Origin of the sequence: Actinomyces gaoshouyii (assembly GCF_002072175.1) — a bacterium.
GTDB classification, from domain to species: Bacteria; Actinomycetota; Actinomycetes; order Actinomycetales; family Actinomycetaceae; genus Actinomyces; species Actinomyces gaoshouyii.
On record NZ_MVIV01000004.1, the window covers coordinates 1 to 230,686 of the forward strand.

Annotated in this window: 185 protein-coding genes, 7 tRNA genes, 1 pseudogene and 1 riboswitch (1 of these 194 cut by a window edge); of the genes and pseudogenes, 65 read left to right on the forward strand and 128 right to left on the reverse strand. The window is 70.9% G+C overall.

From position 1 onward, the window contains the following. Positions 1–159 precede the first annotated feature (159 nt). The 3 genes from putP to B1H50_RS04600 all read left to right on the forward strand — a co-directional run bounded on the left by putP (position 160) and on the right by B1H50_RS04600 (position 2,887). Complete coding sequence (gene putP, locus B1H50_RS04590) at positions 160–1,644, forward strand: sodium/proline symporter PutP (RefSeq protein ID WP_080462793.1); 1,485 nt, start codon at positions 160–162, stop codon at positions 1,642–1,644. Between the two features lie 103 nt (positions 1,645–1,747). Next, entirely contained in the window at positions 1,748–2,197 is a 450-nt protein-coding gene (locus B1H50_RS04595; protein ID WP_095532488.1) for a holo-ACP synthase, read from the forward strand. A 96-nt stretch (positions 2,198–2,293) separates the two neighbouring features. After that, positions 2,294–2,887, forward strand: coding sequence for an isochorismatase family protein (locus tag B1H50_RS04600; RefSeq protein ID WP_080462615.1), 594 nt, complete (start codon positions 2,294–2,296; stop codon positions 2,885–2,887). Here the strand turns inward: B1H50_RS04600 and B1H50_RS04605 are convergent. Continuing rightward, entirely contained in the window at positions 2,867–3,808 is a 942-nt protein-coding gene (locus B1H50_RS04605) for a DMT family transporter (protein ID WP_080462616.1), read from the reverse strand. The genes B1H50_RS04600 and B1H50_RS04605 overlap by 21 nt on opposite strands. A gap of 192 nt (positions 3,809–4,000) precedes the next feature. After that, positions 4,001–4,142: riboswitch (FMN riboswitch) on the forward strand. A gap of 127 nt (positions 4,143–4,269) precedes the next feature. Between B1H50_RS04605 and B1H50_RS04610 the strand changes: the two genes are divergently transcribed. Together B1H50_RS04610 and B1H50_RS04615 are read left to right on the forward strand one after the other, a co-directional pair. Continuing rightward, a complete protein-coding gene (locus B1H50_RS04610; RefSeq protein ID WP_080462617.1) occupies positions 4,270–5,109 on the forward strand; it encodes an ABC transporter permease in 840 nt (279 codons plus the stop codon). A gap of 72 nt (positions 5,110–5,181) precedes the next feature. Then, positions 5,182–6,249, forward strand: a complete 1,068-nt coding sequence (locus tag B1H50_RS04615; RefSeq protein ID WP_080462618.1) for an ABC transporter substrate-binding protein — start codon at positions 5,182–5,184, stop codon at positions 6,247–6,249. Between the two features lie 102 nt (positions 6,250–6,351). Here the strand turns inward: B1H50_RS04615 and hisG are convergent, their stop codons facing one another. The 4 genes from hisG to B1H50_RS04635 all read right to left on the reverse strand — a co-directional run bounded on the left by hisG (position 6,352) and on the right by B1H50_RS04635 (position 9,727). Further along, entirely contained in the window at positions 6,352–7,197 is an 846-nt protein-coding gene (hisG, locus tag B1H50_RS04620; protein ID WP_080462619.1) for an ATP phosphoribosyltransferase, read from the reverse strand. Positions 7,198–7,214: 17 nt separating this feature from the next. Next, the gene (locus B1H50_RS04625; RefSeq protein WP_080462620.1) at positions 7,215–7,478 is read right to left on the reverse strand and encodes a phosphoribosyl-ATP diphosphatase; all 264 of its coding nucleotides are present in this window, start codon (positions 7,476–7,478) and stop codon (positions 7,215–7,217) included. A 116-nt stretch (positions 7,479–7,594) separates the two neighbouring features. After that, on the reverse strand, positions 7,595–8,776 hold the full coding sequence (locus B1H50_RS04630) for a DUF3866 family protein (RefSeq protein ID WP_080462621.1): 1,182 nt from the start codon (positions 8,774–8,776) through the stop codon (positions 7,595–7,597). Positions 8,777–8,878: 102 nt separating this feature from the next. Next, positions 8,879–9,727, reverse strand: a complete 849-nt coding sequence (locus B1H50_RS04635) for an alpha/beta fold hydrolase (RefSeq protein WP_080462622.1) — start codon at positions 9,725–9,727, stop codon at positions 8,879–8,881. 430 nt (positions 9,728–10,157) lie between these two features. Between B1H50_RS04635 and B1H50_RS04640 the strand changes: the two genes are divergently transcribed. The 9 genes from B1H50_RS04640 to B1H50_RS04680 all read left to right on the forward strand — a co-directional run bounded on the left by B1H50_RS04640 (position 10,158) and on the right by B1H50_RS04680 (position 21,511). Continuing rightward, positions 10,158–11,129, forward strand: coding sequence for a helix-turn-helix transcriptional regulator (locus B1H50_RS04640; protein WP_080462623.1), 972 nt, complete (start codon positions 10,158–10,160; stop codon positions 11,127–11,129). Position 11,130: 1 nt separating this feature from the next. Then, positions 11,131–12,183, forward strand: a complete 1,053-nt coding sequence (locus B1H50_RS04645; RefSeq protein ID WP_080462624.1) for a helix-turn-helix transcriptional regulator — start codon at positions 11,131–11,133, stop codon at positions 12,181–12,183. 87 nt (positions 12,184–12,270) lie between these two features. Further along, positions 12,271–12,528 (forward strand): Sec-independent protein translocase subunit TatA, encoded by a 258-nt coding sequence (gene tatA / locus B1H50_RS04650; RefSeq protein WP_080462625.1) that lies wholly within the window; start codon positions 12,271–12,273, stop codon positions 12,526–12,528. 89 nt (positions 12,529–12,617) lie between these two features. Then, complete coding sequence (tatC, locus tag B1H50_RS04655; RefSeq protein ID WP_080462626.1) at positions 12,618–13,481, forward strand: twin-arginine translocase subunit TatC; 864 nt, start codon at positions 12,618–12,620, stop codon at positions 13,479–13,481. Positions 13,482–13,493: 12 nt separating this feature from the next. Continuing rightward, on the forward strand, positions 13,494–16,457 hold the full coding sequence (locus B1H50_RS04660) for a DEAD/DEAH box helicase (RefSeq protein ID WP_373284818.1): 2,964 nt from the start codon (positions 13,494–13,496) through the stop codon (positions 16,455–16,457). Then, positions 16,454–18,160, forward strand: a complete 1,707-nt coding sequence (gene lnt, locus B1H50_RS04665; protein WP_308421831.1) for an apolipoprotein N-acyltransferase — start codon at positions 16,454–16,456, stop codon at positions 18,158–18,160. The genes B1H50_RS04660 and lnt overlap by 4 nt, the downstream gene beginning before the upstream one ends. Further along, the gene (locus B1H50_RS04670; protein WP_080462628.1) at positions 18,157–18,921 is read left to right on the forward strand and encodes a polyprenol monophosphomannose synthase; all 765 of its coding nucleotides are present in this window, start codon (positions 18,157–18,159) and stop codon (positions 18,919–18,921) included. Before lnt ends, B1H50_RS04670 begins: the two co-directional genes overlap by 4 nt. Positions 18,922–19,118: 197 nt before the next feature. Further along, the gene (locus tag B1H50_RS04675) at positions 19,119–19,937 is read left to right on the forward strand and encodes a PTS sugar transporter subunit IIA (RefSeq protein WP_080462629.1); all 819 of its coding nucleotides are present in this window, start codon (positions 19,119–19,121) and stop codon (positions 19,935–19,937) included. Positions 19,938–19,951: 14 nt separating this feature from the next. Continuing rightward, complete coding sequence (locus B1H50_RS04680; protein WP_080462630.1) at positions 19,952–21,511, forward strand: PTS ascorbate transporter subunit IIC; 1,560 nt, start codon at positions 19,952–19,954, stop codon at positions 21,509–21,511. Between the two features lie 213 nt (positions 21,512–21,724). Here B1H50_RS04680 and B1H50_RS04685 read toward each other — a convergent pair whose 3' ends face one another. Continuing rightward, on the reverse strand, positions 21,725–22,081 hold the full coding sequence (locus tag B1H50_RS04685) for an RNA polymerase-binding protein RbpA (protein WP_080462631.1): 357 nt from the start codon (positions 22,079–22,081) through the stop codon (positions 21,725–21,727). A gap of 222 nt (positions 22,082–22,303) precedes the next feature. On the opposite strand from B1H50_RS04685, the gene B1H50_RS04690 reads away from it, so the two are divergent. Then, positions 22,304–22,927, forward strand: coding sequence for a hypothetical protein (locus B1H50_RS04690; RefSeq protein ID WP_080462632.1), 624 nt, complete (start codon positions 22,304–22,306; stop codon positions 22,925–22,927). On the opposite strand, the gene B1H50_RS04695 is transcribed toward B1H50_RS04690, so the two are convergent. Further along, positions 22,924–25,404 (reverse strand): ATP-binding cassette domain-containing protein, encoded by a 2,481-nt coding sequence (locus B1H50_RS04695; protein ID WP_080462633.1) that lies wholly within the window; start codon positions 25,402–25,404, stop codon positions 22,924–22,926. The genes B1H50_RS04690 and B1H50_RS04695 overlap by 4 nt on opposite strands. Positions 25,405–25,524: 120 nt before the next feature. Then, positions 25,525–25,902, reverse strand: a complete 378-nt coding sequence (locus B1H50_RS04700; RefSeq protein WP_080462634.1) for a hypothetical protein — start codon at positions 25,900–25,902, stop codon at positions 25,525–25,527. 216 nt (positions 25,903–26,118) lie between these two features. On the opposite strand from B1H50_RS04700, the gene B1H50_RS04705 reads away from it, so the two are divergent. Together B1H50_RS04705 and B1H50_RS04710 are read left to right on the forward strand one after the other, a co-directional pair. Then, positions 26,119–26,823, forward strand: a complete 705-nt coding sequence (locus B1H50_RS04705; RefSeq protein WP_080462635.1) for an SGNH/GDSL hydrolase family protein — start codon at positions 26,119–26,121, stop codon at positions 26,821–26,823. A 68-nt stretch (positions 26,824–26,891) separates the two neighbouring features. Beyond that, entirely contained in the window at positions 26,892–27,899 is a 1,008-nt protein-coding gene (locus B1H50_RS04710) for a LacI family DNA-binding transcriptional regulator (protein ID WP_080462636.1), read from the forward strand. A gap of 129 nt (positions 27,900–28,028) precedes the next feature. Here B1H50_RS04710 and B1H50_RS04715 read toward each other — a convergent pair whose 3' ends face one another. After that, positions 28,029–30,044, reverse strand: coding sequence for a sucrose-specific PTS transporter subunit IIBC (locus B1H50_RS04715; protein WP_188640725.1), 2,016 nt, complete (start codon positions 30,042–30,044; stop codon positions 28,029–28,031). Positions 30,045–30,391: 347 nt separating this feature from the next. On the opposite strand from B1H50_RS04715, the gene B1H50_RS04720 reads away from it, so the two are divergent. Then, positions 30,392–32,020: an Hsp70 family protein gene (locus B1H50_RS04720; RefSeq protein WP_080462638.1), complete on the forward strand. Its 1,629-nt coding sequence runs from the start codon at positions 30,392–30,394 to the stop codon at positions 32,018–32,020. A gap of 156 nt (positions 32,021–32,176) precedes the next feature. On the opposite strand, the gene B1H50_RS04725 is transcribed toward B1H50_RS04720, so the two are convergent. From B1H50_RS04725 to gndA, 5 genes are all read right to left on the reverse strand, one after another. After that, positions 32,177–32,692, reverse strand: coding sequence for a MerR family transcriptional regulator (locus B1H50_RS04725; protein WP_080462795.1), 516 nt, complete (start codon positions 32,690–32,692; stop codon positions 32,177–32,179). Positions 32,693–33,056: 364 nt separating this feature from the next. Then, positions 33,057–33,527, reverse strand: a complete 471-nt coding sequence (locus tag B1H50_RS04730) for a DUF151 domain-containing protein (RefSeq protein WP_080462639.1) — start codon at positions 33,525–33,527, stop codon at positions 33,057–33,059. 116 nt (positions 33,528–33,643) lie between these two features. Further along, on the reverse strand, positions 33,644–34,294 hold the full coding sequence (ftsR, locus tag B1H50_RS04735) for a transcriptional regulator FtsR (RefSeq protein WP_080462640.1): 651 nt from the start codon (positions 34,292–34,294) through the stop codon (positions 33,644–33,646). 89 nt (positions 34,295–34,383) lie between these two features. Then, positions 34,384–34,827 (reverse strand): FHA domain-containing protein, encoded by a 444-nt coding sequence (locus tag B1H50_RS04740; protein ID WP_080462796.1) that lies wholly within the window; start codon positions 34,825–34,827, stop codon positions 34,384–34,386. 218 nt (positions 34,828–35,045) lie between these two features. Further along, a complete protein-coding gene (gene gndA / locus B1H50_RS04745) occupies positions 35,046–36,521 on the reverse strand; it encodes an NADP-dependent phosphogluconate dehydrogenase (RefSeq protein WP_080462641.1) in 1,476 nt (491 codons plus the stop codon). A 228-nt stretch (positions 36,522–36,749) separates the two neighbouring features. Here gndA and zwf point away from each other — a divergent pair, with 228 nt between their 5' ends. The 7 genes from zwf (at position 36,750) to B1H50_RS04780 (ending at position 43,820) form a co-directional block, all read left to right on the forward strand. Continuing rightward, a complete protein-coding gene (gene zwf, locus B1H50_RS04750) occupies positions 36,750–38,321 on the forward strand; it encodes a glucose-6-phosphate dehydrogenase (protein WP_080462642.1) in 1,572 nt (523 codons plus the stop codon). Next, complete coding sequence (locus B1H50_RS04755) at positions 38,318–39,319, forward strand: glucose-6-phosphate dehydrogenase assembly protein OpcA (protein WP_080462643.1); 1,002 nt, start codon at positions 38,318–38,320, stop codon at positions 39,317–39,319. The genes zwf and B1H50_RS04755 overlap by 4 nt, the downstream gene beginning before the upstream one ends. Beyond that, complete coding sequence (gene pgl / locus B1H50_RS04760) at positions 39,316–40,113, forward strand: 6-phosphogluconolactonase (protein WP_080462644.1); 798 nt, start codon at positions 39,316–39,318, stop codon at positions 40,111–40,113. Before B1H50_RS04755 ends, pgl begins: the two co-directional genes overlap by 4 nt. Positions 40,114–40,157: 44 nt before the next feature. Next, positions 40,158–41,081, forward strand: coding sequence for an aldo/keto reductase (locus B1H50_RS04765; protein WP_080462645.1), 924 nt, complete (start codon positions 40,158–40,160; stop codon positions 41,079–41,081). A 79-nt stretch (positions 41,082–41,160) separates the two neighbouring features. Continuing rightward, positions 41,161–42,207 carry an HNH endonuclease family protein gene (locus B1H50_RS04770; protein WP_080462646.1) on the forward strand — a complete coding sequence of 349 codons (1,047 nt, stop codon included), beginning with the start codon at positions 41,161–41,163 and terminating at the stop codon, positions 42,205–42,207. Between the two features lie 127 nt (positions 42,208–42,334). Then, positions 42,335–42,760, forward strand: a complete 426-nt coding sequence (locus B1H50_RS04775; protein WP_229657934.1) for an RNA-binding S4 domain-containing protein — start codon at positions 42,335–42,337, stop codon at positions 42,758–42,760. A 1-nt stretch (position 42,761) separates the two neighbouring features. Next, positions 42,762–43,820, forward strand: a complete 1,059-nt coding sequence (locus tag B1H50_RS04780; RefSeq protein WP_229657918.1) for an alpha/beta hydrolase — start codon at positions 42,762–42,764, stop codon at positions 43,818–43,820. A gap of 42 nt (positions 43,821–43,862) precedes the next feature. Here the strand turns inward: B1H50_RS04780 and B1H50_RS04785 are convergent, their stop codons facing one another. From B1H50_RS04785 to B1H50_RS04795, 3 genes are all read right to left on the reverse strand, one after another. Then, positions 43,863–44,735, reverse strand: coding sequence for an HAD-IIB family hydrolase (locus tag B1H50_RS04785; RefSeq protein WP_080462798.1), 873 nt, complete (start codon positions 44,733–44,735; stop codon positions 43,863–43,865). A 262-nt stretch (positions 44,736–44,997) separates the two neighbouring features. Beyond that, entirely contained in the window at positions 44,998–46,779 is a 1,782-nt protein-coding gene (locus tag B1H50_RS04790) for an MDR family MFS transporter (RefSeq protein ID WP_080462648.1), read from the reverse strand. Then, on the reverse strand, positions 46,776–47,486 hold the full coding sequence (locus B1H50_RS04795) for a TetR family transcriptional regulator (protein WP_158082825.1): 711 nt from the start codon (positions 47,484–47,486) through the stop codon (positions 46,776–46,778). Before B1H50_RS04795 ends, B1H50_RS04790 begins: the two co-directional genes overlap by 4 nt. A 206-nt stretch (positions 47,487–47,692) precedes the next feature. Between B1H50_RS04795 and B1H50_RS09720 the strand changes: the two genes are divergently transcribed. Further along, positions 47,693–47,857 (forward strand): hypothetical protein, encoded by a 165-nt coding sequence (locus B1H50_RS09720; protein ID WP_158082826.1) that lies wholly within the window; start codon positions 47,693–47,695, stop codon positions 47,855–47,857. A gap of 13 nt (positions 47,858–47,870) precedes the next feature. Further along, positions 47,871–50,339: a glycoside hydrolase family 31 protein gene (locus B1H50_RS04805; protein ID WP_080462651.1), complete on the forward strand. Its 2,469-nt coding sequence runs from the start codon at positions 47,871–47,873 to the stop codon at positions 50,337–50,339. A gap of 451 nt (positions 50,340–50,790) precedes the next feature. Here the strand turns inward: B1H50_RS04805 and B1H50_RS04810 are convergent, their stop codons facing one another. Then, complete coding sequence (locus tag B1H50_RS04810) at positions 50,791–51,621, reverse strand: ATP-dependent nuclease (RefSeq protein WP_080462652.1); 831 nt, start codon at positions 51,619–51,621, stop codon at positions 50,791–50,793. A gap of 581 nt (positions 51,622–52,202) precedes the next feature. Between B1H50_RS04810 and B1H50_RS04815 the strand changes: the two genes are divergently transcribed. Beyond that, on the forward strand, positions 52,203–52,940 hold the full coding sequence (locus B1H50_RS04815; protein WP_080462653.1) for a recombinase family protein: 738 nt from the start codon (positions 52,203–52,205) through the stop codon (positions 52,938–52,940). 295 nt (positions 52,941–53,235) lie between these two features. Here the strand turns inward: B1H50_RS04815 and B1H50_RS04820 are convergent. From B1H50_RS04820 to rapZ, 17 genes are all read right to left on the reverse strand, one after another. Then, positions 53,236–53,312, reverse strand: a tRNA-Pro gene (locus B1H50_RS04820). A gap of 189 nt (positions 53,313–53,501) precedes the next feature. Beyond that, the gene (locus B1H50_RS04825) at positions 53,502–54,596 is read right to left on the reverse strand and encodes a ThiF family adenylyltransferase (protein WP_229657917.1); all 1,095 of its coding nucleotides are present in this window, start codon (positions 54,594–54,596) and stop codon (positions 53,502–53,504) included. Positions 54,597–54,700: 104 nt separating this feature from the next. After that, entirely contained in the window at positions 54,701–56,356 is a 1,656-nt protein-coding gene (gene pgi / locus B1H50_RS04830) for a glucose-6-phosphate isomerase (protein ID WP_080462655.1), read from the reverse strand. A gap of 222 nt (positions 56,357–56,578) precedes the next feature. Continuing rightward, a complete protein-coding gene (gene der / locus B1H50_RS04835) occupies positions 56,579–58,762 on the reverse strand; it encodes a bifunctional cytidylate kinase/GTPase Der (RefSeq protein WP_080462656.1) in 2,184 nt (727 codons plus the stop codon). Positions 58,763–59,075: 313 nt separating this feature from the next. After that, a complete protein-coding gene (locus B1H50_RS04840; RefSeq protein ID WP_080462657.1) occupies positions 59,076–60,311 on the reverse strand; it encodes a prephenate dehydrogenase in 1,236 nt (411 codons plus the stop codon). Beyond that, complete coding sequence (locus B1H50_RS04845) at positions 60,308–61,345, reverse strand: pseudouridine synthase (RefSeq protein ID WP_080462658.1); 1,038 nt, start codon at positions 61,343–61,345, stop codon at positions 60,308–60,310. The genes B1H50_RS04840 and B1H50_RS04845 overlap by 4 nt, the downstream gene beginning before the upstream one ends. Continuing rightward, entirely contained in the window at positions 61,342–61,992 is a 651-nt protein-coding gene (gene scpB, locus B1H50_RS04850; protein WP_080462659.1) for an SMC-Scp complex subunit ScpB, read from the reverse strand. Before scpB ends, B1H50_RS04845 begins: the two co-directional genes overlap by 4 nt. Then, positions 61,989–62,852 (reverse strand): segregation and condensation protein A, encoded by an 864-nt coding sequence (locus B1H50_RS04855; protein WP_095532489.1) that lies wholly within the window; start codon positions 62,850–62,852, stop codon positions 61,989–61,991. The genes scpB and B1H50_RS04855 overlap by 4 nt, the downstream gene beginning before the upstream one ends. Positions 62,853–62,886: 34 nt before the next feature. Further along, complete coding sequence (locus B1H50_RS04860; protein ID WP_080462800.1) at positions 62,887–63,750, reverse strand: ParA family protein; 864 nt, start codon at positions 63,748–63,750, stop codon at positions 62,887–62,889. A 44-nt stretch (positions 63,751–63,794) separates the two neighbouring features. Continuing rightward, a complete protein-coding gene (locus B1H50_RS04865; protein WP_229657916.1) occupies positions 63,795–64,802 on the reverse strand; it encodes a site-specific tyrosine recombinase XerD in 1,008 nt (335 codons plus the stop codon). Positions 64,803–64,819: 17 nt separating this feature from the next. Further along, entirely contained in the window at positions 64,820–65,062 is a 243-nt protein-coding gene (gene secG, locus B1H50_RS04870) for a preprotein translocase subunit SecG (RefSeq protein ID WP_080462799.1), read from the reverse strand. Between the two features lie 225 nt (positions 65,063–65,287). Then, the gene (gene tpiA, locus B1H50_RS04875) at positions 65,288–66,070 is read right to left on the reverse strand and encodes a triose-phosphate isomerase (RefSeq protein WP_080462661.1); all 783 of its coding nucleotides are present in this window, start codon (positions 66,068–66,070) and stop codon (positions 65,288–65,290) included. A 49-nt stretch (positions 66,071–66,119) separates the two neighbouring features. Further along, the gene (locus B1H50_RS04880) at positions 66,120–67,313 is read right to left on the reverse strand and encodes a phosphoglycerate kinase (RefSeq protein WP_080462662.1); all 1,194 of its coding nucleotides are present in this window, start codon (positions 67,311–67,313) and stop codon (positions 66,120–66,122) included. Between the two features lie 160 nt (positions 67,314–67,473). Next, complete coding sequence (gene gap / locus B1H50_RS04885; protein ID WP_080462663.1) at positions 67,474–68,481, reverse strand: type I glyceraldehyde-3-phosphate dehydrogenase; 1,008 nt, start codon at positions 68,479–68,481, stop codon at positions 67,474–67,476. Positions 68,482–68,750: 269 nt separating this feature from the next. Continuing rightward, the gene (whiA, locus tag B1H50_RS04890; RefSeq protein WP_080462664.1) at positions 68,751–69,731 is read right to left on the reverse strand and encodes a DNA-binding protein WhiA; all 981 of its coding nucleotides are present in this window, start codon (positions 69,729–69,731) and stop codon (positions 68,751–68,753) included. A gap of 53 nt (positions 69,732–69,784) precedes the next feature. Next, positions 69,785–70,792 (reverse strand): gluconeogenesis factor YvcK family protein, encoded by a 1,008-nt coding sequence (locus B1H50_RS04895; protein ID WP_080462665.1) that lies wholly within the window; start codon positions 70,790–70,792, stop codon positions 69,785–69,787. A gap of 3 nt (positions 70,793–70,795) precedes the next feature. Then, positions 70,796–71,800, reverse strand: a complete 1,005-nt coding sequence (rapZ, locus tag B1H50_RS04900) for an RNase adapter RapZ (RefSeq protein ID WP_188640712.1) — start codon at positions 71,798–71,800, stop codon at positions 70,796–70,798. Between the two features lie 139 nt (positions 71,801–71,939). On the opposite strand from rapZ, the gene purT reads away from it, so the two are divergent. Then, positions 71,940–73,283, forward strand: coding sequence for a formate-dependent phosphoribosylglycinamide formyltransferase (purT, locus tag B1H50_RS04905; protein ID WP_229657915.1), 1,344 nt, complete (start codon positions 71,940–71,942; stop codon positions 73,281–73,283). Positions 73,284–73,311: 28 nt separating this feature from the next. On the opposite strand, the gene B1H50_RS04910 is transcribed toward purT, so the two are convergent. The 3 genes from B1H50_RS04910 to B1H50_RS04920 form a co-directional block, all read right to left on the reverse strand. Continuing rightward, a complete protein-coding gene (locus B1H50_RS04910) occupies positions 73,312–74,160 on the reverse strand; it encodes a PRD domain-containing protein (RefSeq protein ID WP_080462803.1) in 849 nt (282 codons plus the stop codon). Between the two features lie 162 nt (positions 74,161–74,322). After that, the gene (locus B1H50_RS04915) at positions 74,323–75,762 is read right to left on the reverse strand and encodes a glycoside hydrolase family 1 protein (RefSeq protein ID WP_080462666.1); all 1,440 of its coding nucleotides are present in this window, start codon (positions 75,760–75,762) and stop codon (positions 74,323–74,325) included. 52 nt (positions 75,763–75,814) lie between these two features. Then, positions 75,815–77,707 (reverse strand): beta-glucoside-specific PTS transporter subunit IIABC, encoded by a 1,893-nt coding sequence (locus B1H50_RS04920; protein ID WP_080462667.1) that lies wholly within the window; start codon positions 77,705–77,707, stop codon positions 75,815–75,817. Between the two features lie 380 nt (positions 77,708–78,087). Between B1H50_RS04920 and B1H50_RS09960 the strand changes: the two are divergent. Further along, positions 78,088–78,222, forward strand: a pseudogene (locus tag B1H50_RS09960) (Cof-type HAD-IIB family hydrolase); the annotation flags it as partial. 191 nt (positions 78,223–78,413) lie between these two features. On the opposite strand, the gene uvrC reads toward B1H50_RS09960, so the two are convergent. The 4 genes from uvrC to B1H50_RS04945 form a co-directional block, all read right to left on the reverse strand. Then, the gene (uvrC, locus tag B1H50_RS04930) at positions 78,414–80,591 is read right to left on the reverse strand and encodes an excinuclease ABC subunit UvrC (RefSeq protein WP_080462668.1); all 2,178 of its coding nucleotides are present in this window, start codon (positions 80,589–80,591) and stop codon (positions 78,414–78,416) included. Positions 80,592–80,668: 77 nt separating this feature from the next. Beyond that, positions 80,669–80,740, reverse strand: a tRNA-Val gene (locus B1H50_RS04935). A 1-nt stretch (position 80,741) separates the two neighbouring features. After that, positions 80,742–80,812: transfer RNA gene (locus B1H50_RS04940), tRNA-Cys, on the reverse strand. A gap of 40 nt (positions 80,813–80,852) precedes the next feature. Further along, a tRNA-Gly gene (locus B1H50_RS04945) sits at positions 80,853–80,925 on the reverse strand. Between the two features lie 158 nt (positions 80,926–81,083). Between B1H50_RS04945 and B1H50_RS04950 the strand changes: the two genes are divergently transcribed. Then, positions 81,084–81,159, forward strand: a tRNA-Val gene (locus B1H50_RS04950). A 114-nt stretch (positions 81,160–81,273) separates the two neighbouring features. Here B1H50_RS04950 and B1H50_RS04955 read toward each other — a convergent pair. The 3 genes from B1H50_RS04955 to pdxS form a co-directional block, all read right to left on the reverse strand. Beyond that, positions 81,274–82,650 (reverse strand): UTP--glucose-1-phosphate uridylyltransferase, encoded by a 1,377-nt coding sequence (locus B1H50_RS04955; RefSeq protein WP_080462669.1) that lies wholly within the window; start codon positions 82,648–82,650, stop codon positions 81,274–81,276. A gap of 103 nt (positions 82,651–82,753) precedes the next feature. Then, positions 82,754–83,314, reverse strand: a complete 561-nt coding sequence (gene pdxT, locus B1H50_RS04960) for a pyridoxal 5'-phosphate synthase glutaminase subunit PdxT (RefSeq protein WP_229657914.1) — start codon at positions 83,312–83,314, stop codon at positions 82,754–82,756. Continuing rightward, on the reverse strand, positions 83,311–84,246 hold the full coding sequence (gene pdxS / locus B1H50_RS04965; protein ID WP_188640711.1) for a pyridoxal 5'-phosphate synthase lyase subunit PdxS: 936 nt from the start codon (positions 84,244–84,246) through the stop codon (positions 83,311–83,313). The genes pdxT and pdxS overlap by 4 nt, the downstream gene beginning before the upstream one ends. 81 nt (positions 84,247–84,327) lie before the next feature. Here pdxS and pdxR point away from each other — a divergent pair, with 81 nt between their 5' ends. Beyond that, on the forward strand, positions 84,328–85,761 hold the full coding sequence (pdxR, locus tag B1H50_RS04970) for a MocR-like pyridoxine biosynthesis transcription factor PdxR (RefSeq protein WP_080462671.1): 1,434 nt from the start codon (positions 84,328–84,330) through the stop codon (positions 85,759–85,761). Between the two features lie 29 nt (positions 85,762–85,790). Here pdxR and uvrA read toward each other — a convergent pair whose 3' ends face one another. Beyond that, positions 85,791–88,637: an excinuclease ABC subunit UvrA gene (gene uvrA / locus B1H50_RS04975; RefSeq protein ID WP_080462672.1), complete on the reverse strand. Its 2,847-nt coding sequence runs from the start codon at positions 88,635–88,637 to the stop codon at positions 85,791–85,793. Between the two features lie 110 nt (positions 88,638–88,747). On the opposite strand from uvrA, the gene B1H50_RS04980 reads away from it, so the two are divergent. After that, complete coding sequence (locus tag B1H50_RS04980) at positions 88,748–89,032, forward strand: YciI family protein (protein ID WP_080462673.1); 285 nt, start codon at positions 88,748–88,750, stop codon at positions 89,030–89,032. A 214-nt stretch (positions 89,033–89,246) separates the two neighbouring features. On the opposite strand, the gene B1H50_RS04985 is transcribed toward B1H50_RS04980, so the two are convergent. The 10 genes from B1H50_RS04985 to polA all read right to left on the reverse strand — a co-directional run bounded on the left by B1H50_RS04985 (position 89,247) and on the right by polA (position 106,698). After that, positions 89,247–91,688 carry an HAD-IC family P-type ATPase gene (locus B1H50_RS04985; protein WP_080462674.1) on the reverse strand — a complete coding sequence of 814 codons (2,442 nt, stop codon included), beginning with the start codon at positions 91,686–91,688 and terminating at the stop codon, positions 89,247–89,249. After that, positions 91,685–92,722 carry a TerC family protein gene (locus B1H50_RS04990; protein ID WP_080462675.1) on the reverse strand — a complete coding sequence of 346 codons (1,038 nt, stop codon included), beginning with the start codon at positions 92,720–92,722 and terminating at the stop codon, positions 91,685–91,687. The genes B1H50_RS04985 and B1H50_RS04990 overlap by 4 nt, the downstream gene beginning before the upstream one ends. A 551-nt stretch (positions 92,723–93,273) precedes the next feature. Then, positions 93,274–94,869, reverse strand: a complete 1,596-nt coding sequence (locus B1H50_RS04995; RefSeq protein ID WP_080462676.1) for a glycosyltransferase family protein — start codon at positions 94,867–94,869, stop codon at positions 93,274–93,276. Then, on the reverse strand, positions 94,866–96,395 hold the full coding sequence (locus B1H50_RS05000) for a glycosyltransferase family 2 protein (RefSeq protein ID WP_229657913.1): 1,530 nt from the start codon (positions 96,393–96,395) through the stop codon (positions 94,866–94,868). Before B1H50_RS05000 ends, B1H50_RS04995 begins: the two co-directional genes overlap by 4 nt. Next, positions 96,383–96,994, reverse strand: coding sequence for a hypothetical protein (locus B1H50_RS05005; protein ID WP_229657912.1), 612 nt, complete (start codon positions 96,992–96,994; stop codon positions 96,383–96,385). The genes B1H50_RS05000 and B1H50_RS05005 overlap by 13 nt, the downstream gene beginning before the upstream one ends. A gap of 218 nt (positions 96,995–97,212) precedes the next feature. Then, on the reverse strand, positions 97,213–99,309 hold the full coding sequence (gene uvrB / locus B1H50_RS05010; protein ID WP_080462677.1) for an excinuclease ABC subunit UvrB: 2,097 nt from the start codon (positions 99,307–99,309) through the stop codon (positions 97,213–97,215). 132 nt (positions 99,310–99,441) lie between these two features. Continuing rightward, a complete protein-coding gene (coaE, locus tag B1H50_RS05015) occupies positions 99,442–100,320 on the reverse strand; it encodes a dephospho-CoA kinase (RefSeq protein ID WP_095532486.1) in 879 nt (292 codons plus the stop codon). Continuing rightward, positions 100,304–102,046: a hypothetical protein gene (locus B1H50_RS05020; RefSeq protein WP_229657911.1), complete on the reverse strand. Its 1,743-nt coding sequence runs from the start codon at positions 102,044–102,046 to the stop codon at positions 100,304–100,306. The genes coaE and B1H50_RS05020 overlap by 17 nt, the downstream gene beginning before the upstream one ends. 176 nt (positions 102,047–102,222) lie before the next feature. Continuing rightward, a complete protein-coding gene (gene rpsA, locus B1H50_RS05025) occupies positions 102,223–103,674 on the reverse strand; it encodes a 30S ribosomal protein S1 (protein ID WP_073451858.1) in 1,452 nt (483 codons plus the stop codon). A gap of 237 nt (positions 103,675–103,911) precedes the next feature. Further along, a complete protein-coding gene (gene polA, locus B1H50_RS05030) occupies positions 103,912–106,698 on the reverse strand; it encodes a DNA polymerase I (RefSeq protein WP_080462680.1) in 2,787 nt (928 codons plus the stop codon). A 204-nt stretch (positions 106,699–106,902) separates the two neighbouring features. Between polA and B1H50_RS05035 the strand changes: the two genes are divergently transcribed. Continuing rightward, entirely contained in the window at positions 106,903–107,331 is a 429-nt protein-coding gene (locus tag B1H50_RS05035) for a PaaI family thioesterase (protein ID WP_308421829.1), read from the forward strand. 118 nt (positions 107,332–107,449) lie between these two features. Here B1H50_RS05035 and B1H50_RS05040 read toward each other — a convergent pair whose 3' ends face one another. Then, on the reverse strand, positions 107,450–108,094 hold the full coding sequence (locus tag B1H50_RS05040) for an ANTAR domain-containing response regulator (protein ID WP_080462808.1): 645 nt from the start codon (positions 108,092–108,094) through the stop codon (positions 107,450–107,452). Positions 108,095–108,205: 111 nt separating this feature from the next. Here B1H50_RS05040 and B1H50_RS05045 point away from each other — a divergent pair. Further along, positions 108,206–108,279 (forward strand) — tRNA-Leu (locus B1H50_RS05045). Positions 108,280–108,426: 147 nt separating this feature from the next. Here the strand turns inward: B1H50_RS05045 and pyk are convergent. The 16 genes from pyk to B1H50_RS05125 form a co-directional block, all read right to left on the reverse strand. After that, a complete protein-coding gene (gene pyk, locus B1H50_RS05050; RefSeq protein ID WP_080462681.1) occupies positions 108,427–109,857 on the reverse strand; it encodes a pyruvate kinase in 1,431 nt (476 codons plus the stop codon). Positions 109,858–109,877: 20 nt separating this feature from the next. Next, positions 109,878–110,819 (reverse strand): prolipoprotein diacylglyceryl transferase, encoded by a 942-nt coding sequence (gene lgt / locus B1H50_RS05055; protein WP_080462682.1) that lies wholly within the window; start codon positions 110,817–110,819, stop codon positions 109,878–109,880. Beyond that, positions 110,820–111,644 carry an indole-3-glycerol phosphate synthase TrpC gene (locus B1H50_RS05060; protein WP_080462683.1) on the reverse strand — a complete coding sequence of 275 codons (825 nt, stop codon included), beginning with the start codon at positions 111,642–111,644 and terminating at the stop codon, positions 110,820–110,822. It abuts the gene before it with no gap. Between the two features lie 160 nt (positions 111,645–111,804). Further along, positions 111,805–113,796 carry an OPT family oligopeptide transporter gene (locus tag B1H50_RS05065; RefSeq protein ID WP_080462684.1) on the reverse strand — a complete coding sequence of 664 codons (1,992 nt, stop codon included), beginning with the start codon at positions 113,794–113,796 and terminating at the stop codon, positions 111,805–111,807. Between the two features lie 113 nt (positions 113,797–113,909). Further along, a complete protein-coding gene (gene hisI, locus B1H50_RS05070; RefSeq protein WP_095532487.1) occupies positions 113,910–114,305 on the reverse strand; it encodes a phosphoribosyl-AMP cyclohydrolase in 396 nt (131 codons plus the stop codon). A gap of 208 nt (positions 114,306–114,513) precedes the next feature. After that, positions 114,514–114,831 carry a DUF2752 domain-containing protein gene (locus B1H50_RS05075; protein WP_080462685.1) on the reverse strand — a complete coding sequence of 106 codons (318 nt, stop codon included), beginning with the start codon at positions 114,829–114,831 and terminating at the stop codon, positions 114,514–114,516. A 139-nt stretch (positions 114,832–114,970) separates the two neighbouring features. Further along, on the reverse strand, positions 114,971–115,354 hold the full coding sequence (locus tag B1H50_RS05080; RefSeq protein WP_229657910.1) for a DUF4190 domain-containing protein: 384 nt from the start codon (positions 115,352–115,354) through the stop codon (positions 114,971–114,973). A gap of 138 nt (positions 115,355–115,492) precedes the next feature. Beyond that, positions 115,493–116,263 carry an imidazole glycerol phosphate synthase subunit HisF gene (gene hisF, locus B1H50_RS05085; RefSeq protein WP_080462686.1) on the reverse strand — a complete coding sequence of 257 codons (771 nt, stop codon included), beginning with the start codon at positions 116,261–116,263 and terminating at the stop codon, positions 115,493–115,495. Between the two features lie 40 nt (positions 116,264–116,303). After that, positions 116,304–117,755: an FKBP-type peptidyl-prolyl cis-trans isomerase gene (locus B1H50_RS05090; RefSeq protein ID WP_080462687.1), complete on the reverse strand. Its 1,452-nt coding sequence runs from the start codon at positions 117,753–117,755 to the stop codon at positions 116,304–116,306. Then, the gene (gene pafA, locus B1H50_RS05095; protein ID WP_080462688.1) at positions 117,752–119,224 is read right to left on the reverse strand and encodes a Pup--protein ligase; all 1,473 of its coding nucleotides are present in this window, start codon (positions 119,222–119,224) and stop codon (positions 117,752–117,754) included. The genes B1H50_RS05090 and pafA overlap by 4 nt, the downstream gene beginning before the upstream one ends. Continuing rightward, the gene (locus B1H50_RS05100) at positions 119,225–119,413 is read right to left on the reverse strand and encodes a ubiquitin-like protein Pup (RefSeq protein ID WP_080462689.1); all 189 of its coding nucleotides are present in this window, start codon (positions 119,411–119,413) and stop codon (positions 119,225–119,227) included. Positions 119,414–119,471: 58 nt separating this feature from the next. After that, entirely contained in the window at positions 119,472–121,199 is a 1,728-nt protein-coding gene (locus B1H50_RS05105; protein ID WP_080462690.1) for a proteasome accessory factor PafA2 family protein, read from the reverse strand. After that, positions 121,196–122,911 (reverse strand): proteasome ATPase, encoded by a 1,716-nt coding sequence (gene arc, locus B1H50_RS05110; RefSeq protein WP_080462691.1) that lies wholly within the window; start codon positions 122,909–122,911, stop codon positions 121,196–121,198. The genes B1H50_RS05105 and arc overlap by 4 nt, the downstream gene beginning before the upstream one ends. Beyond that, entirely contained in the window at positions 122,904–124,007 is a 1,104-nt protein-coding gene (locus tag B1H50_RS05115) for a tRNA (adenine-N1)-methyltransferase (protein ID WP_080462692.1), read from the reverse strand. The genes arc and B1H50_RS05115 overlap by 8 nt, the downstream gene beginning before the upstream one ends. Positions 124,008–124,277: 270 nt before the next feature. Continuing rightward, on the reverse strand, positions 124,278–125,501 hold the full coding sequence (locus B1H50_RS05120; RefSeq protein ID WP_080462693.1) for a multidrug effflux MFS transporter: 1,224 nt from the start codon (positions 125,499–125,501) through the stop codon (positions 124,278–124,280). 34 nt (positions 125,502–125,535) lie between these two features. Next, a complete protein-coding gene (locus tag B1H50_RS05125; RefSeq protein ID WP_188640709.1) occupies positions 125,536–126,645 on the reverse strand; it encodes a site-2 protease family protein in 1,110 nt (369 codons plus the stop codon). Between the two features lie 424 nt (positions 126,646–127,069). Between B1H50_RS05125 and B1H50_RS05130 the strand changes: the two genes are divergently transcribed. From B1H50_RS05130 to B1H50_RS05145, 4 genes are all read left to right on the forward strand, one after another. Then, positions 127,070–128,029 (forward strand): RecB family exonuclease, encoded by a 960-nt coding sequence (locus B1H50_RS05130; RefSeq protein ID WP_080462695.1) that lies wholly within the window; start codon positions 127,070–127,072, stop codon positions 128,027–128,029. Between the two features lie 476 nt (positions 128,030–128,505). Continuing rightward, the gene (locus tag B1H50_RS05135; RefSeq protein ID WP_080462696.1) at positions 128,506–129,615 is read left to right on the forward strand and encodes a YeeE/YedE family protein; all 1,110 of its coding nucleotides are present in this window, start codon (positions 128,506–128,508) and stop codon (positions 129,613–129,615) included. A 70-nt stretch (positions 129,616–129,685) separates the two neighbouring features. Next, entirely contained in the window at positions 129,686–129,907 is a 222-nt protein-coding gene (locus B1H50_RS05140) for a sulfurtransferase TusA family protein (RefSeq protein ID WP_080462697.1), read from the forward strand. Positions 129,908–130,094: 187 nt separating this feature from the next. Continuing rightward, on the forward strand, positions 130,095–131,075 hold the full coding sequence (locus B1H50_RS05145; RefSeq protein WP_080462698.1) for an aldo/keto reductase: 981 nt from the start codon (positions 130,095–130,097) through the stop codon (positions 131,073–131,075). Between the two features lie 32 nt (positions 131,076–131,107). On the opposite strand, the gene B1H50_RS05150 is transcribed toward B1H50_RS05145, so the two are convergent. From B1H50_RS05150 to B1H50_RS05165, 4 genes are all read right to left on the reverse strand, one after another. Then, a complete protein-coding gene (locus tag B1H50_RS05150) occupies positions 131,108–131,407 on the reverse strand; it encodes a DNA primase (RefSeq protein WP_080462699.1) in 300 nt (99 codons plus the stop codon). Between the two features lie 109 nt (positions 131,408–131,516). After that, entirely contained in the window at positions 131,517–132,611 is a 1,095-nt protein-coding gene (locus B1H50_RS05155; RefSeq protein WP_080462700.1) for an NAD(P)/FAD-dependent oxidoreductase, read from the reverse strand. Positions 132,612–132,721: 110 nt separating this feature from the next. Further along, on the reverse strand, positions 132,722–133,858 hold the full coding sequence (locus tag B1H50_RS05160; RefSeq protein WP_080462701.1) for a GNAT family N-acetyltransferase: 1,137 nt from the start codon (positions 133,856–133,858) through the stop codon (positions 132,722–132,724). A gap of 13 nt (positions 133,859–133,871) precedes the next feature. Further along, a complete protein-coding gene (locus B1H50_RS05165) occupies positions 133,872–135,149 on the reverse strand; it encodes an MFS transporter (protein ID WP_373284820.1) in 1,278 nt (425 codons plus the stop codon). Between the two features lie 128 nt (positions 135,150–135,277). On the opposite strand from B1H50_RS05165, the gene B1H50_RS05170 reads away from it, so the two are divergent. Beyond that, complete coding sequence (locus B1H50_RS05170) at positions 135,278–135,829, forward strand: DUF805 domain-containing protein (RefSeq protein ID WP_143231762.1); 552 nt, start codon at positions 135,278–135,280, stop codon at positions 135,827–135,829. Between the two features lie 197 nt (positions 135,830–136,026). On the opposite strand, the gene B1H50_RS05175 is transcribed toward B1H50_RS05170, so the two are convergent. Beyond that, a tRNA-Leu gene (locus B1H50_RS05175) sits at positions 136,027–136,114 on the reverse strand. Between the two features lie 137 nt (positions 136,115–136,251). Beyond that, on the reverse strand, positions 136,252–137,133 hold the full coding sequence (locus B1H50_RS05180; protein WP_080462704.1) for a D-hexose-6-phosphate mutarotase: 882 nt from the start codon (positions 137,131–137,133) through the stop codon (positions 136,252–136,254). Between the two features lie 56 nt (positions 137,134–137,189). Between B1H50_RS05180 and B1H50_RS05185 the strand changes: the two genes are divergently transcribed. Then, positions 137,190–138,563, forward strand: a complete 1,374-nt coding sequence (locus B1H50_RS05185) for an AI-2E family transporter (RefSeq protein WP_080462705.1) — start codon at positions 137,190–137,192, stop codon at positions 138,561–138,563. Between the two features lie 53 nt (positions 138,564–138,616). Here the strand turns inward: B1H50_RS05185 and B1H50_RS05190 are convergent, their stop codons facing one another. Continuing rightward, positions 138,617–141,940 carry an error-prone DNA polymerase gene (locus B1H50_RS05190; protein ID WP_188640723.1) on the reverse strand — a complete coding sequence of 1,108 codons (3,324 nt, stop codon included), beginning with the start codon at positions 141,938–141,940 and terminating at the stop codon, positions 138,617–138,619. Between the two features lie 196 nt (positions 141,941–142,136). Between B1H50_RS05190 and B1H50_RS05195 the strand changes: the two genes are divergently transcribed. Beyond that, positions 142,137–143,621, forward strand: a complete 1,485-nt coding sequence (locus B1H50_RS05195; RefSeq protein WP_080462707.1) for an amino acid permease — start codon at positions 142,137–142,139, stop codon at positions 143,619–143,621. A 105-nt stretch (positions 143,622–143,726) separates the two neighbouring features. Beyond that, on the forward strand, positions 143,727–144,461 hold the full coding sequence (locus tag B1H50_RS05200; protein WP_125898891.1) for a phosphatase PAP2 family protein: 735 nt from the start codon (positions 143,727–143,729) through the stop codon (positions 144,459–144,461). Positions 144,462–144,492: 31 nt separating this feature from the next. On the opposite strand, the gene B1H50_RS05205 is transcribed toward B1H50_RS05200, so the two are convergent. Continuing rightward, a complete protein-coding gene (locus B1H50_RS05205; protein ID WP_080462709.1) occupies positions 144,493–146,181 on the reverse strand; it encodes a DNA polymerase Y family protein in 1,689 nt (562 codons plus the stop codon). Beyond that, on the reverse strand, positions 146,178–146,999 hold the full coding sequence (locus tag B1H50_RS05210; protein WP_080462710.1) for a hypothetical protein: 822 nt from the start codon (positions 146,997–146,999) through the stop codon (positions 146,178–146,180). The genes B1H50_RS05205 and B1H50_RS05210 overlap by 4 nt, the downstream gene beginning before the upstream one ends. A 160-nt stretch (positions 147,000–147,159) precedes the next feature. On the opposite strand from B1H50_RS05210, the gene B1H50_RS05215 reads away from it, so the two are divergent. Together B1H50_RS05215 and B1H50_RS05220 are read left to right on the forward strand one after the other, a co-directional pair. Continuing rightward, the gene (locus B1H50_RS05215; RefSeq protein ID WP_080462711.1) at positions 147,160–147,735 is read left to right on the forward strand and encodes a YbhB/YbcL family Raf kinase inhibitor-like protein; all 576 of its coding nucleotides are present in this window, start codon (positions 147,160–147,162) and stop codon (positions 147,733–147,735) included. Then, on the forward strand, positions 147,732–148,619 hold the full coding sequence (locus B1H50_RS05220; RefSeq protein ID WP_229657908.1) for an SDR family oxidoreductase: 888 nt from the start codon (positions 147,732–147,734) through the stop codon (positions 148,617–148,619). The genes B1H50_RS05215 and B1H50_RS05220 overlap by 4 nt, the downstream gene beginning before the upstream one ends. Before the next feature lie 21 nt (positions 148,620–148,640). Here B1H50_RS05220 and B1H50_RS05225 read toward each other — a convergent pair whose 3' ends face one another. The 4 genes from B1H50_RS05225 to B1H50_RS05240 form a co-directional block, all read right to left on the reverse strand. Then, a complete protein-coding gene (locus B1H50_RS05225; protein ID WP_080462712.1) occupies positions 148,641–149,099 on the reverse strand; it encodes a tRNA (cytidine(34)-2'-O)-methyltransferase in 459 nt (152 codons plus the stop codon). A 144-nt stretch (positions 149,100–149,243) separates the two neighbouring features. Further along, the gene (acnA, locus tag B1H50_RS05230) at positions 149,244–151,928 is read right to left on the reverse strand and encodes an aconitate hydratase AcnA (protein ID WP_080462713.1); all 2,685 of its coding nucleotides are present in this window, start codon (positions 151,926–151,928) and stop codon (positions 149,244–149,246) included. Between the two features lie 226 nt (positions 151,929–152,154). Beyond that, positions 152,155–153,582, reverse strand: a complete 1,428-nt coding sequence (locus B1H50_RS05235; RefSeq protein WP_229657932.1) for a class I SAM-dependent RNA methyltransferase — start codon at positions 153,580–153,582, stop codon at positions 152,155–152,157. Between the two features lie 5 nt (positions 153,583–153,587). Next, positions 153,588–155,684, reverse strand: coding sequence for an APC family permease (locus tag B1H50_RS05240; RefSeq protein WP_080462715.1), 2,097 nt, complete (start codon positions 155,682–155,684; stop codon positions 153,588–153,590). 58 nt (positions 155,685–155,742) lie between these two features. On the opposite strand from B1H50_RS05240, the gene B1H50_RS05245 reads away from it, so the two are divergent. Together B1H50_RS05245 and B1H50_RS05250 are read left to right on the forward strand one after the other, a co-directional pair. Beyond that, entirely contained in the window at positions 155,743–156,408 is a 666-nt protein-coding gene (locus B1H50_RS05245; protein WP_080462716.1) for a potassium channel family protein, read from the forward strand. Positions 156,409–156,411: 3 nt separating this feature from the next. After that, entirely contained in the window at positions 156,412–157,077 is a 666-nt protein-coding gene (locus B1H50_RS05250) for a potassium channel family protein (RefSeq protein WP_080462717.1), read from the forward strand. A gap of 35 nt (positions 157,078–157,112) precedes the next feature. Here B1H50_RS05250 and B1H50_RS05255 read toward each other — a convergent pair whose 3' ends face one another. From B1H50_RS05255 to B1H50_RS05270, 4 genes are read right to left on the reverse strand one after another with little or no spacing between them, the layout of a single operon-like run. After that, a complete protein-coding gene (locus B1H50_RS05255) occupies positions 157,113–157,820 on the reverse strand; it encodes a DUF3159 domain-containing protein (protein ID WP_080462718.1) in 708 nt (235 codons plus the stop codon). Continuing rightward, on the reverse strand, positions 157,817–158,203 hold the full coding sequence (locus B1H50_RS05260) for an OB-fold nucleic acid binding domain-containing protein (RefSeq protein ID WP_080462719.1): 387 nt from the start codon (positions 158,201–158,203) through the stop codon (positions 157,817–157,819). Before B1H50_RS05260 ends, B1H50_RS05255 begins: the two co-directional genes overlap by 4 nt. After that, positions 158,200–158,919, reverse strand: a complete 720-nt coding sequence (locus tag B1H50_RS05265; RefSeq protein ID WP_080462720.1) for a DUF3710 domain-containing protein — start codon at positions 158,917–158,919, stop codon at positions 158,200–158,202. The genes B1H50_RS05260 and B1H50_RS05265 overlap by 4 nt, the downstream gene beginning before the upstream one ends. Before the next feature lie 58 nt (positions 158,920–158,977). Continuing rightward, complete coding sequence (locus B1H50_RS05270) at positions 158,978–159,286, reverse strand: DUF4193 domain-containing protein (protein WP_017178468.1); 309 nt, start codon at positions 159,284–159,286, stop codon at positions 158,978–158,980. Between the two features lie 250 nt (positions 159,287–159,536). Here B1H50_RS05270 and sepH point away from each other — a divergent pair, with 250 nt between their 5' ends. Continuing rightward, a complete protein-coding gene (sepH, locus tag B1H50_RS05275; RefSeq protein ID WP_416171279.1) occupies positions 159,537–160,763 on the forward strand; it encodes a septation protein SepH in 1,227 nt (408 codons plus the stop codon). A gap of 28 nt (positions 160,764–160,791) precedes the next feature. On the opposite strand, the gene B1H50_RS05280 is transcribed toward sepH, so the two are convergent. Further along, positions 160,792–162,096 (reverse strand): alkaline phosphatase family protein, encoded by a 1,305-nt coding sequence (locus B1H50_RS05280; protein WP_080462722.1) that lies wholly within the window; start codon positions 162,094–162,096, stop codon positions 160,792–160,794. A gap of 70 nt (positions 162,097–162,166) precedes the next feature. On the opposite strand from B1H50_RS05280, the gene B1H50_RS05285 reads away from it, so the two are divergent. Continuing rightward, positions 162,167–164,671: a DNA gyrase/topoisomerase IV subunit A gene (locus B1H50_RS05285; protein WP_080462723.1), complete on the forward strand. Its 2,505-nt coding sequence runs from the start codon at positions 162,167–162,169 to the stop codon at positions 164,669–164,671. A gap of 276 nt (positions 164,672–164,947) precedes the next feature. Then, on the forward strand, positions 164,948–165,757 hold the full coding sequence (locus B1H50_RS05290) for an amidohydrolase family protein (RefSeq protein WP_229657907.1): 810 nt from the start codon (positions 164,948–164,950) through the stop codon (positions 165,755–165,757). A gap of 15 nt (positions 165,758–165,772) precedes the next feature. Here the strand turns inward: B1H50_RS05290 and B1H50_RS05295 are convergent, their stop codons facing one another. Together B1H50_RS05295 and B1H50_RS05300 are read right to left on the reverse strand one after the other, a co-directional pair. Next, entirely contained in the window at positions 165,773–166,816 is a 1,044-nt protein-coding gene (locus B1H50_RS05295; protein WP_080462724.1) for a GNAT family N-acetyltransferase, read from the reverse strand. Between the two features lie 252 nt (positions 166,817–167,068). Further along, complete coding sequence (locus B1H50_RS05300; RefSeq protein WP_080462725.1) at positions 167,069–169,321, reverse strand: DNA gyrase/topoisomerase IV subunit B; 2,253 nt, start codon at positions 169,319–169,321, stop codon at positions 167,069–167,071. A gap of 722 nt (positions 169,322–170,043) precedes the next feature. Here B1H50_RS05300 and B1H50_RS05305 point away from each other — a divergent pair. Next, positions 170,044–170,307: a DUF7455 domain-containing protein gene (locus tag B1H50_RS05305; RefSeq protein ID WP_080462726.1), complete on the forward strand. Its 264-nt coding sequence runs from the start codon at positions 170,044–170,046 to the stop codon at positions 170,305–170,307. 142 nt (positions 170,308–170,449) lie between these two features. On the opposite strand, the gene B1H50_RS05310 is transcribed toward B1H50_RS05305, so the two are convergent. Together B1H50_RS05310 and B1H50_RS05315 are read right to left on the reverse strand one after the other, a co-directional pair. Beyond that, a complete protein-coding gene (locus B1H50_RS05310) occupies positions 170,450–170,953 on the reverse strand; it encodes a hypothetical protein (protein ID WP_198939974.1) in 504 nt (167 codons plus the stop codon). A 93-nt stretch (positions 170,954–171,046) separates the two neighbouring features. Next, the gene (locus B1H50_RS05315) at positions 171,047–172,675 is read right to left on the reverse strand and encodes an RNA polymerase sigma factor (RefSeq protein WP_080462727.1); all 1,629 of its coding nucleotides are present in this window, start codon (positions 172,673–172,675) and stop codon (positions 171,047–171,049) included. A 266-nt stretch (positions 172,676–172,941) separates the two neighbouring features. On the opposite strand from B1H50_RS05315, the gene B1H50_RS05320 reads away from it, so the two are divergent. After that, positions 172,942–174,093, forward strand: coding sequence for a polyprenyl synthetase family protein (locus B1H50_RS05320; RefSeq protein ID WP_080462728.1), 1,152 nt, complete (start codon positions 172,942–172,944; stop codon positions 174,091–174,093). 66 nt (positions 174,094–174,159) lie between these two features. Continuing rightward, positions 174,160–176,301, forward strand: coding sequence for a Stk1 family PASTA domain-containing Ser/Thr kinase (locus B1H50_RS05325; protein ID WP_080462729.1), 2,142 nt, complete (start codon positions 174,160–174,162; stop codon positions 176,299–176,301). A gap of 82 nt (positions 176,302–176,383) precedes the next feature. Here B1H50_RS05325 and B1H50_RS05330 read toward each other — a convergent pair whose 3' ends face one another. From B1H50_RS05330 to B1H50_RS05340, 3 genes are all read right to left on the reverse strand, one after another. Continuing rightward, the gene (locus tag B1H50_RS05330) at positions 176,384–179,668 is read right to left on the reverse strand and encodes a hypothetical protein (protein WP_080462730.1); all 3,285 of its coding nucleotides are present in this window, start codon (positions 179,666–179,668) and stop codon (positions 176,384–176,386) included. Between the two features lie 90 nt (positions 179,669–179,758). Then, the gene (locus tag B1H50_RS05335; protein ID WP_080462731.1) at positions 179,759–181,123 is read right to left on the reverse strand and encodes a class II 3-deoxy-7-phosphoheptulonate synthase; all 1,365 of its coding nucleotides are present in this window, start codon (positions 181,121–181,123) and stop codon (positions 179,759–179,761) included. Positions 181,124–181,569: 446 nt separating this feature from the next. Beyond that, positions 181,570–182,799, reverse strand: coding sequence for a pyrophosphate--fructose-6-phosphate 1-phosphotransferase (locus B1H50_RS05340; RefSeq protein WP_080462732.1), 1,230 nt, complete (start codon positions 182,797–182,799; stop codon positions 181,570–181,572). Positions 182,800–183,002: 203 nt separating this feature from the next. On the opposite strand from B1H50_RS05340, the gene B1H50_RS05345 reads away from it, so the two are divergent. Continuing rightward, a complete protein-coding gene (locus B1H50_RS05345) occupies positions 183,003–183,251 on the forward strand; it encodes a hypothetical protein (protein WP_080462733.1) in 249 nt (82 codons plus the stop codon). 18 nt (positions 183,252–183,269) lie between these two features. Here B1H50_RS05345 and B1H50_RS05350 read toward each other — a convergent pair whose 3' ends face one another. After that, positions 183,270–184,139, reverse strand: a complete 870-nt coding sequence (locus B1H50_RS05350; RefSeq protein ID WP_080462734.1) for a lysophospholipid acyltransferase family protein — start codon at positions 184,137–184,139, stop codon at positions 183,270–183,272. A 209-nt stretch (positions 184,140–184,348) separates the two neighbouring features. On the opposite strand from B1H50_RS05350, the gene B1H50_RS05355 reads away from it, so the two are divergent. Continuing rightward, positions 184,349–185,983, forward strand: coding sequence for a DEDD exonuclease domain-containing protein (locus tag B1H50_RS05355; protein WP_229657930.1), 1,635 nt, complete (start codon positions 184,349–184,351; stop codon positions 185,981–185,983). 63 nt (positions 185,984–186,046) lie between these two features. On the opposite strand, the gene B1H50_RS05360 is transcribed toward B1H50_RS05355, so the two are convergent. Continuing rightward, positions 186,047–186,499, reverse strand: a complete 453-nt coding sequence (locus tag B1H50_RS05360; RefSeq protein ID WP_080462736.1) for a hypothetical protein — start codon at positions 186,497–186,499, stop codon at positions 186,047–186,049. Between the two features lie 185 nt (positions 186,500–186,684). Here B1H50_RS05360 and B1H50_RS05365 point away from each other — a divergent pair, with 185 nt between their 5' ends. Then, positions 186,685–187,311, forward strand: coding sequence for a superoxide dismutase (locus tag B1H50_RS05365; protein WP_080462737.1), 627 nt, complete (start codon positions 186,685–186,687; stop codon positions 187,309–187,311). Positions 187,312–187,443: 132 nt separating this feature from the next. Here the strand turns inward: B1H50_RS05365 and B1H50_RS05370 are convergent, their stop codons facing one another. The 3 genes from B1H50_RS05370 to B1H50_RS05380 form a co-directional block, all read right to left on the reverse strand. Beyond that, positions 187,444–188,466: an FKBP-type peptidyl-prolyl cis-trans isomerase gene (locus B1H50_RS05370; protein ID WP_080462738.1), complete on the reverse strand. Its 1,023-nt coding sequence runs from the start codon at positions 188,464–188,466 to the stop codon at positions 187,444–187,446. A gap of 69 nt (positions 188,467–188,535) precedes the next feature. Then, on the reverse strand, positions 188,536–188,943 hold the full coding sequence (locus B1H50_RS05375) for a HesB/IscA family protein (RefSeq protein ID WP_080462739.1): 408 nt from the start codon (positions 188,941–188,943) through the stop codon (positions 188,536–188,538). A gap of 143 nt (positions 188,944–189,086) precedes the next feature. After that, complete coding sequence (locus tag B1H50_RS05380; RefSeq protein ID WP_188640707.1) at positions 189,087–190,745, reverse strand: ABC-F family ATP-binding cassette domain-containing protein; 1,659 nt, start codon at positions 190,743–190,745, stop codon at positions 189,087–189,089. A gap of 269 nt (positions 190,746–191,014) precedes the next feature. Between B1H50_RS05380 and B1H50_RS05385 the strand changes: the two genes are divergently transcribed. Beyond that, positions 191,015–193,111, forward strand: coding sequence for a glucose PTS transporter subunit IIA (locus B1H50_RS05385; protein ID WP_080462741.1), 2,097 nt, complete (start codon positions 191,015–191,017; stop codon positions 193,109–193,111). Between the two features lie 137 nt (positions 193,112–193,248). Here the strand turns inward: B1H50_RS05385 and B1H50_RS05390 are convergent, their stop codons facing one another. The 4 genes from B1H50_RS05390 to B1H50_RS05405 form a co-directional block, all read right to left on the reverse strand. After that, positions 193,249–194,118 carry a TrmH family RNA methyltransferase gene (locus tag B1H50_RS05390; RefSeq protein ID WP_080462742.1) on the reverse strand — a complete coding sequence of 290 codons (870 nt, stop codon included), beginning with the start codon at positions 194,116–194,118 and terminating at the stop codon, positions 193,249–193,251. A 144-nt stretch (positions 194,119–194,262) separates the two neighbouring features. Beyond that, entirely contained in the window at positions 194,263–195,423 is a 1,161-nt protein-coding gene (locus tag B1H50_RS05395) for an SPFH domain-containing protein (RefSeq protein WP_080462743.1), read from the reverse strand. Between the two features lie 68 nt (positions 195,424–195,491). After that, a complete protein-coding gene (locus tag B1H50_RS05400) occupies positions 195,492–195,932 on the reverse strand; it encodes an NfeD family protein (protein ID WP_080462744.1) in 441 nt (146 codons plus the stop codon). Positions 195,933–196,031: 99 nt separating this feature from the next. Then, positions 196,032–196,850, reverse strand: coding sequence for an ABC transporter ATP-binding protein (locus B1H50_RS05405; RefSeq protein WP_080462745.1), 819 nt, complete (start codon positions 196,848–196,850; stop codon positions 196,032–196,034). 168 nt (positions 196,851–197,018) lie between these two features. Here B1H50_RS05405 and B1H50_RS05410 point away from each other — a divergent pair, with 168 nt between their 5' ends. Further along, positions 197,019–197,768: a hypothetical protein gene (locus B1H50_RS05410; protein WP_080462746.1), complete on the forward strand. Its 750-nt coding sequence runs from the start codon at positions 197,019–197,021 to the stop codon at positions 197,766–197,768. Between the two features lie 65 nt (positions 197,769–197,833). Here B1H50_RS05410 and glgA read toward each other — a convergent pair whose 3' ends face one another. Continuing rightward, the gene (gene glgA / locus B1H50_RS05415; RefSeq protein WP_080462813.1) at positions 197,834–199,063 is read right to left on the reverse strand and encodes a glycogen synthase; all 1,230 of its coding nucleotides are present in this window, start codon (positions 199,061–199,063) and stop codon (positions 197,834–197,836) included. Between the two features lie 219 nt (positions 199,064–199,282). Between glgA and glgC the strand changes: the two genes are divergently transcribed. Together glgC and serB are read left to right on the forward strand one after the other, a co-directional pair. After that, positions 199,283–200,527, forward strand: a complete 1,245-nt coding sequence (glgC, locus tag B1H50_RS05420) for a glucose-1-phosphate adenylyltransferase (protein WP_080462747.1) — start codon at positions 199,283–199,285, stop codon at positions 200,525–200,527. A gap of 91 nt (positions 200,528–200,618) precedes the next feature. Continuing rightward, positions 200,619–201,251 carry a phosphoserine phosphatase SerB gene (serB, locus tag B1H50_RS05425; RefSeq protein WP_080462748.1) on the forward strand — a complete coding sequence of 211 codons (633 nt, stop codon included), beginning with the start codon at positions 200,619–200,621 and terminating at the stop codon, positions 201,249–201,251. Between the two features lie 717 nt (positions 201,252–201,968). On the opposite strand, the gene B1H50_RS05430 is transcribed toward serB, so the two are convergent. The 4 genes from B1H50_RS05430 to B1H50_RS05440 form a co-directional block, all read right to left on the reverse strand. Then, positions 201,969–203,837, reverse strand: a complete 1,869-nt coding sequence (locus B1H50_RS05430; RefSeq protein ID WP_080462749.1) for an ABC transporter ATP-binding protein — start codon at positions 203,835–203,837, stop codon at positions 201,969–201,971. After that, positions 203,786–204,235, reverse strand: a complete 450-nt coding sequence (locus B1H50_RS09725; protein WP_158082828.1) for a hypothetical protein — start codon at positions 204,233–204,235, stop codon at positions 203,786–203,788. Before B1H50_RS09725 ends, B1H50_RS05430 begins: the two co-directional genes overlap by 52 nt. 142 nt (positions 204,236–204,377) lie before the next feature. Continuing rightward, positions 204,378–204,920 (reverse strand): SixA phosphatase family protein, encoded by a 543-nt coding sequence (locus tag B1H50_RS05435; RefSeq protein ID WP_080462750.1) that lies wholly within the window; start codon positions 204,918–204,920, stop codon positions 204,378–204,380. Positions 204,921–204,986: 66 nt separating this feature from the next. After that, positions 204,987–205,871, reverse strand: a complete 885-nt coding sequence (locus tag B1H50_RS05440) for an SDR family oxidoreductase (RefSeq protein WP_229657906.1) — start codon at positions 205,869–205,871, stop codon at positions 204,987–204,989. A gap of 60 nt (positions 205,872–205,931) precedes the next feature. Here B1H50_RS05440 and dusB point away from each other — a divergent pair, with 60 nt between their 5' ends. Continuing rightward, entirely contained in the window at positions 205,932–207,200 is a 1,269-nt protein-coding gene (gene dusB, locus B1H50_RS05445) for a tRNA dihydrouridine synthase DusB (RefSeq protein ID WP_080462752.1), read from the forward strand. Here the strand turns inward: dusB and B1H50_RS05450 are convergent. Together B1H50_RS05450 and B1H50_RS05455 are read right to left on the reverse strand one after the other, a co-directional pair. Continuing rightward, positions 207,152–208,477: a YibE/F family protein gene (locus B1H50_RS05450; protein WP_080462753.1), complete on the reverse strand. Its 1,326-nt coding sequence runs from the start codon at positions 208,475–208,477 to the stop codon at positions 207,152–207,154. The two genes, dusB and B1H50_RS05450, sit on opposite strands and share 49 nt — an antisense overlap. An 11-nt stretch (positions 208,478–208,488) precedes the next feature. Next, complete coding sequence (locus B1H50_RS05455; protein ID WP_080462754.1) at positions 208,489–209,880, reverse strand: glycine--tRNA ligase; 1,392 nt, start codon at positions 209,878–209,880, stop codon at positions 208,489–208,491. Between the two features lie 270 nt (positions 209,881–210,150). Here B1H50_RS05455 and B1H50_RS05460 point away from each other — a divergent pair, with 270 nt between their 5' ends. The 3 genes from B1H50_RS05460 to B1H50_RS05475 all read left to right on the forward strand — a co-directional run bounded on the left by B1H50_RS05460 (position 210,151) and on the right by B1H50_RS05475 (position 212,802). Continuing rightward, positions 210,151–210,612: a Fur family transcriptional regulator gene (locus B1H50_RS05460; protein WP_080462755.1), complete on the forward strand. Its 462-nt coding sequence runs from the start codon at positions 210,151–210,153 to the stop codon at positions 210,610–210,612. Positions 210,613–210,816: 204 nt separating this feature from the next. Continuing rightward, positions 210,817–211,659, forward strand: coding sequence for a glutamine amidotransferase-related protein (locus B1H50_RS05470; RefSeq protein WP_080462756.1), 843 nt, complete (start codon positions 210,817–210,819; stop codon positions 211,657–211,659). A gap of 12 nt (positions 211,660–211,671) precedes the next feature. After that, entirely contained in the window at positions 211,672–212,802 is a 1,131-nt protein-coding gene (locus B1H50_RS05475) for a carboxylate-amine ligase (RefSeq protein WP_080462757.1), read from the forward strand. Between the two features lie 20 nt (positions 212,803–212,822). Here B1H50_RS05475 and uppS read toward each other — a convergent pair whose 3' ends face one another. The 13 genes from uppS to B1H50_RS05540 form a co-directional block, all read right to left on the reverse strand. Then, entirely contained in the window at positions 212,823–213,641 is an 819-nt protein-coding gene (uppS, locus tag B1H50_RS05480; RefSeq protein WP_080462758.1) for a polyprenyl diphosphate synthase, read from the reverse strand. A 1-nt stretch (position 213,642) separates the two neighbouring features. After that, positions 213,643–214,389 carry a DNA repair protein RecO gene (gene recO, locus B1H50_RS05485; protein ID WP_080462759.1) on the reverse strand — a complete coding sequence of 249 codons (747 nt, stop codon included), beginning with the start codon at positions 214,387–214,389 and terminating at the stop codon, positions 213,643–213,645. Positions 214,390–214,479: 90 nt separating this feature from the next. Next, on the reverse strand, positions 214,480–216,270 hold the full coding sequence (leuA, locus tag B1H50_RS05490; RefSeq protein WP_080462760.1) for a 2-isopropylmalate synthase: 1,791 nt from the start codon (positions 216,268–216,270) through the stop codon (positions 214,480–214,482). Between the two features lie 403 nt (positions 216,271–216,673). After that, positions 216,674–220,225 carry a proline dehydrogenase family protein gene (locus B1H50_RS05495; RefSeq protein WP_080462761.1) on the reverse strand — a complete coding sequence of 1,184 codons (3,552 nt, stop codon included), beginning with the start codon at positions 220,223–220,225 and terminating at the stop codon, positions 216,674–216,676. Positions 220,226–220,386: 161 nt separating this feature from the next. Beyond that, the gene (era, locus tag B1H50_RS05500; RefSeq protein ID WP_080462762.1) at positions 220,387–221,535 is read right to left on the reverse strand and encodes a GTPase Era; all 1,149 of its coding nucleotides are present in this window, start codon (positions 221,533–221,535) and stop codon (positions 220,387–220,389) included. After that, entirely contained in the window at positions 221,532–222,824 is a 1,293-nt protein-coding gene (locus B1H50_RS05505; RefSeq protein WP_080462763.1) for a hemolysin family protein, read from the reverse strand. Before B1H50_RS05505 ends, era begins: the two co-directional genes overlap by 4 nt. Further along, a complete protein-coding gene (ybeY, locus tag B1H50_RS05510; RefSeq protein WP_080462764.1) occupies positions 222,821–223,279 on the reverse strand; it encodes an rRNA maturation RNase YbeY in 459 nt (152 codons plus the stop codon). The genes B1H50_RS05505 and ybeY overlap by 4 nt, the downstream gene beginning before the upstream one ends. Beyond that, a complete protein-coding gene (locus B1H50_RS05515) occupies positions 223,276–224,487 on the reverse strand; it encodes a PhoH family protein (protein WP_080462765.1) in 1,212 nt (403 codons plus the stop codon). Before B1H50_RS05515 ends, ybeY begins: the two co-directional genes overlap by 4 nt. A 216-nt stretch (positions 224,488–224,703) precedes the next feature. After that, on the reverse strand, positions 224,704–225,573 hold the full coding sequence (locus tag B1H50_RS05520; protein ID WP_080462766.1) for an EamA family transporter: 870 nt from the start codon (positions 225,571–225,573) through the stop codon (positions 224,704–224,706). A gap of 124 nt (positions 225,574–225,697) precedes the next feature. Then, on the reverse strand, positions 225,698–226,444 hold the full coding sequence (locus B1H50_RS05525; protein ID WP_080462767.1) for an ABC transporter permease: 747 nt from the start codon (positions 226,442–226,444) through the stop codon (positions 225,698–225,700). Continuing rightward, the gene (locus B1H50_RS05530) at positions 226,441–227,238 is read right to left on the reverse strand and encodes an ABC transporter ATP-binding protein (protein WP_198939977.1); all 798 of its coding nucleotides are present in this window, start codon (positions 227,236–227,238) and stop codon (positions 226,441–226,443) included. Before B1H50_RS05530 ends, B1H50_RS05525 begins: the two co-directional genes overlap by 4 nt. Before the next feature lie 67 nt (positions 227,239–227,305). Continuing rightward, a complete protein-coding gene (locus tag B1H50_RS05535; protein WP_080462769.1) occupies positions 227,306–227,920 on the reverse strand; it encodes a TetR/AcrR family transcriptional regulator in 615 nt (204 codons plus the stop codon). An 86-nt stretch (positions 227,921–228,006) separates the two neighbouring features. Next, entirely contained in the window at positions 228,007–228,795 is a 789-nt protein-coding gene (locus B1H50_RS05540; protein WP_080462770.1) for a 16S rRNA (uracil(1498)-N(3))-methyltransferase, read from the reverse strand. Between the two features lie 50 nt (positions 228,796–228,845). Between B1H50_RS05540 and B1H50_RS05545 the strand changes: the two genes are divergently transcribed. Continuing rightward, positions 228,846–229,613 (forward strand): YggS family pyridoxal phosphate-dependent enzyme, encoded by a 768-nt coding sequence (locus tag B1H50_RS05545; RefSeq protein WP_080462771.1) that lies wholly within the window; start codon positions 228,846–228,848, stop codon positions 229,611–229,613. 39 nt (positions 229,614–229,652) lie between these two features. On the opposite strand, the gene dnaJ is transcribed toward B1H50_RS05545, so the two are convergent. Beyond that, positions 229,653–230,686: the 3' portion of a molecular chaperone DnaJ gene (gene dnaJ / locus B1H50_RS05550; protein ID WP_080462772.1), read on the reverse strand. 82 nt of this gene lie beyond the right edge of the window; only the last 1,034 of its 1,116 coding nucleotides appear in the window; the start codon falls outside the window, past its right edge — the gene reads right to left on this strand; the stop codon is at positions 229,653–229,655.

Consider the following 230,686-nt stretch of genomic DNA (forward strand, 5'->3'; position numbering starts at 1 on the left):
CCCGGCGATCCCCCGGGGGATCGCCGGGCCCGCGCCCGTGACCATTCCTAGACAGCCAGGGACTTCGGTCCTACTCTTCTCATGTGCCGGGATCCCGCGCCGTCGTCAATGACGCGCGCCCGAGAATCGCCCCGCACCGACCACCCCCTGGAGGCCCCCGTGAGCGAGACCACCTATCAGGCGATCGCCATGATCATCTACTTCGTCGCGATGATCATCATCGGCCTGTGGGCCTACACCCGTACCAACGACATCGATGACTACATGCTCGGCGGGCGCGACCTCAACCCCTTCGTCGCCGCCCTGTCGGCGGGCGCGGCGGACATGTCCGGCTGGCTCCTCATGGGCCTGCCCGGCGCCCTGTACGCCTCGGGCTTCGTGGAGGCCTGGATCGCCGTCGGCCTGACCATCGGCGCCTGGGTCAACTGGAAGGTGACCGCGCCGCGGCTGCGCGCCTACACGGAGGTCGCCGGGGACGCCATCACGATCCCGAGCTTCCTGGACAACCGCCTGCACGACCCCAGGCGCCTGCTGCGCTGGGCCTCCGGGCTCATCATCCTCATCTTCTTCACCCTGTACGTCTCCTCCGGCATGGTGGCCGGAGGCGTCTTCTTCCAGTCCTCCTTCGGAATGGACTACCGGCTCGGCATGACGCTCGTCGCCGCGATCACCGTGCTCTACACGCTCGTGGGAGGCTTCCTCGCGGTGTCCTGGACGGACCTCGTCCAGGGCCTCATGATGGTCGCCGCGCTGCTCGCCGTGCCCATCGCGGGGATCGCGCGCGCCGGAGGCGCCTCCCGATTGGCCGACCGGGTCAGCGAGGTCGATCCCGGCTACTGGGACCTGTGGGGGCCCTCGGTGTCCACCATTGGCATCATCTCAGCGCTGGCCTGGGGCCTGGGCTACTTCGGCCAGCCCCACATCATCGTGCGCTTCATGGCGATCCGCACCCCGCGCGAGGCCATCCAGGGCCGGCGCATCGGGACCGGCTGGATGCTCTTCGCCGTGGCCGGCGCCGCCGGCACCGCCGTGGTCGGCGTGGCCGAGTACGGGCGCGACCCCTCGCGCCTGGCGGACCCGGAGGCCGTCTTCATCGAACTCGGCCAGCTCATGTTCCACCCGCTCGTCGCCGGCTTCATGCTCGCCGCGATCCTGGCGGCCATCATGTCCACGGTCTCCTCCCAACTGCTCGTCACCTCCTCGGCCCTCGTGGAGGACCTCTACCGGGTGCTGCGCAGGACCCCTCCGGCGGGCGGGCACCTCATCATCATGTCGCGCAGCGCGGTGCTCGTCGTCGCCCTCGTCGCGGCGGTGATGGCCTGGGAGCAGAACGACACGATCCTCGCCCTCGTCGCCTTCGCCTGGGCCGGCTTCGGGGCCTCCTTCGGCCCGACCGTCCTGCTGAGCCTCTATTGGCGCGGCCTGACCTCCGTCGGAGCCGTGGCTGGCATGGCCGCGGGCGCCCTCATGGTCATCATCTGGGGCAACGTCGACGGCGGCCCCGGCGGGATCTTCGACCTGTACGAGATCGTCCCCGGCTTCCTGGTGAATCTCGCCGTGGCCTGGGGCATCTCCCGCCTGGGCACCCCGCCCCCCGACGTCGACGAGGAGTTCTCCCGCGCCGTCGCCGCCTCCCGTGGCTGAGGTGCCCCGCCTGCCCGAGGCGTCGGGCGCGCCCGGCTCCGGCGCCAGCGCGCGCAGCGCCGGGGGCCCAGGCACTCTTCCGGGCGTCGTGGGCGCAGTGGGCATGGACCTCGTCCACGTGCCGGGCCTGGCTCACCAGTTGACGATCCCCGGGACCGTTTTCGCCGAGCGGGCCTTCACCGCTCGTGAGCTGCGTGAGGCCCAGCGCCGTGCCGATCGCGCCGGTGCGCTGGTCGCCGAGCCCCTGGCCGTCAGGTGGGCCGCCAAGGAGTCCTTCATCAAGGCCTGGAGCCAGGCGCTCGTCGCCAGGGCCCGGGAGGACCGGGAAAGCGGCGGTGCCGCGCCGGTCATCGCCCCGGAGTCCGTGGACTGGCGCGAGATCGAGCTCGTCTCCGATCGCTGGGGGCGCCCGTCCCTGAACCTGACCGGCGCCATCGCCGATGCCGTCGAGTCGAGCCTCGGGGCCGGGGCGGCGTCCCCGGGGCACTGGCCGGTCTCCCTGACCCATGACGGGGACTGGGCCGCCGCCATCGTCCTGTGGGCCGGAGCCTGATCACCCGATCCGCGCCTGCCGGGACGGTACCGTCTCCGGGCGGAAGCCGATAACTTTTAGGCCGGAGGGCAAGACACTGTCGGAGAGGAGACCACGATGACGAAGCGCGCGCTCATCATCGTTGACGTGCAGAACACCTTCTGCGAGGGCGGCAACCTGGCCGTCGCGGGAGGCACCGCCGTCGCCGGGCGCATCGCTGCCTGGCTCGCCGGCGGGGCCGGGGCCCACTACGCCGTGATCGTCACCACTCAGGACTGGCACATCCAGCCAGGCGACCACTTCTCCGCCTCCCCGGACTTCGTGGGCACCTGGCCCGTTCATGGCGCCGCAGGCACTGATGATGCCGCTCTGCGCCCCGAGATCACCTCCGCCGCCCCTGGCGCCACCGCCTTCTACAAGGGCCAGTACTCGGCGGCCTACTCGGGTTTCGAGGGTCTCGACGCGCCGACGTCCGGGACCTACCTCGACCCGTGGCTGCGCGAGCGCGGCATCGGCGCGGTCGACGTCGTCGGGCTCGCCCTCGACTACTGCGTGCGCGCCACCGCCCTCCAAGCGGCGGCCCTGGGCTACACCACCCGGGTGCTCACCGATCTGACGGCGCCCGTCAGCGAGCGCAGCGCACCGACGGTCCTTGCCGAGCTAGCCGTCGCCGGTGTGGAGGCTCTGGACTCAGGCAGAGCGGATCTCTGAGGCCACCCGCTTGCCCCGCCGGGCCAGGCTCTCGGCGCGGACCACGGGCCAGAGCTCGGAGAGCAGCATCGCCGCCAGCACCAGCCCGCCGCCGGCCAGGAGCCGCCAGGTCATGGGCTCCTGACCGGCGAGGATCGCGAACAGCGAGGCGAAAACCGGCTCGAAGGTCATCACCACCACTGCCCGGGTCGCGCTCATCCGCGCCTGCGCCCAGGTCTGGAGGAGGAGGGCCAGCAGGCCCGAGGCCAGCGCCATCCACAGCAGCGGGCCCCACACGCCCCGCACCATTGGCACGCGAACCCCTCCCGGCAGCGCCGCCGGCCACAGGACGGCGCAGATTCCGAGCATCTGCAGCGCGGTCAGGCTCAGGGGGTCCTGCCCCTGGACGAGGGAGCCCAGGAGCACGATATGCAACGCGTAGAGGAACGCTGAGGCCAGGAGCAGTGGGATGCCCGCGCCCACGGCGAGGCCGTCGAGGCTCAGCGCGCTGACTCCGCCGAGCGCCAGGACGGCCGCCACCCATGTCGCCCGGGACACGCGTGCGCCCAGAAGCACCAGCGCGAGCATCGGCGTGATGACCACGTACAGGGCGGTGACGAATCCCGCCGTCGAGGCCGGCGTGTAGCGCAGCCCCACCGTCTGGGCGATCTGCGCCAGCCCGTAGACCGTGCCCACGCCGATCCCCGTGAGCGCCCGCCCCCGGTTCAGCGCGCGCAGGCGCCGCCAGGACAGCGCGCAGGCCACGCCTCCCGCGATCGCGAAGCGCACCGCCAGGAAGTCCGCCGCCCCCACGAGGCCGAGGGCGTCCTTGAGCATGAAAAAGGTCGATCCCCAGATCGCAGTGACCAGGAGCAGGGAGGCCGTGGGGAGGAGTGCTGGTCCGACCGCGCGGAACGACGGCGTCGCAGCACTGCGCGGCATGACGACCTCCGGGGCGAGATGGGAGAAGGAACAGCTTACTCCTCCCGATAGTAGATCCGACACCACGCACTCACCGGTCCGGCGGTGTCTCGGCGCGCCCGGCCGACCTCGTCATGGGACCAATGCGCACATGGTGCGCCTCCACCGCGCCGTTGGGCCGCGTGGGCCTCCTCGGGGTAGAGTCGCCTCAGCAACGTGCTCCGGGGTCGGTGGAAATCCGAGCCGGCGGTGAGAGTCCGCGACCCGAGCCCTCCGCTCGCCGGGCGGATCGGCTCGGCTGAGCCGGTGGGATTCCGGCACCGACGGTGAGAGTCCGGATGGGAGGAAGCACGGGGCGGCCGCGTGGGCCGGATCGGCCACGCGCAGGAGCTACCAGCGCCGGCCGCCACGGGCGCCGCTGGCCCGCCACCCCGGAGAGCGCCCCTGGGGCCACCCGGGGGAGAGCCCGGAGGAGGACCGACGTGCCAGGCGGCAGCAGCCCCAGCGCCACGAGCGCAGAACGACCCTCGTGGCGCGGCAGGCGACGGAGTGACGAGCACCGCGGGCCCCTGCCCGCGCTCCTGGTGGGCGCCGTCGTCCTGCTGCTCTGGCTCGCCTTATCCCGCAGCGGCGCCATCCCGCAGATCCTCCTGCCGGCCCCGCTGCGCGTCCTGGAGCGCCTGTGGATGGCCACCACGAAAGCCGGCTTGCTCGACTACGCCTGGGTGACGCTCCGCGAGGCGGTCCTGGGCTGCGCCGGCGCGGCCGCCTTCGCGATCCCCCTGGCCTGGATGCTGCACCACTGGGAGCTCTTCCGCCGCGCGGTGCTGCCTTACGTGGCGGCCAGCCAGGCGGTTCCCGCGATCGCCATCGCCCCCCTGCTCGTCCTGTGGATCGGCTACGGCACCGTGCCGATCGTCGTCCTGTGCGCCTTCGTGGTCTTCTTCCCGATCACCGTCGCCATCCTGCTGGGCCTGCGCGGGCTGGACACCGACGTGCTCGACGCTGCCCGCCTCGACGGCGCGCACGGCTGGACGATGATCATCCATATGGAGGCGCCCATGGTCCTGCCGGCGATCCTCGCCGGCGTGCGCACGGCCTTCACCCTGTCCATCACCGGCGCCGTCATCGGCGAGATGGTCATGGGTGGCGACGGCATGGGACAGCTGCTGTCCATCCAGCGCGACGCCGTCGACACCACCGGCCTGTTCGCCACCATCACCCTGCTGTGCGCCATGGCCACCACCGTCCACTGGCTGCTGCTGGCTGCCGAGCACCGCAGCCGGACCGTCGCCGCCCTGCGCGGGCGGCGCGCCACCTGACCGCCCCTGACCGCCTCTGAGCGCCGACCCGACCGAACCGCCCCGCGACCCGCGCAGCCCAAGGAGAATACCGTGACCAGCCAGCCCTCCCGCCCCCGCCTCACCCGCAGGGGCCTCATCGCCTCAGCCCTGGCCCTGACCGGGGGCGGCGCCCTGGCCGCCTGCTCGTCCGGCACCGCCTCCCAGGTCCTCAGATCCGGCGGCGCGGCGACGGGCGGAGCGCTGACCATCGGCTTGACCTACACGCCGAACATCCAGTTCGCGCCCTTCTACATGGCCCTGACCAATAAGGATTACGAGTCGTCCGTCGAGCTGCGCCACCACGGCGGCTCCGAGGGGCTCTTCGACGCGCTGCTGGCCGGCACCGAGCAGATGGTCATCGCCGGGGCCGACGAGGCGGTGGTCGCGGCCTCCAACGACTCGCCGCTGGTGGTCATCGGCGGTTACTACCAGCGCTACCCGGGATGCGTCATCGCCCGCGAGGACTCCGCCGTCGCCTCGCTCGCCGACCTCGAGGGCCGGGTCGTGGGTCTGCCCGGGCGCACGGGGGAGAACTGGTACGCCCTCCAGGTGGCGATGCGGAGCGCGGGATTGAGCGAGTCCGACCTGACGATCCTCGAGATCGGCTTCACCCAGCAGGCCGCCCTCGCCCAGCCCAAGCCCGACACGGGGGACGCCTCGAGGCCCGACGCGATCATCGGCTTCTCCAACAACGACGCCGTCGGCCTCAAGGAGTCAGGGGTGGCCGTGCGCACTATCCCCGTCGGTGATGACATCCCCCTCATCGGTGCCTCCCTGGTCACCACGCGGGCAGTCCTGGAAGCGCGCCGCGCCGAGCTCGACGCCGCCGTCATGGCCTCCTCGCGCGGCATGGCCGCCTTCGTGACCGACCCCGACGCCGCAGTGGCCGCGACCCGCCAGTACGTGCCCGACCTGGTGGACGACGCCCAGGCCGCGCGGGCCCGCGCCGTCGCCGTGGCCACGGCCGAGCTCATCGCCCCTCGGGGCTCCGACACCACCATCGGGGCACTCGAGCAGGCCAAGGCGGCCACCATGATCGATTTCCTGGGCGGTCAGGGCATCCTCGGCTCGACGGCGGTCACCGCCGACGTCGTCTGCCAGCCGCTGCTCGCCGCCTGACGGGCGGGCGACGGATCCAGCCCTTGGGCGGACTGGAGATTCAGCGCGCGCCCCGAGGGCCGGGATGGCTCAGAGGGACTCAGAGGGAGCCGGACGCGGCTGTCAGAGGCGGCAGGCCAGGAGCTCGGAGACGAGGATCGCGCGGGCGCCCACCTCGTAGAGCTCATCCATGAGGCGGTTCATATCCGCGCGCGGCACCATGGAGCGCACCGCCACCCAGTCCGGGTTCTGCAGCGGGGACACCGTGGGGGACTGGATGCCCGGTGTGATCTCGGTGGCCAGGTGCAGGCGGTTCATGGGCACGTCGTAGTCCATGAGCACGTAGGAGCGCGCCCGCATGACGCCCTCCAGGCGCCGCACAAGAGTGGCCAGCCCCGGCTCACCGGCAAAAGCCTCGGTGGTGATGAGCACCGCCTCGCTGGCGAGGATCGGCTCGCCGAAGACCTCCAGCCCGGCGGCGCGCAGGGTGGTGCCGGTTTCGACGACATCGGCGATGAGGTCGGCGACGCCGAGCCGCACGGAGGACTCCACGGCGCCGTCGAGGTGGACGGTGGCGGCCTCGATGCCCCGCTCGGCGAGGAATGCGCGCACGAGCACGTCGTAGGAGGTCGCGATGCGTTTGCCCGCGATATCGGTGAGATCGCTCATGGCGCCGACCGGGGCGGCGAACCGGAAGGTGGAGCGGGCGAAGCCGAGGGGCAGGTGCTCAGTGGCCTCGACGCCGGAGTCCAGGAGGAGGTCGCGGCCGGTGATACCGGCATGGACCGTGCCCTGGCCGACGTACACGGCGATGTCGCGGGGGCGCAGGAAGAAGAATTCGACGTCGTTGGCCTCATCGAGGAGGACCAGCTCGCGCCCGGTGCGGCGCGCGCGGTAGCCTGCCTCCCTCAGCAGTGAGATCGCGGGGTCGGACAGGGAGCCCTTGTTGGGGACTGCGATGCGCAGCATGGTGATGGTCCTCCGGCTCACAGGTACTTGTAGACGTCGTCGAGCGTGTAGCCCTTGGCGATCATCATGACCTGGGCATGGTAGAGCAGCTGGGACAGCTCCTCGCAGGCTGCCTCATCGGACTCGTGCTCGCAGGCCATCCAGGCCTCCGCGGCCTCCTCCACAAGCTTCTTGCCGATGAAGTGGACGCCGCGGTCGAGCTCGGCTACGGTGCCCGAGCCCTCGGGCCGCGTGGCGGCCCGTTCCTGCAACTGCGCGAAAAGGTCCTCGAAGCGTGTCATGGCGTCAGGCTAGTCCACGCCGGCGCGCATCCCCGCACCGGTCTCACCGGCGCAAGGGGCCCGCAGACCGGTGGCTGGGGGAGCGGCCCGGGCTCTGCCGTGCCGGGCGGCCCGCCCTAGTGGGTGACGAGGGCCGCCGCGTGCCTGCCCGCTGCGGCCGCGGCGATGAAGGCGGCCTCATCGGCGTCCAGGCGCCGTCCCATGGTGGACAGGCGGATGCCGGTGGCTGCTTCCATGGCCTCCAGCGCCTCGCGCAGTCCCTCGGCTGGCGCCTCGACGAGCCGGTGCCGCTCGCCCTGCTCGCGCTCCGCGCAGGCAGAGGCCGCTTGCTCGCGGGTCCGGGCCCAGAAGCCCTCCATGCCGGCGGGGTCGGGCGCGCCCACCGGCACGACTACGTCGGCGCCGGCCAGGGCGACCCGCCCGTAGGCGGTCATCGAGTGATGGGAGACCCCCAGATGTCGGGGCCGGGCGTCCGCCTGGGACACGCGTAGGCAGGCCACCGGACGCCCGCCGAGGGCGGCGGCCGCGTTGATGGCCTCCCCGCAGGCCACCCCTGAGAAGCCCCAGGGGGTGTCCGTGCCCAGGTTCCCCGGGCCCTGGATGACGACGATGACCTCCGCGCCCAGCACATGGAGGGCCGCGAGCAGGGCGTTGTGAACGGAGACCGCCTCGAGGTCTCCGCCCCAGGCCTGCCCGGCGGTGACCGTGCCGGCCAGCCATCCGGCGTCGACGAGCGCGCAGACCGCCCGCGAGTAGGGCAGGGGCAGCGCCCCGCCGTCGGTCATGACATAGACGACCCGTGGGCCGGGGCCAGGAGCGGTGCCGGGGGAACGCAGGCCCGCGAGGATCGCCGGCAGGCTGGAGTGGAGGTCCGCGACGACGACGGGCGCGCCGTCCAGTCCCAGCTCGCCGATGGGCGCGGCCAGAACGTGGTGGTGCTCCGTGTCCTGCTCGTCGACGCCGGTGACCATGACCTGGTCCGGCATGTAGCGGGCCTTGACGAGGTGCCCACCGGGCGCCGGGTCGGCGGGGAGGGCGTCGAGACGCGCCGTGACCATTGCGTGCCCGCCAGTGCCCAGGCGCCGTGCCAGCGCGGAGACCTCCAGGCGGACGCGCTCTCCGGGCTCCGGCAGGCCACCGAGAGCCTCATAGGCGACCGCCCGGCAGGACTCGCCCGCCACGAGCGCGGCGGCGCCCTCGGGGGCGGCGATGATCCGTGCCTCGAGTTCGGCGCAGCGTCGGCCCGGTGCGCCCCAGGCCTGCCGCAGGGCGGCGATCTCGGCATCGCGCAGCATCATGATGGCAGCGTAGCGGCGACTGGGATTCTTCGAGGCGGGTTGCCGGTCGGCGGCGGTGGGGCCCTCCGCTGGGGGAGTGCTGGTTCCGGATTCCCGCGTCCGCTAGTCGCCCGCCACGAAGGAGCGGACACAGGCGGCTGCCTCGTGAGGCGCCTCCGACAGGATCAGGTGCGTGGTGCCGGGGAAGTCGTCGGCCAATGCGAAGCCGCCGGTGACGTGCGCACGTATGTAATCGGTGTTCACCGTCGAGTACAGTGGGATCTCGGGCATCAGGTACAGAAAAGGAACGTCAATCCGCTTCATCGCCGGGCGCTGGTCGGTGCGGAACAGCGAGTACCACAAGCCGGCGAAGGTGAGCGGGTCGAGCGACTCGCGCATCGCCTCGATGGCGGCTTCCTCCTGGTCGGCCGGCAGGTTCCGCAGCTTCGGGTTCATGAGGTTCTTGGCGATGTACCACGAACCGTAGCCGCTGTCGTCGAACATATGGTCGAGATCGCGGTGGAAGTCCTCGTCGGTCCACTCCCCTCTGCCGATGCCGCCCCTCCAACCGTCATTGCGCAAGTACGGCGACATGTCGGCCGCGACGATGCGCCGTAGACGCCCCGTCCCGTACTGGGCCACGTAACTGAAGATGGCTGCCGCCCCCATGGAATGGCCGATGGCCGTGACGCTGTCCAGGCGGAGCTGCTCAATGACGTCGGCCAGGTCCTGCCCGAGAGTACGCACGTTCAGGTGCATGCGGGCGCGGTCGGAGTCGGCGTGCCCGCGCTGGTCGTAGAAGACCACGCGATGGTCCTGATTCAGATCGTCGATGAAGTCGGCTAGGTCGTAGTGGGAAGAGCCCAGGCCGTGGATCACCAGGAGCGTCTCCTCCTTCGCCCGCCGTGATTCCTTGGCGGGCAGGTCCTCATAGTAAAGACCGGTGCCGTCCTGCGTGATGATGTGCGCCATGTTCTTCCTCTCGGGTATCGGGATTCAAGGGTGCTATTCACGGGACCGAGGGCACGGCCGTGCCGTTGCTGAGGGAATCAGCCGCCGGGCAGGGGATCGGCCTGCTGTTCTAGACCAATCCTGCGGAGGCGACCGATGCGGCATGATTATACGCCTGGGTCACCGGCCCTTCACGGTCCGCGATGCGGTTGGGGCTTGATCTCCTTTGGTCGTGGGGCGGTGCGGTGGGGGTGTTGCGCGGACCCGGTGAGCTGATGCGCGGGTGCTCTTGGTTCCGGTGGGGCCGGCCGCGGTGCGGGGCCGATGCCCCGGCCCCAGATGAACCGGCTGCGGGCTCCGGCGCCAGGTGGCGAATATACTATACGCCCAGGCCAAGCAGCCTCCGGCGCTCAGAGCTCGATCTGGTGGTCGTGGGCCTACGCTTGGAGGCATGCCCACGACCGCCATCCCCGCCGAGGAACGGCAGATCAACCTCCTGCTCGCCCTGCGCGCCACCCGAACGGGCCTGACCGCCGCGCAGATCATCCGGGACGTGTCCGGCTACGACCATGCCGGCGGCGCCACCGCGACCCGCATGTTCGAGCGGGATAAGGACGCCCTGCGCGAGCTCGGCATCGTCATCCTCACCGAGGGCCCCGCCGACGCCGTCCGCTACCGTATCGACGACGCCGACTACGCCCTGCCCGCCATCCACCTCGACTCCGCCCAGGCCGGCGCCATCGCCCTGGCCGCCTCCTCCTGGTCCGACGGCGCTCTGCCCGTTGCCGCCCGCCGGGCGCTCACCAAACTGCGCGCCGTCGCCGAGACGGTCAGCAGCGCCTTGCCGGACCTCACCGTCGACCTCGCCGGCCACGAGATCCCCCTGACGCTGCTGACCGCCATCGAGGAGCGCCGCGCCGTCGCCTTCGACTACGCCTCCTCCTCACCCGGCAGCTCCGGGGCCACGCGGACCCGTCGGGTCGAGCCCCACCGGATCATCCGTCTCGAGGGCGCCTGGTACCTCGACGCCAGGGACCAGGACGCCGGCCAGCCCCGCAGATTCCGTCTTGCGCGCATCCTCGGCTCCATCACCCCCATCGGCCCCGCGGGCGCCTTCGAACCACCGCCCCCCACCTCCCCCGAGCCCAGGACCGCGCGGCTCGCCGTCATGCCCGGGAGGGCTCTCGGCCTGCGGGCCCGAGCACAAGATGCTCCGCCTGACGACGCGCCCGGCGAGCAGTGGCGGGGGCGCGATATCATCCGCGTCCCCTACGCCGATCCCTTCAGCTTCGCAGGCGCCCTGGCCGCGCTCGGCGACGCCGTCGTCGTCCTCGGACCCGCCGACCTGCGCGAGGCCGTCCTCGCGCACCTGCGCGGCGCGGCCCGACTCACGGCCGATGCCGTGACCGAGAAGGAGGACTGACATGGCCCGCACACCCGCCGCCGCACGCCTCGTCCGCCTCCTCGCCCTGCCCGCATGGGTCGCGCAGAACGACGGCGCCACCATCGCCGAGGCCGCCGCCCATTTCGAGGTCGACGAGGACACGATCCGCCGCGATGTGGGCACCCTGTGGCTCTCCGGCCTGCCCGGCGGCCTGCACGACGACCTCGTCGACTTCTCCGCGACCGCCTGGGAGGTGGGCCGTCTCAGCCTCAGCCAGGCCCACGGCCTCGACCGCCCCGTGCGCCTCTCCCACGAGGAGGCCGTCTCCCTCCTCCTGTCCCTGAGGGTCCTGCGCGGCGTTCTCGGCGCCGACGCCGGGGCCGCCACCGCTCTGGGCGGCGCCGAGAGGGCGCTGGCCTCCCTGCTCGGCCCAGCGGCGCCCCCGCCCGATGACAACGCCCCCGACACGCCCGAGGCTCCCAACGAGCCGGATTCTCCCGGCGAGCCCGGTCCTGCCGGTCCCGACTCGGAGGCGGACCCCACCACGATCCTCGCCCAGGTGCGTCGCGCCCTCGACGAGGGGCGCAGACTCCACCTCTCCTACGTCTCGGCCACCGACGTCCCCTCCGAGCGCGACGTCGACCCCATCGCCCTGCACTCCGACGGCTCCACGCTCACCCTGACCGCCTGGTGCCTGACCGCCAGGGCCGAGCGGAGCTTCCGCTTCGATCGCATCCTGGCCGCAAGCGCCCTCGACACCCCGGGCGCCACCCACCGGAGGCGCCGCAGCCCTCAGGGACGCGACGCCGGGCATGATCGGGGCGCGATCGAGGCCCCCACGGCGGAGCTCATCCTCGAGCCCTCAGGTCGCTGGCTCATCGAGCAGCTGCCGCGCACCCGCGCCGAGATCCTCGACGACGGGGCCATCCGCGCCGTCGTCGAGGGGCGGGACTGGGACTGGCTGCGCGGCCTCGTCCTGTCCGCCGGGCGTCACCTGCGCTCCGTCGCCCCCGCGCACCTGGCCCGGAGCGCGAGCGAGGCCGCCCTCGCCGCGCTCGATGCTTACGCCGACGGTGGAAACCCCTCGGCCTGAGCGAAGCGGTGAGCGGGGCTTCCACCCGGGCCCGCTACACTCGGGGGCGATCACATCGCGCATCGTCAAACGGAAGCAGGAATCATCATGGGAGCCTTCAAGCCCTGGCACTGGATCGTGCTGCTCATCGTCATCCTCCTCGTCTTCGGGGCCGGCAAGCTGCCCGAGATCGCCTCGAGCCTCGGCCAGTCGATGAAGGTGTTCAAGAAGGAGGTCAAGGAGCTCCGCGAGGACGACGCCCCCGCGCAGATCCAGCAGCCCCAGCAGGGCACCTACTACACCCAGCCCACCCAGCCGGGCCAGGCCGCTCCCCAGCAGAACGCCGAGGGCGCCAACCAGCAGTAGAGCCCGACGCCCCGGAGCCCACCCACGGATCCGCCCGGATCAACGCCGCAACAGCGGCCAGACACACCCGCCGTCGCAGGAAGCAGCTCATGGTCACCGTGCCCAAGGCCTCCAAGGCCCGCCGCAAGGACAACCCCGAGGCGCGCATGTCCATCGGGGATCACCTGCGCGAGCTGCGCAACCGCATCGTCATCTCGGTGATCGCGATCGTCGTCGGCTCGATCGTGGGCTACTTCGTCTACGACTCCGCCTTCGCCCTCATCACGCGTCCCATCTCGCAGGCGAACGCCAAGGGCGCCAACCTGTCGCTCAACTTCGGCACGGTGCTGTCCTCCTTCGACATCCGCCTGCGCGTATCCATCTGGCTCGGCCTCATCCTCTCCTCGCCCATGTGGATCTACCAGTTCTGGGCGTTCGTCGGCCCGGGCCTGACGCGCAAGGAGAAGCGCTACGCCTGGCTGTACTGCGGCATCGGCGCCCTACTGTTCCTGGCCGGTATCGCCCTGGGCATCTGGATCCTCCCGCACGCCATCGCCATCCTCACCGGCTTCATCCCGGCCGGAGCGACCACCGGGTTCATCGATGCCAGCCCCTACCTCTCCTTCGTCACACGGATCATCCTGGTCTTCGGCCTCACCTTCCTGCTTCCCGAGGTTCTCGTGGCGATCAATCAGTTGGGACTCGTCAAGGGCCGCACCCTCCTGCGCGGCTGGCGGTGGGCCGTGGTGGGCATTGTGGCGCTCATGGCCGTGGCCAACCCCCTGCCGGACCCCTGGTCCATGATCTTCATGTCCATCCCGATCATCGGCCTGTACTTCGGCGCCTGCGGTATCGCCATCCGCCACGACAAGCGCCTCGCCAAGCGCCGCGCGGCCCTCGATGCCGAGCTCGACGCCGCCCTGGCCCGCCCCTCACGATCCGCGATCGAGGCCGGGCCGGAATCGGCCTCCTGAGCCGCGCGCCCGATGCCGATGACTCGGTCCCGCTGCTCGGACACCCCCGCCTCGCCCGCGGAGCGATACGCCGCCGACCGCCGCCGCCAGGCCGCCTCTCGCACCGAGCTCGCGGCCTTCGCCTCCGGGCTCGGCTTCGAGCTCGACGACTTCCAGGTCGCCGGCTGCCAGGCGCTCGAGCGCGATGAGGGCGTCCTCATCGCCGCCCCGACCGGCGCCGGCAAAACCGTCGTCGGGGAGTTCGCCGTCCACCTGGGACTGGCCAAGGGCCTCAAGACCTTCTACACCACGCCCATCAAGGCCCTGTCCAACCAGAAGTACCTCGACCTGACGCGCCGCCACGGCGCCGAGCGCGTCGGCCTGCTCACCGGCGACACCTCGATCAACCCCCACGCCGACGTCATCGTCATGACCACCGAGGTCCTGCGCAACATGCTCTACTCGGGCTCACGGGACCTCGACCGCCTCGGCTACGTCGTCATGGACGAGGTCCACTACCTCGCCGACCGCTTTCGCGGCCCCGTATGGGAGGAGGTCATCATCCACCTCGCCCCCGAGGTGCGGGTGGTGTCCCTGTCCGCCACCGTCTCCAACGCGGAGGAGTTCGGGCAGTGGCTCGGCGAGGTGCGGGGTAGCACCACCGTCGTCGTCTCCGAGCACCGGCCCGTCCCGCTCACCCAGCACATGATCGTGGGTCGCAGGCTCCTGCCCCTGTACTCCTACAGCGAGGCCGCCCCGGGCGACGTCCGAGGCGATGACGGCGCCCCATCGTCGGAGCCCGCTCCGCCCCTCAACCCCGATCTCGTCAAGGCGGTGCGCGCCGCCCAGCGGGCCGCTGCGGCCGAGGGCGCCGCCTCGAAGAGCCGCGGCGGGGACGGCCCCCAGCCCTGGAAGCGCGGCGGCCGGGCCCCTCGGCGCGGCGCGGGGGGCGCCAGGCTGGAGCGCCTCCGCCCGCCCTCGCGCCTGACCGTCATCAGTGCCCTCGAGACGGCCGACCTCCTGCCCGCGATCGTCTTCGTGTTCTCCCGGGCGGGCTGCGAGGCAGCCGTCAGCCAGGCGATGGCCGGGGGAGTGGACCTGACTACTCGGGAGGAGGCCGAGCGCATCCGGGAGGTCATCGACCGCCGCACGGCCGGCATCCCCGCCACGGACCGGGGCGCCCTCGGCTTCCACTCATGGGCCTCGGCGCTGGAGCGAGGCGTGTCCGCGCACCACGCGGGCCTGCTCCCGGTGTTCAAGGAGACCGTTGAAGAGCTCTTCAGCGCCGGCCTCGTCAAGGTCGTCTACGCCACCGAGACCCTGGCACTCGGCATCAACATGCCCGCGCGCACGGTCGTCCTGGAATCGCTGCGCAAGTGGAACGGCTCCGCGCATGTCACCCTCAGCCCCGGCGAGTACACGCAGCTCACCGGCCGCGCGGGGCGTCGCGGCATCGACACCGAGGGCCACGCGATCGTCCTGGCCGCCGACGACGTCGAGCCCTCCCTCGTCTCCTCACTGGCCTCCCGGCGCACCTACCCGCTCGTCTCCGCCTTCCGACCCACCTACAACATGGCGGTCAACCTGCTGGGCCGCACGAGCCGCGAGCGGGCACGGGAGATCCTGGAATCCTCCTTCGCCCAGTTCCAGGCCGACCGGGGCGTCGTCGAGCTCGCCGCGCAGGCCCGCCGCAAGCGCCACGGTCTGGAGGAGCTCGAGGCCCGGATGACCTGCCATCTCGGGGACTTCCGCGAGTACGCCGCCCTGCGCCAGGAGATCGCCGAAGCGGAAGCGGACCTGTCCTCCGAGCGCCGCTCAGCCCGGCGCGTCGAGGCAGGGCGATCCATGGCCTCGCTGCGTCGCGGCGACGTCGTCGTCTACCGCAAGGGGCGGCGCTCCCGGCACGCGGTGGTGCTCTCCGGCGGGGAGGACCGCTCCGGGGCCCCGGCGCTGACCGTCCTGGGGGAGGACGGGCGCGTGGTCACTCTCAGCCCGGACACCTTGCCCGACGGCGTCATGAGGCTCGGCTTTCTGCGCGTGGCCAGCAGTGCGGATATGCGCCGCCGTGAGCACCGTGACCGGCTCGTCGGGCGCCTCATCGACACCATCCGCTCAGGCACGCTCTCCGAGGCGCCCGCGCGCAAGCGCCGCCGCACCAGCCCCGCCCAGCGGCGCGGAGAGGCGGACGGCCGCGCCCAGGCGACCACCGCCGAGCGCATTGAGGACCTGCGGCGGCGCTTGCACACCCATCCGTGTCACGGCTGCCCGGACCGCGAGGAGCACGCCCGCGTGGGGCGCAAGTGGGCCAAGGCCCGCGCCGAGGCCGCCCGGATCATGTCCCGCATCGAGACCCGCACCGGCACGATCGCCCGGCTCTTCGACGCCGTCTGCGAGGTCCTCCTGCAACTGGGCTACCTCGAGCCCGCCGATGAGAGGTGCCCTGAGGGCGAGCTGCGGGTCACGAGCGCCGGGCGCCTCCTCGCCCGCGTCTACGCCGAGAGGGACCTCCTCATCACCGAGTGCCTGCGCTCCGGGCTCTGGGACGCCCTGGGGCCGGCCGATCTCGCCGGGGCGGTCTCTGCCTGCGTGTACGAGCCGCGCCTGAGCGCGCAGTCCCTGGGCCTGCCCGTCTCCCCGGGCAGCAGGCTGGGGCAAGTCCTGCGCGGGGAGCTGCGGGTCTCCCAGTCGATCAACGACCTGGAGGGCCTGGGGCGCATCGCCCACTCACCGGGCGCCGAGCCGGCCCTGGCCGGGGCCGTCGCCGCCTGGGCGCGGGGAGCCGAGCTGGCCGAGGTCCTCGACGCCACCGATATGACCGCCGGGGACTTCGTGCGCTGGGCCAAGCAGCTCCTCGACCTCCTGAGCCAGCTCGCCGGGCTCGTCCCCGAGCCGGGCGCGGACCCGCGCGACGCGGAGGCTCTCACCGCGCTGGCGCTCACCGCCGCCGAGGCGAGCCTCGACGTCGGCAGGGGGGTGGTCGCGTGGTCCGGGGTGTGAGTACCGGCGCCGGCCCGGGCCGGGGAGAGCGCCTCGCCCGCTCGCTGCGGGGGATGATCCTGCCCACTGCCTGGGCGACCGTCTCGGGCCTGGCCCTCGCCTCCGCCTTCGCCCCGCTGGACTGGTGGTGGGCGGCGGCGATGGGCGTGGCCGGGCTCGGCGTCATTGCGCGCGGGCGGACGTGGGGGAGGAGCGCCTGGCTCGGCTTCGTCGTCGGACTGGCCTTCTTCGCCCCCCTTCTCCACTTCACGGTGCCCGCCATGGGCAACGCCCTGGGCTGGGTGGCGCTGACGATCACCGAGGCCTCCTACCTCGCGCTGCTCGGCGCCGCCTGGTCCTGGGTGAGCAGGCTCGGGCCGCTCGACGACGGGCACGGAGAGGACGGCGGGACCATCTGGCGCGGCACCGCCGCCCGGGTGGCCGCCCTCGCAGCACTGTGGGCCGCCGTCGAGGAACTGAGGTCCTCCTGGCCCTGGGGAGGCTTCCCCTTCGGGCGCCTCGCCTTCGCCATGGCCGACTCTCCACTCCTGCCCCTGGCCTCCATCGGAGGCGTCACCGGGCTCGGCCTGCTCGTCGCGCTTATCGGCGCCCTCCTGGCCGAGGCCGCCCGCGCCCTGCGCCACGGCGCCGGCCTGAGGGCGCTGACCGCCCTCATCGCCGCGGGGGCCGCCGCCGTCGCGCCGCTGGCCATCCACATGCCCTCCCAGGCCGAGTCCGGCGCCCTGCGGCTGGCCGCCGTCCAGGGCAGCGTCGCCGACGCGCAGGACTCCTACGCCCGCGCCCTGGAGGTCACCGGCAGGCACGCCGATGAGACCACCCGCCTCGCGGGCGAGATCGCCCCGGAGGCCGTCGACGCCGTCGTCTGGCCGGAGAACGCCGCCGACCTCGACCCGCGCGACCACTACGCGTCCGCGCGGCGCATCGACCGGGCCGCCCGGGCCATCGGCGCCCCGATCCTCGTCGGAGCGGTCAAGTACGAGGACGACGCGCGCTACAACGACCTCCTCCTGTGGTCCCCGATCACGGGAGCGGGCCCGTACTACCGCAAGCACCGTCCCGTGCCCTTCGCCGAGTACGTTCCCCTGCGCTCCTGGATCAGGAGGCTGACCACTCAGGTGGACCGCATCGGCGTCGACATGCTCCCCGGGACCGGCCCGACCACACTCGCCGTGCCATCGGCCTCCCAGGGGCGGGACGTGCCACTGGCCATCGGCATCTGCTTCGAGGTCGCCTACGACGATCTCCTGCGCGACGGCGTGCAGCGGGGAGGCGAGGCGATCATGATCCCCACGAACAACGCCAATTTCATCGGCACCTCGGAGATCGGCCAGCAGATCGCCCAGGGCCGGGTGCAGGCCGTCGCCCACGGCCGCGCCGTCCTCCAGGTCTCCACCACCGGCACCACCGCCGTCATCAGCCCGCGGGGTGTCATCGAGCAGGAGCTCCCCGACAATGAGCAGTCCTCGCTCGTAGCGGAGCTTCCGCTGCGGACTACGCTGACCATCGCCGACCGGCTGGGATACTGGCCCGCGCGTCTGGCGCTGATCGCTGGGGCGCTGCTCGCTATCACCGGTATGGTGTCCGCTGGACGACGGCACTGGGCCGCTCACGCCCCGCGTGGCGGATACCGGAAGCGACATCGCGCGTCAGGCTCGGTGCCCGGCACCGGGCGGTCATCGACCATACGGAGGAAGCGGACATGAAAGCACTCGTCGTCACCCCCACCTACAACGAGATCGAGTCATTGCCCGTGGCCCTGGACCGGGTGCGCGAGCACGCCCCGGCCGTCGACATCCTCGTCGTGGACGACAACTCCCCGGACGGCACCGGCGACCTCGCCGATGGTCGCGCCGCCGCGGACGAGCAGATCCACGTCCTGCACCGTACCGAGAAGAACGGCCTCGGCCCCGCCTACCTCGCCGGGTTCTCCTGGGGACTGGGCGCCGGCTACGAGCTGCTCGTCGAGATGGACGCCGATGGCTCCCACCGCGCCGAGGACCTCGCCCTGCTCATCCAGCGCGCCGAGATGGCCGATGCCCCGGACCTCGTCATCGGCTCGCGCTGGGTGGCCGGGGGAGCCACCGAGGGGTGGGACGCCAAGCGCGTGGCCCTGTCCCGCGCGGGCAACCTCTACATCAACGCCATGCTCGGCCTGCGCGTCAAGGACGCCACCGCCGGCTTCCGGGTCTACCGGGCCGACTTGCTGCGCCGCATGGACCTATCGGCGATCGAAGCCCTCGGCTACGGCTTCCAGGTCAATATGACCAAGCTTGTCGACGAGGCTGGCGGGCGCATCGTCGAGATGCCCATCACCTTCCTGGAGCGCGAGGCCGGCCAATCCAAGCTCAGCGGCGGTATCTTCACCGAGGAGCTCGCCCTCGTGACCCGCTGGGGCGCCGCCAAGCGGGGCGCGCAGCTCACCGGTCTCGTCTCCTCCGCCGCCAAGCGCCTGCAGGGAAAGTAACACCAGTTGTGCGAGCGCCGACCGATCATTCCAGGATGGCGCTGGAGCACCAATCCCCGTGATTTAAGAACTGTGGCGAGATGAAGTATAGTTGACGCCTTTAAAATTGCTCAAATTTATAACTTGACCTCTTTCGATCCTCTGGGTATGTTCGATGCGGATGGCAAGGTCGCCTTCCCTTTGGAGGAGATGTTGAAGTGCCCACTCTCAGTGATCTCATCCAACCCGACGCCATTCAGCTCCAGATCCAGGCCAGTGACTGGCGAGCAGCGGTCTCTGCCGCGGGGAGTGCGCTTGTTGGCGCTGGCGCCTGCGGACCCAGTTACGCCCAGGCCATGCTGAAAACCGTGGAGGAGCACGGCCCGTATATCGTTATCGCTCCGGGCTTCGCTCTGCCCCATGCCCGGCCCGACGATTCAGTGACTCGCACAGCGATGTCGGTCGTGCGACTAGCCGAGCCCATTGCCTTCGGCAACGAGGACAATGACCCTGTGCGGCTGGTGATGGGGCTTGTGGCTGTCGATGACGATGCACACCGCGGCGCCCTGGTTGAACTTGCTGGACTGCTGGCCGATCCGCGGCGACGTGACCAGTTGATGGCCGCCGACACCCCGGAGGCGGTCCTTGGCGCGCTCGGGCCTGCAGAGCCTGAAGATCCTGCTCCTGCGCGAGCTCCAACTGTTTCCCCTGCCGCCTCTAGCGCGGTGGTGCCAGCCGACGCCGTGGCCTCTAAAGGCCTGGTCCTCACGGTGTGCGGCAACGGGCTGGGCACCAGCCTGTTTCTCAAGAACACCTTGGAGAAGGTCCTGGAGCAGTGGGGCTGGGCGCCCTACCTAAAGGTGGAGGCCACTGATACTATCTCCGCTAAAGGGCGCGCCAAGGAGGCCGATGTTGTCATGACCTCCGCTGCTATTGCTCAGACCTTGGGTGATCTTGGGGTTCCCGTTGAGGTCATTACTGATTTTACGTCCACCTCGGAGATCGACGCGGCGCTGCGTCGAATCTATGCTGTCTAAAATTAAGGGGGGAAATGTCTGTCGTCCTTGCTGTTGCGCAGTTCCTGGTCAACGAGATCCTCAGCGTCCCAGCCTTCCTTATCGGCTTGATCACTGCTTCCGGGTTGATTGCGCTGCGGCGCGGCACTGGGCAGGTGCTCGGCGGCGCGATCAAGGCGGTTCTGGGCTTCCTGCTGGTCAGTGCGGGTGCCGGGCTGGTCGCTACGTCACTTGCGCCGCTGGGAACCATGATCCAGGGTGCGCTAGGCGCCCATGGGGTAGTTCCCACTAATGAGGCGATCGCCGGCATCGCGCAGGAGATGTACGGCGCTCAGGTGTCCTGGGTTATGATCTTAGGTTTTGTTGTCGCCCTGCTGTTGGCCCGCTTCACCCCGCTGCGCTACGTATTCCTCACCGGGCACCACCTGCTATTCATGGCCACACTTATTACTATCGTCATGGCCTCGGCCGGGATGAAGTCCCCCGTGGTGGTGGGTTTAGGGGCGCTGCTTCTAGGGGTCCTCATGGTGTCACTACCTGCGCTGGTACATCCATGGACCCGGCGGGTGACGGGTGACGACTCCATCGCCATCGGGCACTTTGGCACCCTGGGGTATCTGGCCGCCGGCATGACTGGGCGTCTAGTCGACCCTAAGGGTCGTTCTCGCTCCACCGAGGACCTCAAAGTCCCGGAATCACTGCGCTTCCTGCGTGACTCGATGGTGGCGACCGCCCTATCGATGGTGCTGATGTACCTGGTGCTCGCTGTGGTTTACCTGGTGCAGCGGGGATCGGCCACCGCATTCACCGCCTTCTCAGTCGAAGCGACAAATGTCGGAAACTACCTCATGCAGGCCGTCACTCAAGGTCTCCAGTTCGGTATCGCCGTCGCTGTCATCCTGTTCGGAGTCCGCACCATCCTTGGTGAGCTTGTTCCCGCCTTCCAGGGTATCGCCAAGGCCGTTGTGCCCGGGGCTATCCCCGCGCTGGACGCGCCGATCGTCTTCCCTTACGCGCAAAATGCTGTGCTCATCGGCTTCATCGCTTCATTCTTGGGCGGACTGGTCGGCTTGCTGCTGTTGGGAACCTGGCTGGGGCCCGCGTTCGGTTTGCCTCTGGTCTTGCCGGGTTTGGTTCCACATTTTTTCACCGGCGGCGCGGCTGGCGTCTATGGCAATGCCGCCGGTGGTCGCCGCGGCGCTATAGCGGGGGCATTCATCAACGGCCTGATGGTCACCTTCCTGCCGGCATTTCTCCTGGGCGTGCTCGGCAGTCTAGCGTCAGCCAACACCACATTCGGTGACACTGACTTCGGGTGGTTCGGGCTGCTAATTGGCTACGGAGCAAAACTCGGGGACGCTGCGGGGAGTATCGTGCTGCTGGCTATCGGACTGGCTATCTTCCTCGCTGCCATCGTAGTTCAGCGACGTCTGGTTGATCGCGGTTGGGATCCAGCCCCCGCACGGGAGCGCGTCTCTGAGGATCCGGGAGAGCCGGCCCATTCAGCATCGGCCACCTCACCGGGGCGAGGCTATCCGCGCGTGCTGCCACCAGCCGGAGCACCCGCGCCCCCGGCGGCGCTTGAGGCCAGTTGAGGTGACGGGCGTCGTCGCACGCGCCGGGCAGAGGGCTGGGCGATCGCAGTGCGCGGCTAGTGGCGAGACCTGGAGCGGGTGACGGGAATCGAACTCGCGCTGTCAGCTGGGGAATCGGTGATAGGCGCACTTACGACAGGCGCGGCTGGGTCGGCTCCTCATGGGAGCCTCCCGGCCGCGCCTGGTCTCTTCGGGGCCTTGCTTTGAGGACGCTCAGAAGCGCTCGCGATAGATCTCGCCGGTGCGCAGCATCTCCAGGCGCTCGTCGAGGAGGACCTTCAGCTCGTCCATCTCCCGGCGCTCCAGGAGCATGTCCCAGTGCGTGCGGGGGGCCTTCTTGGGCTCATCGGACTCCGGCTCGTCCTCCTCGCCGCGGCGCACCGCGGGAAGACCGCACTCGGGGCACTCCCAGGTCTGGGGGACCTCCGCCTCCATCGCCATGGGGACCACCGTGACATGCGCCTCGGGGCACTCGTAGGTGATCTCCTGCCGCTGGACGAACTCGACGCCCTCCTCGGACTCCATCGACTTCGCTCCGATGGTCATGCCTCGCAGTGCGCGGTCTGCCATGCCTGTGCCTCCTGGGTGCGGTGAATCGGGGCGCCGTCCCGCCCGATCACCGCGCGGGTGAGGGGCCAAGGGGCGGCCGACGCCGTGAACCTCAACACGGGGAGGGCCGGGAGTGTTCCCGGACCGCGTCGGGCCGCCCACATCATAGCGTTCGCGGGCGCGCGGCCCCTTCACGTGAGATGCTGCGGTCATACCCTGAACGAATGGCTGGAGGAGGCCCTGATGTCCGACGCCATGACAGCCCCGCAGTCCGTGGTGCGCGGATCGCGGGCGCGCCTGAGGCTCTGGCCCGGGCGCCGCGCCGAGCCACTGGGCCTGTGCCTCGTGGTCCCCGGCCTCGGCTACACGGCTTCCATGCCGCTGCTGTTCTGGCCGGCGACCGCCTTGACCGAGGCCGGGTGGGCGGTGGTGGCCCTGGAATGGGACGAGCCGCCGAGCAGCCTGGAGGAGCTGGAGAGCCAGGCCCACTGGACGCGATCCGCGTCCAAGCGCATGACCGGCCGGGAGTCGCCGATGCTGATCGTCGGCAAGTCCTTGGGCACTCGACTGGCACCCTGGGCGGAGCGTGAGGCGATCCCTGCGGCCTGGCTCACCCCCGTGCTCGACGACGAGGCGGTCCTCACCACCCTCGAGCTCGGCAAGGCGCCCGCGCTCGTCGCCGGCGGGACCGCGGATCCGGTGTGGCGCGGTGGTCCCCGCCCCCGGATGGACCTGGAGGTCCTGGAGTTCCCCCAGGCGGATCACTCCCTGCTCATCGCGGGTGACTGGCAGCGCTCCATGCGGATCCAGAACCGCATCACCTCGCGCGTCCTCGACCTGGCCGCCAGGGTCGTCGCGCGGGGCTAGCGGCCATCACCGCAGTAGTCGGCCAGGTGGCGGCCGGTCAGGGTGGCGCGGGAGGCCACGAGATCGGCCGGTGGCCCCTCGAAGACGACACGGCCGCCATCGTGCCCCGCGCCGGGGCCCATATCGATGATCCAGTCGGCATGAGCCATGACGGCCTGGTGATGCTCGATGACGACGACAGTCCGCCCCGCTTCGACGAGCCGGTCGAGCAGCCCCAGCATCGCCTCCACATCGGCCGGGTGCAAACCGACGGTCGGCTCGTCCAGCACGATGACGTCCCCCTCCTGGCCCAGGTGGACGGCGAGCTTGAGGCGCTGGCGCTCCCCGCCGGAGAGCGTGCTGAGCGCCTGCCCGAGCCTCACGTAATCCAGGCCGCAATCCGCCAGCCGGTCCAGGATCCGCTGCGCCGCGGGCAGATGAGCCTCGCCGTCGCCGAAGAACTCCCGCGCAGCGCCGACGCTCAGGTCCAGGACATCCGCGATCGACAGGCCGCCGAGGGTGAAGGCCAGGACCTCCTCGTTGAAGCGCCTCCCAGCGCACGCCTCGCAGCGCGACTCGACGGTCTCCATGAATCCCAACTGCGTCTCGATGATCCCCGAGCCGCCGCACACGGGGCAGGCTCCCTCAGAGTTCGCCGAGAAGTGCGCCGGCTTGGCCCCCGCCGCCTTGTTCTCCTTGGCGAAGGCCTTGCGGATGGGATCGAGGAGCCCGGTGAAGGTCGCGGGGTTGGAGCGGCGCGAGCCCCTGATGGGGGACTGGTCGAGGGTGACGACGCCGTCCATGGGGGACAGGTGGCCGTGGACGAGGCTGGACTTGCCCGAGCCGGCCACGCCCGTCACCACGGTGAGCACGCCGCGCGGGATATCCACATCCACGCCGCGCAGGTTGTTCGTTCTGGCACCGCGAATCTCAATAGTGCCGGCGCCCCGGCGCGGGGAGTCCTTGAGCCGCGCCCGGTCGGCCAGGTGGCGGCCGGTGAGGGTGCCGGAGCGCCGCAGTCCGTCAACCGGGCCCTCGAAGCAGACACGCCCGCCGGCATCGCCCGCGCCGGGACCGAGGTCGACGACGTGGTCGGCGATGGCGATCGTCTCGGGCTCGTGCTCGACGACGAGCACCGTGTTGCCCTTATCCCTCAGGTCCTCCAGCAGAGCGTTCATCCGGTGGATGTCATGCGGGTGGAGCCCGATGCTGGGCTCGTCGAAGACATAGGTGACGTCGGTGAGGGCCGAGCCGAGGTGGCGCACGAGCTTGGTGCGCTGGGCCTCGCCGCCCGAGAGCGTGGAGGCGGGCCGGTCCAGGGACAAGTATCCCAGGCCGATGCCGACGAAGGCATCCAGGCTCTCGCGCAGCGATGCGAGCAGGGCAGCGGCGCCTGTCAGGCCGTCAATGCGGGGCAGTGGCGCTGGGTTCGAGGCACCGCCGTCGTCGGCTCCCGTGGCGGCGCGCTCGAGGCGGGCGACCCAGTCGGCGAGGTCGGAGATCTGCATGGCGCAGGCGTCGGCGATGGATCGGCCGTCGATGAGGCAGGTCCGGGCGGGCTCGGCCAGGCGCGTTCCGTCGCAATCCGGGCAGATCCCGAACACGACGGCGCGCTCGACGAAGGCCCGAATATGCGGCTGCAGGGCCTCTGGCTCCTTGGAGAGCATGGACTTGCGGATCCTGGGCACCAGGCCCTCGTAGGTGATGTTGACCCGACCGACTTCGATCCTGGTCGGTTCCTTGTAGAGGAAGTCGTCGAGCTGTTTCGGCGTGAAGGTGGAGATCGGCTTGTCGGCGGGGTAGAAACCGGACTCGGCGAAGGCCCGCGCGGACCATCCGCCAGCGGTGTAGCCGGGGACGGTGATGGCGCCGTCGTTCAATGAGCGAGTTCCGTCGTAGAGCTCGGACAACCTTATGTCAGAAATGCGTCCGAGGCCCTCGCAGCGCGGGCACATCCCGCCGATGACGCTGAAGTGCTTGCGCTCGACGACCTTGCGCCCACCGCGCTGGGTCGTAACCGCGCCGCCGCCGGTCACGGAGGGCACGTTGAAGGCGAAGGCCTGGGGGCCACCGATATGGGGAGCGCCGAGGCGCGCGTACAGGACGCGGAGCATCGCGCCGACGTCGCTGGCGGTACCCAGCGTGGAGCGCGGGTTGGAGCCCATGCGCTCCTGGTCGACGATGATCGCGGGGGTCAGTCCCTCTAAGCGGTCGACGTCGGGGCGCGCGGCAGATGGCATGAAGCCCTGGATGAAGGCCGGGTAGGTCTCGTTGATGAGCCTGCGCGACTCAGCGGCGATCGTGGACAACACGAGCGAGGACTTGCCCGAGCCCGAGACGCCCGTGAACACCGTCAGGCGCCGCTTGGGGATCGTCAGGCTGATGCCGTCGAGGTTGTTCTCGCGCGCGCCGATGACGACGATCGCGTCGTGGTGGTCCGGCGACTCGTGCGCGGGTACTGGCGCCGCGTGGCCGTCGGGCTGGTTCTCGCTCCGCATTCCGCCGATCATGCCAGAAGCCGGGAGTGCACCGGCGCTCGCGAGGCGATGGCCGGCGCGGTCATGAAGGAAGCCGATGGGCGCAGCCCTGTCCATTATCCACCGATAATGGACATTATGTCATTTCGTGTCGACGAGAGGCTCCTCCGCCGTCGTCATGTCGAGCACCAGCCGACGGGCTCGGAAGGTCGCCATCATGATCGTCGTGCCCACGACGACGCCGAAGGCTCCCAGCGGCCACAGCACGAGCGCGGCCGCTCCGCGCCCGAGAATGATCGCGAGCAGCCCGACGCACGCCAGGATGCCTCCCGCGCCGATGCCCGTGCGCCACACGGGCGCCAGGAGGCTGCGACCCCGCGGATGCGGGACGCCTTCGGCGAACGCGCCCGGGCGATCGCCGAACCGGTCGCGAGGCGCCTCGATCGGCGCCCCCGACTCGTCGATGTAGATCGTCCCCGACGTCCCTGTCCCAGTCTCAGCGGACCTGCTTCCGGCCATGATCGGATCCTGGGTCTGCGACCTGCGTCGAAGCCCTGAGCAACCTGTGAGGAGGCTGGTAGCGATCCGCTCCGACGCAGAAATGACATAAGCGCCTCCGAGCCCGTGCCCCGTCCTCGTGACGCCAACGCGCCCACCCGGTCGTGCTTGGTAGCACGCCGTCGTGCACATCCCCATCGACCTGCGCGGCCGCGGCCATCGGCCTACGCTCTAGCCATGACATCACCAGACCCGCCCGCAGGACCCGACGGCCCAACGGTCCCCCGGCTGACACCTCACCCCACCGCCGTCTTCTTCGGGGACTCCGTCGTTACGGGGTGGAACTCGGTCAGCCACCCCCGCAACCGCTTCTCGTCGCTGGTCTGCGAGCACCTGCGCTGGCGAGAGGCGAGCCTGGCGGCCGATGGCATCGGCTTCTTCTGCCAGCGCGGTGGGAAGCTGCCCGGGGGCGGCCGCTCCCCCTCATGCCGGGACACCACCTGGTTGGAGACGGTCCTGCGCGCTGAGCCCGACGTCGTCACCATCTGCCTCGGGCTCAACGACGCCGCGCTCCTGCCTTCCCAGCGGGACCTCGTGGAGGAGGCCATCGAGCACGACTTCGCCTTCCTGGTTGAGCGCCTTCCGGGCGTCCCCACGATCGTCGCTCCCTACTTCCCCGCCCTCGGCATCGGCCCGCGCTTCGGCATCATCCACCGGCTCGTCCACGACCACGCCACCCGCCTCGGCCTGGCCTCGACCGACGCCATGAGCACCGCGATCGACGGCAACGAGAACAAGCTCGCGATCGACGGGATCCACCCCAATGACGCCGGTCATGCGGCCATTGCCCGTGCCATGATCGCCATCTACCGCGAGATGGTCCCCGACCTGGTCCCCACTCCCCCGCCCTCCGGCGCGCTGTCGAGCGGCGCCCCGCTGTAGCAGTCCGGTGCGCGCGGGCATAGGCTTGCCCGCGGTTTCCGTCCAGACGTCAAGACATAGGAGTTGCTGTGCCTCAGCGCCGAGAGCCGACGCTCGCCGATGTCGCCGAGCTCGCGGGCGTCTCGCTGACCACCGTGTCACGAGTGATCAACAACCGCGGTTACCTCAGCGAGGCGGCCAAGGAGCGGGTCAGCGCCGCCATCGCGGAGCTCAACTACCGGCCGAACCAGGCCGCCCGCGTCCTGCACGGCATGGCCACCCGGAGCATCGGCGTCATCGTACCGACGGTGGCCCTTCCCTTCTTCGGTGAGCTCGCCGCGCAGCTCGAGATTGCATTGGCGGAGCACGGCTACCGCATCCTGGTGTGCAACTCCCAGGGCCGCGCCGAGCGCGAGCGGGAGTATCTCGACCTGCTCGTCTCGCATCGTGTGGACGGCATCATCTCGTCGGCTCACAACGAGGACCTCGCCGATTACGGCACGGTCCGCATGCCGTTGGTCATGATCGACCGCGACCTCTTCCCTGCCATCCCCAACATCCGCTGCGACAATGTCCGAGGAGGCGCTCTCGCCACCGAACACCTCCTCCAGCGAGGGGCGCGCCACCCGCTGCTGCTCACCTCGCGCACGGGCAGGCGCAACGGCCGTGAGGCCGGCTATCGGTCCACGCTGGCCCTGGCCGACATCGAGGCCCAGATCGTGGCCGTCGACTTCAATACTCCCGAGCCGGAGCGGACCCAGCGCATCAACGATGAGCTGACCAGCCGCCTCGGTGGTTTCGACGCCGTCTTCGCCACTGATGACCTCACCGCGGCCGGCGTTGTGGAGTGGGCCCGATCGGCGGGGCTGGGCGTCCCCGAGGACCTGCGAGTCATCGGATTCGACGGCACGCGGGCGATCCGCCAGGCGATGCCGGGACTGACCACCATCCGGCAGCCCATCGCCGAGCTCTCGCGTCGCGCCGTCGCCGAGTTGCTGGCCCAGATCGCGGCGATCCACGACGGCGTTGAACTGCGCGCGCTGGAGATCGCTCCGATCGAGCTCCCGGTTGAGCTCGTCATTGGCCGGACCACCTGAGCCGCGCGTCCTCATCAGCGCTGCGGACCGGTCTCGTCGCTGTTTTCGACCGGTCTCGGTGGAAAAAGGGGTCGGGCCCACCGCGGGAATGCGATGGGCCCGACCCTCTCTGGAGATGCCCTGGGCTTCTCAGTCGTGGTTGACGCTGAACAGCGCGTCGCCGCGCGAGGCGTCGTGGGTCCCGGCCTCGGAGATGCCGGAGAACTTGTCGCCATTGGACACGACGATCGGCGTGACGATCTGGTACCCGGCCGCCTTGACCGCGTCCCAGTCGACCTCCACCAGCGGCGTGCCGCGGCGGATGACGTCGCCCTGGTGGACCTTCGGGCTGAAGTGCTTGCCGTCGAGCTGGACGGTGTCCATGCCGACGTGGATGAGCACCTCCACGCCGCTGGCGGCGCGGATGCCGTAGGCGTGGCCTGACGGGAAGGCCACGATGACCTCACCATCGACCGGGGAGACCACCGGGCCCGCCGACGGGATAACCGCCAGGCCCGGGCCGAGCAGCCCCTGGGAGAAGACGGCGTCGTCCACCTCGGACAGCGGAACCACGCGCCCCTCGATGGGCGAGGTGACGGAGAAGTCCTCAGCGGCCTCAGCGGGGAGCTCGACCTTGACCGCCTCATGGGGCTGGCCCTCGGCGGTGTGCTCGTGGATGGCCTCAGCCTCAGCCTCGGCCTCATCCTCGACGTCGCCATCGGCCAGGGAGGCGGCTCCCTTGGCGGTGCGGGAGTAGAAGTAGGCGCCGCTGAAGGCGATCACCGCGACAAGGACCTCGAGAGCGAGGTAGGCCGGAATGTGCTTGGGGACCATGGACACGAAGCCCACGAATCCCGCGGCGCCGAGCGCCTGGCTGCGCACGTTGAACAAGGACACCAGAGCGGCGCCGATGGCCGCCGATCCCATGCCGATGAAGAACGGCCAGCGCAGGCGCAGGTTGACGCCGAAGATCGCGGGCTCGGTGATGCCGAGGAGCGCGGAGACGCCACCGGCGCCAGCCAGGCCCTTCATCTTGGCATCCTTGGTGCGCAGGAAGACTGCGATAGCGACGGCGCCCTGGGCGACGTTGGCCATGGAGGCGATCGGGAAGATGAAGGAGCCGCCGGTGTTGGCGATGTCGGAGATCAGCGGGATCTCCACTGCCGGGAAGGACTGGTGCAGGCCGGTGACGACGATCGGCGAGTAGACGAGACCGAACAGCGCGCCGCCCAGGGGGCCGAGCGTGTTGTACGTCCAGTCCAGGCCGTCGGTGATCCAGATGGAGAGCTGGCGCGTGATCGGGCCGACGACGACGAAGGTGAGGAAGCCGGTGCCGAGCAGCGTGATGAGCGGGGTGAGGAGGAAGTCGGCCGTGCCGGACAGGCGCTTGTGCAACTGCTTCTCGATGACCGACATGAGGTAGGCGACGCAGATGATCGGGATGACCATCGCCTGATAGCCGATCTTCTGGACCTCCAAGCCGAACAGTTGCCAGCTGGGATTCGCCCCCGTGAACTCCCAGAACTTCGCGGCCGCCTCGGGGTTGCTCATGTCATAGGCGCTCAGCAGGGAGCTGGAGACCATGGCGGCGCCCATGGCCCCGCCGAGGTAGATGTTGCCGCCGAAGCGCTTGGCCGCCGAGAATCCCACGAGCACGGGGAGGAATGCGAAGGCCGCTGAGGAGATGAGGTTGATGAGGTCGGCATAGTCGGCCAGCCAGGTCCACCGGTCCTTGAGCGACATCTTGCCGAAGAGGCCCTCGGCCGTCAGGACGTTGTTGATGGCCATCATGAGACCGCCGGCGATGAGGGCGGGCAGGATCGGGACGAAGATGTCCGCGATCATCTTGATGAACCGCGAGGCGAGGTTGCCGGACTGGGCGGCTACCTGCTTGGCCTCATCCTTCGAGACCTCCTTGACCCCGCCGGTCGCGATCATGCGATCGAAGACGTGGTCCACATCGCCGGGGCCGACGATGATCTGGTACATGCCGCCGGCGATGAAGGTCCCCTTGATATCGGGGTCCTTGTCGAGGGCTTTCTGATCGACCTTGCCCAAGTCCGCAAGGACAAGTCGCAGGCGGGTCGCGCAGTGCGCGGCCGCCGTGATGTTCTCCGCGCCGCCGACGTAGGTCAGGACGTCGGTCGCCACCCGGGCGTGATCCATTGCCACCCGGTGCCTCCTCTCAGTGGTCGGCACTGCCAGGCGCCATCCTCCCCGTCACCGGGCGCGGCGAGCCGCGAGATGGGGATCGTGGGGGTGGGATGCAGCGCCACGGGGTCATCGATGATCCCCTGGCAGGGCCTGTGTTAAACGTGAGTCACACTACCGTTACGCGCCCGTCCGGGCAAGGCCGGTCTGAGTGCCGGGCGATGCGACTGCCGACGCGACCGACCCGCGCTGATCCGCCGAGTCCCCGATCGTCGCGTCCGCGCCTGATTCTGCCCGCCACTTTGCCCGTTCCCCGGTGGGGCTTCGGCCCTATTCGCCCGGGTCCCGCTAGGCTCAGCACCATGACAGCCGAGCGCCCGCGCACCTCAGGGACCCTGCCCACCTCCTCCTCACGCGGCCGCTGCCGAGCCAAGGCTCCGGCCCCGGGCGAGAACCGGCCCGGTCCCTCCCTTGGCATCGACCTGGGCACCACGCGCACCGTGGTGGCTCGCGTCGACCGCGGTAACTACCCGGTCGTGCCCTTCCCCGATGAGCACGGTGATCCCCAGGAGTACCTGCCCTCGCTCACGGCCCTGACCCCGGACGGCCTGGTCCACGGCTTCGCCGCGCGCGCCGCCGCCCGCGAGGGCGCCCCGCTGCTTCGCAGCCTCAAGCGGCGCCTATCGAGCCCGCGCATCACCCCGGCCACCGAGCTCGAGCTCGGTGGCCAGCGCTTCACCGTCCTGGAGATCCTCACCGACTACCTGCGCCACCTGCGAGCCCAGCTCAAGGCGGCCCCCGGCATGGACGGCACCGACCCCGGTGCGCGAGGATCGCGCGTCTCGGTCGCCGTCGCCGTGCCGGCCCATGCCTTCGGCGCCCAGCGCCTCCTGACCCTCGAGGCCTTCGGCGATGCCGGCTTCAATGTCATCGCCATGCTCAACGAGCCCAGCGCGGCCGGATTCGAGTACACGCACCGCAAGGCCCGCACCGTCTCCTCCAGGCGCAGCCGGGTGCTGGTCTACGACCTCGGCGGCGGCACCTTCGACACCTCGCTCGTGGATGTGCGAGGCGTTGCCCACGAGGTGCTGGCCTCCCGCGGTCTGGGGGACCTCGGCGGCGATGACGTCGACCTCCTCCTCGCCCAGCTCGCGCTCGAGCGCGCGGGCGTGCGGGAGGAGGACCTCAATGATCGTGAGGTCTCCGATCTGCTCGACCAGTGCCGCGATGCCAAGGAGGCACTCGCCCCCCAGACCCGGCGCATCGCGCTGGACGTACGCGGCAAGGACATCATCATCCAGACGGCCGAGCTCTACGACGTCTGCAAGCCCCTCCTGGAGCGCTCACTGGACGTCATGGAGCCCCTCATCGGCCGTCTCGCCGACGGCGACCCGGATCTCACCGAGGTCGCGGGCGTCCACCTGGTCGGCGGCGGCTCCGCGCTGCCCCTCGTGCCCAGGATGCTGCGCGAGCGCTTCGGCGCGAGGGTCCACCGCTCCCCCTACCCCGGCGCCTCCACCGCGATCGGCCTCGCCATCGCCTCGGACCGGGACTCCGGCTACGACCTCATCGACCGCCTCTCGCGCGGCTTCGGAGTGTTCCGTGAGGCCGACGACGGCCAGCGCACGACCTTCGACGCCATCCTTGGGGAGGACGCGATCCAGGCCGGCGCCACCCGTGAGGGCACGGTCATCACCCGCCAGTACACGGCCGTCCACAATATCGGCTGCTTCCGCTTCGTCGAGTGCGCGGGCGTCGACGCCGACGGCGAGCCCCGCGGCGAGCTCGCCCCGTACCAGGAGATCATCTTCCCCTTCGACCCCGCCTTGCGCGACGAGGACCTCTCCGGACGCCCTGTCGAGCGCACAGGCGCGGGTCGCCGCGTTCAGGAGCGCTACGAGATCGACTCCGCGGGACTCGTCCAGGTGACGATCACCGACCTGGAGGACGGCTTCTCGCGTCGCTACGTCCTGGGCCGCCAGACCGCCTGAGGTCCTGGAGGCCCGGTGACGCCCCGCCCACCCCTGGAACGGGGCGGGCGGGGCGTCTCAATATGCTGTGATGGATGGTGTGGAGCGGGCGTCGTCCAGTGGTATCCCGCCACCATCGCTCCCAGGGGCCGCCGGCGCGTGATCCCCGGGAGCGGATCAGCCGGCCTGGCGCTTGGCGGCCCGGCGCTTGGCGAGCTCATCCTCGACGACGGGGGCCTCGGCGTGGTCCACGGGGAGCTCGGCGAGCGATCCCTCGACCTCATGCCAGACCCGGCCGACGGCGATCCCGAAGACGCCCTGCCCCCCCTGGACGAGGTCGATGACCTCGTCGGCAGAGGTGCACTCGTAGACGGAGGCGCCATCGCTCATGAGGGTCATGGAGGTGAGGTCCTCGACCCCCCGCTCGTGGAGAGCATCCACCGCGGTGCGGATCTGCTGGAGGGAGACACCGGTGTCGAGCAGGCGCTTGACGATCTTGAGCAGGAGGATGTCGCGGAAGGAGTAGAGGCGCTGCGTGCCCGAGCCCTTGGCGCCGCGCACCGTCGGCTCGACCAGCCCGGTGCGGGCCCAGTAGTCGAGCTGGCGGTAAGTGATGCCGGCGGCGCGGCAGGCGACCGGTCCGCGGTACCCCGAGGAGGCGTCGAGGTCCGGAAGAGTGTCGCCGAAGAGCATGCCCTGGGCGAGCTGCGGTGCGGGTGCGTGAAGACTCGCTTCGTTCGCGCTCACAGGACTGCTCCTCACAGATCGGTTACTGGCTTTCGGATCGCGACGGGCTGCCGTCAACGACCGCATGCCCCACGATAGAGGGCGATCCGCTCCCGCTCAACGAAGGGCGCGCCGAGCGGAACTCCTCCGCTGGATCTCAATCTCAACTTCAAGTCAATGACGGACGACGGGAGGCCGGGTTTCACCTGGTATTCGGGGATTTCATCAGTGCGCCTAAAAAGGTGATCATGACCGAGATCACCTCAATAGTCACATCTGTCACACATGTGCCGCGTGTCGCGCTGGGTCCAGGCAGCGCCGGATCCCGCCCTCACCTGGTCGGGGGATCCTCCGGGATGGCGGTGGCCAGGCTCCTCCGCCAGCGCGCCATCCGCTCGTGCATCGTCTGCTCGCCCAGGTCCACCCCGCGCAGCCTCAGCAGCGTCTCGGAGGCGAGGATCGGCCGGTCCAGGGCGCTCGCCAGGACGAGGGCGTCGCCCGGGGCGCAGGGGACCTCCCCCACCTCTCCGCGCTCGTCCCTTCCGGCGATGGCCAGGCCGCAGACGAGGCGGGCATCGGCGTCGACCCCAAGCCGTATCTGGAGGAGGGAGCCGCCCAGCATATGGACGCTGCGCGCCAGCAGGCTCACCCAGCCGGGTCGTGTGGAGGGAATCGGCTCGGAGAGCACGAGTCCCTCGCGCGCGGTGACGGGAACGGCGGTCATGCCAGGGCCACCGGCCTCGACGAGGATCGCGACGAGGCCGGTGGAGGCTGCGGTGGATCGGATGCCCACGAGATGCATGGGGCGCACGCCATAAGGCTACGGGTCAGCCGGGTGCCGCGTCCGGCGAATGGGCGCACCGACTCATCGGCTACTCCGGCCTTCGCCGGCGCCCGGCCGGCTGGGAAGTCTGCGGCTCAGGACAGGGCGCGCACGGCCAGGTGGAGCAACTCCCCGTGCAGCTCGCCGATGAGGCCGGCGAGCCGGGTGGCGGAGTCCTCGGCCGCCGTGGCCGAGCGGCGCCGGGCGGACTGCGTGGCCTGATCGATGGAGTCCGCCGCCCGCTCCGCGCTGGTGCGCACCAAGCGCAGATTGCGCAGGGGCAGTCCCAGGCGCGCGGCCTCCAGGGCCAGGCGCGTGATGCGCAGGCTCTGGGGGGCGAAGCGCCCGCGGGCGTCGGCGGCGATGAGACCCACTGAGATGAGCTCGTTGATATCCGGCTCGGAGGCCCCCGTGAGGGCCCTGAGATCCTCCAGACTCATGTCGGCTCCCTCGACGGCGCGGCCCCGCGAGGCCACCACCCGGGCGACCGGGGCGGGATCCGGCGCCGAGGCGGAGGCGTCCATGTCCTCCAGCCTCTCCCGGATGACGCCCAGCGGCAGGTACTCGTCGCGCTGGGCCGTCAAGGCGAAGCGCAGCCTGGCGACGTCGGCCTGCGAGTAGCGCCGGTAGCCGTTGCCGATCCGGTGCGGCGAGATGAGCCCCTCAGTCTCCAAGTAGCGCAGCTTGGACACCGACAGCGCGGGGAACTCGGCCCTCAGCGCCTCGACGACCTCGCTGATCTTCATCGTGGCCTCGCGGGAGACGCCGCGCGGCCACGGCCCTGGAGCCCCCTTCCCGGCGGCGGGGCTCTGCTCGCGGGATCGACTGGGTCGGTTCACTGGGCGGTCGCGGCAGGGCCGGGGTGGTAGGTCATCCGGAACTTGCCGATCTGGACCTCGTCGCCGGCCCGCAGGGTCGCCTGCTCCACGCGCTCCCTATTGACGTAAGTGCCGTTGAGCGATCCCGAATCGCGCACGGCGTACCCGCCGTCGACGGCGGAGAAGATCGCGTGCTTACGGGACACCGTCACGTCATCGAGGAAGATATCGGCGCGGGGGTGGCGGCCCACGGTCGTCTGCTGCGCGTCCAGGAGGAATCGCGCCCCGGTCACCGGGCCGTGCTGGACGATGAGAAGCGCCGTGCCCGCAGGCAGTGCGGCGATCGCAGCCCGGTCCTGAGCCGAGAGGCCGATGACCTGGACGTCGACATCGGCGGACAGGTCGATCGCGCCGAGGGTCTGGGTCGACGTGGTGTCCGAATCCGATGGAATGCTCGTCATCGTGGCCCCCTCTGGTAGGGCGGCGCTCGTCGCGCCGCGATGGGCCCACCATACCGGTCCCCGCGCGCCGTCGTCGCGCCGTTCAGGCTCTCGCTCCCTCACCGAATGCGGGAATACGGCGCCGGGACAGGTGGCAACCGGCAGGTCCAGGCCATCGCGGGTCAGGCTCAGGAGCTCATCGGCGTCCAGGTACTCGGCATCCTCGTCCCGCTCCGGCCTCAGGCCCACTTCTCCTCGACGCGCTCGGGCGCGGACCAGGTGACGTGGTAGGTGCCCTCCGGGTCGTCCACGCGGTGGTAGGTGTGCGAGCCAAAGAAGTCCCGCTGGCCCTGGATGAGGGCCGCTGGCAGGCGCTCGGCCCTCAGCTGGTCCACGTAGGCCAGCGAGGAGGCGAAGGCGGGTGCCGCGACGCCGGCAAGGGCCGCCGTGGCGACGATGCGGCGCCAGGCGGGCAGGACTGCCTCCAGTGCGGAGGCGAAGACCGGAGCTGTCAGGAGGCTGCCGAGCGCCGGCTCCTCGTCGTATGCGCGGGTGATATCGTCCAGGAGGCGGGCGCGGATGATGCAGCCGCCGCGCCAGATGCGGGCCATGGCGCCCAGGTCGACCTGCCAGCCGTAGAGTCCCGAGGCCGTGGCGATCTCGTCGAAGCCCTGGGCGTAGGCGGCGATCTTCGAGCCGTAGAGCGAGTCCTTGACCGCCGCCACGAACTCCTCGCGCGCCTCGGGCGCGTCGAGCGCCGGCGGCTGGGCGCCAGCGTCGAAGGAGGCGTTGCGCACGGCCAGGCGCGCACCGGCCGAGGAGGAGGCGGCGCGCGCGAACGTGGCCTCCGCGATGGCGGGCACGGCCACGCCGAGCTCCAGGGCTGTCTGAGTGGTCCACACGCCGGTGCCCTTCTGGCCCGCGGCGTCGACGATGGCGTCGACGAAGGGCCCGCCCGTGGCGGGGTCCGTGCGGGAGAGGACCTCGGTGGTGACGTCGATGAGGTAGGAGTCGAGCTCGGAGTCCTTCCAGGCGCGGAAGACCTCGGCGATCTCGGCCACGCTCATGCCCGCCACGCCGCGCAGGAGGTCGTAGGCCTCGGCGATGAGCTGCATGTCGGCGTACTCGATGCCGTTGTGGACCATCTTGACGAAGTGGCCCGCGCCGTCGGGGCCCACATGGGTGCAGCAGGGGACGCCGTCGACCTGGGCGGAGATGGACTCGAGCATCGGGCCGAGGCGGTCGTAGGACTCTGCCGTCCCACCGGGCATGATGGAGGGGCCCAGCAGCGCGCCCTCCTCCCCGCCGGAGACGCCCATGCCCACGAAGTGCAGACCTCGCTCGCGCAGGGCCTCCTCGCGGCGGCGGGTGTCGGTGTAGAGGGTGTTGCCGGCGTCGACGATGATGTCGCCGGGCTCCATGAGCTCGGCGAGCGCGTCGATGACCGCCTCGGTGGCGGCCCCGGCCTGGACCATGATGATGGCCACGCGGGGGCGGCGCAGGGAGGCGACGAAGTCCGCGAGCTCGGCTGCGGGCACGAAGGCGCCCTCGTCCGCGTAGCGGTCCATGAGCTTCTCGGTGCGGACCGGAGTCCGGTTGAAGACGGCCACCTCGTGGCCGTGGCGGGCCAGGTTGCGGGCGAGGTTGGCTCCCATCACCCCCAGGCCGACGACGCCGAGGTCTGCGGTTGAGGGGGCAGGGGTGAAGCTGGTCATCACGTTGCCTTTCGGTGGATCGCGGCCCGGGCAGCCGATGCGGCTGGCTCCTTCGGCCCCGCTGCGCGCGGGGATCCTCGCGTGGGCCGCTGCCAACAGTAGCCCGCGGCGCCACCGGCCCCTGCCCCTTACTCTCCACGTGAAACACGCCAGGGCCCAGCGCGCCGGGCACCTAAAGTAAGGCCGGCCGCAGAGCCCTGCGGCCAAGACCACTCCAGGAAGGCACCCGTGCCAGCATCCACAGCACCGCCCCAGTCCCGTCCCCCCTCGGCGACGGCACTGCTCGATAGTCGTGACCTGCGACTCCCAAGGATCGCCGACCCCTGCGTCCTGGTGATGTTCGGCATCACCGGCGATCTCGCGCGCAACAAACTGCTGCCGGCCATCTACGACTTGGCCAACCGCGGCCTGCTCTTCCCCAGCTTCTCCCTGGTGGGCGTGGGCCGGCGCGACTGGGACGATGGCGCTATGCGCGACTACGTCGAGAAGTGGGCGCGCGCGGGTGCCCGCACCCCGTGGCGCGGCACCACCTGGGAGCAGCTGGCGGCCGGGATGCGCTTCGTCACCTTCTCCTCCTTCGAGGACGATGACGCCTACCAGCGCCTGACCGGCGTGGTCGAGGACCTCGACGCCTCGCGCGGCACGGCCGGCAACCGGGCCTTCTACCTGTCGATCCCCCCGGGCTGGTTCCCCGCCGTCACCGAGCGCATCGCCCGCTCCGGCCTGGTGGAGCGCGACGAGCGATCCTGGAGGCGCGTGGTCGTCGAGAAGCCCTTCGGCCATGACCGGGCCTCCGCGCGCGAGCTCGACGAGCTCATCGGCCGCATCGTACGGCCCGATGACGTCTTCCGGGTCGACCACTACCTGGGCAAGGAGACGGTCCAGAACATCCTGGCACTGCGCTTCGCCAACACGATGTTCGAGCCCCTGTGGAATCAGCGCTATGTGGATCACGTGCAGATCACCATGGCCGAGGACATCGGCATTGGCACGCGGGCCGGCTACTACGACACCATCGGCTCGGCGCGCGACGTCATCCAGAACCATCTCCTCCAACTCCTGGCCCTGGTGGCCATGGAGGAGCCGACCTCGATGGATGCCGCCGCCGTGCGGGCCGAGAAGGAGAAGGTCCTGGCCTCGGTGCGCCTGGAGCGCGACGGCGTCCTCGACCTGGACGCCACGACCTCCCGGGGCCGCTACGCCCCCGGCTACCAGGGCGGCACCGCGGTCAAGGGCTACCTGGAGGAGGACGGCGTGGCGCCGGACTCGCGCACGGAGACCTTCGCGGCGCTGCGCCTGGAGATCGCCAACCGCCGCTGGGCGGGCGTGCCCTTCTACCTGCGCGCGGGCAAGCGCCTGGCCCGCCGGGTCACCGAGGTTGCCATCGTCTTCCGCCAGCCGCCCTTCCTGCCCTTCAACGACGCCGCGACCGCCGGTATCGGCGCCAACACCATCGTGCTGCGCATCCAACCCGACGAGGGCGTGACCCTGCGGGTGGCCTCCAAGGTGCCCGGTACCCAGATGGAGCTGCGCGACGTGACGATGGACTTCGGCTACGGCGCCGCCTTCAACGAGGAGTCCCCCGAGGCCTACGAGCGCCTCATTCTCGATGCCCTCCTCGGGGACGCCCCACTGTTTCCCCACCAGCGGGAGGTGGACCTGTCATGGAGGATCCTCGACCCGGTCATCGAGCACTGGTCGGCCTCCGGGCCGCCGCGGGACTACCGCCCTGGCTCCTGGGGACCCGAGGACGCACACGATCTGCTCGCCCGCGAGGGCCGTGCCTGGAGGCGCTCATGATCACCACGCTCACCGCCACCACCACCGCCAGGATCACCTCGGCGATCCTGGCCAACGAGGGCGCCCACGGGCACTCCCACGTCCTGACTCTGCTCATCACCTGCGACGCCGAGCACCTCGAGGCCTCCCTCGAAGCTGCTCACGGAGCCAGCCGGGATCACCCCAGCCGCATCATCGCGGTGGTCCCCGAGCGAGGGGAAGCCCAGGAGCCCTCGGGGCCCCGCAGCCGGGACGGCCACGTCGCCTCCGACATCGGGGGGCACCTCGACGCCGAGATCCGCACCGGCCATGACGCCGGCGCGGGCGAGACGATCGTCCTGCGCCCCTGGGGCGAGGCCGCCGACCACATCGACACGCTCGTCGTCCCCTTCCTCCTGCCTGACACGCCCGTGGTCGTCTGGTGGCCCCATGAGTGCCCGCGCGTGCCCGCCGACGATCCCCTGGGGCGCCTCGCCACCGCGAGGATCACCAATACCCCGGCCCTCGAGCGGCCCGAGACCGCCCTGCGCGGCCTGGCGCCGAGCTCGCGGCGCGGGGATATCGACCTGGCGTGGACGCGCATCACCCTGTGGCGCGCCATGGTGGCCTCCGCCCTGGCCCCCGCCCTGCGCGGCGCGGGCGTGACCTCGATGGTCATCGAGGGAGAGCACTGCAACGCCTCCGTGGCGCTCATGACCTCCTGGCTGAGGCTCCGCCTGGGCGTGCCTGTGGAGCGCCGCGATGTCGAGGGGTTCAAGGGCATCGCCTCCGTGCAGGCCCGCACCCCGGAGGGCGAGATCACGATCACCCGTATCGACACCGACCGCGTGTGCGTCTGCCGCCCTGATGGGCGCGAACCGCAGATCGCCACCATGACCCGCCGCAGCGACGTGACGACCCTCGACGAGGAGCTGCGCCGGCTGTCCCCCGATCCCCTCTACGGGGAGGTCCTCGCGGCCTTCCTCGCCGAGAGCCCCCGGACCCAGGACCCCCAGCCCTCACAGGAGGCCACGCGATGACCGAGCCCACCTCCGCGCGCCCCGGCGCGCGCCACGACATCGAGTCCCGGACGGCTGGCCTGCCCGCCCCGATGGTCGATATCGCACCCACCCGCGAGGAGGCCGCCGAGCGCGCGAGCGCCGCGATCGCCGCGGCCATCGCCGAGGGCCTCTCCGCCAGGGGCGCCGCTCATCTCGCACTGACCGGCGGCTCCGGTGGCAGGGCCATCGCTCACGCGCTGCCGACCGCTCTCGCCGAGGCCGGGTTCCCACCCCAGGACCTGCGGGGGCTGCACATCTGGTTCGGCGATGAGCGCTTCGTGCCCGCTGGCGACGCCGAGCGCAACGACCTGTTCGCCGCTCCCCTGGCGGAGGCCGGCGTGCCCGAGGAGAACATCCACCGCCTGGCCGGGCCGGAGGCCGCCGCCGACGTCCGCCTCGCCACGGAGGCGCTCGAGCGCGACCTGGCCGTCGCGGGCCCCGTCGGCGGGCGCTTCGACGCGATCCACCTGGGCATGGGCCCCGATGGGCACGTCTGCTCCCTCTTCCCCGGCCATCCCGTGGCGCTGACCACGGGGAGGGACATGGCCGCCGTCGAGGACTCCCCCAAGCCCCCGCCCCAGCGCGCCACCCTCACCTTCCCGGCGCTCCACCGCTCCCGGCTCGTGGTTCTCCTGGCCTTCGGGCAGGACAAGCGCGACGCCGCCCGCGCCGGCCTGGGCTCGCCCGACGCCGCGCTCGCCCCGATCTCCTGCGCCCGGGGCGAGCGGACCCTGTGGTTCCTCGACGACGCGGCCGATCCCCGAGACCGGTAGTCCTTCCTGTGGCGCAGACCTCCTCCCACCCGTAGGCTCGGGACATGAGAACCGTCGCCCTGGGCAGCTCCGACCTGCTCGTCCCCGCCATCGCACTAGGGTGCATGCGCATCAAGCACCTCGAAGACGCGCGGATCCGCGAGCTCATCTCCACCGCCCTCGACGAGGGCGTGACCATGTTCGACCACGCCGACATCTACGGCGGCGACCACGCCTGCGAGGAGCGCTTCGGGACGGCCCTGGGCTGGTCCGCGTCCGAGCGCGAGCAGGTCATCCTCCAATCGAAGTGCGGGATCCGCGAGGGCTACTACGACGCCTCGGCGGAGCACATCGTGGCCTCGGTGGACGAGTCCCTGAGGGCGCTGCGCACCGACTACCTCGACATCCTCCTCCTGCACCGCCCCGATGCCCTCATGGAGCCCGATGAGGTCGCGGAGGCCTTCGACACCCTGACCGCCTCGGGCAAGGTCCGCGCCTTCGGCGTGTCCAACCACAGCCGCGGGCAGATGGAGCTCCTGCGCGCATCCGTCGCCCAACCACTCGTGGCCAACCAGCTCCAGCTCTCGCTCGCGCACGCCCCCGTCATCGCCGAGGGCGTGGCCCTCAACATGGCCCACGCGCAATCCGTGGACCGCAGCGGTGGGATCCTCGACTACTGCCGGATGACATCCACGACGGTGCAGGCATGGTCCCCGATGCGCGGGCCCGGCTGGGAAGGACCCTTCCTCGGAGACCGGGACCGCTTCCCCGGGCTCAACGACGTCGTGGACCGGCTGGCCGCCGAGTACCAGGTATCCCCTGAGGCGATCGGCACCGCGTGGATCACCCGCCACCCGGCTCGGATCCAGGTGGTGCTGGGCACGACCAGCCCGGAGCGGCTCCGCCGCAGCGCACCGGGCGCCGACCTGGTCCTCACGCGGCCGCAGTGGTACGAGCTGTTCCGGTCCGCCGGGCACATCGTGCCCTGAGCCTGTGGATCCAGGCCTGTGGCGCGCACTGTCCACAGGCCTGCGCTCAAGAGCCGGCCCGGCGACGTACGGTCGGCCCATGCGTCGTCCCATCCACGCCCTGCCCTTCGGCATGGCGGCGTGCGCCCTGGCCCTGGCGGTCGCCCCGATCGGCGCGACCGCCGAGTCGGAGCCGTCGCCTCCCGCCACGCCCGTCGGCGCTCCCGACGCCCAGGCATGGCTCGACGGTGTCGCCTGGGACGATCGGGGGAGCGCCGTCCTCGATCCGGCCGCCGCGATCGCGGCGCTCGACGCGCTCGCCGCTGATCAGCCCGCCGTCGAGTCCTGGAGCGCCGGCGGCAGCCGCACCGGCTGGTTCGGCAAGGCGTGGGAGGACGTCGACGGCGATGGCTGCGACACGCGCAATGAGATCCTCGCCCGTGACCTGTCCCACGCGGACTTCTCCCGCGCGGACGGGCATCAGGGCCGTGAGGACGGCGGGGGCCAGGGCGCGGCGGTCTGCCCCGACGCCACGGTGTGGAGTGGGGTCCTCCACGACCCGTACACCGGCGCCTCGGTGAGCTTCCAGCGCGGGCAATCGACGTCCGACGCCGTCCAGATCGACCACGTCGTCCCGCTCAACTACCTCTACGCCCATGGCGCCTGGGCGTGGGACGCCCGCACTCGTCTGCTGGTGGCCAACGACCCGCTCAACCTCGTGGCCGTCGAGGGCCAGGCAAACCAGTCCAAGGGGGCCTGCGGCCCGGCCACCTGCCCCATCGGCTCCACGGAGACCGGCACGTGGTCCACCGCTGTCTCCCCCGGCTGGTGGCCCCCCAACGACTCGTTCCGGTGCGCCTACGCTCAGCGCTTCGTGAGCGTTGCCGCCGCCTACCGGCTCGGCCTGCCGGACGCGGATCGCCAGGCCCTGCGCTCCACGCTCGCCGACTGCTCGGACGGCGGGGATGGCGCCCCCAGCATCATCGAGACCACGAGGGACGCCATCACCCGGGCGCCGGGGGCGCTCCTGAGCGATGGCCGCTACCGGGCGCTCCTCATCGCGGGGATGCTGCTGCTGGGCGCCGGGATCGTGGCACGGGCTCGTCGAGCCCTTCGGCGGGCGTCACGCCGCCGGCGTCGAGGCTGAGCCCCGCCGAGGCTAGGATGCCGCTGTGAGAACCGACGATGGCTCCGGGGCGCGGGAATCCCTCGATCAGGCGCGGCAACGGGCGGTCGAGGACGCCGCGGGCACGGACGGGCCCACGGGCGCGCGCGTGGACGTGTGGCTGTGGAGCACGCGCCAGATCAAATCCCGGTCGGCGGCGACCGCCGCCTGCAGGGCAGGGCATGTGCGCGTCAACGGGGAGACGGCGAAGCCCGCCCAGCAGGTCAAGGTCGGTGACGAGATCCGCTACCGGGTGGATGGTTTCGATCGCCGGCTGCTGGTCACCCGCATCCTCGTCAAGCGGGTCGGCGCGCCTATCGCCCGCACTGCCTACAAGGACTTCTCCGCCCCCAGGCCCTCCCCCCTGGACTCGCCGGCGGCGATCATCCGGGATCGCGGGGCGGGCCGCCCCACGAAACGGGAGCGCCGTCGGCTCGACGCGCTCATGGGAGGCGCTGCGGTGGAGCGGGGTGAGCGGGTGATCGCCGATGAATTGGATGCTAAGCTCGCTAGGGCTTTCGATGAGGAGGATTGAGATGCCGGGACTCGGCGGGCGCCCGTCGATGGGCGCTGCGGCATTGGCTGGTATTGCCGCGATCGGCGTCGCTGCGGGGGCGGTGAGTGCCCGGCGCCGGGACCTGGGCCCGGCCTTCCACGACGTCGCCTCGGAGCTGCGCGCTCCCCTGCTGGTCCTCGGCCACGGGCCAACGGGCGAGCCCCGGCCCATCGCACCCGACTCCTCCACCAGGATAATGCGGCTGAACAGCCAGGCCCGGGTCTTCCCCCGTCGCCTGGGCCGCGAGCAGGTCATCGACTCGGGCGGGCGGAGCCTGCGCCTGTGGCTCTACGAGACCTCCGCCCGGCGCGAGGGCGGGCCGAGCGGCGCGCTCATCTGGATCCACGGCGGTGGCCTCGTCGCCGGCACCCCCGCCCAGGACCACGCCCTGTGCTCGCGCATCGCGCGCGAGCTCGGCATTCTCGTGGTCTCGGTGGACTATCGCCTTGCCCCCGAGCACCCCTACCCCGCGGCGATCGACGACGTGCGGAGTGCGCTGCGGTGGCTGCGCATGAGCGCCCCGGCCCTGGCGGTGGACACCTCCCGTGTGGCGGTGGGAGGGGCGAGCGCCGGCGGGGGACTGGCGGCGGCGCTGGCTCAGCGCTGCCGCGATGAGGGGATCGACCTGGCCTTTCAGATGCTCATCTACCCCATGCTCGATGACCGCACCGGCGTCGGCGGCGTCGACATCCCGGGGCGGGGCGACTTCGTATGGACGGCCCGGCAGAACGCGGAGTGCTGGCAGGCCTATCTCTCGCATCCCTCCGGGGAGCCCGAGGATCGCCCCTGGGCGGCGGCGGCTCGCCGCGAGGACCTGACCGGCCTCGCCCCCGCGTGGATCGGTGTGGGAGGCCTCGACCTTTTCGTCGACGAGTGCGTCGACTACGCGGGCCGGCTGGAGGCCAGCGGCGTGCCCGTGCGCTTGCGCGTGGAGCCGGGCATGTACCACGGGGCGGACATCTGCCAGTGGGCCCGCTCGATGCGGGACTTCCGGGCGGAGTCCATCGATGCGCTCGGGCGGGCGCTGCGCGGAGCCTGACGCGAGCCCTCACCGATCCCGCTGACGGGCTCGGGCAGCTGCTCAGTCGCGGCCGGCGGGCAGCCGCGCCATGAGGGCGGCGACGGTGCGCAGCACGCCGTCCTCGGTGTTGGCCGGCGCCGTGTAGGCGGCGGCGGCCAGGATGCCGCGGTGGGCGTTGGCCATGGCGAAGGACAACTCGGAGTAGTCGTAGAGCCCTAGGTCATTGAGGTAGTCGCCGAAGACTGCGGTCTGGGCGGGGGTGATGCCCAGACGGTCCTGGATGGCGCTGACGGCGCGCCCCTTGTCCGCGCCGTGGGACATGAGGTCCACCCAGTGCTTGCCGGAGACGACGGTCTGGACGGTGGGAACGGCCGCGCGCATCGCTTCGGCAGTGCCGCTCTCGACGTCGTCGAAGTCGAACACGGCGACCTTGAGAACGGTGTCCAGCGGGAGGGCCAGGAGATCCTCAACGCTGCGGTGGGCGGTGTAGTAGATCCCGATCTGGGCGGAGAAGAGGGCATCATCCCTCTCGGTGTAGGCGCGCTCCTTACATGCCACGACCGCCCCGAGATCGTGCCCCTCGGAGACGAGGCGGTGGACGGCGGTGATGGCGGCGCGAGCCTCGTCAGGGCTGATGGTCGCGGAGTGGATCTCGACGCCGTCGTGCACGACGAAGGAGCCGTTCTCCGCGATGAGGGGCGAGTCGTCGACGGCCGCGCCCAGCACGGCGCGGAGGTTGGCCATCTGCCGACCGGAGGCCGGGGCGAAGAGGACTCCGCGCTCGCGCATCTCGGCGACGGCGTCGTCGAGTCCCGCGGGGAGGCGTCCCTCGCCGTCGACGAGCGTGCCGTCCATGTCGGTGACCACGAGCCTGAGGTCGACGGTATCGGGCAGGGCGGCGGACAGACGGGCGTCGAGTGGTTCACGTTTCACGGCGCCCATCATGTCAGAGGCTCCTCACCATGACAGGAGCCGTGCTCGGGGATCTGTGACGGCTGACCGATGAGCCAGAGCAGCACGTGGGTATCGAGGAGGTAGGTCACTCCCATAGGAGGAGCTCCTCCTCGGGCATCGGCTCGCCGAAGTGCCGAGGAGAATTGAGCCTTGGCATCCTGGACGCTCATCGTGGTCATGGGACCAGGCAACTCGGCAGTGATGGTTCTGACCAGGATGAATGGGGCAGAATTGATGCGATTCAGGGCATTGGGGCACTGCGCCCAGCCGAGCGCCCGACTCCCGCGCTCTCGGAGGGCAGACTTGACGCCTTCCGGGATGCGGCATCCTCCGGCACTCGGTTCCCGGCGGCGTCGTCGGCATCGCCCGGCTCGCCGTCGTTCCCAGCATTCTCGGCACTGGCGCTCTCGGCCTGGGCGACCTGCTCGAGGGCGGACTGGCGCGAGAGCGGGACGTCCTCGTAGAAGAACCCGATGAGCATGGCCAGGCCGAAGACGGGCACCATGAGCAGGAAGATCGGGGTGAGCGCGTCGGCGTAGGCGTTGGTGATCGCCGTGCGGAGAGCGTCCGGGAGCTGGTTGACGAGTGCCGGCGTGAGCGAGGAGCCGGCATCGCCGTGGAAGCCCTGCAATGCCTCCTGGATCCGCGGGTCCTCGCTCGTGGCCAGGGCCATGAGGTTGGCACCGAGCTGATCGGTCAGGTTGTTGGAGAAGGCCACGCCGATGAGGGAGGAGCCCAGGGAGACGGCGACCTCGCGGAAGAAGTTGTTGCCACTGGTGGCCGTACCGAGGTTGCGCGGCTCGACGTCGTTCTGGACCAATGTGACGAGCAGCTGGAAGAACAGACCGATCCCCGCGCCGAGGACGAAGACGGCGGTGGAGATGATCCACACGGGGGTGGAGGCGCTGAAAGTGCTCATCCACAGCAGTGCCGCGCCGGCAATGACAGGTCCGATGATGAGGTAGATCCGGTAGCGCCCGGTGCGGGTGACGAGGATGCCCGAGCCGATCCCGGCGAGCAGCATCCCCGCCGTCATGGGGACCAGGAGGAGGCCGGAGGCGGTCGCGGAGTAGCCGTAGCTCATCTGGAGGAAGGTCGGCAGGTAGAGGCTGGCGCCGATCATGCCGCCCATGGCCAGCATCCCCTGAATGGTGGAGAGGATGAAGGTGCGGTTCATCAGGACCGTCATGGGCAGGATCGGCTCGGCCGCGCGCTTCTCGACCAGGGGCAGGACGAGCCAGGCCAGTGTGCCGACGACGATCATGGCGATGAGCGCTGGGCTGGTCCAGTCGAGCTGGTTGCCGCCGAAGGTGGCCACGAGGACGATGAGCACGGCCCCGAGATTCATCAGGCACAGCCCGGCCCAGTCGATCGTGGCCCGGAGTTTGTGGACCGGAAGCTTGAGGACCGCCCACACGGCGATCCAGGCGACGACGCCCAGCGGCAGGTTCACCCAGAAGACCCAGTGCCAGGAGACGGAGTCCGTCAGCCAGCCGCCGACGATGGGGCCGAGGATGGAGGCGATGCCGAACATGGCGCCCATGGGGGCCATGTAGGTGCCGCGAACGCGCGGCGGGATGAGGTCCCCGGTGATGGCCTGGGAGGAGATCATGAGGCCGCCTCCGCCCAATCCCTGGAGGGCCCGCCAGGCGATGAGTGCCGTCATGGAGTCGGCGGTGCCGCACAGCGCCGAGCCGACGAGGAACAGGGCGATGGCGATCAAGAAGAGGGTCTTGCGGCCCACGAGGTCGCCGAGCTTGCCGTAGATCGGCATGGCCACAGTGACGGCGAGGGTGTAGGCGGTGATGATCCACGCCATGTGGCTGGCGCCGCCGAGGTCGCCGACGATGGTGGGCAGCGCGGTGCCGACGATCGTCTGGTCGAGGGCGGACAGGAACATGACGACGAGCAGGGAGGCGTAAACGGCCCAGAAGCGGCGGTCGGGTGTGAAGACGTCCGCGGCTCTGACGGTGTGCGATGCCCCGGCCTGCGCGGTGGGTGCGTCGGTGTCGCGCTTGGTCACGCGTGGTCCTTTCTCGTGGCGGCGGTTGGCGCCATGGGGTTGTCGAAGATGCCGCGGAGGCTGGCGGTGACGAGATCGAGCGCCTCGGCGAGGGTCTCGGGCGCGGCCGATGAGCGGGAGGAGGGGGCCGTCCCGTCGCAGGGCGCGCCGGTACCGGGATCGCCGCCGTCGCCGGACCATAGCTCGAAGGCCGCCCTGTACAACGTGATGGCCAGTGCGGCGGCCGCGATGACCTGCGGAGAGCCAAGGTCCGCCCCCAAGCGCCGGGCGAGGGCGGCGCGGACGACCGAATGCACGAGGCGCACGCGCGACTGGAGCTCGGGGACGATGCTCGGGGCATCGCGAAGCACGAGGCGCAGCCGCTGAAACTCCTCGGCGTCGCTGGCCATGGGGGCCACGGCGTGGGTGATCAGCTGAAGGAGATCGGCCAGGAGCTCGCCGTTGGAGGCGACGAAGGCCTCGATCTCGGCCTGGGGCGGGACCTGGGGCGCCCGGAGGATGAGGTCGGCCTTCGTGGGGAAGTAGTTGAAGACGGTGCGTCGGGAGCACCCCGCGTCCGCCGCCACATCCTCCACCGTGGTCGCCTCGTATCCACGCTCCGCGGCGAGTCGCAGGGCGCTGGCCTGGATGGCCTCTCGGGTGCGGCGCGCGCGAGCGGCGCGCAGCCCGGGACCGGAGGAGGCGCCGATTGCGGCTGGCTGATTCACAGCACGATGATTGCACTCAGTGCAGCCTTGCACCAAGCGCAAGACATATGCGCATGAACACATACTGTCAGGTTGTACGCGAGCGGTGGGGCTTCTCTCGCCCCCGTGGGCGATTGGCGGGCGGGCATCTCGCCATGGAGGCCGGGTACCGGGCGAACGCGGGGACCCTCGCGTCGGCGCGCCCCGACGCCGGCGAGCCTCCCACCGTGGATACCGGCTCCGCGCTGCACCCCGCCGCCTACCCGGCGGACTGGGACGCCATCGACGAGCCCCGCCCTATCCGGGCGATCCTGGGACGACTGCCCGGGTGGCGCCTGGTGATGGATGATGAGATCCCACGGGCGCTCCTGCGGGCGCCGCCACCGTCGTAGTCGAAGGCCGATCATGTCCTCTCCCCTGTCCACCGCCTCCAGCGAGCCGCGGATGGCCCCTGCCCGTCCCGACGCCGCCGTGACGGCGGGATCTGCCCGCTTCACCGTGATCACCGATCGGCTCATCCGCATGGAATACTCCCCTGATGGGGCTTTTACCGACGCCGCCACCCAGCTCGTCCTGTCCCGGGACCTGGGCCCCACGCCGACCTTCCGAGTGGTGCGTGGCGATGACCGCCTGGAGATCCTGACCGAGCACCTCCACCTGGCCTACCAGCCCTCGCGGGGCTTCTCCCGCTCCGGGCTGAGCGTCAGCCTGCGCACCGCCGTCCTCAACCTCCACGGGGGTACCTGGCATCACGGCGATGCATGGGACCCCCACGAGAGCTACCCGACGAACCTCGGCGGCACCCGCCGCACCCTGGACGAGGCCGACGGCCGGGTGGATCTGGGGACGGGGCTGCTGTCCACCAACGGCATCTCCGTCATCGACGACTCCGGCTCCCTGCTCCTCCAGAAGGATCAGTGGGTGCGGCCGCGCCCGGGGGCTGGCCCCGTGGACGGCGCTCCGGGAGGAGAGGACCTCTACCTCTTCGGCTACGGCCAGGACTACCGCGGCGCCCTGCGCGATTTCTTCGCCTTGACTGGCCCGACGCCGCTGGTACCCCGGGCGCTCCTGGGCAACTGGTGGAGTCGCTACCATCCCTACTCCGAGGAGGAGTACCTCGCGCTCATGGACCGCTTCGCCGCGGAGGAGCTGCCCTTTTCCGTGGCGGTGCTCGACATGGACTGGCACTGGGTGGACATCGACCCGGCCATCGGCAATGGCTGGACCGGCTACTCCTGGAACACCGAGCTCTTCCCCTCCCCCTCGCGCTTCCTCGCCGCGCTCCATGAGCGGGGCATGGAGGTGACCCTCAACCTGCACCCGGCGGCCGGCATCCGGCGCCATGAGGACGCCTATGCCCCGATGATGCGGGATCTGGGCCGCGATCCCGAATCCGGTGAGGAGATCCCCTTCAACATCACGGACAAGGCCTTCGTGGCCGCCTATCTGGAGCGCGCCCACCATGTGCTGGAGGAGGAGGGCGTGGATTTCTGGTGGCTCGACTGGCAGCAGGGCGGAGTCACCGATATCCCGGGGCTCGACCCCCTGTGGATGCTCAACCACATCCACTATCTGGATTCCGGCAGGGAGCGCCCGGGCGGACGGCGCCGCCCCATCACCTTCTCCCGCTTCGCGGACGCCTCCAGCCATCGCACGCCCATCGGCTTCTCCGGCGACACGGTCGCCAGCTGGGACTCTCTGGCCTTTCAGCCGGAGTTCACGGCGAGGGCGGCGAATATCGGCTACTTCTGGTGGTCGAATGACATCGGCGGTCACATGTTCGGCGTCAAGGACTCCGAGATGATGGCGCGCTGGGTGCAGCTGGGCTGCTTCTCCCCCATCAATCGCCTCCATTCCACTGCGTCGGTCTTCAATTCCAAGGAGCCGTGGCGCTACTCCCGTGATGCGCGCGCCACGATGAACGCCTACCTGCGTCTGCGCCACCGGCTGGTGCCGAGCCTGTACACGTGGGCCCGGCGCGCCGCGGCCGACGGCCTCGCCCCGATCCGCCCGCTTTACCACGACCACCCGTGGTGCGCGGGGGCCTACTCCCATCACACGGAGTTCCTGTTCGGCGACCTCCTGGTGGTGCCCATGGTTCACCGCTCCGATGCCGCTACCGGGCTCGCCCAGGAGAGCGCCTGGCTCCCCCAGGGGGCCTGGTTCGACCTGCCGACCGGCCGCCGCTACACGGTCGGGGTCGAGGACGGCGCTGAGCTCGTGCTCTCGCGGCGCCTGGAGCAGGTGCCGGTGCTGGCGCGTGCGGGCAGCCTCCTCGTGCTCGCCGGCGACCTGGCCGAGGCCGCGGGCGCCAATCCCCGGTGCCTCGACGTCGTGGTGGTGCCGGGGGCCGACGGCGTGTTCGTCCTGGAGGAGGATGATGGCTCTCCCGAGCCCGGCCCGGATGGAGTGGTACGCACGCGCTTCGCCCTGACCTGGGATGAGAATGCCGGGCGCGCGCGACTGGAGATCGACCAGGGGGGCCCGCGGGGCGTGGTGCCCGAGGCGCGGGAGATCACCGTGCGCCTCCTGTCGGCTGGCGGTGATGTGCGCGCGTCCCTGGATGGGCGGGTGCTGGAGGTGCGCGGTCGGCGCGCCGATGGCCTCACGCTGGGCGCAGGGCTCGACATCGAGCTGGGAGAGGTTCTCCCAGCCGACGGCGTGGTGGTGGAGCTGGAGGGGCTGCGGAGCGCGCCGCCGGTTCTGGCCGATGAGGTGTTCTCGATCCTCGAGCCGGTGGAGATCGACTATGCGGTGAAGGATCGCGCCTGGGACGTTGTCCGGTCGGGGGCGACCGGCGGGGCGCTGCTCGGCGGCCTGCGCGCCGTGGGAGTCCCCGACGCCGTGCTGGCCGCGGTCGCCGAGGTCGCCTGAGGCCCGCTGGGCGTGGCGGCCCGGCGATGCTTCGTTGGGCCGGGCGGCCGCTTGATCGTTGAAACCGTCTCCCGAACCGTCCAGGGCCGCCCGTAAGCGCTGATGGCGCCTGTGGCGGAGTACGCCATCAGCGCTTGCGAGGTGCTTCGGAGGGCCTGCGGTGCTCATGAGGACTCCCGCAACAGCGATTCGGTCCATAAAACCGCGAGAATCCGCGCTACGAACTCGCTGTGCGGGTGAGGGGTATTCGTCTGTCAGCCGCTCTCTCTCCCCACCACTCAAAATATTGGGAGGAGGCGTAGCGGCATGTCATGGCAGTGGTGGTGCGAGCCAGGAGGATGTAGAGGCTGGTGAAGGGACAGGTTCGTGGCAGGATTCCGTGAGCACTGAGCGGGTGGGCTTCCATAAATGACGCTCTTCTGCGGCCCATACCCTGCGAAGACAGGTCTCTTCACTTGTTGACGGCAACACCTGACGCACTGTCGGTCTTCCTCAGTGTTTGGAGTACCTCCAAGAGTATTTCGGTAGATACCTTCAGTTCATCTTGCTCATAGGGAGCATTGCAGCTATTCTCAGGATGATGGATAGAATTTCGTATGTAGTACGGAAGCGTTACACACTGTGGTTTGCAGGCTTGAATATCATCGCGCCGCCATTCTTTAATGGGTGGAAGATGGTGAGCATCCTTCAAGAAGGAATCAAATTTTTTTGCACTCCTACAACCAGCGAGCCTATACGCTTCTCCCCACAATTCGTCATGGAACTCAGGAGATGGAATTCCGAAAGCGAAATAGGTGATTTCTCCCCAGGAAGGATATCCCCCACTCAATACTCCGAGATCGTTGGAGTCATGAATTTTTGGGGCACCGTCACCGCGAGAAAATACAAGAAGGCGATGACCTTCGGGCCTGTATGAGCGCAGCATATATGGCGAGTGCGTGATGAGAAACAATTGTTCATTCTCCGCAATTCTTACCAAAGCCTCACTCAACTGGAGTTGCGCGCGAGGATGAAGCCAGGTTTCAGGCTCATCCAGAAGAAGTGTCAACGGCGCATGCTCTTTTGCCTCATGTTGCAGTTGTGAGTAGACTTGGATCAGCGCCAAGGTCACTGCGCGTTGCATGCCTGTACCCTTGTCGGACAGAGGGGTTTCGTAGCTTCCGTCCTTAACGAGCAGTCGCCCGCCTTTGATGAATGTAGTCGCTTCAGGGAGAGTAAAATCTAGCCGGATCTCAGCTTGGCCGTACTGCTCTTTCACACGAGCCTCGACCTGGCTCGTCATATTCTTGGTCAGTGATGCAAAGGAGTCGTCGTCCGTCGAAAATGCTGCCTCATGGGCTTCCTGAAGTGCTTTCCACTATATCTTGCTCAACTCCGTATTATCTACGCCGCCTGCAACTTACTCTCAATGATCGCTACGCAACCGCTGAGCTGCTTCTGTGGGATGGGTGCCAGTTGCCGGCGAGCATCGTCGAGGTTGCCGGCATCGACGATCCGGGCTTGCTCGACCAGCCGCAGCTGTTCCTGGCTGTAGTGTAGGCGGCCATGGCGGCAATCTGTCCAGGTGTGAGGTCGCCATCGCCCCATTCGAAGTACCCTGCATGGCACGGCATAGCGTGAGTCTAGGATGGCCAGTGAGAAGTCAGGTGATGTCCAGCAGGCACCGTAGATCACGGTTCGGCCACGAGCCTCAGGCCTACGTCCTCGCCGCTCATCAGCCTCAATGCCGATCGCCTCGGCGATGCGCTCAATGTCAGGTTGCGCTCTCCTCACGCCACCCATGTAGGTGCGGTGTACAGCCGAGGACTTCAGCGAAGGCCTGTCTCTTGGCTGCCCCAACGAGCCCCTAACAAGCGCAAGGCGATGAGCCTCGGGGCGATCATCGTCAAGGAGTTCGTCGAAGGCGGCGTGTCCACCACCGCCCGACGACCCGCCCTCCAGGACATGCTGCGCTACCTCGACGAAGAGGCGGCCGCCGGGCGGGGCATCGACTACATCATCGTGCACACGCTCGACCGCCTGGTGCGCAACCGCTACGACGACACCGCCCTGGGCCGCCACTCCAAGAAACAACCCGACTGCACCTTCCACGCCACCCTGGTCACCGACATCGAGCAAGCAGTCAGCCGACTCTACGACCGCATCCACCTCGACCCCACCAGACGCCAACAACTCCAGAGCGCCCTGCAACACCAACTGACCAGCCTGACCCAACAAACCACCGAGCAGCTCCAGGACTACACCACCCACCGCCAGCAACTGGAACGCCAACGCCACAAGCTGCTCCAAGCCCACTACGCCGACGCCATCGACCTGGACACCCTCAAAACCGAGCAGACCCGCATCACCCGCGAGCTGACCACCATCCAACGCAGACAGGCCGCCCTGAGCCAAGACCTGACCGACACCCAGCACCTCATCCGCCAAGCCCGCGACCTGGCCCAGCACGCCGCCACCGCCTACCACGGCACACCCGACCACCTACGCCGTCTGCTCAACCAAACCCTGTTCGACAAGATCTACATCACCACAAACCAAGACGCCAGTCACCTGACCACCACCGCCACCCACCAACCACCCTTCGACAGCATCCTGACCTAGACAGAAACAGACACAGACACAAACGCAGACACCCTGGACACGCAGGAGGGAGCTGAAGAGCGGAAGGGAGCTGAAGAGCAAATTGAAGAGCAAGCGGGAGCTGAAGTGGTGGGCATTCTGGGACTAGAGGCAGGGGTGCACGAGAACGGCTCAGGCCTGGGAGTCGACCTCATGAACCTCCATCCGACCCGCCAGACCAAGCCCGCAACCACCCAGAAGACCCCTCAAGCAGCTCGAGACAAGCAAAAACCCGCGCCATGGGTCAACCATGACGCGGGTTTGAGTGTGAGGTTAATGGTCGGGCTGGCGGGATTTGAACCCACGACCCCTTGACCCCCAGTCAAGTGCGCTACCAAACTGCGCCACAGCCCGTTGCCCCACGTCCTTGCGACTGGATCCATCTCCGCCGCTCGGGTCCGCTCGGAACGTGTAGAACCTTAGCCCACCGTGGCCCCGCAGGCGAAACCGGCGCGTGGTGACGCCGGTCACGACAGGGATGATGGTGGAGTCAGCCGAAGCCGCCGCGTCACGATCTAGCCGCAACCGGCCCGCGCGAGTGCCTCAGGCGCTCTCGTACCAGGCGCGGGCGCCGCCCTCGAGATTGGTCAGCGCTCCCGCGTATCCGGCGGCCTGGAGGGCCTCGATGGCCTTCTTGGAGCGGGCGCCGCCCTGGCAGGTCACGACCGTCTCCTTACCGGCGTCCAGCTCCCCGGCGCGCTCGACCACCTCCCCCAGTGGGATGTGGACCGCCCCCTCCAGGGGCATGGCGGCGATCTCGTCGGCCTCGCGCACGTCCAGGAGGGTGTAGGGCCCACCGGGCTTCTCCCCCGCCGCGATACGGGTGCGCAGCTCGGATGCGGTGATGGTGCTCATGGTCCCCTCGTCCCCTCCTCCTGGTTCAGGCGCGGCGCAGGTGTCCTCCACCGCTTCAAGGCTCGTGATGGTGGGGCTCGGCCCGCACAGGGGGCAGTCGGGGCGCTTGGCCACGGGCACCTCGCGCACGCCGGCGCCCCAGGCGTCCACGAGCAGGAGGCGGCCGATGAGGGGCTCGCCTCCCCCAATGATGAGTTTGAGCACCTCAGCGGCCTGCATGGTCCCGATGATGCCCGGCAGGACGCCGAGCACACCGGCCTGGGCACAGGACGGCACGGAGCCCGGTGGCGGTGGCTCGGGGTGGAGGCAGCGGTGGCAGGGGCCCCGGGCGGCGTCGAAGACCCCTACCTGGCCCGCCGAGTGCAGGACCGCGCCGTGGACGAGCGGGATGCCGAGCAGGGCGCAGGCGTCGCCCACGAGGTAGCGGGTGGGGAAGTTGTCGGTGCCGTCCACCACCACGTCCCAGCCCTCCAGGAGGCCCCGGGCATTGGCGGCGTCGAGCCGCTCCTCGTGGAGGATGACCTCGACATCGGGGTTGAGCGCGGTAATGGCCGACGCCGCCGAGCGGGCTTTCGAGGTGCCGACGCCGTCGGTGGTGTGGATGATCTGGCGCTGGAGGTTGGAGGCGTCGACGACGTCGAACTCGACGATCCCGAGTGTCCCCACTCCAGCGGCAGCGAGGTAGAGCGCGGCGGGCGCGCCGAGGCCGCCCGCCCCGATGAGCAGGACGCGGGCGGCCCGGATGCGCTGCTGGCCGGCGACTCCGACTTCGGGGACGAGCATATTGCGCGAGTATCGGGCGCGCTCGGCGTCGGACAGGGCTCGCAGGCGCTCGTCACTGATGACGGGCGCCCACGGGGCTCGATCCTGAGGGGGCGTGGCGGCGTTCAGTGGCGCAGCTCCCGGTAACGGCGGATGAGTGCCTGGGTGGAGGGGTCCTGCGCGGCCAGCGCCTCGGCGTCTCCCTGGACTGCCGGCGCGATCTCCAGGGCGAGCTTCTTACCGAGCTCGACGCCCCACTGGTCGAAGGAGTCAATGCCCCACACGATGCCCTGAGTGAAGGTGATGTGCTCGTAGAGGGCGATGAGCTGGCCCACGACGCTCGGAGTGAGCGCGGGGGCAAGGATCGACGTCGTCGGCTTGTTCCCGGCGAAGACCCGGGCGGGGACGATCGGCTCCGGCGTGCCCTCGGCGCGCACCTCCTCGGCGGTCTTGCCGAAGGCGAGCGCGGCGGTCTGGGCGAGGTAGTTGGACAGGAAGAGCTCGTGGACGTCGACACCGCCGTCGGTGACCGGGTGGGCGGGATTGGCCACGGCGATGAAGTCGGCGGGGACGAGCTGGGTGCCCTGGTGGATGAGCTGGTAGAAGGCGTGCTGCCCATTGGTCCCGGCCTCACCCCAGAAGACCTCGCCGGTCTCGGTGGTGACCGAGGATCCGTCCCAGCGCACGGACTTGCCGTTGGACTCCATGGTGAGCTGCTGGAGGTAGGCGGGAAAGCGGTGCAGGTACTGCGAGTAGGGCAGCACCGCGTGGGAGGCGGCGTGGAAGAAGTTGACGTACCAGACGTTGAGCAGGCCCATGAGCATGGGGGCGTTCTCGGCCGGGTCCTTGGTGGCGAAGTGCTCGTCGACGGCGTGGAAGCCGGCCAGGAAATCCGCGAAGTTCTCCGGGCCGATGGCGACGGCGAGCACGGTGCCGACGGCGGAGTCCACGGAGTAGCGCCCGCCGACCCAGTTCCAGAAGCCGAAGGCGTTATCGGGGTCGATGCCGAACTCGGCGACCTTGTCCAGGGCGGTGGAGACGGCCACGAAGTGCTTGGCGATGGCGCCTTCGGCGGCGATGCCGCGCTCGGCCAGGGCGGAGAGGAACCAGTCGCGGGCCATGCGCGCGTTGGTGAGGGTCTCCAGGGTGGTGAAGGTCTTGGAAGCGATGATGAACAGGGTGGTCTCGGGGTTGAGGCCCTTGACCTTCTCCGCGCAGTCGTTAGGGTCGATATTGGAGATGAAGCGGCACTCCAGACCGTCCTGGACGTAGGGCTTGAGGGCCTCATAGACCATGACGGGGCCGAGGTCGGACCCGCCGATGCCGATGTTGACGACCGTCTCGATTCGCTTGCCGGTCACACCGACCCACTGGCCGGAGCGCACGCGGCGCGCGAAGTCGTAGACGCGGTCGAGGACCCTGTGGACGTCGCCGACGACGTCCTGGCCGTCGACCATGAGCGCGTCGTCGGCCGGGCGGCGCAGCGCGGTATGGAGGACGGCGCGGTCCTCGGTGACGTTGATGCGCTCGCCGGCATACATGGCGTCACGGCGCCCGGGCACGTCAACCTGCTCGGCCAGAGCGACGAGGGCGTCACGGACATCGTCGGTCAGCAGGTTCTTGGACAGGTCGATGGTCAGGTCCCCGACCTGGTAGGTGAAGCGCTCGGCGCGCTCGGGGTCCTGGGCGAACCAGGCGCGCAGGTCAGGGCGCATCCCGATGTGCAGCTCGGTGAGGCGGGACCAGGCGGGCGTTGCGGTGGCATCAATAGGCGTCTGCATGCGCACAAGCCTAGCGGTTAGGCACGATGGCGTCGCGGCGCGGGTGGGTCGGATTCAGCCGGGCCCGTAGTGCGGGCGGACTAGACGGTCCCGCTATTGACGGCACAGCCCAACCCTGTTCCTGGTCATCGTCGGCTGGACTCTACTGGCTACTGGCTATCGGACTGGTCTGGTTTGTAGGGCGGCTGCCTCGTCATCGGCCCGGCCGGAGCGCCCCGATGCTCATCGCCGCCGGCGCTTCTCCCTCACGCGCACGCCGATCTGGATCGGGGTGCCCACGAAGCCGAACTCCTCGCGCAGGCGGCGCTCGATGAAGCGCCGGTACCCGGCGTCGAGGAAGCCGGTGGTGAAGATGACGATGCGCGGCGGGCGCACCTGCGCCTGAGTGGCGAAGAGGATGCGGGGCTGCTTGCCGCCTCGCAGCGGGTGCGGGGCGGCGGCCTGGAGCTCGCCGAGGAATGAGTTGAGCCGCCCGGTGGGAACGCGGGTGCCCCACCCCTCCAGGGCGGCATCGAGAGCGCGCACGAGCCTGTTCGTGTGCCAGCCGGTGGCGGCGGCGAGGTTGATGTGCGGGGCCCAGGACACATGCGCGAGGTCGTGCTCGATCTCCCACCGGAGCATTTTCTGGCGGTCCTCGTCCACGAGGTCCCACTTGTTATTGACCAGCACGAGCGCGCGCCCGGCGTCAACCGCCTGCTGGATGACGCGCACATCCTGCTCCGTCAGCGGCTCGGAGGCGTCCAGGAGGACGACGGCGACCTCCGCCTTCTCAATGGCCCCCTGAGTTCGCAGGACGGCGTAGTAGTCGGCGCCCCGCGACTGGCGCACGCGGCGGCGGATGCCCGCAGTGTCGACGAACACCCACTGGCGCCCGTCGAGCTCGATGATCTCGTCGACCGGGTCCCGGGTGGTGCCGGCCATCTCGTTGACGACGACGCGGTCCTGCCCGGCGATGGAGTTCAGCAGCGAGGACTTGCCGACGTTCGGGCGCCCCACGAGGGCGATGCGGTGCATCCGCCCCTCAGGGGCGGCAGGGGCGACGGCCGAGACCTCCGGGAGGACCTCCATGCAGGCATCGAGGACCTCACCGCTGCCGCGCCCGTGGAGGGCCGAGACGGCATAGGGCTCGCCCAGGCCCAGGTTCCACAGGGCCGCGGCGTCGCCCTCCTGGGCCGGGGAGTCCACCTTGTTGGCGGCCAGCACGACCGGCTTGCCACTGCGCCGCAGGAGGCGGACCACCCGGGCGTCGGTCTCGGTGATCCCCACCTGCGCGTCGACGACGAGCAGGACGGCGTCGGAGAGCTCCACGGCCACCTCAGCCTGGGAGGCGACGGAGGCCTCAAGGCCCTCGACGTCGACCTCCCAACCGCCCGTGTCCACGATGGTGAAGCGGCGGCCGGCCCACTCGGCGGGATAGGAGACGCGGTCGCGGGTGACGCCCGGCCTGTCCTGCACCACGGCCTCGCGGCGCCCGAGAACCCGGTTGACGAGCGTGGACTTGCCGACGTTCGGGCGACCCACCACGGCGAGCACCGGTAGCCCCGCCCCGAAGGCGGCGTCGCCGGAGGGGAGCTCCTCCTCGCCGGCGAGGAGGGCGACGTCCTCCTCCTCGAGCTCGTACTCCTCCAGGCCGGCGCGCAGGGCGTCGGCCCGCTGCTCATCATCCTGGTCGCGCTCGGCGGCCTCGGCGCGGGCGGCCTCGATGAGGCCCAGGACGTGCTCGACGGTCTCCTCGAGCGTCATGTCGGAGGAGTCCACGAGGGTGACGCCCTCGGGGGCGGTGAGGAACTGGGAGACGGTGGCGTCGTCCCGGTCACGGCGCACCACCTGGTCGCGCAGGGCCGCGGCGTCCACGCTCTTGCCCGCGGCCTTCAGGTCGCCCGCGCGGCGGGCCAATCGGGCCTCCTCGCTGGCCGTCACCAGGAGGCGGACATCGGCATCGGGGGCGATGACGGTGGTGATATCGCGGCCCTCGGCGACGATCCCCTCCCCCGCGCTGAAGGAGCGGTGAAGACCAACGGCGTCGCGGGACTCGCCCGCAATGATCTCGCGCTGGAGGCGGGCCAGCTCGGCGCGCACATCCAGGTTGGTGGCGACCTTCGAGACGACGGAGGCGATATGCGGGTCGCGGATGACCTCGGCGATGTCGACGCCATCGCAGGTCACCCCCGGGGACGTGGGATCGAGGCCCATGTCGAGGGGCATGGTGAGGATGGCGCGGGTGACGGCTCCCGCGTCCACCTCGTCGGCGGTCAGGTCGATGCCGGTGCGCTCGCACCACCAGGCGGCGGCGCGGTACATGGCGCCGGTGTCGAGGTAGGCGAGGCCCAGCGCGGCGGCGACCCGCTTGGCGACGGTGGACTTGCCCGACCCGCTCGGCCCATCGATGGCGACGACGATTCCCATATGCTCCCGGCCCTTCCTCACGATGCGCTAGCGCGCCCAACCGGTCAAGCGTCCCACATTCCCCCGCGCCCGCGCCAAAGCCGCCCCGGCCCCTCCCCCCTCACCGAGACCGGTCGAAAACAGCATCGAAACCGGTCCGGCGGGGCAGCGCTCGACTCTGGCTCCCTCTCACACCGAAGATACAGTTTCGGCCCGCAAACACGCCCTCACGCCGGAAATACCGTCCCAGCCCGCTTATGCGCCCTCATTCTCGCATTTCGAGGGCGCAACGCCGGGCTGAGACGGTATCTGCGGGCCGAGGGCCCGCCCTGCCTCAGGCGACGACGACCCGCCACCCCCGCTCATCCAGCGCGGCCTCCAGGGGCTGGGCGGCGCCGGGCAGCACGGAGATCATGGCCAGGCCTGCGCTCTGCCCGGCGGAGTGCTCCATGGCGAAGTCCTCGATATTGACTCCCGCCTCGCCGACGTCGGTGAACAGGCGGCCCAGGTAGCCGGGCTTGTCGGGGACGAGGACCTGCACCACCGCGTAGCGCCTGGGCGCCCCGCCGTGCTTGCCGGGGATGCGGGCCTGACCGGCGTTGCCGCGCCTCATGACGTCCGTAATGGCGCTAACGGCGCCGGGCGCGATCTCCTCAGCCCTGCCCGGGGCGGTGTACTTCTCGTCGGCAGTGTCAACGGCGGCCGGCTCGATCCCACTGATGAGTGCGTCGAGATCATCGCGCAGCTCCCGCAGCAGCCCGGTCACGGGACCGGCGTTGCCCACCACGATCGCGGACCACAGTCGGGGATCGGAGGCGGCGATGCGGGTCACATCCCTGATGCCCTGGCCCGCGAGCTCGAGCGCCGCCTCCGGCAGTGTCTCGAGACGGGCAGCGACGAGGGAGGAGACCAGTTGCGGCATATGCGAGACCGCGGCGACAGCGTTGTCGTGCTCGGCGGCGCCCAGGCGCAGTGGCGCCGCCCCGGCGTCCATCGCCAGGTTGCGCACGGCGATCTCGGCAGCCGGCTCGGCGCCGTCAGCGACGATCACCCAGGGGCGACCCGCGAAAAGGTCGGAGTCAGCGGCCCCCGCCCCAGAGCGCTCCCGGCCGGCCATGGGGTGCGAGCCCACGTAGCGGGAGGCCGCCGCACCGGCCCGGGCCCTCACCTCCGCGCCCACGCGCGCCTTGACGGAGGCGACGTCGGTGACCACCGCCCCCGGGTGGGCCTCCAGGGCCCCGACCGCCACTTGCGCGGCCACATCCGGCGGGGTGGCGACGACAACGAGCGCCGGCTCGGGATCCCCCTCTGCCCTCACGGTGCCGGCACCCATGTCCCGGGCCAGGGCGAGCGAGGTGGGCGAGGTGTCCCGGAGTTGGACGGGCACGCCGGCCGCCCGCAGGACGAGCGCGAGCGAGGTGCCGAGCAGTCCGGTACCGATGATGAGCACAGGGCCGCGCGTGGCGGCGGGAGGGCGCGCCGCCGGGCCTCCCCCATGCTCCTCCGCTGCCCCACCCGTCCCTCTACCGGGCGGTCCCACCTGGACGACGCGCGCCTCCAACCGGCTCATAGTCCGACCTCTCTCTGGAGTGCCGCGATCTCCTCACTGGTGAGGGCCCTCATGGCGCCGGGCTTGAGCCCGCCGAGCGCCAATGGGCCGAGCCTGGTGCGGGATAGCCGGATCACGGGGTGCCCGACGGCGTCACACATGCGGCGCACGATCCGGTTGCGCCCGGAGTGCAGGGTGATCTCCAGGATCGAGCCCGCGGGCCCGGAGTCCTTGATGACCACGCGGTCAGCGCTGATGAGGCCGTCTTCGAGCTCGATGCCGCGCTTGAGCTTGCGCGGTACCCAGGGCTCGACCCTCCCCTGGACGATCGCCACGTAGGTCTTGGAGATCTCGTAACTGGGGTGCATGAGCCGGTGGGAGAGCTCGCCGTCGTTGGACAGCAGGAGCAGGCCCTCGGTGTCGGTGTCGAGACGCCCCACGTGAACGAGCCTGATGCGCCCGCTCGCGCCGTCCCCGCGATACGCGCCCGCCCCCTGCGCTCCGCCTGTGCCCCTCCGTGAGAGCTCGTCGGCGCGCTCGGCCACGTACCGCTCCCCCAGCTCGGCGACGGTGGGCCGCCCCTCGGGGTCCTCCATGGTGGTCACGACGCCGGCGGGCTTGTGCAGCATGACGGTGAGCACGTCGGGGTCGGTGAGGATGCGCGAGCCGTCAACCCGGATCTCCTGGCGGGTGGGATCCACGCGCACCCCGGCCTCGGTGACGATGACGCCGTCAACGCTCACGCGGCCCGCGGCGATGATCGCCTCGCAGGCCCGGCGGGAGGCCACGCCCGCGTGGGCGAGGACCTTCTGGAGGCGCTGCCCGGAGTGGACGTGCGGGTCATCCTCACCGCCTCGGGAGGCCCTGCTGCGCTCGTCGACGAGCCTGGCCTCCTCGTCCTCGGCCAGGGCGCCGTCGTCGAAGGCGGCGATCTCCTCGGGCGTCAGGTCCGCGTCGCCGAGCTCCTCGATGTCGTCCTCGTCGTAGAACTCCTCTGCCCCGAAGTCGCCCAGGGGGACCTCATCATTGCCGGTGCTGTGACTGCGGGTGCTCATCGCGTCTCCGTCTCGTGCTCGATGTCCTCCAACTGGGAGGCGTCCGGGAGGTGGGGTGCCAGGGGCGGTAGCTCGTCGAGGCCGTCGATCCCCAGGTACTCGAGGAACTCGTTGGTCGTACGGTAGAGGATCGCGCCGGAGGTCTCATTGCCGGCCTCCTCGATGAGCCCGCGGGCGTGGAGGGTGCGCACGACGCCGTCGACGTTGACCCCGCGGATGGCGGCGATGCGTCCGCGGGTGACGGGCTGGCGGTAGGCGACGACGGCGAGGGTCTCCAGTGCCGCCTGGGACAGGCGCGCTGAGGCCCCGCCGACGACGAAGCTCTCGACGATCCCGGCGTGCTCGGGCGCGGAGGCGAGGCGCCAACCCCCGGCCACGCGACGCAGGATGAACCCCCGACGGCGCGCGGCCGCCCCATCCGCGGCCTCGCCCCGGTACTCGGCGGCCAAGGCCTGAAGCAGCGCCTCGGCCGCCTCGGCTCCCAGGCCCAGGGCGGCGCCGAGAGCGGCGGGCGTCACGGGCTCATCGGAGACGACGAGCACCGCCTCGGCCGCGGCCAGCAGCTCATCGCTCACAGCGCCGACCGCGGGCGCCTCCTGGCCGTCGGCCCCCGGGGCGACCTGCGCCGCCGCTCCATCCCCGCTCATGAGAACTCCTCCCCCAGGCCGTCCATGTCCGGGGCCATGATGCCCGCGGGATCGTCCTCCCCGCCGCACCACGTCACCGTGATCTCGCCCATGGCCTCGCCCTGCTCCAAGTCGACGCTGCCCTGCCGGTGGAGGATGAGCAGGCCGAGGAAGCGGGCCACGACGACGGCGACGCGCTCGGCGTCGCCCGTGAGTTCGGAGAAGGTGAGTGTCCCAGCGGCGCGCAGGCGCTGGGCGAGCACGGTGATCTGCTCGCCGACCTGGACCGCCTCGTGGAGGTGGACGGTCTGCACGCCAGGGGCGTCGGGGCGGTTGAACGCGGCCAGAGCGATGCGGGCGAGCTCAGCGGGGCCGACGGTGGCCACGAGCCTGGGCAGCAGGGAGGCGAGCTCGGGGGCGAGGGCGACGACGCGCGGGTGGGCAGTGGCCGCCGAGGCGGCCATGGAGGACAGGGCGGAGGCGGCCCGCTTGTAGGCGCGGTACTGCAGGAGGCGGGCGAAGAGCAGGTCACGGGCCTCCAACAGCTCCAGATCCTCGTCCTCCTCCCCGTCCACCTGGGGCAGGAGGCGGTGGGCCTTGAGAGCCAGGAGCGTGGAGGCCACCACGACGAACTCGCTGGCGTGCCCGAGGTCCCAATCGGCTCGCATATGGGCGATGAACTCGTCGGTGACCTCGGCCAGGGCGAGTTCGGTGACATCGAGCCGACGTCTGGCGATGAGGCTGAGAAGGAGGTCGAAGGGACCCTCGAACTGGGGCAGACTGACGGAGAAGCCGGGGAGCCTGGCGGGCCCCTCCTGCTCGGCGCCCTCGCGCCCGCCGGAGCCGGCGCGCACCCCGGCATCGAGCGCGCCGATGCCCATGGGCTCCCCCGCGCCCTCGGGCGCGGCGGCCTCCTCAGGCGACACAGCCGCGAGCGATGATCTCCCGTGCCAGGCGCCGGTAGGCCTCGGCGCCGGCGTGCGTGGGGGCGTAGGTGTTGATGGGCTCGGCGGCCACGGAGGCGTCGGGGAACTTCACCGTGCGGCGGATCCGCGTGTCGAAGAGACGCTCGCCGAAAGCCTGCTCCAGGCGCTCCAGGACCTCGCGGGAGTGCAGGGTGCGGGAATCCACCATGGTGGCGAGGATGCCGTCGATGTCGAGGCGCGGGTTGAGGCGGTCCTTGATCCGCTCGACGGTCTCCACGAGGAGGGCCACGCCGCGCAGGGCGAAGAACTCGGTCTCCAGCGGGATGATGACGCCATGGGAGGCGGTCAGCGCGTTGACCGTGAGCAGGCCGAGGGAGGGCTGGCAGTCCACGATGATGGCGTCGTAGTCGTCGACGACGGGGCGAAGCACCCGGGCGAGCGCCTGCTCGCGTGCCACCTCGTTGACGAGCTGGACCTCGGCGGCGGACAGGTCGATATTGGCGGGCACGAGGTCCAGGCCCGGCATGGAGGTCTGCTGGATGACGGGCAGGATGTCGGGGCGGGCGGCCACGAGGAGGTCGTAGATGGTGGTGTCGAGCTCATTGGCGTTGACGCCGAGCCCGGCGGAGGCGGCTCCCTGCGGGTCGAAGTCGACGATGAGCACCTTGCGCCCGTACTCCACGAGGGAGGCCCCCAGGCTGATGGTGGTCGTCGTCTTGCCGACGCCGCCCTTCTGATTGCACATGGAGATGATCCGTGCCGGCCCGTGGGACTCCAGGGGCGCGGGGGCGGGGAACTCCTTCTGCTCAGGGGCGGGAAGGTCGATCAGTCCGGGCTGCTTGGAGTCGCTCACGGGGCCAGGGTAGCGGACGGCAGTGGAATCATCAGTAGGCATCATCAGTGAGCCCGGGGGTGGCTCGTGGCGTAGACCTCCCTGAGGTGGTCGACGGTCACCTTCGTGTAGATCTGGGTGGTGGTGACCGAGGCGTGGCCGAGCATCTCCTGGACGATCCGTACGTCGGCCCCGCCGGCGAGCAGGTGGGTGGCGAAGGAGTGGCGCAGCGTGTGGGGCGAGACATGGCGGTCGGCTTGCGCACCGCCGTCCTCCCCGACGACGCCGTCGGGGACGGTGAGGGCCTCCCCGGGGGGCCGGCCGACGAGCCCGGCGCGGGCGGCGGCCTGCTGGAGGACGCTCCACGCGGTCTGGCGGGACAGGGGCCGCCCGAGCGTGTTGAGGAAGACCTCGGGCACTCCCCTGCCCTTGGAGGCCAGGCTCGGCCGCCCGCGGACGAGGTAGGCGTCGAGGGCCGCCCAGGCGTACTGTCCCATGGGGACGATCCTCTCCTTGCGTCCCTTGCCGAAGAGCCGGAGCACGCCCGAGTCGGCGTCGAGGTCGTCGACGACGAGGCCGACCGCCTCGGAGATGCGGGCCCCTGTGGCGTAGAGGATCTCCAGGAGGGCTCGGTCGCGCAGGCTCACGGGCGAGTCGTCGATGGCGGCCGCCTCCAGGAGCGCGCGCACCTCCTCGACGCTGAGGGCCTTGGGCAAGCGGCGCCCCACCTGCGGGGGGCGGACGGCCGCGGAGGGGTTGGTCGGCGTGGTGCCCTCGTCGAGGAGGAATCGGTGCCAGCCGCGCACGGCGGTGACAGTGCGGGCGGCGGAGGAGGCTGCCAGGGGGCGACCCCCGTCCTCGCCGGTGCGGATGGCCTGGGAGAAAGCGGAAACGTCCTCCTCGGCGACGCCGCCGGGCTCGGTGATGCCACGCCCCCGGAGGAACCCCGCGTATCGGGACAGGTCCCGCAGATAGGCGGCCAGGGTGTTCTCACTCAGGCCCCGCTCGACCCGCAGATGCGCGAGATACCCGCGCAGGCATCGCTCGAGGGCGTCCCCACGCGGGTCTGCCACGTGGCTGGATGGGGTGGTCAGGAGAACTTCACCAGGAGTCCGAGGCCGATGATCGTCACGCTCCAGACGAGGCCCACGCCCACGGTGATCCGGTCGAGGTTGCGCTCGGCGACGCCTGAGGAGCCGGCCGAGGAGGAGATACCGCCGCCGAACATGTCGGACAGACCGCCGCCCTTCCCCTTGTGCAGGAGGATCGACATGATGAGGAAGAAGCTCGACAGAACGAGGAGCACCTGGAGGATGATGCGGAGGATGTCCACGCCGTCGTCCTTTCATTGAGGGGGCCCGCGAGGCCCGGAAGGATCAGATACGCCGCTGACGAGCGATCGCGCGGCATGACCATGGCCGACTCTACCCGAATCGCGCGCCGGGGCCAGGGCACGCCTCCTGTGAGGTGCCCTGGCCCCGATCGCGGTTGCGTCACGGGCACCGCCCTGCCCGAGCACCGCTCAGGCGGCGGCGGATGGTGCGGCGCCCGATCCCGCTCAGGCGGCGTAGAAGCGGCACATGGCCGCGAAGGAGTCCGCCTTGAGGGAGGCGCCGCCGATGAGGGCGCCGTCGATGTCGGCCTGGGCCATGAGCTCGACGATGTTGCCGGGCTTGGCGGAGCCCCCGTAGAGCACGCGGGTGGCCTCGGCGGTCGCCTCGCCGAAGTCCTCGCGCAGGGCCGCGCGGATGGCCCCGCAGACCTCCTGGGCATCGTCGGCGGTGGCGGTCTCACCGGTGCCGATGGCCCAGATGGGCTCGTAGGCGATGACGATCTTGGCGACGTCCTCGGCGCTCCATCCCTTCAGGGCGGCACGGATCTGGCCGAGCACGAACTCGACGTGCGTGCCGGCCTTGCGGATCTCCAAGGCCTCGCCGCAGCACAGGATCGGCGTCATGCCGGCATCGAGGGCCTTGCGGGCCTTGGCGCCAACGAGCTCATCGGACTCGTTGTGGTACTCGCGGCGCTCGGAGTGGCCCATGACCACGTAGGAGCAACCGAGCTTGGTGAGCATGGCGGTGGAGATCTCACCGGTGTAAGCGCCGTTGTCGTGGATGGAGACGTCCTGGGCGCCGTACTTGATCTCCAGGTTGTCAGCGTCGACGACGGTCTGCACGGTGCGCAGGTCGGTGAAGGGCGGGATGACGACGGCCTCGCAGTTGGCGAAGTCGTGTCCGGCGTCCTTGAGCTCCATGGCGATGCCCTGGACGAGGTGGTTGGCCTCGAGATGGTCCAGGTTCATCTTCCAGTTGCCCGCCATGAGGGGGGTGCGGTTCGACATTGCGGTGGTGTCCTTCGTTGTCAGTTGGGGTGTGGGGCGGCTGGCGCGATCAGTCCTCGAGGACGGCGATGCCCGGCAGGGTCTTGCCCTCGAGGAGCTCCAGGGAGGCGCCGCCACCGGTGGAGATGTGGGAGAACGTGGTCTCGTCGAAGCCGAGGGTGCGCACAGCCGCGGCGGAGTCACCGCCGCCGATGACGCTGAAGGCGTCGGAGTCGCTGATGGCCCGGGCCACGGCCTTGGTACCGGCGGCGAAGGCGTCGAACTCGAAGACGCCCATGGGGCCGTTCCACACGACGGTCTTGGACGAGGCGATGGCCTCGCTGAAGATCTCGGCGGTCCTGGGGCCGATGTCCAGGCCCATCTGGTCGGCCGGAATGGCGTCGGAGGCCACGACGGTTGCGGGGGCGTCGGCCTTGAACTCCGGGGCTGCGACGGTGTCGACGGGCAGGAGGAGCTCAACGCCGTTGGCCTTGGCGGTAGCCAGGTAGCCCTTGACGGTCTCGACCTGGTCCTTCTCCAGCAGGGAGGTGCCGACCTCGTGGCCCTGGGCGACGAGGAAGGTGTAGGCCATGCCGCCCCCGATGAGGAGGCGATCCGCCTTGGACAGCAGGTTGGCGATGACGCCGAGCTTGTCGGAGACCTTGGAGCCGCCGAGCACCACGGTGTAGGGGCGCTCGGGGTCGTTGACGGCGCGTCCGAGGGACTCGATCTCCTTGACCACGAGCAGGCCCGCGGCGGCCGGGAGGATCTTGGCGATGTCGTAGACCGAGGCCTGCTTGCGGTGGACCACACCGAAGCCGTCGGAGACGAAGGCATCGGCGAGCTCGGCGAGCTGGGCGGCGAAGGCCTCGCGCTCGGCGTCGTCCTTGGAGGTCTCGGCGGCGTTGAAGCGCACGTTCTCCAGCAGGACGATCTCACCGGCGCTCATGGCCGCGACAGCGGCCTTGGCGGACTCGCCGACAGTGTCCTCGGCCAGGACGACTTTGACGCCGGTGACCTCGGCGAGGCGTTTGGCGACAGGGGCGAGCGAGAAGTCCGGATTGGCCTGGCCCTTGGGACGGCCGAGGTGGGCGGTGATGATGACCTTGGCGCCGGCCTCCAGGAGCCTGCGCAGGGTGGGCAGGGCGGCCTGGATGCGGCCGTCATCGGTGATGTTCCTGTCGGCGTCGAGCGGGACGTTGAAGTCGGAGCGGACGAGGACGCGCTTGCCGGCCAGGTCGCCGAGGGAATCGATGGTCTTCATGAAACCTCTCAAGGTGTGATGTGGCGTTCGAGTGAACGGTGGATGGGGATGGGTGACCGACGCCCGCGCACGCTGAGCGTGCGCGGGCGTCTTCTCATCGGGTGCTCACGGTGCTCATGACGCCGCGCCTCCCGATCGTGGGCTCAGCTCGTGCGCCGACTCAGGCGAGCTTGGAGCCGACGAGAGCGGTGAGCTCGACGAGGCGGTTGGAGTAGCCCCACTCGTTGTCGTACCAGGACAGAACCTTGACGAGGTCACCGATGACCTTGGTCTCGGTGGCGTCGAAGATCGAGGAGTGCGGGTCGCCGACGATGTCGGTGGACACGATCGGGTCCTCGGTGTACTTGAGGATGCCCTTGAGCTCGCCCTCGGCAGCGGCCTTGACGGCGGCCTTGATCGCCTCGACCGAGACCTCCTTCTCGGCCTGGAAGGTCAGGTCGGTGAGCGAGCCGGTCGGGGTGGGCACGCGCACGGCGAGGCCGTCGAACTTGCCCTTGAGCTCGGGAAGGACGAGGGCCACGGCCTGGGCGGCACCGGTCTTCGTGGGGATCATGTTGAGGGCGGCGGCGCGGGCGCGGCGCAGGTCGCCGTGCGGGGCGTCGAGGACGCGCTGGTCACCCGTGTAGGAGTGGATCGTCGTCATGATGCCGCGCACGATGCCGAAGTTCTCGTGGAGGACCTTGGCCAGCGGAGCGAGGCAGTTCGTGGTGCAGGAGGCGTTGGAGACGATGTTCATCGTCGCGCCGTCGTAGTCGCCCTCGTTGACGCCCACGACGAAGGTGCCGTCGACGTTCTTCGCGGGTGCGGAGATGACGACCTTCTTGGCGCCGGCGTCGATGTGGGCCTTGGCCTTCTCACCATCGGTGAAGAAGCCGGTCGACTCCACGACGACCTCGACACCGAGGTCGCCCCACGGCAGGTCCTTGGGGTCGCGCTGAGCGAGGACCTTGATGCGCTTGCCGTTGACGGTGATGCCGTCATCGTCGAAGGAGACCTCGCCGTCGAAGCGACCAAGGATGGAGTCGTACTTGAGGAGGTGGGCGAGGGTCTTGTTGTCGGTCAGGTCGTTGACCGCCACGACCTCGATGTCGGCGCCCTGCTCAAGCGCGGCACGGAAGAAGTTGCGGCCGATGCGGCCGAAGCCGTTGATACCAACGCGGGTGGTCACTTTGTGTCCTCCTAATGCGCCGGTGAGGCGCACGGTTACGTAGTTCCAGCGCATCAGCGATGCGCCCCGGCCCGCCGGAAGAGCTCTCAAGGGGTTCCGTGGGCCAGCGCGACGAGTCTACCGTCACAGCGCGGTGAGGCGCGAGTGGTATCCACGCCCTTGGCGAACGCTCTCGGGGCCACCGGCGTGATCTCGTCGTGACAGCCTCGGCATGGGGGACGGACGTCCCAGCCTCCTCCGGGGCGCAGGCGCCGAGCCGATGCCGGCGGCTACAGGTCGAGCATGTCCGGGGTGAGGACGGACTCGGTGTCGGGGATGCCCAGATCGTGGGCGCGCTTGTCCGCCATGGCGAGCAGGCGGCGGATGCGCCCGGCGACGGCGTCCTTGGTGAGCTGGGGGTTGGAGAGCTGCCCGAGCTCCTCGAGGCTGGCCTGCTTGTTGGCGATGCGCAGCCGGCCGGCCTCGACGAGGTGGGTGGGGATGTCATCGCCCAGGATCTCGAAGGCCCGCTCCACCCGCGCCCCGGAGGCGACGGCGGCCCGGGCGGAGCGGCGCAGGTTGGCGTCGTCAAAGTTGGCCAGGCGGTTGGCGGTTCCGCGCGACTCGCGGCGGCTGCGCCTCTCGCCCCAGGTCCTGAAGGCCTCCTTGGCGCCCATCCGGTCCAGTAGGACGCCGATGGCCTCGCCGTCGCGCACGACGACGCGGTCGGTCCCGCGCACCTCGCGGGCCTTGGCAGCCACGTCGAAACGGCGGGCGGCGCCCACGAGCGCCAGGGCCGCCTCGGAGCCCGGGCAGGTGACCTCCAGGGAGGAGGAGCGGCCCGGCTCGGTCAGGGAGCCGCGGGCGAGGAAGGCCCCCCTCCAGGCGGCGGCGGCCGAGGTGCGCACGCCGTGGACGACGGCCACGGGCATCCCGCGCACGGGGCGGCCGCGCCCGTCGACGAGTCCGATGAGGCGCGCGAGCTCCTTGCCGCGCTCACTCACGCGCAGCACATAGCGGGTACCGCGGTGCAGAGAGCCCCCTTGGACGACCATGACCTCGGGCTCCATGGAGAAGAGCTCCTTGAGGTCGTGGTGGAGGCGGCGCACTGCCCCGCCGTGGTCGAGCTCGGCCTCGACGACGATGCGCCCGGAAACGATGTGGAGCCCACCGCCGAAGCGCAGCATCGACGCCACCTGGGCGCGGCGCTGCGCGGTGCTCTCCGCGCTCACGCGCGCCAACTCGTCCTTGACGGTGACGGTCAGCGACATACCTTCCGCTCTCCTCGCTCGTGCCTGGCTGAGGGGCTGGGCCGCGTCCGGGTTCAGTCCCCCAGGGCTCCGCCGATGCCGACATCGCCCACCACGCCGTCGAAGGCGTCCCGGAAGGCGGCGGCCAGCCGCAGGGGGTCATGGTTGCACATGGAGTCCCCGGTGCGCACCTGCCGCAGGATCACAGTTGCGCCCATGGCGCCCGCAACCTCCTCGAGATCATCGAGATCCTCGATGGTGGAGGGGTCAGCGAGAACGACGTCGAGGCGCAGCGCGGGGGCGTGCTCGCGCAGGACTCTCAGGAGATCGGCCGCCGTCATGCCATCGGTCTCCCCACTCTGCGCCGTGAGATTGAGGACGACGGCCCGCCTGGCGCGGGTGGTGACGAGGGACTCGCGCAGGGAGGGCAGAATGACGTGGGGCAGGACGGAGGTGTACCAGGAGCCTGGGCCGAGCACCACCCACTCGGCCTCCTCGATGGCGCGGATGGCCTCGGGATGGGCCTGGGCGTCCTCGGGGACAACGGCGACGTTCTCGAGTCGGCCGCGCGTCCCGGCCACGGCGACCTGGCCGCTCACGCGCGCGCGCTCATCGCCGTCGACGACATCGGCCTCGATGACCAGCGGGGAGGCGCTCATCGGGATGACCCGGCCGTGGATCCCCAGCAGGCGGCCCACCCAGCCCAGCCCCTCGACCTCGTCGCCCAGGAGCTGCCACAGGGCCAGGATGAGGAGGTTGCCCAGGGCGTGGTTATCCAGCTCGCCCTCGCCGGAGAAGCGGTGCTGGAGGACATCGCGCCAGGTGAGACCCCATTCGGACTCATCGCACAGGGAGGCCAGGGCCATGCGCAGGTCGCCCGGCGGCAGGCAGTCGAACTCCTGGCGCAGGCGGCCCGAGGATCCGCCGTCGTCGGCGACGGTCACAACCGCCGTAAGCCGGTTGGTCACGTGCCGCAGGGCCCGCAGAGTGGCCGACAGCCCGTGGCCCCCTCCCAGGGCCACGACGGCGGGGCCCTCCTCCCCGCGCCGGGGCCACCCCCCGGAGTCGATGGTGGTCGGCATGGCTCACTCCCGTCCGAGGTCGCGGTGCTGGGTGTTGACGCGGAAGCCGCGCGAGCGCAGGCGCGCCGAGATGCGCTCGGCGGAGGCGACGGAGCGGTGCTTGCCGCCGGTGCAGCCCACCGCGATGGTGACGTTGGGCTTGAGCTCGTCGACGTAATGGGGCAGCGCGGGCGCGAGGAGGTCGGCGTACCCGTCGACGAAGGCCGCGGCGCCGGGCTGGCGGAACACGTAGTCGGCCACGGGATCGTCGCGCCCGGTGAGGTGGCGCAGCTCGGAGACCCAGTACGGGTTGGGGATGAAGCGGATGTCGAGGACGTGGTCGGCGTCGACGGGCAGGCCGTACTTGAAGCCGAAGCTCATGATGTTGACGCGCAGCGCGAGATCGGACTCGGTGGCCACGAGGTCTCGCACGCGGCGGGCGAGGTCGTGGACGGACAGGTCGGTGGTGTCGATGACCATGTCCGCGGCGCCCTTGAGACCGCCCAGCAGTGTGCGCTCGTGCTCGATGCCGTCGAGGATGGAGGAGGTGCCCTGCAACGGATGGGGCCGGCGGGAGGACTCGAAGCGCCGCACCAGAACGGCGTCGGAGGCGTCGAGGAAGAGGACGCGCACATTGGTCCCGCTCTCGCGCAGCTCGGCGAGGTAGCGCATGAAGTGAGCGAAGAACTCCCGGCTGCGCACATCGACGACGGCGGCCAGCCGGTGGACGCCCGCGCCGACGGTGGTCATCATGCCCGCCAGCGCCGGCAGCAGTTGGGGCGGGAGGTTGTCGACGACGTACCAGTCGAGGTCCTCCAGGGCGTTGGCGGCCCGGGAGCGACCGGCCCCGGACATGCCGGTGACGATGATCATCTGGGGGCTCGTGGCGGGGGCCACGGGAGGCGCCTCCTCGTCGATCCGGGGGATCTCGATGGGTACCGTATCCTGGCGGGGCCCAACGGCCCGGTCGCCGTCTGCGTCGTCCTCGCGCCCGGAGGACCGGGGCCGTGGCGTGCGATGGTTCTCCATGGGCCAAGCATGGCATGACGGGCAGGGCTGTAGCCTGCTCCTGCTCACCGGGATCGCACTCCGGTGAGCCCTCGGAGGAACACCCGCCCCGCGTCGCCAGGACGCTCGGGCGCCGACCTCGGATACAGGAGTCACGCGCATGAGCATCAGCGCCGCCCCCACTGCTTCGACCACCGGGCCCGGCGGGCCCGCCCCGCTCGGCACGCCGTGGACACCGCGCGCCACCCGGGTGGCGCTGCTGGGCTCGGGCGAGCTCGGCAAGGAGGTGGCGATCGCGCTGACGCGCCTGGGCGTGGAGGTCATCGCCATCGATCGCTATGACGGCGCTCCCGCCCAGCAGGTCGCGCACAGCGCGTTGACCATCGATATGTCCGACGCGCACGAGCTGGCCGCGGCGATCCGCTCCTGCGGGGCGCGGGTGGTCGTCCCGGAGATCGAGGCACTGGCCACGGACGCCCTCGAGGCCCTGGAGTCCGAGGGCATCCGGGTGGTGCCCTCGGCGCGCGCCGCGCGGCTGACGATGGACCGCGAGGCCATCCGGCGCCTGGCGGCCGAGGAGCTGGGCCTGCCCACGAGCCCCTACGTCTTCGCCTCCTCTGCGGCTGAGCTGCGCGCAGGCGCCGAGGAGGTCGGACTGCCCTGCGTCGTCAAGCCGGTCATGTCCTCCTCGGGGCACGGGCAGTCCGTGGTGGGCTCGGCCGATGAGCTGGATGCGGCCTGGCGGCGCGCCGCTGAGGAGGGCAGGGTGGACCGGGGCCGGGTGATCGTGGAGGGGCTCGTGCGCTTCGACACGGAGATCACGCTGCTCACGGTGCGCTCGCGGGACGCAGCGACGGGCGGCACGGTGACCTCGTTCTGCGAGCCGATCGGCCATCGGCAGGCGGGCGGGGACTACGTGGAGTCGTGGCAGCCGCAGGCCCTGCCGGCACGCGCGCTGACGCGCGCCCGTGAGATGGCCGAGAGGATCACCGCCGCCCTGGGCGGCTGGGGCGTGTTCGGGGTGGAGCTGTTCATCAGCGGCGAGGAGGTCCTGTTCTCGGAGGTCTCGCCGCGCCCGCACGACACCGGCATGGTGACGATGGCGAGCCAGCGCCTGTCCGAGTTCGAGCTGCACGCACGCGCCCTCCTGGGTCTGCCCGTGGACACGGCGCTGCGCTCGCCGGGGGCCTCCGCGGTCATCAAGTCCCCGGGCGCGTCGGCCCCGGGCGAGGGCGCCCGCTTCGACGGCGTCGCCGAGGCGCTGGCCGTGCCGGGAGCCGATCTGCGGATCTTCGGCAAGCCGGAGGCCCATGAGGGCCGCCGCCTCGCGGTGGCGGTGGCCGAAGGCGTGACAGTGGAGGAGGCGCGCGACCGCGCCACGCGCGCCGCCGGCTCCATCCGCGTCCTCCTCCAACCGCCCCTCCCATCGAGACCGGTCGAAAACAGCATCGAAACCGGTCCGCCCTCCGCAGGCCGGGCAGGGGAGGTCCCTCCCACGGGGTAGTGGTTCCAGACGGCGCAGGTATCGCCCGCTACTCCCCCGCCGGGGTGGAGGAGCCGAGGAGCCGTGCGATATGGATAGCCAGATAACTGATCTCGTCCGGCCTGACCGTGATCCTGATCCGCTCCTGGAGGAGCGAGGCCACCTCCTCGGCGAGCCTGAAGGCGTCGGGATAACGCCCGCGCAGGGACGCGGCGATGATATCGGCGGTTCCATCGTCGATCTGAGCGCCGGTGCGGGCACGGGCGAGGAAGTAGCGCAGGTGGGTGGCGAAGCGGGCGGCGTGGATGGAGCCCTGATCGATACCGTCGGGCGCGGCGCGGTCGATCAGCTCGATGGCCCGGGTCACGATCCGGGACTGCGCCGCGGCTTCCTGGAGGGAGCCGGCCCCGGTGGAGGCGGCGAAGAGGTGGAGCGCGAGGGCGAAGGCCTCGCCGTCGGGCAGGCGCACGGCCTGGGAGGCATTGAGGCCGGCCACCATCCGCTCGGCCAGGCGCAGTTCCTCGGGATGGAGGTGGGCGACCTCGGCCCGCAGGGGGTAGTCCATCCGCTCGCCGCGCCGGGCGCGTTCGAGCGCCTGGTGGACGTGGTCGACGACGGCGATGAGGCCCGCCGAGGTGATCGTGGCGCCGAGGTTCTTGAGCGCCTGGGTGAAGACCTCCTCGATGAGGGCGATGCGAGCGAGCGGGATCTCGGAGAGCATCTGGCCGACGAGGCCGGCGTCCTGCGCAGTGACGTAGCGGCGGGCGATGAGGGACTCGTCGAGGTCCTGGCCCGCCTTGCGCCCGAAGGCGAGTCCCCGGCCCGTGGCGACGACCTCGCGCCCCAGGGCATCACGGGCCAGAACGACATTGTTGTTGAACACCCGCAGGATTCTCACTCCCCGAGTGTGCCACACCATACCCGCCCCTGACCGGGACCGGTCGAGAACGGCGTCGAAACCGATCCTCTCTCGACAGGCCCAGGGGCGGGCGCGCTCCGTGCCCTTCCTGCGCCGGCTGCGGTTCCCGGGCCGGCACTGGGGCCGGCCCGGGCCCGGTCGTCAGCCGCCGGATACCCGGAGCGTCGCCCCGTTGGATGCGATGAGCTCCTTGTACCAGCCGAAGGACTTCTTGCGGTAGCGCGCCAGGCTGCCCGCGCCATCGTCGTCGCGATCGACGTAGATGAAGCCGTAGCGCTTGGACATCTGGGCCGTGGAGGCCGAGACGCAGTCGATGCAGCCCCAGGAGGTGTAGCCCATGACCTCGACGCCGTCGGCGATGGCCTCGGCCACCTGCACGAGGTGGTCGTTCATGTAGGCGATGCGGTAGTCGTCCTCAACGGTCGGGCCGTCGGGCCCCTCGATGAGCTCGTCCTTCGCCCCCAGCCCGTTCTCGACGACGAACAGCGGCTTGCCCCAGCGGTCCCAGAACTGGTTGAGGATGATGCGCAGGCCGATCGGGTCGATCTGCCAGCCCCACTCCGAGGCGGCCAGGGTCGGGTTGGGCACACCGCCCATGATGTTGCCCGCCCCCTGGCCCGCCGCCTGGGCGGCGGTATCGCACACGGACATGTAGTAGGAGAAGGATACGAAGTCCACCGTGTGCTCCTTGAGGGTGGCCAGGTCGCCCTCGGCGATGTCGAGTTCGACACCCTTCTCGGCCAGGGTCCGCAGGAAGTATCCCGGGTACTCGCCGCGCACGTGGACATCGGAGAAGGCGAGGTTGGCGTGGTCGGCCTTCAGACAGGCGAGCACGTCGCGCGGGTCGGGGGTCAGCGGATAGATCGGCACGCCGATGACCATGCATCCGACCTTGATATCGGGGTTGATCTCGTGGGCGATCCTCGTGGCGCTCGCCGAGGCGACGAGCTCGTGGTGGATCGCCTGGTAGAGGTCCTTGGGCGCGAGACGCTCCTTGGGCGTGTTGATGCCCCCTGACAGGAGGGGCGCGTGCAGCACGGAGTTGATCTCGTTGAAGGTGAGCCAGTACTTGACGCGGTGGCCGTAGCGCTCGATCACCGTGCGGGCGTAGCGCTCGTAGAAGCCGATGAGGCGCCGGTCGGTCCAGCCGTCGTAGGCCTCAGCGAGGTGCAGCGGGGTCTCGTAGTGGCTGAGGGTCACGAGGGGCTCGATGCCGTGCTTCTCGAGCTCATCCAGGACGCGGTCGTAGAAGGCCAGGCCCTCCTCGTTGGGCTCGGTCTCATCACCGAGAGGGAAGATGCGGGACCAGGCGATGGAGAAGCGGTAGATCTTGAAGCCCATCTCGGCGAACAGCGCGATGTCCTCGGCGTAGCGGTGGTAGAAGTCGATCGCCTCGAGTTTGAGATTGTCGGGGGTCGGCCTCTCGGTGCGAGGGGCGACGATGCCCTTGGGCATGACGTCCTGGATAGATAGTCCCTTGCCGTCGACGTCGTAGGCGCCCTCGACCTGGTTGGCTGCGGTGGCGCCTCCCCAGAGGAATCCCTCGGGGAATCGGGGCGTGAACATGGTTGATCCTGTCATTCTGGTCTCCTTGGTCATTCGCGGTTGATGATGGTCTGCTGCTGCCGGGGCGTCAGCGGTCGATCTCGATGATGGTCTCACCTGCGCGCACATCGCCGTCGACGATGGGCACGACGGCGCCCAGGCTGGCGGTGGAGGTGATGACGACGATAGTGGTGGTGTCGTAGCCGGCGGCATTCACGGCCTCGAGGTCGACGTCGACGAGCGGGTCACCGGCGCCCACGCGGTCCCCCACGGCCACGCGCGGCGTGAAGCCGGCGCCCTTGAGGTTGACGGTGTCGATGCCCACGTGGATGAGGATCTCGACGCCGTCGTCGGTCTTGATGCCGAAGGCGTGCCCGGTCTCCATGGCGGTGACGACCGTCCCCGCGGCCGGTGCGGCCAGGCGGCCGGAGGCAGGGACGATGCCGACGCCGTTGCCGAGTGCGCCCGAGGAGAACACCGGGTCCTTGACCCTCTCCAGCGGGACGGCGGAACCGCCGACGGGGGCGACGAGGGCGTTGGTGGGCTCGGCGGCGCGGGAGCCAGTGGTCGCAGCGGACCCGGCGGGGCCGCCCGTCTGCTCCCCCGGCGCGGCATCGGCATCGTCCTTCACACCGAACATGAAGGTGAGGATGAAGGCGATGGCGACACCGACGATGACACCGATGAGCCACAGGATGAAGTGCGGGGTCTCCAGGTAGGCGGGGATCGCGATGAGCGAGGGGAAGACCCCTGCCTGGGAGACCCGGCCCCCGGCGATCGCCCCGATGGCCCCGCCGACGGCGCCGCCGAGGATGCCGAAGTAGAAGGGGAGCTTCCGGGGCAGGTTGATACCGTAGATGATCGGCTCGGTCACACCGGCGAGGAAGCCGGACAGCGAGGCGGGGCCGGCGAGCTCGCGGACCTTGGCGTCGCGGGTTCGGATCATGACGGCCAGGCCGGCGGCGGCCTGCGCGAGGACTGCGGCCCCGATGGGTCCGTAGATGAGGGAGTAGCCGTTGGTGGTGATCTCCTGGGTCATGATGGGCACGAGCCCCCAATGGAGGCCGAACATGACGATCACCTGCCAGAACCCTCCGATGACGATGCCGCCGAGCAGCGGGACGTGGATGAACAGCAGCTGGACGCCCGAGGCGATGCCGTCGGCGATGGTCGTAGTGAGTGGGCCGATCGTGAGCAGGGTGAGCGGCGCCATGACGAGCACGCTGATCCAGGGGGTCATAAAGTTGCGGAAGGCGCTGGGGAAGACCCGGTCGCAGACCCGCTCCACGTAGCTCTGCACCCACACGGCCACGATGATGGGAAGCACTGAGGACGTGTAGCTCATGATGACCAGCGGGATGCCGAGGAAGGTATGGGCGCCGCCGTCGTTCATCGCGACGATCGAGGGGTAGACGAGGGCGCCGGCGATCGCCATCGCGGTGAATTGATTGGCCTTGAAATGGCGCGCCGCCGTCACAGCGAGGACGAGGGGGAGGAAATTCATGAAGGCGTCGGACGCAGCGTAGAGCACTGTGTAGGTGTCCGAGGCCTCATCGATCCAGTTCAAGGTGGCAAACATGGCGAGGAAGGCCTTGAAGAGGCCGGTTCCCGCCAGGGTCCACAGCACCGGGGCGAAGATTGCCGAGACGAGGGCGATGAAGGCGTCCAGCGGGTTGCGCGACGGCGCGCCCCCACCCTCGCTGCCGTCGTTCTTCCCTGATCCGAGACCTGGGAGGAGGGCCTGGACCTGGGCGAAGAGCAGTGGGACGTCGTTGCCGATGACCACCTGGTACTGGCCTCCGGCCTGCACCACGGTGACGACGCCGCTCATTGTCTTGATGGCGGTGGTGTCCGCCTTGGACTCATCCTTGAGGACGAATCGCATGCGGGTGGCGCAGTGGGAGAGCGCGGTGACATTCGCCTCTCCCCCGATCCGCTCGAGTAGGTCCGGCGCCATTGCCGCGTAGTCGACTTTTGCCATGAAGAGCCTCCTTGCCTTCCCATGATCCGCGCCGGGGCAACAAAAAAGACCCAAGACGCTATTCTACGGCATGGCGCGGAGCGTCTCAGGTCTTGCCCCGAGTGGGTCACAATCCTGGTGGGCTATTGCCCACGGATGACGGTAGGCGGAACGCTCTTGGCACGACAAGAGCATCCTCATATGCTGCACGTCACATCCGAGGAGGGAACCTGGGCATCCCGGCCATGACCGAGGATCCTCCTGATCGACGTTGACGGCGCGCTCGTCACCTACGAGAACACGATCCCGGCCTCGGTCGGCGGCGCGGGCGCTGTGCGACGCGCGCGGGCGGCCGGCCACAGGCTCTACTCTACGCCTGCACGGGGCGCTCCCGGGCCGAGATGCCGCCGGCGCTGTGGAACCTGGGCCTGCACGGCATGATCGGAGGAAACGGCGGCTATGTGGAGGACGACGGCGAGGCGGTCCTCCACAGCCATCTGAGCGCCGAGCAGTGCGGGCAGGCGGTCGCCTTCCTGCGCGAGCGGGGCCTCACCTTCTACCTGGAGGCGAACTCGGGGCTCTACGCCCCGTCCGACTTCACCGAGCGCGCTCTGACGGCGCTGCGCGCCTATATGGCGGGCAAGGGGCCCGACGCCGCGCGCCTGACCGTCCCCGACGCGTTCCCGGACATGATCCTCACTGAGGAGCTCGTGCGTGCTTCCCAGCCTCACCCCGCCGACTCACCTCCGCCGCCCAGGTGCTCGTGGACGGTGGCGGCGAGCGCCGGGCCGATGCCCCTGACGTCGGCGATCTGCTCCACGCTGGCGGCGCGCAGGCGCTTGACCGATCCGAAGGCCCTGAGCAGCGCGGCCTGGCGGGCGGGCCCGAGGCCGGGGACGTCATCGAGCACGGAGCGGGTCATGCCGGCGGAGCGCTTGGCGCGGTGGTGGGTGATGGCGAAGCGGTGGGACTCGTCGCGCAGGTGCTGAAGGAGGTAGAGCGCGGGCGAGGTGCGCGGCAGGATGACGGGGAACTCGTCGCCGGGGATCCAGACCTCCTCCAGGCGTTTGGCCAGGCCGATGATGGGGATGTCGATGCCGAGCTCGTCGAGGACGGCGCGGGCGGCCCCGACCTGCGGCGGCCCGCCGTCGACAACGACGAGGCCGGGCGCGTAGGAGAAGCGTTTGGCCCGCCCCGTCCCGGGATCGATGGGCCCGGAGACGACGGCGACGCCCTCGGCGTCCTCGACCTGCTGGGCGGCCTGAGCCGCGCTCAGCTCCGCCGTGCTCCGGCCCTGCTCGGCGAGGAGCCGCTTGAAGCGCCGGGTGAGCACCTCGCTCATGGCTGCGGTGTCATCGGCCGCGCCGCCGCCGTTCTCACCGCGGATGACGAAGCGGCGGTAGTCGGATTTGCGGGGGGCGCCGTCCTCGAAGACCACCATGGAGCCGACCTGGTGGGTGCCCTGGGTGTGGGAGATGTCGTAGCACTCGATGCGCAGGGGCGCCTCGGGCAGGTCGAGGGCCTCGGCGAGCTCGTCGAGGGCGGCGGAGCGCTGAGTGAGATCGCCGGCGCGCCGGGTCTTATGGAGGCGAAGAGCCTCCTCGGCGTTCTTGCGAACGGTCTCCATAAGGGCCGCCTTGTCCCCTCGGGCGGGGACGCGCAGGTCGACGGCGGCGCCGCGCAGCCCGGCGAGCCAGGCCCGCACGGCGGGGGCATCATCGGGAAGGACGGGGACGAGCACCTCGCGGGGCACGGCGGTGGTGGAGGCGTGGGCGACATCGTCGACGCTGGTGGCCGCGGCCTCGGCGCGCCTGGGTGCGGGCTCGTCCTCGCGTCGTGCGCGCGGGGCCGGGCAGGCGAGCGCGCGCCCGACGCCGACGGATGTGGTGGGACCGGAGACGGGCCCGCTGGGAGCGGCCCCCGAGCCGGCCGATGATGGCTCGAGGGCGCCGGTGTCCCCGGGGTCGAGAAGGTCGGCGTAGACCTGCTGGATGAGGCGCTCGATGAGCTCTGAGTCGGTCGCGTCATCGGGGGTGTCGATGACCCAGCCGCGCTGGCCGCGGATGCGCCCGCCGCGGACGTGGAAGACCTGGACGGCGGCGGTGAGCTCGTCGCGCACGAGGCCGAAGACGTCGGCGTCGGTGGCGTCGAGCAGGACCACGGCGTTGCGCTCGATGACCTTGCGCAGCGCGGCGGCGTCGTCGCGCAGGCGGGCGGCCTTCTCGAAGTCGAGTGCGCCGGCGGCAGCGCGCATCTGGGACTCGACTTCGCGCAGATAGGGCCCGGTGCGGCCGGCGAGGAAGGAACAGAGGTCCTCGGCGAGGGCCCGGTGGTCGGGGGCGGAGATGCGGCCGACGCAGGGGGCGGAGCATTTGTCGATGTAGCCCAGGAGGCAGGGGCGACCGGCGGCCTTGGCGCGCCGGAAGACGCCGGCGGAGCAGGAGCGGACGGGGAAGACGCGCAGGAGCTGGTCGAGGGTGTCGCGGATGGACCAGGCCTGGACGTAGGGGCCGAAGTACCGAGCGCCGCGCTTGCGCGCCCCGCGCACCACCTGGGCGCGGGGGAACTCCTCACCCAGGGAAATCATGAGGTAGGGGTAGGACTTGTCGTCCTTGTACATGACGTTGAAGCGCGGGTTGAACTCCTTGATCCAGGAGTACTCCAGGGCGAGGGACTCCACCTCGGTGGCCACGACGGTCCACTCGACGGCGCAGGCGGTGGTGACCATTCTCTGCGTGCGCGGGTGGAGAGCCGCCAGGTCCTGGAAGTAGTTGCTCAGGCGGGCTCGTAGATTCTTGGCCTTGCCGACGTAGATGACGCGACCCTCGGGGTCGAGGAAGCGGTAGACGCCGGGCGACGTGGGGATCTCGCCCGTAGCGGGCCGGTACGTCGAGGGGTCTGCCATGGCCGGTGCCTCACTCCCACAGCCCGGGAACGGACAGAAAAACCCGGACCGTGGGTCCGGGCGGGGTGGGCTGCGAGTGGGCGATACTGGGTTCGAACCAGTGACCTCTTCCGTGTCAGGGAAGCGCGCTACCGCTGCGCCAATCGCCCGAGGTGGGTACCGGATTCGAACCGGTGTAAACGGCTTTGCAGGCCGGTGCCTAGCCTCTCGGCCAACCCACCAGTGAGATGCTGGGGGCTGGGTGGCCGCCCGGCTCCTCGGAGCGGATGACGGGACTCGAACCCGCGACCCTCACCTTGGCAAGGTGATGCTCTACCAACTGAGCCACATCCGCATGGCTGCCCGCTCTCCCCGGCTCAACGCCGGATCGCTCGGTGCTGCGCAACCATATCACTCCACCTCCGCGCCCGCGCAAATGACATCGCGGTGACTCACCTCACCGACCACCCGTTTGCCGGACGCGCCCGGTTCTGGCTAATCTGTGCGGGCATCGGGCGATTGGCTCAGGGGTTAGAGCGCCTCGTTCACACCGAGGAGGTCACTGGTTCGATTCCAGTATCGCCCACCACCCCGAATGGTGCCGTTCCCGCCGAGCGGAGCGTCCCGCCCGCACCAGCGGTAGCGAAGCGCTCCGGTCAGCGCGAACAGCACCGCCGAAACCGCCGTGGAGCGCCCGGCCTCCTCACAGCTCCGCCCCATCGGCGATGGAGCCGGGTGCGCCCTCCTCCGTCACGAGGGCGTCGCCCGAGGCCACAACGCCCTCGCCGAAGGTCCAGTCGCCACGCACCGTCAGCGTCCGCGCTCCCCGGATCGAGGGCACCCCGCCGGGGAACCGCGCCTCGAAGTCCTGGATTTTCTTGTAGTAGCGCGGGTCGAGGTCAACGGTGCAGGAGGTCTCGCAGACCATGCGCAGCAGGCCGTCCTCATCCACTTCGTACACGTCCGAGCGCACGAGGAGGAGGTCGTTCGTCGTCTTGACCGGCAGGAAACGGCTGCGCGGCACCTCCACGGCGGTGGCGCCCTCGAAGGCCTCGACCGCCGCGCCCATCGCCGTCTCCAGTTGATAGACCGGCGTTGAAGAGGCGTCCGACGGGTCCACGGTCTTCTCATTGCGGATGAGAGGCAAGCCCAGGATGCCCCTCCTCTCGACGAGAGTGGCGCGCAGGACCTCCAAATCGAACCAGAGGTTGTTCGTGTGGAAGAAGGGGTGGCGGAACTGGTCGGTGAAGTAGTGCATCTCATCGGCCGGCGTCTGCGCGGTGTCCCTCAGGATGATGCGCCCATCGGACTTGCGCACCGCCAGGTGCCCGCCCTTGACGTCCGCCGGTGTGCGACGGCACATCTCCGGAGCGTAGGGGGCGCCGGAGGCCGCGAACCATCCGGCGATGCGGGCCGAGGGCGCCGCGCCCAGGTTGTCCGCGTTCGACGTCATGGCGTACCTGTAGCCGCGCTCGATGAGGGCGTCGAGCACGCCGGAGGCCATGAGCGCGGTGTAGATGTCGCCGTGCCCCGGGGGGCACCACTCCAGGGAGGGGTCGGCCTCCCATTCGACCGGCTCGAGGTCGTCCTGCCGGATCTTCGGGATGCGGTTCTGGAGGAAGTCGAGCGGCAGGCCGTCGACGGCGATCCCCGGGTGACACTCCAACGCGGCCAAGGTGTCCTCGCGGGTGCGGAAGGAATCCATGAAGATGAGCGGCAGGGTGACGCCGTACTTGGCACGGGCGGCCTCCACCTGCCCCACGAGGAGATCGAGGAAGGACTTGCCATCGCGCACCGGCAGAAGGCTCTTGGCGCGGCTCATCCCCATCGAGGTGCCGAGCCCGCCGTTGAGCTTGATGAGGACCGTGCGCGACAGTGCCTCACGCGCGTCCTCATCGCTGACCTCGACATCGCCGATGGAGTCGATGGAGGTCAGCGGCTCGATCGTGCTCTCGGGGATGAGGCCGGTGGCGCCGGCCTCCAGCTCCTTGTAGTAGTGGGTGAAGACGTCGATGGCCTCCGGAGCCACCCCGCCCTGCCGCATCTTCGCTTGCGCTGCTCGCAATCCGCTCTCGCCCATGCGCCAGAGCCTACCCGTGCGACTGCCGGATATGAACGATAACAATCAACATCCTGGAACTCGCCCGCTCGCGTCCGGTTGGACTCCTCGATGACGCGCGCCCTCATGCGAGCAGTTCGCGGTGGATGGTGGTGTCCCCCGTGAGCTCGGGATGGAAGGCGACCCCGATGATCCGCCCGCCCGCGCCGATCCGCTCGACACCGACGACGCTGGGGTCCTCATCCGGCCGCCTCGGATCCGTCCATGTGGACAGCGCCTCCACGCCCTCCCCCACGCGGGTGATGCGCGGTGCCCGGATGAGGGCGGCCCGCACCCGACCGCCGCGCCAGGGCAGGACGGCCTCGGCGGAGTCCACCTGAGGGCCGAAGGCGTTGCGCTCGACGTCGACGTCCAGCGCGCCCAGGCGCGCGAGCAGGATGAGGCCGGCGCAGGTGCCCAGAGTCGGCACTGCCCGAGCGGTGTCGGCGAGGGCCCGTGTGAGGTCGAAGGCGGCGAGCAGGCGCAGGAGGGCGGTGGATTCCCCTCCCGGCAGGATGAGCGCGTCCAGACGGGCCAGGTCGCCGGCGCGGCGCACGGGGACCGCCTCGCTCCTCAGCTCCTCCACCATCCGGGCGTGCTCAACCACCCCGCCCTGGAGGGCGAGGATGCCGACACGCCGACTCACCAGCCGCGCTCCGCCAGACGGTGGGGCGCGGGGAGGTCGGCCACATTGATGCCGACCATCGCCTCGCCCAGGCCCCGGGAGACCTCGGCGATGACGGCGGGGTCGTCGTAGGCGGCGGTGGCGCGCACGATGGCGGCGGCGCGGGCGGCCGGGTCCCCGGACTTGAAGATCCCCGAGCCCACGAAGACGCCATCGGCCCCGAGCTGCATCATCATGGCGGCGTCGGCCGGGGTTGCGATCCCCCCGGCGGTGAACAGCACCACGGGGAGAGCGCCGGTGCGCGCCACCTCGGCCACGAGCTCGTAGGGGGCGCGCAGCTCCTTGGCGGCCACGTACAGCTCGTCGGCGGGCAGGCCCCGCAAGCGGGCGATCTCTGCGTTGATCGTGCGGATGTGCCGGGTGGCCTCGGAGACGTCGCCGGTTCCGGCCTCGCCCTTGGATCGGATCATGGCCGCGCCCTCGGCGATGCGGCGCAGAGCCTCCCCGAGGTTGGTGGCGCCGCAGACGAAGGGGACGGTGAAGGACTGCTTGTCGATGTGGTGCGCGTAGTCGGCCGGGGAGAGCACCTCGGACTCATCGATGTAGTCCACGCCGAGGTGCTGGAGGACCTGGGCCTCGACGAAGTGCCCGATGCGGGCCTTGGCCATGACGGGGATGGAGACGGCGTTGATGATGCCCGTGATGAGGTCCGGGTCGGACATGCGGGCCACACCCCCCTGGGCGCGGATGTCCGCCGGCACGCGCTCAAGCGCCATGACGGCAACCGCACCGGCCTCCTCGGCGATGACAGCCTGCTCGGGGGTGACGACGTCCATGATGACACCGCCCTTGAGCATGTCGGCCAAGCCGCGCTTGACGAGTGGGGAGCCGGTCGTGGACGGGGCGGTGGCGGCCGGCGCTGGGGAGATGGGTGCAAGCGGGATGTCAGTCATGGCGCGATCCTCGCTACTTGTGTGGTCCATCGATGAGTCCACATCTGATCGATATTTGTGGACCACCACTATCCTTGCCCCATGATGCCGCATCGCCAGGCGCCCCCGGACCGCGCGGGGCGATCCACGGCGCGGCGCGACCGTTTTGCCGAGCCTGCCGCCGCTCCCCCTGCCGAGCCCGGCAGCGGGCCGCTGCGGGGCCGGGCGTCCGCCGGGCAGTCGCTGCCGCAGAGGATCGTCGCCGATATCCACCAGCGCATCACCTCCGGCGTCCTCGCGCCGGGCGACCGCCTCCCGTCCTCCCGCCGCCTGGCCGCCGAGCTGGGAGTGTCCCGCGGCAGCGTTGTGTCCGCCTACGAGCAGCTCGTCGGCGAGGGCTACCTCATGGCGACACACGGGGGAACGCGCGTCGACCCCGCGCTCCCCCGGCGCGTCCCGCTCGCCGCGCCCGGGGCACCGGCCACTGCCCCCGCCCCCGCTCCGGCACCGCTGCGGCCCGGCTCGCCGGACGTCTCGGAGGTGACGTCGGGGCTGTGGCGGGCGACCTGGCGGGCCGCCGCGGCCGATCCTCGCCCCCACCCGCCGCAGGGCTCCGAGGAGCTGCGGGCGCTCCTGGCCGAGCATGTGCGCCTCACCCGGCGCGTCACGATCGATCCGCGCAGGATCCTCGTCACCGCCGGCGCCCGCGATGGCCTGCGACTCGTCCTCTCAGCCATGCGCGCCACGGGAACGATCGGCGTCGAGAACCCCGGCTACCCGTCACTGCGCGCCATTCCCCGCCTACTGGGGTGGCGCATGCGGCCCTTGGCCAGGGACGCCGACGGCGCGCTGCCCGAGTCGCTGGAGGGGGTCGAGGCGGCGCTCCTCACCCCGAACCACCAGTTCCCCGCCGGTGGGCGCATGCCCGCGGTGCGGCGCCACGCGCTCCTGGCCGCAGCGTCGTCAAGTGGAACGCTGCTCATCGAGGACGACTTCGACGCCGATCTTCATGAGGCGCCCGCGCCCCTGCTCGCCTCGGGGACCGACGGGCCCGTGGCGCTGCTGGGATCGTTCTCCGCCAGCCTCACCCCCGCCCTGGGGCTCGGCTGGGTGGTCGTCCCCGAGGGCCTCGTCGACGACGTCGCTCAGCGCTGCGTGCCAGTGTCCGGGATCGTGCAGGACGCGATGACCCGCTACCTCCGCCAGGACGGGCTTCGCCGCCATGCGGCCAGGGCGCGCCGCCTCGATCGGAAACGGCGCGAGGTGTTCCTCTCGGTCTTCCCCGCCGGCACGCCTATGGAGGGCGGGCTGCACGCCGTCGTGCCGCTGACTCCGGGCACCGATGAGGCCGCGGCCGTGGCGAGGGCCAGGACCGCCGGTCTCGGTGTCGAGGGCCTGGCCTCGTACTGGTCGGTCGAGGGGCGGGGCGGTTGGCCGGGGATCGTCCTGGGACTGGGCAGCCGCTCTCCGGAGCGGCTGCGCGAGCTGCTCGACGTCCTCCGGGAGGCGCTGGGGCCCGGGAACATCGTCGGCTGAGCGCCCGGGGCCCAGCCTCCCCCACCGCATCAGCGGCGTCGCCGCTGAAGCACCTCGGCGAGGAACGCGCCCGTGTGGGACTCGGCCACCTTCGCGAGCTGCTCGGGAGTGCCCGTGGCCACGACGGTGCCGCCGCCCTTGCCGCCCTCGGGACCCATGTCGATGACCCAGTCGGCATTGGCGATGACGTCGAGGTTGTGCTCGATGACCACCACGGTGTTGCCCTTGTCCACGAGGCCCTGGAGCACCTCCAGGAGCTTGCGGATGTCCTCGAAGTGCAGGCCGGTCGTCGGCTCGTCCAGGACGTAGATGGTACGGCCGGTCGAGCGGCGCTGCAGCTCGGCGGCGAGCTTGACGCGCTGGGCCTCCCCGCCGGACAGCGTGGTGGCCGCCTGCCCCAGGCGAACATAGCCGAGCCCCACCTCCACGAGGGTGCTGAGGTGCCGGGAGATGATGGGCGTGGAGGAGAAGAACTCGGCGGCGCGCTCGATCGTCATATCGAGCACGTCGGCGACGGTGTGATCCTTGTAGCGGATCTCGAGGGTCTCGCGATTGTAGCGGGCCCCGTGGCACACCTCGCAGGGGACGTAGACGTCCGGGAGGAAGTTCATCTCGATCTTGAGCGTGCCATCGCCCTTGCAGGACTCGCAGCGCCCGCCCTTGACGTTGAAGGAGAAGCGGCCGGGCCCGTAGCCGCGGACCTTCGACTCGGGCACGGCGGCGAAGATCTTGCGGATGTGGTCCCACACGCCGGTGTAGGTGGCAGGATTCGAGCGCGGCGTGCGGCCGATGGGCGACTGGTCGACGTGGACAACCTTGTCGAGCTGGTCGAGGCCGCGCACGGTCTTGTGGCGCCCGGGCACGCCATGGGCGCGGTTGAGGCGATTGGCGAGCACCTGGAAGAGGATGGAGTTGACCAGGGAGGACTTACCGGAGCCTGAGACCCCGGTGACGGCGGTGAGCACGCCCAGGGGGAAGCCGACGGTGACATCCTTCAAGTTGTTCTCCCGGGCGCCGACGACGGTCACCTGCCGCTTCTTGTCAACGGGCCGGCGGGCGGGCGGGATCGGGATACGGCGTCGCCCGGCGAGGTAGTCGCCCGTGCAGGAGTCCTCGGCCTCCAGAAGGCCGGCGAGCTCGCCCGAGTGGATGACCTCACCGCCCTTCTCCCCCGCCCCGGGCCCGATGTCGACGATCCAGTCGGCGGAGCGGATGGTGTCCTCGTCGTGCTCGACGACGATGAGCGTGTTGCCCAGGTCGCGCAGCCGGGAGAGGGTCTCGATGAGGCGGGCGTTGTCCCTCTGGTGCAGGCCGATGCTGGGCTCGTCGAGGACATAGAGGACGCCGACCAGCCCGGAACCGATCTGAGTGGCCAGGCGGATGCGCTGTGCCTCGCCACCGGACAGGGTGGCGGCGCCGCGCGAGAGGCTGAGGTAGTCCAATCCGACATCGACGAGGAAGCCCAAACGGGCATTGATCTCGGTGAGCACCGAGGAGGCGATCCGCTTGGCCTGTCCGGTGAGCTCCAGGCCGGCGAGGAAGTCCCGGCACTCCCCCACGGGAAGGTCGCAGAGCTCAGCGATGGACTTGCCCCCCACGCGCACGGCTAGCACCTCGGGTTTGAGGCGCGTGCCGGAGCAGACCGGGCAGGGCACCTCGCGCATGTAGCCCTGGTAGCGCTCCTTCGACCACTCGGACTCGGTCTCATCGTGCTTGCGCATGACGTAGCTGAGAACGCCCTCGAAGCCGGTGGAGTAGACGCGCTCGCGCCCCCACCGGTTGCGGTAGGTGACCTTGACCTCGTAGTCCTTGCCGCGCAGGATCGCGTCCTTGGCGCGCTCGGGAAGGGCTCGCCAAGGGGTGTTGATGTCGAAGCCGAGCTCGGCGCCGAGCGCGGACAGGGTCCGGTTGAAGTGCTTCTGGTGGATGGTCCAGGGGGCGACGGCACCCTCGGCGAGGGTGAGCTCCTCGTCGGGGACGACGAGGTCGGGATCCACCTCGAGGCGCACGCCGATGCCGGTGCACTCGGGACAGGCGCCGTAGGGGGCGTTGAAGGAGAAGGTCCGGGGCTCCATCTCGTCGAGGGCGAGCTGGTGCTCGTTGGGGCAGGCGCGCTTCTCGGAGTAGCGGTGGAGGCGGGCGGGGTCGTCCTCGTCGCGGTCGACCTCCTCGATGATCACGATGCCGTCGGCGAGGCCGAGGGCCGTCTCCACGGAGTCGGTGAGGCGCCCCCGGATGCCCTCGCGGACGACGAGCCGGTCGATGACGACCTCGATGTCGTGCTTGAGGCGCTTGGACAGCTCGGGCGGGACGTCGAGGCGGTGGACGCCGCCGTCGACCCTCACCCGGTTGAAGCCGCGCGAGCGCAGCTCCTCGAAGAGCTCGGTGTACTCGCCCTTCCGGCCGCGCACCACGGGCGCGAGGACCTGGAAGCGCGTCCCCTCGGGCAGGGAGCGGACGCGATCGACGATCTGCTGGGGGGTCTGGGAGGCGATGACCGCGTCGCAGACGGGGCAGTGCTGGATGCCGGCGCGCGCGTAGAGCAGGCGCAAGTAGTCGTAGACCTCGGTAACGGTGCCGACGGTGGACCGGGGGTTGCGGGAGGTGGACTTCTGGTCGATGGAGACCGCTGGGGACAGTCCCTCGATGAAATCGACGTCGGGCTTGTCCATCTGGCCGAGGAACTGCCGGGCGTAGGAGGACAGGGACTCGACGTACCGCCGCTGGCCCTCGGCGAACACCGTGTCGAAGGCGAGGGAGGACTTGCCGGAGCCGGAGAGCCCGGTGAAGACGATCATCTTGTCGCGGGGCAGGTCGAGGCTGACGCCCTTGAGGTTGTGCTCGCGGGCTCCACGGATGATGAGGGTGTCATTCACGGGCGCGAGTCTAGGCGCCGGCCGATGTCGTACGTGTGTTCGACTCACCGCGTCACGGCTGGTCTGTGCCACGGCTCACGCGCGCGCCCCCGGGAGGATAGGCTGACGTCATGAGCAAGATCTTCGCCGTCGAGTACACCTACGTCACCGGCCGGGATGAGGAGCTGTCCGCCATCCGCCCGAGCCACCGCGCCTTCAACGGGGCCCTCGCCGATCAGGGCCGCCTCATCGCCGCAGGCCCCTACACGGGCACGAATGAGGCCCTCATCATCGTGCGCGCCGAGGACGCCGACGACGCCCTGGCCCTCCTCGACGAGGATCCCTTCCAGAGGGCCGGGCTCATCGCCGAGCGCGCGCCGCGCGAGTGGAACCCCGTCATCGGTACGATCTCATGACCACCGCTCCCAGGGACTCCTAGTCCGCGCGCCCCGGCGGGGGCCGCGATGACTTCGTCAGTAGGGACGCGGCGGCCTTCCGGGCGGACCGCTCGGGCATGAGCATTCCCGACGCCGAGGAACTGTCTCCGAGGCCGGCTTCGCCGAGGTGGACTGGGATCTGCATCCCCGCCGCGGTTGGCTGCGGGTGCTGGCGACCGCCTGATCGAGTGGTTCAGCCCCCCGGGCGGGCGCAGCGGCGGCGCGCCACGTGGACCGCCTCCATGCCCGCGACGACGACCGCCGCCATGGCGGCGATGATCAGCCATGTCGTGCTGGTCGGCCAGGCCAGGAGGAAGAAGCGGCGCACGGGCGGGACGACGACGCCGAGCACTGCCAGGGCCCCCATGAGGACCACGAGCCCGAGCCGCCACCCCAGGAGCGGGCGCGCCGTGAGGGTGAGGAGAGCCAGGCCCGCCGCGACGAGCACAAGGGTGGTGCCGGAGGTGATCTGCTCGAGAGGCAGCGCCGCCCCCCACAGCCAGGTGCGCGCGGCCAGCGTCCCCACTCCCGCCACGATCCCCGCGGGCACGGCCAGGGTGAGCACGCGCTTGAGGAATCCCGCGCGGTAGCGCTGGTCGGTCGGCGCGAGTGCCAGGACGAACGCCGGCACGCCAATGGTCAGTGAGGAAACGATGGTGAGCTGCCGGGGCAGGAACGGGTAGGGGATCGCCGTGATCGCGACGGCGATGGCGATGAGGGAGGCGTAGACGGTTTTGGACAGGAACAGCGAGGCGATGCGCTCGGTGTTCGCCATGACGCGCCGCCCCTCGGCGACGATCCCGGGCAGGGCGGAGAACTTGCCGGTGAGCAGGACGAGACGCGCCACGGCCTTGGTGGCCGGCGCGCCGTTGCCCATGGCGATGCCGAGGTCGGCGTGCTTGAGGGCGAGGGCATCATTGACGCCGTCGCCGGTCATGGCCACGGTGCGTCCGCGCGCCTGGAGGGCGGCGACGAGGGCCTTCTTCTGCTCGGGGACGACGCGGCCGAGCACTTGGGCCTCGGCGATGGCGTCGGCGAGGCGCTCCAGGTCGGCGGGGTCGTCGGCGGTGGTGGGCAGCTCGCGGGCGTCGAGGACGGTGAGCTCCTGGCCATCGGAGCGGGTGATGCCGGCGGCCCGTGCGACGGCGGCGACGGTGACCGGGTTGTCCCCGCTGATGACCTTGACATCGACGCCCTGGGCTCGGAAGTAGGAGAGGGTCTCGGGGGCGTCGGGACGGACCTGTTCGGTGAGCATGACGAGGGCGGCCGGGCGCAGGCCGCCGGGGAGCGCGTGGTCTGCGCCGCTCTGGCCGCAGGGCTGCTCGGAGCGGGCGAGGGCGACGACGCGGGCGCCGGTGGCAGCCGCCTCGCGGACCTGCTCGAGGGCGAGGGACCGGTGCGGAGCATCATCGGGGCAGGCGCCGAGGACGATCTCGGGAGCGCCCATGATCCAGGTGATCCCGTCGATCACGACGGCGGACCATTTGCGCCGGGAGGAGAAGGGCACGAGCCCCTCGATCACCGGGGCGGTGACGCGGGCGGGCTCGATGCCGGGCAGGCCTTCGCGCAGCGCCAGGGCGGTGGCATTGGCGTCGCCGCCGGCGGCGAGGGCGTCGAGCGCGGCGAGGGCGAGCGGGTCGGCCGGTCCGCCGTCGGGGGTGGTGACATCGCGCAGGGCGATGCGGCCGGTGGTGATCGTGCCGGTCTTGTCCAGGCAGAGCGTGTCGACCCGGGCCAGGACCTCCACGGCGGGGAGCTCTTGGACGAGGACCTTCTGGCGGGCGAGCTTGAGGGAGGCCGTGGCGAAGTTGACGCTGGTGAGCAGGACGAGTCCCTGGGGGACCATGCCGACGACGCCGGCGATGCCGGCGACCATCGCGGTGCGCCATGCGCCTGACTCGATGGCGGCGGAGAGCCCCCCGGCCTGGCGCATCTGCGACCAGATGAGCAGGAGCGCCACGGGCACGATGACCCAGGAGATCCAGGTGAGGACCCGGTTGGTACCGTCCTGGAGCTCGGAGCGCACGGTGGAGAACTGGCGGGCCTCGCGGGCGAGCCGGTGGGCATAGGCCTGCGCGCCGACGGCAGTGGTGCGCATGAGCGCGGCGCCGGCCGTCACGGTGGTGCCGGACAGGACCCGCCCGCCCTCCTGGGGCCGGACGGGATCGGATTCCCCTGTGAGGATGGACTCGTCGACCTCGAGGCCGTCGGTGGCCAGGATGGTTCCGTCGGCGGGGATCTGCTCTCCCGAGCGCAGACGGAGCACGTCGTCGAGGACGACATCGGCGACGTCGATCTCGCTTTCGGCGCCGTCTCGGATGGCATGGGCGCGAGGGGCCTCCAGGACGGCGAGGCGGTCGAGGGCGCGCTTGGCGCGGATCTCGGCGATGGTGCCGGTGGAGGTGTTGAGGATGAGCACGAAACCGAACAGGGCATCGGCCCAGTGCCCTATGAGGAGGATGAGGACGAGCGCGGCGCCGAGGATCGCGTTGAAGATCGTCAGGACGTTGGCGCGCAGGATATCCAGCGCGGAGCGGGAGGTCGTCTCCTCGTAGGCGTTGGTGAGACCGTCGCGGATGCGGGCGGCGACCTCCTCGCTCGTCAGCCCCTGGACAGCCTCTGTGGCGGTGCTCACTGCTTCACCGCCTCGCGCTCCGCGGGACCCTCGGCAGCGGTCTCCTCGCGGGCCTGACACTTGGAGGCGATGACGGAGGCGATGACGGTGACGAGGATGACGACCACGATGAAGCCGAGTGAGACCGGGATGGAGGGCTCGGGGATGGCTTCCCAATGCTCGCCGCCATTGATGAAGCCGACCTCGTTCTCGTGCAGGGCGTGGTTGATGAGCTTGAAACCGATGAAGCCGAGGATGGCGGCCAGGCCGTAGTGCAGGAAGACGAGGCGGTCGAGGAGGCCGTCGATGAGGAAGTAGAGCTGCCTCAGTCCCAGCAGGGAGAAGGCGTTCGCCGCGAACACCAGGAAGGGCTCGGCGGTCAGGGAGTAGATCGCGGGGATGGAGTCGACGGCGAACATGACGTCGGCGGTGCCGATGGCGATGATGCACAGCATCATGGGGGTGATCATGGTCCTCCCGCCGTGGCGGTGGAGGACCTTGCCGCCGACGAAGCCATCGGTCATGGGGATCACGCGGGCCACGAGTCGTACGAAGCGGGAGGGCTCGTAGTCGTCGGCATCGTGCTCGTCGGGGTCCTCGACGCCCTCGCGCACCTGGGAGATCGCGGTCCAGATGAGCCAGGCCCCGAAGAGGTAGAAGATCGCGGAGAAGCTCTCGATGAGGGCGGCGCCGACCAGGATGAAGATGAGTCGGAGCACGAGCGCGATGACGATGCCCGCCAGCAGCACCTCCTGCTGGTACTTCCTGGGCACTCGGAAGGCGGCGATCATGATGACGAAGACGAAGAGGTTGTCAACGCTCAGTGACTTCTCGACGATGTAGCCGGCGAAGTACTCGCCCCCGTAGCGACCTCCCCAGACGGCCCAGACGATGCCGCCGAAGGCGATGGCCATGGCGATGTAGGCGAGGGACCACCAGGCGGCTTCCCTCATCGTGGGCTCATGCGGGGTGCGCACGTGCCCGACGATGTCGATGATGATCATGGTGAGGATGACGGCGGCGAGCGCCAGCCATCCGAGGGAGTGGACATCCATGTGGTTACCTCCGGTACGGACTCGGGTACCGAAGGTCTCCTCCCGCCAGCATCGCTCCCGGTGCGCGGGACGACTGGCCTGCGGCGCCGGGGGCCGCCGGCCTGGGCCGCTGGTCCGCCGTGATGACGACGCCGCTGTTGGTGGGAGTACTCCCCTCCGACATATGCGGTTGCGCCCCGCAGTCTAGCGGCCCGGCCGCCACAGATCGCGGGTCGGATGCGCCTCAGTCATGTGATCCGCGCCGGGAGTCGTCGCAGAGGTGGCGGATCGCACTCGAGGAGGACACCGGACGATCCCGTCCCGAGCTGATCGCGACTCCCCTCCTGGGCTCATAGGGTGTCTTCTGCTGGTTGTGGTTCTGCTGTCGGGCCTGTTGTCGCCTGGTTGCCGCCGTGCGGTGGGGTTGCGGACGTGCCCGGGAGTTGTGGACGCACCCCGGGGGCGCGTCGGCAGCCCCACCGCACGTCCACAACCCCGGGACGCGTCCACAATGACCCCGGTCCTACGCCTCAGCGGGCGCTCGGTGCGGAGCGGGCCCGCACCGCCGGTTCTCAAGCGTCGTTGAAGCGGTAGAGGCGCCAGGCGAGGCCCCGGCCGTCCTTCCACTCCCTTATCAGGGAGGCGACGCCCGCGCCGTTCTCCCACATGCCCGGATACACCTTATCCACCGCGTCCGCAGGAGCGCTGTCGGGGGCGCTGATGAGCACGTAGTCCGCCGCGGAGGACCGGGGATGAGACAGTCGATCCTCGAAGTCGCGGTCGGTGGTGATCGTGAAGACCGCGGGGTTGCGGGAGGCGAGGACAATCGGGAACGAGTAGGCGACATCGGTGATCACCGCGCCCCTCCCGAGTCCCATGCGCCCAATATCCTGGGCGACCGCCGCCTCGATCTCGTACTGCCGACCCTTGGCGACTTCGCGGGCGAGTGCCTCCTCGCGACCGAACCGGGGGTCGGCCTCCGTGACCCAGGCCAAGGGCAGGGCCAGGACAAGCGCGCCCGCCAGCGCTGGCCCGAGACCCTTGCGAACCCACCGGCTCCGACTCCACTCGCTTGCCGATGCCGCGAGGTATCCGGCGGCGAGTACCGCCAGGGGCACGGCGGCGATCTGGAAGCGGATCCATCCGAATGACATCCCTCGCAGGAATGCGAGGTTCTGGAACAGCAGGATCGATCCGAGCACGAACATGGGCGCGAGGAAGGTCGGCTCCCGGCGCCGCCAGGCGACCAGCAGCGCCAGGATTGTCAATGGGACCGCCAGGGGCGCGGTGCGGATCAGTTGCTCACTGATGTAGACCAGTTGCGCGCCGCTGCCCGTGCCAACGATTCCGTCGATCGACACGCGGAAGGTCCCGACCTGGGCGGAGTTGCCGTATTGGGAGGTGAAAGTCTCCAACCAGGAGCCGACGATGATCTTGCTGGCGAGGGCCCATAGGCCGAATGCCGCAGTGATCGGCGCGGCAACGAGCACCCCGTCGAGCAGAGCCATCCCCGCCGCCCCTTTCCGCCTTCTCTCGCGCCACCACGTGGTCCCCACGACGAGGACTGTCATCGCGGCGCCCGCCGCCAGCGCTTCGTAACGCACGAGGTAGGCGATGCCGGCGCCCATCCCGGCCTGTACAAGATGCCAGGGCATGGGGTCGTTGAGCCACCGAACGAGATGAAGCGCGGTGAACAGGCAGGCCAGGAGGAACATAGCCTCGCTAGCACCCGTCGTCGCGCCCAGCAGCACGAGGGGATGGAGAGCGAAGGCTGCGGTGAGCAGGAGGCGTACCACACCCCGGGCTCCCAGGATCCCCAGTAGACGGTGCGCCAGCCCCGCCGTCACCGCCCCGCACACCGCGGATACGAGGCAGCCCGCCACGGCCTTGGAGGCCAGCGCCGGCCAGATCGGCGTGAGCAGGAGGAGGGGGATGACGGCCAGCGAGGGCAGCGGGTTCCAGACGAAGCCGATGGCGGCCAGGTGCGGATCCCGGCTGTGCATCGTGTAGTAGCCGTTGGCGACGCGGCTCATGGCATCGGGGAAGATGAGGTCGTGAGCGCTGAGCCACCAACCCGCCCCGAGGTAGGCGATCAGCGCCGCGACGACGACTCCCCGCTCGATCCTCCGTTGCTTCCTCCGAGCGGAGCCAAGGTACTGCCGGGTCATGCCGCCACCCCCGCGGCCTGCTCGGTCCGGGGCCCCTCAGCCTTGTGGAGGCCGTGCGCGGTCTTCTCCCAGTAGGAGGGCGCTGTGATGAGCTGCAGCACCGCCTTGACCGCCGCCAACCACATGAGGATCCAGTACAGCGGCATGAGAAGCGCGGGGATGAGGAGCCCCGGGCGCTCCATCTGCCGAGCGGTGAACAGCCCCATGTAGAGCACGGCGAAGTTGCCGAGGATGAGGCTGACCATGCCCAGGTAGTAGACGGCTGGCGGGAATAGCGCCGCCACCGCCGGGTCGTGGGAGGTGAACCAGGCGACCGTCAGGGCCCAGAAGAACCCGTTGAGCGCTGAGAGCAGCGGCGTGCCCGCGATGAAGATGACGAGGCCGGCGATGCCCCTCGCGCCGAGCTGACGGCTGACGAGTCGGGGGCGGCGCAGGTGGACGAGGAAGCTCTGCAAGTAGCCCTTGTACCAGCGGCTGCGCTGGCGCACCCAGTTGATGGCGTCGGGATTGGCCTCCTCCCCCGTGTCCGAGTCGAGAACTCCCACCTGGTAGCCGGCGCGGGCCAGGCGCAGCCCCAGGTCGGCATCCTCGGTGACGTTCCAGGGATCCCAGGCTCCGACCCGCCGCAGCACGTCGGAGCGGAAGTGGTTGGAGGTGCCGCCCAGCGGGATCGGCGCGCCGAGCGCCACGAGCCCAGGCAGGAGGTTGCCGAACCATGATCCGTAGTCGAGCGCGAAGAAGCGGGTGAGGAGGTTCTGATCGGCGTTGTAGAAGCCGAGCCGGGCCTGCACGCAGGCGTACCGGGGCCCGAGCCTTCTCATCGCGACGACGGCGCGGAGCAGCTGCAGTGAATCGGGGGAGTCCTCGGCGTCGTAGATCGTGCACATGCCGCCCTCGGCGGTGAGGAAGCCGTAATTGCAGGCCTTCGGCTTCGTGCGCGGCTCGTGGGCGGGCACGCGGACGATGGTGATGTGCCGACCGAGGGCAAGCCCGGAGGCGGCCGCGTTGGTCTCCTCGTCGTCGGCCTCCAGGAGGAGGCGGATGTCGAGGAGGTGGCGGGGGTAGTCCAGGCGCTCCAGCCTGCGCACGAGCTCGCCGAGCAGGGGCTCGTGGAAGACCGGGACGAGCACGGTGTACCGGGGCAGTTCGGCATGGGGCACGGCGCGCGCCTCCTCATCGCTCACCGTAACGACATGGCCGCCCTTGGCTCCCAGCTGGAACAGGGCGACCCGGTAGACGAGCGCGATGGCGTAGACGGCCGTGACGATGGCGACGACGGTGATCCCTGTGCACCTCGGGACGAGAACGAGGCCGACGATGAGCAGTGCGACGACGGCGATGAGCACCACTCGCTGCCAGACCACCAGCACTCCCCTGGCGGAGTACTCGGGCGCCGCCTCGGACAGGCCGTAGCAGGCGAGTTCCAGGGCCCGTTCGTCCTGGTCAACGAGCTCGGCGGGATCGGGCAGATCGAAGAGGTGGTGCTGCCGCCCGGGCAGGACGCGGATGTCGCTCAGGCGAACCACCCCCTGGTGACTGCGGCCAGCGCGATGGCGGCGAGCGCGGGGACGACGAGGCGCGCGGGGACGATCCGCTGGAACTGCCCCCGTGGGGCGAGGCCGTTGGCGACGGTGAGGGCCAGGGCCGCCAGCGCACACAGCGCCAAGGCGGTCATCCCGAGCAGCACCGAGTCGAGGCAGGGCACGAGACTGAGACCCAGGGGAAGGATCGCGGGGGCGAGCCAGGAGATCTCCCGGGTCCCCACGACCCACAGCGCCAGGCCCAGGCCCACGGAAATGGCGGCGAATACTGCGGCAACGGGATGTGTCGAGGTCTCCCACTGCGTGATGATCCACACGGCGGTGACGAGGCCGCCGACGGCGAGGATGCGGTCGAGATCCCGGTCGTCGATGCGGGGCTGCTTGCGGCGCGTCATCACGAGGGCGAGTGCGAGGATCACAGCGCCGATCCGCCACATTCGGGCGCCCGTCGTGATGGCGGGCCCGGGAATGAGCAGAATCGCGATCAACGCGATCATGGTGAGGATGAGGAGATGCGGCACGAACCGCGGGATCTTGAAAGCGCGTGAGGGCCGGCGCGCTGCCGCCAGCACGGGACTGCTCATGGGAGGGGGGTGCTCTTCCGTTGAAGGGAGGACGCCGTCAGGGAGCAGCAGAATGAGACGAGAAGGCGGGCAGGGCCCACGCCCATGCGGAGGATACCCGACGTCAACGCATATGGCGAGTATTTCGTTACTGCCCCGTGAATCCTCTGTGATCCCCGTGTTTTCTCGCCTTCCGCTCATGGTCCCCGGATCATGGCGGTCCCATTGGCGCCAGTGGGTCAGCTCGTTTCCCGCATGGCGCGCAGTTCCTTCTTCAAATCCTGAATCTCATCGCGCAATCGCGCCGCGAGCTCGAACTGGAGATCGACCGCCGCCGCGTGCATCTGCTCAGTGAGCTCGGTGATGAGATCGGCGAGATCGCCCTGCGCCGCTCCGGCGAGGCGCTCACGGACCGTGGCCTCGGCGGCCTTCCTGCGCCCCCTTCGCACCGCGGCCTCCTCGTGGCCCCGGTACCCGCCGGCGAGGAGCTCCTCGGTATCGACGTCCTCGCGGGCGAGCATGTCGGTGACATCCGCGATCCTCTTGCGCAGGGGCTGGGGGTCGATGCCGTTGGCCTCGTTGTAGGCGAGCTGGAGAGCGCGGCGTCGCTCGGTCTCCTCGATGGCCTCCGCCATGGCGGGGGTGGTGGTATCGGCGTACATATGGACCTCGCCGGAGACGTTGCGCGCCGCGCGACCGATGGTCTGGATGAGGGACCTCGTGGAGCGCAGGAAGCCCTCCTTGTCAGCATCGAGGATGGACACCAGCGAGACCTCGGGCAGGTCGAGCCCCTCGCGCAGGAGGTTGATGCCGACGAGGACGTCGAAACGGCCCTGCCGAAGCTCGCGCAGCAGCTCGACGCGGCGCAGCGTGTCGACGTCGGAGTGCAGGTACTCCACGCGCACGCCGCGCTCGGCGAGATAGGTGGTCAGATCCTCCGCCATGCGCTTGGTGAGCGTGGTGACCAGGACGCGCTCGTCCTTGTCCACCCGCCGGCGCACCTCCTCCAGGAGGTCGTCGATCTGCCCCTGGGTCGGCTTGACGACGATCTTGGGATCCACGAGCCCGGTGGGGCGGATGATCTGCTCGACGACGCCGTCGGAGCGCTGCCTCTCGTAGTCGCCGGGGGTGGCGGACAGGTAAACCGTCTGGCCGATGCGGTTCTCGAACTCGGTGAAGGTCAGGGGGCGGTTGTCGAGCGCCGAGGGCAGGCGGAAGCCGTGGTCGACGAGGGTGCGCTTGCGGGACGCGTCGCCCTCGTGCATGGCGCCGATCTGGGGGACGGTCACGTGCGACTCGTCGATGACGAGGAGGAAGTCCTCGGGGAAGTAGTCCAGCAGGGTGTTGGGGGGCGTTCCGGGGTCGCGCCCGTCCATGTGCATCGAGTAGTTCTCCACTCCCGAGCAGGTGCCGATCTGCTGGAGCATCTCCAGGTCGTAAGTGGTGCGCATGCGCAGGCGCTGGGCCTCGAGGAGCTTGCCGTCGCGCTCGAAGACGGACAGGCGCTCGGCGAGCTCGCCCTCGATGCCCTCGATCGCCCGGGCCATCCGCTCGGGGCCGGCCACGTAATGAGAGGCGGGGAAGACGTAGACCTGCTCGGCGGAGGCGATGACGTCCCCGGTGACCGGGTGCAGGGTGGAGAGGGACTCGATCTCATCGCCGAAGAACTCGATGCGGATCGCGAGCTCCTCATACATGGGAATGATCTCAACGGTGTCGCCGCGCGCACGGAAGGTGCCGCGGGTGAAGTCGATGTCGTTGCGGGTGTACTGCATGGCGACGAAGCGGCGCAGCAGGTCGTCGCGGTCGATCCGATCACCCACCGTCAGGGGCGTCATGCGGTCGACGTACTCCTGGGGCGTGCCCAGGCCGTAGATGCAGGACACCGAGGAGACCACGACGACGTCGCGGCGCGTGAGCAGGGAGTTCGTGGCACTGTGACGCAGTCGTTCGACCTCGTCGTTGATCGAGGAGTCCTTCTCGATGTAGGTGTCCGTCTGGGGGACGTAGGCCTCGGGCTGGTAGTAGTCGTAGTAGGAGACGAAGTACTCCACCGCGTTGTTCGGCAGGAGCTCGCGGAACTCGGCGGCCATCTGGGCGGCCAGTGTCTTATTCGGCTCCAAGATGAGGGTGGGGCGCTGCACCTTCTCCACGAGCCAGGCGGTGGTGGCGGATTTCCCGGTGCCGGTGGCGCCGAGCAGGACGATATCCTTCTCCCCCGCGTTCAAGCGCTCGGCGAGCTCATTGATGGCGGTGGGCTGGTCGCCACTGGGCGTGTACTGGCTGACGACCTCGAAGGGCTTGTCGGTTCGACGCAGGTCGGTGACGGGGCGCATGGGCTTTAGGCTACTGCTCCGCGCTTCCCCGGATCGTCGGTGGAGGCGGTCATGGCGCCCGCCGTACCGCGCACCGCGGGCCCGGGCGCACCCCCAGCAGGGTGGGCGACCTGCGCCCCAGTGGTGGTCCGGTCAGGGCAGGGCGGGCTCCAGCCGGTCCTCCCACAGCCGGGCGACGGCGTCGGCCAGTTCCCGCTCGTCTCGATCATTGGGCAGCACGATATCCGCCAGGCAGCGGCGCTGCGCGTCACTGGCCTGGGCGGCGATCCGCCGCAGCGAGTCCGCCTCATCCATTCCACGCCGGGCGAGCCGGGCGAGCCGAGTCTCCCGGGACGCCTCGACGACGATGACGCAGTCGAACAGGTCGGCTATGCCGCTCTCGACGAGGAGGGGCACGTCGTAGACGGCGACCCCGCCCGGGGAGACGGCCTCCAGTCGGTAGGCGGCCAGCTCTGCGATGCGAGGCAGGGTGATGGCGTCGAGGCGCGCCCGGGCAGCGGCATCCCCGAAGACGCGGCTCGCCAGCGCGGCCCTGTCGAGTGAGCCGTCCGCGGCGAGGATGCCGTCCCCGAAGGCCGCGGCCGCTTCCGCCAGGCCCTTGCTGCCGGGGGCGAGGACCTCCCGGGCGATCGCGTCGGCGTCGACGACGCCTGCCCCATGCTCGATGAGGAGGCGGGCGACGGTGGACTTGCCGGTGCCGATACCGCCGGTCAGGCCCACGCGCAGGGCGCGCTCACCCCGAGGGGCGGCCAGCCGGCCCACCCCTGCGGCCAAGGCGCGCCTGCGGGCGAGGATCTCTGTCAGCTCCCCGATGAGGGCGAGCAGGGCTCGCTCGCCCGTGCCGGGGGGAAGGGCTGCGGGGGCGGGCAGACCGAGGATGGTGCCCGGTTCGGGGGGCGCTGCGGGATCAGGGAGGGAGAAGGGGTGCCCATGAGCCCTCAGGCGCCCCACCAGAGAGGCCGCGATCTGCCCCTCCCACGGCCTGACCGCCGTATCAGGCCGGTGAGCCATCGGTATCCGCTGATCCGGCGGCGCGGTGCCGGCCTCCCCGGCCGCGGACGTAGGGGGCGATCCGCTCCTCAACCGCGCTCAGGCGGGCTTCGACGCCCTCGGGGGCGCGGCCGACCCTGCCGAGCTCGAAGCGCGCCTTCCGGCAGGTCTCACGGGTGGGGGCGGCCAGGGTGCCGTCCTCCTCAATGTTCCGGCAGGTGCGCTCGGCGAGGTCGGTGAGGAGGAGGACCGAACCGGTGGGGTCCCCGATGGCCTCGACGAGCACGGTCAGGCGCTCGCTCATGCGGCTGGTGCCCCAGTCACTGAGGATTGCCCTGACCTGGTTGGCGTGCTCGCGGGCGGCACGGACCTCGTCGCGCTCGAAGGCTGCTCGTCCGGCTGTCGCATAGGAGGCGCAGGCGATCTCCTGCCAGCCCTGGGCGAGGCACAGCTCCGCCGTGCGCAGCGCCTCGCCCTCCGCGCGCTCGGTGGCTCCCAGGGCGAGGAGGAGGCGGGCGAAGAGGACGCGGAGCTCGATGATGACTTCGAGCTGGGTCTCATCGATGCCCGCAGCGAGGGAATCGCTCACCATCTCCGCAGTGCGCATGGCCCGCTCGCGCACCGCGCCGAGGCCGTAGCCGCGGGCGAGGACGAGCAGTTCCCGGGTCTCCTGGATGAGCGCGGCGCGGTTGGCGACGGTCTCGACCTGCACGCCGAAGCCACCGGTCATCGTGCCGTGGGAGCGGTTGCGCAGACTGGAGGCCTCGGCGGCCATGCGCGTCTCAATGCGCTCCGAGACGCCGTTGCCGCCATTGCGCTCGTCGAAGATGCGGGCCAGGACTCGGGCGAAGGCGGTGGTCATATCCCAGGCGTGGGCGACGGTGTCCCAGCCTGTCAGCGCGAGCTCGGGTCCAAGTTCGCAGCGCAGTTGCACGGCGGCGCCCAGTGCGTCATGGCCGTGGCCGACGCTCACGGCCTCGCGCAGGACGAGCGCCATGCGGGCCGCGGTGTTCATGAGGGTCCAGGCGGTGGACTGCAAGCCGTCCTTGAGGTCGGTGTGCCGTATGACGGCCATGGCCCGCTCCCACTGGCCGGCCAGGGCCATGTACTCCAGGCGGCGACCGAGCACGCGCAACCGCTGCCAGCCCGGGATCTGGAGAGTATCGAGGGCGGCGAGCGCATCCTCGCCCTCGACCCGGCGGTCCTGCGCGAGATACGGCAGAAGACTGAGGGACAGTCCCTCGGCTGCTGCGGAGGGATCTGCGATCTTGCGCAGTGCGGCGCAGGAGGCGGTGCGGATGACACCGGAGAAGTCATCGTTGAAGGCCGCCGCCGCCAGGGTGACTCGCGGGTCGATATCCCCCATGGAGAAGAGCCTGGCCTCGCGGAGCTCGCCGAGTGCCTCGGCGGGCCGGCCGAGCGCCGCGCACATCTCGATGCGGGCGTAGCGCGTGGGGAGCTCGGAGGCGCCCGCCGCGCGCCGGATGCCGATGCAATGGCTGATCGCCGCCTCGATCTCATCCCTGCTGAGCCGCGGGTCCTCGGCGAGTGCCACGAGCGCTGCGCGGTCGACAGCGGCGAGGGCCTCCCCCAGTCCGCAGCGGCGCAGTTCCTCCCGACTGCCGGGATCCGTGGGATCGGGGCCGTCGAATGCCGAGGTCACAGCGGCGAGGAACGCGGACGCCCCGGAGGGGGACCTCGGTTCCTCAATACCGCTCAGGGCCTCGGAGTCGTCGGACCAACTCATCATCCTGCCTCTCAGGGGTCGACTGCGACGGCAGGGCGCCGCGCCCTGGTTCAGCCTCGCATAGAGAGTAGATCATTCGCGATGGGAGCACTGCCGGATATGACGCGCTCGTGGCATGGGAGCGCCCCCGGCCGCTGGGCCGGGGGCGCCGTCGGAGCGCTATGCGCGTTGGCCGCTCAGTTGCCGGTCAGCTTCTCGCGCAGGGCGGCGAGGGCCTCGTCGGAGGCGAGGGTGCCCGTGGCCTCCGCAGGGGCCGAGGAGTAGGAGGTGGAGCCGGCGGGGACGGCCTCGCCGGAATCCTGGTCCTCCTCCTGAGCCTTGGCCACCTGGGCCTTGTGGGCCTCCCAACGGGCGTGAGCGGCGGCGTACTCGGCCTCCCAGGCCTCGCGCTGGGCCTCGAAGCCCTCGAGCCACTCGTTGGTCTCCGGGTCGAAGCCCTCGGGGTACTTGTAGTTGCCGTTCTCGTCGTACTCGGCGGCCATGCCGTAGAGCGAGGGGTCGAAGTCCTCGCCGGCGGGGTCGACGCCCTCGTTGGCCTGCTTGAGGGACAGGGAGATCCGGCGGCGCTCGAGGTCGATGTCGATGACCTTGACGAAGACGTCCTCACCGACCTTGACGACCTGCTCGGGCACCTCGACGTGGCGCTGGGCGAGCTCCGAGATGTGGACGAGGCCCTCGATGCCGTCCTCGACGCGGACGAATGCGCCGAAGGGGACGAGCTTGGTGACCTTGCCGGGGACGACCTGACCGATGGCGTGGGTGCGGGCGAAGGCCTGCCACGGGTCCTCCTGCGTGGACTTCAGCGACAGGGAGACGCGCTCGCGGTCGAAGTCGACGTCGAGGACCTCGACGGTGACCTCCTGACCCACCTCGACGACCTCGGAAGGGTGGTCGATGTGCTTCCAGGACAGCTCGGAGACGTGGACGAGGCCGTCGACGCCGCCCAGGTCCACGAAGGCTCCGAAGTTGACGATGGAGGAGACCACACCGGTGCGGACCTGGCTCTTGCCGAGGGTCTGCAGGAAGTTGGTGCGGACCTCGGACTGGGTCTGCTCGAGGAAGGCCCGACGGGAGAGCACCACGTTGTTGCGGTTCTTGTCCAGCTCGATGATCTTGGCCTCGAGCTCGCGGCCCACGTAGGGCTGGAGGTCGCGGACACGGCGCATCTCGACCAGGGAGGCGGGCAGGAAGCCGCGCAGGCCGATGTCGAGGATGAGGCCGCCCTTGACGACCTCGATGACGGATCCGGTGACGACGCCGTCCTCCTCCTTGACGCGCTCGATGGTGCCCCAGGCCCGCTCGTACTGGGCGCGCTTCTTGCTCAGGAGCAGACGGCCCTCCTTGTCCTCCTTCTGGAGCACAAGGGCCTCGATCTCATCGCCGACGGAGACGATCTCGTCGGGGTCGACGTCATGCTTGATGGACAGCTCACGAGCGAGGATCACGCCCTCGGTCTTGTAGCCGATGTCGAGGAGGACCTCGTCGTGGTCGACCTTGACGACAGTGCCCTCGACGATGTCGCCGTCATCGAAGTACTTGATGGTCTCGTCGACGGCGGCGAGGATGTCCTCGGTCGAGCCGATGTCGTTGACGGCGACCGGGGCAGGGCTGGGCGTGTTGTTGGTCATGTAGGGGTTGCTCCGAAACGGACTTGGGGGTCGGGACGATAGATGCCATGCGTCCCCCGCGCGATGAGGCAGCCCGGACTGGCATCACCACGCGGTCGGGCTGATCATCCCTCATGAGAGGGCGATCCGCCCGAGGGGCGCACGCAGCGAACTCTACCAGGCCGTCGGCGTTTCGGAACCCTGAGGTTCCCACAGCCCTGGCGCGCGCACCATCATGGTTTTCCTCACAGGCGGTGCTCAGTGGGCGGCATCGCGCCAAGTGCCGCCGCGCCCCACGGAGACGTCGAGGGGCACGGACAGCGCGATGGCCCCGCCCATGCACTCTTCCACGAGGGCCTCGACGGCGTCGGCCTCCCCCGGTGCGATCTCCAGGAGGAGCTCGTCATGGATCTGCAAGAGGATGCGGCTGTCCAGGCCCCGTCCCGTCAGCGCCTCCGCGACGTCCACCATGGCGCGCTTGACGATGTCCGCCGCCGAGCCCTGGATGGGGGCGTTGAGGGCCGCCCGCTCGGCCATCTCGCGGCGCTGCCTGTTATCGCTGCTCAGGTCCGGCAGGTAGCGGCGCCGCCCCAGCATGGTCTGGGTGTAGCCGTCGCGGCGCGCCTGGTCGACGACGGCCTCGAGATAGTCGTGGACGCGCCCGAAGCGGGAGAAGTAGGCGTCGCGCAGCGCCATGGCCTCGGTGTTCTCTATGCCCAGCTGCTTGGCCAGGCCGTAGGTGGACAGCCCGTAGGCCAAGCCGTAGCTCATGGCCTTGACGTGGCCGCGCTGCTCGGGGGTGACGTCGTCGACGTCGATGCGGTGCACGAGGGCGGCCACGTAGCGATGCAGGTCCTCCCCGGAGCGGAAGGCCTCGATGAGGGCCTCGTCCCCGGACAGATGAGCCATGATGCGCATCTCGATCTGGGAGTAGTCCGCCGTCATGAGGCACTCGTAGCCCTCGCCGACGGTGAAGGCCTCGCGGATACGGCGCCCCTCCTCGGTGCGGGCGGGGATGTTCTGCAGGTTGGGGTCGATGGAGGACAGGCGCCCGGTGGCGGCGATCGTCTGCTGGAAGGTGGTGCGGATGCGGCCATCGGGCTGGATCGCCTTGCGCAGTCCCTCGACGGTCTGGCGCAGCTTGATGGCGTCGCGGTGCTCCAGGAGCTGGGCGAGGAAGGGGTGCCCGGTCTTGGCGTAGAGCTCGGCCAGGGCACCGGCGTCCGTGGTGTGGCCGGTCTTGGTCTTGCGGGTCTTGGGCATGCCGAGCTCGTCGAAGAGGACGGTTTGGAGCTGCTTGGGGCTGGAGAGGTTGAGCTCGTGGCCGGCGGCCTCGAAGGCGGCTGCCCGGGCATGGTTGACGCGCCCGTCGAGCTCGGCCTCGCGGGCGGCCAGGACATCGTCATCGACGGCGATGCCCAGGGCCTCCATCCTGCCCAGGCACTGAGAGACGGGCATCTCGAGACCGGTGAAGAGCGCCGACGCCCCGCGCCTGTCCATCTGGGCGTCGAGGGCCCCCTGGAGCGGCAGGAGGGCGGCGGCGCGGCGCGCGGCGCGCAGGGCGTCGGCGGGGATGGCGTCCGCGGCGAGGGCGTCGAGGTCGAAGCCCTGCTGGGCGCCGTCAGCACCGGCGTCGTCCTCCATGGCGGCCAGGTCGATGCCGAGCCAGCGCTGGACGAGGCTGTCGACATCGTAACTGCGCTGCTCGGGGCGGCACAGGTACCCGGCGAGGGAGGGGTCCGCGACCACGCCGCGCAGCTCGAATCCCCGGGCAGCCAAGGCGTGGGTGGCGCCCTTGGCGTCGGTGACGACGAGGCGCCGCGCCGGATCGGCCAGGAGCGCTCCGAGGGCCCGCTCGTCATCGGGCAGGAGCAGGGAGGGGTCGGCGACGACGGCCCTCTCACCGTCGGACAGCGCCACGAGGCGCGGGTCGCCCAGACCCGGGCGCAGATCGCCGACGATGTGGAGGCCGAGAGGTCCCTCGGCCAGCTCCTGGAGGGCCTCGGCGAGGCGGCCGGGCTCGACGCCGCGGCCCAGAACCCGCGGCGCGAGGGCCTCGAGGGCCGCAGTGGGGCCCTGGAGGGCGGCCGTGCCCTGGGGACCGTGGTCCGAGGTATCGGCGAAGGGCAGGGCGCGCTGGGCGCGCTGGAGGATGGTGCGCAGCTCCAGGGCCTCCATGACGCGGGTGAGCGCGGCGCGGTCGGCACCCAGGTACTCCAGGTCCCGAGCGGGGTCGACGCCGAGGTCGAGGTCGGTCAGGAGCCGGTTGAGGCGGCGGTTGCGCAGGACGTCGTCGAGGTGGTCGCGCAGGGACTGGCCCGCCTTGCCCTTGATCCGGTCGGCGCTGGCGATGACGCCGTCGAGACCGTCGTACTGGGCGATCCACTTGGCGGCGGTCTTGGGGCCCACCCCGGGCACGCCGGGCAGGTTGTCGCTCGCCTCGCCCACGAGGGCGGCCAGGTGCGGGTAGCGCTCGGGAGTGACGCCGTAGCGCTCCTCGACCTCGGCGGGAGTCATGCGGCGCAGGGTGGACACGCCCTTGATCGGGTAGAGCACGGTGCATCGCTCGGTGACGGTCTGGAAGGAGTCGCGGTCCCCTGAGCACAGGAGGACCTCCATGCCCTCCTCCTGGCCGGTGGTGGCCAGCGTGGCGAGGATGTCATCGGCCTCGTAGCGGTCCTTGGTCAGCCAGCGTACGCCCATCGCGTCGAGGACCTCCTGGATGAGCTCGACCTGCCCGATGAAGGGCTCGGGCGTGGCGTCCCGGGTGCCCTTGTACTCGGAGTAGTCCTCGGTGCGGAAGGTACCGCCGGCCAGATCGAAGGCGACGGCCACATGCGTGGGAGCCTCCTGCTCGATGAGGGAGAGCAGCATGGAGGCGAAGCCGTGGACGGCGTTGGTGGCCTGGCCGGTGGAGGTCATGAAATTCTCCACTGGCAGGGCGTAGTAGGCCCTGAAGGCCATGGAGTGGCCGTCGATGAGGAGTAGACGGCGGGCCGCTCCAGCCTGCGATGAGGGTGCGGGTCTGGTCGTGGAGGTGCTCACCGTGCCAGCCTACGGGGTATGCGCGACATGAGCCCCAGTGCCCTCCCGACCGACCGCCCGGCCTTCTCAGATGCGGAGACGGCACCCAGCCCGGTCAGCCCAGATGCTGCCGCCGGGCCCAGCGGGGCGGGCGCCAGCGGGGAATCGGCGGAGTCGCCCGAAGTGACGGCGGCATTTCCCCCTCGGCGGACGAGGCGCTTCCCCGTGCCCCTGCCCCCCGGCTCGGCCGTGTCGGCCGCCTCCGCCATGGGAACCGCGATGGATGACCGCGAAGCGGGAACCCTCATGGCGACCCTGGGAATGCAGATCGTCATGCTCGGCGCCCAGCGCACGGTCATGCGGATGCCCGTCGAAGGCGCCCGGCAGGTCTCCGGGGTTCTGCACGGGGGCGCGAGCGCCTCGCTCATCGAGACGGCGGCATCCTTCGCGGCCCGGCGGGCGGCGCCGGAGGGCATGCTCCCGATGGGCGCGGAACTGCAGGTCAGCCACCTCCGCCCGGTGCGGCAGGGATGGGTGACGGCGGTGGCGCAGCCCATTCACGTCGGCAGGAAGACCTGCGTCCACGAAGTGGTCCTCAGCGACGACGAGGGCAGGACCACCGCCCGGGGCACGCTGCGGAGCATGTTCGTCTGACACGGTGCCCCGAATGGCAGCTCGGGCGAGGCCGGCACCCACGGGCAGTGCCCGCATGAGCGCTGAAAGGCCGCGGGACTGAGACGTGAGACGCTGGAGCGCCCTGCCCAAGCCCGGCTCAGGCGTCCGCGCTCTTGGGGGCCTTGGCCGTCTTCCCGCCGCTCTTGGCGGCGGAGCCGACCTGCTCGATGACGGCGTCGGCGACCTCGCGCATGGTCAGGCGCCGGTTCATGGAGGTCTTCTGCATCCAGCGGAAGGCCTCGGGCTCGGACAGGCCCATGCGCTCCATGAGCAGGCCCTTGGCGCGATCCACCCGCTTGCGGGTCTCGAAGCGCTCATTGAGGTCGGCGATCTCGGATTCGAGGGAGGCGATCTCCTCGTGGCGGGAGAACGCGATCTCGAGGGCCGGCAGGAGATCCGCCGGGGTGAAGGGCTTGACGACGTACGCCATGGCGCCGGCGGCACTGGCGCGCTCGACGAGCTCGGTCTGGGAGAAGGCGGTGAGCATGACGACGGCGCAGCCATGCTTCTCGATGATCTGCTCCGCGGCGGTGATGCCGTCCATGACGGGCATCTTGACGTCCATGACGCAGAGGTCTGGCTCGTGCTCGCCCGCGAGGCGGACGGCCTCCTCGCCATCCGCGACCTCGGCGACGACCTCGTAACCGGCCTCGGTGAGGGTCTCGACGATGTCGAGACGGATGAGGGTCTCGTCCTCGGCGACGAGAACCCGACGGGCGCTAGTGCTGGACTCGGTACTCACGGGCATGAGTCTAGTATGATCGTCGTACGTGGTGGGCCAGGCACAGTGGCACAGCGAGACACGAGCCGGTCACTGCCCGGTACCGCCGCGTGGCGGCCCCGGTCGTCACGCGCCTCCGTAGCCCAACTGGCAGAGGCATCCGACTCAAAATCGGAGTGTTGTGGGTTCGAGTCCCACCGGAGGTACCGAGGAGGGCCTCTCGCACCGAGAGGCGCGGAATTCGCCCACTGGTGCGTCCGCCCGCACCAGTGGGTGGATTTCGCTCCAGCGGGTGCGGATGGCACCGGTCGGCGCAACGCAGAACCGCCGCGGCGCCGCATCCATCGGCCGCCTCAGCCGAGGTAGTCGGCCTTCTCCCCCACGGTGTGGACGCGGATGGAGTTCGTGGAGCCCGGGGTGCCCGGGGGCATGCCGGCGACGATCACGACGGAGTCGCCGACCTGCGCGAGGTGCCTGTCCTGGAGGGTCTTATCCACCTGTGCCACCATCTCATCGGTGTGCCTGACCTCGTGGACCTCGAAAGTCTGCACGCCCCAGGAGACCGAGAGCTGGTTGCGCGTCGTCGTCAGCGGCGTGAAGGCCAGCAGCGGGATGGGCGAGCGCAGGCGGGACAGGCGGCGGGCCGTGTCGCCGGACTGGGTGAAGGTGACGAGGTAGTCGGCGCCGAGCTGCTCGCCCATCTCGGCGGCGGCGCGCGTCAGGGCCCCGCCGCGCGTCTGCGGGAAGGAGCCCAGCGGGGCGATGCGCTCGCCGCCGTGCTCCTCCACGTTCTCGATGATGTTGGCCATCGTGCGCACGGCCTCGATCGGGTAGGCGCCCACCGAGGTCTCACCGGAGAGCATGACCGCATCGGCGCCGTCGAGAATGGCGTTGGCGCAGTCCGAGGCCTCGGCGCGCGTCGGGCGCGGATTCTGGATCATCGACTCCAGCACCTGGGTGGCCACGATGACCGGCTTGGCGTTGCGTCGGGCCAGCTCGATGGCGCGCTTCTGCACCAGTGGCACGGCCTCCAGGGGCATCTCCACGCCGAGGTCCCCACGGGCCACCATGATGCCGTCGAAGGCGTCGACGATCTCCAGGAGGTGCTCGACCGCCTGGGGCTTCTCGATCTTGGCGATGACGGGGATGCGCGTACCAACCTCGTCCATGATCTCGTGGACGTCCTTGACATCGTTCGCGTCGCGCACGAAGGACAGGGCGATGACATCCGCGCCGACCTTCAGGGCCCAGCGCAGGTCCTCGCGGTCCTTCTCACTGAGCGCCGGCACGGAGACGGCCACGCCGGGCAGGTTGATGCCCTTGTTGTTCGAGACGTACCCGGGGACCTCGACCCTCGTCACCACATCGGTGTCCGTGACGGCGGTGACGCGCACGGCCACGTTGCCGTCATCGATGAGGAGGCGGTCGCCGGGGCGGCAGTCCCCCGGCAGGCCCTTGAAAGTGGTGGAGGAGCGCTTGACGGTGCCGAGCACGTCATCCGTGGTGATGGTGAACTCGTCGCCCTTGTTGAGCATGACCTTCTGGTCGCCGACGAAGCGGCCGAGGCGGATCTTGGGGCCCTGGAGGTCCACGAGGATGGCGATGGAGCGACCGGAGGCCTCGGCGGCCTGGCGCACGCGCGCGATAACCTTCTCGTGGTCCTCGGCGCTGCCGTGGGAACGGTTGATGCGGGCGACATTCATGCCCGCGTCCACGAGCGCCTGTACCTGCTCGGGAGAATCTGTGGCGGGACCGAGGGTGCAGACGATCTTGGCTCTACGCATGGCCCATATGCTAGCCGAGTTCAGCAGGAGCCACGGTGGGGGCCGCGCGGATCGTCGGCCTTCTCACGGGTCGGCGCGTCAGACCCCTCGGCGGGCCCTGCGCCGTCGGCGGTGACCGCGTCACTGGGACCGCGGCGGGTCACGACGACGAACCCGATGAGCCCGATGACGAAGACCACCAGCGAGGTCCACTCGTTGAGGCGCAGGCCGAGCACTCGCTGGGCCTCGTCGATTCTCAGATGCTCCACCCAGGCGCGGCCGGCGGTGTAGACCATGAAGTAGGCCCACAAGAGGCGGCCACCGCACGCTCCCGCGCCGCGCAGGCGGCGCTCCAGCCAGAGCAGGGCGCACACGCCCATGGCGGACCACAGGGCCTCGTAGAGGAAGGTCGGGTGGAAGAGGGTCCCGGGCGCGTAGCCGGCGGGCAGATGGGCCCGGTCGATCTCGAGACCCCAGGGAAGGGTCGTGGGCCCGCCGAAGAGCTCCTGGTTGAACCAGTTGCCGAAGCGACCGATGGCCTGCGCCGCCAGCAGGGCGGGGGCGACGGCGTCGGCGAAGGGCGCCAGGCGCACTCCCCGGCGGCGCAGGAAGAGGGCCCCGCTGATCAGGCCGCCTGCCACGCCTCCCCAGATCCCGATGCCGCCCTCCCAGGTGCGCCAGATGCGCGCGAGATCGCCATTCGGCCCGAAGTAGGCATCCGGCGAGGTGATGACGTGGTAGATGCGGGCGCAGACGATGCCGATGGGCACGGTGAGCATCGCCGTGTCGAGGGCGAGCTCGGCCCGGCCGCCACGAGCCCGGTAGCGCCGATCCGTCCACCACACGGCCAGGGCGACCCCGGCGAGGATGCAGATCGAGTAGGCGCGGATCGGGATCGGGCCAAGGTGCCAGACGGACTGCGGGGGGCTGGGGATCGACACGGGAATGAGCGAATCCCCGATGGCTGCGATGGGAAGCGGCACTCAACTGGCCTCTCGGTTCATGGCGTTCTGGAGCGCGGGGTGGTTCCCCGCCGCGACGAGCTCGGCGACGAACTGCTGGGGGTCCTGGGAGCGGATGATGGCCTCCCCCACGAGCACCACGTCCGCGCCCCAGCGGGCATAGGACATGACGTCCCTCGGGCCGGCGACGCCCCCCGTGGCCACGCGCAGCACGGAGGAGGGCAGGACCTCGGCAACCTGCTCGAAGCGGCAGTGGTCCACCAGGCCGGTGAGGGGATCGCGGGCATCGGCGGACACGCACAGCGCTCCGGTCTCCACGGCGGTGATCGCCTCCCTGCGGGAATGGGCCTCGACGACGGCGAGCATCCCCAGGGAATGCGTGCGCTCGATGAGGGCCTCCAGGATAAGCGGCTCGAGCCGGGCGTCGAGGAGGAGGAGGTCGGCCCCGTGGGCCCTCGCCTCGTGGACCTGGTAGGGAGTGACAACGAGGTCGTTGACGAGGATGGGCACGTCGATGCTGGCGCGCACGGCGTCGAGGTCCGCCAGGCGGCCGTGGGAGCGCACGGGCTCGGTGACCACGGAGACGCCAGCAGCGCCGCCGGCGGCGTAGAAACGGGACAGGACGGCCACGTCCCCGACCCCGCTGAGGTCCGCGAAGGTAGCGGTGACGCGCTTGACCTCGGCGATGACGGAGACCGAGCCGCTGCGGGAGCGCAGGGCGTCGAGGGCGTTGGTGGGACTATCCGCCTCGCGGACCCGATCCCGCATTTCCTCGAGGGGGACCCGGGACTCGCGCTCCGCGACAACGGCGCGGGCGGAGGCGACCATCTCCTCGAAGGATGTCATCGCGCACCTCCTAGCGCCTGAGTGGGGCCCGTTGTGCCGGTTCCCATATCGTTATCCGCTCCCATGGTCCCTAAGGCGGCGCCCGGCACGCAAATCCTCAACGCAGGGCCGAGATCCGCGCGCCGGGCGGAACCGTGCGCGACGAGGAGCGAGGGGCCGCTCAGGCCCGGCGGGCCGCCTTGCGGGAGTACCAGTACATGCCAGCGGTCACGAGGGCGAAGACCACCGGGCCGAGCCAGTAGGCGACGGTCTCGAAGCTGTCGGGGACGAGGGCCAGAGGCGCCTGCTCCCCCCAGAAGCCGACGATGCCGGCATAGACGACGCCCCACAGGGATTCACCGACAATGAGGCCCGTCGCGGCCAGGGTGCCCATGCGCTTGGCTCGCTCGGGATCCGCCTGCCTGGCGGCCCAGCGGTCGTGGATGAGGCCGAGCAGCGCGCCGATGGGGATCATGATGGTGATCGCCATGGGCAGGTACATGCCCATGCCGACGGCCAAGCCGGGCAGGGACAGGTTCTTGGTCGTGCGGGTCAAGACCTCGTTGATGATGATGACGACCACGCCGATGATGGCCCCCAGGCCCAGAAGGTTCCAGTTCAGGTCCCCGCCGAAGACGCCCTTGATGAGATCGGAGATGAGGGAGGCCTGCGGGGCCGCGAGGGCCTTGTCGCCCGCGCCGGGGGCGCCCTGGAACCCGAAGGCGGTCTGCATGAGGTTGAGGACCGGTGGGATGATGATCGAGCCGAATCCCACGCCGATGACGAGGGCGACCTGCTGCTTCCAGGGGGTGGCGCCCACGAGTTGGCCCGTCTTGAGGTCCTGGAGGTTGTCGTTGGAGATCGTCGCGATGCCGAAGACGACGGCGGCGGTGAACAGCGTGTAGGCGACGAGCGCGGAAAGCTGGTCGCCCTGGACGCTGCCGTGGACGGCCTTGACGATGAGCGCGGCGGCGATGGCCACGATGATGCCGACGCCGGAGATCGGGGAGTTGGAGGCGCCGATGAGGCCGGCCATGTAGCCGCACACCGAGGCCACGGCCAGGCCGGTGAGCAGGATGAAGATGATCGAGACGATGACGAGCCCGATGACGGAGTGCGCGATGGCAGTGCCCTGGGCGAAGAGCCACAGGAGCACGCCGATGGGCAGCATGGAGGCCAGGGTGACGGCGATGACGACCTTGGCCGACAGGTCGCGCTCGGTCAGGTCGACCTCCTGGCCGGAGCCGCGCAGCGACGTGGAGCGGATCGAGTCGCGGATGCCGATGACGATCGGGCCCATGAGCTTGATGAGCGTCCACACGGCGGCCACGGCGATGGTGCCGGCGCCGATGAGGCGCACGTCGCTCTTGAAGACGGCGCCGACGGCATCCGCGAGGTCCTCGACGCCGTCGAGCTCGCCCGAGGTCTGGATGGGCAGGAGCACGCCGTAGGAGATGACCAGGCCGACGATCATGGCGATGCCGACGCCGATGCCGACCAGGTGGCCGACGCCGATGAGGGCCAGGGAGAGGGAGCCGGCCACCGTCGTCCCGCCCGCGCCGATCCTGAAGGCACCGGAGACCTCGGTGGACACGGCCTTGAGGGAGCCGAGGATGGCGAATCCGGCGGAGGACAGCCCACCCCAGATGATGGCCATGAGCCCGCGGCGCGACTCATCGGCGCCCTCGTGGGTGTCGCCGACCTTGAGCACCTCGGCCGCGGCCACGCCCTCGGGATAGGGCAGGCTGGAGTGGGTGACGAGCGCGCGGCGCAACGGGATGGAGTACATGACGCCGAGGATCCCGCCCAGGGCGATGACGAACACGGACTGCCAGTACGGGAATCCCTGCCACCAGCCGACCATGACGAGGCCCGGCAGGACGAAGATGATCGCGGACAGCGTTCCCGCCGCGGACGCGATGGTCTGGACGATGTTGTTCTCCTGGACCGTGTGGTCCTTGAAGTAGCGCAGGATCGCCATGGAGATGACGGCAGCCGGGATCGAGGTGGCGAAGGTCAGTCCCGCCTTGAGGCCGAGGTAAACGTTCGCGGCGGTGAAGATGATCGTGATGATCCCGCCGATGAAGATGCCGCGGAGCGTGAGCTCCTTGATGGGATGGGATGCGGAGGGCCGGGTACCCGCCGCCGCGCCCGTAGTGGACGAGGAGAACATGCGAAACTCTCGTTGCTCGGTAGACGATGGAGCATCCCGGTGCCACGCGGGCGCGCGGAGTCGAGGATACCGTTGCACCGTAGCACTGATGCCTGGAAACGCGCGTTCCCACCTCAGGAAGTCGGGCGGGCGCCGACGATGGCGCCCAAGTCACCACCGGTGGTGAAGCAGGTGCGCTCGCCGGTGTGACAGGCGGCGCCGATCTGGTCCACCTCGACCAGGAGGGCATCGCCGTCGCAGTCCAGGCTGACGGCCTTGACGTACTGGGCGTGCCCGGAGGTGTCCCCCTTTCGCCAGTACTCCTGGCGGGAGCGGGACCAGAAGGTGACGCGCCCCTCGGTGAGGGTGCGCCGCAGGGCCTCATCATCCATCCAGCCGACCATGAGCACCTCGCGAGTGTCCCACTGCTGGATGACAGCGCACACGAGCCCCCGCTCATCCCGCTTGAGGCGGGAGGCGATAGCCTCATCGAGGAGAGGCGGGAGGGCGGTGGGCGCGTCATGGCTCATGGGCGCATCCTCGCACGGCGGGGTACTGCCGGGCGGCATGAGCATCCCTGGTCGGGCGCGTCGGGGCGGTACGGCTCGTAGCCGGCCGCGTTCGGATCGAAGCCCCTGCCGGGGGACAGCATCCTCAGTTTCTGCGAGCAATTCCGTGCGCGAGTCATCGGCCGCAGAGCCGCGCCCTTCGACGACTCGGCCATCCGTGGGTTCCAATTCAGCCAGGGGGCCCGAGGAGGGGACTCACCCGCGCCCACATACCCGGGAGGTTCCGCAGGACGAGGAACCCGACGCAGGCGATGCCGTAGCCGACTGCCTCGGCGGAAGTGAGGAGGGGACCAGGGCGCCCGGCCAGTCGGCGGGCGGTCCAGCGCGCCACGAAGAGGACCGCGACGACCTCGGTGGCCAGGGCGAAGGGGTTGTAGGCCAGGGCAGTGGCCAGGTCCCCGTCGATGAGCGAGGCCGTGGCCCGAGTCCCTCCGCACAGCGGACACCAGAAGCCGGTGAGGCGGTGCAGTACGCACAGGTCAGGCATCCTCGGGAAACGGTCGGGTGCGAGCGCGTTGCCGAGGATGATGAAGACCGCCGGTAATCCCCAGGAGGCAGCGGCCGCGACCGTGGCGATAGCGATTCCCCGACGGGAGGAGGCACGGCCGTCCCAGGGCCCCGGGGGGTCAGTTCGCGTTGTTGATCGAGTCAATGGTCGCCTGAAGGCTGCCCGTAGCGATCGCGAAAATGGTCATCGCCACAGAGATCACGCCCAGGACCACACCCGCAATAGCCATTCCCTTGTTCGTGGCCTCGCCCCTGCCGGCGGCGCGCATGCCCATCGCGCCGAAGATGATCGCCGGGATTCCCGTGAAGATTCCGCACAGGAGGATGAGGCAGCCGCAGACGAGCGCGGTGATGCCCATCCAATTCTTCTCAGTCGGGTTGGGGCCGAAGCCATTCGACATCCCATAGGGGTTGACTCCCTGCTCGGGGAACTGCGGTGCCCCGTTGCCCGGGTACTGGGGCATGCCGTTACCGGGAATCTGGGGGTCGGGATAGTTGCTCAACGTAAGCTTCCTTATCGGTCAATGGCAGCGCTCCTGCCGGGGCGAGGGAGTACCGCGCCATGCGCCGCAGACTCCGTGTCCGCAGCCGACCGTACAGGCTGGAGCACCGGGACACCAAGCCGCGTCCGGGCCCCGGTCTCAGCGAACGGGGTGGCCCGCGGCGCGCAGGGCGTCCTTGGCCTGGCCGATGGTCATCGTGCCGTAGTGGAAGACACTGGCGGCCAGCACTGCGTCGGCGCCGTGGTCGGCGGCGGCGGCGAAGTGCTCGGGCTCGCCCGCGCCGCCCGAGGCGATGAGGGGGACACGCACCGCCCGGCGGACATCGTCGAGCATGGCCAGGTCGAAGCCGCCGGTGACGCCGTCGGCGTCCATGGAGTTGAGCAGGATCTCCCCCGCGCCAAGCTCAGCGGCCCGCACCGCCCACTCGATGGCATCGATGCCGGTCGAGCGGGTGCCGCCGTGGGTGGTGACCTCGTAGCCCGAGGGGGTGCTCACGCCGCCGGGGCAGCGTCGGGCGTCCACGGACAGGACGATCACCTGGTTGCCGAAGCGCTCGGCGACCTCGGTCAGGAGCTCGGGGCGGGCGATGGCAGCGGTGTTGATGCCCACCTTGTCCGCGCCGGCGCGCAGGAGCCGGACCACGTCGTCGGCACTGCGCACTCCCCCGCCGACGGTCAGGGGCACGAAGACCTGCTCAGCGGTGGCCGAGACAACCTCCAGCATGGTGGCGCGGCCCTCGGAGGAGGCGGAGACATCCAGGAACGTGATCTCGTCGGCCCCCTGGGCGTCATAGCGGCGGGCGAGCTCGACGGGGTCCCCGGCGTCGCGCAGGCCCTGGAAGTTGACGCCCTTGACGACGCGCCCGTCCTTGACGTCAAGGCAGGGGATGATGCGGACGGCGACGCTCATGGATTCACTGCTCCTGGGTTCAGGTGGTGGATGGGCCGGATCAGTTCCCAGCGGTTGCGGCGGGCGCTGCGGGGCTGGGCGCTCGGCTCGATAGCTCGGGATCGGTGCCGACGGTGGGAGTGGCGCCCGGGCTGGCTCCAGAAGCCTCCGTCTTGGGTTCCTCAATGGCGAGGACATCGACGACGACAGCCACGGGTCTGTCCCCCCGAGCCTGATCGGCGGGCAGGGCCAGGACAACCCTGCTGCCCACGGGCACATCCACGAGGTGGTTGCGCAGCCCGGCATAGGTCTTGGCGCTGCTCAGCTCAACGGCGACGGGCAGGGCCGTGGCACCGTAGTCATTGGTGATGACGCTCCCGTCGGTCCAGGAGACGGCCTGGACGCGGGCGATAATACGGCTGTTGGAGTGGACCTGCTCGCCCGTGCCCTGGATGAGTATGACGGCGGTGGAGCGGGTGGGAGCGGGGAGACCGGTCACGGAGAGCGTGACCGCCCCGGCGTCGCCGGGGATGACGGTCGGCATGCCTGCGACAGGCGCGACAGCCGTGCCCGAGGCGGTGGTCGGCAGGACATCGATGACGGTGATCTCGGTGGACGGAGTGCCGTCGACGACGACCGGGCCGCGCAGGACGAGCCGGGTGCCCTCGGTGGTTCCGGTGATGATGTCGGTGAGGTCGTTGAGTGAGGCCTGGTCGACGCTCACGCTCACGAGGCGCCGACTGGTGTGCTCCTCACCCGAGGAGCCCGCGCTGAGGGAGGTCGTGTTCCTCCCGTCCGTGCCGGAGAAGGTCGCGATGGACAGCAGCGCGGCGTCCCCGGGCTGGAGGGCGCGACCCTCACCGGTGATGAGGGTGTCGATGATGAGGGAGGACGGCGCGCTCAGTGGCGCCGTCAGCTTGACCACCGGTGTGGCGCCGACTCGCCCGGAGACCGTCATCGCCTGGTCCAGTGGGGTGTCCGCCGGGAGCATGGCGGCACCGGTGGGGCTCGCCACCGCCCTGCTGGCCGGTGACTTGCCGTTCACAGTGGACAGGACCAGCGGGATGATGATGATCGCCGCCACCGCGAGGCAGACGAGGACGAGTGCCGCATGCCCTCTGGGTCGGGAGCGGTTGAGCGCGGCGCCGAGGGCGCGCTGCCCGCCCGTCGTGGAGAGCGGCTCCGGGGTCTCGAGTGCGTCCTCCGCCACCACGCCGTCGGAGGCGGACCGGACTTCCGGGAATCGGGGTTCGGCGGCCCGGCGCTGCGCGGCGAGGCGCTCAGCCGCCATCCTCTCAGCCTCCCGGCGCTCGGCCTCGATCCGGGCGGCCTCGGCGCGCTGGGCCCTGAGGCGGGCCTCCTCTGCCGCGCGTCTGCGCTCGGCCGCCTGGCGCTGCGCGGCCTCCCGGCGCTCGGCCTGCACCTCTCCCAGCCGCTCCAGGCCCCTGCGCTCGCGACGGGTCAGCGGACGGGTGCTCTCGAGCCCGTCGTCGTTGTCATCGTGGTTCGTCATAGGGGAGCCTCGCGGAGGACGTCCGCGCTCTGACGCCTCATCGCGTTCAGGGCGGACATGAGCTTATCGACTCTCTCATCCCACGTGGCGAAGGGATCGCGAAGCGCGATGGCCGGCACCTCCTGCCCGCCTGAGCCGGCGTCGAGGCGCAGGTTGACCCAGTCGGCGGCCAGGTCGGCGCGCAGATCCTGGGCCAGGCCGATCGCCGCGCCCCGCAGGGCCGCCCTCGTCGTGGCCGGCGGGGTGCTCATCGCAGCCCGGCAGACGTCGTCGTCGAGGTAGCGGCGCAGCATCCCGGCGGCCTCGAGGCGGGCCCGCAGTCCCTCCTCCGGGGACACGTCATGGTAAGCCAGCGCGAGGCGGGTGACGCGCGGGTCGTCGAGTCCGGTGCCGGCACGCTCGGCGTAGCGGGTGAGGAGCTGGTGCTTGGCGGCCCAGTCGAGCTCGGTGTCCACGGCTCCGGGGTCCTGCGCGCGCAGGGCCTCCAGGCCGCGCTCCCACAGGTCGAGGACGGCGGACTGGAGGGGGCTGAGGTCGAGCTCGGCGTGGGCGTGGGCGCGCACACGCGCCAGGTGCTCCCCCTGCAGGTCCAGAGCGGTGATGCTGCGCCCGTCCTTGCGCTCCAGGAGCGCCGTCCCACTGAGATCGTGGCAGGTGTCCCGAATGGCGCGCATGGGCTCGGCGAGCTCGAGGTCCGCCAGGTTGCCCCCGGACTCGAGGTAGTCCAGGAGGAGATCCATGGCCCCCGCCTTCAGGAGCGTGGAGCCCTGGGCGATGTTGGAGTCCCCGACGATGACATGCATGCGCCGGTAGAGCTCGGCGTCGGCGTGGGGCTCATCGCGGGTGTTGATGAGGGGGCGCGTGCGGGTGGTGGCAGAGGACACGGCGTCGTGCATCTGGTCGGCGCGCTGGGAGAAGACATAGCGGGCGGGGGCGCCGGTGACCGGGTCGGCGGGCAGCACGTGCCCGGCGCCCACGAGGATCTGCCGGGTGACCAGGTGCGGGACGAGGGTACGGGCGTCACTCCAGAAGTCCCCCCGGCGGTGGACGAGGTAGTTCTCATGGCAGCCGAAGCCGCTGCCCTCGGCGTCGAGGTTGTTCTTGAGCAGGTGGATGCGCCCGGGCACGCCGGCCGACTCGAGCCGGGCGTTGGCCCGGGCGGCGAGATCGGCCATGGTGAGCTCGCCGGCGCGGTCCTGGGCGAGGAGGTCGGCGAGACGGTCGCACTCGGCGGTGGCGAACTCCGGGTGGGAGCCGACGTCGAGGTAGAGGCGGGCGCCGCCCCGGGTGAAGACGTTGGAGGAGCGGTGGGCGGCGATGACGGGGGCGAAGAGCTCGCGCGCAGCGTGATCGGCGTCGAGCGGCGCCGCGCCGCCAGTGGTGGAGGCGCAGGTGATGCCGTACTCGGTCTCGATGCCGATGATCCGCCGGGAGGGCGGGCGGCACCCGCCGTCAGCCGCGGCGCTCACTCACTGACCGCCCTTCTGAACGAATCCCTGGACGAAGGCCGCCGCGTTGGTCTCCAGGACGGAGTCGATCTCGTCGAGGATGGCGTCGACGCCAGTGGTCTGGACCTGGCAAGCCGCGCTGGTGACCTCGGACTCGGTGCCGCCCTCGCCGCCGGAGGGCCGGATCTGCTGCGCTTCCTGGCTGGTCATGGTCGTTCCTTCGCGTTGGCCCGACGGTTGGAGCGGGTGGGTCGGGAGTGAGGGGCGGTCACTGGACCAAGTCTCCCCCACCTTGGGCCGCGCGCTCAATCGCCGTGAGAAGTCCCTCAGTCTCGGCCTCGGTGACGGCGACGGCGCCTGGCAGGGCGACTCGGATGAGCTGGGGGCGCTGGGGGGCATCGATGACGAGGCTGGTCCAGGAGGCAGAGACGACCTCGGGGATCGTGGCGATCGCGCGGCCCCGCACGGCGGCGCGGGTGCCCGCCGGCGGGGTGTCGGCGGCGGCCTCGATCCGCGAGGGGTCGAGGAGGCGGCGGACGCGGCCGGCGGCGTCGAGGCGATCGACGACGGACCCCTCGCGCAGGTCGCCCCACGTGATGTCGAGAGCGGCCAGGCGCGGATCGCTCCAATCGGTGCCCGAGCGCGCGCGCAGGCCCTCGCAGAGCTGCATCTTGGCGGCCCACTCGATCATGGGTGCGGCGGCCGCCACCGGCTGGAGGTCGCCCGGCGCGGCGGCGATCGCCTCGAGGAGGCCCAGCGCCTCCTCCCACAGGGCCAGGGCGCGGGCGGTCTCCTCACCGAGGTTCTGCGCACCAATGCCCCCGTAGTCGGCCTCGAGCGCGGCGGCGATGACCTCCAGGAGCGAGCGCTGGATGGCGACGGCGCTCATGGGCCCGCCTTGGGTGGTGAGCGCGTAGGCGAGGGTCGCGTCGTGGGAGAGGGCCCACTGCTGCTCGACGGGGTCGCCGAGGATCCGCAGGGGCGCCAGGGCTCCGATCCCCTCGCCGCGCTCGTGGGAGCGCTCCAGGAACCACAGGAGAAGGTCGGTGGTGGCGATCTTGAGATAGCCGGGAACGTCGAAGCGGTTGGCGTCGCCATTGATGACGTGGAAGCGGCGCCAGCGGGCTGCGTCGGCATGGGGCTCGTCGCGGGTGTTGACGATGGGCCGGTTGAAGGTGGTCTGCAGGCCGATCGGGCAGCCAATGAAGTCGGCGCGCTGGCTCATCTGGAAGCCGGGGCGCTCACTGCGCTCGCCCAGCCCCACGCGCCCTGCGCCGACGACGACTGGCCGGGTCATGAGGAAGGGCGTCAGGGCCGCGGCGAGGGCGTCGAGGGGCAGGTCGCGACGCACGAGGTAGTTCTCGTGGCTGCCGTAGGCAGCGCCCTTGCCGTCGGTATTGTTCTTGTACAGGACGATCTCGGGACCGCCGGAACGGGCCCGGGCCTCCATGGCGCGCCGGGCGATGACCTCTCCCGCCCGGTCCCAGGCCAGGGCGTCCGTGGGGGTGAGGGCTTCCGGGGCCGAGTACTCGGGGTGGGCGTGGTCCACGTAGAGGCGCGCGCCGTTGGCGAGCACAGCCGTGGTGGCTCGGGGAAGCGCGGCTTCCTCGTCACTCGGCCTGGGGCGAGTCCCCCAGTCGAGGCCCACGGGGCCGCCATCGGCGGGCGCATCGCCGGAGGGGGCGGGGGCGGTGGGGTCGTCGGTGAGCTGGCTGGGGTGGGCGGCGGCACGGTCGATGCGCCCGCCGCGCAGGTCCGCCAGAGGATCTTCCCCCTCGTAGTCCCAGGTCACCGAGGCGGCACCGGGCAGGCCCGGGCGGGAGCGGGCGGCGTAGGCGTCGACGATGAGGCTGGAGAGCACGACGGGGTTGGCGCGGGAGTTGCCGGGCTCGGTGACGCCGAACTCGGTCTCGAGGCCGACCGGCCTCGTCGTGGGGCCGAGCGCGGCGACGGGAGCTTGGGCAATAACGGGCATGGATGTGGCTGAGGTGGTCATGCGCCTTCCTGCGTCTCGTGGGGCCGCGCGGCGCTGATGGCGGCGCCCAGGCGCCGAGCACCGCGGATCGGCCCGGACTGGGCGCCGATGAGCCTGGCCCATCCCTCGGGACTGGTGGCACCGGTGATCTCCTCATTCTGCCGTGCCTCCTCGGCCACGGCGGCCAGGAGACGGGCAGTGGAGAGCCCTCCCGCCCCACCGGAGAGCTCGTCCTTGATGGCGGCGGTCTTGGCGCGGGCGACGATCTGGGCGAGCATCGCCCCGCTGACGAGGTCGCCGAGGTGGAGGGTCCGGGTGGCGCCGGAGGTGTAGGAGACCTCGAGGACCGCGGTGGCGGGCGAGCGGGCGTAGAGGGCGTCGACGGCGGCGGCGCGCATGGCGGCGGCCGCACTCTCGCGGTCACCGCCGTGGGCGGCGAGCTCGGCCGGATCGAGGGGGATGTCGGTGGTGAGGTGCCGGGCGAGGATGTCGAGGGCCTGGGCGGCATCGGGGCGGGAGACGCGGATCTTCACGTCGAGGCGACCGGGGCGCAGGATCGCGGGGTCGATCATGTCCTCGCGGTTGGAGGCGCCGATGATGACGACGTTGCGCAGGGACTCCACGCCGTCGATCTCGGCCAGAACTTGCGGGACGATCATAGTCTCAACGTCGCTGGAGACCCCGGTGCCGCGGGTGCGGAAGAGGGCCTCCATCTCATCGAAGAAGATGATGACGGGCCGGTCCTCGGCGGCGGCCCTGCGGGCCTGTTCGAAGATGGCGCGGATCTGGCGCTCCGTCTCTCCGACGAATTTGCTGAGCAGCTCGGGGCCCTTGATGTTGAGGAAGGCGGCGGTGCGACCCGTGGCGCGCTCGCCGCCGGTCCCGTCGCCGCCGGCGGCGAGTGATGTGGCAACGGCCTTGGCGATGAGGGTCTTGCCGCATCCGGGCGGGCCGTAGAGGAGGAGGCCCTTGGGAGCGCGCAGCCCATAGGCGCGGTAGAGGCCGGGATGGGTGAAAGGCAGTTCGAGCGCGTCTCGGATGGCCTGGATCTGGGGGCCGAGGCCGCCGATGTCCTCCCAGGTGACGTCCGGCGTCTCGGCTACGACGAGCTGCTCAACGCTCGTGCGCTCGATGATCGCGGTGGCCACGTCCGCGCGCAGGTCGGCGGCCAGCGTGGTGCCGGGGGCGAGGGCGCCAGCGTCCAGGGCGCCGCCGAGCCGCAGGACACGGGTTGCGCCGGAGCCGGTGGTGACAAGGGCGCGGGTGTCATCGAGGACCTCGTCGAGGACGACGGCCTCGCCGGTGTCGGGCTCGGGAAGGGCGTCGACGACGAGCATGGCGTCATTGACGGCGACGAGCTGGCCGATGCGCAGGGCCCCGGGGTCGAGGCCCGGGCGCAGGCCGAGGCTCATGATGCGCCCGCCGAGGAGGACGAGGGCCTCGGGGGCGGAGGCGCTCACGGAGGCAGCGGCGACGGAGGCGGACTCCTCGGCACGGTCTGGGGCACGGTCTGGGCGGGTGCGGAGGCCGGTGAGGAGGGCGAGGGTGACGGGCGGGTGGGTGACGGCGTCGAGCTGGGCGCCGAGCTCGGCGATCCGCTCTCGGGCGGAGGTGAGGGCCCGGGTGAGGCGCTCGTTCTTCTCGGCCAGGGAGACGGCCTCGGCGCGGGCCTCGCGCAGCTGGTGGCTGGTGAAGGAAGGCGCGGGCATGCCCAGGTCGGCGGTGTCAGTCATCGAGGGGCTCCTGCGGGGCGTCGTCGCCCCCGGCGGTGGGGACGCCGGGGAGGACGGGGGTGGCGTCCTCGGGCTGCTTGGCGAGGCAGTCGCGCAGGACGCGGCGTACCTTCCGGTCGGTGCTCGTGCGCTCGCGCACGTCCTCGGGGATCCAGTGGCCGGCGTCGTCGTAGGCTCCGCGGGCGGGTGGGCGCTTGCGCGTCAGCGGTGCGCTGCCGGGGGCCAGGCGCCGGGCGGTGAGGAGGAATCCGGTGTGGGCGACCATGCGGTGGTCGGGGCGCACGGACAGGCCATCGACGTTCCAGGTGCGCACCATGGACTCCCAGGCCTCGGGCTCGGTGAAGAGCAGGCTGTGGCGCAGGGCCTCGACGGTGCGCGACATCTGGGTGGTGGTGGCGACGTAGGCGAGAAAGAGGCCGCCGGGGGCCAGGACGCGGGCGGAGGCCTCGATGTTCTCCCAGGGAGCGAGCATGTCCAGGATGACGCGGTCGATGGAGGCGTCCTCGACGCGAGCGGCGACGACGTCGTTGAAATCGCCGGTGCGCAGCTCCCAGGCGGGATGATGGCCCCCGAACCAGGAATCGACGTTGGAGGCGGCGATGGCGGCGAAATCCTCGCGCCGCTCGATGGACATGAGGCTCCCGGTCTCCCCGATGGCCGACAGGAGGTTCATCGTCAGGGCGCCGGAGCCGACGCCGGCCTCGAGCACGCGGGCACCGGGGAAGATGTCGCCCAGGGCGATGACCTGGCCTGAGTCCTTGGCATAGACCACTTGGGCGCCGCGGGGCATCGACAGGACGTAGTCGGCGAGCAGGGGGCGCAGTAGGAGGAGCTCGTGGCCGGAATCGGTGGTCAGGACGGTCCCCTCCTGCCTGCCGACGACATCGCGGTGGCGGAAGGAACCGCGTGCGGACTGGAAGTAGCCTTGGGGATGGAGGTGGAAGGTGTTCTTGGAGCCCTTGACGTCGGTGACCTGGATGCGCTCGCCGTAGCGAAAGGGGCCGCGGCGCCCGGCCTGGCCCAGGACCTCCTGGGTGACGTGGCGCGGGGGGAGTTTCGGGGCGGCCTGCGGGTTCTGAGTGTCCTGCTCGCTCATCGGCCCCAGTCTATGCGCCGCCCCTCCCCCTGCCGTGCTCCTCTCGCAAGACCGGGCGAGCAGCGCACCGAGCACACAACCTCCATGCGTTACTTCGATCACAGGGCTGAACGCCTCACCCCAGCGAAGATGGCGAGGTTTGAGGATTGCTTCTTCCTCAGACCCTCCTAGCAGCCGCCAGGTCCGCAGGATCATGCGGTCCTTGAACGATCAAACACTGCAATTCGGCCGAGCAATCCTCAAATCTCGCCATGTCACCCCGCACACCCCTCACACCCCGGGCAGGCGGCGCTGGGAGGGCGCGCGCCCCACGAGAAGGTAGGCGGCCCAGGCGCCGATGATCCCGGTGAGCATGACGGCGACCATGGGCACGGCGCTGGCACCGCCCCCGGAGCTCGCCAGCGGCGCGGAGATCCCCATGGCGATCGCCTGCACGACGCCCATGAGGGCGCTGGCCGCCCCGGCCACGTGCCGCACCTCGCCGAGGGCGAGCGCGCTGGCGTTGCCGAAGATGAGGCCCTGCGCCGCCATGGTGAGCACGAAGCCCGCGCACAGCGGCACAAGCGCCACGCCCCAGGCCAGCACAGCCAGGGTCACCAGTGCGATCCCGCCCCCGGAGATCCCGAGCCCGACGGCGATGAGCCGCCGGGGCCGGTAGCGCCCCACGAGCCGGGAGTTCGTCAGCGCCATGAGCATGTTGGCCCCGGCGGTACAGCCGAAGAACACGGAGTACTGCATGGCGGTGAGTCCCTTGGTCTCCTGCAACACGAAGGAGGAGGCGGAGATGTAGGCGAACATGGCGAAGCCGGAGAACGCGGAGGTGAGCATGTATCCCATGAATCGCTTGTGGCGCACGAGCTCGGCGAATCCGCCGGCGAATCGGCGCAGACCCCCGTGGCGGCGGTCAGATGCCAGAAGGGTCTCGGGGATGACGATCGCGGCCATGGCCATCATGAGCAGCCCGAATCCGGCCAGGCACCAGAAGATCATCCGCCAGGTCGCCGCGGACAGGACGGCGCTGCCCGCCACGGGGGCGAGCATGGGGGCCAGGCCGCCCACGGCCATGAGGATGGACATGATGCGGGCGAGGCGGTCGCCGTGGGCGACGTCGACGAGGACGGCGCGCCCGACGACGGAGGCGATTCCCCCGCCGAGGCCCTGGAGGATCCGCCCGGCCAGAAGGATTCCGATGCCGGGTGCGAGGGCGCAGACGACGCCGCCGAGGGTGCAGATGAGCCCGCCGGTGATGATGGGGCGGCGTCTGCCGTAGCGGTCGGAGGCGGTTCCGCCCGCGAGCTGACCCGTGCCCATGCCGATGAAGAAGGCGGTCAGGGTCAACCCGACGGCGGTGGCTGAAGTGCCGAGGTCGGTGGCGACTTGCGGGAAGGCGGGCGAGTACATGTCCGTGGCGAAGGGCGGCACGGCGTTCTGGATGGCGAGGGCGATGATGAGGCCGGCAGTGATGGGGACCTCGGGGCTCCGGGATGGGTTCATGCGTTCCTTCTACTCGGATGAGTGGTCCTTCGGGTCAGCGGGCGCCGGTGGGGACAGCGCCGATCATGCGTCCACTGTCGACAACGATGAGCCAGCGGGAGACGGTGCGCGCCGTTTTGAGGGCGTCGGCGGCCTCCTGGCCGGTCAGGGAGGTGGTGATGGCCGCGACGGGCAGGACGGTGCAGGCTTGCTCGGCGGTGGCTCCCTCCCCCCTGACACCGAGCTCGGCCAGGCCGGCGGCGTCGATGGTGCCGAGGATGGTGGGGCCGTCGGTGATGAGGGCGAGGGCGGCGCCGTCGTCGAGGGCGGCGCCGACCTGGACAAGCGGCGCGGCGGCGGGGAGCGTGGCGATGGGACGGGCGAGGGAGCGCAGGTCGAGGCGGGCGGCGGCGCGCTGGGCGCCACCGAGGCCGAGGATGCGCCAGCTGGTGGAGCCGATGGTCCAGCCGACCATGGCGGCGAGGATGAGACTGGTGGGGCTGGGGCGGTGGTGGTCGATGAGGAGGGGCTGGAGGAGGTAGAGCCAGGCGATCCCGGCGACGACGGCGAGCCCGCCCCAGGCGGCCGCCTTGAGACCGGCGCCGCGGTTCCCGGTGGCCTGGGCGACGAGGGAGGCGAGGGCCTGGCCGCCGTCGAGGGGCAGGCCGGGCAGGGCGTTGAAGATGGCGAGGGCGAGGTTGAGCCAGGTGATGGCCCACAGGGCGACGTAGATGGCGGGGGTGGTGAGGGCGCCGAAGTCGAGGACGGTGCGACCGGCGATCCATAGGAGCGCATTGGTGGCGGGGCCGGCGAGGGAGCAGACTGCGTCGCGCCAGGGGGACCAGGCGCGACGGGGCGGGCCGAAGCTGGTGCGCCCGCCCCACAGGAGGAGCTCGTAGCGGATGGGTGGGCGGCCGAGGGCGGCGCCGACCAGGCCGTGGGCGAGCTCGTGGAGGAGGATGGAGATGGCGACGCCGATGACGGTGGCGGCGACGGTTCCCAGGACGACGACGATGCCGGCATCCCCGAGGGCGCTGGTGACCAGGGGGTACCAGGAGGCGGCGATGATGAGTCCGAGGAGCAGGGATGTGGAGGACACGACGACGGGCGCGCCGCCGATCCGCCCCAGGGCCATCTCCCCGTTGCGCGTGGCTGCAGATGGCATGCGCCTGAGACTACCGGGATGGGCGGCCGGTCAGCTGGTGGCGCCCATCAGGATCATTGAGATCGAACTCATTAAAGACCGATACAAGGGCAGGGATGACAGCATCCTCAATCACCCCTATTTCACCGTCACTGCCCGCATCTTCACGAACCATCCTCGACTGGAGACGGTGCGGTGAAACGCTACCCGCACGGATAGCATCATTATCCGTCTTCGAGACGATGCCGCGCCCGCAGAGGAAGAGGCTTATTCATAGGGGTATTCGGGGTGTTTAAGGGGGCGACATCGCGGAGCCGGCCAGCGGCCTGCTTGCCATCGTTGCTCAGCGCGGCCCTGCCGCCCTCGCCGCCTTCCCGCACGGGCGTCCTCCCCTCCCCCTCCCGCCAGCCGGATTCTTGTCGGAGCCTCGGGGTACGGTGCCACCATGACAGTAGACGGCACGGCGCCCGCAGCGCACTCATCCCCCGAGCCGCCCGCCGCCCCGGCCACCACCCGTCCGCGCGCCACGGGCCCGGGCGTCGGCCGATCCGCGCGCAGGGGACCCCGCCGGGCGGCGCTCTCCCCGTCGCGTGCCAAGGACTTCCTCCAATGCCCCCTGCTGTTCCGACTGCGCACCGTGGACGGCCTGGCCGAGCCCGGCTCGCTCGCCACCCACAAGGGCACGCTCGTCCACGCGATCCTCGAGCGCCTCTACGACCTGCCCGCGCGCGATCGCACCCCGGAGGCCGCCCTCGCCATGCTGCCCGAGCAGTGGGAGGCTCACCGCGCCAAGAGCCCGGAGGTCATGGGGCTCTTCGAGGAGCCCGCGCAGATCGAGGCCTGGCTCGGCCAGGCGCGCGACCTCATCGCCTCCTACTTCCACATGGAGAACCCCCAGCGCCTCGCCCCCGCCGAGCGCGAGCTCTTCGTGGAGACCGAGGTCGCCGACGGCCTGCTCATCCGCGGCTTCGTCGACCGCCTCGACATCGCCCTCGACGGCGCCATGCGCGTCGTCGACTACAAGACCGGCAAGTCCCCCTCCCCCAGATTCCAGGAGGAGGCGCTGTTCCAGATGCGCTTCTACGGGCTCGTCCTGTGGCGCCTGCGCGGACGGGCCCCCGCCCGCCTCCAGCTCCTCTATCTCAAGGACGGCCGCACCCTCACCCACGACCCGCACCTGCGCGAGCTCGAGGCCGCCGAGACGCGCCTGGCCCGCATCTGGGACGACATCGAGGACTGCGCCCACGCCGGCACCTTCGCCCCCAGGCGCGGCCCCCTGTGCGGCTGGTGCGCCTTCCAGGCCCACTGCCCCCTCTTCGGCGGCAAGACTCCCCCGCTGCCGGACGACGGCGTCGCCCGCCTCCTCACCGCCCGCACCAGCGTCGCCTCGGCAGGCTCCCGCTGAGGCACCCAGCCCGCTCGGTGGGCCGCCTCACGTGGACACCGCTTGCCATGGCGGTATCCGCACCGATAGCGTCCGAGCACGTCGCCGCACCTCGCGGCGCCACGACTGAACGGACGATCGCATGAGCACGGACCACGCACGCCGCAACCGCACCGCTCTCGGCGAGGTTGCCATGTGTATGCGCTGCCTGGTCCAGGCGATCTGAGGGCTGCGCTCCGCAACCAGCATCCGACGAAGCACCCCCTCACCGGCCATGGCGCGATGACCGCGCCGGCCTCCCCGGACCAGGCGCACCGCTCACCCGACACCCCGGGTGACAGCACCGTGCGCCCCAGCAGCCACCGACCGCGCAACGCGTCGCCGCGGCGCCACTGCCGCTGCCAGCGCCTGCGCACCATGGCGCCGCACGCCCCGTCCACCCGGGCCCTCCCAACAACCGGGCGCCGCACCCGCGCCCCGCCCCAGGAAGGACCCCCATGATCATCACCGGACTGATCACCGGAGCCGCCCTCGGCTTCATCCTCCAACGCGGCCGCTTCTGCATCACCGGCGCGTTCCGAGACCTCTGGGTCTCGCGATCCTCCTTCTGGCTCACCGCCTTCCTCATCGCCATCGCCGTCCAGGCCGTCGGCGTCTTCGCGCTCACCCTCACCGGCAGCATCGCCCCGGAGGCGCCCCAGCTCTCCGTGGTCGCCACCGTCGTCGGCTCCCTCCTCTTCGGAGTCGGCATCGTGCTGGCGGGAGGCTGCGCCACCGGCACCTACTACCGCGCCGGCGAGGGCCTCGTCGGGTCCTGGTTCGCCCTCATCGCCTACGCCCTGGCGGCCGCTGCCGCCAAGACCGGCATCCTCGCCGGCCCCAGTCGATGGGTGAAGGGCCTGTGGACCACCGAGCTCACCACCATCCCGGCCACGCTCCACCTGCCCCAGTGGGTCGGAGTGGCCGCCCTCGCCGTCGGAGTCGCCCTCCTGGCCCGCAGGCAGCTGCGCCTCACCGCGGCCCGCGGCCCGCAGTTCAGCCTGCCCGCCCGCCGCACCGGCCTGTCCCACCTGCTCCTGGAGAAGCGCTGGAATCCCATGGCCACCGGTGCGATCGTCGGGATCGTTGCGGCCGCGGCCTGGCCCCTGTCATGGGCGACCGGCCGCGAGGACGGCCTGGGCATCACGACGCCGTCCGCCAACCTCGTCGGCGTCATCGTCACCGGGGACACCAGCCGTTTCGACTGGGGTGTCCTGCTCGTGCTGGGCATCCTCATGGGCTCCTTCATCGCCGCGAAGGCCTCCGGCGAGTTCCGCGTGCGCGTCCCCGACGCCACCATCATCATCCGCTCCATCCTGGGCGGCCTCCTCATGGGCATCGGCGCCGCCTGGGCCGGCGGCTGCTCCATCGGCAACGCGCTCGTGCAGACCTCCCTGCTGTCCTGGCAGGGCTGGGTAGCGCTGGTCTTCCAGGTCCTCGGGGTCGGGGCCGCCGCCTGGGTCCTCCTCATCCGCCCCCGCCAGAAGCGGCGCGCGGCCCGAGCCGCCCGTGCTGAGGCGACCGACGCCTCCGCCCCCTCACCCGCACTCGAGGCCGCACCCGCATGACCCGCGGGGCGGCGCAGCTCCCTCCCGCCCTCATCGCACCGCTCCTCCACCACACTGAAAGGACCCCATCATGCGCACGATCCTCGAGACGAACGGCCAGGTCTGCCCCTTCCCCGTCATGGAGGCGGAGGAGGCCATGGAGGACCTCGAGGCCGGCGACGAGCTCGTCATCGCCTTCGACTGCACCCAGGGAACAGAGACTCTGCCCGCCTGGGCCGCCAAGAACGGCTACACCATCACCGAGTTCGAGACCGTCGGCCCCGCCTCCTGGACCATGACCGTGCGCAAGTAGCGGAGACCCCCGGTAGATGGGGAGGGGTGGTGGCTCCGGTCCGCAGGGCCGTCACCGGGTCTGCGGGAGCACCGGAGGGCGCCCAGCGCCCGATGGTGCGAGGGACCGACCCGCGGACCGGAGCCACCACCCCGACCCGGTACGCACGACACGAGAATTCGACGCCGGGACAGGTACCTTTGGCACCATGGAGTACAGGAGACTGGGCCGCACCGGCCTGCGCGTGTCCACCGTCGGCCTCGGCACGATGACCTGGGGCAGGGACACCGATGAGGTCGAGGCCAAGGACCAGCTCGGGATCTTCCTCGACGCAGGCGGCACCCTCCTGGACACTGCCGCCACCTACACCGAGGGCCTGGCCGAGCGCACCATCGGCACTCTCCTGCGCGACTACGTCAACCGCCAGGACCTCATCATCGTGTCCAAGGCAGGGGTTCGCACCTGGCGCACGGGCGATGGCCCGGCCACCGCCGACGCCTCACGTGGCACGCTCCTGGACAGCCTCGACGCAACCCTGGAGACCCTGGGCACGGACCACCTCGACCTGTGGCTCGTCCAGGTTCCCGACCCCGCCACCCCCCTGGAGGAGACGGCTGACGCCCTGCGCCGTGCCGTCGCCTCCGGTCGGGCCCGCTACGTGGGGGTCTCCAACCATCCCGCATGGGCGAGCGCGCGCGTCGCCAGCCTGCTCGCCGAGGGCCCTGAAGCGCCCGGGATGGCCGCTGTCGAGGTGGAGCACTCCCTGCTCAACCGAGGCATCGAGAGGGAAGTCATCCCCGCCGCCGAGGCCATGGGCTTCGGCGTCATCGGCTACGCGCCACTGGGCCGGGGGGTCCTCAGCGGCAAGTACCGGGCCACAATCCCCGCGGACTCGCGAGCCGCCTCTCCGCACCTGCGCTCCTACGCCTCGGCCTACCTGGGCAGCGAGCACCGGGGCATCGTGGAATCGGTGGCCACGGCCGCCGCCGGCCTGGACCGCAAGCCCGTCGAGGTGGCACTCGCCTGGGCCCGCGACGCCGAGGGCATCGCCTCCACAATCGTGGGCGCCCGCACCCCGGCGCAACTCCAAGGAGCGCTCTCAGCGCAGGACCTCGAACTGCCCGCGCAGATCCGCCACGCCCTCGGCGAGGTCAGCGCCCCGAGGATCGGATACCCCGAGAGGTTCTGACCGATCAGGCCGCCGCGACGGGGCCCGGGAGATCAATCCTCATCGTCGTAGTCGACGTCGTCATCCTCATCATCGTCGTAGTCGACGTCGTCATCCTCATCGTCGTCATCGATGATGTCGTCATCATCGTCGTCCCCGTCGTAGGTGTCGAAGGGGAGCTCGATGCCGTAGGCGGTGAAGAGGACGTCGTCGTAGGTGAAGAAGGCATCCTGGAGGGCGTTCTCAGCGGCGACCACTGCCGGCGAGTTCTCGTCACCCGTCGCGGCGGCGTCGAGGTGGGCCTCGAAGGCGGCGATGAGTCGGTTGAGCGCGGACCGCGGGTCGTTCGTCATGGCGCCAGCCTACCGGCATCCCCCGGCGGCGCGCACCACATCAGCGCCCTGGCCCCGCGGGAGGGGACCAGGACGCCCGCGGCCGCAAGCGGGCGGAGGGCGATGAGCGTCAACCGACCAGGCCGAGCTGCTCGCGCAGATTCTCCGTGAACAGGTCCTCGCCCTTGATCCGATTGGTGAACTCGGGGCCCTCGACCACCCTCATCCCGTCCTTGAGCACCTGGGAGGCGCCGCCGACCGGGCCCAGCGGGAGCACGACGAGATCGGACTGGGGCGTGTAGGAGGCCGACGGCTCGCGGCCCGCCATGATGTCCTGGATGTTCTGGGCGACGACGGCCGCGTGGTCACGAGCGTGCTGGGCGCGGTTGGACTCGCGGACGTCGGCGATGTCCCCGATGGCCCACACGCCCGGGTGATCGATGACCCGCAGCTTGTCATCCACGCGGATCGTGCCGTCATAGCGGCGGATCTCGTCGTAGTCCTCGCCGAGGAAGCCCGTTGCGGCGCAGGCCCCGTAAGCGCGGAACCAGATATCGGCCTCGATGGTGCGCCCACCGGTGGTGGTCACGCGGAAGGGGGCGAGCCCGCCGACGTCGATCGGGGGCAGGTAGGCCAGGGTGTCCCCGGTGATGATCTCGACGCCGCGCTCGGCGAGCTGGGCGGCGATCGAGTCGCGCAGCTCGGCCTTGTAGTCGCCCTGCGGCAGGATGGTGGGGCCGGCCTCGACGATGGTCACGCGCAGGTCCGGGAAGGCGGAGGTGAGCTCGCCGGCGAATTCCAGGCCGACGGCGCCCGCGCCCAGGATGAGAGCGCGCTTGGCGGACTCCAGGCAGACTCGCACGCGCTCGATGCGGGCCTTGGCGATCGCCGTGGTGGACTCCAGATGCTTGGCGGGGAACGGGTAGTTGGTGCCCGTGGCGAGCACGAGGTGGTCGGCCTGGATATCGCCCTCGCCGGAGACCTGGACGGTGGTGCCCTTGACCGCCATGGCGGTGCCGCGCACCACGCGGCCGTTGATCAGGAGCTTGTCGTAGGGCAGGAAGATCCTCTCCGACCACTCCTTGTCCACCGCCGCGCGCAGGGAGGCGGCGTGGTGGACGAAGGCGTCCTTCTGCTCGACCAGGGTCACTTCGGCGATGCCGTCGAGCGCCTTGGCCAGGGTGATACCGCCGTAGCCTCCGCCGACGATGGTGACACGTGCCATGGGGATCCTCTCACGGGGGCCGGGCGCGGATCCGTCCTCGGACCGGGCCGACCGATTCTGGTGCGGGCCGGGCCAGGCTATCCCGATCCCGGCGCGCTTCCCAAGACCGGTCATCCCCGCGCGGCGGCCTCGCGCTGCTCGCGCAGCACTCGGGCCACATCCGGCGGGAAGTAGCCCGGGCCCTTGAGGACCTTGCCATCCTCGCGGTAGATCGGGCGCCCGTCCTCCCCCAACTTGGACATGTTGGAGCGCTGCACCTCGGCCAGCACGGCGGCCAGGTCGATGCCGGTCTCCAGGGCCATCCCATAGATGACGTAGACGAGGTCCGCCAGCGCGTCCGCCGTCTCGACGATATCCCGGGAGCCGTCATCGGCCGCGCGCGCCCGGGCGCAGGCGGCCTCGATCTCCGCCCTGGCGGCTCGGCCATAGACGGCTCCGGTCAGCTCGGCGAATTCCTCGGCGATGAGGCTCATCCGCATATCCAGGCTCTCACGGTCCAGGCTCGGCCCGTCGGTGCGGATCGGGAGGCCGTAGACGTGGTGGAAGCGCCGCACGAGGGCCTCGGGGTCATCGCCCTCGCGCTCGCCGACGCCGTCGTGCGCAACGAGCGGGGCCTCCGCGGGTACCGCCGGTCCGTCCCAGGGGGCCGCAGGACGCCGGGGCTCGCCGGCCAGGAGCGTGGCCGTCCACTCGTCGAGGCGGCGCCCGCCGCGGACGCGGGCCGCGCGTCGCAGCCCCTCGCGGGTGAAGCCGAGGGACCAGGCGATCCTCCACGACGGCCAGTTGGGCACGCCGTCCTCGATCCAGCAGCTCCAGGACACGGCGGGAAGGGCCAGGGCACTGGGATCGAGAGCTGCATCGACGACGGCGCCCGCCGCCCGGGTGGCCACTCCCCTGCCGCGGGCCTCGGGCGCCACCCAGAAGCCGAGCTCGCCCCTGCCGGACGAGTCGATGCGCAGCCCGATCATCCCCACGGGCCTGCCAGCCGCGCCATCCTCGCCCGCGTCGCGCCGTTCGCGGATAGCCCAGGTGAGCTCGCGCCCCGTCTCCCAGCCGGGGGCGACGACATCGGTGAGGTACTGCCTCGCGTCGTCGAGCGAATAGGGCGAGGGGACGAGCGTCCAGCGGTGGATCTCGGGGTCCTGGCAGATCTCGCGTACCCGCTCGGCGTCGTCCATCGTGGGTGCGGACAGGAGGAGGCCCGGGCGGCCAGCCTCGGCTGGGACGGTGATCTCGAAGGGCTGCATGCCCCGATCCTAATCAGGCGGCCCGTGGGCACTGCCAGGCGGCCTGCCGCCCCCGCCCTGGCCGGGAGTCGTGGAGCATCGGCCAGGAGGCGATCATGATGACTCCGCCGAGGATCCCGTACCCCAGGGCCACCCAGGTGCCGTGCGCGTCGGCGAGCATTCCGACGACCGGCGGGGCGACCATCATGATGACCCGGGCGAGCCAGCTGACGATCGTCAGGCCCGCGCCGGGCGCCAGGCCCGGGATGCCGTCGGCGGCGGCGAAGGCAACGGGGACGGCGACGGCGCAACCGGCCCCGGCCAGAACCATGCCCACGAGGATCCCCCCGATCGTTCCCGCGACGATTCCGGTGCCCATGCCCAGGACCACGAGCGCGCCGCCCGCGGCGATGACCCGCCGGCCGCCGAGAGCATCGATGATCCGGTCCCCGATGAGGCGGCCGACGATCATGGTGGCCTGCATCGTCACCAGTCCCATTCCGACCATCCCCGCCGGGGGCCGAAGCTCGACGAGGAGGAGAGGGGACCAGTTGGCGCTCACATCCTCGGGGAACATGGCGGCGGCGCACATGGCTCCCAGGACCACGATCATGGCGATCACCGCGAGCCGGGAGGCTCGCGCGGGCGGCGCGAGGCGCGCCGGGCCGCCCGGCGCGGGCGCGGTGGGGGCAGCCGTGGGGGACGCGGAGGGCTCCACCGCCGCATCACTGCGGTCATCGGAGTCGGGCCCCGGGATCATCCAGCGCAGAGCTGCCAGTGACAGCGCGGCGAGGATGAGCACGACGCCACTCAGGTGCCAGGCGATCGGCACTCCCGAGGCGGCCATCCACTGGCCCATGAGCGCGCCGCAGACGGCCCCCAGCGACCACGCGGCGTGGAAGGAGGTGATGATCGAGGACCCCCAGCGCCTCTCGACCCTCAGCCCGTGGGCGTTCTGGGCGACGTCGATGATCGCGTCCAGCCCGCCGCCGAGCGCGAGGCAGACGGCGAGTACGAGCCAATTCTCCGCGGTCCCCGCACCGAGGTAGGCCAGTCCTGCGAGCGCCATGCCGGCACTGGCCACGCGCGCCGAGGTCCACCGGGTGATGAGCGCGGAGGCGGCGAGCCCGGCGACGAGCGCGCCGATCGACCCGGCCATGACCGCCTGGCCGAAAGCGGCCTTGGTGATGGCGAGGCGCTCGACGATCTCGGGGTAGCGGGGCACGAGGTTGGAGAAGGCCAGCCCATTGCAGAAGAAGGTGAGGCACACGGCGGCGCGGGCACTGAGCACGGCACGGGAGCGACCACCCAGCGATGCGCGGTTCAAAGTCACGGCAGGACGAGACGATACAAGTCCATTACGATGAGGGCGGTACTGGCGATGAGCCAACATCGTCGCAGACCGGAAGTTCTTAATATCGTCCACCCACAGGAGTTATCTTGACTCTCCCCCATGGGAACGGCCAGCCTTTTCAGGCCCCCTCTCCCCAGCCCGGCTACCCCATGGGCGCCCCCGCTTATGGAGCGCCCCAGACGACCATGCTCCCCCCTGAGCTCACGGCCCTCCCCAGGGCCTCCTTCGGCGAGGCCGTGCGCCGCTTCTTCCGCCGCTACGCCCAGTTCCGGGGCACGGCCTCGGTCTCGGAGCTGTTGTGGCCCTGGCTGTTCCACTTTCTGGTCATCAGCGTCCTGATGACGATCGCCGGCATCTCGCTCAGCGCCGGCACGACCCCCGCCAAGACAGTCCACGCCGACCCCGAGGTGGCCGGTTGGGCGACCGCCGTCGCGGCCCTCTGCTGGATCACCACCGGGATCTTCAACTTGGCGCTCGTCGTTCCCGCCATCGCGGTCCAGGTCCGCCGTCTCCATGACGTCGGCAAGTCCGGCGGGTGGTGGTTCATCGGCCTCGTGCCCATCGTCGGGCCGATATGGCTGCTCGTCCTGCTGCTGTCGTCATCGAAGCCGGAGTCGTTCCGCCCCGAGTGGGCCTGAGCCCCGACCCGCACCGCTGGCCGCACGCCGTCCCCTGCGCTTGCCGACGCGCAGCGGGGTTGCGGACGCACCCCGAGGACGCGCCGGTAACCCCCGAGTACATTCACAATCCCGGGACGCGTCAACAGCGCAAGAGCCCCGGCCGAGAACACAACGAGGGCGGGCCCCAGGATCACTCCTGAGGCCCGCCCTGGTCGTGTCCGAGGGGGGACTTGAACCCCCACGCCCGTTTAATAAGGCACTAGCACCTCAAGCTAGCGCGTCTACCAATTCCGCCACTCGGACCTATTCAGTTGCGCCGCCCGCCCAGGTCTCCCGCGCTGGCAACGCAGAGAAAGTTACCCAGGAGGAGCGCTCGCACGCAAATCACCCCGCGGTGCTTCATCTCACAGCGCCGCGGCGCCCGAACTCATTCCCCCTCCTCACAGGTGCTCGACGGCGATCCTGGCCCCCATGGCCATGGTCTCCCCCATCTCGAGCAGAGCCGCGGAACGGCCCAGCCGGGCGGTCTCGACGCACACCATCGTCGGGAACTCCTCCTCGGCCATATCCGCCAGCGCGGCAGCGCCGCTGCTCCACGGGTTCCAGACGACGGTCTGGGCCGCCCCCGTGGGCGAGACCCGCACGCGGCGGTCGAGCGCCGGGTCGAGGACCGTCGTCGGAGCGCCGGACTCATAGATCCTGTCCACGGGGCCGCGCACGCCCAGTGGACCGGTCTGCACCGAGACGGCGCCCCCGGCCACCTTGTCCGCGTACTCGCACCCCTCCAGCCCGATGATCCGCACGGCGGTCACGTCACCGACCCGCAGGTAGGTGTGCAGCGCCGCCTCCACGCTCCGGGGCGCCGCCCCGCGGTTGCCGATCGACAGGGACAGCTCCAGCTCCTGCCCCACGCCGATCTCGTAGAGGAGGCTCAGCCCATCATGCTCCAGGGCCATGAGGACCCGCACGGCGCCATCGGGCCGGCTCTCGACGCAGCGCAGTTCCCACTCCATGATCCGGGCCCATCCATGGGAGGGCCTCCGCTCGCCGTCGGGCCCGGAGGCGAACCAAGGAAGGCACAGGGGCACGCCGCCCCGGATGGCGGTCTCGCCGTCGAAGACGGCCCTGCGGGAGGTGAACAGGGCCTCATCACCGCCCCGGGGGATCCAGGAGGTCAGGTGCGCTCCGTGGAGGTAGATCTCCGCCGCCCCGGAGGGCGCGTCGATGAGCAGGCGGGGCTGGCCGCCCCTGCCCGGGGTCAGGGCCGCGACGCGCGGCAGGCGGAAGGGCGGGCGGGAACCGGCACGGCGTGAGGGACTCATGGCCCCACGCTAGTAGGCTGACCGGGCCCCGTCAGCGAAAGCGAGACGCAAGGATCATGACGAGTCCCCGAAACCCGACGCCCCACGGCGCACCAGACACACCCGACGACGCCGCGGGCACCCCTGACGTCACCGCCGTCCCCAGCGCAGCGGGCACCACGGCGCCGATGACCGAGGAGCCCCACGACCTCGCCGATCGCGGGCGCGCGCCGACTGGCGGGGCCGCGCAGGCGGAGGGGGCCCAGGAGGCAGTGGAGGCCGAGAAGACCGCTGCTGCGGGTCCGGCGACCCCGCCCACCGTCGTCGTGGCCTCGAGGCCCACCATCCTGGACGCCCTGCCCCATTGGCTCGTGCGCGGCGGGATCGCGGCCTGGCTGGGGCTGGGGCTCCTCATCATCATCAGCCTCGTCTTCTTCGCGACCTTCAAACTCGTCCCGGTGGTCGTCGGGCTGTTCATCGCCCTCGTGTTCACCACCCTCCTGCAGCCCCTCGTCACCCTCTTCGCCCGCGTCATGCCCCGCTACGCGGCGACCTTCCTCGCGCTCGGGGTGACCGTCGGCGTCGTCGCCAGCCTCATGTTCTACGTCATCACCTCGGTGACGGACCAGTGGAGCAGCCTCGCCGACCAGTTCAACACCGGTATCGACACGATCGTCAACTTCCTCGAGCACGGCCCCCTGCCCCTGCACCTGACCGAGGACCAGATCTTCGCCCAGGTGCACAGCCTTGTCGTCAAGGGCCAGGAGTACCTGCGCACCAATGCGCCGACCCTCGTCTCCGAGGCCCTGGCCAACGCGGGCGCCGTCGTCGACGTCTTCGCCGTACTCGCCCTGGCCCTGTTCTGCACGATCTTCTTCCTGGCCTCCGGGGGCCGCATGTGGCGCTGGTTCCTCAACGAACTGCCCGCCCATCTGCGCGAGCCCGTCCACCGCGCGGCCGGCGCGGGCTGGTACACCTTCGCCGGCTACGCCCGGGGCACCGTGCTCGTGGCCGCCACCGACGGCATCATGGCGGGAATCTTCCTGCAGCTCATCGGGATCCCCCTGGCCGCCCCCCTGGGCGTGCTCGTGTTCATCGGCGCCTTCATCCCGCTGCTCGGCGCGCCGGCGGCCATGGCCGTGGCCATGATCGTGGCCCTGGCCTCCAAGGGCTTCCTCACGATGATCATCGTGTGCCTCGGCGTGGCGGGCATCGGCCAGATCGAGGGGCATATCCTCCAGCCCCTCATCATGGGCAAGCAGGTCTCGCTGCACCCGGTGGTCGTCATCATCGGTGTGGCGGTGGGCACCTACTCCGCGGGCCTGCTCGGCGCGGTCATCGCCGTCCCCCTCATCAGCGTCGCCTGGTCGGTCTACTCCGAGCTCCACGTCAAGGACGCGCCGGTCATCGGGGAGCTGCCCGCTTACTCCGAGATCCGCACGAAGCCCTAAGGGCGCCCGGGCCTCCGCTCCCGGCCGTCCCGATCACCCTCGGGTCCTGCGGATCAGGTCCAGTCGCGGCTCGACGGCGCCACGATCCCTCCCAGGGCCTCCAGGCGCTCGCCGATGAGGACCACCGCGCCGTCGCCGACCTCCACCGTCCCGCGCACCACGAGAGCGCCGGCCCGCCGGCCGATCCCCCGGTAGCGGCGCCACATGCCCGCGGAGCACACGACGTTGAGCAAGCCGGTCTCATCCTCCAGATTGAGGAAGATCATCCCCGACGCCGTGTGGGGGCGCTGCCGGTGGGTGATGACCCCGGCCACCCGCACCCGCTGACCCGCCCGGCGCGCCACCTCGGCGATCGTGAGGATGCCGCCGGCCGCCAGGGCGGGGCGCGCGAGAGCCATCGGGGAGCGCGGCGAGGCCACCCCCGTGAGCCGGATATCGGCGACGGCCTCCTCCGCGGGGGTCATCGGAGTCAGCTCCGGCGCGCTCGCGCCGACGGCGGTGCCCGGCAGCGGCGGCTGGGACCAGGCCTCGCCCGGGGCGGGGGCGCGGCGCCGCCCGATCTCCCCGGCGACCGCCCCCGCCGCCCAGAGGGCCTCGCGCCGATCCGCCCCGAGTGAGCGCAGCGCCCCGGCAGCGGCCAGGGACTCCAGCCTCGCCGTCGTCAGCCGCACGCGGCGAGTCAGGTCCGCCAGGTCCGTGAAGGGCCCGTTCTCGGCGCGCTCGGCGACGATCCGCTCAGCGGCTCCGCCCAGACCCTTGACACGGCCCAGGCCGAGGCGCACGGCCAGGGCCGGGTGGGCGTCAATGGGCGCCAGGGCGTGCGGGGAGGGCGCGAGGGGCTCCCAGTCGGGACCTGCCGCCGCAGGGCGCTGCTCCACCCCGGCCTCGACCTCCGAGGCATTGACGTCGGCGGGCAGGACGCGCACCCCGTGGCGGCGGGCGTCGGCCACGAGCGTGGAGGGCGACCAGAAGCCCATGGGCTGGGCGCCCAGAACGCCGGCGTAGAAGTCCTCGGGCCGGCGGGTCTTGAGCCAGGCTGAGGCGTAGACGAGGTAGGCGAAGGAGAAGGCGTGGGACTCGGGGAAGCCGAAGTCCGCGAAGCCCCTGAGCTGGGCGAAGACGGATTCGGCGTCGTCCTGGCTCACCCCGCGCCGCGTCATGCCGTCCACGAGCCGGGCGTGCAGGGCCTCCATGCGCTCAGCCGAGCGCTTGGCGCCCATGGCCTGGCGCAGGGCATCGGCCTCGGCGGGGGTGAAGCCGGCGGCGTCGATGGCGATCTGCATGAGCTGCTCCTGGAACAGCGGTACGCCCAGGGTCTTGGCCAGAGCGGGCTTGAGGGAGTCGTGGAGGTAGGTGATGGGCTCGCGGCCGAGTCTGCGCCGGATGTAGGGGCTCACGGCGTTGCCCTGGATGGGGCCGGGGCGGATGAGGGCGACCTCGACGACGATGTCGTAGAAGGTCTCGGGGCGCAGCTTCGGCAGGGCGGCCATCTGGGCGCGCGACTCGACCTGGAAGACGCCCACGGTGTCCGCGGCCCGCAGGAGCCGGTAGACCGCCGGGTCCTCCTCGGGCAGGGTGTGCAGGTCCCAGGGGCGGCCGACCTTCGCCGCGCGCAGCTCTCCCCCGGGCGCGAGCTCGGGCACGGTCTCCCCACGGGCGGCCAGGCTGGTGAAGGCCAGACGCAGCGCGGTGAGCATCCCCAGGCCGAGCAGGTCGAACTTGACCAACCCGGCGTCGGCGCAGTCGTCCTTGTCCCACTGCAGGACGGTGCGCCCCTCCATGGCGGCCCAGCGCACGGGGCAGACCTCGGTGATGGGGCGGTCGGCCAGGACCATGCCGCCGGAGTGGATGCCCAGGTGGCGGGGCAGGCCCAGGAGGGATTCGGCGACGTCGAGGACCTGGTCGGGAATGCCGTCGCCGCCCCCCGGGGCGCCGTTACCCGTGCCTTCTCCGCTGCCCGGCGCGCCCTCGGCCAGGTCCGTGCGCACGGTGGACCGGCGGTCCATGAGGCCCGCCCACCGGTCCTGGAGCCCGCCGGGGTGGCCCAGGGCCCTGGCGGCGTCGCGCACGGCCGAGCGCGGCCGGTAGGAGATGACGTTGGCGACCTGCGCGGCGTACTCGCGCCCGTAGCGGGCGTAGACGTGCTGGATGACCTCCTCGCGGCGGCAGGCCTCGATATCCAGGTCGATATCCGGGTAGCCCTTGCGCCCCGGGGACAGGAAGCGCTCGAAGAGCATCTTGTGGCGCACGGCGTCCACGGCCGTGATGCCCAGGGCGTAGCAGACGGCGGAGTTGGCGGCGCTGCCGCGCCCCTGGCACAGGATGCCGGCCTCAGCGCAGAAGTCGACGATGGAGCGCACGATGAGGAAGTAGCCGGGGAAGCCGAGGGACTCGATGACGTCGAGCTCGTGGGTCAGGGTCCTCCAGGCCTCGGGCTCCTCGCGCGGGGACCCGTAGCGCTCCAGGGCGCCGCGCCGGGTGAGCTCGCGAAGCCAGGTGGCTGGGGTGTGCCCCTCGGGGACGGGTGGGATGGGCAGGTCGGGGACGACGAGGGCGAGGTCGAAGGCCAGCTCCGCCCCAATATCCGCTGCGGCGTCGACAGCGGCCGGATCACGGCGGTGCAGGCGCGCCATCTGATCGGGGCCGCGCAGGTGGCGGCCGACGGCGGGCAGATGGCCGCGCGCGGAGTCCAGGTCGGTGGCCAGGCGGGTGGCGATGAGCACGTCGGCCAGGCGGGAATCGGCCGGGCGGGCGCAGCGCACAGCGCCGGTGGCCACGAGCGGCAGGCGGTGGGCGCGGGCCAGGGAGCCCAGGGCCTCGGTCAGCGGCGCGTCGGTGAAGGACCCGTCGAGCGCGAGCTCCACGGCGACGCCGTCGGGCCCGAGGAGATCGACGAGTCGGCCCAGAGCCGCGTCAGCCGCCGCGAGGCTCCACTCGGCGGGGCGGCGCGGGTCCCCCAGGGCCCGGCGCAGAGGGCCGTTGGCAGTGCCGGTCAGGGCCAGGATCCCCCCGCCCTCCAGGGCCGCGGCGAGATCCTGGAGGCGGTGGACCGGCTCCTCGCGCCGCCCGGCGGCGAGGTTGTGATGGGAGATGGCGGCGGCGAGGCGCCGGTACCCGCGGGGGTCCCGGGCGAGGATCGGCAGGTGGGAGGCGTCATCGAGGGTGAGCTCGGCGCCGTGGATGGTGGGGACGCCGTGGGCGCGGCCGGCCTGGGCGTGCTTGACGATGCCGGGCATGCCGTCGTGATCGGTCAGGGCCAGGGCCTCCAGGCCGAGCTCGACGGCCGCGGCGTGGAGCTCGGCGGGCTCATTGGCGCCGTCGAGGAAGGAGTAGGCCGAGTGGGCGTGGAGCTCGGCGTAGCGGTGCGAGGACGGCAGGGGCGGCCCCTCCCGAGCGATGGATTCGAACAAGTGTACAGAATAACGCGCTCGAGTCGTGACGGCGCTCAGACGCCTCTGAGGCAGCCACGTGAGACAATCCCCGTCGTTCACCCGCGGAGTAGCTACTGTGCCCGCATTCCCAATGTCGGCGACTCATCCCTGAGCGCCGCGCCACCTCGATCCAGGATCCAGCATGACCGATTCCCAGCTTGCGGGCGCCGCCGCAGAGTCCGACGGAGAACAGGAAGAGCCCCAGGAGCTGAGCCGCAGCCTGCTCAGCCGCCACCTCACCATGATCTCGATCGGCGGTGCGATCGGCACCGGCCTGTTCGTCGCCTCCGGCGCCACCATCTCCCAAGCGGGCCCCGGCGGCGCGCTCGTGGCCTACGCCGCCGTCGGCATCATGGTGTGGCTCATCATGCAGTCCCTGGGCGAGATGGCCGCCTACCTACCGGTGGCCGGTTCCTTCGGCGAGTACGGGACGCGCTTCGTCTCCCGCTCCTTCGGCTTCGCGATCGGCTGGAACTACTGGTTCAACTGGGCGATCACCGTGGCCGCCGAGCTCGTGGCGGCGGCGCTGGTGATGAAGTACTGGCTGCCGGACGTCCCCTCCCTGGTCTGGTCAGCCCTCTTCCTCATCATCCTGTTCGCCATCAATGCCCTGAGCGCCCGCGCCTACGGGGAGTCCGAGTTCCTCTTCGCCTCGATCAAGGTGGTCGCCGTCGTCGTCTTCCTCATCCTCGGCACGGCGATGATCGCCGGGATCCTGGGCGGCCCCAGCCCGGGCATGACGAACTGGACCATGGGCGAAGCGCCCTTCGTGGGAGGCGGTGAGGGGATCCTCCTCGTCCTCCTCGTAGCCGGCTACTCCTTCCAGGGCACCGAGCTCATCGGGACGGCTGCGGGCGAGGCGGAGAACCCCGAGCGCACCATCCCCCGCGCCATCCGCACGATCTTCTGGCGCATCCTGCTGTTCTACATCGGGGCGATCGCCGTCATCGGCTTCCTCATCCCCTACACCGACCCCAATCTGCTCAACTCCTCGGAGTCCAATATCTCGGTGTCCCCCTTCACGCTCGTCTTCGAGCGAGCGGGCGTCCTGGGGGCCGCCTCGGTCATCAACGCGATCATCCTCACCTCCGTGCTCTCAGCGGGCACCTCCGGCCTGTACTCCTCCACCCGGATGCTCTTCGCGCTGGCCGAGCGCGGGCACGCCCCGCGCTTCCTCACGCGCCTGTCCTCCCACCAGGTGCCGATGAACGCGCTCGTGGCCACGACCCTCGTGGGCCTGGCGGGCTTCATCACCTCCCTCATCGGCGACGGCGCCGCCTACGAGTTCCTGCTCACCCTGTCCGCCCTGGCGGGCTTCATCACCTGGGCGGGCATCTCCTGGTGCCACTGGCGCTTCCGCATGGCCCTCGAGGCGCAGGGGCGCCCGCTGACCGACCTGCCCTACCGGGCCCGGTTCTTCCCCGCGGGCGCCATCGTGGCCCTGCTGGCCTGTATCGCCATCATCATCGGGCAGGCCTACGGGCCGATCACCAGTGGGGACTCCCTGGGAAAGATCCTCATGCCCTACATCGGCATCCCGGTGTTCCTGGCCCTGTGGTGGGGGCACAAGCTCGTCACCCACGCCCCCACCGTGGACCCCGCGCAGGCGGACCTGGGCAGGGAGTAGCGGGGGGCAGCGGCGACCCGCGCGACGTCGGGCAGTCCGCCGGGACGGGGAGCGCCCCATGGGCTCCCGCAGCGTCGGCACAGCGCGCGCCCCTAGGATGACCTCGTGCGATTCTCATTACCGGTACTCCCCGAGCCATCGTTGCGGTCCCTGCCGTCCAGTCGGGCCATCGCCTGGACGATGGCGGTGGCGCTCGCCGTCTTCACCATCGCGGCGGTCGCCACGCTCACTGTCAACGGCGGCAGGGGCGCCGGTGCGGGCGCCCCCGGCCGGACTTTGGCCGTCGACCTGTGGGCGGCCAGGCGGGCGGCCTCGTTGCGCGCCCCCGCGCTCACGCCCCTCGCCTGGTCCCTCACCCATGCGGGAGGGACGATCGGCCTCACACTCCTCACAGCGGCGATCGCTCCCGCGCTGGCTCTGCGGGGCCTTGGGGCGCAGGCGGTCATCCTGGTGGCCTCCATGAGCGGCGCGTCCATCCTCACCCTCGCGCTCAAGGGAGTCTTCAGCCGCCCGCGCCTGGGCGCCGAGTTCCGCCTGGGCCCACCCCTGCGCACCGCGGCCTTCCCCTCGGGGCACTCCCTCAACACCGCGGTCTTCATGGCTCTTCTGGCGGGATTCGTCCTCATCTCAGCGGCTTCGCGGGCAGCGCGGGCGGGCGCCGTGGCGGCGGCCCTGGTGGTCACGGCCGCCGTGGGCGCCTCCCGCGTCTACCTCGGCTACCACCGCCTCACGGAGATCCTGGCGGGCTGGGCCCTGGGACTCGCATGGGCTTGCGCCACGGCGCTCGTGGTCATCGCGCTCAGCCGTCAGCGGCCGCGCCGCGCCATCACCCACCCGTAGTCCCGTCGCAGCCGGTCGCGGTCCCCCACGGTCAGTCGTAGACGGCGTCGAGCCACCACCTCCCGGAGCGCTCCAGGAGCAGGGGAGGGCCGCAGCGGCGGGTCACTTGCAGGTAGGCGCGCCGGTGGGCGCCGGGCCCCCACCAGCCCTCGTCGATGACCCAGGGCCCGGCCCAGGCCAGGACCTCATCGCTCCCGTCCCACTCCGAGTGCGGGCTCCCCGGTTCCCCGATGCGGATGGCGGCGGGAGCGCCGTCGAGGATCCCCTGGGCGTCGACGCCGATCTCCTCCCCCATGGCATCGGCGAGGACCGCGGGCACGCGGTGGCAGGGGACGGTGGCGGGGCTCGGTTCCGGGAGCATCCCGGCCCAGGGCGGCGTCCCCTCGCGCGCGGCGCCGCCCGGGCGCCCCACCGGGGAGGGCCCGGCGGGCGACTCGTCCCAGCCGATGAGGCGGGCGCGGGAGCGCGGGTCCCGCCCGGGGACGAGGCGAGGGGACAGCACCCCGCCGACCCCGAGGAGGGACTCGACGCGCTCGGCGGCCCTGCGAGCGAGGCGCTGCCCCCGCTCGCCCGGGGTCCCCCACAGCCCCTCCCGGTGGGCGCCGGCGACGACGGGCTCGAGAGCGGTCAGGCGCAGGAGGGTCAGGGGTGCGGCGGGCGGGCGGCCGGAGCGGCCGGCCAGCCAGCCCTCGATCTGCCAGCGGACGCGGTCCGTGGTCCAGGAGGGGTCGGGGAAGGAGTCGAGAATCCAGGAGCGGGCGAGCTCGGAACCGTCCTCGCAGCCGGCCTCGATGAGGAGCCGCCCCGCGCCGAGGCCCGCGCCCGCCAGGCGGGAGGCCAGACGCTCGGCAAGCCCGCGGGCCACGAAGGCGGCGGCGTCGGCCCGCTCGATGGGCGGATCGAGGCGCTCCTCGACGCCGATGCTCGCCCGAGGGCGCGGGGCCCGGGGGGCGTCGCGCGCCTCGGCGCTGGCCAGGAGGTGGAGACGCTCCCCGGTGATCCCGAATCGCGCGGCGATATCCCGGCGCGGGAGGCGGGCCAGATCCCCCAGGCGGTGGATGCCCAGGCGCGAGAGCGTCTCGATGACGGCCTTGGCCTCCTGCCCCGCCGCGCGGGAGGTCAGGGCGGCCAGGGCGGAGGGCATCGGCCAGGGGGACAGGAAGTCGGCGGTGGCGCCGGAAGAGACGATGATGCCGCGCCGGGCGGCGAGGACGGCTCCGAGGAGGGAGTCGGCGATGCCGACCTGGCACTCGACGCCGATCCCCTGGGCGACGGCCTCGATGACGGCCTCGGCGAGGGGCTTCTCTCCCCCGGCCCACGCGGCGGGGCCGCGAGCGCCGGACAGGGCCAGGCCGGGCCGCACGATCGAGGGGTCGGCAAGGACGGTGGTCAGGGCCTCCATGACGTCCCCGAAGGCGCGGGCCTCCCGCTCGGGACACGGGGGGATGACGGCCAGGCCGGGGCACAGGGATCGGGCCAGGCGCAGGCGCATCCCGATGCCCACGCCGGCGGCCCTGGCCGCCGGGGAGGCGGCGACGACGCCCCGAGCGCCGATGACGGCGACCGGCCCGGTGGCCGGATCGGGCGGAGACTCTCCGGATCCCCGGCGGGCCCGGGCCTGATCGCGTGCCTGGAGGGTGAGGGCGACGACTGGCCAGTCGGGGACCCATACAGCGAGGAGTCGCGGGACGGTGGGAGTCGGGGGCGGCGAGGGGCTCATGCGCTCCCCCTGCGGGCAGTAAGGGTGCCGGGCTCGGCGGGGGCGGCGGGGCCCTTGGACGCGGCCGCTCCCCGCTCATCGGCCCCTGCGAGATCCTCGAGCTCCATGCCGCCGCCTCCCAGGCGCAGCTCGAGGCGGGAGCCGCGGGCGTCGTCGTGCAGGCGCCAGGACAGGGCGTCGAGATATCCAGCGGACATCTCCTGCGCGCCCTGGGCGGTGGCGCGCAGGGGGACGAGGGTGCCGCGGGACTCGACGCGCAGGACGCGAGCGCCCTCCCAGGGGATGGAGCTGAGGATGAGGGCGCCGCGGTCCCGGGCGCGGGCGGTCAGGGTGGCGCGATCCCGGGATCGGAGGCGCGAGGCGGGGCGAGCGGTGATGAGGAGGGCGTCGACGCCGTCGAGCAGAGCGGCGGTGACGGCGAGGATGCCGGCGGGGGCGAGTTCCTCCCGCACCGCGTGGACCTCCTCGCCGCCCCCCGTGCCAATGGGGACGGCGAGCACGCGGTCGAGGGCGAGGCCGAGGTGAGCGGCGGCGCACCAGCCGAGGTCATCGCCGCCGACCACCGCGCACCACCCCTGGGCGCCCTGGCGGTGGGCGAGGAGGGCGAGCAGGGCGCTGGTCGAGCCGGTGAGGACCACGGCCCCACTGGTGGCGGCGCCCACGCCGAGCCAGGGGCCGGGAGGGGGGTCGCCGATGAGGCCTTCCCGGGCCCGGGGGGCGAGAGGCTCGCGCGCCGAGCGCAGGCCGGTGCGCTCCTCAGCTCTGGCCAGGGCGCTCCTGGCGGCCCGGAGGCGCGAGAGTCCCTCGTCCCCAACCATGGCGCCTCTCCTCCCGTAGCGCATTCGAACACATGTTCGAGTTCGGTATGAGCGTAGCGCACGGGGGCGACAGGAATGAAGCCCGCTCGTCAGGCGCCTTCAGGAGAGAGAGACCGGCGTCTAGAGTGGCCCCATAGGCTCGACCGAGAACGGAGGCACCATGACCGACCTGCGACGCCCGCGCCCCCCTTTCCCCTATGACCTGCTTCCCACCGTCCCCGCATTCACCCTGGAGTCGACGGACATCGCCGCTGGCGCGCGCATCGCGGACCGTTTCACCGCCGCTGCGGGCGAGAGCATCTCGCCCGCCCTGTCGTGGTCGGGCTTCCCCGAGAGCACCTCCTCCTTCGCGGTGTCCTGCTTCGATCCCGATGCCCCAACGCCATCGGGCTGGTGGCACTGGACCATCGTGGATCTCGACGCCTCCACGACCTCCCTGCCACAGGGGGCGGGAGCCTCGGACCTGACCCTTGACGGCGCCGCCTTCCACCTGCGGGGAGACTCGGGTGATCACTCCTACTTCGGCCCCTATCCCCCTGCGGGCGACGGCGATCACCGCTATGTCTTCGCCGTGCACGCCCTGGATGTGGAGACCCTGGGACTCGACGATGAGGCGACGCCGACCATGGCGGCCTTCCAGATGGCGCAGCACGCCCTGGCCCGCGCGACGCTGACCGCCGTCTATTCGCTCCCCGGCGAAGCCGGCGCCGAGCCCTTCCTCCAGGGGCCGGCATGAGCCGACGGGCGGCAGGGCCGCCCATCACCGCGCCTCCGGCCGGTCCGCCCTCCCCCACGGGCGCGGCAAGCCCTTCGCAGGGGGCGGGCACGCGCCGCAGCCGCCGGGACGCGGCGCGCGGCGAGCTCGTGGAAGCGGTCACCGGCGCGTTCCCGGCGGCGCCGATCGGGCGCCACCAGCGTCGGCCGATCGCCGTGGTGACGGGGGCGACGTCGGGGATCGGCCTGGCGATCGCCCAGGACCTGTCCCGGGACCACGACCTCATCCTCATGGCCCGCACGCAGTCGGACCTCGATGACCTGGCCGTCGCCCTGCGCCAGCACGCGGGCACCCGGGTGCGCGCCGTGGCGGTGGATCTGACCGACGACGAGGCGCTGGCCCACGAGGTGGCGAGCCTGAGGCTGCCGCGCCTCGATGTGCTCGTCCACTCGGCGGGGGTGGAGGCTCCGGGCCGCGTGGAGGAGCTTGAGCCGGCCCAGTGGCGCTCGGCGCTCAACCTGGACCTGGTGGCGGTCGCGCATCTGACCAAGCTGCTGCTGCCGGCCCTGCGGGTGCGCAAGGGCCTGGTGGTCATGATCAACTCCGGCGCGGGGCACCGCTCCTTCGTGGGCCAGGCCCTGTACTGCGCGGCCAAGCACGGGTTGCGCGCCCTGGCCGACTGCCTGCGGGAGGAGGAGCGCGGAGACCTGCGGGTGACCACCATCTACCCGGGCCGCGTGGACACGCCGCTGCTGAGGCGCCTGCAGGAGGACGCCGGCCAGGAGTACCGGCCGGCGGAGTACATGACCCCGGACTCGGTGGCCTCCGCCGTGCGCGTGGCCGTGGACATGCCTCAGGGCGCGGCCGTGGAGGACCTCATGGTGCGCCCTTCCCAGCTCACCTGAGCCGCGCGTCGTCCTTCCCCGCTAGCGCCCGCCGGGGAAACCAAGGACCCGCCAGGCCTCGTAGAGCCCGATGGCCGCGGAGTTGGCGAGATTGAGGGAGCGATTGCCCTCGACCATGGGGATGCGGACGCGGTCGGTCACGCGGGGGTGGGCCATGACCTCCTCGGGCAGACCGGTCGGCTCGGGCCCGAAGAGAAGGGCGTCGTCGGCCCGCCAGTCCACCTGGGTGTGCAGGCGCTCGGCCTGGGCGGTGAAGGCGTAGATCCTCCCGGGGACGTGGACGAGGCAGGACTCCAGGTCCTCGTGGACGCGCGTCCGGGCCAGGTCGTGGTAGTCCAGGCCGGCGCGGCGCAACTTGGCGTCATCCATGTCGAACAGGGGGTCGATGAGGTGGAGCATGGCGCCGGTGTTGGCGCTCAGCCTGATGGCGGCGCCGGTGTTCCCGGGGATCCGCGGCTCGAAGAAGACGACGTGCAGCACGCGGACCATCCTGCCACCCGCGGTCCCGCCCCCGCGCTCGGGGGGAGGAGGAGGGGGCGCGGTCGATCCGGCGTCCACTGCGGCGCCGTCGGGGATGAGGCGGACCTCAGCCGCGGTCCCGCGCGCCGGCAGGATCAGGGTTTCTCAGCCGCGGGCGAGCGAGCGCAGGACGTACTGGAGGATGCCGCCGTTGCGGAAGTAGTCGGCCTCGCCGGGGGTGTCGATGCGCACGACCGCCTCGAAGATCGTCGCAGTCCCGTCAGCCCGCTCGGCGCGCACAGCCGCGGTCCGCGGCGTCACGCCGTCGTTGAGGGCGGTCAGGCCCGTGATCGAGAAGGACTCCGTACCATCCAATCCCAACGAGGCGGCCGACTGCCCCGCAGGGAACTGCAGGGGCACCACGCCCATGCCGATGAGGTTGGAGCGGTGGATGCGCTCGAAGGACTCGGCGATGACCGCTCGCACGCCCAGCAGGGCCGTACCCTTGGCCGCCCAGTCGCGCGAGGAGCCCGAGCCGTACTCCTTGCCCCCCAGAACCACCAGAGGGACACCCGCGGCCCGGTAGGCCTGGGAGGCATCGAAGATCGACTCGGTCTCACCGGTGAGGAAGTTGCGGGTGTACCCGCCCTCGACGCCATCGAGGAGCTGGTTGCGCAGGCGGATGTTGGCGAAGGTGCCGCGGATCATCACCTCGTGGTTGCCGCGGCGTGAGCCGTAGGAGTTGAAGTCCGCCCTGGCCACGCCATGCTCGGCGAGGTAGCGCCCGGCCGGGGAGTCGGCCTTGATGGCGCCGGCAGGCGAGATGTGGTCCGTGGTCACCGAGTCCCCGAGGAGTGCGAGCACGCGGGCGCCCTCGATATCCGTCACCGGCGTCAGCTCCATGGTCAGCCCCTCGAAGAAGGGCGCCTTGCGCACATAGGTGGAGTCGGCATCCCACGTGAAGGTCTGGCCCTCAGGGGTGTCCAGGCCGCGCCAGCGCTCGTCACCGGCGAAGACGTCGGCGTAGTCGCGCTCGTACATCTCGCGGTCGATGGTGGCATCGATCGTGGCCTGAACCTCGGCGGGGGTGGGCCAGATATCCGCCAGGAGCACGTCGTTCCCCTCGAGGTCCCGACCGAGCGGCTCAGTGGCGAAGTCGAAGTCCATCGTCCCGGCCAACGCGTAGGCGATGACCATCGGCGGGGAGGCCAGATAGTTCATCTTCACATCGGGGTTGATGCGGCCCTCGAAGTTGCGGTTGCCCGACAGCACCGATACCACCGCCAGGTCCGCCTCATTCACCGCGGCCGAGACCTCCTCGGGCAGGGGCCCGGAGTTGCCGATGCAGGTGGCACAGCCGTAGCCCACCACGTTGAAGCCCAGCGCATCCAGCGCCGGCCATAGCCCGGCCTTGGCGTAGTAGTCCGTGACCACTTGGCTTCCGGGCGCGGTGGAGGTCTTCACCCAGGGCTTGGAGCGCAGTCCGCGCGCCACCGCGTTGCGGGCCAGCAGGCCCGCGGCCACCATGACCGAGGGATTGGAGGTGTTGGTGCACGAGGTGATGGAGGCGATGACGACGCGCCCGTGGTCGAGCTCGGTGGCAGTGCCATCGGCCAGGGTCACGCCGGTGGGCTTGTGGTTCTCGGGCGCGTAGGCGGGCAGGGCCTCGCGGAAGGCCTCCTTGGCCCGGGAGAGCTCGATGCGGTCCTGAGGGCGCTTGGGACCGGCGATCGAGGGGACGACGGTGGCCAGGTCGAGCTCCAGGTACTCGGAGTACACGGGATCGCGGGAGGGGTCGTGCCACAGGCCCTGGGCCTTGGCGTAGGCCTCCACCAGGGCGATGGACTCCTCGGAACGGCCGGTCAGGCGCAGGTAGTCCAGGGTGATGCCGTCGATGGGGAACATGGCGGCGGTGGAGCCGAACTCCGGGCTCATGTTGCCGATGGTGGCGCGGTTGGCCAGCGGCACCGCGCCCACGCCCTCGCCGTAGAACTCCACGATCTTGCCGACCACTCCGTGCGCGCGCAGCATCTGGGTGATGGTGAGGACCACGTCCGTGGCAGTGGCCGCGGCGGGGATCTGTCCGGTGAGCTTGAAGCCGACGACGCGCGGGATGAGCATGGACACGGGCTGGCCGAGCATGGCGGCCTCGGCCTCGATGCCTCCCACGCCCCAGCCGAGCACGCCCAGCCCGTTGACCATGGTGGTGTGGGAGTCCGTGCCCACACAGGTGTCCGGGTAGGCCACGGTCGCCCGGGCGCCGCCGCGCTCCTCGGTGCGGGTGAAGACCGTGCGGGCGAGGAACTCGATGTTGACCTGGTGGACGATGCCCGTGCCCGGGGGCACGACGCGGAAGTTGTCGAGAGCCCCCTGGCCCCAGCGCAGGAACTGGTAGCGCTCGGCGTTGCGCTCGTACTCGCGCTCCTTGTTGCGCTCCAGGGAGTCGGCCAGGCCGAAGGAGTCAATCTGCACCGAGTGGTCGATGACCATCTCCGCGGGGGCGAGCGGGTTGATGACGGCCGGATCCCCACCGAGCTCGGCGACGGCCTCGCGCATGGTGGCCAGGTCCACGATGCAGGGAACGCCGGTGAAGTCCTGCATGACGACGCGCGCCGGGGTGAACTGGATCTCCGTGTCCGGCTCAGCGGTGGGCTCCCATGAGGCCAGGGCCCGCACATGCTCGGCGGTGACGTTCTCGCCATCCTCGGTGCGCAGCAGGTTCTCCGCCAGCACCTTGAGGGAGTAGGGCAGGCGCTCCAGGCCTGGGACGGCGCTGAGGCGGTAGTACTCGTAAGCGGCGCCGTCGACGTCGAGGATGGCGCGGGATCCGAAGGTGTCGATGCTGGTCAACGTCGCTCCTGTTGCTCGAGGATCACCGGAGGCGGCGCGGCCCGGGTCGTCCGGCGCGGGCCCGCCCGGTGTGGCGCCCACGCTATCCGACGGCGCGTCATCGCCCGTCAACATGCCGATCCGGTGCGGTGCGCCCGTCCTTGGGGAAGGGGAGCGAGCACCGAATATCGCGAGCCGCTCCGCACCTAACCGGCACCGGGCCGAGCCGCGCCGGAGGGCGCCGGGCTCAGGGGCGCTGGAGCACTGCGATCGTCTCGAAGTGGTGGGTGTGGGGGAACATGTCGAGGGCTCGCAGGTCCTCCAGGCGGTAGCCGCCGCGCAGGAGGCAGCCCACGTCCCTGGCCAGGGCCGCGGGGTCGCAGGCCACCAGCACGACCCGCCCGGGGCCCATCTCCACGATCGCCTCGATGACGTCCCTGCCCGCGCCCTGGCGGGGAGGGTCGAGGACGACAACGTCGGCGCGCCCATCCGCACCGGGGCCGAAGGATCGCCCGAGCTCAGCGACCGAGGCGCCCGTCACCCGGCCCGCCATCAGGCGGGCCGGGGGAGCCGGGCGCAGATTGCGGTCGGCATCGCGCACCGCGCGCTCGGAGCCCTCCAGGGAGATGACCTCGCCGGCCAGCAGGGCCAGTGGGAGGGTGAGCAGGCCCGAGCCGGAGTAGAGCTCCAGGACGCGGGGCCCTCCCGGCCGACCGGCGCCGGAGGCGTCCGCCCCGCCCGCCTCATCGCCCAGGGCACTGCGGGTCACGGCCTCCACGAGGACCCGGGGGGCATCCCGGTGGATCTGCCAGAAGGCGTCGGCGCGCACCGTGTAGCGCAGCTGCCCCAGGCCGAGGCCCGAAGCATCGACGGACTCGTCCACCCGCTGCCTGCTCAGGGGGCGCCCGGTGGCCGACAGGACGGTGCCGTCGACGATGACAACGGGAGCGCCCGCGCTGGGGGCGACGGCCTCGACATGCCGTGCCCCGGTCAGGCGCCGGCGCCAGGGCCCGCGCATGGTCAGGCCCAGATCCCGGATGGCAGGGACCGCCAGTGGGATGTCGCGCACGGGCAGGATCGTCGCCGAGCGAAAGGCATGCATGCCGGGGGTGCCGTTGTCGTCGATGGCGAGCTCGATGCGGGTGCGCGTACCGGTCCCCGCCAGGGCGCGAACCCGGGGATCCTCGGCGGCCTCGGCGGCCGCCTCATGGGGCATGGGCTCGACGGGCACACCGCCGGGAGGCGTCGAGGAGGGCAGGGCCAGGACGGCCTCGGCAACCTCCGGTCCACCGATGCGGCGCAGGCAGTCGGCCAGGACCCATCGCTTCCAGGTGCGCTGGGCGGGCAAGGCCACATGGGACAGCTCTCCTCCGCCGACCCCGCCGGGGCCGGCCTCGGGCCACACCGGCTCCACCCGGTCCGGGGAGGCGGTGAGTGCCTCGACGGCGTCAGCGCGCCACATCTTGGAGGTCCTGGCGGTGATGCGCGCCCGCACGGTCTCCCCAGGCAGCGCGTGGCGCACGAAGACCACGCGGCCCCCCGGCTCCCCCTGGGGCCGGGCCACGCAATGCCCTCCGTGGGCGGGGGGCCCGACGACGAGGATCATCTCCTCCGGCTCATGGGCAGCGCCCTGGGTCTGCTCCCGGCGGGCCGGACCGCGCCCCCGCCCTCTCATGGCTCTCATGGCCTCTTCCCCACGTCGGGGCCGGAGGCGCCGACGGGCGCCCCGGCACCACGACGACGGGCCCGCGCGCCCCGGCGCACCGCCTCATCGGCGTCAACGATGCCTGCGGCCGAGGCCAGGCGCCGCTCCTGGCGCGCCCGCCGCATCCCTGGAGCCCCCAACTGCCACGGCACCGAGGCCACCACCACCCCGGGGGTGAACAGGAGCGCCGTCTTGATGCGCAGCGCCATCTGATTGTGCAGCACCTGCTCCCACCAGTGCCGCACCAGGTACTCGGGGATGAAGACGACCACGAGGTCGCGCGGGGACTCCCGGCGCACCGAGCGCACATAGGCGATGACCGAGCGGGTGATATCGCGGTAGGGCGAGTCGAGGACGGTCAGGGGGACCTGGAGGTCCGCCTCGTCCCAGTCGTCCAGGAGCCGCTCGGCCCGGTCATCGCCGATATCCACGGTGAGCGCCTCGATCGAGGTCGGGTTCGTGGACAGCGCGTAAGTCAGCGCCCGCAGGGTGGGCTTGTGCAGGCTGGAGGCCAGCACGATGGCGTGGATGTGGGCCGGGAGGACCCGGGAGTCATGCAGATCGGTAATGGCCAGTTCCTCGCGGACCCTGTCGTAGTGGCGGTGGATCCAGTTCATGACCAGGAAGATGATCGCCATGATCGTCAGCGTGATCCACGCGCCGCGAGTGAGCTTGGTGATGAGGACGACGATGAGCACGAGGCCCGTCGCCGCCAGGCCGATGCTGTTGACAATACGGGAGCGCCTCATCCGGGAGCGCAGCCGGGCATCGGTGGCGGTGGCCAGCTCGCGGGTCCAATGGCACACCATGCCGATCTGGGACAGGGTGAAGGAGATGAACACGCCCACGATGTAGAGCTGGATGAGGCGGTTGGTGTCGGCCTCGAAACCGACGATGAAGGCGATCGCCCCGAGCCACAGGGCGATGATCCCGTTGGAGTAGGCCAGGCGGTCACCGCGCTGGGTGAGCTGGCGCGGCAGGAAGCCATCGGTGGCCAAGACGCTCGCGAGCACCGGGAAGCCGTTGAAGGCGGTGTTGGCGGCGAGTACCAGGATGAGGCCCGTCACCGCCGTCACCAGGTAGAACATGGGGCTGAAGCCGGCGAACACGGTGGCGGCGAGCTGGCCGATGACCGGGTCCTGGTGGTAGCCCTTCCCCACGGGCAGTCCGTGGGAGGTCAGCTGGGTGGCGGGGTCCTCCACCATGTGGACGCCGGTGGCCCCGGCCAGGTGGATGATGGACATGAGCATCGCCGCGGCGATGCCGCCGAGCATAAGCAGCGTCGTCGCCGCGTTCTTCGACTTGGGGCGCTGGAAGCTGGGCACGCCGTTGGAGATCGCCTCCACACCGGTCAGGGCCGCGCAGCCGGAGGAGAAGGCCCTCAGGATGAGGAAGGCGCCGGCCAGGCCCGTCAGCCCGGAGTCCCATCCGGGCCCGGCGACGACGTCGAAGGCCGAGGACTCCGCTCTGCCCAGCGTCCCCATGGCCTCCTGGACGAAGCCGGTGACGGCCAGGGCGCCGATGGCGATCATGTAGATGTAGGTGGGGATGGCGAAGGCACCGCCCGCCTCGCGAGTGCCGCGCAGGTTGAGCAGCGCCAGGATGGTGGACACGCCGACGGCGATCTCCACCTTGTAGGGGGCGGCCGCGGGCACGGCGGTCACCAGGTAGGACGATCCCGAGGAGATCGACACGGCGACGGTCAGAACATAGTCGGCCAGCAGCGCGGAGGCCACGGCGAGGCCGGCGTGGGAGCCCAGGTTGGTGGAGACGACCTCGTAGTCACCGCCGCCGGAGGGGTATGCGTGAACGGTCTGGCGGTAGGAGGCCACCACGATGAGCAGCACGCCGACGACGGCCACCGCCACCCAGGGCGACAGGGCGGTGGCGGCCACGCCCGCCACGGCGAGGGTCACGATCACCTCGTCCGGAGCGTATCCGACGGATGACAGGGCATCCGAGGCGAAGACCGGCAGGGCGATCCGCTTGGGCAGGAGGGTCTCGCCTAGCGCCCCGCTGGGCACGGGGCGGCCGACGAGGAGCCGCTTGACGCGGTCGGCGAAGTCACGCACGACCCCGAATGCTATGCCCGCGCTCGGCTTCGACCAAGAATGAGGGTACGGTTCGGTCGTGCACTTCGTCATCATGGGCTGCGGCCGGGTTGGCGCCACCATGGCCGCCCAGCTGGACCGCATGGGCCATTCAGTGGCCGTCATCGATAGGAGCTCCGAGGCGTTCCGGCGCCTCCCCAAGGATTTCAACGGCCGCAAGGTCAAGGGCGTGGGTTTCGACCGCGATGCCCTCGAGCAGGCCGGGATCGATGAGGCCTACGCCTTCGCCGCCGTGTCCAACGGGGACAACTCCAATATCGTCTCGGCCCGCGTGGCCCGCGAGACCTTCGGCGTGGAGCACGTGGTTGCCAGGATCTACGACGCCAACCGCGCCGATGTCTACGAGCGGCTGGGCATCCCCACGGTCGCCACCGTGCGCCGCACGGCGGACCAGATGATGCGCTGGGTCCTGCCCGGGGGCTCGGCCAGGGAGGCTGAGGACCCCTCCGGCGCGGTCTGCCTCGTCCAGCCCGATGCGTCGTCGGGGTGGGTGGGCGTGTCCGTGGCGACGATCGAGGACCGCGTGGGCGGGCGCGTCGCCTGGATCTCGCGCGGCTCGGGGGCGCTCGTGCCCGAGCCCACCACCCTGCTGCAGGAGCATGACCGCCTCCATCTGGTGGTCGCCACCGAGCGCATCACCGCCGCGCAGCGCGTCCTGTCACGCCCGCCCGTCCAGGAGGCCTGAGCCATGAAGATCCTCATCGCCGGAGCCGGCAGTGTGGGGCGCTCCATCGCCCGCGAGCTCATCAGCCACGGCCACGAAGTCACGCTCGTGGACCGCTCGGCGGAGGCCATGCGCCTGTCAACCGTCCCCGATGCCGACTGGCAGCTCGCCGACGCTTGCGACGTCGAGGCCCTGGACGACGCCGGGGCCGGGCAGTGCGACGTCGTCGTGGCCTGCACGGGCGACGACAAGGCGAATCTGGTCATCTCCCTGCTGTGCAAGACCGAGTACGGAGTCCCCCGCACGGTGGCGCGCGTCAACAACCCGAAGAACGAGTGGCTCTTCGATGAGACCTGGGGCGTGGACGTGGCCGTCTCGACGCCGCGGATCATGACGGCGCTGGTGGAGGAGGCCGTGAGCGTGGGCTCCCTGGTCGCCCTGTTCACCTTCCACCAGTCCGGGGCCTTCATGCACGAGCTGACCCTGCCGGATGACTCCCCCATGATCGGCGAGCTCGTGTCCTCCGTGGTCCTGCCCCCTCACACGGCGCTCACCGCGATCCTGCGCGAGTACCGGCCGATCACCCCCGATGAGGATGAGCGCTTCGAGCGCGGGGACGAGCTCATCTTCCTCACCGCCAAGGAGGGCGAGGCCACGCTGGGGGAGATCCCGGAGATCTTCAACGCCTGACCCCTCATCGCGCGGCCCGGATCGGCGCGCTCCGGCTAGTCCCGGGGCCGCACCAGGAGCCAGACGATCCACAGGGTCAGCGCGTACAGCGGCAGCCCCAGGATGATTCTGGCCGCCCCGAGCGGCCCGACGGCGCCCGCCAGGTACAGGGGCAGCTCAATGACCAGCCGCAGGGCGAACATGCCCGCCAGCACGGCGGTGCCCCAGGTGTAGCGGCGCCGATCGGCCCGCAACGCGGGGTCCTTGCGCCAGGAGGCCCAGCCCGCGCCGTCCTCGCCATCGGTGGTGGCGCGCCACAGGCCCATGAGGACTCCCACGAGGGGCCAGCGCAACGCTAGGGAACCCGCGGTGAGCGCGAGCCATCCGGCGTTGATGAGCAGGCCCGTGATGTAGAAATCCTCGGCCTTGCCCGTGCGCCAGGCCCAGGCGGCCGAGATGGCGGCCAGGGCCGCCCCACCGATGACCTGGGTGAGGCCCTGGCGGGCGGCCAGGCGCGCCACGAGGCCGACGACGCTGATGGCCAGGGATGCCACGAGCGCTGGGATGAGGGCGGAGGGGCGCAGCGCGACGATGGTGACGAAGATGAGCGTGGGGGCGACGGATTCGATGATCCCGCGCCAGCCGCCCACGGCGGTCGAGACGTCGAAGGCCTGGGCGCTGATCGCGTCCAGCCCGCCCGAGGGCCTGGCCAGGCCCTCCTCCCGGGCGCCGGGCCCCTGCTCCGGAGCGTGTCCGCGGCTCATCGTCGAGCACCCAGCAGTTCGTAGGCGGGGTTGAAGATCGTGGGCCTCGTGCGGCCGGCGACGACCATGCCCTCCACGGCCAGGCGCGCGCCGGGCTCGATGCCCACGATGCGGCGGCGCCCCATCCACACCAGGTCCACGCTGCCGGTCCCGTCGAAGAGCTGGCCGACGAGCACGGGGCGGGCCTCGGAGGGACGGTAGGTGACGGCGCGCAGCACGCCAGTGACGCGCACGCGGTGGCGGGGGACGATGCCGGCGATCTCCACGGCGCCGAGCTTGGCGAGGCGCTCCCCCGCGACGCGGGCCTCGTCGTCGGCGTCGAGGTCTTCCCGGCTGCGGCCGAGGGAGCGCAGGCGGGCGAGCAGGCCTGGGGCCGGGCTCATCGGACCTCGGCGATGGTGGGGCCCGGGGTGAGCGGGTCCAGGCCGGGCAGGTCCTCGACTTGGGGCATCACCGCAGCGCCCGGGACGCGGAGGGGGAGGATCTCGCGCGGGGGCCGGGCCGCGCCGTCGCGCACGACGACGACGCCGCGGAAGACGTCGCGCAGCTCGCGGGCGGCCGCATCGTCGACGGCGGCCGGGCCCTGGAGCACACCGCGCAGGAACCAGCGGGGGCCGTCGACGCCGAGGAAGCGGACTCGCACGGTGCCGGTGGCCCCCTCGGCGTTGCGCACGGGGACCTCGGCGATGATCTCGACGCCGTTCTCGCCGTCGACCTCCTCGGTGCGGGCCTGGGCGCGGCCGAGCTCGTCGAGGATGTCGGCGCGCAGCTCGTCCCAGATCCCAGCGGTGCGGGGGGCGGCGAAGGCGCGCAGCTCCAGCGTGGAGCCGCCCAGGACGAGGGAGACGGCCTGGATGCCGCCGGGGCCGGGGGACTCCATGCGCAGCTGCATGCCATCGATGGCGGGGACCCTCAGGGACCCGAGGTCGATGCGGTTGTCATCGTCGTCCTCGGCGACTTCCTCGGAGTCCCAGGGGCCGTCGGCCGGGCGGGCGGTGGCGGCCGACGAGTCGTCGCCGTCCTCGGGGGAGCCGGCGGAGCCCCCGGCAAGGGCGTCATCATTGCCGCGCTCGCTCTTGCGGCGGGAGAACAGTGCCATATGGGGCTCCTTCGGTGATGGGGGATCCTCGGCCGTAGTCGGCCGACGGGGGCGGCGGTCAGCCGGCGCAGTCGGTGCACACCGGCAGACCGGTGGCGTCGTCGATGTAGGCGAGCTGGCTGCGGTGGTGGACGAGGAAGCACTCCGAGCAGGTGAACTCGTCCTCGAGCTGGGGCACCACGTGGACGCTCAGCTCCTCGCGGGATAGATCGGCGCCGGGGAGCTCGAAGCCCTCGGCGACCTCGTTCTCATCCTCCTCGATCGCCTCGGAGGACTGATCCTTCTGCCGGGCGGCGGTCAGTTCCTCGATGGAATCGGCTTCGGGCTCGTCATCGTGCTTACGCGGGGCGTCGTAGTCGGTCGCCATGGTCCACGTCACTCTCTCTCGTCGACGGCTCGTCACGCGGGGTCCGGCAGCAGGGGCACTACCGGGCAGGCTCGCCTCCACGCAGAGGCGGTCCCGTTCAGAGCAGGGCACGCGCACCATAGCACCGCTGAGGATCAGCGCAAGCCCCTGTGAGACGGGGCGTCCTGCCCTGTCCGGAAACGGCTCACCGGCGGGCCTCCCCGGCATCCCCGCCCTGTGATGGCAGGCTGTGCCCTGGAACGAGAGATCCTTGAGGAGGCACATCGCCATGATCGAGCTCGAGCTCCTGGGTGCGAACGGCGACACGGTCGTTCTGACGGATGCCGACGGCGAGCGCTACAGCGTTGTGATTGACGACGCCCTGCGCGCCGCGGTGCGCCGTGACCGAATCGCCGCCCTGCCGCAGCCCACGGACGCCGCGCCGACGGACTCCCCCGTGCGCCCCAAGGACCTCCAGTCCCTCATGCGAGCCGGGGCCTCGGCGGAGGAGGTGTCCGTCGCCACTGGTATGGACCTGGAGCACGTGCGCAAGTACGAGGGCCCGGTCATCGCCGAGCGCCGGTGGGCCGTCCAGCAGGCTCAGGCCTGCCGCATCGGCTGGGGCAAGGACTCCCCCGTCCTGGGCGACCTCGTCGTCGACCGCTTGGCCACCCGCGCCGTCACGCCCGCCAGCCTGGAGTGGGATGCCATGCGCGAGGGGCGCGACCCCTGGCGCATCTGCCTCACCTTCGTCCAGGGCGCCCAGGAGAAACAGGCGCGCTGGCTCCTCGACCTCTCCGCGCGCACCGTGACCGCCCTCGACGACGAGGCCCGCTGGCTCACCGAGGCGGCCTCGCCCTCGGCGCGGCGCCCCGACGTCTTCGACCAGGATGACGCCTCACCAGTGCCGAGTGCCCCCCGCTCCTCGCTGCGCACCAGTCGTACGGTCCCCACGGGACTGCCCGTCGTGGAGAAGCCCCTGGAGGGCGCTCCGGGCGGGGCCGCCCCCGCGCTGGACCCCACCGACGCGCTCCTGGCGGACCTGGCCTCCAGCCGAGGGCGGCGCGTGGAGGTCGATATCCCCGATGACGACCCGGCCGGCGCCGAGGCCGCCGCGGATCCCGCCGCCCAGGACCCGTCCCAGGGCGAGGCCCAGGTGCTGTCCATGGAGGGGCGCCGCCGCCGCGCCAAGGGCTCGTCCAACCACCCCGCCGGCAAGCGCAGGGGCGGCGCGGCCGAGAGCCAGGAGCGCGGCTCCGACAGCGCGGAGGACTCGAAGGGGCCCGGCACGAAGGGCTCCCGCTCCCGGCGTGGCAGGGCCGTCGAGCCCGAGGACGTCTCCGACCCCACCACGGAGGTGGCCGCGGTGGCCCGCGTCAGCGGCGTCCTTCAGGAGGCACTGCCAGAGATGCCGCAGGCCCCCGCCAAGCCCAAGCGGCGGGCGCGCCGCTCCGTGCCCTCCTGGGACGAGATCGTCTTCGGCGCCAAGCCCGAGTAGGCGGGCGCGAGGGCGGTGGGTCCCGGCGTCAGGCGCGCGTGATGAGCAGGGGGATGCGCGTCTCGGCGCCGGTGAAGGAGCCGTGGACGCCGGGCATCCCCAGGACGGCGTCGGCGTGGACGCGCGGGTCGAGCACCACCCAAGTGCCGGCGGCCGCCACGAGCACGTCACCGGTGACACCGCGCGCCCTCTCGCTGAGCGGGCCGAGATGCTCTCCGGCCTCGTCGCGGGTGCCGACCCATAGCGCCCTCTCCCCCAGCTCCGCTCGCCAGCGCTCGGCGAGCGCCGATGCTCGCTCGGAGCGCTCGGCATCGTCCCGGCCGCCGACGTAGAGGTGGGTGAATCGCGGCTCCCCCGCCACGCAGGCGACGTCCCGCATGAGGCGGGGCGAGTCGGTGATGAGGAGGCGGTGCTCGGCGTCGGTATCGACCATACCGTGGTCGGCGGTGAGCATGATCCGCGTGCCGCGCGGGACGCGGCGCTGGAGCTCGGCCATGAGGGCGTCCAGGCGCTCCAACTGGGCCAGCCACTTCTGCGAGCGCCAGCCGTGGGCGTGCCCGGCATGGTCGAGCTCGCCCACGTAGAGGTAGACGAGCGGGATGCCCCGCCTCAGCGCCTCGGCGGCGTGGCCGGCGCGCGATTCCATGGCGTCGGCCCCGATATGGGGGGCGCCGCGCAGGCCCGCCTCGGTCAGGCCCGAGCCGGCGAAGCGGGCGGGCCCGATCGTGACGGCCAGGGGCCGGTCCGCGGCGGGGCGATCGGGGAGACGAAGGCGCTCGAAGATTGTGGGCACGTCCTGCCAGGCGCGCGGGTTCGGGCAGCGCCCCTCCCAGGAGATGAGGCTGAGCAGATCGGAACCGTCTGGGGCGTCCTCGGCGGAGGCCGGGGGCAGCAGGGGGTTGCGCACCGAGTAGCCGACCATGCCGGTCATGCCGGGCAGGGCGCCCGTGCCGAGCGTGGTGAGAGCGGCCGCCGTCGTCGAGGGCCGGCAGGTGACGGCATCGGGGCCCGGCCCCTGGCCAGCGCGGGCGGCGGCCTCGGAGTCGGCCAGCAGGCCCCGCAGGGCCGGGGCGTGGCCCCGACGCTCGCGCAACTGGTCCAAGCCGAGCCCGTCGACGAGCACGACGACGGTCGGCGAGGCCGATGCGGCCCCGCCGACCGGCATTAGCCCCCAGCGCTCAGCGGCATCCTCGGCCTGGGTTTGCGTGAGCGCGCCATCGGGGCCATCGGCCAGGAAGAGCCCGGAGGCGAGGGCGGCGGCGCCCAGGATCTCGCGCAGGTGCGGAACAGGGACGGCCGTGGGCCGATCCCCCGGGTTCTTCGGCGTCGTCATGCGGTCATTGTGCCACCGGGCACGGGTGTCGCTGCCCGGGCGGGAGGAGCCCGGACACGAGAATGCCCCCATGCCGAAGTCCGCCACCCAGACGCCCCCTCCGACCGACGGCGCGATCGTCGAGCAGGATCTCTCCAGCGAGATGCGCTCGAGCTTCCTGGAGTACGCCTACTCCGTCATCTACTCCCGGGCCCTGCCCGACGCCCGTGACGGCCTCAAGCCCGTCCAGCGCCGCATCCTGTTCCAGATGGACCGCATGGGACTGCGGCCGGACCGCCCTCACGTGAAGTCCTCGCGCGTCGTCGGCGATGTCATGGGCAAACTGCACCCCCACGGCGACGTGGCGATCTACGAGGCGCTCGTGCGCCTGGCCCAGCCCTTCACCATGCGCCTGCCGCTCATCGACGGGCACGGCAACTTCGGCTCCCTCGACGACGGCCCCGCCGCCCCTCGCTACACCGAAGCCCGCCTGGCCGCACCGGCGCTGGCGCTTACCGCGGACATCGACGAGGACACGGTCGACTTCTCCCCCAACTACGACTACACGCTCACCGAGCCGGAGGTGCTGCCCGCAGCCTTCCCGAACCTTCTGGTCAACGGCACCTCGGGGATCGCCGTGGGTATGGCGACGAATATGCCGCCGCACAACCTGGGCGAGGTCGTCAGCGCCGCCCGCCACCTCATCGAGCACCCGGATGCCACACTGGAGGACCTCATGGCCTTCGTGCCGGGCCCGGACCTTCCCGCGGGCGGCATGATCGTCGGCCTGGACGGCATCCGGGAGGCCTACCGCACGGGCCGCGGCAAGTTCCTCACCCGCGCCACCGCCCGCGTCGAGAACGTGACGGCCCGCAAGAAGGGCATCGTCGTCACCGAGCTTCCCTACCTCGTGGGGCCGGAGAAGATCATCGCGGCCATCAAGGACAGGGTCGCCTCCAAAAAGCTCCAGGGAATCACCGACGTCGCCGATCTGACCGATAGGAAGAACGGGACCCGCCTGGTCATCGGGGTCAAGAACGGCTACAACCCCGAGGCGGTCCTGGCCCAGCTCTACCGGTACACGCCGCTGGAGGACTCCTTCGGCATCAACAACGTGTGCCTCGTGGACGGCCAGCCCCGCACCCTGGGCCTGCGCGAGCTCCTCGAGGTCTTCGTGGGCCATCGCCTGAGGGTGGTGGAGCGGCGCACCCGCTTCCGCCTGGGCAAGCGGCGCGAGCGCGCGCACCTGGTGGATGGCCTGCTCATCGCCATCCTCGACATCGATGAGGTCATCGCGCTCATCCGCTCCTCGCAGGACGCAGTGACGGCGCGGGAGCGCTTGCAACAGGTCTTCGACCTGTCCGAGGCGCAGGCCTCCTACATCCTGGAGCTGCAGCTGCGGCGCCTGACCAGGTTCTCCGTCATCGAGCTGGAGAAGGAGCGCGACGAGCTCGCCCGGGAGATCGAGGCCCTGGAGGCGATCCTCGCCGACGACGTGCTCCTGCGCCGGGTGGTCTCCCGCGAGCTGTCCTCGGTCTCCGAGGAGTTCGCCACGCCGCGACGCACCGTGCTGTTGGAGGCCTCCGGCGCCGTCCCCAGCTCCGCCGACGGCGCGGGCGACTCGGATGGGGCGGCGGGGCCGGCCCCGGTGGGCCTCATGGCGGGCGCGAAGGATGTGCCCTTGACGATCCCGGACGCCCCGTGCCGGATCCTGCTGTCCGCCACGGGCCTCGTGGCGCGCACGGCGGGGTCCGAGCCTGTGCCCCGCTCGGGCGCGAGGCAACCCCATGACGCCCTGGTCTCCCAGGTGGCGACGACGGCGCGCGGCCGCGTGGGCGCGGTGACCGACACCGGCCGCCTCGTGCGCCTCGACGTGGTCTCCGCCCCCGAGGTCCCGCGCCCGGAGGGCGCGCCATCCCTGGCGGGGGGCACCCCGGTGCGCCTCCTGGTGGAGATCGAGCCCGAGGAGCGCGTGGTGGGGCTCGTGCCGGTGGGCGATGCGGGCGCGGCCCCAATCGTCCTGGCCACGGCTGCCGGTGTCATCAAGCGCGTCAAGGTGGGCGATGAGCCCGCCAGGGGCGATTCCTGGGAGGTCATCTCCCTGGCGGACGGCGACTCCGTGGTCTTCGCGGGCACCGCCGCCGACACCGATGTGCTCACCCTCGTGGCCTCGGATGCCCAGTTGCTGCGCTTCGAGGCCTCGAAGGTGCGCCCGCAGGGCCGCGGGGCCGGGGGCATGTCGGGGATCAGCCTGCACGACGGCGCCCGCGTGGTCGCCGCCTCGGCGGTGAGCGCCGATCTGCTGGCCGAGGCGGTAGTGGTCACCGTGGCCGCCAGCGCGGGCGCCCTGCCCGGAACGGGCGGCAGCGTCAAGGTGACGCCCCTGGACCGCTACCCGGCCAAGGGCCGGGCCACCGGGGGCGTGCGCGCGCAGCGGTTCCTGCGCGGCGAGGACGAGTTGGTCCTGGCATGGGTGGGCGTGGGCCCGGCGCGCGCCGTCGGCTCGGGGGGCCAGAGCATCACCCTGCCGGGTCCCGACGAGCGCCGCGATGCCTCCGGCATCCCCACTATCGCGCCGATCACCGCCATCGGCTGATCGCCGCCCGGGGCGCGTACAGTTCCATGAGCGGTCTTCTCATCCGTGGCGCGCGCCCTGTCCGCTTCCGAAGCCGCGGCGAGCTGGGCCGCCTGCGCGCCGCTGTCCCCTCCGCGCGCACCGGGCTGAACGGGCCCCCGGCCCCGGGCGGCCCCACGGATCTGAGGATCGAGGCGGGAGCCGTCGTCGAGATGGGACCGGCCCTGGCGCGCCGCGACGGCGAGGAGGTCCTTGACGCGGGAGGCGCTTGGCTCATCCCCGGCCTGTGGGACGCTCATGCCCACCTGGACCTGGAGGCCGCTCGCGTGGCGCGCCTCCTGCGCGGAGGAGGTTCTGGGAATCGTCGCGGTGCGGGCCCGCGCTCTCCGCGCGGGCGCGGGCGCGGCGGATGGTCCCGCGCTTATCCAGGGCTTCGGGCACCGCCTGTCCAACTGGCCGCGCGTGCCCAGCGTGGCCGAGCTCGATGACATCCCCGGCTCGCGCGAGCTCGTCGAATCGGGCTATCGCAGGGTCTTGGAGGACATGGCCGCCCGCGGCATCACCGGTGTCACCGATATGACCTGGGGGCAGGACTCCCGCCTGGATCGCATGAGCGCGACCGGCCCCCTGCCGGGCCTGCCGCGCATCCGGGTATCGACCTGCCGTGAGGGCCTGGAGGAGCGGATCGACGCCCATCTGCGCACGGGCAGCCCCTTGCCGGGCTCCCCCGCGGGCGGCGACGGCGCAGCGCTGCCGACACAGGGGCCCCTCAAGATCATCTCGGATGGCTCCATGGGCACGGGCACGGCCCGCCTGTGCCGCCCCTACCCCGCTGATCTGGGCCTGGATCATCCCCATGGAGTGATGAGCGTGGGGCTGGACGAGCTCACCCGTCTGCTGGGCCGGGCCCACGAGCATGGGATGACGGCGGCCGCCCACGCCATCGGGGACGCGGCGCTCATCGACGTCGCCGCGCCCGTTCGCGCGGGGTCGCGGGCGGATCTCGTCCCGCTGCCGGATGATCCCCTCATGCTCGGCCCGGAGGATCTGCGGGCAGTGCGCCCCCTGGCCACGGTGGTCGCCGGCGCCCTGACTGCCCACCGCTGAGCATCACCGCCGGGGTCACACGTCCAGGCCGTAGAGGATCGTGCCGCGCGTGGGCTGGTAGCCGAGCCGCTCGTAGAGGCTGCCGGCGCCCGTCGGGCTCGCGGAGTCGACGCCGGCGGCGGCGTACTCCATGCCGTCGGCCGCGTAGGCGCGCATGGCCGCGGCCAGCAGGGCCGCGCCGAGGCCGCGGTCGGCGTACTCGGCGAGCGAGCCGAGCATATCGGTGTAGCCCTCCTTCCAACCCAGCGCCTCCCAGTCCTGCTCGTACCGGCTGGATAGGAGGTACCCGGCGATCCGAGCGCGGTCACTGGAGCGGTCCAGGGCCACGAAGGACCACTCGGGGGCGAAGAAGGCCCGGCCCGCGGCCCACCGTTCGGGGCTCATCGGCTCCGCGCCGGCGTCGTCGGCCGCCCGGTTGTGGGCCCGCAGGATCGCCTCATCCAAGTCCTTGGACCACGGTTCGATGCTGAGGAAGCGGTCCACGGGGGCCTGCGGGATCGGCTCGCTCAGCGAGCGGCGCACCTCCCGGTACCAGCGCTGGGGCGAGTATCCGAGGTTCGTCAGATGCGTCTGCATCCGCTCATCGTCCTCGAGCACCGTGGTGATGATGTGGGCGGGGATGAGAGAGCCATCGCCCTGCCTCCCCGCGCGCTCAGCGCCGATGAGGTGACGGGCGCGCTCGGACTGCCAGTGCAGGATCGCCCCGCCGATGCCCCGGCCCCGCCAGAGCGGGTCGACGACGCCGAGCACGGAGGCGAAGATCTCCGCGGCCGGGCGCACCCGGGCGAGCCCGAAGGCGCGCATGACGCCATCGGCGTCCCTCCCGGCGACGCCGGAGTACGTTGGGTCGAGGAAGTACTCGGCGGTCTCCTGCTCGGTGGTGCGGTAGGGGGGATCATCGACATCCTCGGCCCGGGCGACGAGCGCGGCCAGCTCGGCGTTATCGGCGGGGCCCAGGGGCCTCCAGGACAGGGAGCGGGGCAGGGCCGAGCGCGCGCCCGGGCGCATCATCGACCACGCCGCGGCCGCGGTGGCCTTGGGTCGTCCGTAATATGCCATTACCGCCTCCTTACTGCCTGATCCGATGCCCTGCCGACGAAGTGCCAGTGAGCCGCCACTGCCGCCGCCGGTTCCACGGCCGGCCCGCTGCCGGCCTCATCCGGGGGGGGGCGCCCGTGTCCACAGCGACACCCGCCCCGGCACCGGGACACGTTTCCGGCAAGGCTACCGGAGAGGCGGGGCCGGCCCCTCCTCCTGCAGGTGGAACCGGGAGCGGCCCGGGATGGGCGACGGCGGACCCCTCACCGGCGCTCAGGCGTCGATGCGATCGCGGTCCACGGCGTCGGCCCCCGCGATGATGAAGTCGCGGCGCGGCTCCACGCTGGAGCCCATGAGGAGCTCGAAGACGTCCTCGGCGTGGGTGAGGGCGGCCTCGTCGGCCAGGGTGATGCGCCGCAGGGTGCGGTGCTCGGGCTCCATGGTGGTCTCGGCGAGCTGGTGGGCGTCCATCTCCCCCAGGCCCTTGTAGCGCTGGGGCTCCTTGAAGGAGCGGCCCTGCTTCTCCAGCCTGCGCAGGGTGGTGACGAGCTCGTCGTCGGAGTAGGTGTAGATGATCTCCCTCTTGCGGCGCCCGGAGCCGGAGACCTCGATGCGGTGCAGGGGCGGCACGGCGGCGAAGACTCGGCCCGCCTCGATCATGGGGCGCATGTAGCGGAAGAAGAGGGTGAGCAGGAGGGTGCGGATGTGGGCGCCGTCGACGTCGGCGTCGGTCATGAGGATGACCTTGCCGTAGCGGGCCTGCTCAAGGTCGAAGGTGCGCCCCGAGCCCGCGCCCACCACCTGGATGATCGCCGAGCACTCGGCGTTGCGCAGCATATCCGCCTGGGAGGCCTTCTGGACGTTGAGGATCTTGCCGCGAATGGGCAGCAGCGCCTGGTACTCGGAGTTGCGGGCGTTCTTGGCGGTGCCGAGCGCGGAGTCGCCCTCCACGATGAACAGTTCGGAGTGGGCGACGTCGTTGGAGCGGCAGTCGGCGAGCTTGGCCGGCAGGGTGGAGGTCTCCAGGGCGGTCTTGCGACGGGTGATCTCCTTGTGCATGCGCGCGCTCACACGAGCGCGCATCTCCCCGACAACCTTCTCCAGCAACGAGCGGGACTGGGCCTTCAGGTCCCTCTTGGTGGAGGTGAGCAGGGCTGTGAGCTCCTTCTCCACGACGCGGGCGACGATCTGGCGCACGGGGGCGGTGCCCAGGACCTCCTTGGTCTGCCCCTCGAACTGCGGCTCGGGCACGCGCACGGTGACCACGGCGGTCAGGCCCGCCATGATGTCCTCCTTCTCGATGCGGGGGTCCTTGGCCGTCATCTTCAGGGCGCGGGAGTTGGCGTCGATCTGCTTGCGCAGCACCTTGACGAGGGCCTGCTCGAACCCGGTGAGATGGGTGCCCCCCATGGGGGTGGCGATGATGTTGACGAAGGAGCGCTCCAGGGTGTCGTAGCCGATGCCCCAGCGCAGGGCGACGTCGACGGAGCAGGTGCGCTCCACCTCCACGGGGCGCAGGTGGCCGGTGGACTTGTCGAGCTGCTGGACGGTCTCGGTGTAGGTGCCCTCGCCGCTGAGCCGGAAGGTGTCGGTCACTGAGGCGTCGGTGGCGAGGAAGTCGACGAAGTCGGCGGTGCCGCCGCGCGCCCGGAAGACCTCGACGCCGTCCTCAGCACCGGTGTCGAACAGGTCCCCCGAACCCTCGACGGCGTTCTTGGCGGCCGCCCGCAGTGAGGCCTCGGCCACGGCGTCGTCGGTGGCCCCGGCGTCCGCAGCGGGCGTGGCGGAGGCGGCGATAGCCTCGGCCTCGGGGCGCTGGTCGTCAAGGGACAGGGTGAGGCCGGGCACGAGGAAACTGGTCTGGCGCAGGCGGGCGCGCAGGGCCCCGGCATCGTACTCGGTGGGCCTGGGGAAGATCTGGGGGTCGGCCCAGTAGCGCACTCGAGTGCCGGTGGTGCCCCGCTTGACCTTGCCGATGACACGCAGCTCGGAGGCGTCGGTGAACTCTGTGAACGGCGAGTCGGGGCCGCGGCCGGCGGAGTCGTCGAAGGAGCCTGGGACACCGCGGTGGAAGCTCATGGCGTAAGTCCTGGAGTCGCGGTCCACCTCGACGTCCATGCGGGAGGCCAGGGCGTTGACGACGGAGGCGCCCACGCCGTGCAGGCCCCCGGCGGCGCCGTAGGACCCGCCGCCGAACTTCCCGCCGGCGTGGAGCTTGGTGTAGACGAGCTCGACGCCGGTCAGCCCGCTGGAGGGCTCGATATCGACGGGAACGCCGCGCCCGTTGTCGCGCACCTCGATGGAGCCGTCGTCGTGGACGATCACCGAGATGGCGTCCCCATGTCCCTCGAGGGCCTCGTCGACGGCGTTGTCCACGATCTCCCACACGCAGTGCATGAGGCCGCGCTGGTCGGTCGAGCCGATGTACATGCCGGGGCGCTTGCGCACCGCCTCGAGCCCCTCCAGGACGGAGAGGTGGCGCGCGGAGTAGTCGCCTCGGCTGGTCTTGTTCTCGGATGCGGGCACGCCCGGAATCTAGCCGATACCGGGGCCGCGGTGCTTCTGCCGCGCCGCCGGCACGGCTCGCGGGCGCCGTTGCGGGAGCAGGCTCACAAGGGGAACGCTGACATGCGGGAAGTCGCAGAACCATCACATAATGACTACAAGTCCATAAAAATCCCGGACTTAAACGGTTCTCCGGGGGTTGTGAGCTTCGACAGCGCCGGAGCCAGCACCGCTGACCGCTGCCCTGTCGGTGACGGCGCATCCGCCACAGCGGTGCATCGCCGCCTCGACAATGAGGTTCCTTCACTCCCATGCGCGACTCCACCACGCTCGATCAGATCTCCCAGGCCGCCCCGCGCAGGGGTTCATCAACCGCATCGAGGGCCCCTTCTCCGCCATCATGATCACCTCGGCCCTCGCCCTCGTCGGCGGCACCTGGGGCCTGGGGCGCCGCTGGCAAGGACGGTGTACCGAGCGATCGCCCGCAACCGGCACAGCCCCGGCCGCCAGGGCTCGTGCGCCGTCCCGCCGCGAGAGCCCTCCGCCGCCCTCCGGCGCCATAGCTCGTCAGCGCAGTCGCCGTCGCCGTGATGCGTCGGGTCGCGAATCGGGGACGGCTGGGAGGTCCCGCGTGAGCGGGCCTCCCCACGTCCCCGATCGGCCCACGGCGAACTCTCTGCGCCCCCGGCGGAAACCCGGGTCCGCGGACCGGATCGGGAGGGCGGCCGTGGTCCAATCGAGTCATGAGCACTACGAGCACCTCCATCATCGAGCGCGCGGCCGCAACCGAGGCCGCCCCTCTCACCGAGGGCGTCGCCGTCGAGGCTCGTCCTCTGACCACGGCGGACCGCTGCGACGCCTGCGGCGCCCAGGCCTGGATGCGCGTGTTCCTCGTCTCGGGAGAGCTGCTCTTCTGCGCCCATCATGGGCGGGAGCACTCCCAGGCGCTCGCCGAGCGGGCGCTGTTCATCCAGGACGAGAGCTCGCGCCTCACCGAGGGCGCCTGACCCCGGGCCGCAGCCCTTACCCAGCAGGGCGATGATCTCCGAGTCGTTCGCGCGCACCACGGTGGGCCGCAGGGATGAGCCTGTAGGCCGGGGTTTACGGCCCCCGAGCGCGATGGATGGGATACGCGTCCGCGCTCAGGCATCAGCCGGCGTCCGCGGCTTGGGCGCCCTGACCGTGGAAGTTGGACTGGACGACGGCGCGATCGCCCAGGGGCGCGGCGAGGGTGACCCGCACGGTCGCGGTCTCGAGGATCGCCGGGCACTGCGCAGGAGCACCCGGGAAGGAGCCGACGCTCAGGTTGATGTCCACGGCGTCGGGTGACTCCCCGACATCCGCGTGGACTGCCATGCAGGTCGCCGGCCCGCTGGAGAAGCCGAGCTCGATCGTGGTCTCGTCAACGGCGCGCCAGGTGTCCCACGCCTGGGGAAGGGGGCTGATGAGGTCATCGCGCGAGACCCACTCACCCCCCATGGTGGTCTGAACGGCGGTGGGCTCCCCGGTGGCGGACTGCCGCGATGACGAGGACCCGGAGGAATCCTTCGAATCCTTGGACTGGGAACAGGCTGCGGCCAGCAGGGGAAGGCCGACGGCGCCGAGGCCGAGCACCAGTCGCCGGGCGGGGAGGCCGGGGCGTGCGTTTCTCATGGCTCCATCCTCTCCCGGACCGGCGCCCAGCGTCCAGAACCCAGCAGGTCAGTGGCGGCGGGGCCCTGAGCGCGCGCCGACCGGGTCCCGAGATCAGTCGAGGTAGTCTCGCAGGACCTGGCTGCGCGAGGGATGGCGCAGCTTCGACATGGTCTTGGACTCGATCTGCCGGATGCGCTCGCGGGTGACCCCGTAGACCTTGCCGATCTCGTCGAGGGTCTTGGGCTGGCCATCGGTCAGCCCGAAGCGCATGGACACCACGCCGGCCTCCCTCTCGGACAGGGTGTCGAGCACCGCGTGCAACTGCTCCTGCAGAAGGGTGAAGCTCACCGCATCGGCCGGAACCACGGCCTCGGAGTCCTCGATGAGGTCGCCGAACTCGCTGTCCCCGTCCTCGCCCAGCGGCGTGTGCAGGCTGATGGGCTCGCGGCCGTACTTCTGGACCTCGACGACCTTCTCAGGGGTCATGTCCAGCTCGACGGCGAGCTCCTCCGGGGTGGGCTCGCGGCCCAGGTCCTGGAGCATCTGGCGCTGCACGCGGGCGAGCTTGTTGATGACCTCGACCATGTGGACCGGGATGCGGATCGTGCGGGCCTGATCCGCCATAGCACGGGTGATGGCCTGGCGGATCCACCACGTGGCATAGGTGGAGAACTTGTAGCCCTTGGTGTAATCGAACTTCTCCACGGCTCGGATGAGGCCGAGGTTGCCCTCCTGGATGAGGTCCAGGAAGAGCATGCCACGGCCGGTATAGCGCTTGGCCAGCGAGACCACGAGGCGCAGGTTGGCCTCGAGGAGGTGGTTCTTGGCGCGCTGACCGTCCTGGGCCACCCAGTGCAGCTCGCGGCGGTACTTCGCGGGGAAGTCGTTGCCCTCGGTGGCCAGCAGGTGCTCGGCGTACAGGCCGGCCTCGATGCGCTTGGCGAGCTCCACCTCCTGCAGGGCGTTGAGGAGGGCGACCTTGCCGATCTGCTTGAGGTAGTCCTTGACCGGGTCCGCCGTGGCGCCAGCGGTGACCACCTTCTGGGCGGGCTCATCGGCGTCGTCGGAGTCCGAGACGGTGAAGGAGCCGTCCTTGTCGCGCTCCTTGACGCGCTTGCCGGCCTTCTTGGCGGCGGCGCGCTCGGCCTCCTCCCGGCGCATCCTCTCCAGCTCCCCGGTGAGGGCGGCGATCGAGGGCTCCATCTTGATGCCCTTGATAACCCAGCCGCGGAAGATGTAGCCGTTCTCGGCCAGGAACTCGCGGGCCACCAGGGGCGCGGAGTCGCCGATGATGAAGCGCGGGACGGGACCGTGGCCGTAGGGGGCCAGGGTGATCGGCTCCTCGAGGGTGCCGTTGCCGTCGATCTCCAGGCCCTCGACGATCGTGTGGGAGCGCACGTAGAGGGTGGCGCCGGGGGCGAGCTTGACGCCCTTGAGGGCGGCCGGCGTGTTGAAGGGGTGCTTCTTCGTGCCGTCCCCGTTCTCCTCCAGGTTCACGTCGAGGTAGTAGTCGCGCAGCTCCGGGGCCGGGCCATCGTCCTCCTGGGCGCCATCGGCGCCCAGGGAGCCCTCGTCATCCTCGTCGGAGTCCCCGTCCAAGTCGTCGCCGAGGTCCGCCTCCTGCTCATCGGAGTCATCGGCGTCGTCGACGTCCGGATCGAGGTCGAAGTCGTCCTCGGGGACCTCATCGGCGTCGTCGATGTTCTGAGCACGCTTGCGCAGGGCAGTGGAGGAAGCCACGGGGCACCTTTCACGTGGGGAGTCTGCTCGGCGGCGGGCCAGCCCCTCGACTCCCCTCATCTCCACGCGGGGAACCGGGCGCAGTCCACCACCATCGCAGCGGGCAACCCAGCGATTGTAGCGTTTATTCCCGCTCTGCTCAGCATCGCCCCAGCGCAGCCGTGCTCGGCGGCCCAGGGGCGGGTGCTCCCGGGATCGGCCGATCGCCACAACCCCCTGCCGCTGCTCCCACGACCGCCACCGCCTTTTGCCACTACCCTGGCGCCATGACGCAGATCGACCGCACGATGAGCCTCGTGCGCCGGGCAGTGGACGAGCGCATCTCGCAGGCGATCGCCGAGCGGAGGGACGAGTGGTCCGATGCCGGGCCCGCTGCGGCCGAGCTCCTCGACGCCGCCGCGGATCTGCTGGGGGGTGGCAAACGGATGCGGGCCGTGCTGGCCGCCATCGCCCTGTCCGCCACAGCCGATAGCGCGCGCCGCGAGGATGTCCTGTCCGGACGGGCCTGCGCCGGCCTGGGCGCCGCTCTGGAGCTCTACCAGGCCAGTGCCCTCATCCACGATGACGTCATCGACGGCGCGCTGACCCGCCGGGGCCTGCCCGCGGCCCACCGCCGCTTCGCCACCGCCCACCGGGGCTCCCACTGGCTCGGCGATGCGGAGGCGCATGGCCGCAGCGCGGCGATCCTCCTGGGGGACCTGCTCCTGTCCGCCGCGGGCTCCGAGCTCGGGGCGGCCCTCGCCCAGTGCCCGCAGGGGACCCGGGCGGCGGGGCGGGCCGCCTTCGACGCCATGGCGGAGGAGGTGGCGCTCGGCCAGTACCTGGACGTGCGGACGGAGTCCCTGCCCCTGCCCGATGAGGGCGCGGATCACGCCGCCGCCGGCCGGGCGATGGAGGAGGCCGCCCTGGCCGTGGTCCGCCGCAAGTCCGCCCGCTACTCCGTCATGCACCCCCTGCTCATCGGCGCACTCCTGGGGGGACTGCCGCCCCACGGCGAGGGGGCCCGCCGCCTCGCGGAGCTGGGCGAGGCCACCGGGATCGCCTTCCAACTGCGCGACGACGAGCTCGGCGTCTTCGGAGACCCCGCCCGTACGGGCAAGCCCGCCGGGGACGACCTGCGCGAGGGCAAGCGGACGGTGCTGCTGGCGCTGGCCTGGCAGCGCTGCGACGCCGGGGGCAGGGCGATCCTGCGCCGCGTCCTGGCCAACACCCGGGCGGATCCGGCGGAGATCGCCGCGGCTGCGGCGATTATCGAGGAATGCGGGGCCAGGGCCGCGCACGAGGAGAGGATCGACGAGCATGCCGAGCGGGCGCGCCGGGCCCTCGAAGCGCTCATCACCGCGGAGGCGGGGCTCTCCAGGAGCGCCACTGCCGACCTGGCCTCCGTCATCTCGCTGCTGACCGACCGCAGCGCCTGACCCGCGTGGGAGCCCGCCCCGGCGCTGCGGTCCGGCGCGGACTCCCGGGCCCCATACAATGCCGTCGTGTCCCACGACCCCCTGACTGGCCGGATCGTCGACTCTCGCTACGAGGTCGGCCGGCGCGTGGCGCGCGGCGGCATGGCCACGGTCTACAAGGCCTATGACCGCCGTCTCGAGCGTGATGTCGCCCTCAAGCTCATGCACGCCCACCTGGCGGACTCCCCCGACTTCGTCGCCCGCTTCCGCAGGGAGGCCAGGGCCGCGGCGCGGCTGTCCAATCCCGGCGTCGTCGCCGTCTACGACCAGGGCGCGATCGACGGCATCGCCTACATCATCATGGAGTACGTGCCCGGGCCCACCCTGCGGGACCGCATCGCCTCGGGCCCCCTGACGGTCGCCGAGGCCCTGGAGATGACCGGCCACGTGCTCCGGCCGCTGGGCGCCGCCCACCGCGCCGGCCTCATGCACCGCGACATCAAGCCGGAGAACGTCCTGCTGCCGGTGGACGGCTCCGTGCCGAAGGTCGCCGACTTCGGGCTGGCCCGGGCGGTCACGGAGGCCACCCAGACCTCCACGGGCAACATCCTGGGGACGGTCGCCTACCTCGCCCCCGAACTCATCACCTCCGGGGCCTCCACGCCGCGCGCCGATGTCTACTCGGTGGGGGTCATGCTCTTCGAGCTGCTCACCGGCGAGCAGCCATTCAGCGCCGACACCCCGATCCAGATCGCCTTCCGCAACGTCCACGAGGACATCCCCGCGCCCTCGACGCGCGCCGATGGGATACCGACCGCCGTCGACGGGCTCGTGGCCTCGATGACCGCGCGGGACCCGCAGGAGCGGCTCGCCAATGCCGATGACGCGCTGCGCGCGGTGAGGGAGGTGGCCGCCGAGGTCGTGGATGAGGCCGGGGCCGACGACGCACCGGCGACCAGTGCCGCCGTGCTGGGCGCCGCCATGGGCGCGGTCGGTGAGGAGGGCGCCGGCGGAGCCGCCTCCCCATCCGGGGCGGACACCGCCGGCAGTGCGGGCAGCGCTGATGGCGCCGTCGGCTCGGCGAGCGCGCCCGGAGCGGTGAGCCCCGCCGGCGCTCCCGGCCCTACCAGCGCGGGAGTCTCCGCCAGCGCGGTCACGCCCGCCGAGGCCTCATTGACGGCCCGCCTCCCCCAGGGCCCCCCCGATCCGGGCGCTGCCACTCCCAGCGCCGGTATGCGCACGGTCTCCCTGCCGATCGGCTCGATCTCCAACACGAGCGGCGATGATGGAGACAGCAAGGAGGATCCCGACACGCGCGCGGCCGGGCTCCTCGGTCGCCGCCTCCTCATCGCGGGTGGCGCGCTCGCCGTCCTCGGCGCGGTGGGCGGCACCGGCGCCTGGTACTTCGTCGCCGGCCCGGGACGCCGGGTCAGCGTCCCCAGGATCGAGGGCATGACCACGGAGGAGGCCAGTGCCGCCGTTTCCGGAGCGGGACTGATCTGGGTCGAGCCGACAACGGTCCACTCCGACTCCGTCCCGGTCGGCACGATCATCTCGGCCATGCCCGCGGGCGGCACCTCGGTGACCGTCGGAGCGCGCATCCAGACCGTCGTCTCGCTCGGCATTGAGCAGAAGACCGTTCCGGACGTCGTCGGCAAGACCGAGCACGATGCCCAGACCGCCATCATCGACGCCGGCCTGACAGTGGGTCAGACCTCGAAGGAGTACTCCGCCTCCGTGGCCACCGGCATGGTGATCTCCACCGATCCAGCGGCGGGCCAATCCCTGGACAAGGGCTCGACCGTCAGCATCACGGTCTCCAGGGGGCGCGCCTCGGCCACGGTGCCCGACGTCGTCGGCAGGACCGAGAGGGAGGCGCGCAAGGCGATCGAGGCTGCCGGCCTGGAGATGAGCATTCCCACCAGGGCCAATGACAAATCGGTCAAGGAGGGTCGTGTCATCTCGCAGTCGCCGAAGAAGGGCGCCAGTGGCGTCTACAAGGGCGACACCGTCGCGCTCGTGATCTCGCAGGGCCCGAAGATGGTCACCGTCCCCGATGTGACGGAGAAGTCCGAGAGCGAGGCGAAGAAGGCCCTCAAGGACGCCGGCTTCGAGGTGCAGGTGGACAAGGCCTGGACGGGCCACGTCTTCGGCGAGGTCGACTACACCAAGCCCGCCAAGGGCGAGCAGGCCGCTGAGGGCTCCACGGTGGTCGTGCGCATCAAGTGACGCCGCCACGGTGATCGACCGACGCAGCGGGACGCGCCGGCGAGTCCCGCCGACCGGGCGGGCGCCGGGAGGCCCGGACGGCTCACTCGGCGGCCGTGCGCGCCCGGCGCGCCAGGAGGGCGATGATCCCCGTGCCGTTGCCGCGCAGTTCGCGCAGTCGGTTGCGCCATGGCTCCGGCCAGCCGAGGGCCTGGCCCTGGGTGGTGACGATGGCCAGGGCGAGAGCAGCGCCGGCGGCGTCCTGACGGCGCATGAGGGCATCGGCGGTGCTGACGGGCAGACCGGACTCGGGCAGGAGGCGCAGCCGGCGGGCGCGCTCGAGTGCCGCGGCGGCTGTGGCGGCGAGCTCCCCGGCGAGGCTCGCGTCGCCGACGGTTCCGGCCAGGCGCTCCAGAGAGGCCAGGCAGGCGGCCTCGTCCTCCCAGTCGGTGGCGGCCAGACGGCCGGCCCAAGGAGCACAGAGCGGGCGGGAGTCGCGCTCGATGTCCTCGAGCAGGGCGCTCATGGCCTCCAGGTGGTCACGGTGCCAGCGCAGGGAGGCGCCATTGTCAGGGATCATGGCGGCAGCGAGGCTCTCCATGCGGCGCAGGCGAGGCAGATCGGCCTCGGCCTGGGCGTTGGGCTCGGCGCCGCGCGCGAGTCGGCGCAGGACGGCCAGGTGCTCGCTCCAGTCGGCCGAGAGCGCGCTGTGCCCAGCGATCGCGCTGATCGCGGCGGCCGACTCGGCTCGGGCGCCGTCGCGGACGATGCCCTCCAGGAGGCTGGGCAGGTCTGGCAGGACATCGCTCCACTCCCCCAGGGCCGCGATGAGCTCGGGCTCGCGGGCGGCGGCGAGGAGGAGGCGGGCGTAGCGCAGGCGATGGCGGTCGGCGATGTGCCGAGGCGATGTGGCCGCCAGGGCGAGAGCGGCGTCGCGGCCCTCGGTGGCCACGTGGGCGAGGATCGTCCAGGCCTCGGGGGCGTCGAGCCAGGCGATCATGGCGCGGGCGGCGGCCAGGCGCACATCGGGGCGGGTGTCACGCGCCATGGCGGCACCGGTGAGGGTGGGCAGGTCCGCGGGGCGGTGGAGGCGGGCGAGGATGCGCAGGGCCTCCTTGCGCGCGCTCATGCGGATGGGGCCGGACATCGCGCCGGTGAGGATCTTGGAGGCCATGGCCGGGTCGAGGCGCGCTGCGCAGGCCATGGCGCCGTCGAAGGCGGTGCGGGCCCAGTCCTGCCCGGCGTGGTGGACGATCTCGCGCAGGGCGGCCTCGGGGTCGGACAGGTGGGCGAGGGCCTCCAGGGCGGAGGCGCGGGTGTCGGGGGCGCCGTCGTCGAGCCAGGGCCGCAGGTCCTCGACAGTGGTGGACGGGATGCGCGCCAGGGCGGTCAGGGCGCGATGGCGCTCGGGGCGGGTGGTGGCGCGCGCGTCGATGCGGCGGCGCAGGGCGGAGGCGTAGGAGGCGAGGTGCTCGGGGGCCCAGCCGTGGGAGCCCTCGGGAAGGAGCGCCAGGTAGGTGTGCTCGCGGTGCCAGAAGCGGCCCCGCAGGGGGCGGTCGAGGAAGAGGATCTCGACGAGGTCCTGCCGCATGGTGGCGATGGCGTCGGTGACGGGGCGCAGGGCGGCGAAGGACTCGTCGCGGCGCACGAGCTCGGCCACGCGCTCGCCGCGGGTGGCGGGGTCGGCCAGCCAGGCGACGGCGGCCCCCTGGCGGTCCGCGGCAACGGGGGAGTCGAGCGCCTGCACGAGGAGGGAGTCGAGCAGCCGCTCGCCGTTCGCCCGGCGGCCGAGGGCGGAGTGGAGGTCGAGGAGGAGGCCGCACTCCCCCGCGAGGGACTCCTCGCGAAGCCGCTTGGCGAGGGCCTCGACGGCGGTGGAGGCCAGGGCGCGCCCAGGGGTGAGCGGCGGGTGCCACAGGTGCGGTTCGTCCCCGACGGCGGCCTGGAGGAGACGCGCGGGGGCGGTGGGAGAGCCCCCAGTGGCGATCGCGTGGTCGATCAGGGCCCAGGCGAGGCCCTGGAGGGTCCACTGAGTGGCGCTGGAGGCGTCCTGGGCGCGCAGGGCCGAGCGGGTGAAGCCCTCCAGGGGCGTGAGGGGGCAACTGGCCAGGACGGACAGTGGGATGGAGGCCAGGGTCCTGGCGACGACGAGGCGAACGGCGTCCTGCTCGTGATCGAGGGCGCCGAGTCGCAGGAGGACATCGGTGAGCGCGTCGGCGTCGCGGCTGCGCCCGGCGGAGCCGATGAGGGCGGCCCAGGCCTGGGCGCGTTCCTCGGCGCCCAGGGCGTGGAGGCGGGGCGCGGCCTGGAGGATGGCCTGTTCGGGTGGCAGGAATCCGGCGAGCGAGAGCTGGTCGAGGGCGCTGGCGGCCTCTGGCAGGGCCGCCATGCGCTGGGCCTCGCGCTGGCGCCGGGCGCGGGGCAGGACCTCCAGGAGCGCCTCGGAGTAGTGGCGATGGGCGGTGTCGACGCCGTCGAGGGCGCCGTCGAGGACCTCCTCGCGATCCCGGGGAGGCAGGGCCGCGAGGATGGCGGCGAGGCGGCCGTCGTCATCACGGCCGGCGCGGGCCAGGGCGATGCGCTCGGGGACGGCGAGCAGGTGGAGGGCGCGGTGGAGGCTCTTGACCAGGCGGGCGCTGGCGGTGGTGAGATGGCGCTGGCCGACGTCGTGGGGGGCGCGGGCCAGCAGGGAGCCGACGGCGGTGGGATCGTGACGCAGGAGGCGCCCGAGATGGGGGTCGAGGCCGTCGGGGATGACGCGGGTGGGCCCGGCGGTCAGGAGCAGGGCGATGATCCCGCCGGGCAGGCTGGCGGCGAGCGGAGCGTAGGCGGTGCGGGCCCAGGCCCAGGCGCGGTCGCGCTGGACGGGGGCGGCACCCTCGAGACGGCGGGCGAGCTCGTCGAGGACGACTCCGGGGTGGCGCCGGGCCAGGGGGGCGAGGCTGGGCAGGAGGTCGCCGAGGTCGGCGATGAGGGAGCGGGCGGTGGGCTCGTCGGCGGAGGCGAGGAGACGGGCGCGGTCGGCGTCGGCCAGGGGAAGGCCGAGGAGGATGGCGGCCATGTCGGTGCGGCGCGTGGCGCGGATGCGGTGCTCCAGGGCTCGGCGCTGATTCAGGGGCAGGCAGAGGTAGCGGGTGGCGAGGTCGTCGGTGCCGGGGACGGCACTGCGGCTGAGGGCGCGCACGCGCTCGACGTCGCCGATCGCCCTGGCGGCGGCCAGGACGAGGCGGGCGTGGTAGTCGGAGACGGCGGCGAGGCCGTCGAGGAGGGAGCCGAGGGTGGGATCGGCGGCGTGGTCGCGGGCGAGGCGCACGAGGGCGCGCACGCGCTCGACATGCGGGAGGGAGGGCAACTGCCGAGCCAGGGATTCGGCGTCGGGAAGGGTCATGGGGCGAGGCTACCGGGCGTCCTGCCGCTTCTTCGCCCTGACGGCGAAGCCTTGTCCCCTTCGAGACCTTCCCGGACACCGGGGCCCGGCTCAGCCGTGGTGGGTTTGGAGCATCTCGGCGACCTCGAAGGCCATCTCGAGGGACTGCTGGTGGTTGAGCCGGGGATCGACGAGGGTCTCGTAGCGCTTGGCCAGGCCGGCCTCGTCGATGCGCTCGCCACCGCCGAGGACCTCGGTGACATCCCCGCCGGTGAGCTCGACGTGGATGCCCCCGGGCACGGTGCCCAGTGCCCTGTGGACCTCGAAGAAGCCGCGGACCTCGTCCATGATCGCCTCGAAGCGGCGGGTCTTGTAACCGTTGTCGGAGATGATGGTGTTGCCGTGCATGGGGTCGGTGATCCAGGTGACGGGGCGCCCGTCGGCGCGGACCGCCTCGACCAGGGGCGCCAGCGCGTCGCGGACACGGCCCGATCCCATACGGGTGATGACGCTCAGACGGCCGGGCTCGCCATCGGGATTGAGCCGGTCGACGAGGGCTAACAGCTCCTCCGGCGCGGCGGTGGGGCCGAGCTTGACACCGACGGGGTTGCGCACGCCCGCCAGGAGGGCGACGTGAGCATCGTCGGCGCCGCGGGTGCGCTCACCGACCCACAGCAGGTGGGCGCTGGTGCCGTAGAGGTCACCGGTGCGCGAGTCGCGCCGGGTCATGGCATCCTCGTACTCCAGCAGGAGGGCCTCGTGGGCGGCGTAGAAGTCGACCTGCTTGAGAGCATCGAAATCGACCCCGGCGGCCTCCATGAAGCGCATGGCCCGGTCGATCTCCTCGGCGAAGGCCTCGAAGCGCTTGTAAGCGGGGTTATCGGTGAAGCCGCGGTTCCAGGAGTGGACCTCGCGCAGATCGGCGTAGCCGCCCATCGTGAAGGCGCGGATGAGGTTGAGGGTCGTGCCGCTGCGCAGGTAGGCCTCGAGCATCCGGGCGGGGTCCGGTGTGCGGGCCTGAAGGCTGAAGTCGTGACCGTTGACCGAGTCGCCGCGGTAGGCGGGCAGGGTCAGGCCATCACGGGTCTCGGTGTCGGCGCTGCGGGGCTTGGCGTACTGACCCGCCATGCGCCCGATCTTGACGATCGGCATCGAGGCGCCGTAGGTGAGCACTGCCGCCATCTGCAGGATGGTCTGGACCTTGAGACGGATGTCCGTGGCGGTATTGCCGTCGAAGGACTCGGCGCAGTCCCCGCCCATGAGGACGAAGGCCCGGCCCCGCGCGGCCTGGGCCATGCGGGAGCGCAAGGAGTCGACCTCGCCGGCGAACACGAGCGGGGGGCGCGAGCGCAGATCCTCCCCAACGGCCGCCAGAGCCCCGGGATCCGGATAGGCGGGCTGCTGCGCGGCAGGACGATCTCGCCAGGTGCCGGGACTGGCGGTGGCCTCAAGCTCGTTCATCACGCCGGTCAGCATAGGTCAGGGCGGAGCGGGCCCGACTCCCCCACCGCATGCCGGGATCAGGGCCCGCCCGGGCCGGACAGCCGCGCCCCGCCTTTGGAGCACCACGGCAGCGTCAGCCGATTACCGGCAGCGCGCTGAGACGCGGAGTCGCACGCTCGGAGGACACCTCAGGATTCAGAACGTTGGAATCACGCGAAGCGATCTCGGGCCGTGGAGTCTCCCGTGCGCATTCGAGGCCCGAATGCGCACGCGGGATCTCGGGCGCGTGCAGCGCCTACGCCATTCCGACGAGAAGTCGGAGCGCTCCCGCTGCAAGCGTGCGATTCCCACTCCGCTCACCTGAGATGTCACGCCCATGGGCGCCGAGAACGCGCCTGGGGCCGGCGGCGCCGCAGCACGGCGCCGCCGGCCCCGAGTGGCGGTCCTGGCCGGTCCGGTCGGCCGGGCCGTCCCTGGCCTCAGTGCTCCGGGGCCGTGTCGGCCGGGGCGACGGTCTGGCCGAGTTCGCTCATGAGCTCGGTGAACCAGGGCTGGGTGATGTCGAAGGGCTTGCCGCCGGCGATGCGCGGGAACGGGATGGCGCCCAGGGCGTCACCGTTCTCCTCGTCCTGGCCGATGACGCCCGACTCGCCGCGCAGGGCGCAGTCGACGGCGAGGTCGCACATCTGCTTGATGAGGGCGAGGTCCTCGGCGTTGGCGGCGGCGGCGCGCGAGTAGTAGCCGGACTTCTGGACCATGACCTTCTCAGCACCGATCAGCTCGGCGAACTGCCTCGCGAACCACTGGCCGGGGTTGATGGTGTCGAGCTTGACGTGGCCGAAGGGGTCGCGCTGGACCTCCTCGCCCTTGGCCTCCATCTCAGCGATGATCTCGGGCACGCCGGCGCCCTCGGACAGGAAGACGTTGACGTTGCCCTGCTCGTCCATGATCGCCTTGAGGCGCTCGGCCTCAGCGGCGATGTCGAGCTTGGCCTCGGGCAGGAAGACGGCGTGGACGTCCCAGCGCTCCTTGGTCAGGCCCAGCGAGGGGGCCCACTGCTTGGTGTCGAGCAGCTTGTGGTAGCGGCGGGCGGTCTCCGCGGTGAGGTAGCCGCAGTTGCGGCCCATGCACTCGTGGATGATGAGCATGCGCGGGTTGGAGCGGTGCTCGCCGATGACGTTGAAGGCGAATCCGGCGCCCTCCTCGGCGGCGGTCCAGGCGCCGAGGGATTGGCGGATCGGAACGACGTCGTTGTCGATGGTCTTGGGCAGGCCGACGACGGTGAGCTCGTAGTCGTTGTCGTGGAGGTAGGCGGCCAGGTCCGCGGCGGTGGTGTTGGTGTCGTCGCCGCCAATGGTGTGCAGGACGTCGACGCCGTCCTTGCGCAGTTGCTCGGCCGCGAACTCGAGGGGGTTCACGCCCTCCTCCACCAGGCCGCGCTCGACGAGGTTCTTGGCGTTGGTGAGCTTGACGCGGGAGTTACCGATCGGGGAGCCGCCGAACTCGCGCAGGAGGCCGGCGTTCTTGCGACCTTCGGCGTCGACGACGATGTAGTTTCCGGTGAGCAGACCGTGGTAGCCGTACTGGTAGGCGATGATCTCGACGTCGGGAGCGACCTCGGTGTAGCGCTCGATGAGGTCGCCGACGGCGGCGGAGAGGCAAGGGGCGAAGCCGCCCGCAGTGAGCAGGGCGACGCGACGGATCGTCATCGTGGGCCTTTCGGTGAAGGTTGAGAAGTGACAGCCCTCATCCTAGCCGTGCGCGCTCGGAAGGCGCTGGCGCCGCTGGTCGCCGCTTCCCCGATCCCAGTCTCCCCCAGAGCGAAACCGTTGGCTCCAGCCACGGCGAGTAGAATAAAGTTACATTATGGCGGCCTGAATTACCATAATCTCCACTTCTGAAAGTAGGTCCTATGCACGCCCGGCGCTCCCAGATCGCGCTCCTCCCCTCTACCCCGCCCTCCCTGAGCCGACGCACGGCACTGACGGGGGCGGCCGCCCTTCCGGTGGCCGCGCTCCTCGCCGCCTGCTCGCCCGGTCAAGCGCCATCATCGGCCGGCGGCGCAGCGGCCGCTGACGCCATCCTGCCCACCTCAGCCGATGAGACCAGGGCCTTCGCCGTCCTGGCGGCCTGGGGAGCATCCCTGGCACTGGCCGCCTGAGACCGATCGGCCCCGTCGTCAGCGGTCTCGGGACTCCGGGGTGGGCTCCTCGTCCGACTCGTCGCCATCGTCGGCCTCATCGGCGGGAGGCTCGGGGACGCTCACCTCGGGGGCGGGGCGGCCGCCGGGGGCCGCCACGGGACCGGCGGGGCGCGAACCGGCCTGCTGGGTCAGCAGGCGATCCGTGGCCTCCAGGGCCGTGATCTTCTCGGCGTCCATCAGCTTCTTCACATCCGCCGCATAGACGTCCACGTACTCCTGCCCCGACAGGGACATGAGCGCGTACATGACCTCGTCGGTGATGGAGCGCAGCACGAAGCGGTCGTTCTCCAGGCCCCGGTAGCGCGAGAAGTCCAGCGGCTCGCCCACCACGATGCCCACGCGGTGGCGCGTCGATGGGATGACCTGACCGATCGGCTGGGCGATATTCGAGCCGATCATCGCCACCGGGATGATCGGCGCGCCCGTGGCCAGCGCGATGCGCGCCACGCCCGTCTTGCCCCGGTACATGCGGCCATCGGGGCTGCGCGTGCCCTCCGGGTAGATGCCGAACAGCTCCCCCGCCCGCAACCGGTCGATCCCCGCCTGGAGGGCCGCCTGCGAGGGCTTGCCGCCCGAGCGGTCCACCGGGATCGTGCCCACGGCCGTCATGAAGCGCTTGACCGCCCAGCCCTTGACCCCCTTGCCGGTGAAGTAGTCGGACTTGCCGATGAACGCCACCTCGCGGTCAATGAGCAGCGGCAGGAAGAACGAGTCGATGACCGCCAGGTGGTTCGAGGCGAGGATCGCCGCGCCCTCGGCGGGAATGTGCTCCTCGCCCCTGATCCAGGGCTGGTAGAGCATCTCCAGGGCGGGGCCGGCGGCGGCCTTCATGCCTCGGTATCCCACGGGGGCCTCCTGCGCTCTCGTCTCCTACTGCTGGCGCTCGCATCCCCCACGCGCCCGGCGGGGCGCCCTTGGAGCGGCTGCACCACGAAGTCTAGCCTCGCACCGTGCCCCCACCCACACGTTCCGCCGACGGCGCCCGCGATCCACGCGGCGCCGCCGTGACCGCCCGCCCGTGGGTCACCACCGGGACGCAGGGCTCCTTCGAGGATATGGGCACACCCCTGCGCGAGGCGACCTTCGTCGTCGTCGACCTGGAGACCACCGGAGCGGGCCCCGGAGCCCACGCCATCACCGAGATCGGGGCCGTCCGCGTGCGCGGCGGCATCGTCGACGACGAGTTCTCCACCCTGGCGAACCCCGACGCGCCCATCCCCGCCCAGATCACGCTGCTCACCGGGATCACCAACGCCATGGTCGCCACCGCGCCGGCCCTTGAAGAGGCGCTCACCGCCTTCCTGGCCTGGTTCCGCCGGGCCCGCCCGGCCGGCTCCGGGGCCGCCGGCCCGATCCTCGTGGCGCACAACGCCCGATTCGACGTCGGCCACCTGCGCGGCGCCGCCCGCGCGCTGGACCTGCCCTGGGACGAGCCCCGCGTCGTCGACACCCTCGCCCTGGCGCGCAAGGCCTGGTCTCGCTCCAACGTCCCCAACCACAGGCTCGGCACCCTCGCCTCCTTCGTCGGCTCCCCCACCCGACCCACGCACCGCGCCCTCGACGACGCCCGCGCCACTGCCGACGTCCTCCACGCCGCCCTGGAGGCCCTCGCGCCGCTGGGCATCACCCACGTGGAGGACCTGGCCACCGCCGCGGACCCCGTTCCCGCCACGCGCCGCGCCAAGGCCCGTCTGGCCGACCCACTCCCCCACGCGCCCGGCGTCTACCAGTTCCACTCCCCCTCCGGGCAAGCGCTCTACATCGGCAGCGCCTCCGACCTCCACCGCCGCGTGCGCTCCTATTTCACCGCCGCGGAGAAGCGCGGTCGCATCGCCCGCATGCTCGACACCGCCGTGAGCGTGCGCCACATCGAGACCCCCACCGAGATCGAGGCCCGCGTTCGCGAGCTGCGCCTCATCGCCGAGCTCGACCCGCCCCTCAACCGCCGCTCCCGCGCGCCCCAGCGCCAGCCCTGGCTGCGCGTAGCCCAGGGGAGCGGCGGCCTCGGCCCACGCCTGGCGCTGACAACAGCGCTGCCCACCGACGACGTATCCGAGGCCGTGGGCCCCTTCCCGTCCCGCGCGACCGGATTGGAGGCGCAGCGGGCCGCCGAGTCGGTCCTGCGGCTGAGCGCCTGGGACGGCACGGGCCCGCGCCGGGTCTCGGGCGATGACTCGCCCGCCGACGCCGCTACCGCGCGCCGGGCCCTGGCCGGACACATCGACCTCGTGGCCGCGCCCATCCTGGAGCGCGTGGCCGACCTGGCCGAGCGCGAGCGTTACGAGGAGGCGGGCGCGTGGACCTCCCGCCTGCGCTCGCTCCTGCTCGGCGCGCGCCGCGCGGAGGCCGCCAGGCCCCTGCTCGCCTGCCCGCACCTCATCGCGGCCAGGCGCCGCGAAACGGGCGGCTGGGAGCTCGTGGCCGTGCGCTGGGGACGGCTTGCGGGCTCGCTCGTCAGCCCGCCCGGCGCGGACCCGCGCCCCTACGTCGACGACCTGCGCGCCACGGCCCAGATCGTCGCCCGCCCCGAGCGCGTCGGGCAGGCAACTAGCGTGGAGGAGACGCTACTGCTGGCCTCCTGGGTTCTCGACGACGGCGCCCGCCTCGTCGAGGTCGACGCAGATCCCTCCGTCCTGGCCTGGCCCATCGGCGCCGCCGCCCGCCACCGACGAGTCATCGACTCGGGTTGATGCGAGAAACTTCGGATGATTTCGGCTGAGGAGTGGGGGATCCGGTCCGCCTCAGTCCTCCTGTCAGCCCGCCGCGACGACGCTGCCCCGGCGGGCGCGGAGCGCCGCGACGATGCCCTCCTGGAGGGCCAGTGGCTCCAGGGGCCGGGGAACGACGGCCTCCGCCTTGGACCAGGCGGCCAGCCAATCATCCTGGGGGCGGGCGGTCAGGAGCAGCACCGGTGGGCGGCGGTCCATCTCGGTGAAGAGCTCGTGGGCCAGGCCCATGCCACCGTACTTCTTGACCTCGCCGTCGAGCACGAGCGCGTCGAAGGGCCTCCGGCCGGCCTCGGCCCGGTCCTTCATTGCCAGGCGCACGCCCTCGGCGGTAGCCGCCTCGAACCAGGTCACGAGCGGCATTCCCTTGGCGGGGCGGCGGCCGATGCCCTCGATGACCTCGCGGCGGACGTTGGCGTCGTCGGAGAAGACGAGGAGCTCGAGGCGGTCGGCGGCGCCAGGGGAGTCGATGGCGGTCATGAGGTCCTCCGAAGGACGGTCTGGGCGGCAAGGCGTTCAGCGGTCAGTGTAATCACAGCCGGGCAGGGGTGCTCGACTACCCGCGCCCGGCTCGGCGACCTACGATGGGAGCACATCCGGGACTTCAGTCCTAGCGCTTCGTCGCGCCGGGCTGGGTCCGCCCACCGACCTGAAAGGCACGCCGCATGGCCGTCTACACCCTGCCCGAGCTCCCCTACGACTACGCCGCCCTCGAGCCCCACATCTCCGGGCGCATCATGGAGCTCCACCACGACAAGCACCACGCCGCCTACGTCTCGGGCGCGAACGCCGCGCTCGATGCCCTGGCCGCCGCCCGGGACGCGGACAACTTCGCCGCCATCAACCAGTGGGAGAAGGATCTCGCCTTCAACCTGGCCGGCCACACCAACCACACGCTCTTCTGGAAGAACCTCGCCCCGAACGCCGGCGGCGAGCCCGAGGGCGAGCTGGCCGAGGCCATCAAGGACTCCTTCGGCTCCTTCAAGCAGTTCCAGGCCCATTTCACCGCCGCCGCCCTGGGCATCCAGGGCTCGGGCTGGGCGATGCTGGCCTTCGACGTGCTGTCCGGCAAGCTGGTCATCTTCCAGCTCTTCGACCACCAGTCGAACCTGCCCGCGGGCACCCTCCCCCTCTTCCTGGTGGACATGTGGGAGCACGCCTTCTACCTCGACTACCTCAACGTCAAGGCCGACTACGTCAAGGCCATCTGGAACATCGCCAACTGGCAGAACGTCTCCGAGAGCCTGGCCCTGGCCACCGCCACGCGCTCCGAGATCCTCAAGGCATCCTGAGCCGCGCTGCGGGGCCCGACTGCGGACCCGGGCCCGGGATGAGAAGGGCCCCGCGACCGATCGTCCGGTCGCGGGGCCCTTCTCACCCTCCCCTGAGCGGCGCTGCCACTCCCGGGTGAGTGGTGAAGCCGGTCAGAGGGCCTCGCCCAGGTCCATCACGTAGGCGAGCGATGGCGCCGAGCCGTCCGGGGCGGGCGGGGTCAGCACGATGACGCGTGATCCGGTGGGCACCCCTTCCAGGCCCTTGAGCTGGGCCGTCTGCACAGTCTGGAGGACGCCCTCCTTCCAGGTGGAGCCGGTCCGGGAGCCGTCCCATGTGGAGAAGGCGACGTTCGCCGCAGCGGTGGCACCCGCGGGCAGGGGCTGCCCCGTACCTCGGGCCAGCACGATGACCTCGGGCGCGGTGGGCTCCGCCGTACCCGGGGCCACGCTGATCGTCGCCTCGGAGCCGAGCGCTCCGGTCACCGTGATCCCGCGGGCGGTCGCCGTCTCCTCGCCCTCCATGGTGGCCGTGGAGACGGCGGATTCGACATCTTGGGATGAGGCCTTCGAGACGATCTCGACGACGAACACCAGCGGGCCCTGGGGAGGCTTCCGCGCGGCGGCCTGCGTCTGGCCGCCGGTCATGCCCTGCCCGTAACCGAGCTCCGGCGGGATCGACATGAGCACGCGCTCGCCAACCCTGTGGCCGGCCAGCCCGCAGGTCCAGCCCGGGACCACCTGCTGGAGGCTGAAGGGGGTCGGGGCCCCGCGATCGTAGGAGGCATCGAAAGTAGCGTCGCTGCCCCACTCCCAGCCGGCGTACGAGGCATTGACGATGTCGGAGCCCGAGACCGCCTCTCCCGTCCCCTCGTCGAGGGTCTTGACGGTCAGATTCGCCGGCGCGGCCTGGCCGCTCCAGGCAAGGGTCGGCTTGGCGCCCGCATCGCCGCTGACGGTCGGCAGTGCGGCCGAGTCGGAGTCGATGGTCAGCGTCGAGCAGTCGACCCTGGCCAGGGGCGAGACCGTGGCCGCCGGCGCATCTGCCGCGTCTGCCTGCTTGGAACTACCGCCGCAACCGGCGAGGGTCAGGCCCGCGGTCAGCGCGATCGCGCCGAGGGCGAGGCCGCGGCGCTTCGCGCGGCCGACGGTGGGAAGGGAGGGGAAGGAAGGCACTACTCGCCTCTCGGGTCGGTGAGAAGTCCTGCCGCCGCTGATGCGGCGGCAGGGTCCTCTCAGTGAGGATCAGTGGAAGGACTCGCCGCAGGCGCAGGTGCCGACCGCGTTCGGGTTCTCGATGGTGAAGCCCTGCTTCTCGATCGTGTCCGCGAAGTCGATCGTGGCACCGGACAGGTAGGGAACGCTCATGCGGTCCACGACCACCTCGACTCTCTCCATGGCGCCGCCACCGGTCGGGAAGGCGCGCACGGCGTCGCCGTCGAGGGCACGCTCGTCGAAGTAGAGCTGGTAGACGAGGCCGGAGCAGCCGCCTGGCTGCACGGCCACGCGCAGCCGCAGGTCGTCCCGGCCCTCCTGCTCCAGGAGGGAGGCGACCTTGGCGGCGGCCGCCTGGGTGAGGAGGACCTCGTGCTCGGGCGACTCGGTGGTCCCCATGGCCGTCTCGGTGCTCGTGGTCTCAAGAGTCTGGGTCATGACTGTCTCCGTACTGTCTGCGAATCGTCCCCGTCGATCGACGTGGTTATTCACGACTACCTTACGTCCGCGCCCCTCGGATCACCGAGTGACGGCACTCACCGGAGCGCACGAGCCTCTCTCGGCCTCCTGCCAAGCTCCGATCAGGCCATGTCCACGAGATCGAGGTAGTCGTCGCCCCACAGGTCCTCGTCTCCGTCGGGCAGCAGGAGCACCCGGTCGGGATTGAGAGCGCTCACCGCGCCCTCGTCGTGGGTGACGAGCACGACGGCTCCGGTGAAGGTGGACAGCGCCCGCAGGATCTCCTGGCGGCTGGCCGGGTCGAGGTTGTTCGTGGGCTCATCGAGCAGCAGGACATTGGCGCTGGAGACCACGAGGATCGCCAGGGCCAGGCGCGTCTTCTCCCCGCCGGACAGGACTCGGGCGGGCTTATCCGCGTCCGCTCCCGAGAACAGGAAGGAGCCGAGCACGCCGCGCACCTGGGTGTCATCCATCTCCGGGGCGGCTGAGCGCAGGTTCTCCACCACGGTGCGGTCGTTGTCGATGGTCTCGTGCTCCTGGGCGTAGTAGCCGATCTTGAGGCCGTACCCGGGCAGGATCTCACCGGAATCCGGGGTCTCAACACCGGCCAGGAGGCGCAGGAGTGTCGTCTTGCCGGCGCCGTTGAGGCCGAGGACCACCACGCGAGAGCCCCGGTCGATCGCCAGGTCCACCCCGGCGAAGACCTCCAGAGAGCCGTAGGCCTTGGACAGCCCGGTGGCCTTGAGCGGCGTCTTGCCGCAGGGGGCTGGGTCCGGGAAGCGCAGGCGGGCGACCTTGTCCGCCTGCTGCTCGGCCTCAAGGCCGGCCATGAGCCTCTCGGCGCGCTTGAGCATCTGCTGGGCGGCGACGGCCTTGGTGGCCTTGGCGCGCATCTTCTCGCCCTGGGCGCGCAGGGTGGCCGCCTTCTTCTCCGCATTGGCGCGCTCGCGGCGGCGCCGGTGCTCGTCGTCGGCCCGTTGCTTGAGGTAGGCGTCCCAGCCGAGATGGTAGACGTCGAGCGCGCCGCGGTTGGCGTCCAGGTGCATGACCTGGTTGACGGTGTCGCGCAGGAGCTCGACGTCGTGGCTGATAACGATGAAGCCGCCGGAGTAGGCGCGCAGGTGGTCGCGCAACCAGACGATGGAATCGTGGTCGAGGTGGTTCGTGGGCTCGTCGAGGAGCAGCGTGTCGGGGTGGGCGAACAGGACGCGGGCGAGCTCGACGCGGCGCCGCTGGCCACCGGAGAGCGTGCCGATGGGCTGATCGAGGATGCGGTCGGGCAGGGAGAGCGCCGCGGCGATGCGGGCGGCCTCGGAGGCCGCGGCGTAGCCGCCGGCCATGGTGAACTCGTGGTCGAGGCGGGTGTAGCGGTCCAGGGCTTTGGCCATGGCGTCGCCCTCGGTGGTGGCGATGCGCTCCTCCGCCTTGCGGATGCGGGCCAGGAGGGAGTCGATGCCGCGGGCCGACAGGATGCGGTCGCGGGCGATCTCGCCCAGGTCCCCGACCTTCGTGTCCTGCGGCAGGTAGCCGACGGTCCCGTTGCAGGAGATCGTGCCCTCGTGCTCGACGGCGTCCAGGCCGTGGCGCTCATCGCCGTCGGCCACGGCCTGGCCGGTGCCCTGGGCCACCGAGGCGGCGGCGAGGAGCTTGGTCATCGTCGTCTTCCCGGCGCCGTTGCGGCCGACGAGGCCGATGCGCATGCCCTTGTCGACGCGGAAACTGGCACCGGCCACGAGCCGGCGGGCGCCGATGCGCAGGGTGAGGTCCTGGACGTTGATCACGGCGGACATGCTACGGGGCGCGGCGGCGCGCTCCCGACGGAGCCGCGCGGACGAGGGCCGGGTTCCCGCTCCGGTACGACGGGTCACGCTCCCGGTACGACGCCGAGACCCGCGCAGGATTGAGGCAGCCCTCACAGGGCTGTAACATCTCAGCAATGCGGCATCCCCGTGCCCGTCCGCCCGCGCGGCCGATCCCTGGGCCCGGAGAATCGCTATGCCGACGGCACTGCCCGCCGTCGGGCCATACGTCAGAAAGGCACCCCCACGCCATGACCACCACCACGAGCACGCCCGAGGCTATCCTCGACGCGGTCGGCGGGGCGGACAACATCGTCCACCTCACGCACTGCGCCACCCGCCTCCGGTTCGAACTCCACGACGCCTCGGTCATCGACAAGGCCGCCGTCGAGGCCATCCCCGGAGTCCTCGGCGCGGTTCCCCAGTCCGGCGACCGCTACCAGATCGTCATCGGCGGCGCCGTCCAGGGCGTGTACACCGAGATCATGAACCTGCCAGCGATGAAGAAGAGCGCCGGGGCTGTGTCCGACGCCGACGTCAAAGCGGCCGCCCGCTCCAAGGCCCGCGGGAAGAACGCGATCATCGACGCCTTCTTCGAGTACCTCTCCGACTCCTTCCGCCCGCTGCTTCCCGTGCTGCTCGGCGCCTCGCTCATCATCGCCTTCGAGGCGATGCTCGACGCGCTGGGCGTCGTCGACTTCCGGGACGACGCGGCCAAGGGCGCCACCTGGGTCTTCGTGGACTCCATGTGGCGCTCGGTGTTCTACTTCCTGCCGATCATGGTGGCCTACAACGCCGCCAAGAAGCTCAACATCGACCCCTGGGTCGGCACGGCCATCATGGCCGCGCTGCTGACCCCGAACTTCATGAGCCTGAGCTCCAAGGCCTACACCGAGACCGCCGAGGGCTCGGGCATGTTCGCCGAGGCCCTGAAATTCTCCGACCAGGTCACCTGCACGATGAACCCCACGCTGGGCACCGAGTCCTGCGTCGCGCACATCTTCGGCCTGCCCATGCAGCTCAATGACTACGGCGGCCAGGTGTTCGTCCCCCTCATCATGGTCGCGGTTCTCGCGCCGCTGTACAAGGGTCTGCAGAAGCTCATCCCGGTCAATCTCCAGATGGTCTTCGTCCCCTTCCTCTCCTTCGTCATCATGATGCCGGTCACCGCCTTCCTCCTGGGCCCCATCGGAGTGTGGGCCGGTAGCGCCATCGGCGCCGGCCTGGCATGGCTCAACAGCAGCGCTCCGATCGTCTTCGCGATCGTCATCCCGCTGCTCTACCCCTTCCTGGTGCCGCTGGGCCTGCACTGGCCGCTCAACGCGCTCATGCTCATCAACATCGACACCCTGGGCTACGACTTCATCCAGGGCCCCATGGGAGCCTGGAACTTCGCCTGCTTCGGCGCCACCGCCGGTGTGCTCGTCCTGGCCATCCGCGACAAGGACCGCGTCATGCGCCAGACCGCCTCGGGCGCTCTCGCCGCAGGCCTCCTCGGTGGTATCTCCGAGCCCTCTCTCTACGGTATCCACCTGCGTTTCAAGCGGATCTACCCGCGCATGCTCGTCGGCTGCGCCGTCGGCGGTCTCATCGTCGGCATCGGCGGTGGCCTGAAGGCCTCGACCTTCGTGTTCACCTCCCTGCTGACCATCCCGGTCTTCTCCCCGATGTTCCTCTACGTCGTGGGCATCGCGGCGGCCTTCACCACCGCGATGGTGCTCATCATCCTCACCGACTACCGCACGAAGGAGGAGCGCGCCGCCATGGCCACTGCCGCCGGCGGCACCGCCGAGGCCTCCGCCGAGGACACCGCTGCGGATCTGGCGCTCGAGGCCGGAGCCGCCAGCACTGCCGGTGCCACTGCTGAGGCGCTCAAGCCCGGCACGGTGACCGAGATCGCCTCTCCGCTCGTCGGTGATGTCACGGCCCTGGCCGATGTGCCGGACCCGGTGTTCTCCACCGGGGCCGTCGGTGCCGGCGCCGGCGTGACGCCCTCGGGCGAGATCGTCGTGACGGCCCCCGCTGCCGGGACGGTCGTCGCCGCCCCCGCCTCTGGCCACGCCTACGGCATCAACCTGGACAACGGCGTCGAACTGCTCATCCACGTGGGCATCGACACCGTCAACCTGGAGGGCAAGGGCTTCGACGTCAAGGTCAAGCAGGGCGATCGGGTCGAGGCCGGCCAGGAGCTCGTGCGCGTCGACCGCGCCGTCGTCGAGGAGGCCGGCTACTCGCTGACCACCCCGGTGCTCGTCACCAACACCGCGAAGTTCGCCTCCGTCGAGCTGGTGGCCTCCGGCAGCATCGAGCGGGGCGCCACGCTCCTGCGCATCACCGCCAAGGATTGATCCTGGACTGATCCTCTGGCGAGGACTGACCGGACGGTTCCGGTTCTGAGGGTCGGCGCCCGCTGGGGCGTCGGCCCTCAGTTTCACCGCCGCGCTGGGAAGAGCGGGCAGGAGCCCGGGATCGAGAGCCGGGCCCCTCAGTCCTCCCCCGGGACTCGCAGCGCCCAGAAGGCGACGGCGGCCGCGGCGGCCACGTTGAGGGAGTCCACTCCTCCGGCCATGGGAATGCGCACGACGGCGTCGCAGGCGCTCACGGTGCGCCGTCGCAGCCCGTCGCCCTCGGTGCCCAGTACAAGGGCGACTCGGGATCGCGGGGAGGCGCAGGCGGGTGAGGCGGCGAAGGCGTCGAGGCTCATCGAGTCCTCGGACAGGGCCATGGCCGCCACGGTGAAGCCCGCTGCGTGGAGGTCATCGAGGGCCGGCCAGGGATCGATGCGCGTCCACGGCACCTGGAAGACGGTACCCATGGAGACGCGCACGCTGCGCCGGTAGAGCGGGTCGGCGCAGCGCGGTGTGACGAGCACGGCGTCCATCCCCAGGGCGGCCGCGGAGCGGAAGGCCGCGCCCACGTTCGTGTGGTCGACGAGGTCCTCGAGAACCACCACCCGGCGGGCGCCCGTTCCCCCGCGGGCCGCCGCGAGCAACTGGGGGACCGGGGCGAGAACAGGGCGGTTCATGGCTGCCAGCGCTCCCCGATGGAGGTGGAATCCGGTGATGGACTCCAGCACAGCCTCCTCGGCGACGTAGACGGGCACGGGGCCGCCCTCGGGATCGCCCTGGCAGCCGAAGGCCGCTGCGATGAGCGGCGCCATCTCGTCCAGGTAGCGGGGGGCCATGAGGAAGGAGCGGGGCGCGTGCCCCGCCTCCACGGCCCTGGCGATCACCTTGGTGGATTCGGCCATGTACAGTCCGCGCACGGTCTCGAGGCGGCGGCGCAAGGCGACGTCGGTCAGGCGCGTGTAGTCGGCGAGGCGGTCGTCATTGCCGTGCTCGACGGGGACGATCATCGCACGGCTCCCTGGTGGAGGGGACGACAGGGGATGGGAACGAGCGGGGAGCGTGAGGGGACGGGCAGCACAACGGGGAGACTAGGACGGCCGGTCGGCCGATTCCATGTCTCCCCGTTGCGCCATCGGGTTTTGGGACGCGCCTCACCCCTGCTGCGGGGGCTCGGGCTCCTGGCGGTGCGCGCCGCCCCGCGACGGCGGGAGGGAGGAGGTCACCGGGTTGGCCCCACCGGCGGACTGCGGCGCCTCGGCCGCCTCCTGCGAGGCGGAGGCCGCCTCGCCGCGGGCCTGCGCCAGGGCCTCCTCGGGGGTCTGCAGGTTCGTGGCGGCCAGGTCGGAGGCGATGTCGAGACCCGTCTCCATGCCGGCCAGATTCACCTGGGCCTCACCGGAGTCACCAGCGTCGGCGAAGGCGGCCGACGGGCCGTCGACGCCCTTTCCGCCCAGCGCACCGGCGATGCCGTTGAGAGCCGCGGTGAACTCCGTAGGCACCACCCACATCTTGGAGGACTGCCCGTCGGCGATCTTGGGCAGCGTTTGCAGGTACTGGTAGGCCAGCAGCTTGGGGTCGGGATTGCCGCGGTGGATGGCGTCGAAGACCTGGAGGATGGCGCGGGACTCGCCCTGGGCCTTGAGGATCGCGGACTGGGCCTGGCCCTCGGCCCGCAGAATCGCGGACTGCTTATCGCCCTCGGCCGTGAGGATCTGGGACTGCTTGACGCCCTCGGCCGTGAGGATGGCGGCACGGCGGTCGCGCTCAGCGCGCATCTGCTGCTCCATGGCGCCCTGGATGGAGGCGGGCGGGTCGATGGACTTCAGCTCCACATTGCCCACGCGGATGCCCCAGCGGCCGGTGGCCTGGTCGAGGACGCCGCGCAGTTGACCGTTGATCTGGTCGCGGCTGGTCAGCGTCTGCTCCAGGTCCATGGCACCGATGACGTTGCGCAGCGTGGTGACGGTGAGCTGCTCGATCGCCTGAAGGTAGTTGGAAATCTCGTAGGTGGCGCGCTTGGGGTCGTTGATCTGGTAGTAGATGACCGAGTCGATGGACACCACGAGGTTGTCGGAGGTGATGACCGGCTGCGGCGGGAAGGACACAACCTGCTCGCGCAGGTCCACGGTGGTGCGCACGCGGTCCAAGAAGGGCACCAGGAGGTGCATGCCCGCACCGTACTCGGCCTGGAACTTGCCCAGGCGCTCAACGATGATCGCGTATGACTGGGGCACGATCCTCACGGCGCGCACGATCGCCACGAGGACGAGCAGGAGGAATAGGCCGAGGATGACGAGGATGGCGTTCTCCATATCAGCTCCTTGATCCGTAGATATGGGGCCGCCGCGCGAGGGCGGGCAGGCCCCGGGTCAGATTCTGGTCAGTCGGTGGGGGCGACGACGGCGGTGGCGCCGTCGATCGACAGGACGGTGATGGGGGTGCCGGGCTCGAGGCGCACGCCGCTCCCCTGGCCCTCGGTCAGGCGGGCGCTCCACTCCGCGCCGCCCAGGCGGACGCGCCCGCCCAGAGTGTCCACGGCGGTCAGGGTGCGCCCGGCTGAGCCGATGATGGCGTCGGCGTTGGTGCGCATCCCCGGCGCCGAGGAGGATATGCGGCGCTTGAGGACCGGGCGGACGGCGAGGAGCAGCAGGCCGGCGATCCCGGCGGCCACGATGACCTGCAGCCACAGCGGCGCCCCCAGGAGGGAGGCGCTCATGCCGCCGAGCGCGCCCCCTGCGAGCATCAGGAAGGTGAGATCGGCCGAGAGGGTCTCGACGATGGCCAGGATGAGGGCGGCGCCAAGCCACCAGGCCCATTCCATAGGGCTCTCGCTTTCTGCCCGATGACTGGGCTGTGGTTGACGAGTGGGACGGGGATGGGGCCTGCAGGGCCGATCGCCCAGACCGGATCCGGGCCCGGCTCAGGACTGGTGATCACCGGAACGAACGGCGGGGCCGCTGAGTCCGCGGGCGGTGAAGCGCCCGCGATCCCTCGCGATCTCCAGGGGCAGGCCGAAGGCGGCCGACATGGTCGAGCTGGTGAGAACCTCGTCGAGCGCTCCAGCGCCCACGGCCCGCCCGTCGCGCAGGGCGAGGGCGTGGGTGAAGCCCACCGGGATCTCCTCCAAGTGGTGGGTGACCATGATCATCGTCGGGGAGGAGGGCGTGGCCACGATCTGGCTGAGCGCTCCCAGCAGCTGCTCGCGCCCGGCGACGTCGAGCCCCGAGGCGGGCTCGTCGAGGATGAGGAGCTCGGGGTCGGGCATGAGGGCGCGGGCGATCTCCACGCGCTTGCGCTCGCCGGAGGACAGGCTCGCCCAGGGGCGCTCGATGAGCGCGCCCGAGCCGAGCGCCGTGAGCAGCGCGGTAGCGCGCTCGGTGTCCTTGTCCTCATACTCCTCCCGCCAGACGCCGATGCGGCCGTAGGAGGCCGACAGGACGATGTCGAGGACGCGGTCGCCCGCCTGGAAAGTGGAGGCCATGGCCGATGAGCTCAGCCCGATGCGGGGGTGGAGCTCGGAGATGTCCACCCTGCCCAGCCGCCGCCCCAGGACCTCCACGGCCCCGGAGGAGGGGAAGAGCCGGGCCCCCGCGATGCGGGCGGCCGTGGTCTTGCCAGCGCCGTTGGGCCCGAGGACCACCCAGTGCTGCCCCTCGTCGACCCTCCAGGAGAGGTGGTCGAGGATCTGCGTGCTCCCGCGGTGGAGGGAGACGTCGTCGAGGAGAAGAACACGGGTCACGGGATCACCCTATCCCACCCGCGTGACCTGAGCCGCAAGCACTCGCGAGGAACTCTCCCCTCCTCGATCGAGACGGGTCCAGCGGGGACGGGGTACCGGCATTTTACGTCCCCGCAGCGCGGTGCGGCCTCGCAATCGCAGCGCTCCCAACGGTTTAGGGTGCGCAGCGTGACTGACCTCGACCTGCGCCCCTCGATCCTGCTCGCCCTGTGGCTGCCCGTGCCCTCCTCGCGTGGCGCCGCCGCCGTCGAGGGCGCCGACGGCGCCCACACGGTCGCCGCTCCGGAGCTCGGCGGCGAGGTGCCCCTGCTGGAGTGGATGACCCTGGTGGGACGGCCCGAGCGGGTGGCGGCGGTTTTCCCCAGCCCCTCCGATCCCCTGCCGGGACTGGGCTCGGCGCTCGACGCCGGTGAGGCGGTGCTGCTGCGGACCGCAGCAGCACGAGGCGGCCCGCATGAGGCCCGGACGCGCCTGCTCATCCCCGAGCCGTCGGGAACGAGCGCGGTGTGGCGCCTCGTCGATCTGGGCACTGGGCCCACGGGCCCCGCTCCGGCAATCCCTCCCTTCGATGCCGCGCACGCGCGCACCCAGGTTCATGCGGCGACGGAGGAGGCCATCGAGGCGCTCACCGAGCTGGACCTGGCCCGGGAGCGTCCCGAGCTGGCCGACGATCTGACGGATCTCATCACCGCTGTCGCCGACCCGCGCCTCCTGCCACCGGGGATGGACCAGCGGCGCCGCGAGCTCCTGGAGCGCTCACTTCGCCTCCTGGGCATCTGCGAGATCGCGCTGGACGACGACGGCGCCGCGGCGACGGCACTCCAGGCCGAGCGGAGGGCGCGGGTGCTGCGACCTCTGCGGGACACCGCGCGCCGCGGCGTGGCCGCGGCGACGGACTGGTGGGCCGGAGCGCGCTGAGGACGCCCCGGTCCCGGCCCGCCCCGGAGCCTGTGCGAGACCGAGGCGGGACCGCGATCGAGGGATCAGCCGCGATCGAGCACCCAGCGGTAGACCTCCATCGTGCGCTGGGCGATCGCCTCCCAGGAGAAGTGCTGCTCAACGCGAGTGCGAGCCGCCCTGCCCATGCGCCGGGCCAGGGCCTCATCCATGACGAGCGAGGTGAGGCGCTCGGCGAGGTCCTGGATGAAGGTCTCGGGCTCCACGGGGGTCCCGGTGCCGTCGGTGACCTGCTCGATGGGCACGAGGAGGCCGGTCTCACCGTCGACGATGACATCCGGGATGCCACCCGTGGCCGAGCCGACGACGGGCAGCCCGCAGGCCATGGCCTCGAGGTTGACGATGCCCAGGGGCTCGTAGACGCTCGGGCACACGAAGACGTCGGAGGCGGACAGGACGGCGATGAGCTCGGGCCGCGGCAGCATCTCCTCGATCCACACCACGCCGGTGCGCTTCTCACGCAGCCCCGCCACGAGGCCCTCGACCTCCGCTTTGATCTCTGCGGTGTCCGGTGCGCCGGCGCACAGGATCACCTGGACCTCGGCGGGCAGGAGCTCGCAGGCGCGCAGCAGGTAGGGCAGGCCCTTCTGGCGGGTGATGCGTCCGACGAACACGATCGTGGGGCGCGAGGGGTCGATGCCCAGTCGTTCCAGGACGGCGGTGGATGCAGCGTCGGCCTCTGGGCCGGTGGGGCGCTGCCAGGCGTCGAGGTCGATGCCATTGTGGACCACCTTGACCCGCTCGGGGTCGATGGCCGGGTAGGAGCGCAGGATGTCGGCGCGCATGCCGTTGGAGACGGCGATGACGCCGGCGGCGGCCTCGTATGCGGTACGCTCGGCCCAGGAGGACAGGGCGTAGCCCCCGCCGAGCTGCTCGGCCTTCCACGGGCGCAGGGGCTCCAGGGAGTGGGCGGAGATGATGTGCGGGGCGCCGTGGAGGAGGGAGGCGAGGTGACCGGCGAGGTTGGCGTACCAGGTGTGGGAGTGGACGATGTCGGCGCCCTCGCAGCCAGCGGCGATCTCCAGGTCGACGCCGAAGGTGCGCAGCGCCGCGTTCGCGCCATCCAGCTCCGCGATCTCCGGGTAGCCTGTGACGCCGTCGTCGGCCCCCTCACTGCCCGGGTCGCGGGGCCCCCCGAAGGCGTGGACGCGCACATCGGCCAGGGGCCGCAGCACGCGCGCGAGCTCGTTGACGTGGACGCCAGCGCCTCCATAGATGAACGGCGGGTACTCCTTGGTGAGCAGATCGACTCTCAGTGACGCCATGTGCCTATGCCTCCTCGGCTGCGCGTTCGGGGCCGCCCTGCGGGCCAGGGCGCCGTCGGCCGTGATGCGGGCCTCAGTGCAACCGTAGCGGGATCGGGCGGTGCGCCGCCGGGGTTTCAGCCCTTCTCCGACGCCTCGCCATGAGGTCAGATGTCAACCCGCATCCCAAACCGGTCACATGAGTGGCCCCGATCACCGTAAGGTGGCCCCATGGCTTCCCCTCGTGTCCTCGCAATCATCCTCGCCGGCGGTGAAGGCAAGCGCCTCATGCCCCTGACCGTCGATCGGGCCAAGCCCGCCGTGCCCTTCGGCGGGATCTACCGGCTCATCGATTTCTCCCTGTCCAACATGATCAACAGCGGCTTCCTCAAGGTCGTCGTGCTGACCCAGTACAAGTCGCACTCGCTGGACCGCCACATCGCCAAGACCTGGCGCCTGTCGAACATGCTGGGCAACTACATCGCGCCCGTGCCCGCGCAGCAGCGCGTGGGCAAGCACTGGTTCCTCGGCTCGGCGGACGCGATCTACCAGTCCCTCAACCTGCTCGACGACGAGCGGCCGGACTACGTGGTGATCACCGGCGCGGACAACATCTACCGCATGGACTTCTCCCAGATGCTGGACCACCACATCGCCTCCGGACTGCCCTGCACCGTCGCGGGCATCCGCCAGCCGCGGTCCCTGGCGGACCAGTTCGGCGTCATCGAGTCCGACCCGGCCAACCGGGGCGTCATCAAGGCCTTCGTGGAGAAGCCGAAGAACACCCCCGGGCTGCCCGACTCCCCCGACGAGATCCTCGCCTCGATGGGGAACTACATCATGAACGCCGACGCCCTCCTGGAGGCCGTGACCGCTGACGCCGCCGACGAGTCCTCCAAGCACGACATGGGCGGCAACATCGTGCCGTGGTTCGTCTCCCGGGGTGAGGCCGGCGTCTACGACTTCAAGGACAACGACGTCCCCGGGGCAAGCGAGCGCGACCGCAGCTACTGGCGCGACGTCGGGACGGTGGACGCCTTCTACGAGGCCCACCAGGACCTCATCAGCGTCAGCCCCGTGTTCAACCTGTACAACGACCGCTGGCCGCTGTTCGCCGGATATGACGCCTCGATGCCCCCGGCGAAGTTCATCTACGCGCACCACGAGCGCCTGGGGCACGCCGTTGACTCGATCGTCTCGCCCGGCGTCATCGTCTCCGGTGGCGAGGTGATCTCCTCGGTGCTCTCGCCGTCGGTGCGAGTGAACTCGTGGTCCTCGGTGCGCTCGTCGGTGGTCATGGACGGCGCGCAGATCGGCCGGAACACAGTGGTTAACCGCGCGATCCTCGACAAGCACGTGGTGATCGAGGAGGGCGCGATGGTCGGCATTGATCGCGAGCACGACCTCGAGCGCGGCTTTACCGTCACCGAGTCCGGCATCACCGTGGTCCCCAAGGGCAAGGTTGTCACGCGCTGAGGCACTCCCCGGGGCCGGCCGATCCCAAGCCGGCCCCGGGGACGCGCTCGGCGAGGGGCCGGGCGGCACGGGCGACGTCGTTGGGAGCAATATGAGCACGGGACCGGGCCTGCTGGTGATGGACGTGGACTCCACGCTCATCGAGCAGGAGGTCATCGAGCTCATCGCCGAGCGGGCGGGGACTCGAGAGGAGGTCGCCGCCGTCACTGAGCGGGCGATGCGCGGCGAGTTGGACTTCGCGGCCTCGCTGCGCGAGCGGGTGGCGACGCTGGTGGGCGTGCCGGAGACAGTATTCGCCGAAGTCCTGGCCGAGATACGCCTGACGCGCGGGGCGGCGGGCCTCATCACGGGTCTGCATGAGCGGGGCTGCGCCGTGGGCGTGGTCTCAGGGGGCTTCGAGGAGGTCGTCCTGCCCCTGGCCGAGCGCCTGGGGATCGATCATGTGGCCGCCAACCGGCTGGAGGTCGCCGATGGGCACCTCACCGGGCGGGTCCTGGGGAGGATCGTGGATCGAGGCGTGAAGGAGGCCTGCCTGCGCCAGTGGGCGGCTGAGCGCTCGGTGCCGATGGAGCGCACGGTGGCGGTGGGCGACGGCGCGAATGATCTCGATATGATCCACGCGGCGGGCCTCGGGATCGCGTTCTGCGCCAAACCGGTGGTCCGCGAGCAGGCCCCGGCGCGGATCGACGCGCGCGACCTGCGCCTCGTGCTCGACCTCCTCTAGCCGCACCGCCCCCTTTCGCGAGACCGGTCGAAAACATGGGCGAGACCGGTTGGCCGTCCACAGGACAGTGCTGGTGGTGAGGGTTTTCCACAGGTTGGTGGTGGGGCCTGGCGCTAGGGGTGGGCGGGGCCCTTGCCCTGGCGGCCTGCCGCGCCCTAGACCCAGCACCGCTGACGGCCCGTGCCAAGGACCCCGCCCCGCCCGAGGCCAGCGGGGCCCCTCCCACCCAACTGGCGGCCGCCGGCCCGAGCGAGGCCACCGCCCCGGCGCCGACCACCGACGCGCTCGACAGTGGTACCGGAGTGGGCACAGGTGCCAGGCGACACGGTGGGGTTCCCATCGACGCATGAGCCGCAGGACAGCAATTCGTCGAGGCCGGACGACGCCTACCCTCAGGCGTCAGGAGTGCGTTAGCGCGGGCCATGAAGGCCCCTGAAGGGCCGTGAGCGCGGTGACCCGCGTCCTACCGGAGGCTTCCGCCTGCCCACGAACCCGTTCGCGGCCTTCCGAGGACGCGGGACAGGGCGCGAGAGCACTCCCCCCCCCCATCCCTCTGCGAGATCAAATCCTTCACCATATCCGAGATGATCCACCCCCTTCGTTGCGTCCGACAGATTCCATGGGCCTCCCCGTGGCCCTCAAGGACAATTCCAAGATGGGCAGCGACATCATAGGCGCCCCCCGGGACGCTGTGTGCGCTGTTTCCGGCAGGACCGATCAACGGCCCTGCAGGGCCTGGGCGTCATACATATTGCGATAATGCGCGCAGCCTTCCATTAAGTCCGCGTGCCTGCCAACGCCAACGACCGCACCATCATCGACGACGATGATCCTGTCCGCATGAGCCACTGTGGCGAATCTATGCGAGACGAGCACGACTGTCGTCTCGCCCCCAAGCGCGGCCATGGCCTCGAAAAGTATCTTCTCCGAGACCGCGTCCACAGAAGCGGTCGGCTCGTCAAGGACCAACAGGCGAGGCTTCTTCACCAAGGCCCTCGCAGCCGCGATCCGCTGCCACTGCCCAATAGACGGTTGATGACCTCCCTCAAAATGCCGCCCCAGCATCGTGTCCAACCGCTCAGGCAGGGACATGGCCCAATCCCTCAGTCCGACCGCTTCAAGAGAATCCCAGAGCCGTTCATCATCAGCGGTGCCACGATCTCGCGGATAGCCGTATTCAATATTGTCTCGCAACGATCTCTCATATTTAACGAAATCTTGGAAGAGAGCGGAGGACCATGAGCATAAATATTCTCGCGACAGCTCCCCGATGGGGCGGCCATCAACGAAAATTTCCCCTTCATCCGGCTCATAGAACCTTAGCAGCAATTTACATATCGTTGATTTGCCGCAACCGTTGACTCCGACAAAAGCGGTGATGCTGCCACTGTCGATCGAGAAGGAAACATCATTCAACGCGAGAACATCAGTCCCAGGATATCGGAAGCTCACATTACGGAACTCCACTGAGCCGCCGCGCCCACCGGAAGGCCCTCGGAACGCGCCTTCAGCGATACGGGCGGGTTTCGTATCGACCAGTGCCGCCCAATTTGACACATAAAGAAGATGCTGATAAATGCCTGTGAAGCCGATGAACGCCGCGAGCACTAATGGGCCGACCTGAGTAGTGGCCGAAATAAATCCCGCAAGCTCGCCCACCCTATTATGCGCCCCGGCAACAATTGCCGCGTAAACCACTGCGCCGAAGCTGGCGAGCACAGAGACCATCCCAAGGCCTCCGGCCTGGAGGAGAGTGAAGCGCGCCAGGCCGATGTCTTGGCGCAAGAAATTTTTCTTGATCAACGAATACGAGTCCGTGAACAGTTCATCCAGGCGGAATAGGCGAGTTTCCTTCTTGGCGCTATCCGACATGAGCAAGCCGCGGAAGTATCCCGCCAGCCTAGCCTTCGCGGCACGCTCGTACTCTATATCATAAGCCCTCGTTTGAACGCGAAAAGTAGCAACGCATCCAGGGATAGGGGCGACAAGGAGTATCGATGCTATAACAGGGCTCCATTGCCAGAGCACTGCGCATATGCTCAGCAGCGACAGCAGCGATTGGATCGCAGATCTCAGCGTATCGAACAAACCGTAGACGTGCTCACCCGTCGATTCGTTCACACGTTGGATGATGTCATACGTCTTTGAGGATTCAAAATTTTGCACCTCCATGTCCCCCAGTCGTTGAGCCACATCGATCTCTATGTCATACGATAGCCTTAAAGTTAAGGTATCTCCAAGGAATTTGATCATGTTCTCGAGAATGTATTTCACGAAAACAATCAGTCCGAACACGATGGCCCAAACGAGGTACCCTCTATGACCAGCACTGTCCACGACTGACGATACGAGAACTCCGACCGCATATACTTGCGCCCCAGGGAGAATACCGGCCACTATCGACAATATTCCGATCACGGCGAAGCGGCGACGCGCGCTTCTGCCGATTCGACTCCAAGCAATGCTCGTTGTCCGGGACAGGGGAGCCGCCCCGCGCATCAATTGCCGTGGCTCAAACTCAGTTTCCACAGCAATCATCCCCTTTCTAGATAGGTGTATCGATGGATTATCTTCCTCAACATCCATAGAATATCGGTTTCAAATTCCCTGTTCGCTGAATTCAGTCGGTTGCAATGCACGTGCATAAGAGAGTCGATAATCGAATTATACTGACCAGAACCGAGGTCGCGATGATTAGCAATCGTTGTCACCGGATCAGAATTGAGCATCGCCATACTATCTCTTTTTTGTGGATCATTAAATATATCTCGAAAGAACGCTAGTAAGGGATCTCTCTGCTTTGAATGCGCATTCATAGAAATTTTAGTAGCATGGATATCCCTCGGAATGCGATCAAGTAGGTTATGAGGCTCGATACCTAGCACATCAATATATTCAATCAACGACTTGACGCCATCAATTGGTAAAATTGGATCACTCCGCCTGTCGGTCTTGTACCTCTTGACCAAGACCTGGAGCGCCACAGACTAAGCATCCAACTCATCACCACACCTTCTTGATCACGCCCTTGGAACGAGCAAGCTCCCATCGCGCTTCCACAGGCGCGCTGCCGGTCCCCTCCACGCCTCTTTGCGGGCCACTTCCGCAGAGCGCTCATGACGGCGACTAATGGGCGGGGGTGAGAAGATCGATGACCTCGGCGGTGCCGCCGGTGAGGGCGTTCCACGGCGAGCCCACCCGCAGGACGGCGGCGTTGGCGGTCGACATGCCGTAGGAGACCCGCCGCCCGAGGTCGCTCACTCCCCCATCGAGATAGGCGGCGAGCTCGGAGGTCGTCGGCTCGTGCCCCACCACGATCACCGTGCGCGCGCCCGGCCCCGCCTGACGCACCAGCTCGAGGACGGCCCGGCCTCCCCCGAAGTACACGTCCTCCTCCACGAGGGCTCGCCCCGGGGACAGCCTCTCGGCGATCGGCTGGGAGGTCTGCCGCGCGCGCTCCGCGGGCGAGACGATGAGCAGGTCGGCGCTCCCCACCCGGGTGGCGAGGACCGCCGCCAGGGCCCGGGCCTGCGCCGCGCCGGCGTCGGACAGTGGGCGCTCGATATCCGTGGGCGCCGCGGCGGCACGGGCGTGGCGGATGAGGACGAGCGTGCGGGCCTCAGCGGCATCGGCGGCGCCAACAGCGGCGTCGGGGGCGGTCTCAGTCATGGGTCCTCCTCGCGGGTTGGGGGCGTGCGGATCGGTGGCCGGGGCGGTGCCGGACGACGCCCGCGATCACAGGGTCGCCCCACCGTCGGCGTGGATGACGGCCCCGGTGGTCGCGGGCATCCAGTCGGACAGGAGGGCGACGGCGGTGCGCGCCACCGGCGAGGCGTCGTTGGGGTCCCAGCCGAGCGGGGCGACCGCCCCCCAGCCGCCCACGAGATCATCGAAACCGGGGATCGCGGAGGCCGCCGTCGTGCGCAGCGGCCCGGCGGACAGGGCGTTGACCCGCACTCCCCTGGGCCCGAGCTCGACGGCGAGGGCCCGCACCGAGGCCTCGAGGGCGGCCTTGAGCGGTCCCATCCAGCCATAGCCGGGGTAAACGCGGGAGGTGTCGAAGGTGAGGGCGAGCACAGAGCTCCCCCGCCCCAGCAGCGGCGCCGTCGCCTCGGCGAGCGCGGCCAGGGACGCGGCGGAGACGATGAAGGCGTCGCGGAGCGCCGCCATGCGCGCCTCCCCCGCCTCCTCCAGGCGCGCCCTCGCCCGCTCGCCGTCGTCATCCTCCCCCGAGCCGGCGGGCAGCACCGTCCCGAGGAGGTCGCGGCTGGCACGGGCGATCGAGTGGACGAGGCCGTCGAGCCGCACCACGCCAAGGCGCTCCAACTCGGCCGGCAGCGCGGCCAGGGACGCGGGATCGGCCGCATCGAGCCCCACCACGGGCTCGGCCAGGCCCTGCAGCGCGGCGACGGACTCCGTCAGGGCCCGGGCGCGCGGGTGCGCGGTGAGGATGACGCGGGCGCCCTGCTCAGCGGCGGCGCGGGCCACGGAGGCGGCGATCGAGGAGGGGCGCATGACCCCGGTGATGAGGATTGTGCGCCCCCGCAGCAGCCCGGGGGATGCGCCCGGGCTCGGATCCCTCGGATTCATGGCCCCTCCCGGGTCCGTCGCAGCCGTCACAGGCACAGCCTACGGGGTGGCGCCGTCCCCGGGGAGGCGACTCCGTGCCAGCATGAGCGCGTGATCGCCCCTTCGCACTCCCCCGCCCCGCTGCGCCTGGGCCCCATCGAGGTGCCCATGCCCGTGGTCCTCGCTCCGATGGCGGGCGTCACGAACGCCTCCTTCCGCCGGCTGTGCCGCCAGGCCGCCGAATCCGCGCTCCCCGACGCCCTGCGCCCCTCCTCCCCGGGCCCGGTCCCCACCGACGGCGGCGGCCTGCGGGCGCCCGCAGGCCTGTACGTCACGGAGATGGTCACCACCCGGGCCCTCGTGGAGCGCAATGAGAAGACCCTCGCCATGGTACGCACCGACCCCGCCGAGCGGGTCCGCTCAATCCAGCTCTACGGCGTCGACCCCGTCATCGCGGGCAGAGCCGTGCGCATCCTCGTCGAGGAGGACCTCGCCGACCACATCGACCTCAACTTCGGCTGCCCCGTGCCCAAGGTGACCCGCAAGGGCGGGGGCGCGGCCCTGCCGTGGAAGCGGGACCTGCTCGCCGCGATCCTGCGCGAGTGCGTGGGCGCCGCGGAGAACGCCGTCCGGGCCGCCCGCCGCTCACGGGAGGTACCGGTGACGATGAAGATGCGTGTGGGGATCGACGAGTCCCACGAGACCTTCCTCGATGCCGCCCGGGCGGCGGAGAATGCCGGCATCGCCGCCGTCGCGCTGCATGCGCGCACCGCCCGGCAGCACTACTCGGGCCAGGCCGACTGGGCCCGCATCGCCGAGCTCAAGGAGTCCACGCGCCTGCCGGTGCTGGGCAACGGGGACATCTGGGTGGGGGATGACGCCGTACGCATGATGGCCGCCACCGGCTGCGACGGCGTGGTCGTGGGGCGCGGCTGCCAAGGGCGCCCATGGCTCTTCGCCGACATCGTCGCCGCCATGCGCGGCGAGGCCTCCCGCACCCGCCCGGATCTCGACGCCGTCATCGCCGTCATCCGCGAGCACGCCCGGCTGCTGGCCGATGAGATGGGTGAGGACCGGGGCGTGCGCGACCTGCGCAAGCACGTGGGCTGGTACCTCAAGGGCTACCCGGTGGGCGGGGCTGCCCGCAACGCGCTCATGCGGGTGGGCTCGTTGGCCGAGCTCGACGCCGCCCTGGGGACCATGCGCTCGCACCTGCCCGCCCAGGTGCCCTACCCCGGCGAGACCGTCGAGGGGCCCCGTGGCCGCGCGGGCCATCCGAAGCGCCCTCACCTGCCCGATGGCTGGCTGGACTCCCCCGTGCTCGACGCCGATCAGGCCGAACTGCTGGGCGAGGCGGAGTCGGACGTCTCGGGGGGCTGAGCCGGGCCCTCAGGGGCGGCCGCCCCCGGGCCGGCCAAGCCCTTCGTGCCATCGGCGCTCTGCCCCGCCCCACCGGTGCGGCACAGGATGGTGGCGATGGCCGTGGTCGCGGGGATCGCCAGGACGAGCCCGATCGAGGACACGAGCGTGCGCACGATCTCCTCCCCGATCTCCCCGCTGAGCAGGGTGTCGATCACGGAGCGGTCGATGAGCGCGGCGGAGAGGATGAGCGGGAGCGCGGTGCCCGCGTAGGCGAAGGCGAGGGTGTAGACGGTGGATGCGATGTGGTCGCGCCCGATCCTCATGCCACCGGTAAACAGGCGGCCCCGGGGCATGGCGGGGTTGGCGGCGTGCAGCTCCCAGACGGCCGAGGCCTGCGTGATGGTGACGTCGTTGAGGACGCCGAGCCCCGCCACCACCATCCCGCAGGTGAGCAGGGCCCGCAGGTCGAGCTGAACGCCGGCCTCGCCCACGAGCCCGTTGAGGGTGAGGGCGGTGTCCTCGACGGCGCCGGTCAGGTTGGATGAGCTCGTCCCCCACAGCGCGAGCAGCACGGTGATGATGACGCCGGCGAAGGTGCCCAGCAGCGCGGTGGTGGTGCGCACGGATACCCCGTGCGCCACGTAGACCGCCATGAGCATCATCGCCAGCGAGCCGGTGAGGGTGACGGCCAGCGCGTTCTCCCCGGCGAGCAGCGCGGGGATCATGAAGCCCATGAGCACGGCGGTGGCCATGAGCAGGCCCAGGACGCTGAGCGCGCCGCGCTTGCCGGCCACCGCGAGCACGAGCACGAGGTAGACGGCCGCCAACAGCCCGATCGGCAGGCTCCGCTGGTAGTCGACGAAGACGTAGGGGGTGCCGCCGGCGAGCGCCTGGGGCGTGTAGAGCACCTTCATGGAGTCACCGGGATGGGCGACGCGCGCCGACTCGGGCGGGATATGGACCGGGACGACGAGGCCCTTGCCCTCACCACTGGTGATCTCGGCGCACAGGGCGTCGGTGAGCAGTGAGCCGTTGGAGATCCCGCTGAGGACCTTGGCGGAGTCCTCGCAGTCGGATACGGAGGTGGAGGTGACCGTGGCGGTCTCCATGGAGGACCCCCCGACGGCGAAGGGCCGCGAGCCCACGAGGGAGCTCTTCCCCGGCCACAGCAGCGCCAGCCCCACGAGGGTGGCCAGGACGATCGGCACGATGATCGCCGCCAGCACGATCCTCACGCGGCGCGCCTCGCCCACCGTGACGGGCGAGGCGCCGTGGTGGTGGGAGTGCCCCGACATGCCGGGCGCCGTCAGCAGCCGGCGAGCCGCTCGGCCAGGTAGCGCTCGATGCCCTCCAAGGGCACGCGCTCCTGGACCATGGTGTCGCGCTCGCGCACCGTGACGGCCCCGTCCTCCGGGGAGTCGAAGTCGTAGGTGAGGCACAGCGGCGTGCCGATCTCGTCCTGGCGGCGGTAGCGGCGGCCCACCGCCCCCGCGTCGTCGTACTCGACGTTCCACAGGCGGCGCAGGCGCGAGGCGACGGCCTTGGCGGGGCCGGTGAGCTCCTCCTTGCGGCTCAGCGGCAGGACGGCGGCCTTGACCGGGGCCAGGCGCGCGTCGAGCTTGAGGACCACGCGGGTGTCGAGCCCGCCCTTGGTGTTGGGGGCCTGGTCCTCGTGGTAGGCCTCGACGAGGAAGGCCATCATGGAGCGGGTCAGGCCGGCGGCGGGCTCGATGACGTAGGGAACCCAGCGCTCGTTGGTGGTCTGGTCGAAGTAGGACAGGTCCTTGCCGGAGTGCTCGGCGTGGGTGGACAGGTCGAAGTCCGTGCGGTTGGCGATGCCCTCGAGCTCGCCCCACTCCGAGCCGGCGAAGCCGAAGCGGTACTCCAGGTCGACCGTGCGCTTGGAGTAATGGGAGAGCTTCTCCTTGGGGTGCTCGTAGAGACGCAGGTTGTCGGGGTCGATGCCCAGGTCGATGTACCAGTCGCGCCGGTAGTCGATCCAGTACTGGTGCCACTCCTCGTCGGTTCCCGGCTTGCAGAAGAACTCCATCTCCATCTGCTCGAACTCGCGGGTGCGGAAGATGAAGTTGCCCGGGGTGATCTCGTTGCGGAAGGACTTGCCGACCTGGCCGATGCCGAAGGGAGGCTTCTTGCGGGCGGCGCTCATGACGTTGGCGAAGTTGACGAAGATCCCCTGGGCGGTCTCGGGGCGCAGGTAGTGCAGGCCCGCCTCGTCATCGACGGGCCCGAGGTAGGTCTTGAGCAGACCGGAGAATTCGCGGGGCTCGGTCCAGCTCCCGCTCTGGCCGGTCTCGGGGTCGGGGACCTGGTCGAGCGTGACGGCGTCGGGGTCGAGGCCCTTGCGCTCGGCGTACTCCTCGATGAGCTGGTCGGCGCGGTAGCGCTTGTGGGTGTGCAGGGACTCAACGAGCGGGTCGGTGAAAGCACCCACGTGGCCGGAGGCGACCCAGGTCTCGCGGGGCAGGATGACCGAGGAGTCCAGGCCCACAACGTCGTCGCGGGAGCGGACCATCGCCAGCCACCACTGCTTCTTGATGTTCTCCTTGAGCTCGACGCCGAGCGGGCCGTAATCCCAGGCGGAACGCGTGCCGCCGTAGATCTCGCCGCAGGGGAACACGAAGCCGCGGCGCTTGGCCAGGTTGATGACGCGATCGAGTGTGGAGGAGTTCTGTGCCACCGGGTGTCTCCTGAATCATTCCGTCGTTGTCCGCACCTGGATGGTGGGAACGAGTGCCGACAGTCTAAGTGCAGCACCGCGCCTCCCCGACGACACCCCGCCCGGCCTGCCGAGAGGCGGTCCTCGCCTGTGACGAGCATTGCCACACCGAGGCACCCGTCGGTGAGATGATGAGGGCGGGCCGACGCTGGGCGCGCTCTCGTGCCGGGCTCCCCAGTACCCCTTGAGCACTGGCGCGATCGCGCCGACGATGAGAATCGAGGCCATATTGTGAGCAGGACGGCGGGCGACACCCCCTCCAAGTCCACCGCGGGCTCGACGGCGGCCAGGCCCCGCGCCACGCGCCAGCGCGCCGCCGTGGCGGGGATCCTTCAGCGCACCGCAGAGTTCCGCTCCGCCCAGCAGATCTACGCCGCCCTGGAGGCGGAGGGCACGAAGGTGGGGCTGGCCACGGTCTACCGCAATCTCACGGCCCTGGCGGACAGCGGGCAGGTGGACCAGGTCCGCAGCGCCGACGGCGAGATCCTCTACCGCTCCTGCGAGCGGGTGGGTCATCACCACCACATCGTGTGCCGCAACTGCGGACGCACCGAGGAGGTCGCCGGAGAGGAGCTCGAGGCCTGGATCGAGAGGGTGGGCACGGCCGCCGGGTTCACCCAGATGGAGCACGTGGCGGAGTTCTTCGGGCTGTGCCGGGACTGCTCGGCGCGCGCCGAGGGCGACGACGCCTGACAGACGCGGCGCCGCGGCGGGGCGACATCGCCCCGTCCATTCTCTTCCACCGCATCATCGCCGGAGTCGTCATCACCCGCATCATCCCGGTCTCGCCAGGAGCGATGATCGTCATCCTCCTCGTGGGCGGATACGCCCCCGCGGCGCTCATCGATGCGATGATCTCTGCTGTTCGCTCCGCACCCCGCCGTCAGGAGGCAGTTGATGATCGACGAGCGCCCGGGCCGATCCCCCCGCGCTGACAGCCCCGTCCCCGCGCGCCCCCTGCTCGTGGCCGTGTGCCGCGAGCCCGGGCCCATCGCCGACGACGAGCTCGCCACCCTCATCGAGTGGGGCGGTCTCGACCCCGAGCACGGCATCGAGACCATCCACCTCCTGGAGGCAGGCGCCCCCGAGCCCGAGGAGATCGACCTGGATCGCTACTGGGCGGTGACGATCACGGGTTCCCCCTTCGGCATCCGCCCCGATCCGGCCCACGATGCCGCCCACCCTCCCGCCGGGGGGCTGGCGGCGCTGGAGCGGATGCGCCGCCGCGCAGTGGCGCTGGCCGGGAGGCTCGTGGCCGAGGACCGGCCCACCCTGGCCCTGTGCTTCGGCCTCCAGGCGATCGCGCTCGCCCTGGGCGGAGGCCTCACGAGCGCTCAAAGCGAGGACTTGAGCGCGCCGCACCTGGCGCCCACCGAGGCCGGGCTCGCCGACCCGGTCACGGGCAGGCTCCCCGCAGCGCTACGGGGCTATGTGGGGCACGCCGACTCCCTCGCCGTCGGACCCGATGGCGCTCTTCCCGGCGGCGGGACGATCCTGCTGACCGGCGCCACCTGCCAGGTGCAGATGGCCCGCTGGGGCGAGCACGTGTACGGCACCCAGTTCCACCCGGAGATCACCACCGAGGGCATGCGCATCCGCATCGCCCAGTACGGGGGCGCCTACTACCCGCCCGAGGAGCGAGCCGCCGTCATCGAGCGCTGCGACAGCGCCGACGTCACCGGCGCCAACGCGCTCATCACCGCCTTCGCCAGCCGCTACGCGCACAGCCCTACCACGTAGGAGGGACCCGCCATGTCCCTGAGATTCGCCGCCTCGGCCCGCTCCACCATCGGGGTGGAGTGGGAGTTGCAGATCATCGATCCCGCGACACTGCGCCCCGTGCCCTGCGCCCCGGAGATCCTCGCCGAGTTCGCGCACGCCCACCCCGCCCATGGGCGGATCCATGCCGAGATGCTGCGTAACACCCTCGAGCTGGTGAGCAGGCCCCGGAGGACGGTCGCCGGATGCGCCGAGGATATGGGCATCGCCCTGGACATGCTCGCGCCCTTCGTCGAGGCGCATGAGGCCGTGCTGGTGGGATCGGGCACGCATCCCTTCGTCTCACCGGCCAGTCAGGGCGTGTCCGAGTCCGAGCGCTACGGCGCACTGGTGGACCGCACCCGGTACTGGGGCCGTCAGATGCTCATCTTCGGCACCCATGTGCATGTGGGGGTGGAGGATCGGGCCAAGGTCCTTCCCATCGGCGAGCACCTGCTCGCCCACCTGCCCCACTTGCAATCGCTGGCGGCGGCCTCGCCGTTCTGGGATGGGGAGGACACCGGCTACGCGGACAACCGCGCCTGGATCTTCCGCCAGCTGCCCCACGCGGGCCTGCCGGAGTGGCCGGGGGATTGGGCCGGGCTGGAGGCTCTCACGGAGTCGATGTTGCGGGCGGGAGCGATCAAGAGCTTCAACGAGCTGCGCTGGGACGTGCGCCCCTCCCCTGGCTTCGGAACGATCGAGGCGAGGATCTGCGACGCCTCCTCCAACCTCCTGGAGGTGCGGGCGATCGCAGCGCTCACGCAGTGTCTCGTGGAGTCCGCCTCGCAACGGCTCGATGAGGGGCTCCCCCTGGCCCGTCTGCCCCGCTGGTTCCTGGCGGAGAACAAGTGGCGCTCGGCCCGTTACGGGCTGGACGCGACCATCGTGACGAGTCCCGACGGCGAGCAGGCGCCCCTGCGCCAGTCCCTGAGCGCCCTCGCAACCGAACTTGAGCCGGTGGCGCAACGACTAGGCTGCGCGGATGACCTGGCGCTCGTTCAGGGGATCCTCACCAGCGGCGCCGGGTACGAGCGCCAGCGTTGGGCCCACGACGACTCCGGTCTGGAAGGCGTCGTCGAGCAGCTCATCGGTGAGATGAGGGCGGGGCGCCCGCTGCCCTGAGTCGGCGGGCGGCGCGGGCGCTACTGCCCGTCCTCCGCCTTCCCCGCGACGGCGTCGATCGCTCCCCCGAAACGGCGGTTCCTGGAAGCGTAGGCGACGCAGGCCCGCCACAGCTCGGCCCGATTGAACTCGGGCCAGGGCAGATCGGTGAAGTAGAGCTCGGCGTAGGCCGAGGACCACATGAGGAAGTTGGAGGTGCGCTGCTCGCCGGATGTGCGGATGAAGAGGTCGACGTCGCGCATGGCCGGGGAGTAGAGGTAGCGCTGGATCGTCTTCTCCGTGATGGAAGCTGGCTTGAGGCGGCCGGCGGCAATCTCCTGCCCGATGGCCCGGGCGGCGTCGGCGATCTCAGCGCGGCCCCCGTAGTTGAGGCACATGTTGAGCACCATGGTGGAGTTGCCCGCGGTGATGCGCTCGGCGCGGCGCACCTCCTTGAGGACGGACTTCCACAGCTTGGGCTCGCGTCCGACCCACCGGACCTGCACGCCCCAGTCATTGAGATCGTCAGTCTGAGCGCGCAGGGCAGTGCGGGCGAAGCCCATGAGGAAGCGGACCTCTGCCGGGCTGCGGCGCCAGTTCTCCGTGGAGAAGGCATAGACGCTCATCTCCTTGATGCCGAGCTCGACGCCACCGGCGATGACATCCATCATGGTGGCCTCACCGATTCGATGCCCCTCGGTGCGGGCCAGGCCCCGGCTGTTGGCCCAACGCCCATTGCCGTCCATGACGAGGGCGACGTGCTCGGGGAGCGCAGTCGCGGCGATGAGCGGAGGAGTGAGCCCATCGCGGTGCAGCGGAACGGATTCGGGCGCGGTAGTGGGATCGGGGGCGGTAGGCATATCAGGCTCTTTCGACGAGGGCGAGGGACCGCAGGCGGCGCTCCAGGTGCCAGGTGGTGTAGGCGGAGACGAGCCCGGAGGCCTGGGCCCGGTCCCGGGTGGTCGAGGCGTCGGCGAGCCGCCAGTCGCCGGATAGGAGGGCCCCCATGAGCGCCATGGCTCCGGGGTCGACGGTGACACTCCCGGCGGGTCGGCAGCTCTCGCAGACAGCACCGCCGGCCTGGACGTGGAAGGCCGTGTGAGGTCCGGGGGCACCGCAGATGGCGCAATCGAAGCACGATGGAGCCCAGCCGGCCAGGGCGAGAGCGCGCAGGAGGTAGGAGTCGAGGACAAGGCCAGGGGCATGGCGCCTGCGGGCGAGGGCGGCGAGGGCCCCGTAGAGGAGGAGGAACTGCTGGGGGGAGTCGCCGGTGCCGAGGTCGCCGTCGTCCTCGGTGAGGCGCTCGGCGGTCTCGGCCATGGTCTGCGCGCAGGTGAACATGGCGTAGTCGGTGGCGATGGGATGGCTGAAAGGGTCGATGGTCTCGACCTGGGTGACGACGTCGAGGCTGCGCCCGGCATGGAGCTGGACGTCGATCATGGAGAAGGGCTCGAGGCGCGCGCCGAAACGAGAGGTGGTGCGCCGCACGCCCTTGGCGACGGCCCGGGCCTGCCCGTGGTGCCGGGTGAGCATGACGATGATGCGGTCGGCCTCACCCAGCTTGTGGGTGCGCAGGACGAGGGCCTCGTCGCGGTAGAGCCTCTGCACGGGCCAGATCCTCTCACGCGCCGCGCCCTCCGGGGGCGAGGCGGGGCGCCGCGCCATGCCCCGCCCCCGGGGACCGCCCGGTGGGCGGCCTCAGCGCAGAGCGCGGTTGACGGCGGAGATGATCGCCTTGAAGGAGGCGGTCGTGATGGAGGGGTCGAGGCCGACGCCCCACAGGACCTGGCCGTCCACCTCGCATTCGACGTAGGAGGCAGCGGTGGCATCGCGCCCCTCGGACAGGGCGTGCTCGGCGTAGTCGAGGATGCGGATGGACACGCCGGTCTGCTCCAGGGCAGAGGTGAAGGCGTCCACGGGTCCGTTGCCGGAGGCGGTGAGCAGGCGCTTCTCCCCCTCGTCGGTGAGCGTGACGGTGAGGATCGAGTCCTCATCATGGGTGGAGGTGAGCGTGGCGCCCTTGAACTCGAAGCGCCCCCAGGCCGCCAGGTCCTCCAGTCCGTCGCGGTGGATGACGGCATCGATGGGCAGGTACTCGTCGGCGAAGATGCGCCAGAGCAACGTCGCGTCGACCTCGCCGCCGTAGGTGTCGGTATGGCGCTGGATGATGCGGGAGAACTCGATCTGGAGACGGCGCGGCAGGTCCAGGTTGTGGCTGTTCTTGAGCAGGTAGGCGACCCCGCCCTTGCCCGACTGGGAGTTGACGCGCACGACGGCCTCGTAAGAGCGGCCCACGTCGTGGGGGTCGATCGGCAGGTAGGGCATGGACCAGGGCACGGCGATCTCGGCGGCGTCATCCTCGAGTCCCTCGGCGCGCCTGGCCTCGACGGCCTTGGCGCGCGCGGCGAAGCCCTTCTTGATGGCGTCCTGGTGGGAACCGGAGAAGGAGGTGTAGACGAGGTCCCCGGAATAGGGCGTGCGCGGGGGGACGTCCATCTGGGTGGAGCGCTCGACGACGCGGCGCACCTCATCGATGTCGGACAGGTCGAGCATGGGGTCGATGCCCTGGCTGAAGAGGTTGAGGGCCAGGGTGACGAGGTCCACGTTGCCGGTGCGCTCGCCGTGCCCGAAGAGGCAGCCCTCGACCCGCTGACCGCCCGCGAGCAGGCCGAGCTCGGCGGCGGCCACGCCCGAACCGCGGTCATTGTGGTTGTGCAGGGAGAGGCACACATGCTCGCGATGCGACAGGTGGCGGCTCACCCACTCGATCTGGTCGGCGTAAACGTTGGGGGTGGCGCGCTCGACGGTGGCGGGCAGGTTGAGGATGATCTCGCGGTCCTCGCCCGGCTCCCAGGCACCCATGACGGCCTCACAGACCTCCAGGGTGTAGTCGCGCTCGGTGTCGACGAAGATCTCCGGGGAGTACTCGTAGCCGAAGATCGTGTCCTCGCTGAGGATCTTCTCGGCGCGGGCCATGACCATGCGGGTGCCGTCGACGGCGAGCTCGCGGATGTCGTCCTTGCCCATGCGGAAGACGACATCCCGGAAGAGGGGGGAAAGAGCGTTGTAGAGATGGACGGTGGCGCGCGGGATGCCGACGCAGGCGTCCAGGGTGCGGTCGATGAGATCCTCGCGGGACTGGGTGAGCACGGAGATGGTGACGTCCTCGGGGATGGCGCCGTCGTCGACGAGACTGCGCACGAAGTCGAAGTCGGTCTGGGAGGCGGCGGGGAAGCCGACTTCGATCTCCTTGAAGCCGATGCGCACGAGGAGGTCGAAGATGGCGCGCTTGGCCTCGGGCCCCATGGGCTCGATGAGGCTCTGGTTGCCATCGCGCAGGTCGGTGGACAGCCAGCGGGGGGCGGCGGTGAGGCGCTTGGCGGGCCAGGTCCGGTCCGGCAGGTCGGTGACGACGGTGTCCTGGAAGGGGCGGTACTTGGCGAAGGGCATGCCGGAGGGCTGCTGGGGGGCGGGCAGTGCGGTGCGCATGGTGGGGCTCCTGAGGTCAGTGGCGGCGGTCGGGCGCGCTGGGCGCCCGGCGGCCGGCAACGCGGATCGCCGCGGTCGGGGTGCCGGCCTGTCAGGCCCCGCCGCGGCGGCTAAGCAGGAGGTCGCCGCCCGGGCGCAGGGCCCGGCTCCGCGCTGGGATCACCGCTGGCATCGCTCGCTTCACTGGCATGGCCCCGACCGTACTCCAAAGGCGACGCCCCGTCAGGACGAACCACACTCCGGACCCGCATCCCCTTGCCGAGACCGGTCGAAAGCGGCACCGAAACCGGTCGACATGAGGGTCGGGAGCGGTTCGCCGCGCCTGCGCGCCCAGGAACCGCCCCGACCCGGCCTTGCGCCCTCGATCGGCGAGGATGAGGGCGCAGGGCCGGGCCGGGGGCGCTCAGACGAGGCCGGCGGCGAGGTCAAGGGGCGTGCCGAAGCGGTGGTTGGTGATCGCGACGGACTGCTCGCGCAGGAAGGGGAGCAACTCGGTATGCGGGCAGGGGGTGACCGCCCCCGTGTAGAGGGCGACGTCGGGACTGCCGATGGTCAACGACGTCGCCTCCTCCCAGACGGAGGCCTCAGGGAGGCCGCGCGGGGCGAGGATGCGCACGCGCGCGCCCAGAGCATTGGAAGTGCCCAGATCCGCCAGGCGGGCGGACCACACGCCCCCGGGCTCCAGCTCCACGCGCACGCCCGCCGCCTGAGCTGCGGCGATCAGGCTCGCCTGCAGCGGCGCCTCCACGGAGAGCTCCACGTCGGCACCCGCGAGCACGCCCGCGGCAAGGACGCGCACGAGGTCCGCCGTCTCGACGCCGAGCACGGAGCGCACGATGACGGGGGTGGGCCGGTAGCGCAGGATGTTGCGCTCGCAGACCAGCCCCGTGACATCGAGCGCCCGGCCGTAGCGCTCCTGCCAGGCGGCGGCATCGGCCGCGAGGGCGCGGCGCAGCCAGGCGGCGTCGGCGCGGACGAGCTCGTGGCGCACAGCCTCGAAGAGCCCCGCGACGCGCTCATCGACGTCGGACAGTGAACCGCTCTCAACCTCGACCTCGGCGCCCTCCTCCGGGGAGACCTCCCCCAGGCCGAGCAGGTAGGAGGGACCGCCGGCCTTCGTGGTGGCGCCGATGGCGGAGCGCTTCCAGCCGCCGAAGGGCTGGCGCCGCACGATGGCGCCGGTGATGCCACGGTTGACGTAGAGATTGCCGGCCTCGATCCCGTCGAGCCACTGGGCGAGCTCGGCGGGGTCGAGGGTCTGCAGCCCGGAGGTCAGCCCGTAGTCGACGGCGTTGACCGCCTCGATCGCCTCGGCGAGCGTATCCACCCGCATGATGCCGATAACCGGCGCGAAGTACTCGGTGAGGTGGTACTCGCTGCCGGGGGCCACACCGGCGCGGACGCCGGGACGCCACAGGCCCCCACCCAGATGCTTGGGGGCGAGCACCCAGTGCTCCCCGCGCCCCAGGGCCGTCAGCCCCCGATGCGCCTTGGGGTCATCCGGGACTGCGACGGGCCCCACCTGGGAGTCCAAGTGCTCCGGCCCCTTGACCCGCAGGGAGGCGGTGGCGTCCACGAGCTGGCGGGCGATGCGCTCGGACCGGCCCGCCGAGCCGACGAGCACGAGGAGGGAGGCGGCCGAGCACTTCTGGCCGGCGTGTCCGAAGGCCGAGGCGACGGCGTCGCGCACGGCGAGGTCGGGATCGGCCGAGGGGGTGATGATGATGGCGTTCTTGCCGCTGGTCTCCCCCAGGAGGCGCATGGAGGGCCTCCAGGAGCGGAAGAGGCGGGCGGTGTCGTAGGAACCGGTGAGGATGACGCGCTCGACGCCCTCATGGGTGACGAGGCGCTGGGAGACATCACCATCCTCGACGGGGGCGAGCATGAGGACCTCCCGCGGCACCCCGGCGGCGTGGAGGGCGCGCACGATCTCGGCGCCGCAGCGGCGGGCGGGCGGGGCGGGCTTGAGGACGACGGCGCTGCCCACGGCCAGGGCGGCCACGACTCCCCCGGTGGGGATGGCCAGTGGGAAGTTCCAGGGCGAGGCGACGACGGTCACCCGAGCGGGGGTGAAGCGGGCGCCGGTGAGGTAGTCGGGATCGGCCAGCTCCAGGGCCATCCGCGCGTAGTGGCGGCAGAAGTCGATGGCCTCGCCGACCTCCGGGTCGGACTGGTCGATGGTCTTGCCGGTCTCGGCGGCGGCCACTTCGATGAGTTCGGCCCGGCGGGAGGCGAGGACGTCCCCGGCATGGTCGATGATGGCGGCGCGCTCTGCGACGGGTCGGGCCGCCCACGCCTTCTGCGCGCTCGTGAGCCCGGCGATGGCGCTGTCCACATCCTCGATGGTGGCCAGGAAGGCCTCGCCGGAGCGCACGTCGTCGATGCCGCGCTTCGAGCCGGGGATGGCGGCCGCGATGCGGCGCGCCCATTCGCGGTTGGCGGGCAGGGCGGGGTCGGAGTCGGGGGTGGGGGCGTACTCGGGCAGGGGGCCCGGGGCGGGCGGCCCGGGAACGGGGGCTCCTTGCTCGGCGAGGCGGTCCTGGGTGCGGCGAGGCGCGGGCACGGGGGCGCCGGGGTCGAGGTCGGCAAGGGCGTCGAGGAAGCGCTGCTGCTCACGAGCGAAGACTGCGGGGTCGGAGGCGAGGTCGAAGACGCCCGACATGAAGTTCTCGGGGGCGGCGTTCTCCTCGAGGCGGCGCACGAGGTAGGAGATGGCGACGTCGAACTCGCCGGGGTCCACCACGGGCACGTACAGGAGGAGCTGGCCGACGTCGCGGCGCACGACCTCGGCGATGCCGGTGGCCATGCCGGAGAGCATCTCGAACTCGACGTCGTCCTGGGCGCCGCGGGCCTCGCGCAGTTCGTAGGCGAAGGCGATGTCGAAGAGGTTCTGGCCGGCCACGCCCAGGCGGATGTTGGCCAGGCGCTCAGGGGTCATGGCCCACTGAAGCATCCGCTTGTAGTGGGTGTCGGTGGCCTGCTTGCTGGGCCAGGTCACCAGCTCCCAGCCGTGGATCTCGGCATCGACGCGCTCCATGGACAGGTTGGCGCCCTTGACGATGCGGACCTTGACCCGGCTTCCGCCGGAGGCGACGCGGGCGGCGGCCCAGTCCTGGAGGCGCTCCATGGCGGCCAGGGAGTCGGGCAGGTAGGCCTGCAGGACGATGCCCGCCTCGTAGTCGCGCAGGTCGGGTTGACCGAGGATGGCGGTGAAGACCTCGATGGTCAGATCGAGGTCCTTGTAGTCCTCCATGTCGAGGTTGAGGAAGGTACCGTGGTCGCGGGCGACGCGGTACAGGGGCGTGAGGGCCTTGACGCCGTGGGCGACGGTCTCCTCGTGCCCCCAGGGGTTGTGGGGGCCGGTGACGGCGGAGACCTTGATGGAGACGTAGTCGACGTCGTCGCGCATGACGAGGCCCATGACCGCGGCGAGGCGGCGCTCGGCCTCCTTCTCCCCCAGGACGGCCTCGCCCAGGAGGTTGACGTTGAGGCGGTTGCCGCCCTCGCGCAGGCGGGCGAGCGCGGGTCCGAGATTGGCCTCGGTGGCGTCGACGACGAGGTCGCCGACGAGCTCGCGGAAGGTGCGGCGGGCGATCTTGGCGGCGGTGCGCGGGGCGAGGCGCGCGACGCGCCCACCGACGCCTGTGGCTGCGCCGAGCAGCTTCGGCAGGAAGCTCGTGCGCTTGGCGGCCAGGCGGGCGAGCGCGGCCCCGGCGACGTCGAGGTCGGTGGGGCGCACGACGTCGTCGGTGAAGCGGGTGGTGAACTCGAGGCCATCGGGGTCGGCGAGGATGCCGGCCAGGAGGGAGGCGCTGCGCGGGACGGGCTCGTGGGCGGAGGCGTCGGCCCAGCGGCGGGCTCGGGCGGTGGCGCGCTGCCCAACGGCCCACAGGTCGTCGGGGCAGGCGCGGTTGCGGGCGGGGCCCGTAGGGGCTGGGCTGTCCTGGGTCGCCATATGCGGCTCGCTCTCACTCGATGATCAGGGACTGATCCAAGTGTGCGACACGGCGCCGAGACGTGCAGGACTTTCGGCCCTGAGCGTCGCGGGTGCTTGCCCGAGCAGCCCGCGGACGCCCCCTCGGCGGCCCGCTGGCGCCAGCGCTCCTGGGCGCGCGGCTAGAAGCCGAGCTTGGCCAGGGCCTTGGGATCGGACTGCCAGTCCTTGGCGGTGCGCACGTGGAGGTCGAGATAGACCTTGCGGCGCAGGTAGTCCTCGATGCCGCGGCGGGCGCGCACGCCGATCTCCTTGAGGCGGGCCCCGCCCTTGCCGATGACGATGGCTTTCTGGGAGTCGCGCTCGACGACGAGGCTGACGCGCACCTGCATGCGGTTGCCCGCGCCCTTGACGGGCCCCAGGCTGCCGGGCGTGGTGCCGCGCGGGTCCATGACCTCGTCGACGATCACGGCGAGGGAATGCGGGAGCTCGTCGCGCACGCCCTCCAGGGCGGCCTCGCGGACGAGCTCGGCGATCATGATGTCGCGGGGCTCGTCGGTGATCTCACCGGTGGGGTAGAGCGGCGGCGAGGGGGGCAGGTGACCGGCGAGGACGTCGGCGAGGACGTCGATCTGTTCGCCGCGCGCGGCGGAGACGGGCACGATGTCCGCCCAGTCGCCGAGTTGGTCGACGGCGAGGAGCTGGGAGGCCAGGGCCTCCCTGCCCACGGTATCCGCCTTCGTGACGACGGCGACGACGGGGGCGCGCAACTCGGCGATGTCGCGGGCGATGAAGCGGTCGCCGGGCCCGATCCTCTCGTTGGCGGGGATGCAGAAGGCGATGACGTCGACGTCGGTGAGGGTCTCGCGGACGAGGTCGTTGAGGCGCTTGCCCAGGAGGGTCCTGGGGCGGTGCATGCCGGGGGTGTCGACGAGGACGATCTGGGCGTCCCCACGATGGACGACGCCGCGCACGTTGTGGCGGGTGGTCTGGGGGCGGTCGGACATGATGGCGACCTTCGTGCCGACCAGCGCGTTGGTGAGTGTGGACTTGCCGGCGTTGGGGCGCCCGATGAGGCAGGCGAAGCCGGCGCGGAAGCTCTCGGGGCAGGCGGGCAGGGAAAGCCCTGCGGCGTCGCCAGTGGTCTCGGGAGCCGGGCCCTCCCCGTCGGTCCCCTCGGCTCCGACGTCGGTGGGGCGGATGCCCGTCAAGGCGTTCTCACCGGCCATGAGCTCGGCATCGGAGGGGAAGCGGATGGGCTCAGCGGGCCCAGTGGACTCAGTGGAGTCAGCGGGCTCGGCGTTGTCGTTCTCGGTGCTCTGGCCGGTCATGGGCGGTGATCGCTCTCATCGTCGTGGGTGTCGGGGGTGCGGGTGGCCAGGAGGGTGGCGACCTGGCGGCGCCTGCCGGAGGCCTCTCCGGCGGTGAGGCGGATGCCCTGCCAGTCGCCGACGGCACCGGGCAGGGGCACTCGGCCGATGGCTTTGGTCAGCAGGCCGATGGCGGTGTCGACATCATCGTCGTCGATCTCGAGGCCGAAGAGCTCCCCGAGTTCGTCGAGGCCGAGGCGCGCGGGGACGCGGTAGGCGCCGTCGCCGAGGCCCTCGACCTCGGGCTCGGCGTGGTCGTGCTCGTCGGTGAGCTCCCCGACGACCTCCTCCAGCAGGTCCTCCATGGTGACCAGGCCGGCGATGCCGCCGTACTCATCGACGGCGAGGGCCATGTGGAAGCGGCCGGACTGCATGTCGCGCAGGAGGTCGTCGGCGGCCTTGGTCTCTGGAACGTAGACGGCCTCACGGGTGAAGTCGACGACGGCACGGGTCTCGTGCTCGGGATGCTCTCCGAGGCGGCGCAGGACATCCTTGAGGTAGAGGATGCCGCGCACGTCGTCGGCATCGTCGCCGATGATGGGGACGCGGGAGTACCCCGAACGGATGAACAGGCGCATGGCGGCGGCCATGGGCTCGTCCTCCTCCATGGTGATCATGTCGGGGCGGGGCACCATGACTTCGCGCACGAGGGTCTGGCCCAGCTCGACGACGCTGCGCATCATCTCGCGATCCTCGTCCTCGATGGACTCCGATTCGCCGATCTCGTCGATCATTTCGCGAAGGTCCTGGGTGACGGCTTCACGGGCCTCGGCCTCGGTGAGGGTGGAGGCGCGCCCGAAGCGGGACTCCAGCCAGCGCCAGGGGGCGCCGAGGGCATCGACGCGGCGCAGGAGGCCGGCGAGAATGAGGAGGGTCCCCTCGGGGTTGCGGCGCCCGAGACGGCGCGGGGAGATGCCCACGACGAGACCGAGGAGGACGGCGTTGACCCCGGCGGCGGCGAGGAGGACCTGCCACCAGGAGGTGAGCAGGCCGGCAACGGCGAGGGTGACGAGGACGGCGGCGAGCATGTCGACGCCGATGCGCGCGGCGCCGATGGTGCCCAGGACCTCGCCGCGGCGCTCGGCGAGGGCCAGGACTCCGGCGGCGCCCCGACGCCCGTCCTCGAGAAGGTCCTCGGCGGCGGCGCGAGTGATACGGACCAGGGCGGCCTCCCCGGCGGAGAGGGTGGCGCCAAGGGCGAGGATGAGGACCGAGGCGGTGATGAGCAGGGCGACGGGGGTGCCGGTCATGCGCCCCTGCTCGCGAGGAAGGTGAGGAGGAGGGTGCGCTGGAGATCGAACATCTCCTTCTTCTCCTCGGGCTCGGCGTGGTCGTAGCCGAGCAGGTGGAGGATGCCGTGGGTGGCCAGCAGCAGCATCTCCTCCACGGCGGAGTGCCCTGCGGCGATGGCCTGCTTGGCGGCGACCTGGGGGCAGATGACGATGTCGCCGAGAGTCCCGGCGGGGGCGGGGTCGTCCTCGTCACCGGGGCGCAGCTCGTCCATGGGGAAGCTCATGACGTCTGTGGGGCCGGGCAGATCGAGCCAGCGGACGTGGAGCTCCTCCATGGGCCCGGGGTCGATGAAGAGGATGTTGAGCTCGGCCAGCGGGTTGACGTGCATGGCAGTGAGCACGTGGTCGGCCAGCGCGGCGAATTCGGCGCCGTCGATGGCTACCTCTGTCTCGTTGTTGATCTCGGTGGTCATGCGCGGCTCCTGGCGGGGGCGTGATGGGCGGGGCGGGCGGTGCGGTGCCCGCGAGAGCGGTGGGCGGCGGCCCCGGCGCTGGCGGTGGGGCCATCGCGGTTGGCCCGCAGGGCCTGGGCGGCAGCGGTCTCGGCGTCATGGGCGGCGTAGGCGTCGATGATGCGGCCCACGAGGCGGTGGCGCACGACATCGGCGGCGCCGAGCTCGCAGAAGGAGATGCCGTCGACGCCGTCGAGGATCCGGCGCACGACGACGAGACCCGAGCAGTGGGAGCCGGGCAGGTCGATCTGGGAGATATCCCCGGTGACCACCATCTTGGAGCCAAATCCGAGGCGGGTGAGGAACATCTTCATCTGCTCGGGGGTGGTGTTCTGGGCCTCGTCGAGGATGACGAAGGCGTCGTTGAGGGTGCGCCCGCGCATGTAGGCCAGTGGCGCGACCTCGATGGTGCCGGCGGCCATGAGCTTGGGCAGGGTCTCGGGCTCGAGCATGTCGTGGAGGGCGTCGTACAGGGGCCGCAGGTAGGGGTCGATCTTGTCGGTGAGGGTGCCCGGGAGGAAGCCGAGGCTCTCGCCCGCCTCGACGGCGGGGCGGGTGAGGATGATGCGGGAGACCTGATGGCGGGCGAGTGCGTCGACGGCCTTGGCCATGGCGAGGTAGGTCTTGCCGGTGCCGGCGGGGCCGATGCCGAAGGTGATGGTGGCGTCCTCGATGGCGTTGACGTACTTCTTCTGCCCCAGCGACTTGGCGCGGATGGTGCGGCCCCGGGCCGTGAGGACGCCCTCGGCGAGGATGTCGGCGGGGCGCGCAGCGGCCGCGAGGAGGCCGATGGCGCGCTCGACCGCGTCGGCGGTCAGCGGTGTGCCGGCGCGGGCGACGTCGATGAGCTCGGAGAGCAGGAGGACGACGGTGTCGACGACAGATGAATCGCCGGTCACGCGGATCTCGGTCTCGCGCACGAGGATGTCCGCGTCGGGGAATCCCTTCTCGACGGCGCGCAGGACCTCGTCGCGCACGCCGAGGAGGGCGACGAGGGCGAGATCGGGGGGCAGGACGAGGGTGCGGGTGACCTCTGCGGCGGAGGCCGTGGGCGAGGCGGCACCGGGCGAACCGGGGCGAGCGAGACGCGCGGCATCGCCGGGGGCGGCTGGCGAGGTGGTCTGCGGCGCGTGGGCTGCCACTACTGGGTCGATGGGCGCGTTGGTCATCGCGGCCGATCCTACCGGGGCGGGCAAGGCCGAGAGGACGGGGCGGATAGGGAGGTCTGGACGGGCTGGTCCGCGCGGAGATCTGCGCCGAGAAGCAGAACCGGCTGGTCAGCAATGATCCAACTCCGCCGACGGCAGTCGGCTGACTCCCCGCTGCTGCGCCCCGGTCACGAGAGGTACGTCCACAGCGGATCAGCAACCTGGGATCGCTGCGGTCTACAGAGCCATCGCGAGCGTGCCGATCGTCAGCAGGACCAGGCCGGCCAGGTAGCGCCCGCTCAGGCGCTCGCGCAGGATGAGGATGGAGAAGACGACGGTCACGAGGATGCTCAGCTTGTCGATCGGCACGATGACACTCGCAGGGCCGTCCTGCAGCGCCCGGTAGAAGCAGAGCCATGATGCCCCGGTCGTCAGCCCTGAGACCAGCACCAGCGCCAGCTCCTGCCGGGGCAGGGAGCGCAGGGGGCGGCGTCGCCCGCTCACGGCGACCATCGCCCATGCCATCACTAGGACCACGGCCGTGCGGATCGCCGTGCCCAGGTTCGACTCCACGCCGACGATCCCGAGCTTGCCCAGGATCGCCGTCAGCGCGGCGAACACCGCCGAGCCCAGCGCGTAGACCAACCACCCCCGGGAGCCGGGTCGCCCGGCGCAGAGAGTCAGGGCATCGGCGCGCTCCAGCATGAGCAGCGTGCCCACGACCATGAGGACCACGCCCGCTCCCCCGAGCGCCGTCAACGGCTCGCCCAGGAGGACGACGGCGAGCAGCACCGTGAGCACGGTGCTCAGCTTGTCGATCGGGGCGACCCTCGAGGCCTCCCCGAGCTGGAGGGCCTTGAAGTAGCACAGCCACGAGGCTCCTGTGGCCAGCCCGGAGGCGACGAGCCAACCGAGGGCGGCGGCGTCGATGCTCGCGATCTGGGCCTGCGAGCCCCGGAGGAGCACCATGGCGACGGCGGCGGCCAGTACCGCGGGCGTGCGCAGGGCGGTGGCCAGGGTGGAGTCGATCTGCCGGGTGCCCGCCTTGGCGAGCACCGCCGTCAGCCCGGCGAACAGGGCCGAACCACAGGCGAAAACGATCCACATAAGCCCAGGCTAGCCTCCCCGCCCCCCCAGCGGCCTCGTCGAGTTCGTACTTTCGGTGACGAGTTCGGTGGGTGGAGGGACTAACTCGACGAGACGCACGCGTGCCGGCAGCGCCACCCAGCCTTCAGCGAGTCCTGCGGGGCATCGTCAGCGGGGCGGCGGTGAGCAGCACGAGGCCGATCATCACCAGGACCGCGGCATCCATGACGAGGCCCTGCGTCACCTCCGGCCCCGCCTGGACCTCGCCGACGGCGTTGACCGCCCAGCTCATCGGCATCACCAGGCTGACCGGCTCCAGGGCCGACGGCAGCTGGCCGCGGGGGACGAGCATCCCGCACAGGAAGACCTGCACGCCGATGAGCAGTGGCATGAACTGCACCGCCTGGAACTCCGTGCGTGACAACGCCGACACCAGCAGCCCCATCGCCACACCGACGAAGGCGTCCAGCAGCGCGGTCAGGATGATCCACGCCCAGTTCCCGGCGATCGTCACCCCCAGCGCCCAGGCGCACACGGCGGAGAGCACGAGGGCCTGCCCCATCGCAATCACCATGAACGCCGTGGCGTAGCCCATGAGGAGGTCGGCGCGTCTCATCGGCGTGGTCCACAGGCGCTCCAGGGTCCCACTCACGCGCTCCTTGAGCATGGAGATGCTCGTGACCAGGAACATGACGGACATCGGCAGGATCGCGATCATCTGCACGGCCACCCGGTCGAACAGCGCATCCCCGCCCGGGTAGTCCCTGTAGATGAAGTACAGGAGCGTCACCAGCAGCGCCGGGACCGCCAGGATGAGGGCGATCGTGCGCCTGTCATTGAGCAGTTGGAGCAGGACTCGTCTGACAGTGGCGGCGTAGGTTCGCATTCTCATCGGCTCATCTCCTCACTCGTGGCGCTGGGGCCGCCGGATCGCCCGGCGCTCTCGGCCGACTCGGCCTGATGGATGATGGCGAGGAAGGCGTCGTCGAGCGTCTCGGCACCGGTGCCGGCCAAGAGCGCCGGCGCGGTCGTCTCTGCCAGGATGCGGCCCTCTCGCATGAGCAGGACGCCGTCGCACCGGAAGGCCTCGTCCATGACATGGCTGGAGACGAGGATCGTGGTACCGCCCTCGGCGATGCGGCGGAAGGCCGTCCACAGATCTTCCCTGGTCACCGGGTCCAGGCCGACCGTCGGCTCGTCGAGCACCAGCAGCTCCGGGGCCGCGACGAGCGCGCAGGCCAGCGAGACCCGGTTGCGCTGCCCGCCGGAGAAGGTGCCCACCCGCCTTTCGGCGATGCCCGAGAGGCCCACCTCCGCCAGGACCTCGTCGACGCCCCTGGCGCGCGGCCCGGCCAAGCGGGCGAAGTAAGCCACGTTCTGGCGGGCGCTCAGGTCCGGGTAGATCGAGGCCTCCTGGGTGAGGTAGCCGATGCGGCCGCGCAGTGGCGCGCTGCCCGGCACGGCCCCCAGGACCTCCAGTTCCCCCGAGTAGCGCTGCACGCCGACGATCGAGCGCATGAGCGTCGTCTTCCCACAGCCCGACGGCCCCAGCAGGCCGGTCATGGAGCCCGGGGCCAGAGCCAGGTCGAGTCCGTGGAGGATCTCGTTGCCGCCGCGGCTCACCACGAGGCCGGTGGCGCGCACGGCGGGTGCGAGCGCCTCCGATGGGGCATTCTCATTTTTCATCATGTGATGAATATATGGGCGCGGGCCCGCATCGTCAAGAGTCATCACTGGATCCCGCCGCCTCCCGTCAGGCGGCCGACGAGGGCAGCTCCCCCGTCGCATAGCGCTGAATGGTGGGGGCGATGAGCGCCACCGCCTCCTCGATATCGAGCGAGGCGACCTCATCGAGACGGGCCAGCCAGCGCACCACGCCGAATCCGATGAGCTGGCCGGCGATGAGCTGGCCGCGCAGCTCGGGCCGGTCAGGGGCGAGCTTGTCCATGATGTTGCCCAGGATGCCGGTCACGATGAAGTCGCGGAAGGGCGCCAGGCTCTCGTCATTGCTCATAGCGGCTCGGATGACGGCGGAGAAGCGATCACCGCCGAGCCCATCCCACAGTCCCACGAAGGAGCGGACGATCCCTTCTCCCAGCTCCTCGGGTGCGAGGCGGGAGATCGCCTGGGCCCGCTCGGAGATATCGACGGCGCCGGTCCCGGCCGCCGACGCGACGACGGCCTCGGCGAAGAGCTCGGCGCGATCCCTGAAGTAGTGGTGGACGAGGGCGGGATCAACGCCGGCACCCCGTGCGACGCCGCGCAGCGAAGTGCGGTAGCCGTCTCTGGCGAACGCCGTGCGGGCGGCGGCGAGGATCGCCTCTCGCGCATCCGGGCTCCCGGCGGGCCTGCGACCGCGCGGGCTCATCGCCGCCTCCTCACAGGTGATACCAGCATCGACAGCATGGCCGCAGTATGCCCCATGGGCGCCGGTCGACGCCGCGGCCCCGCGGCTCACCCCCAGAGACCGGCCCGTTGGGCGAGGATGGCCAGGGCGACGGGGCCGGCGGAGGCCGTGCGCATGACATGCGGGCCGAGCCGCACCGTCACCGCGCCGGCGCCCTCCAGGGCGGCCAGCTCCGCAGCGCTGATCCCGCCCTCAGGACCGACGACGACGCCCACTGCACCGGCGCTGGGGAGCTCCACACCGCTGATGGGCGCCACCGCCTCCTCATGAAGGACGAGCACTGCTCCCCCGTCGGCGACGACACCTCTCACCCAAGCGGCGAGATCCGCGGTTCTCCTGGGCTCGGCCACCTCTGGCACACGGGCGCGGCGCGCCTGCTTCGCCGCCTCACGGGCGGTGACCTCCCAGCGCGCCCGCCCTTTGGCGACCTTCGGCCCCAACCACACGGAGATCGAGCGCTCCGCCTGCCAGGGCAGCACGAGGTCCACGCCGACCTCGGTGGCGGTCTCCACGGCCTGCTCATCGCGGCCGCCCTTGGCCAGGGCCTGGACGAGGGCGAGCCGCACAGGCGGCGCCTCCTCCGCTGCGCGCTCGATCACCCTCACGGCCAAGCGGTCCTTCGCGCCGCCCTCACCGGCGGCGGTCACCTCGCAGACCAGGCGCAGGCCCGTTCCATCCACGAGATCAACGCGCTCACCGGCGCGCAGCCGCCGCACCGCGACGGCATGACGGGCCTCCGGGCCAGTGAGGACGAGGGCGTCCCCCGGCCCGGCCGCAGCGGCTGCACCATCGGGCTCAAGGGTCTCGGGGCTCATGAGGAACACGGGCGCGGTCACCCCCCAAGCCTACGGCCCGCTCCGGCAGCTCCGGTGCTAGCGTCCGGGCCATGATCCCCAGCCCGCACGACGCCCCGGCCGCTCCGATCACGCCGGAGGACTTCGCCCGCAACCTCGCCGCGGTCCGCTCCCGCCTGGAGGCCGCCGCCGAGCGCGCGGGTCGGGAGGCCCGTGAGATCAGGCTCCTGCCGGTCTCGAAGACCGTCCCAGAGGACCGGCTGCGCGCCGCCGTCGCCGCGGGCATCACCCAGATGGGCGAGAACAAGGTCCAGGAGGCCAGGCGCAAGAGCGAGAATCTGGCGGATCTTCCCATCCACTGGGCGCTCATCGGCCATCTCCAGACCAACAAGGCCAGGGATGCGGCGGCCTTCGCCCACGAGTTCCAGGCACTGGACTCCCTGCGCGTGGCCGAGGCCCTCGACCGCCGTCTCCAGGCGCTCGGTCGGCCCCTGGACGTCTACGTGCAGGTCAACTCCTCGGGCGAGGCCAGCAAGTTCGGCCTGGAGCCCGCGGATGTTCCCGCGTTCCTTGCGGCACTGCCCGTCTATTCCTCCCTGCGGGTGCGCGGGCTCATGACCCTGGCCGCCCGCACCGACGACGCCGCCCGCATCCGCGCCTGCTTCACCACCATGCGCGAGCTGCGCGACGCCGGGCTCCAGGCGGGCGCTGTGGGCGACGGCCAGCTGTCCATGGGCATGAGCGGCGACTTCGAGATCGCCATCGAGGAGGGATCCACCTGCGTGCGGGTGGGTCAGGCGATCTTCGGGGCGCGCCCCGCTACCGGCGCCCAGTACTGGCCGGAGCCGCGCCGGGCCTGAGGGCACGGGCGGCCAGGGCCCTGACGCCGCCCGCTCAGCTCAGCGCCCGGAAAACTTCTCCTTCAGGCGCCCCATGACGGACTCGTCGCGGTGGGACAACTCGCCCTCCTCCCCGCGCAGCTCGGCGAGCTGGCGCAGCAGGTCGCGCTGCCGCTCGTCCAGGCGTGTGGGCGTCTCGACCACGATCTCGACGTTGAGGTCACCGCGCCCGGCTCGGCGCAGGCGCCCCACGCCGAGCCCTTTGAGGGGCAGGACCTCGCCGGGCTGCGTGCCCGGCCTGACGACGATGTGCTGGCCGCCGTCGAGGGTGGAGATGTCGAACTCGGCGCCGAGCGCGGCCGCGGTCATGGGGATGCGCAGCTCGGTCCACAGATCGTCGCCATCGCGGCGCAGGTTCTCGTGCTCGACCTCGTGGAACTCCACGTAGAGATCGCCGGCGGGACCGCCCGCGGGCCCGGCCTCGCCGCGCCCGGACATGCGCATGCGCGTGCCGGTGGACACGCCGGCGGGAATGCGGATCTCGATGTCCTGGTGGGTGCGCTTGCGGCCCTCGCCGGAGCAGTCGGGGCAGGGGGTCACGATGACGGTGCCGTAGCCGTGGCAGGCGGTGCACGGCGAGGTGGTCATGACGTTACCGAGGAAGGAGCGCGCCATGTGCTGCACGGAGCCCGAGCCGTTGCAGGACGAGCAGTTCACCGGCGAGGTACCGGGCGCGCAGCAGGAGCCCTCGCAGGCGGGGCAGGTGATGTAGACGTCGAGGGGGACGGTGCGGGTGGCGCCGAAGGCGACCTCCTCCAGCTCGACATCGACGCTCAGGAGGGCGTCCTGGCCCCGGCGCGCGCGGGACGCGGGCCCGCGAGAACCGGCCGCGGCCCCGAAGAAGGAGCTGAAGATGTCGGCGAAGCCCCCGAAGTCCCCTCCGCCGAACCCGGCACCGCCCCCGCGCACGGCATCCTCCCCGCCGAGATCGTAGAGCTCGCGCTTCTCGGGGTCGGAAAGGGTCTCGTAGGCGGTGGAGACGAGCTTGAACTCGTCCTCGTGCCCGGGGCCGGCGACGTCGGGGTGCAGGGCGC

Bases quoted from the DNA above. Each gene is read 5' to 3' on its own strand.
- B1H50_RS04595 (WP_095532488.1), top strand. From the start codon at position 1,748: ATGGACCTCGTCCACGTGCCGGGCCTGGCTCACCAGTTGACGATCCCC.
- B1H50_RS04600 (WP_080462615.1), top strand. From the start codon at position 2,294: ATGACGAAGCGCGCGCTCATCATCGTTGACGTGCAGAACACCTTCTGC.
- B1H50_RS04605 (WP_080462616.1), bottom strand. From the start codon at position 3,808: ATGCCGCGCAGTGCTGCGACGCCGTCGTTCCGCGCGGTCGGACCAGCA.
- hisG (WP_080462619.1), bottom strand. From the start codon at position 7,197: ATGCTGCGCATCGCAGTCCCCAACAAGGGCTCCCTGTCCGACCCCGCG.
- B1H50_RS04625 (WP_080462620.1), bottom strand. From the start codon at position 7,478: ATGACACGCTTCGAGGACCTTTTCGCGCAGTTGCAGGAACGGGCCGCC.
- B1H50_RS04630 (WP_080462621.1), bottom strand. From the start codon at position 8,776: ATGATGCTGCGCGATGCCGAGATCGCCGCCCTGCGGCAGGCCTGGGGC.
- B1H50_RS04635 (WP_080462622.1), bottom strand. From the start codon at position 9,727: ATGGCGCACATCATCACGCAGGACGGCACCGGTCTTTACTATGAGGAC.
- B1H50_RS04640 (WP_080462623.1), top strand. From the start codon at position 10,158: ATGCCCACGACCGCCATCCCCGCCGAGGAACGGCAGATCAACCTCCTG.
- B1H50_RS04645 (WP_080462624.1), top strand. From the start codon at position 11,131: ATGGCCCGCACACCCGCCGCCGCACGCCTCGTCCGCCTCCTCGCCCTG.
- tatA (WP_080462625.1), top strand. From the start codon at position 12,271: ATGGGAGCCTTCAAGCCCTGGCACTGGATCGTGCTGCTCATCGTCATC.
- tatC (WP_080462626.1), top strand. From the start codon at position 12,618: ATGGTCACCGTGCCCAAGGCCTCCAAGGCCCGCCGCAAGGACAACCCC.
- B1H50_RS04660 (WP_373284818.1), top strand. From the start codon at position 13,494: ATGCCGATGACTCGGTCCCGCTGCTCGGACACCCCCGCCTCGCCCGCG.
- B1H50_RS04670 (WP_080462628.1), top strand. From the start codon at position 18,157: ATGAAAGCACTCGTCGTCACCCCCACCTACAACGAGATCGAGTCATTG.
- B1H50_RS04680 (WP_080462630.1), top strand. From the start codon at position 19,952: ATGTCTGTCGTCCTTGCTGTTGCGCAGTTCCTGGTCAACGAGATCCTC.
- B1H50_RS04685 (WP_080462631.1), bottom strand. From the start codon at position 22,081: ATGGCAGACCGCGCACTGCGAGGCATGACCATCGGAGCGAAGTCGATG.
- B1H50_RS04690 (WP_080462632.1), top strand. From the start codon at position 22,304: ATGTCCGACGCCATGACAGCCCCGCAGTCCGTGGTGCGCGGATCGCGG.
- B1H50_RS04695 (WP_080462633.1), bottom strand. From the start codon at position 25,404: ATGCGGAGCGAGAACCAGCCCGACGGCCACGCGGCGCCAGTACCCGCG.
- B1H50_RS04700 (WP_080462634.1), bottom strand. From the start codon at position 25,902: ATGGCCGGAAGCAGGTCCGCTGAGACTGGGACAGGGACGTCGGGGACG.
- B1H50_RS04705 (WP_080462635.1), top strand. From the start codon at position 26,119: ATGACATCACCAGACCCGCCCGCAGGACCCGACGGCCCAACGGTCCCC.
- B1H50_RS04715 (WP_188640725.1), bottom strand. From the start codon at position 30,044: ATGGATCACGCCCGGGTGGCGACCGACGTCCTGACCTACGTCGGCGGC.
- B1H50_RS04720 (WP_080462638.1), top strand. From the start codon at position 30,392: ATGACAGCCGAGCGCCCGCGCACCTCAGGGACCCTGCCCACCTCCTCC.
- B1H50_RS04725 (WP_080462795.1), bottom strand. From the start codon at position 32,692: ATGCTCTTCGGCGACACTCTTCCGGACCTCGACGCCTCCTCGGGGTAC.
- B1H50_RS04730 (WP_080462639.1), bottom strand. From the start codon at position 33,527: ATGCATCTCGTGGGCATCCGATCCACCGCAGCCTCCACCGGCCTCGTC.
- ftsR (WP_080462640.1), bottom strand. From the start codon at position 34,294: ATGAAGATCAGCGAGGTCGTCGAGGCGCTGAGGGCCGAGTTCCCCGCG.
- B1H50_RS04740 (WP_080462796.1), bottom strand. From the start codon at position 34,827: ATGACGAGCATTCCATCGGATTCGGACACCACGTCGACCCAGACCCTC.
- gndA (WP_080462641.1), bottom strand. From the start codon at position 36,521: ATGACCAGCTTCACCCCTGCCCCCTCAACCGCAGACCTCGGCGTCGTC.
- B1H50_RS04755 (WP_080462643.1), top strand. From the start codon at position 38,318: ATGATCACCACGCTCACCGCCACCACCACCGCCAGGATCACCTCGGCG.
- pgl (WP_080462644.1), top strand. From the start codon at position 39,316: ATGACCGAGCCCACCTCCGCGCGCCCCGGCGCGCGCCACGACATCGAG.
- B1H50_RS04765 (WP_080462645.1), top strand. From the start codon at position 40,158: ATGAGAACCGTCGCCCTGGGCAGCTCCGACCTGCTCGTCCCCGCCATC.
- B1H50_RS04770 (WP_080462646.1), top strand. From the start codon at position 41,161: ATGCGTCGTCCCATCCACGCCCTGCCCTTCGGCATGGCGGCGTGCGCC.
- B1H50_RS04780 (WP_229657918.1), top strand. From the start codon at position 42,762: ATGCCGGGACTCGGCGGGCGCCCGTCGATGGGCGCTGCGGCATTGGCT.
- B1H50_RS04805 (WP_080462651.1), top strand. From the start codon at position 47,871: ATGTCCTCTCCCCTGTCCACCGCCTCCAGCGAGCCGCGGATGGCCCCT.
- B1H50_RS04810 (WP_080462652.1), bottom strand. From the start codon at position 51,621: ATGACGAGCCAGGTCGAGGCTCGTGTGAAAGAGCAGTACGGCCAAGCT.
- B1H50_RS04815 (WP_080462653.1), top strand. From the start codon at position 52,203: ATGAGCCTCGGGGCGATCATCGTCAAGGAGTTCGTCGAAGGCGGCGTG.
- B1H50_RS04825 (WP_229657917.1), bottom strand. From the start codon at position 54,596: ATGCTCGTCCCCGAAGTCGGAGTCGCCGGCCAGCAGCGCATCCGGGCC.
- pgi (WP_080462655.1), bottom strand. From the start codon at position 56,356: ATGCAGACGCCTATTGATGCCACCGCAACGCCCGCCTGGTCCCGCCTC.
- der (WP_080462656.1), bottom strand. From the start codon at position 58,762: ATGGGAATCGTCGTCGCCATCGATGGGCCGAGCGGGTCGGGCAAGTCC.
- B1H50_RS04840 (WP_080462657.1), bottom strand. From the start codon at position 60,311: ATGAGCCGGTTGGAGGCGCGCGTCGTCCAGGTGGGACCGCCCGGTAGA.
- B1H50_RS04845 (WP_080462658.1), bottom strand. From the start codon at position 61,345: ATGAGCACCCGCAGTCACAGCACCGGCAATGATGAGGTCCCCCTGGGC.
- scpB (WP_080462659.1), bottom strand. From the start codon at position 61,992: ATGAGCGGGGATGGAGCGGCGGCGCAGGTCGCCCCGGGGGCCGACGGC.
- B1H50_RS04855 (WP_095532489.1), bottom strand. From the start codon at position 62,852: ATGGGCATCGGCGCGCTCGATGCCGGGGTGCGCGCCGGCTCCGGCGGG.
- tpiA (WP_080462661.1), bottom strand. From the start codon at position 66,070: ATGTCGAACCGCACCCCCCTCATGGCGGGCAACTGGAAGATGAACCTG.
- B1H50_RS04880 (WP_080462662.1), bottom strand. From the start codon at position 67,313: ATGAAGACCATCGATTCCCTCGGCGACCTGGCCGGCAAGCGCGTCCTC.
- whiA (WP_080462664.1), bottom strand. From the start codon at position 69,731: ATGTCGCTGACCGTCACCGTCAAGGACGAGTTGGCGCGCGTGAGCGCG.
- B1H50_RS04895 (WP_080462665.1), bottom strand. From the start codon at position 70,792: ATGCCGACCACCATCGACTCCGGGGGGTGGCCCCGGCGCGGGGAGGAG.
- rapZ (WP_188640712.1), bottom strand. From the start codon at position 71,800: ATGGAGAACCATCGCACGCCACGGCCCCGGTCCTCCGGGCGCGAGGAC.
- purT (WP_229657915.1), top strand. From the start codon at position 71,940: ATGAGCATCAGCGCCGCCCCCACTGCTTCGACCACCGGGCCCGGCGGG.
- B1H50_RS04915 (WP_080462666.1), bottom strand. From the start codon at position 75,762: ATGACAGGATCAACCATGTTCACGCCCCGATTCCCCGAGGGATTCCTC.
- B1H50_RS04920 (WP_080462667.1), bottom strand. From the start codon at position 77,707: ATGGCAAAAGTCGACTACGCGGCAATGGCGCCGGACCTACTCGAGCGG.
- uvrC (WP_080462668.1), bottom strand. From the start codon at position 80,591: ATGGCAGACCCCTCGACGTACCGGCCCGCTACGGGCGAGATCCCCACG.
- B1H50_RS04955 (WP_080462669.1), bottom strand. From the start codon at position 82,650: ATGGGCGAGAGCGGATTGCGAGCAGCGCAAGCGAAGATGCGGCAGGGC.
- pdxS (WP_188640711.1), bottom strand. From the start codon at position 84,246: ATGACTGACATCCCGCTTGCACCCATCTCCCCAGCGCCGGCCGCCACC.
- pdxR (WP_080462671.1), top strand. From the start codon at position 84,328: ATGATGCCGCATCGCCAGGCGCCCCCGGACCGCGCGGGGCGATCCACG.
- B1H50_RS04980 (WP_080462673.1), top strand. From the start codon at position 88,748: ATGAGCAAGATCTTCGCCGTCGAGTACACCTACGTCACCGGCCGGGAT.
- B1H50_RS04990 (WP_080462675.1), bottom strand. From the start codon at position 92,722: ATGGATGTCCACTCCCTCGGATGGCTGGCGCTCGCCGCCGTCATCCTC.
- B1H50_RS04995 (WP_080462676.1), bottom strand. From the start codon at position 94,869: ATGACCCGGCAGTACCTTGGCTCCGCTCGGAGGAAGCAACGGAGGATC.
- B1H50_RS05005 (WP_229657912.1), bottom strand. From the start codon at position 96,994: ATGAGCAGTCCCGTGCTGGCGGCAGCGCGCCGGCCCTCACGCGCTTTC.
- uvrB (WP_080462677.1), bottom strand. From the start codon at position 99,309: ATGCGCCCCGTCACCGACCTGCGTCGAACCGACAAGCCCTTCGAGGTC.
- coaE (WP_095532486.1), bottom strand. From the start codon at position 100,320: ATGGCTCACCGGCCTGATACGGCGGTCAGGCCGTGGGAGGGGCAGATC.
- B1H50_RS05020 (WP_229657911.1), bottom strand. From the start codon at position 102,046: ATGAGTTGGTCCGACGACTCCGAGGCCCTGAGCGGTATTGAGGAACCG.
- rpsA (WP_073451858.1), bottom strand. From the start codon at position 103,674: ATGACCAACAACACGCCCAGCCCTGCCCCGGTCGCCGTCAACGACATC.
- pyk (WP_080462681.1), bottom strand. From the start codon at position 109,857: ATGCGTAGAGCCAAGATCGTCTGCACCCTCGGTCCCGCCACAGATTCT.
- B1H50_RS05060 (WP_080462683.1), bottom strand. From the start codon at position 111,644: ATGACATCCTTCGAGGAGATGGTCGCCTCCGCCCGCGCCGTTGTCGCG.
- B1H50_RS05065 (WP_080462684.1), bottom strand. From the start codon at position 113,796: ATGTTCTCCTCGTCCACTACGGGCGCGGCGGCGGGTACCCGGCCCTCC.
- hisI (WP_095532487.1), bottom strand. From the start codon at position 114,305: ATGAGCCATGACGCGCCCACCGCCCTCCCGCCTCTCCTCGATGAGGCT.
- B1H50_RS05075 (WP_080462685.1), bottom strand. From the start codon at position 114,831: ATGCCTGACCTGTGCGTACTGCACCGCCTCACCGGCTTCTGGTGTCCG.
- hisF (WP_080462686.1), bottom strand. From the start codon at position 116,263: ATGAGCGTCGCCGTCCGCATCATCCCCTGCCTTGACGTCAAGGACGGG.
- B1H50_RS05090 (WP_080462687.1), bottom strand. From the start codon at position 117,755: ATGACGAACCACGATGACAACGACGACGGGCTCGAGAGCACCCGTCCG.
- B1H50_RS05100 (WP_080462689.1), bottom strand. From the start codon at position 119,413: ATGACCAGCCAGGAAGCGCAGCAGATCCGGCCCTCCGGCGGCGAGGGC.
- B1H50_RS05105 (WP_080462690.1), bottom strand. From the start codon at position 121,199: ATGACCACCTCAGCCACATCCATGCCCGTTATTGCCCAAGCTCCCGTC.
- arc (WP_080462691.1), bottom strand. From the start codon at position 122,911: ATGACTGACACCGCCGACCTGGGCATGCCCGCGCCTTCCTTCACCAGC.
- B1H50_RS05115 (WP_080462692.1), bottom strand. From the start codon at position 124,007: ATGAGCGAGCAGGACACTCAGAACCCGCAGGCCGCCCCGAAACTCCCC.
- B1H50_RS05120 (WP_080462693.1), bottom strand. From the start codon at position 125,501: ATGAACCCATCCCGGAGCCCCGAGGTCCCCATCACTGCCGGCCTCATC.
- B1H50_RS05125 (WP_188640709.1), bottom strand. From the start codon at position 126,645: ATGCCATCTGCAGCCACGCGCAACGGGGAGATGGCCCTGGGGCGGATC.
- B1H50_RS05130 (WP_080462695.1), top strand. From the start codon at position 127,070: ATGACAGTAGACGGCACGGCGCCCGCAGCGCACTCATCCCCCGAGCCG.
- B1H50_RS05135 (WP_080462696.1), top strand. From the start codon at position 128,506: ATGATCATCACCGGACTGATCACCGGAGCCGCCCTCGGCTTCATCCTC.
- B1H50_RS05140 (WP_080462697.1), top strand. From the start codon at position 129,686: ATGCGCACGATCCTCGAGACGAACGGCCAGGTCTGCCCCTTCCCCGTC.
- B1H50_RS05145 (WP_080462698.1), top strand. From the start codon at position 130,095: ATGGAGTACAGGAGACTGGGCCGCACCGGCCTGCGCGTGTCCACCGTC.
- B1H50_RS05150 (WP_080462699.1), bottom strand. From the start codon at position 131,407: ATGACGAACGACCCGCGGTCCGCGCTCAACCGACTCATCGCCGCCTTC.
- B1H50_RS05155 (WP_080462700.1), bottom strand. From the start codon at position 132,611: ATGGCACGTGTCACCATCGTCGGCGGAGGCTACGGCGGTATCACCCTG.
- B1H50_RS05160 (WP_080462701.1), bottom strand. From the start codon at position 133,858: ATGCAGCCCTTCGAGATCACCGTCCCAGCCGAGGCTGGCCGCCCGGGC.
- B1H50_RS05180 (WP_080462704.1), bottom strand. From the start codon at position 137,133: ATGAGTCCCTCACGCCGTGCCGGTTCCCGCCCGCCCTTCCGCCTGCCG.
- B1H50_RS05185 (WP_080462705.1), top strand. From the start codon at position 137,190: ATGACGAGTCCCCGAAACCCGACGCCCCACGGCGCACCAGACACACCC.
- B1H50_RS05195 (WP_080462707.1), top strand. From the start codon at position 142,137: ATGACCGATTCCCAGCTTGCGGGCGCCGCCGCAGAGTCCGACGGAGAA.
- B1H50_RS05205 (WP_080462709.1), bottom strand. From the start codon at position 146,181: ATGAGCCCCTCGCCGCCCCCGACTCCCACCGTCCCGCGACTCCTCGCT.
- B1H50_RS05210 (WP_080462710.1), bottom strand. From the start codon at position 146,999: ATGGTTGGGGACGAGGGACTCTCGCGCCTCCGGGCCGCCAGGAGCGCC.
- B1H50_RS05215 (WP_080462711.1), top strand. From the start codon at position 147,160: ATGACCGACCTGCGACGCCCGCGCCCCCCTTTCCCCTATGACCTGCTT.
- B1H50_RS05220 (WP_229657908.1), top strand. From the start codon at position 147,732: ATGAGCCGACGGGCGGCAGGGCCGCCCATCACCGCGCCTCCGGCCGGT.
- B1H50_RS05235 (WP_229657932.1), bottom strand. From the start codon at position 153,582: ATGAGAGGGCGGGGGCGCGGTCCGGCCCGCCGGGAGCAGACCCAGGGC.
- B1H50_RS05250 (WP_080462717.1), top strand. From the start codon at position 156,412: ATGAAGATCCTCATCGCCGGAGCCGGCAGTGTGGGGCGCTCCATCGCC.
- B1H50_RS05255 (WP_080462718.1), bottom strand. From the start codon at position 157,820: ATGAGCCGCGGACACGCTCCGGAGCAGGGGCCCGGCGCCCGGGAGGAG.
- B1H50_RS05260 (WP_080462719.1), bottom strand. From the start codon at position 158,203: ATGAGCCCGGCCCCAGGCCTGCTCGCCCGCCTGCGCTCCCTCGGCCGC.
- B1H50_RS05265 (WP_080462720.1), bottom strand. From the start codon at position 158,919: ATGGCACTGTTCTCCCGCCGCAAGAGCGAGCGCGGCAATGATGACGCC.
- B1H50_RS05270 (WP_017178468.1), bottom strand. From the start codon at position 159,286: ATGGCGACCGACTACGACGCCCCGCGTAAGCACGATGACGAGCCCGAA.
- B1H50_RS05280 (WP_080462722.1), bottom strand. From the start codon at position 162,096: ATGACGACGCCGAAGAACCCGGGGGATCGGCCCACGGCCGTCCCTGTT.
- B1H50_RS05285 (WP_080462723.1), top strand. From the start codon at position 162,167: ATGCCGAAGTCCGCCACCCAGACGCCCCCTCCGACCGACGGCGCGATC.
- B1H50_RS05290 (WP_229657907.1), top strand. From the start codon at position 164,948: ATGCCCACCTGGACCTGGAGGCCGCTCGCGTGGCGCGCCTCCTGCGCG.
- B1H50_RS05295 (WP_080462724.1), bottom strand. From the start codon at position 166,816: ATGGCATATTACGGACGACCCAAGGCCACCGCGGCCGCGGCGTGGTCG.
- B1H50_RS05305 (WP_080462726.1), top strand. From the start codon at position 170,044: ATGAGCACTACGAGCACCTCCATCATCGAGCGCGCGGCCGCAACCGAG.
- B1H50_RS05310 (WP_198939974.1), bottom strand. From the start codon at position 170,953: ATGAGAAACGCACGCCCCGGCCTCCCCGCCCGGCGACTGGTGCTCGGC.
- B1H50_RS05320 (WP_080462728.1), top strand. From the start codon at position 172,942: ATGACGCAGATCGACCGCACGATGAGCCTCGTGCGCCGGGCAGTGGAC.
- B1H50_RS05330 (WP_080462730.1), bottom strand. From the start codon at position 179,668: ATGACCCTTCCCGACGCCGAATCCCTGGCTCGGCAGTTGCCCTCCCTC.
- B1H50_RS05335 (WP_080462731.1), bottom strand. From the start codon at position 181,123: ATGCTGACCGGCGTGATGAACGAGCTTGAGGCCACCGCCAGTCCCGGC.
- B1H50_RS05340 (WP_080462732.1), bottom strand. From the start codon at position 182,799: ATGACGATCCGTCGCGTCGCCCTGCTCACTGCGGGCGGCTTCGCCCCT.
- B1H50_RS05345 (WP_080462733.1), top strand. From the start codon at position 183,003: ATGCACGCCCGGCGCTCCCAGATCGCGCTCCTCCCCTCTACCCCGCCC.
- B1H50_RS05355 (WP_229657930.1), top strand. From the start codon at position 184,349: ATGGGCACACCCCTGCGCGAGGCGACCTTCGTCGTCGTCGACCTGGAG.
- B1H50_RS05360 (WP_080462736.1), bottom strand. From the start codon at position 186,499: ATGACCGCCATCGACTCCCCTGGCGCCGCCGACCGCCTCGAGCTCCTC.
- B1H50_RS05365 (WP_080462737.1), top strand. From the start codon at position 186,685: ATGGCCGTCTACACCCTGCCCGAGCTCCCCTACGACTACGCCGCCCTC.
- B1H50_RS05375 (WP_080462739.1), bottom strand. From the start codon at position 188,943: ATGACCCAGACTCTTGAGACCACGAGCACCGAGACGGCCATGGGGACC.
- B1H50_RS05385 (WP_080462741.1), top strand. From the start codon at position 191,015: ATGACCACCACCACGAGCACGCCCGAGGCTATCCTCGACGCGGTCGGC.
- B1H50_RS05390 (WP_080462742.1), bottom strand. From the start codon at position 194,118: ATGATCGTCCCCGTCGAGCACGGCAATGACGACCGCCTCGCCGACTAC.
- B1H50_RS05395 (WP_080462743.1), bottom strand. From the start codon at position 195,423: ATGGAGAACGCCATCCTCGTCATCCTCGGCCTATTCCTCCTGCTCGTC.
- B1H50_RS05400 (WP_080462744.1), bottom strand. From the start codon at position 195,932: ATGGAATGGGCCTGGTGGCTTGGCGCCGCCCTCATCCTGGCCATCGTC.
- glgC (WP_080462747.1), top strand. From the start codon at position 199,283: ATGGCTTCCCCTCGTGTCCTCGCAATCATCCTCGCCGGCGGTGAAGGC.
- serB (WP_080462748.1), top strand. From the start codon at position 200,619: ATGAGCACGGGACCGGGCCTGCTGGTGATGGACGTGGACTCCACGCTC.
- B1H50_RS05430 (WP_080462749.1), bottom strand. From the start codon at position 203,837: ATGGATGTTGAGGAAGATAATCCATCGATACACCTATCTAGAAAGGGG.
- B1H50_RS05435 (WP_080462750.1), bottom strand. From the start codon at position 204,920: ATGACTGAGACCGCCCCCGACGCCGCTGTTGGCGCCGCCGATGCCGCT.
- B1H50_RS05450 (WP_080462753.1), bottom strand. From the start codon at position 208,477: ATGTCGGGGCACTCCCACCACCACGGCGCCTCGCCCGTCACGGTGGGC.
- B1H50_RS05470 (WP_080462756.1), top strand. From the start codon at position 210,817: ATGATCGACGAGCGCCCGGGCCGATCCCCCCGCGCTGACAGCCCCGTC.
- B1H50_RS05475 (WP_080462757.1), top strand. From the start codon at position 211,672: ATGTCCCTGAGATTCGCCGCCTCGGCCCGCTCCACCATCGGGGTGGAG.
- uppS (WP_080462758.1), bottom strand. From the start codon at position 213,641: ATGCCTACCGCCCCCGATCCCACTACCGCGCCCGAATCCGTTCCGCTG.
- leuA (WP_080462760.1), bottom strand. From the start codon at position 216,270: ATGCGCACCGCACTGCCCGCCCCCCAGCAGCCCTCCGGCATGCCCTTC.
- B1H50_RS05495 (WP_080462761.1), bottom strand. From the start codon at position 220,225: ATGGCGACCCAGGACAGCCCAGCCCCTACGGGCCCCGCCCGCAACCGC.
- era (WP_080462762.1), bottom strand. From the start codon at position 221,535: ATGACCGGCCAGAGCACCGAGAACGACAACGCCGAGCCCGCTGACTCC.
- B1H50_RS05505 (WP_080462763.1), bottom strand. From the start codon at position 222,824: ATGACCGGCACCCCCGTCGCCCTGCTCATCACCGCCTCGGTCCTCATC.
- ybeY (WP_080462764.1), bottom strand. From the start codon at position 223,279: ATGACCACCGAGATCAACAACGAGACAGAGGTAGCCATCGACGGCGCC.
- B1H50_RS05515 (WP_080462765.1), bottom strand. From the start codon at position 224,487: ATGACCAACGCGCCCATCGACCCAGTAGTGGCAGCCCACGCGCCGCAG.
- B1H50_RS05520 (WP_080462766.1), bottom strand. From the start codon at position 225,573: ATGTGGATCGTTTTCGCCTGTGGTTCGGCCCTGTTCGCCGGGCTGACG.
- B1H50_RS05525 (WP_080462767.1), bottom strand. From the start codon at position 226,444: ATGAGAATGCGAACCTACGCCGCCACTGTCAGACGAGTCCTGCTCCAA.
- B1H50_RS05530 (WP_198939977.1), bottom strand. From the start codon at position 227,238: ATGAAAAATGAGAATGCCCCATCGGAGGCGCTCGCACCCGCCGTGCGC.
- B1H50_RS05535 (WP_080462769.1), bottom strand. From the start codon at position 227,920: ATGAGCCCGCGCGGTCGCAGGCCCGCCGGGAGCCCGGATGCGCGAGAG.
- B1H50_RS05545 (WP_080462771.1), top strand. From the start codon at position 228,846: ATGATCCCCAGCCCGCACGACGCCCCGGCCGCTCCGATCACGCCGGAG.